The sequence below is a fragment of the Aeromicrobium jepli genome (assembly GCF_047246605.1).
GTDB lineage: Bacteria > Actinomycetota > Actinomycetes > Propionibacteriales > Nocardioidaceae > Aeromicrobium.
This window is the reverse complement of the sequence record NZ_JBFOKO010000002.1, coordinates 337,856-562,639: the sequence shown is the minus strand read 5'-3', so window position 1 is coordinate 562,639 and position 224,784 is coordinate 337,856. Positions and strand designations below refer to the sequence as shown.

Sequence of the window (224,784 nt, the reverse complement as noted above, 5' to 3'; positions counted from 1 at the left end):
GCGTCCACGAGCAGCGGGTCGTTGCCGCCGTTCTCGCGGATGACCTTGGTGTCCGTCAGGGCGGCGGCGCGCTCGATCGCGCGGCCGGTCGCCGTGGAGCCGACGTGCGCGATGAGGTCGACGCCCTCCTGCTCGGTCAGCAGCCGCCCGGTCGAGCCGTCGCCCGAGACGGTCTGCAGGACGCCGTCCGGGAAGCACGGCGCGAGGATCTCGCCGAGCAGCTCGCCCAGCAGGGGACACCGCTCGCTCGGCTTGTGGATCACGGCGTTGCCCGTGACGAGCGCGGCACCGAGCAGGCCGCACGCGATCGCCACCGGGTCGTTCCAGGGCGTGATAGCGACGACCACGCCGCGCGGGCGGGGGATCGCGTAGTCGATCGCGGTGTGCGAGCCCTGCAGTGCGCGGCCGCGGTGGACGGGGCCGAGCTCGGCGTACTGGCGCAGCGTCCCGATGCCGGCCTCGGCGCCGCCGCGCGAGTCGCCCGGGGTCTTGCCGGTCTCGCGGTGGTTGAGGTCCGCGACTTCGTCCAGTTGCGCCTGCAGCGCGTCGGCCGCGGCGTGCAGCGCCGCCCCGCGCGCGGCGGGATCGGTGGCCGCCCAGCCCGTGCACGCCTCGCGCGCCCGGGCGATCGCCGCGACGACCTCGTCGCGGCCGCTGGTGCGCACCTCGCCGAGCGGGGTGCCTTCATGAGGATCGAATCGGCTGATCGTCATGCCCGGGGGTACCCAAGGGACGAACGATGATGCCTACGTCGGCCGGCGTGAGCCGAACCGTCGCGGTTCCGATCTTGTGCCGGCATGGCCCACATATGGGCCGGATCGGTACATGATCGGGACTCGTTCGCGACTCGTGCCGACTCAGGCCCGAGGGACGAACGGTGATGCCTTCCGCCCCGCCGGGGTACCTCCATGCATCATCCTTCGTCGCCACCCGGGCCCCGGGCCGAGGAGCTCGGGTCGATGCGACGAACTACCGCTGGTCACGCCGGTCGCCCCTGACCGTGACGGCGGACGGCCCGGCTCCGCTCGGGTCGTCCGCCGTCGTCGTTCCTCGTAGGGTGCAGGGATGAGCGTCATCCTCGAGTCCGAGAACCCGCGCGGCATCCTGCTCTTCGCTCCCGGGGCGGGCGGCGACCCGACGCGGTACGAGCGGCTGTTCGCCGCCGCGAACGCCGCCGGCTTCGTGGTCGCGTCGCCGGAGCACGAGCTCACCGAGACGTTCGCCGACGACGAGGTCCGCGAGCGCGTGGTCGCCCTGCGGTCGCTGCTCGACGACGTGGCCCTCGTGGACCTGCCGGTCGTCGCGGCGGGCCACTCGCTCGGCGGCTTCGCGGCGCTGTGCCTGGCCGGCGCCCATCCGCGGAACCGGGCGGGCGAGGCCATCGAGGTCCCGTCCGAGCCGCGCGTCGAGCGCGCGGTCGTGATTGCGCCGGCCACGGGGTGGTTCTCCGGCGAGGACGGGCTCACGGACGTGCAGGTGCCGGTCGCCGTGCTGGTCGGCGGCGACGACGCGGTCACCCCGCCGGGCACCGCCGAGATCCTGCGGACGGCGCCGAGCCACGTCGAGCTGATCTCCTACGAGGGCGTCGGCCACTTCGACTTCATGTCGCCGCTGCCCGAAGGCAAGACGCCCGTCGTGGAGGACCACGACGCGTTCACCGAGCGGTTCCTCGCGGACTTCGTCGCGGCCCTCGGCTGAGGCGTCAGCTCGACGCGGCGTCGCCGGCCGAGCCCGGCGCGTCCGCTCCGGGACCGCGGTCGCCCCAGCGCGGCCCGTCCGGACCCCCGTCGCGGAAGCCGCCGTCGCGCGAGAATCCCGGAGGACCGTCCGGCCCGTCGTCGCCGACCGCGTAGCCGGCGCCGAAGCCCAGCAGGCCGATCAGCACGGCGGCGACGGCCGCGGCGATGCCCCGCGAGCGGCGCGTGCGCGGGACGAGCCGCCGCCAGCGCGACGGGCCGGAGGCGGCCGGGGCTGCGGCGGTGGGGGACTCGGTGGTGGTCATGGTGTCTCCTCGGGAAGTCGGTGGTCCTCGCGGACCGTCGCCGTCCACCGTCGGCCGCCGTTCTGTGCCGCCGGTGCGGCGAGGTTGTGCGCAGGCTGTGAGCCGGGGTCCTCACAGCGGACGCACAGGAAACCGCGTCAGAGTGGAGGCATGGAATCCCGGTCACCCCAGCTGACGCGCCCCGACGGCTCGCCGCTGCGCGTCCTCGTCGTCGACGACGAGGTGAACCTCGCCGAGCTCGTGTCCATGGCGCTGCGCTACGAGGGCTGGGAGGTCTCGACCGCGCACACCGGCCGCAAGGCCGTCGACGTGGCGCGCGAGGTCCGTCCCGACGCGGTCGTCCTCGACATCATGCTGCCCGACTTCGACGGGCACGAGGTGCTGCGCCGGCTGCGCTCGATCGACCCGACGGTGCCCGTGCTGTTCCTGACGGCGCGCGACGCCGTCGAGGACCGCGTGGCGGGGCTCACCGCCGGCGGCGACGACTACGTGACCAAGCCGTTCTCGCTCGAGGAGGTCGTGGCGCGCGTGCGGGCGCTCATGCGGCGGGCGGGCGCGCAGCAGGCGGACTCGTCGTCCGTGCTGACCGTCGGCGACCTCACTCTCGACGAGGACAGCCGCGAGGTCTTCCGCGGCGGCGCCGAGATCTCGCTGACCGCGACCGAGTTCGAGCTGCTGCGGTACCTCATGCGCAACCCGCGGCGCGTGCTCAGCAAGGCGCAGATCCTGGACCGGGTCTGGAACTACGACTTCGGCGGCCAGGCGAACGTCGTCGAGCTCTACATCTCCTACCTGCGCAAGAAGATCGACGCCGGCCGCGCCCCGATGATCCACACGATGCGCGGTGCCGGCTATGTCCTGAAGCCGGCCGCGTGATGCACGTCCCCCGCAGCCGTTCGTTGACGTCGCGGCTCGTCGCGACCACCGTGGCGCTCGTCGTGGCCGTGGCGGTGCTGGTGGGAGCGCTCAGCGCCTTCGCCGTGCGCTCGTACCTGCTGAACCAGCTCGACGGCCGCGTCGTGGACTCGGTGGAGCGGGCCCAGCGGGCGCCCGCGTTCCAGGACCCGTACCCGGGCGCCGGCGTTCCCGACGAGCTGCTGCGCGGCCGGGGCGGGATCGGCGACCGCCGCGGGCAGGCCGTGGGCACGCTGACCGCGGTCTGGACGGCGCAGGACGAGGGCATCGGCGACGTCATCGTCGCGGGCGACGACGGGCTCGCAAGTCGGTCGGGCCTGACGACCGACGAGCTGGAGGCCGTCGGCGAGATCCCCGCGGACGGGACGCCGCGCACGGTCGACCTCGACCGGTTCGGCCGCTACCGCGTCGCCGTGGTCGACACAGGCGGCGGCCGGGTCGCGGCGGGGCTGCCGACCGCGGACGTCGACGACGTCGTCTCGGCGCTGTTCGGCTGGCAGGGCGTGCTGACCGTGCTGGGCGCGGTGGCCGCCCTCGGTGGGGCGCTCCTGCTCGTGCGGCGCCAGCTCCGGCCCCTGCACGAGGTCGCCGCGACCGCGAACGCCGTCGCCCGGCTGCCGCTGGCCCAGGGCGACATCGAGCTCGCGCAGCGCGTCCCCGCCCGGGTGGCCGACGACTCGACCGAGGTCGGCCAGGTCGCCGAGGCGCTCAACACGCTGCTCGACCACGTCGAGTCCTCGCTCGCGGCACGGCACCGCAGCGAGCAGCAGGTGCGCCAGTTCGTCGCGGACGCGTCGCACGAGCTGCGGACGCCGCTCGCCACGATCGCCGGCTACACCGAGCTCTCGCGTCGCCGCCCGGACGACGAGGAGGCGCTGCGGCGGGCGCTGGAGAAGGTCGAGGAGGAGTCGGGCCGGATGACCGCGCTCGTCGAGGACCTGCTGCTGCTCGCGCGGCTCGACTCCGGTCGCCCCCTCGCGAGCGAGCCCGTGGACCTCACGCGCATGCTGCTCGAGGCGGTCGCCGACGCTCGGGTCCTGGCGCCCGACCACGAGTGGCGGCTCGCGCTGCCCGACGAGCCGATCGAGGTGCGCGGCGACGAGCAGCGGCTCCACCAGGTCGTGACGAACCTGCTGGCGAACGCGCGCACGCACACGCCGCCCGGCACGACCGTCACCGTGGCGGCCGACGCCTCCGGGTTCACGGTCCACGACGACGGCCCGGGCTTCCCGCCCGACCTCGCCGAGCACGCCTTCGAGCGCTTCACCCGCGGGGACCGGGCACGGCACCGTGCCGGGGGAGCGGGCCTGGGCCTCGCGCTCGTGGCGGCGATCGTCGCGGCGCACGGGGGCTCCGTCGACCTGGCGAGCGAGCCGGGTGACACGACCTTCACGGTGCGGCTGCCCCACCGCCCGGTGTGACGGGAGGGTCGCCAGATGAGACGGGGCGGCGGCTCGCACGACGCGACCTAGGCTCGATCGCATGACCGCCTCGCACCCCCGTCTCGTGGACGCCCAGTGGGTCCACGAGCGCCTCGACGACCCCACGATCCGCATCGTCGACGCCACCGTCCACCTCTCCTTCGACGAGGACGGCCGGCACGAGGAGTCCGGGCGCGCGACCTACCGCGAGGGCCACCTCCCGGGCGCGACGTTCGCCGACCAGCTCATCGACCTGAACGATCACGACGGCGAGGCGCCGTTCGCGGTCGCGTCGTCCGAGCGGTTCGCCGAGGTCGTCGGTGGCCTCGGCGTCGGTGACGAGCACACCGTCGTCGTCTACGACCACGTCAACGGCATCTGGGCCACGCGCCTGTGGTGGCAGCTCACCCTCGAGGGCCACGACGACGTCGTCGTCCTCGACGGCGGCCTGCAGGCGTGGCAGGACGCCGGCTTCCGCGTCGAGACGGGCGACGCCACGTACCCGGCCGCCACGTTCACGGCCTCGCGCCGCTCGGAACGGGTCGTCGGCACCCCCGTGGTCGAGGCGGCCACGCAGGACTCCTCGGTGCTGCTGATCAACGCGCTCGACCGCGACTCGTTCGCCGGTGGCCGCATCCCCGGCAGCGTGAACGTGCCGTTCCCCGAGCTCTTCGACGAGCAGGGCCGCCTGCGCAGCCTCGACGAGCTGCGCGAGATCCTGCAGTCCGTCGGCGCCCTCGATCCCGGCGTCACGCCGGTGACCTACTGCGGCGGGGGCATCGCTGCGACCACCGTCGCGTTCGCGCTGAACCTGCTGGGCCGCGAGGACGTGGCCGTCTACGACGGCTCCCTCAACGCCTGGACCGCCGACCCGGAGCACGCCCTCGAGAAGGACTGACGTGCCGCCTGTCTCAGATGCGACGATCGGGATCGACCTCGCCGCCGAACCGCGCAAGACTGCCGCGGTCCGGCTGGCGTGGCACGACGGCAAAGCCGGAGCCACGGTCGAGTCCGTCGAGGTTGGCCTGGACGACCGCGCGCTGCTGGCCCACCTCCGCACGGGCGTGACGAAGGTCGGCATTGACTGCCCGTTCGGCTGGCCCCGGACGTTCGTGGACCTGGTGAGCGGCCACGCCGCCGGTGCCCACGACTTCGCCCCGGACCCCGAGCCAGGCTGGCGCCGTGACTACTACCTGCGGCGCACGGACCGGTACGTCGCGCGGGAGCACGGGGTCACGCCGCTCAGCGTGGCCGCGGACCGTATCGCCCATCCCGCGATCCGGCTCGCGTACCTCTTCGGCGAGCTGGGCCGGACCGGCGAGCGTCCTGCCCTGGACGGCTCGGGTCGACTCGCCGAGGTGTATCCCGGCGTCGCCCTCCGCCGGTGGGGCCTTGAGCGTCGCGGTTACAAGAAGGATCCAGACCTGCGGGGCGACCTGCTCGCCAACCTGCGCGAGACCGTGTCGCTGAAGATCGAGGCGGACGACGAGCGGGCGCTCGCAGAGTCGGACGACGCTTTCGACGCGCTGGTGTGCGCGCTGGTCGCACGGGCGATCGTCCGGGCCGGGACGGAGCCGGTGCCCGAGGACGAGCGCGAGGCCGCCCGTGAGGAAGGCTGGATCCACGTCCCCAACGGCGACCTGCGCGACCTGTCGTGAACGTCGCCGGCCCGGCCCCCTGGGGGCCGGGCCGGTGTCGCGGCGTCGTCAGTCGACCGTGCGGGCGGTCATGACGCCGAAGCCGGCGATGTACTCCTTGATGGGCCGGTAGTACGACGAGGTGACCTCGTACGCGCCGGACTCGGCCAGGGCCGCGAACGCGGCGACCCACGTGCGGACCTCGTGCGCCGAGTTGCCGGCGTCCTGCGCCATCTGCTCGGGGGTCATCGCGTCGATGGGGGAGAGGGTCCCGGACGCGAACACGTCCATGAGGGCGCGGTCCCACTCGGGGTTGAGGTCCCGGATCGTCGCGGTGCCTGCGGCGAACGCGCGACCCGTGTCGATGACGCGCTGCTGGCGGGCGTCGCGCGCCGCGGCGGTGGGGTGCCGCCCGTCGAGCAGCATGGCGCGCTGCTCCTCGGTCGCCGTGGCCCACTGCGGCACCGGCGGATCGTGCGAGAGGCCGCCCGAGCCGATCACCAGGACGCGCTCGTCCTCGAGCGTCGCCAGGTACGAGCCGATCGCCTCGCCGAGCCGGCGGACGCGCGACATCTTCACGAACGGCTGGGCGACGCCGTTGACGTAGACCGGCACGGTGGGCACGGTGTCGATGCCGCCGAACAGGATCTCCAGCGGCTGGATCGCGCCGTGGTCGATCTCCATCCTGCGCGAGATCGCGATGTCGAGGTCGCGCTCGGCGACCCACTGGGCGAGCCGCTCGGACACCTCGGTGGGCACGTCGAGCGGGCCCGCGGTGGTGCCGTAGTCGCCGACGCCCAGCGCCTCGTAGCCGATGCAGAACGGCGGCATGATGTCGTAGAAGAAGCCGTTGTAGTGGTCCGGCGCGAACGACACGACGAGCGTCGGGTCGTAGTCGCGGACGAACGCGCGCGCGGTCGCGAACGCGCCGTCGACCTCGGCCTTGATCTCGGGTGCCGGGTCGTTGAACTCCAGCAGCGGGCTGTGCGACATGCACACCAGGGCGACGCTCATGGGAGCACTCCGTTCTTCGAGGGGGCGGGGACGAGGGAGCCGGCGGCGGCGACCGCGGCGAGGGCCTGCGAGGCCTGCTGGTTGAGAGCGGCCGCCGCGATGAACCGGTCCGGGCGCAGGATCACGAGGCCGCACGCGCGGACGTCGAACCAGCGCTTGAGGGCACCGGACGTGTCGCCGACGACGGTGACCGGCGCGGGGGAGTCGGCGTACTCCTTCTCGGCCCACTCGCGCTGCGTCTCCGGAACGAACGACAGCAGCCGGATGCCGTGGCGGCGGACCAGGTCGAGGTCGGCGGGCGAGAGGAAGCGCGTCGGGTTCGTGCCCCACGTCGCCAGCGCCCACCAGTCGCCGGTCACGTCGTCGAGCAGCAGGTGGCGGCCCTCGGCCGTGTGGACCCGCGGCTGGATGAACTGCAGGCCGACGGGGGAGGCCTCGCCGGCGGAGTCGACGAACGGCGCGAGCGGCGCGTCCTTGAACGAGGCGCGGGCGGTGCCCGGCTCGAGGCTCACCTGGTCGACCACGACGCCGGCGGCGTAGCGCGGCATGGGCTTGAAGCGCAGCTCGGTGAAGTACGACTTCCACTTCGGCACGAGGTTGAGCGCCGACGCGGCCCGGTCGCGGACCCAGCCGCCGAACGGCTTCATCTTCATGATCGAGCCGGCGGCCATGTTGACGTCGATCATGTCCGCGACGTGCTTGTGGCGCTCGACCGTGTACGTGTCCAGCAGGGCGTCGCCGGCGTCGCCGCGGAGCACCGCGGTGAGCTTCCACGCGAGGTTCGTCGCGTCGCGCACGCCCGAGTTCCAGCCCTGGCCCAGCCACACCGGCATGAGGTGCGCGGCGTCGCCGGCGAGGAAGACGTTGCCCTGGCGGAACGACGTGGCGACCCGGCCGTGATGGGTGAACGTGCGCTGGTTGATGAACTCCAGCGACGCGGGGTCCGGCACGAACCGGCTCAGCAGCCCGTTCATGAACGCGCGGTCCTCGGCCAGCTCGGCGGGCTCGTCATCGTGCAGCATGAACTCCCAGCGGCGGATGCCCTGCGGCAGGCCGATGGAGACGTACGGGCGCTTCGGGTCGGCGCCCAGGTACACGTTCGGCGCGCCGATCGGGTCGTCGAGGACGTCCACGACGACCCACCGGGTCGAGGGGGACTTGCCCTCGAACGCCACGCCCATCCACTTGCGGGTGAACGAGCTGCCGCCCTCGCAGCCCACGACGTACCGGGCCGAGACCTCGACGGAGCCGGTGACCACGCCGTCGGCGTCGACCTGCTCGGCCCTGGCCATTACGTGGTCGCCGCGGTCCTCGAGGGCGACGACGCGGTGGCCGAACCGCAGCTCCGTGCCGGGGAAGCGGCGCAGGCCCGCCGCCAGCTCACGGTCGACGACCGGCTGGTTGAAGCCGTGCTTGCGCGGGAAGCCGAACTCCTGCGTCTGCGGGTCGTTCGTCGCCAGCACCTGGCCCTCGCCGTTGACGAGGCGCACGACGTGGTGGGGGACCGTGAACTGCTCGATCCGCTCCCACAGCCCGGCGGTGCGCAGGGTGCGGATGGCCTCGTCGTCGAGGCCGACGCCGCGGGGATAGTCGATGAGCTCGGTGCGCGCCTCGAGCACGAGGGCGCGATGGCCGCGCACGCCGAGCAGGTTGGCCAGCGTGAGGCCGACGGGGCCGGCGCCGATGACGAGGACGTCGGTGTCCAGGGCGGGGGTCGTGGTCATCGCATCCGCCTCAGTTGTTGCGCAGGAAGTCGACGACGAGGCGGTTGAACTCCTCGGCGTGCTCGATCATGGCCCAGTGGCCGCAGCGGTTGAGCAGCACGGCGCGCGAGTTCGGGATGTTCGCCAGCAGGAACAGCGTGACCTCGAAGTGCAGGACGCGGTCGTCCTTGCCGTGGATCAGCAGCGCGGGCGCCTCGATCTCGCGGATCCGCTCACGGTCGACACGGATCGGGATGGGGGCGCCGTGGGCGAGGCCCTCGACGTAGTTCCGCAGGTGGTCGGGCCGGGCGAGCGCGGCGTCCGACCGCGCCTTCGTCAGCTCGGGCGTGGCGAAGCGCGCCTTGTCGTACGTCATGATCTCGACGAGCGCCTTCATGTTCTCGGGGCTGGCGTCCTTGTAGGCGCGCACGATCGTCTTGAGGCCCTCGCTGGGGCCGTCGCCCGCACCGAACAGGCTGGCCTGACCGCGGCCGAGCGACGCGCCCATCGTGACCAGGTGCGTGATGCGCTCGGGGTGCAGTGTCGCGAACCGCACGGCGGTGTGGGCGCCCATCGAGTTCCCGACCAGCGCGGCGGCCTCGATGCCGAGTGCGTCGAGCAGCTCGACGAGGTCGCGGTCGTGGTCCATGTCCTTGGTCGCGACGGCGTCCGAGCCGCCCCAGCCGGGCATGTCGGGCGCCAGGACGCGGAAGCCCGCGTCGGCGATCGCGCCGATGTTGCCCGAGAAGTTCGACCAGCCGGTGGCGCCGGGGCCCGAGCCGTGCAGCAGCACGACGGGCGTCGCGTGGGCGTCGCCGGCCTCGTAGTAGCGCACGTGGGTGCCCGAGGGGAGCGTGATGTCGCGCGCGGCGGATTCCTGGGTGAGGGGCATGAAGATCGGCTCCTGTGTGCTTTATTTACACCTGCATAGGCGATATCTACACATGTGACTCAGGCCATAGGAGCATTCCCCGCCGACGGTTGTCAAGACGGGGGCGTGTAGCGAGGGGTCAGCGCAGGGCGTCCGAGATGCGCTCGGCCGCGTCCATGAGGACGGGGGCCGCGGAGTCCGCGATCTCCTCGCGGTATGTGATGAGGTTGAGGCACGCGACGGGCAGTCCGTCGGTGTGCCGCAGTGGCACGGCGACCCCGTACGCGCCGGGCTCGACCTCGCCGAACGTGGCGGCGTAGCCCTGCTCGCGTGCCGTGCGGACCGCCTCGGTCTCGCGCGGTGCGGCGGCCTGCGCGGCCAGCAGGGCGACGCCCGCCGAGCCGCGCCCGAGGGGATGCCGGCTGCCCGTGCGGAACGACAGCACGTAGGCCGACGACGGCGGCTCGATGACCGCGAGGGCGACAGCCTCGTCACCCTCGACGACGAGCAACGAGATCGTCGCGCCCAGCTTGGCCGCGAGCTCGCGCATGACGGGCTCGGCGGCGGCGCGCAGCGAGGCGTGGATGCCGACCGCGAGCGCGGCCAGTCCGGCGCCCGCGCGGTAGCGCCCGTCGGCGCCGCGGACCGCGAGCCTCGCCTCCGCGAGGGTCGACAGCAGGCGGGAGGCGATCGAGCGGTGGACGCCCAGCTCGGCGGCGATCTCCTGGATGGAGGCGCCGTCCGCCGCCTGGGCCACGAGCTCCAGGGCGCGCAGGCCCCGCGCCAGGGTCTGGGAGCCGGGGGCCGGTCGTGTCTCGCTCATCGTGGCTCAGCGTAGACGACGAGCTTGATCCGGATGTGGCGCTTGACACGCCGGTGTGACGGGGGACACCATCTATCCATATTTACACGTCAGCGTGCGTTAAGTGCACGCTTCACCACCTAGGGGTCCCCATGGAACTCACCGACGCCATCCGGCGCAATCCGATGACATCGTTCCAATGGGTCATCGTCAGCGTGTGCATCCTGCTGACGATGGTCGACGGCTACGAGATCCTCGTGACCGCGTTCACGCTGCCCGCGCTGACCGAGCACTTCGGCCTCACGCCGACCGAGCAAGGCTTGGTCGCCTCGTTCGGCACGCTCGGCATGGGCATCGGCGCCGTCGTGCTCAGCCCGCTCGCCGACCGCGTCGGCCGTCGCCGGCACATCCTGGCGTCGCTCGCGCTCATCGTCGTCGGCATGACGGCCACGGGCCTGGTCACCACGTTCGAGCAGTTCCTCGCCGGGCGCTTCTTCAGTGGCCTGTTCCTGGGTGCCATCATCCCCAGCATCAACGTCCTCGTCGCGGAGTACTCGAACCAGAAGCGCCGCGGCGCCGTGATGGGCGTGTACGGCATCGGCCTGCCGCTCGGCGCGGCCCTGGGCGGGTTCCTGTCGGTCGCGCTGATCGACGCGTTCACGTGGCGCGGGCCCTACTTCTTCTCCGCGATCGTCACCGCGGTGCTGGCGCTCGTGGCCCTCGTCGCGCTGCCGGAGTCGGTCGACTTCCTCGTGCAGAAGCGGCCCAAGGGCGCCCTCGCCGCGTACAACCGCATCGCGGCGCGCATCGGCGCGAACCAGGTGACGAAGCTTCCCGTCCCGGTGGGCGCCGCGCCGGTCAAGGGTGCGTTCGTGCGCAGTGTCTTCACCGGCCGCATGCTCCCGCGCACGATCCTGCTGTGGATCGCGTACGCGCTGGTCATCGCCTCGTTCTACTTCGCCAACGGCCTCACGGCCAAGCTCGTGGCCGAGACGACCGGCAACGCCGACTTCGGCATCAAGGCCCAGTCGATGGTCGCCGGCGGCGGCGTCGTGGGCGCCCTGCTGTTCTCGCTGGCCGCTCGCCGATTCCACCCGCGCGTCGTCACGGCCGCGCTCGGCATCGTCGGCTTCGCGGTCTTCGTGGCCTTCGCGTCCTTCTTCGACCACCGCACCATGGTGCTCGTGCTGGCCGTCATGGTCGGCCTGGCGGTCAACGGCAGCGTCGCGGCGTACTACGCCATCAGCCCGTCGATCTACCCGCTGGCGGTCCGGGCCGCCGCCGTGGGCCTCATGATGGGCGCCGGCCGTGCGGTCGCGTTCTTCGCGCCGAACATGGCCACGTTCCTGCAGGAGCGCGGCTTCACGCCGGGTGAGCTGTACAACCTCTACGGCGCGATCCTCGCCCTCTCGGGCGTCGCGATCCTGCTGCTGCACGCCACGTACCGCGGCGCCGACCAGCGCGACGCGATGGACGTCGAGGCCGCGGTCGCCGACGAGGCGCACGACCGCCGTGTCGCCGAGGCGGCCGCCCGGTGAGTCCCGTCGGCGTGGTGGGCGACCTCGAGCGCGTGCGCGACCTGCTCGCGCGTGACGCCGGGGCCGCCCGGCACGGCATCGAGGTGATCGAGGCCGCCGACGACGAGGTCGTGCTGGCGATGACGGTCCGCGCCGACATGCTCAACCCGGGCGGCACGTGCCACGGCGGCGTGCTGTTCCTGCTGGGCGACACGGCGGTCGGCCAGGCGGCCAGCGCCGCGGGCGCCGTCGTCGTCACGACCTCGGCCACGATCACCTACCTCGCCCCGGCGCGAGACGGCGACGTGCTGCACGCACACGCCCGTCCCGTCCACGACGGCGGCCGCAGCGGTGTGGTCGACGTCGAGATCCGCACCGCCGCGGGCTCGCCCGTCGCGCTCGTCCGCGGCCACGTGCTGCGGCCCGCGCCTCGCTGAGCACCGCACCGACTCCCGGAGGAGACCCATGTCCCTGTCCCACATCGCGCTGGGCACCTGGTTCACCGCTCGCGCCGACCGCACGCCGGACCGGCGGGCCCTGACGTTCGAGGGCCGCACGGCCACGTTCCGCGAGGTCGCCGACCGCGTCGAGCGGTTCGCGGCGGTGCTCGCGGACGGCGGCGTCACGCCGGGCGACCGCGTGGCGTTCCTGGGCTTCAACCAGCCCGCGGCGCTCGAGGTCCTCATGGCGGCGGCGCGACTCGGGGCGGTGTACGTATCGCTGAACCACCGCCTCGCCGCCGAGGAGATCGGGTTCGTGCTGCGCGACGCGGGCGTGCACACGGCGGTCGTGGACGCCGACCACGCGCCGACGCTCGCCGCGGCGTCCTTCGCGGGCCGGCTGCTCGTGGTGGGGGAGGGCTACGACGAGGCGATCGCGGCGGCCGCGCCGCTCGCGCAGCACCCCGTGGTGCAGCCCGACGACCTGGCGATCCTCATGTACACGTCCGGCACGACGGGCACGCCGAAGGGCGTCATGCTCAGCCACGCGAACCTGTGGTGGAGCACCGCCAACCTGGCCACGCAGTTCGACGTCCTGCGCGACGACGTGACGCTCACGATGGCGCCGCTGTTCCACATCGCGGGGCTCAACGTCACGACGCTCAGCACGTGGCTGCACGGCGGCGAGGTCGTCCTGCACCGCTCGTTCGACGTCGACCGCGTCCTGGACGACATCGCGCGCTACGGCGTCACCACGGTCTTCGGCGTGCCGGCGATGTTCGGGATGATCGAGCGCTCGCCGCGTTTCGCCGACGCCGACCTCGGCACGGTCCGCATGGCGATCTGCGGCGGCGCGCCCGTGCCGGAGTCGCTGCTGCGCAGCTGGCTCGACAAGGGCATCGCGATGCTCCAGGGGTACGGCCTGACCGAGACGGCTCCGGCCGCGAGCTTCCTCAGCGCCGACCAGGCGCTGGCCAGGCTCGGGTCGGCCGGCCGCCCGCCGCTGTACGTCGACCTCAAGCTCGACGACGGCGGCCGCCCGGTCACCGAGCCGTTCGAGCGCGGCGAGATCTGCCTGCGCGGCGCGAACGTCACACGCGGCTACTGGAACCGGCCCGACGCGACGGCCGAGGCGATCGACGCCGACGGCTGGTTCCACACCGGCGACGTCGGCTACCGCGACGAGGACGGCTACCTGTTCGTCGTCGACCGGCTGAAGGACATGGTGATCTCCGGCGGCGAGAACATCTACCCGGCCGAGGTCGAGAACGTGCTCTACCAGCACCCCGCGATCCTCGAGGTGGCCGTCGTCGGCCTGCCCGACGAGGAGTGGGGCGAGACGGTGGCGGCGTTCGTCGTGCTGCAGGAGGACGCGTCGCTGACCCTCGAGGAGCTGCGCGCGTTCGCCGGCGAGCGCCTCGCGCGCTACAAGCTGCCGCGCCGCCTCGAGGTGGTCCCGCTGCTCCCGCGCAATGCGAGCGGCAAGGTCCAGAAGCCGCACCTGCGCACGCAGGTGTGCTGACCGCGTCAGCGCGGCCGGCGGGCGAGCGTCGAGCCGAGCCCCGTGGCCGCGGCCCGCACGGCGGCGACGTGCGCCTCGGGACGGAACCGCCCGACCGGACCGGTGACGCTGATCGCCGCGACGGTCGTGCGGCCGTCGGCCTCCAGGACCGGAGCCGCGACGCACAGCAGGCCGGGCGTGGACTCCTCGCGCTCGAACGCGACGCCGGTCTCCAGCACGCGGGTCAGCTGCTGCTCGAGCATCCCCGGCGCGACGATCGTGTGCGGCGTGCGCCGCTCGAGCGGACTCGTCAGCACCTCGGTGCGCAGCTCGGGGTCGGCGTGCGCGAGCAGCACCTTGCCGATGGCGGTGCAGTGCATCGGCATGCGGCCGCCCGTGCGGGACGGTGCCTTGGCCTGGCGGTGGCCGCCGATCTTGGCGACGTAGACGACCTCGTGCCCCTCGCGCACGCCCAGGTGGACCGTCTCGTGGGTGCGCTCGTAGAGGTCCTGCAGGAACGGCATCGCGAGCTCGAGCAGGGTCCGCTCGGCCGAGGCGCGCAGCCCGAGCTCGAACAGCCCGCCGGACAGGCGGTACCCGCGCGGCGTCTTGTCGAGCAGCCGGTGCTCGACGAGGTCCCCGGCGACGCGGTGCAGCGTGCCCTTCGCCAGCCCGGTACGCCGGGCGAGCTCGGCCAGGGGCAGCACGCGGTCGTCGGCGCCGAACGCGCGCAGGATCGCGACGGCCTTGCCCAGGACGGTGTCCAGGGCGGTCACGTGCGGATCGTCGGGCACACGATCAGCGTACCGCTCAGTGGAACGAATGCGTGGACTCCGGGATGACCCGGAAGAGAGGCTGAAACCATGACAGAGACCCCCTCGACCGTCGATCCCGCGGTCATCACCGAGGCCGCGGCGTGGCTGCGCCGTGCAGACGAGACGCGCACCCCGATCCCGCCGGTGCGCACCCTCATCGGCGCCGACGACATCGACGCCGCGTACGCCGTCCAGCGGGTCAACATCGAGCAGCGCCTCGCGCAGGGCCGCACGGTCGTGGGCCGCAAGATCGGCCTGACCTCCGAGGCCGTCCAGGCCCAGCTCGGCGTCGACCGCCCCGACTTCGGCGTGCTCCTCGACGACATGGCCTACTCCGACGGCGACCTCATCGCGCACGACGCGGTGCTGCAGCCCAAGGCCGAGGCCGAGGTGGCGTTCGTGCTCGCGCGGGACCTCGCGGACGGCGAGCTCGACCACGCGCAGGTCAGCGCCGCGATCGGCCACGCCGTCGCCGCGATCGAGGTGTGCGGCAGCCGCGTCGCCGACTGGGACATCACGTTCGGCGACACGGTGGCCGACAACGCCTCGGCCGGCGTCTACGTCCTCGGCTCCGAGCGTCGGACGCTCGACGAGGTGACCCCGCGCGACGTCGCCATGTCGATGACGATCAACGGCGACGAGGTCTCCACCGGCACCGGCGCCGCGTGCCTGGGCGACCCGCTCGAGGCGGTCGTGTGGCTCGCCCGCACGGCCCGCGACCTGGGTGAGCCGCTGCGCGCCGGCCAGGTCGTCCTGTCCGGAGCCCTCGGCCCCATGCGCCCCGTGGCGCCGGGCGACGAGGTCGTCGTCACCATCACCGGCCTGGGCAGCGTCTCGGCCACGTTCAGCAAGGAGCAGGCATGAGCACGAAGGTCGCCATCATCGGCTCGGGCAACATCGGCACCGACCTCATGATCAAGGTGCTGCGCTCGCGGCACCTGGAGATGGGCGCGATGGTCGGCATCGACCCCGAGTCCGACGGCCTCGCCCGCGCCGCCGCCAAGGGCGTCCCGATCACCCACGAGGGCGTCGAGGGGCTGACCCGCCTCCCCGGCTTCGACGAGATCGAGATCGTCTTCGACGCCACGTCGGCGAAGGCCCACGAGCACAACGCGTCGGTCCTCGCGCCGCTCGGCAAGCGCCTCGTCGACCTCACGCCGGCCGCGATCGGGCCGTACGTCGTGCCCGCGGTCAACCTCGAGGAGCACCTCGACGCGCCGAACGTGAACATGGTGACCTGCGGCGGCCAGGCGACGATCCCCGTCGTCGCGGCGATCAGCCGCGTCGCGCCCGTGGCCTACGCCGAGATCGTCGCGTCGATCGCCTCGCGCAGCGCCGGTCCCGGCACGCGCGCCAACATCGACGAGTTCACCGAGACGACCTCGTCGGCGATCGAGCAGGTCGGCGGCGCGGGCCGCGGCAAGGCGATCATCATCCTCAACCCGGCCGAGCCGCCGCTCATCATGCGCGACACCGTGCTGGCCCTCGTCGAGGCGCCCGAGGCCGAGACCCGCGAGCGGATCGTCGACTCCATCGAGAAGATGATCGGCGACGTCGCGGCCTACGTGCCCGGCTACCGGCTCAAGCAGCAGGTCCAGGTCACCGAGGTGCCCGCGGACCAGCCCGTCGAGACGCTCGTGCCCGCCGGCGCGACCCGGCCCACCCACCAGGTCTCGGTGTTCCTCGAGGTCGAGGGCGCCGCTGACTACCTCCCCGCGTACGCCGGCAACCTCGACATCATGACCTCGGCCGCGCTGCAGATGGCCGAGCGCGTCGCCGCCTCGAAGAGCCAGGAGAACTGACGTGAGCACCCCCATCTTCGTCCAGGACGTCACCCTGCGTGACGGCATGCACGCCGTCCGCCACCGCATCACGCCCGAGGACGTCAAGCGCATCGTCGTGGCCCTCGACGAGGCCGGCGTGGACGCGATCGAGGTCGCGCACGGCGACGGCCTCGCCGGCGGCTCGCTCAACTACGGCCCCGGCTCGCACACCGACTGGGAGTGGATCGAGGCCGCCGCGTCGGTGCTGCAGAACGCGCGCCTGACGACGCTGCTGCTGCCGGGCGTCGGCACGATCCACGAGCTGCAGCGTGCCTGGGACCTGGGCGTGCGCTCGGTCCGCGTTGCGACGCACTGCACCGAGGCGGACGTCTCGGCGCAGCACATCGAGACGGCGCGCGAGATCGGCATGGACGTCTCGGGCTTCCTCATGCTGTCGCACATGGCCGAGCCGGAGAAGCTCGCCCAGCAGGCGCGGCTCATGGAGTCGTACGGGGCGAACTGCGTCTACGTCACCGACTCCGGCGGCCGCCTGACGATGAAGGACGTCGCCGCCCGCGTGCGCGCCTACCGCGACGTCCTCGACGAGGGCACCGAGATCGGCATCCACGCCCACGAGAACCTGTCGCTGTCGGTGGCCAACTCGGTCGTCGCCGTCGAGAACGGCGTGACGCGCGTCGACGCCTCGCTGGCGGGCCACGGGGCCGGTGCCGGCAACTGCCCGCTGGAGGCGTTCATCGCCGTCGCCGACCTGTCGGGCTTCGAGCACCGCTGCGACCTGTTCAGGCTGCAGGACGCCGCCGACGACATCGTCCGGCCGCTGCAGGACCGCCCGGTCCGCGTCGACCGCGAGACGCTCACCCTCGGCTACGCCGGTGTCTACTCGTCCTTCCTGCGCCACGCCGAGCGGGCCTCGCAGCAGTACGGCGTCGACGTCCGGGACATCCTCATGGAGTGCGGCCAGCGCCGCCTCGTCGGCGGCCAGGAGGACATGATCGTCGACATCGCCCTCAACCTCGTGGCCGCGCGCACCGCGCAGTCCGCCTGACGGTTTCCCCGGTTAAGTAGGTTTCCTGTCACTTCACGAGGGTTGCGAACCTCGTGAAGTGCGGGTTTTCCACGCTCAGTGCCGCGGAGTGACCGACAGCCGGGATCGACGGTCGGTGGCAGCTCCTGACCGACCACGGGCGGCACTGAACGAGGTTCTCCCTCACTCAACGTGGATCGAAACCCACGTTGAGTGAGGGAGAACCTACTTAACCGGGGAAACCGACAGCCCCGGCCGAGCGACTCAGCCGATCGGGATGGTGCCGGCGGCGCGCAGGGCGGCGAGGTCGGCGTAGCCGTTGAGGCCCATCGTGAGGTCCATCTCGGCGAGCAGGCAGCGCAGCAGGTGCTCGATCGCCGGGGTGCCGCCGGTGGCCGCCGCGTACGCGTACGGACGGCCGATGCCGACGGCCGTGGCGCCCAACGCGAGGGCCTTCACCGCGTCGACGCCCGTCCGGACCCCGGAGTCGAACAGGACGGGAAGGTCGCCGGCCGCCTCGACGACGCCGGGGAGGAACTGCAGCGCGGGCGCCGAGGCCGCCTGGCGGCCGCCGTGGTTCGAGCAGTAGATGCCGTCCATGCCCGCGTCGGCCGCCCGCCGGGCGTCGTCGGGCGCGCAGATCCCCTTGAGCACGATGGGCAGGTCGGTGAGGCCGCGCAGCCACGCGAGGTCGTCCCACGTGAGCGTCGGGTCCCCGAACAGCCCGGCCCACGTCGCGACGGTGGTGAGCGGGTCCGAGCCCGCGGGGACCATCGACTGGAACACCGGGTCGCTCGTGTAGTTCGCCAGGCACAGGCCGCTCAGCTGTGGGAACGTCCCGTGCCGCAGGTCGCGGGGACGGTAGCCGAGGGTCCACGTGTCCAGCGTGACGACGAGCGCGCGGTACCCGGCCTGCTCGGCCCGCCGCACGAGGCTCTCGGCCAGCTCGCGGTTCCGGGGCGTGTAGAGCTGGAAGAACGCGGGCGTGTCCCCGCATTCCCGCGCCACGTCCTCGAGCGGGTCCTGCATGAGCGTCGATCCGATGAACGGCACGCCCGTCGCGGCCGAGGCACGGGCGGCCGCCAGGTCGCCGTGCCCGTCCTCGGTGCAGATCCCGATCACCCCGACCGGCGCCATGAGCAGCGGCGACGGCAGGTCGATGCCCCACAGCGAGATCGACAGGTCACGGTCCTGCGCGCCCGACAGCATGCGCGGCATCAGGCCGTGCCGCGCGAACGCGGCCACGTTGCCGTCCTGCGTCGCCTCGTCGCCGGCGCCGCCGACGACGTAGTCCCACACGTCCGCGGGGAGCGCCCGCTCGGCGCGGCGCGCCCACTCGTCGATGTGGAACGGGAACTCCGGCGGGGGAGCGTCTCCCAGCGATGACAGGTAGATGCCCAGCTGGTGGTCGCCGAAGTTGCCGGCCATGTGAACTCCCTCGTCACTCGTGCACCGGGGACCCGGCGCGTTGTCACGCTAGCCGCTCGCCGTCGCGGGCGGGCCGGTCACTCGAATGTGTCGAGGGCGCGGCGCAGCGCGAGCACGACGCTGTGCACGAGCATCTGCTCGTGCGTGCGAAACGACTGTGCCTCCAGCAGGCGGTTGAGCTCGGCGTCCGCCGCGGCCAGCTCGGGGTCGGGGTCGGCACCGTGGCCCTTGGCCTCGAGGGCGTCGGACACGCGCGCCATGGCGCGGGCGATCGGCTCGCGGACCTCGTCGGTCAGCGCCGCCTGCATCGACGGGTAGCCGGGCACGCCGTGGGGCCGCAGCACGAGGTCGCTGACGTCGGACACCAGCAGCGAGACCCGGTCGAGGGACTCGGCCTGCTGCGTGAGGACGTCGAGCGCCTGCCGGTGGCGGCGGGCGCGGGCGTTCGCGGTGAGGGACTCGTGCACGCGTGAGACCGCCCGCTGCATGTCCGCCCGGGCACGGCCGAGCTCGCCGTGCTCGCGGTGCCACTGCTCGAGGGTCGGCAGCTCGTACTGGACCATGAGCTCGGCCAGCTCACGCAGCTGCGCCGCCAGGACCGAGCGGGTTCGCGACACGGCGATCCGTGCGGGAGCCAGCGGCAGCGGGGGCGCCAGCATGTTGACCAGGATGCCGATGAGCGCGCCGAACAGGGTCAGGCCGCCGTACGCGCCGATGAACCCGGCCTCGCCGTGCCCGATGATGAGCGTGAAGACCGCGGCCGTCGGCGCCCAGCCGCCCATCGCGCCGAGCACGCGCCAGCCGGCCACGCTGACGGAAATCGCGACCACCAGACCGATCGTCAGCGCGGCGATGTCGTCGCCGACGACCAGGTCCACGGCCCACGCGATCACGCCGCCGACGACGATGGCTCCCACGGACTGGAGCGACTCGCGTACGGAGCCCGCCAGCGTGGACGTCGTCGCGATGATCGCGCCGAACGGGGCGTAGTACGGGTAGTCCTGCGAGCCCGGCACGAACCGCACGAGGATCCAGGCGATCGCGGACGCCACGGCCGCGCGCAGGGCCAGCGCGATCCGGGGATGGCTGGTCCAGTGGTCCAGGAGTCGTCGTCGTACGGCGTGCATCCGGTCCACCGTGCCACGGGCTCCCTGAGCCGGCACGTCGCGGGGTGAGCGCCGCGCGGGGCTGGGTACGTGCCCGTCGTGACGAAGCTGACCGAGCTGCGCGAGGAACTCCACGCGTGCCGCAACTGCGAGCTCTACCGCGACGCGACCCAGGCCGTGTTCTCCGTGGGCCGCGCGAGCGCGACCGTCATGCTCGTCGGCGAGCAGCCGGGCGACCGCGAGGACCTGGAGGGCGAGCCGTTCGTCGGCCCCGCCGGCCACGTGCTCGACGAGGCGCTCGAGCAGGCCGGCATCGCGCGCTCGGACGTCTACCTGACCAACGCGGTCAAGCACTTCCGCTTCGAGCGGCGCGGCAAGCGCCGAATTCACGAGAAGCCCGCCGTCAGCCACATCGAGGCCTGCCACCCGTGGCTCGAGGCCGAGCTCGCCGTCGTCCGGCCGCGCGTCGTCGTGTGCCTCGGCGCGACCGCCGGCCGATCCGTCCTGGGTCGCCCGGTGAAGGTCACGCAGGAGCGCGGCCGGCCCCTCGACGTCGACGCGCCGTACGAGGTCGTCGTGACGACGCACCCGTCGGCGCTGCTGCGGCTGCGGGACCGCGGGGACTACGCCGGCGAGCTGCGCCGTCTCGCGGACGACCTGGCGGTGGCGGCGGCCCTGTGAGCCCTCGTCAGTGACTGTCCTCGAGCGAGCTCGCGTCCTGGGCGAGGTCCGACGGGGCAGGCGTCCCGCGCAGGTTCCCGGTCTCGACGAGCTCCTGTGCGATGCGGCGCAGCTTGATGTTCGCATGCGAGCTGGTCCGCACCAGGACCCGGAACGCGGACGACGAGTCCAGCTTGTAGCGCTCCATGATGATGCCCACCGCCTGCCCGATCACGGTGCGGGCATCGAGCGCCCGCGTGAGGTGCGCCTGGGTCTCGGCGGAGGACACCGCGATGGCGATGTGTGCCGCCAGCGCCGTCGCCTCGTCCACGTCCGACGCGTCGAAGCCGTGCTTGCGGGTGGAGTACATGTTCATCCCCCCGAGCGTGTCCTCGAACGTGAAGAGCTGGACGCACAGGATGCTGTGGATCCCCTCGCGCTGGGCGACGCGCGGGCCCCAGACCGGCCAGCGAGGGTCGGCGGTCAGGTCGGCGGAGTGCACGACGCGCTCCTCCCACGCGGCGCGCAGGCACGGACCCTCACCGAGCTCGTTCTGCAGGGCGTCGGCCCGCAGCACGACCTCGTCGCTGCAGGCCGGCGTGGTGATGCCGCCGTCCTTCGTGGTGAGCGAGAGTCCGGCGAACTCACACCCGCGGATGTTCGAGAGGGTCAGCTGCACCGCCGTCTCCATGGTGGCGACGGGGTCGTTCGCGCTGTTCAGCTCCCGCGCCGCGCGCGCCAGCCGGTCGCTCAATGACTGTTGACTCATGGGCCCAGATCCTCTCCTCGGGAGCGGGGACGGACATCGTCACCGAGGCGTCCTGCGCCGTGAGGCGTGGCTGCGGCAGCAGCGCGCCGTATCCCGCGTGGCGGGCCACGAGCTCGTGGTAGCTGCCCGTGGAGACGAGGCTGAGGCCGCCGCCCCGGATCACGAGCCGGCGATGGACCTCGTGCAGCACGTGCAGGGTGCGGGTGTCGATGTACGTCACCTCCTCCACGTCGACCTCCACGCGGGTGCACCCGCGCAGAGCCAGGCACTCCAGCACGTCCGTCAGGTGGTCGACGGTGTTGGCGTCGAGGTCCCCGACGATGCGAAGCCGGCCCAGCGGCGGTTGACACGTGAACTCGAAATCGGTCTGCACTGCAGACTCCTCGGGATGAGGAGGATCCAGTGCCCGTTGCTGGAGCACCGCTGCCTCGACCGTACAAGCGTGCGCAGGGTGCGGCAATCGGAGCGCGACCGCAAGTGGGAGGGACGGCGGCAATGCGTCAGCGTCCCGGGAGCGGCGAGCGCCGCAGCAGCCTGCGCGCCGCACCGCGCATCGAGCCGACCGCGACGAGCGCCACGACGGCGGTGATGGCGGGCAGGACCCACAGGGGGCCCTGCGGCCACGGCCGCGCGAGGACGCCGAGTCCCAGCACCGACATGGGCAGCACCGCGATCACGACTCCGGCGCCGATCGCGAGGGCGGCGAGCAGGGCGGCCTCGCGGGTCACCATCGCCCGGACCTGGCGGGGCGTGGCGCCGAGCACCCGCAGCGTGGCCAGCTCGTCGCGGCGGCGGCGGGTCGTCGTGCGCAGGCTCGACGCCACGGCCACCAGGACGTACGCCAGCATCGGCAGCAGGACGACGAGGCTGATCCAGCGCTGCACGCCCGCCTCGTCACCGGGGACCGAGGCCGCGCCGACGGCGACGGCGGGCCGGTCCGCCGCCCACGCGTCGAGCGCCGCCGGATCTCCGTCGACCAGCACGGTGTCGACCGAGCGCGCGAGGCCGTGCGCCGACAGCAGGTCGGTCGAGGTCACGACCGTGCCGAAGCCGAGTCCCCGGCGGTACGTGGCGACCACGACGGGCCGCACCTCGGCGCCGTTCCCCAGGCGCAGGTCGGCCAGGTCGCCGACCTCGAGGCCCCACCGCCCGGCGGTCGTCGCGTCGAGCGCGATGGTCTCGCCGCGCAGGTCGGCCAGGTCACCGTCGGCGATGTCGAGGTCGACGACGCGCTCCGCGCCCGGTCCGAGTCCCAGCGCGGGGAGCCGCTCGGTCGTGGTGTCGCCCAGCGTCCGGCTCGTGCGCACGACCGACGCCGGGACCATCGGCACGGCCGCGTCGATCCCGTCGGTCGCGGCGAGGTCCGCCACGTCGGCGGGTGTGAGCGGACCGCTGACGCGGGCCGGTGCGGTGACGCCCTCGGCGAGCTGGGCCTGTGACGCGCGCTCGAGCGTCGACTGCGCGTACACCTGGGTTACCGTGAGGCTGAACGCCAGCGCCAGCACGCTCACGGCGCCCGCCGTGCGCAGCGAGTACGCGTGCGCCTGGTGGACGGCGAGCCAGCCCGTCACTGGCTGGCCCGCGCCGACGCGGGCGGCCAGCCGGCCGGTCGCCGCACGGGTCAGAGCGGGCCCGGCGAGTCCCAGTCCCACGACGCCCAGGAGCGTCCCGCTCACGGCCGAGAGGAAGGCGTCCTCGCCGCCGAGGGCGAGCGCACCGAACGCGGGCGCGAGCGAGGCGGCGATGAGCGCCAGGCCGAGGCCGGTCCGTACCCGTGACGGCCGGCGCGGCTCGACCTGGGACTCGCCCAGCGCGGCCGTCGCGGGTCGTCGGGACGCCCGCCACGTCACGCCCCGCGCGGCCAGCCGGACGACGAGCACCGTCAGCACGGCGACGGCCGCACCGGCCAGCGGCGACCACACGGCCGGCAGCTCGGTGGCGAGCAGCCCGCGCTCGGCGAGCTGGCCGGCGAACCACCCCGCCAGCGGGTACCCCAGCGCGATGCCGGGCACGAGGCCGGCGACGGCGGCGGCGGTCGCCTGCCGCGTGACGAGGTCTCGCATCTGGCGCGGCGTGGATCCCACCGCTCGCAGCAGCGCGTGTTGGCGACGCTGGTTCGCCACCAGGACCGTCAGAGCGCTCGCGGTGATGCAGCCGACCAGGATCAGCAGCGTTCCGGCGATCGAGGCGGCCAGCTCGAGGAGCTGCAGTCGCGCGTTGCCGACGGCGAGGGACTCGACCGCGCCGCGCGCGTCGCCCGTGGTCACCTCGGCCGCGTCGCCCACGGCGCGCTCCACGCCGGCGGCGACCTCGTCGACGTCGGCGCCGTCGCTCACCCGGACGGCGAGCAGGTCCGCGCGGTCCGGCACGGGGGAGAGCTCGCGCACCGCCGCCGGCGACAGGTGGACGCCGGCGCCGGGCGCGTCGACGACGCCGGCGACCCGGACGTCGCGCGCGGTCGCGCCGGAGATCCGCAGCCGGTCGCCCACGTCGAGGCCGCCGGCGTCGGCGAGCTCCTCGTCGAGGACGACGGAGCCGGGGTCGGGCGCCACGCCGCGCAGGACCGGGTCGGCCAGGGCGGCGACGGACCAGTCGTGCGCGTCGGCGGTGAGCGTCGCGCCGTCCGCCTCGACGGACACCGGGAAGGTCACGTCGGGGGTGGCCCCGGCGACGCCCGGGACCTGCTCGACACGATCGGCGAGACCGAGCGGGACGGTCGCGCGCTCGGGCAGCCGGACGTCGAAGTCCTCGACGACGGGCACCCGCTGGGGCGCGGAGACGAGGATCTGCGCCGCGGCGAGCCGCGAGGGCGGGACCTCGGCGCGCACGGCGGTCTCGGTCAGCACGGCACCGGCCGTGACGAGCGCCGAGCCGCCGAGGATCGCGAACGCGAGACCGAGCAGTGCCCCGGCGTGACCGCGCGCGAGGGTGCGGGCGGGGACGGCGGTGCGCATCAGCGGACCCCGACCAGGCTGGCGGCGAGCGCCTCGGCCGACGGATTCGCCAGGTGGTCGCGCAGGCGGCCGTCGTCGACCACGACGGTCGCGTGGGCACGCGCCGCGGCACGCGGATCGTGCGTCACCATCACGACGGTCTGGCCGAAGTCGTCGACCAGGTCACGCAGCAGGCCGAGCACGTCGCTCGCGGTCGCCGCGTCCAGCGCGCCGGTCGGCTCGTCGGCGAACACCACGTCGGGCCGCGCGACCAAGGAGCGGGCGATCGCGACGCGCTGCTGCTGGCCGCCCGACAGCTCGGCGGGGCGGCGGCCCAGGAACGGGCCCAGGCCGATCCGGTCGACCACCTGAGCGAGCCATGCGCGGTCGCCCTCGGCGCCGGCGAGCCGCAGGGGCAGCGTGATGTTCTCCTCGACGCTGAGCGAGGGCAGCAGGTTGTAGGACTGGAAGACGAAGCCGACCGCGCGGCGCCGGACCAGCGTCCGTTGCGTCTCGTCGAGTCGCGACACCTCGTGTCCGCCGATGACGACCCGCCCCGAGGTCGGCGTGTCGAGTCCGGCGCCGACCTGCAGGAGCGTGGACTTGCCCGACCCGGACGGGCCCATGACGGCCAGGAAGGTGCCGCGGGGCACGGTCAGGCTGACGCCGTCGAGGGCGCGGACGGGCCCGTAGGCCTTGGTGACGTCGCGCAGCTCGAGCGCGAGGTGGGAGGTGTGAGGGCTCATGTCTCGAACGTAGGAACGCCGAGACTGCGAGCCCATCCCGTCACCTGCCCGATCGGGGGTACAGCGTGCTGTACCGACAGGCCCCGTCACGGCCGGTAGCGTGACGGCGATGAACAGCGAGCTGGCGCCGATCGGACGAGGATTCGTCACGCGCCTTCGCGCCGTCGCCCGCGCCACCGTGTACGCCGCGTACGGCGCGTGGCTCGGCCTCGTCGCGATCCTGTCGCTGACGGTGGGCCTGCTGGTCGCGGTGCTGTGGTTCCTGCGCGTCGGCCGCCCGCTGGTTCTTCCCGCGCTCGGCTGGCTGCGCGGGCTCACGGACGCGGAGCGGCGGCGCCTCCGGCGGCTCGGGCACGCCGTCGACGCCCCCGCCCGGCTGGACGGCGGTCCCGAGGAGCAGGTGATGGACCCGGCCACCCGGCGCGAGCTCGGCTGGCTCCTCGTCCACGGCACCGCGGGCCTGCTGCTCGGCGCGATCGTGCTCCAGCTGCTGCTCATCGCGGTGCACGACCTCACGTATCCGCTGTGGTGGAGCGAGGTCGGCGCGGGCGAGCGGACCCTGCTGAACGGACTCGTCCCTGCGAACAGCCCCGAGTCCGCCCGGTGGGGACCGGTGATCGGGCTGGCCGCGCTGGTCCTCTGGTTCGTGGGCACGCCGCGACTGCTGGCCTGGCAGGCGCGTCCCGGCCTCGCGCTGCTCGGGCCCGTCCCCGGCACGGACCTGACCGCCCGTGTGGCCGAGCTGACCGCCACGCGCGCGGCAGCGCTCGACGCGCACGCGATCGAGCTGCGGCGGATCGAGCGCGCCCTGCACGACGGGGCGCAGAACCGCGTCGTGGGCGTCGCGGTGCTGATCGGTGCGGCGCGGCGCGAGGTCGATCGCGATCCCGAGCGCGCCCACGAGATCCTGGCGCGCGCCCAGGACACGACCGAGGAGGCGCTCGCCGAGCTGCGCGCCGTCGTGCGCTCGATCCTGCCGCCCGTCCTGGAGGACCGAGGTCTGGAGGGAGCGCTCGGCGCGCTCGCCGCAGACTGCGCCGTGCCCTGCACGATCTCGATCCACGTGCCGGTGCGGTGCCCCGCGAGCGTCGAGGCGACGGCCTACTTCGTCGTGGCCGAGTCGCTCACGAACGTCGCGCGGCACAGCGCCGCGCGGCACGCCGAGGTCGAGGTCCGGCTCGTCGCCGGCACGCTGCGCGTCCGGGTCGCCGACGACGGGCGCGGGGGAGCGGACCCCGCGGCGGGCTCCGGCCTGGCCGGCATCATCCGCCGTGTCGAGGCCCTCGACGGGACCGCCCGGCTGACCAGCCCGCCCGGCGGGCCGACCGAGCTGGAGGTGGAGCTGCCGTGCGGATCGTGATCGCCGAGGACGACACGCTGCTGAGGGAGGGACTGAGCCTCGTGCTCCGCGGCGAGGGCTTCGACGTCGTCGCGGCCACCGCCGCCCCGGACGCGTTCCTGGCCGCCGTCACCGAGCACCGGCCCGACCTCGCGGTCGTCGACGTGCGGATGCCGCCCACCCACACGGACGAGGGGATCCGGGCCGCCGTCGCCGCGCGCCGCGCCCAGCCCGGTCTCGCCGTCCTCGTGCTCTCGGCCTACGTCGAGCAGAGCTTCGCGACGGACCTGCTCGCCGACGGCGCCGAGCGCGTCGGCTACCTGCTCAAGGAGCGCGTCGGCCGCGTCGACTCGTTCGTCGAGGCGCTGCAGCGCGTCGCCCACGGCGGCACCGCGATGGATCCCGAGGTCGTGGCCCAGCTGTTCGCGCAGCGCCGGTCCGGCGACCCGCTCGAGCGGCTCACGGCCCGCGAGCGCGAGGTGCTGTCGGTCATGGCCGAGGGACTGGGCAACGCGGCCATCGCACAGCGGCTGCACATCACCGACAACGCCGTGCACAAGCACATCCGCAACATCTTCATGAAGCTCGACCTCGCCCCCGACGACCACACGGACCGGCGCGTCGCGGCCGTGCTGAGGTACCTCGAGCAGTCCTGATGACCGGCGTCCCGCCGCGAGATGTGTAGCGGTGTCCACCGCAATCGGGCCGAATCAACCGGATTCAGGTGGGAGCCGCTACACATCTCGGGCCGGGGACCGCTCAGCGCTTGATCCTGCGACCCGGGCTCGTCTTCTGGACCGTCAGGTACTTCGCCTTCGACACGGTCACCCGGACCCGGACGACCTTGCCCCGGTCGGCCCGGCGGACCTTGTACGTCGCCTTCGTCGCCCCCTTGATCGGCTTGCCGTTGCGCAGCCACTGGTGGCGGACCCTGACGGGGCGCGGACCCCACTTCGCCGTCTTCGCGGTGAGCTTCCGGCCCACCTTCGCGGTGCCCGAGACCTTCACCGTGCCGGCCTTGAGCGCACGCTTGCCGACGGTGGCCCGGGAGGTGCTGACGTAGGGGTTCCACCAGCCCGGCCGGCGGACGCTGACGCGCACCTTGAGCGTCTTGTTCACGTCGGCCGACGTGACCTTGTACCGGCTCCGCGTGGCGCCCTTGATCGCGGAGGAGCCGCGCAGCCACTGGTAGCTCACCGTGGCGTCCGGGTCGGCGGTCACGCGGGTCGGCGCCGCCAGGGTGCGGCCGACGGTGGGGGTGCCGGCGACGGCGGGCGCCACGGCGAGCGGCTTGGCCGGGCGGCTGCCCGAGACCTGGACCTGCGCGCGCTGGTACGCGTCGCTGCCGTCGACGTAGTTGCCCTGGGCGTCCTGCTTGTAGATCTTCAGCCGGGCGTCGATCCTGGCGCCAGCGTGGGCGGCGGTGACGGTGAACCGCGAGGTGGCGGCGTCGTGGGTCGTCCCCTGCGGCTGCGGCACGCCGTCGACGTACCAGTCGATCTCGCTGTACGTGTTCGCCGGCTTGCCGAAGGAAGCCGTCAGCGTCGATCCCGGTGCGGCGGTGCCCGAGATCCTCAGCGACGAGGTCGGCACGACGTGCTGCGTGCCGCCGACCATCGTCGACGGGGTGGTCAGGGTCGCGGGCTTGTAGCCGGCCCGGCTGGCCGTCACCTCGACCCAGATCCACGCGCCGTCCTGGGCGGGGGTCGGGGTGAACGTGGCGGACGTCGCGCCCGCGATCGGGGCGGTCGTGCTGCCCTTGCGGCTCATCCACCGGTACGTGAAGGTCGCGTTGGTCGGGCGCCAGCCCTCCTGGCCGACGATCGTGATCGGCTCGCCGACGCGGAAGGAGCCGACCCAGAACGGCTCGACCGGGGCCATGCCCAGGCCCTGCCTCGGCAGCGTGACCGAGAAGGTCCTCGACGGCGCCGCGGCGGTGGGCGTCCAGCTGGTCGCCGTCTGCACCGAGGTCGTGTTGGGCCAGCACGTGTCGCGGTGCCGGACCTCGGGCTGCCAGAACCCGGTGCTCGTCGGTCCGTACAGGTAGTTGTCGTCGAAGAAGCACACACGGTACGGCTTGCCCTGCGGCACGGTCCACGAGAAGCGGCCCTTCGCGTCCGTCAGCTTCGGCCCGAAGGGCAGGGTGCGCCACTCGCCGCCCTGGTACTCGAACACCTCCCAGCGCAGCCACGGCAGCGGCTTGCCGTCGGGGCCGACGGCGACGCCCGTGATCCGGCCGTCCGCGGCCTGCGCCGGGGTGGCGGCCAACGGGACGAGCAACAGCGCGAACAGGGCCAGCAGCAAGGGACGCAGGAGACGCATGGTGCCGACCGTAGTGCCGGGTGCGGGGTCGGCGCTTCCCCCGGAACCGTGGGGTCGCGTCGCTACGCCGGGTCGGCGATGGCCGCCGCACGGCCGGTCACCGAGACGCCAGGGCTGTCCGCCACGAGGTCCACGAGCAGCTCGCTCGGGCGGCCCATGTCGTGGCCCTGGTGGATCGTGACGCGGGTCGGCGTCGGCACGAGCCCGAGCTCGCGCAGGTAGCCGCCGAACGCGGCGGCCGCCGCCCCCGTCGCGGGGTCCTCCACCACGCCGCCGGGCGGGAACGGGTTCCGGACGTGGAAGGTGAGGGAGTCCTGCGCCCAGAACAGGTGCGCGGTGGTCCACTGCTCGCGGGCCATGAGCGTCTCGAGGGCGGGGTAGTCGTAGTCGAGCGCCGCGAGCGTCTCACGGCGGCGCACGCCCAGCACGAGGTGCTGGACGCCGGCGAAGGCCACGTGCGGGGGAAGGTCGGGGTCGAGGTCGTCGACCGTCCACCGCAGCGCGGCGAGCGCCTCGTGCAGCACGGACGGGTCGACGGGCCGCGTCCGCGCCGGCGGCGACGTCAGGGTGGCCACCACATGACCGGCCTCGACCCGGCTGTCGACCGTGACCAGCCCGGCGGGCGTCGTCAGCGCGAGCCGTCCCGGCGCGTGCCGCTCGGCGAACGCGACGGCGGTGGCGACGGTCGCGTGGCCGCAGAACGCGACCTCGGCGACGGGACTGAAGTAGCGGACCTGCGCCGTCGTCGCGTCGTCGGCGGTCGCGGCCTCCGACAGGAACGCCGTCTCGGAGTAGCCGACCTCCCGCGCGATCGCGAGCATCTCGTCGTCGGTCAGGCCGTCCGCGTCGAGGACCACGCCGGCGGGGTTCCCGCCGCCTTGGTCCGTCGTGAACGCGGCATACCGCAGCACCTCGGTCGTCATCGTCCCGTCCTGTCGCGTCGTGGGGGAGTCCATCGTCGCACCGGGGACGGGTCCCGCGGCTCAGCGCAACGCGGCGGACCCGGGGTCGGTGCTGAGGACGCGGACCGCCAGGGTGGTGGTCGCCTCCACGTTCAGGTAGCCGACGACCCGGCTGATCCGTCCGAGGTCCAACGGCAGGAGACCCGGGGTGCCGGGCACGTCCGGCGTGAGGCCGAGGTCGAGGTCGTCGCGTCCGGACATCATCCGGACGTTGAACTCGTAGCGCTCGCGGGCGCCGGGGGCGGCGAGCCGGCGCACGATCGTGCTGCCCATCCGCCGCGTTCCCGTCTCCACCGACCACGAGTCCAGGGTCGCCGCGAGCGTGCGGCCGTCGTCGTGCTCGATGTCCGCCCAGACGGTGTCCATCGAGCCGGCCAGCGTCAGCAGCAGCGCCGCGGTCTTCTCGCCGATGCCGGCGACGCCGGGCAGGTTGTCGCTGGGATCGCCGCGCAGGGCGGCGAAGGCGAGGTAGTGCTCGGCGGCGACGCCGTACATGCTGACCAGCCGCTCCGGCGTGAGCAGGGGCGATCCGTCGATGCCGCCGGTGATCAGCCGCAGCACCCGGGTGTGGTCGCTGATGTGCGCGAACGCGTCCCGGTCCGACGTGACGATCACGCAGTCCCAGCCGTGGTCGCGTGCCCACCGGGCGCCCGAGGCGCTGACGTCGTCGGCCTCGAGTCCCGGGGGAGTGAGCGTCGCCAGGCCGAGCGCGTCGAGGAACGCACCCGTGCGGTCGAGCTGGTCGACCAGCGCCGCGTCCTTCTCGGCGCGGCCCGACTTGTAGGCGGGGTAGTGGTCGGCGCGCACCGAGGACGTGCGGTCGTCGAGCCCGAAGATCACCGCGTCCGGCGCGAACCGCTCGATCGCCTCGATGATCTGGCGCAGCATCCCGTGCAGCGCCCACGCGGGCCGCCCCGACCGGTCCCGCAGCTGGGTGTGCGCCCGCGCATGGTGGTTGCGGTGCAGCAGCGAGGGAGCGTCCACCACGAGCAGCAGCCGGCGGGGACGGGTGACGGGATCAGGCATGGAGATCCCGGCCAGCATAGGCGGGGCGGGCCTCCGTAGGCTGCCCGCCGGCGGTCACAGGTCCCGGTGGAACTGCTCGGGGGAGCCGGAGCCCCGCCGGGTCAGGTTGTAGATCGCGACGGCCAGGCCGCCCCAGATGGCGACCATCGCGACGATCATCATGACGATGGCGTCGGCGTTCATCGTTCACCTCCTGCGATGTCGTCGGCCGGTGCTTCCAGGGAGGTGCCCGGGCGCCACCGTGTGGGTGCCAAGACGTAGCCGGCGACCATGACCGTCGCCGCCGCGCCCCAGCCGAACAGGGCGATCATCCATGTCGGATAGCCGCCGTAGGGGGTCTCCACCACGGTGCGGAACGAGTCGAACACCAGGTACGCGAGCGCGATCGGCACCACGCCGCCGACCAGCAGCCGCCACCACAGGAGCAGCTTGACGGAGCCGTGGCGGTTCATGTGGCTCGCCAGCTGGGGCAGTGCCCTCAGGGACCACGCGACGACGATCATCGACACGAGCGCCACCAGCAGGATGCCGAACTGGTTGATGAAGTGGTCGAGGATGTCGAGCACGTACAGGCCGCTGGCGGTGGAGAAGAAGACCAGGCTGATCACGGCTGCGGGAACGCTGACGACGCCGGCCGCGGCCGCCCGCGACAGGTCGAACTTGTCCCGGACGGCGGACACGACCACCTCGAGCACCGAGACCAGGGACGTGATGCCGGCGACCACGAGCGAGGCGAAGAACAGCACGCCGATCAGGGCGCCGCCCGTCGCCTCGCTGATGATCGTCGGGAACGAGATGAACGCCAGGCCGACGCCGCCTCCGACGACCTCGTCGACGGCGACCCCCTGGGCCTGCGCCATGAAGCCGAGGGCGGCGAAGACGCCGATGCCGGCCAGCAGTTCGAAGCTCGAGTTGGCCAGCCCGACGACCGCGCCGGACCCGGTCATGTCGGTGTCGCGGTCGACGTAGGAGGCGTAGGTGATCATGATGCCGAAGCCGATCGAGAGCGAGAAGAAGATCTGGCCGAAGGCGGCCGCCCACACCCCGGCGTGGGTCAGCGTGCTCCAGTCGGGCGTGAAGAACGCCTCGAGTCCGTCGACCGCGCCGGGCAGGAACAGCGAGCGGATCACCAGTGCCAGGAACGCGACGACCAGCACGGGGATGGCGACGACGGAGGTCAGCCCGATGCCCTTCTCCACGCCGGCCACCATCACGGCGATCACGGCGATCCACACGATCGCCATGGGGATCAGCACGCCGACCACGACGGTGAGGTCGACTGTGACGTCCGCCGTCTGCAGGAAGTCCTTCATGAAGAAGGTCTCGGGATCGTCGCCCCACGCCTTGTTCACCGAGAAGAACGTGTACCGCAGCGCCCACGCGATCACGGCGGCGTAGTAGACGGCGATCATGAAGCACACGCCGACCTGCCACCAGCCCAGCGCCTCGGCCGGACGGCTCAACCGGGCGAAGGACAGCGGGGCCGAGCCGCGGAACCGGTGTCCCAGCGCGTAGTCCAGGTACAGGAACGGCAGCCCCGCGCAGAAGAGGGCGACGAGGTAGGGGATCAGGAACGCGCCGCCGCCGTTCTCGTAGGCGACGTACGGGAACCGCCAGATGTTCCCCAGCCCCACGGCCGAGCCGATCGCGGCGAAGATGAACACCTTGCGCGACGAGAACGCTCCGCGCTTCGCCTTCTCGGACGTGACCTCGGTCGACATGACGCTCCTCGTGAAGATGGGGATCCGGGCCTGGGGGATCGCCTGGCGGTCACCTCATCGTGGCAGACGATGCGGGCGGCGTCGCGGGGGCCGCGGCCGACCTACGAAGGCACGTCGACGATCTCCCCGTTGCGCGGGAGCCGGCCGAGGAAGGTGATCGGCACCGCCTCGGCGTGGGCGACGTCGTGTCGATCGAACGCCTGGACGTGGACGTGCGGCTCGGTGCTGTTGCCCGAGTTGCCGCAGCGCCCGAGCGGCCGCCCCGCACTCACCCGGTCACCGACCCGGACCTCGACGCTGTCCCGCTGGAGGTGGCACACCGCGACGACGACCCTCCCGTCCGTCTCGACCAGGACATGGTTCCCCGCGAGCACGGTCCAGCCCAGCGCGGCCCGCCGTCGCTGCGAGAGCGCGTAGGAGATGGACGGCAGACCCCGGAAGGCGGCGTGGTCCGGTGCCGAGTCCTGCGCGGCGACGACGGTCCCGGCGACGGGGGAGAGGATCGGCCGGCCGAAGCCGGGGAACCGGTCCGCCGGCTCGGAGCGCACGAGCGACCTCAGCGACAACGGCGCCGTGCGCCCGGCGGCGTCCACCGGCACGAAGTCGATGGCGAACGACGACGCGAACGCCTCGGTGCCGTGACTCGGCACCCGGTTCGCCGGGCTGTTCCGCACGGACCACCGTCCCGTGAACGGGTACTCCAGCTCCACACCCACCCCCGCGCGTCCTCCTCGAGTCGGTCCGCCTTCATCCTGACGTGGTTTTTGCGAGGGCGATGTGACGCGAGAGACTCGTCGGGCACATTCGGCAGTCGAGGGGGGCCATGTTGAGTGACGAAGCGTTCCAGATCACGGCGCTGGTCATCTACTTCCTGGTGATGATCGGCATCGGCTACTACGCCTACACGAAGACGTCCGACCACGAGGGCTACATGCTGGCCGGGCGGCAGCTCCCGCCCTGGACCGCGGCGTTGAGCGCGGGCGCGTCCGACATGTCCGGCTGGCTCATGATGGGCCTGCCCGGCGCGATCTACGCGGCCGGCCTGATCGAGGCGTGGATCGCGATCGGCCTGACGATCGGCGCCTACCTGAACTGGAGGCTCGTGGCGCCGCGACTGCGTGCCTACACCGAGGTGGCGCGGAACTCGATCACGATCCCGAGCTTCTTCGAGAACCGCCTGCACGACCGGTCACGGTCCCTGCGGATCGCCTCCGGTGCGATCGTGCTGGTGTTCTTCACGTTCTACGTGTCGTCGATGATGGTGGCGGGCGGCGAGTTCTTCCGTCTGGCGTTCGGCGTCTCGTACACGAACGGCATGCTGATCGTCGTCGCGGTGACCCTCGGCTACACCCTGTTCGGCGGCTTCCTCGGCGCCTCGCTGACGGACGTCGTGCAGGGCATGATGATGATGGTCGCGCTGCTCGTCATCCCGGTGGCGGCCGTCCTCACGCTCGGCGGTGTCGACGAGACCGTCGACGGGATCCGCGAGGTCGGCGCCGACCACCTGTCCCTGCTGTCCGGGACGAGCCTGACGGCCGCGACGGTCGTGTCGATCGTCTCGGCGATGGCCTGGGGTCTGGGCTACTTCGGCCAGCCGCACATCATCGTGCGCTTCATGGCGATGCGTGACGCCGCCTCGGCTAGGAGCGCCCGCCGCATCGGCATCGGCTGGATGGTCGTCACGCTCGCCGGTGCGGTCGCCTGCGGCCTCATCGGCGTGGCCTTCTTCGCGCGCACCGACAGGTCGCTCGACAACCCCGAGCTCGTCGTGCTCACCATGGGGGAGGCGCTGCTGCACCCCCTGGTCGTCGGCTTCGTGTTCGCCGCGGTGCTGGCCGCGATCATGAGCACCGTCTCGAGCCAGCTGATCGTCACCTCGTCGGCGTTCGTCGAGGACCTGTACAAGGTGTTCCGGCCCGAGGCGAAGCCGCGGACGCTGTTGAACCTCGGCCGGCTGTGCGTGCTCGCGGTCGCGCTGATCGCGACCGTGCTCGCGATCAACCCGAGCGGCACGATCCTCGAGCTCGTCGCGTTCGCCTGGGCCGGCTTCGGCGCGTCGTTCGGGCCCGCGATCCTGTTGAGCCTGTTCTGGCGCGAGCTGACCAACTGGGGCGCCCTGGCCGGCATGGTCTCCGGCGCGGTGACGGTCTTCCTGTGGAGCTCCTACGGCCCCGACATCTACGGCGTGGCCCTGTACGAGATCGTGCCCGGCTTCATCGTGAACACGGTCGTGGCGATCGTGGTCAGCAAGATGACCACGGTCGAGGCCGCCGTCGAGCGCGAGTTCGACGCCGCCGTCGAGCTGGCCGAGGCGAAGCAGGCCGCGGCCGAGGTGGGCTGAGCGGCACCATACGGCGAACGGCCCCCGACCTTCGCAGGTCGGGGGCCGTCGCGTTCCGTGCTGATGACTCAGATGTCGTAGTACAGCTCGAACTCGTGCGGGTGCGGGCGCAGCTGGATCGGCAGGATCTCCTCGTTGCGCTTGTAGTCGATCCACGTCTCGATCAGGTCGGGCGTGAACACGTCGCCGACGGTGAGGAAGTCGTGGTCGCGCTCGAGGTTGTCGAGGACGGCGCCGAGCGAGGTCGGGACCATGTCGATCTCGGCGTACTCCTCCGGCGGCAGCTCGTAGATGTTCTTGTCGATCGGGGCCGGCGGCTCGATCTTGTTCTTGACGCCGTCGATGCCGGCGAGCAGCAGCGCGGAGAACGCCAGGTACGGGTTGCTCGACGGGTCGGGGCAGCGGAACTCGATGCGCTTGGCCTTGGCGTTGGCGCCCGTGATCGGGATGCGGACGCAGGCCGAGCGGTTGCGGGCCGAGTAGACCAGCGCGATCGGGGCCTCGAAGCCCGGCACCAGGCGGTGGTAGGAGTTCACAGAGGGGTTGGTGAACGCCAGCAGCGACGGCGCGTGCTTCAGGATGCCGCCGATGTACCAGCGGGCGGTGTCGGACAGTCCGCCGTAGCCGGACTCGTCGTAGAACAGCGGCTCGCCGTTGTTCCAGATCGACTGGTGCACGTGCATGCCCGAGCCGTTGTCGCCGAAGATCGGCTTCGGCATGAACGTCACGGTCTTGTCGTTCGCCCACGCGGTGTTGCGCACGAGGTACTTGAACTTCATCGTGTCGTCCGCGGCCTTGAGCAGCGTGTCGAAGCGGTAGTTGATCTCCGCCTGGCCGGCGGTGCCGACCTCGTGGTGACCGCGCTCGAGGACGAGGCCCGCGTTCGTCAGGTTCGTCATCATGTCGTTGCGCAGGTCGGCGAAGCGGTCGGTCGGCTGGACGGGGAAGTAGCCGCCCTTGTAGCGGACCTTGTAGCCGCGGTTGTCGTCCAGCTCGTCGCCGGTGGACCAGGCGGACTCGGCCGACTGGATCTCGTAGTAGCTCTTGTGCGCGCTCGTGCCGTAGGCGACGCGGTCGAAGATGTAGAACTCGGCCTCGGGGGCGAAGAACGCCGTGTCGCCGATGCCGGTGGTCTTGAGGTAGGCCTCGGCCTTGCGGGCGATGTTGCGCGGGTCGCGCGAGTAGGGCTCGCCGGTGATCGGGTCGTGGACGAAGAAGTCCATCGCGATCGTCTTGGGGTTGCGGAACGGGTCCACGTACGCCGTGCCGTAGTCGGGCAGCAGCTTCATGTCGGACTGGTCGATGCTCTGGAAGCCGCGGATCGACGAGCCGTCGAACGCGACGCCCTCGGCGGCGGTGTCCTCGTCGAACGCCGAGATCGGCATCGTGACCTGCTGCTGGATGCCCGGCAGGTCGGTGAAGCGGATGTCGATGTACTGGACACCCTCGTCCCGGACGAACTTGAAGAACTCGTCGGCATTGCCGAACATGTGGCCTCCTTGACCGCGGTACAGCGGATAGATCGGTGTGGTCGCGTACTCCCTGCGTCCGCCATGAGGCTAGTTCCGGGGAATTTCCCGACCATCACCGGATTGTTACATGCAGGTTACGGGGTCGCCCGTTGTCGAGGTCGAGCGGCTGTCGGAGGCGGGTGCTATGGCGATTCGTGCTGGTATTGCAGCACAAAAACCTTGACATTCGAACAGGTGTGCCAGTACGGTGGTGGCATGTCTTCGGGGGTGGACGAGCTCGTCGCGGTGCTGCGCGAGGGCGCGCAGGTGCTGAGATCGGTCACGAGCTCGACGCCGGACGAGCTGCGGGCCCTCGCGGCGGTCCGGGACGCCGCCGACGCCGCCATCGCCGAGCGGCTCGCGCTGCTGGAGCAGACGCAGGAGCACGTGGCCGAGGACGCGCCGTCCGTCGCGGTCTGGGCGCGCCGCGAGCTGCGCCAGGACGCCCGCCGCACCCGTCAGCACCTGCGGGCCGCGCGCACCATGTCCGAGCTGCCCCGCGTGGCGGAGTCCGCCCGGGCCGGGCGCATCTCGCCCGACCACGTGGCCCGCCTCGCGTTCGCGCTCGACCACGTCGACGAGCACGCGGTGCGCGAGGTCGAGGCCGAGTTGCTCGCCGTCGCCGAGCGCCACGAGCCGGCGCGGCTCAAGCACGTCATCGACCGGATGCGAGCCGTGCTGCACGCCGAGGAGCTCGACCGGGCCTGGATCGCGGGCCAGGAGAAGGCCCATGTCAGCCTGCACGCGCTGCCGGACGGCTGGCACCTGACGGGCTTCCTGCCGACTGACGTCGGCGCGCGGCTCAAGGCCGTGCTCGACGCCGTGTCGGTCCCGCGCGAGGCGGGCGATGACCGGACCGCGTCGCAGCGACGCATCGACGGCCTCGACGAGGTGCTGACCCGCGTGCTGGCCGAGGGCCTGCCCACCGACGGCACCGTGCGCCCGCAGATCCACGTCGTCGTGGACGCCGGGACGCTGCAGGCCGCGCTCGCGCCGCAGACCGCCTCCGCGTTCGAGCCGGCCGAGCCCGCCGAGCTGGTCGGCTTCGGCCACATCGGCCCGAGCCTGCTGGCCCACCTGACGTGCGGCGCCGATCTGATCCCCGTGCTGGTGGACCGGATCGGTCCGAACGCCGAGGTCCTCGACGTCGGCCGCCGGCATCGGGACGCGACACCGAAGCAGCGCCATGCGGTCTGGCTGCGCCAGGGCGGAGGCTGCGCCACCGAGCACTGCCGCCACTCGATCGACCACGTCCACCACCGACGACGATGGTCCGACGGAGGACCCACCGACCTGGCCAACCTCGTCGGACTGTGCTCCGCCTGTCACCGGCACGAGCACCGGAACGACACGATGCTCGCCCGTGCCGGGTGATCGGGGTGCCCGGTATCGGCACGGCCCGCCACGCCTCGTCAGGGGCGTGGGGCGAGCCGCGCCCCCGGACCGAGGAGCTCACGATGAAGCGTTCGCAGAAGATCGCCGCCGGCGTCGGTGCCGTCCTGCTCGCGGGCGGTGTCGCCGCGCCCGCGTCCGCCCAGACCGTCACCCGCGAGGACCCCGCCGGCGACGCGCCGGCCCGCATCGACATCACCCGGGTCCGGTACGCCCATCTCGACGACCGGGTTCGCGTCGCCGCGCGCATCCCCGACCTCGGCGCGGCGGGCACGGCGGACCTGCTGATCTCCCGCTTCGAGATCTTCGAGGCGGGCTACCTCGCCCGGATCCGCAAGGTCACCGGCAAGCAGGCCAAGGTCTCGCTGCTGTACTACGACCACTTCGACCTGAGGAAGCGCGCGTGCCGCGGCCTGACGGGCTCGTGGGAGGCCGACAAGATCCGCCTCAAGGTGCCGCGCTCGTGCCTCAAGGGCCACCGCACCACGTACGTGTTCACGCAGTTCGTGATCGCCCGGGGCGAGCCGTTCGACGAGGCCCCCGCCGTCAGGCGGCTCAAGAGGTCCTGACCGCGTCGTCACGGGTCCTGCCTAGGCTGGGACCCGTGACGAACCCCCACGACGACGAGCCCTCGCTGGGCCGCCGCCTTGTCGCCCTGCTCATCGACTGGATCATCGCGTCGTTCTCCGCCGTGGCGCTGTTCGGCTGGACGGGCGTGAGCTTCCCGCCGGAGGGCATCCGCGAGCAGCTCATCCTCAACGGCGTGTTCATCGTCGAGGTCGCGATCCTCGTCGGTCTGACCGGCTTCTCCATCGGCAAGCGCGTCATGGGACTGCGCCTCATCAACCCCGACGGCCGACCCATCGGCATCGCCCGCGCGCTGCTGCGCACCGTGCTGCTGAGCCTCGTCGTCCCCGCCATCGTCATGACCGACGACAAGCGAGGCCTCCACGACCTCGCTGCGGGCAGCAAGGTCGTGAAGGCCTGAGGCTCGTTCGCGCGGAGGGTCAGCCCCGCATCATCTTGCGGGCGCCCTTCATGCTCGTGGGGATCGGACCCCGCGGCATGGGAGCGGCCGGGCGCATCGCGTCGAGCGCCTTGAGCTTGTAGAGCACGTCGGTCTGCTGCGCGGGCTTGATCGCCTTCTTGCGCTTCTTGACGTTCTTGACCAGGTCGGGGAGCGGCACCTCGCCGTCGCCGCGGCCGACGATGACGGTCGAGACCGGGACGCCCTCGCCCACGATGCGCTGGTGCTTCTTGACCTCGGCGCCGAGCAGGTTCTTGACGCGGGCGTGCTGGCCCTCGCCGACCAGGATCACGCCGGGGCGCCCCACGACGCGGTGCACGACGTCCTGCTGCTTGGTGAACGCGACGGCGGGCTTGACGTCCCAGCCGCGGCGCAGCATCTGCAGCGCACCGGCGCCGGCACCGAGCTGGCCCTCGGCCTGCTGGTACATCGACTTCTCGACGCGGCGGCCGAACACGATCATCGTGGCCAGCAGCGCGACCGTCAGCGCCAGGATCGCCGTGATGATGATCGAGAACCAGTGGGTCCCGATCAGGAGGATCCCGAGGGCCACCACCGCGGCGGCGGACAGGACGAAGACGGCGATCAGCAGCAGCCCCAGACGGGGCTGGGTCCGCTTCGTCATCTGGTACGCCTGGCGCAGCTGCGCGAGGCGTCCGGCGGAGGCGGCGGGCGCGGGGGTGGACATGCGCCCGATTCTACGTCAGGCCCGTGCGTCCATCGCCTGCCGGTAGAGGCGGCCGGCGCGGTACGAGGAGCGGACGAGCGGCCCGGACATGACGCCGGAGAAGCCGATCTCCTCGGCCTCGTGCTGCAGCTCGACGAACTCCTCGGGCTTGACCCAGCGCTCGACGGGGTGGTGCCGCGGCGACGGGCGCAGGTACTGCGTGATCGTCACCAGCTCGCAGCCGGCCTCGTGCAGGTCGCGCAGTGCCTGCGAGACCTCCTCGCGGGTCTCGCCCATGCCCAGGATGAGGTTGGACTTGGTGACCAGGCCGAAGCGGCGGGCCTGCGTCAGGACATCGAGCGAGCGCTCGTAGCGGAACGCGGGGCGGATGCGCTTGAAGATCCGCGGGACGGTCTCGACGTTGTGCGCGAGCACCTCGGGACGCGACTCGAACACCTCCTCGAGCAGCTCGGGCTTGCCGTTGAAGTCGGGGATCAGGTTCTCGACGCCCGTCTCGGGGTTGAGCTCGTGGATCTTGCGGACCGTCTCGGCGTAGAGCCACGCGCCGCCGTCGGGCAGGTCGTCGCGGGCGACGCCGGTGATCGTGGCGTACTTCAGGCCCATCGTGCGGACGGACTCGGCGACGCGGCGCGGCTCGTCGCGGTCGAGCGCCTCGGGCTTGCCCGTGTCGATCTGGCAGAAGTCGCAGCGGCGCGTGCACTGCTCGCCGCCGATGAGGAACGTCGCCTCGCGGTCCTCCCAGCACTCGAAGATGTTGGGGCAGCCCGCCTCCTGGCAGACCGTGTGCAGGCCCTCGCCCTTCACGAGCTTCATCAGCTCGTTGTACTCCGGACCCATCTTGGCCCGGGTCTTGATCCAGGCGGGCTTCTTCTCGATCGGGGTCTCGGCGTTGCGAGCCTCGAGGCGCAACAGCTTGCGTCCTTCAGGAGCGATGGTCACGGGACCACCCTACGCGCCGTGTCCCACCGGGGCCGAGACACGGTTCACAGCAGCGGGACGCTCGGGTGGGCGATGCGCTCGATGTCGGGAGAGGGCTCGTACGGGCGCCACGCGAGCAGGTCGCGCAGGTGCTCGATGACGACGGGTGCGACGTCCTCGGGGCGGACGTCGCGGCCCAGCTCGCGGTCGAGCGAGGTGACGCCCGCGTCGGCGATGCCGCACGGCACGAACCGGTCGTACCAGGCCATGTCCACGTCGCAGTTGAGGCTGAAGCCGTGCATCGTCACGCCGCGCGAGACGCGGATGCCGATCGCGGCGATCTTGCGCTCGGGCCGGCCGTCGCCCTCGGGCAGCCACACGCCCGAGCGGCCCTGGACGCGGCCCGTGGTCACGCCGAGGTCCGCCAGCGAGCGGATCAGCGCCTCCTCGACGCGACGGACGTAGTCCACGACCAGGACGTGCGAGGGCAGCTTCGTGATGGGGTAGCCGACCAGCTGGCCGGGACCGTGGAACGTGATCTTGCCGCCGCGGTCGACGTCGACGACGGGCGTGCCGTCGAGCGGGCGCTCGTGCGGCTCGGTGCGCTTGCCGGCGGTGTACACGGGCGGGTGCTCCAGGAGCAGGACGGTGTCCTCGACGCGGTCCGCCACGCGGTCGGCGTGCAGGTCGCGCTGCAGCTGCCACGCCTGCGTGTACTCGATGGCGGCGTCGCCGTACCAGTCCTGGAGGAAGCGCACGGGATCAGCCTACGGCCAGGCGCAGGATCGACAGGTCGAGCCAGCGGTCGAACTTGCGGCCCACCTCGGGCAGCCGCGCGGCCAGCTCGAAGCCCAGGTCCTCGTGCAGCTCGATCGAGACGGTGTTGCCCGACTCGATGAGGGCCAGGGCGACGTGCGCGCCCGGGTCGTCGTACGCGCGGCCGAGCAGGGCCACCATGAGCTGGCGGGCGACGCCCCGGCGGCGGTGGTCGCGGTGGACGTAGACGGAGTTCTCGACCGTGTGGCGGTACGACGACCGCGGCCGGAACGGCCCGTAGCTGGCGTAGCCGGCGACCTGGCCGTCGATCTCGGCGACCAGGACGGGCTTGCCGTCGCCGACGAGCCGCTCGTACCAGGCGACCCGGTCGGCGAGGTCGACCGCTGACTCGTCCCAGATGGCGGTCGTGGTCAGGATCGCGTCGTTGTGGATGTCGAGGATCGCGGGCAGGTCGGCGGGGGACGCCTCTCGGATGAGCACCACGGCACCATGGTCGCAGGGCTGTGGACGACCGGTCGACACCCGGTGGCGCGCGACGGGAGACTGCGCGGATGGGTGAGCTGATCGCCGCGCTCGTGATGCTGCTGGTGCCGCGCGCGGAGCCGTGCGCGGTGCTCGGCGCGCTCGACGTCGTGCGGGCCGAGGCGTGGAGTCGTGGCGACCCGGGACTGCTCGCCGAGGTCTACGCCGGCGAGGCGGGGCGAGCGGACGTCGCCCGCCTCACGCGCTGGCGCGAGCGGGGGATCGAGGTCCGCGGGATGCGATCGGTTCATGCGGCGTGCGAAGCGGCCGGGCCGGCGTCGGCGCGGGTCGTGCAGCGGTTGGGGCCCACAGCGGCGGTGCTGCCGGACGGCAGCCGGCGGGCGCTCCCGCAGGATGCGTGGGACCGCCGCCGCGTCGAGCTCGTGCAGGTCCGGGGACGGTGGCGGATCGCGCGCGTGCGCTGATCAGCCGCGGTGGCGGCCGAGAGCGGTGCGCAGGACGCGGTCGATGCCCGGGTCCTCGAACGTGAAGCCGTCGGCCATGAGCGCGTCGGGGCGCAGCCGCAGCGAGCCGAGCAGGTCGTCGGCGAGGCTGCCGAGCGCCAGTCGCAGCGCGAACGACGGCGCGGCGAGGAACGCCGGCCGGCGGACGGCGGCGGCCAGCGCGCGGGTGAAGTCGCGGTTCGTGACGTCGTCCGGGATCGCGAGGTTCACCGGACCGCTGAGGTCGCCCTCGAGCACGTGGGTGACCGCGCGGACCCAGTCGCGGCGCGAGATCGTGGAGAAGTACTGCTCGCCGTCGCCGAGCCGGGCGCCCAGGCCGAGCCGGAACGGCAGGACCATGAGCTTGAGGGCGCCGCCCGAGCGATCCATCACGAGCGAAGTGCGCAGGTACGCGACGCGCGCACCGGCCTCGACGGCCGGAGCGGCGGCCGCCTCCCACCGCTGGGCGACCTCGGCGAGGAAGCCCGTGCCCGAGGACGCGTGCTCGCCCAGCGGCTCGTCACCGCGGTCGACGCCGTACCAGGACATCCCGGAGCCGGACAGGAACGCCGGGGGAGCGGGCGACGCCGCGACCGCGCGGGCGAGCGTGCCCGTGGCGCCCAGGCGGGAGGCGAGGATCTCGCGCTTGCGCGCGGGCGTCCGGGGCCACTGCGAGATGGGGGAGCCGGACAGGTTGACGACGGCGTCGGCGTCCGCGATGAGGTGCTGGTCGACCAGCCCCTCCGACGGCTTCCACCAGGACTCGCCGTCACCCGCCGTGCGCCGCACGAGCGCGGTCACGTCGTGACCGCGCTCGCGCAGGTGGGCAACCAAGGGCGCGCCGAGGAATCCTGACGCGCCCCCGATCACGACTCGCATGGACTCAGCCCAGCTCGCCCTCGAACGCCCCGGCCTGCAGGCGCTCCTTGATGGCGGTCAGGAAGCGGCCCGCGTCGGCGCCGTCGATGATGCGGTGGTCGTACGTCAGCGCGAGGTACGCCATCGAGCGGATCGCGATCGACTCCGAGCCGTTCGCGTCGGTGATCACGACGGGACGCTTGACGATCGAGCCGACACCCAGGATCGCGACCTGCGGCTGGTTGATGATCGGCGTGTCGAACAGGGCGCCGTTGGAGCCCAGGTTCGTGATCGAGAACGTGCCGCCGGACAGCTCGTCCGGGGTGATCTTGTTGTTGCGCGTGCGATCGGCGATGTCGGCGATCTTGCGAGCCAGACCGGCGATGTTGAGGTCACCGGCGTCCTTGATCGTCGGGGCCAGCAGGCCGCGCTCGGTGTCGACCGCGATCGAGAGGTGCTCGCCGTCGGGGTAGGTGACGGTGCCGCCCTCGAGGTCGAGCGCCGCGTTGACCTGCGGGTACTGCTTGAGCGCCTCGATGGCCGCCTTCGCGAAGAACGGCAGGTACGTCAGCTTGACGCCCTCACGCTCGGCGAACGCGTCCTTGTGCTTGGCGCGCAGGCGAACGACCTCGGTGACGTCGACCTCGTGGACCTGCGTCAGCTGGGCGCCGATCTGCAGCGACTCGACCATGCGCGTGGCGATGGTCTTGCGCAGGCGCGTCAGCTTCTCGGTGCGGCCACGCAGCGGCGAGGGCTCCGGGGTGGACGGGGCCGAGGCCGCGGGGGCGGACTCGGCGGGCGCCTCGGCGGCCTTGCTCTTCTCGGCGGCGTCGAGGATGTCCTGCTTGCGGATGCGGCCGCCGACGCCCGAGCCCGTCACGGTGGACAGGTCGACGCCGTGCTGCTTCGCGAGCTTGCGCACGATCGGGGTGACGTAGCCCTCGGAGGATCCCTCCGAGCCGGCCTCCACCTTCGGCTGCTCGGGCTGCTCGGCCTTCGCCTCCTCCTTCGGGGCCTCGGCCTTCGGCTCCTCGGCCTGGGGCTGCTCCGGCTCGGGGGCGGCCTCGGGCTCCGGCTCCGGCTCGGGCTCGGGCTCCGGCTCGGGAGCGGCCTCGGGCTCCGGCTGGGACTCGGCCGGAGCCGCGCCCTCCTCGCCGATGATGGCCAGCTCGGCACCGACCTCGACGGTCTCGTCCTCGGCGACCTTGATCTCCAGCAGGGTGCCCGCGACGGGGGAGGGGATCTCGGTGTCGACCTTGTCGGTGGAGATCTCCAGCAGCGGCTCGTCGACCTCGACGGTGTCGCCGACGGACTTGAGCCACTGGGTGACGGTGCCCTCGGTGACGGACTCGCCGAGCGCCGGCAGGGTCACGGCCTGGCCCTGCGTGCCGCCGGACGAGGCCGGCTTGGCCTCCGGCTCGGGGGCGGGAGCGGCCTCGTCGGGCTCGCCGGCGGGCTGGTCGGCCTCGGTGGCCGGGTCCTCCGGCTCGGGCTCGGCCTCGGGAGCCGCCTGCTCGCCGTCCAGGTTCGTGTCGCCCGCGGCGTCGTCGGAGCCGCTGCCCGAGCCGCTCTCGTCGGCGTCGCCGATGAGCGCCAGCACGGCGCCCACCTCGACGGTGTCGTCCTCCTCGGCACGGATCTCCAGGATCGTGCCCGCCACGGGGGAGGGGATCTCGGTGTCGACCTTGTCGGTGGAGATCTCCAGCAGCGGCTCGTCGACCTCGATCGTGTCGCCGACCGACTTGAGCCACTGGGTGACGGTGCCCTCGGTGACGGACTCGCCGAGCGCGGGAAGGGTGACTTCGGTTGCCATGTGGTTGTCCTTGGTTCTCAGGCGTGCGAGTGCAGCGGCTTGCCGGCCAGGGCGAGGGCGGCCTCGCCGAGGGACTCGTTCTGGGTGGGGTGGGCGTGGATGAACTCGGCGACGTCGTCGGGGTAGGCCTCCCAGCCGACCCACAGCATCGCCTCGCCGATCTGCTCGCCCATGCGCGCGCCGATCATGTGGACGCCCACGATGGGCCCGTCCTTCTCGCGGACGACCTTGACGGTGCCGGCGGTCTGGATGATCTGGCTGCGGCCGTTGCCGCCGAGGTTGTACTCGACCGTCTCGACCTCGCCGTGCTTCTCCTTGGCCTGGGCCTCGGTGAGGCCGACCGAGGCGAGCTCGGGGTCGCAGTAGGTCACGCGGGGGATGTTGGCGTCGACGATCGGGCGCGGGTTGAGGCCCGCGATCTCCTCGGCCACGAAGATGCCGTGCGCGAAGCCGCGGTGGGCCAGCTGCAGGCCGGGCACGAGGTCGCCGACCGCGTAGACGCCGTCGACGTTGGTGCGCAGGCGCTCGTCGGTGGGAACCCAGCCGCGGTCGACGTTGACGCCGGCCTCCTCGAAGCCCAGGCCCTCGGAGCGCGGGCCGCGGCCCACGGCCACCAGGACGACGTCGGTCTCGATGGTGTCGCCGTTCTCGAGCGTGACGACGGCGGCGTTCTCGTTCTGCTCGACGCCGGTGAACTTCACGCCGGTCTTGAACGCGATCTTGCGCTTGCGGAAGGCGCGCTCGAGGCCCTTGCTCAGGACCGGGTCCTCGAGCGGGACGAGCGTCGGCAGCGCCTCGATGATGGTGACCTCGGTGCCGAAGGAGCGCCAGGCGGAGGCGAACTCCACGCCGATGACGCTGCCGCCGATGATGACGGCGCGCTTGGGCACCTCGTCGAGCTGCAGGGCCTGGTCGCTGGTCATGACGCGGCCGCCGATCTCGATGCCGAGCGTGCGCGGCTGGGAGCCGGTGGCCAGCACGACGTTGGTGCCGGTGTAGCGCTGGCCGTCGACCTCGACGGTCTTGGCGTCGACGAGCCTGCCCTCGCCCTCGATGACGGTGATGCCGCCGGACTTCACCAGGCCGGTCAGGCCGCGGTACAGGCGGTCGATGACGCCCTGCTTGTAGGCGTTGACCTTGGTCATGTCCACGCCGTCGTACGAGGTGTGGACGCCGATCGAGTCGCCCTCCTGGGCCGACTGGGCGACCTCGGCGGCGTGCAGCAGCGCCTTGGTGGGGATGCAGCCTTCGTGGAGGCACGTGCCACCCACCTTGGCCTTCTCGATCATGGCGACGGTCTTGCCGAGCTGGACGGCGCGCAGGGCACAGGCGTAGCCCCCGCTTCCGGCTCCGAGAATGACGATGTCGAACGAATGGGGTGCGTCGTCGGGCACGATGTCCTCCGGGTAGGTGGTCTGCTGTCATCTTGTCACTTGCCCGGTGAGAACTGCCACCGGGGCGGGACAAGCCAGAAGTGACTTCGCGGTAGGTTCGGCCGTCCTCCCGCGGGTGATGGGACCGGTCCGGCAGAATTGCCGCGTGGGTCTGTTCAAGCGCCGTCGCCGCACGGCCTCAGGGGCGGTCGTGTCCGATCGCGATGCCAGCCGTGCCGATCTCGCGGCGCTGCGCGAGTTCGCCGAGTCGCGGTCCGGGGTGGAGGCGTACGTCGAGCCCAAGACCACCGTCACGCAGACGACGCTCGTGCTCGTCGCGTCGGACGGCGAGTGGACGCGGCGCCGCATCCCCAACGAGAAGGCGGCGGCCGACCTGGCGCGCAGCCTGCGGATCCCTATCTACGACGCGAACCGGGTGGGGTACCCGCAGCGGATGCGCGACTACAACGCCCGCAACTCGGCGCGCAGGACCAGCGTGGACGTCGAGCGGGGCGACTACAGCGCCGCGCAGTTCGGCGCGATCATGACGCTCGAGACGATCGCCGGGATCGACCCGCTGCCGCGGAATCCCTCCAAGGGCGACCTCGAGCGCGTGCTGCGCGCCGCGCGCAGCCAGGCGCACCCCGATCGCAACGGCGGCGACCGCGACCGCTGGGACAAGGTCGAGCAGGCCGCCCGCAAGCTCGGGCTCTAGCTGTACTCAGTGCCAGCCGCGCGGGTCCAGGCTGCCGGGGTGCTCCACCGCGGGGTCGTAGGGCTCGCGCGAGAGGACGAACGACGCGAGGTCGAGCGCACCGTCGGGCCGCACGACCAGTCGCTCGCCGGCGAAGTAGGTGTCCAGGCCGCGCCAGCCGTCGCCGTCGCGCACGAAGCGTGAGCGCCGGTTGCCGTTGAGGTCGCTGAGGTGGAAGCCGTCGGCCGTCGCCTCGAGCCGGTAGGGGACCGCGCCCCAGTACCAGTCGCCGACGAGCGGGGCCACGTCCTCGAGCGGCTCGACGGGAGCCGCGACACGGTCGGGCAGGCTTGCGCGCGCCGTCTCCAGCAGGGCCTCGTGGAGGTCGCCGACGCGCAGGGTGTCGTTGACCAGGACCACGACGCCGAGGCCGGTCTCGGGCTCGGCGGCCAGCATGGCCAGGAACCCCGGCATGGACCCGCCGTGGCCGACCTGGCGCCCGGAGCCCGCGCCGGGCCAGATCCGCCAGCCGAGCCCCTGCGCCGAGGCCCAGGGCACGCCGGGACGGTCGTCGACCGCGAGGGGCACGGTCATCTCGCGCCACGTCGCCTCGGCCAGGACCCCGCCGGTGCGGCCGCCGGCGAACGCGGCCCAGCGGGCGAGGTCGTCGACGCTCGACCAGAGCTGGCCGGCCGGCGCCATGGCGCCCGCGTCGTGGTGCGGCTCGACCATGAGCCGCTCGTCGACCGGGTGGTGCGACAGGCCGACGGCGGCACCGTCGCGCGGCTCCGCCGTGATGCCGGTGAGCCCGAGGGGCTCGAGGATGCCGCGGCGGACGGCGTCGAGCCACGAGGTGCCGCGCAGGACCTCGACGAGCCGGCCGAGCACCGCGAAGCCGACGTTGGAGTAGTGGAACCGCGTCCCCGGCGCGTGCACGAGGCGCTGACGCATGGCGACGAGGTCGTCCCAGTCGCCGCCGGCCGTGCGCTCCCACCACGGCCCGTTGGTCTCGGCCTGCAGCCCGGACGTGTGCGTCAGGAGCTGGGCGACGGTGACGTGGCCGAACGGGACATCGGGCAGGTGCCGGCCGACGGGGTCGGCGAGGTCGAGGCGGCCCTCGTCGCGCAGGCGCATGACCTCGACGGCGACGAACGTCTTGGTGATGGAGCCGATGCGGTACTGCGTCGCCGTCGTGGCGGGCGGGCCGTCGCGGCCGTCGAGCGTGCCGACGGCGCCGGACCACACGAGCTCGCCGTCGCGGACGACCGCCGCGGCGACGGAGGCCGCGCCGGTCCCCTCGCGCTCGGCGGCGAGCAGGTCGTCGAACGACGACATGGTCAGCCCAGGTCGCGGGCGAGGCGGACGAGCGTGCGCACGCCCGCGCCGGTGCCGCCGACGGGCGTGTAGTCGAACGCGCCGGCGTCGTTGAACGCCGGGCCGGCGATGTCCAGGTGCGCCCACGAGCGCTCGGCGACGAACTCGCGCAGGAACGCGGCGGCGTACAGCGTGCCGCCGTACGGCTTGGGGTTGTGCTGGCGCAGGTCGGCGATCGACGAGGTCGAGACCGCGCTGATGATCTCCTCGGTGATCGGCAGGCGCCACATCGGCTCACCGGCGGCCTCGCCCGCGGCCAGGACGCGCTCCTCGAGGTCGGTGTCGTTGCCCAGGACCGCCGTCGTGCGAGTGCCGAGGGCGACCATCGCGGCGCCGGTCAGCGTGGCGGCGTCGACGATGTGGTCGGGCTCGGCCTCCACGGCGAGCGCGAGGCCGTCGGCCAGCACGAGGCGGCCCTCGGCGTCGGTGTTGTGCACCTCGACCGTGGCGCCCGAGCGCATGCGCAGCACGTCGCCGGGACGCGTCGCGGTGCCGCTGGGCAGGTTCTCGGCGATGCACGCGAACGCGGTGACGCGGATCGGCAGGCCGAGGCGCGCGATCGCGTGCGTGGCGGCGACGATCGCGGCCGCGCCGCCCATGTCGCACTTCATCGTCATCATCGAGGCGCCCGGCTTGAGCGACAGGCCGCCGGAGTCGAACGTGATGCCCTTGCCGACGAGGGCCAGGTGCTTCGTCGCGCCCTCCGGGGCGTACTCGAGGCGCACCAGGCGGGGCGGGGCCTCGGAGCCGCGGCCGACGCCGAGGATGCCCCCGCAGCGCTCCTGCTCGAGGCGGGCCTCGTCCCAGACCTCGACCGTGACGCCCTCGGGAGCGGTGGCGCCGATCGCGTCGGCGAAGGCGGGCGGGCGCAGGTCGGCGGGGGGCGTGTTGACCCAGTCGCGGGCGAGGCAGGTGGCCTCGGCGACGATCACCGCCTCCTCGACGAGGGCGGCGGCGCCGTCCTGCTCGCCGAGGATCGTGACGGACTCGACGACCGTGGTCTTCTCGCGCGCCTTCTCGCCCTTGTACTCCAGGTACGCGTAGGCGGTGAGCACCGCGGCCTCGGCGATCGCGGCGAGGTCGGGCTCGGCGACGCGCGACGGGTCGATGCCGATCGTGGTGGCCTTCGGCACGGCGCGCAGGCCCTTCGCGACCGCGCGGCGCTGCTGCTCGGCCGAGGCGTCGGCGGGCAGCGAGACCCACGCCGTGAGCTGCGCGTCGCCGCTGGGGACGACGGCGACCTGACCGGTCTCGCCGGTGAAGCCGAGCGCGGACCACGGCGTCCCCGAGGGGAGCTCCGATCCTGACGGCAGCAGGGCGATGACCGCATCGACGGAGGGCAGGGAGGCGCTCAGCTGGACCAACGACATGGTGGCCACTGTAGTCAGCGGTAGTTTGACCCGCATGGACCTGCTCCAGTCGCCGCTGCACCAACGACACGAGGCGCTCGGCGCCAAGTTCGCCGAGTTCGGCGGATGGTCGATGCCACTCGAGTACGCCGGGGGAGGGGTGCTCGCCGAGCACAAGTCCGTCCGCGAGGCCGTCGGCCTGTTCGACGTGAGTCACCTGGGCAAGGCGCTCGTGCGCGGGACGGGCGCGGCCGACTTCGTCAACCAGTGCCTGACCAACGACCTGCGCCGCATCGGCCCGGGCCAGGCGCAGTACACGCTGTGCTGCTCCGAGGACGGCGGCACGGTCGACGACCTCATCGCGTACCTGCGCAGCGACTTCGAGGTCTTCCTCATCCCCAACGCCGCGAACACCGCCGAGGTCGTGCGCCGGCTCCGCGCCGCCGCCCCCGAGGGAGTGGACGTGGAGGACCAGCACCGTGACCACGCCGTCCTGGCCGTCCAGGGCCCGCTGAGCGACGAGGTGCTCGCGGCCGTCGGCCTGCCGACCGACCACGACTACATGTCCTTCACGACCGGCACGGTCGAGGGCATCGAGCTGACGGTGTGCCGCACGGGCTACACCGGCGAGCGCGGCTACGAGCTCGTCGTCGCCGCCGAGGAGGCCGGGCCCGTGTGGGACGCGGTCATGGCAGCGGGGGAGCGGCACGGCATCCGCGCGTGCGGCCTCGCCGCCCGCGACACCCTGCGCACCGAGATGGGGTACCCGCTGCACGGCCACGAGCTGTCGGCAGAGGTCTCCCCGGTGATGGCGCGCGCCGGCTGGGCGGTCGGCTGGTCCAAGCCCGCGTTCTGGGGCAAGGCGGCGCTCGAGCGCCAGCGTGCCGAGAAGGCGGTCCGCACCCTGCGCGGCCTGCTGGCCCAGGGCCGCGGCATCCCGCGCCCCGGCATGAGCGTGCGCGGCGACGACGGCGCCGAGCTGGGCGAGATCACCTCCGGCACCTTCTCGCCGACACTGCGCCAGGGCATCGGCCTGGCGCTCATGGAGCCCGGCGTGCCCGACGGCGCGACCGTGACCGTCGACGTGCGCGGACGGCAGGAGGCCTTCACGGTCACCAGGCCGCCGTTCGTCCAACCCTCCACGAAGGAGTCCTGATGACCTGGACCTGGCAGTACGAGAACAGCGCCGGCGAGGCCGTCGGCACGTCCGAGGAGTTCGACCAGCGCAGCGACGCGGAGTCCTGGATCGGCACGTCGTTCGAGGACCTGCTGGAGGAGGGCGTCGAGCAGGTGCGCCTGCTCGAGGACGGCACCGAGGTCTACGGGCCGATGGGGCTGCGCCCGGAGTGATCCGGGCGGCCCGTCCGGGTCAGTACCGCTCGCGCAGCGGCTGGCCGATCTCGATGGCCGGCTTGGGCAGGCGCATGCGGCGCAGCTGCGTGCTGCGCAGGACCGCGTAGAGCACGGCGCCGCGGCGCTCGGCCTTCGTGAAGCGCCTCTTCAGCTCGCGCTTGAGCGACACGACGAGCCAGATCTCGTCGAGGACGGTCGCCAGGATCGTGACGGTCCACAGCGAGAACACCGCGGAGGCGGCCGCCGGGAAGAAGCTCATCACCAGGATCACGACGAGGATCGGCAGCATGAACTCGGCCACCGTGCGGCGGCGGTCGACGGCGTCGCGGGCCAGGGCGCGCGAAGGGCCGCGGTCGCGCGGCGGCAGGTCGGCGGTGGAGCCCGTGCCCATGAGGGCGTCGCGCTGCTTGTTGCGTGCCGCGCTGCGGCGGCGGCGGTCGCGCTCGGCCTGCTCGCGGCGGGTCAGCGGTCGCTTCATCTGCTGCTTGCGGGCGGCTTCGGCCTCCTTGCGGCTGCGGGTGGGTCCACCCTTGCCGTGAGGCGTTCCGTCGGCTGCGTCGTTCACGCTGCGACCCTACAAGGGCGCGGCGACCGCTGGAGCGCGCGGCTAGGGTGGGGCCATGGCAGACGGTGGCATCTGGGCACGGCTCACGAAGGTGTTCCGCGCGCGGACGGCCCAGGACGACTCCCGCGACGTCGAGGGCCTGCGCGAGCGGCTCGACGAGGCGTACCGGACGCAGTCGCAGCTGCTGTCCCAGGTGCGCCGCGGCGTCGCGGACGTCGTCACGAGCCGCAAGCGCGTCGAGATCCAGCTGTCCTCGCTGCGCCGCGAGATCGACGCCGCCGGCACGGAGGCCAGGACCGCCGTCGACCGCGGTGACGACGCGGCCGCACGCCGCGCGATCGAGCGCCAGGTCACCTTGGAGAACGCCGCCGCCGAGCTCGAGGACCGCCACACGCAGCTGCGCGACGAGGAGGACCGCCTGCGCGACTCCGAGGGCGCGATCGAGCGGCGCATCGAGGACTTCCGGCTGCGCAAGGACACGCTCACGGCGCGGTACTCGGCGGCGCAGGCGCGGGCCGAGATCAACGACGCGACCACCGGGATCGGCTCCGCCGCCGGCGAGGTGGGCCAGCTGATGGCCGACGCCGAGCGCCACACACGCGAGCTCGAGGCCACGGCGGACGCGGTCGACGAGCTGATGAACGAGGGCATCATCCGGCGCCCGGGAGAGACCGAGGACGAGGCGCTGCGGCGCCGCTTCGACGAGGCATTGGAGGGCGGCGACGATGGCCCGCACCAGATTTCGCAGTGACCGCGGCCTGACGCTGCGCATGGGCGGCGTCGGCCTCGGGCTCGTGCTGCTCTACGTCCTGTTCGGCGCGCTGCTCGTGTCGATGACGTCCAGCATCTGGCTCGCGGCGTTCATCGTGTTGGCGATGTCGTGGGGCCAGTGGTACTTCTCGGACTCGCTCGCGCTGAAGTCGATGGGCGCGCACGTCGTCGAGCCGCACCAGGCGCCCGAGCTGCACGCCATGATCGACCGGCTCGTCGCCCTGGCCGACATGCCCAAGCCGCGCGTGGCCGTCGCGGTCACCGACATGCCCAACGCCTTCGCCACGGGACGCTCGCCGAGTCACTCGGCGGTGTGCGTCACGACCGGCATCATGCAGCGCCTCGACGCCGACGAGCTCGAGGGCGTGCTCGCGCACGAGCTGGCCCACGTCGCCAACCGCGACGTCTCCGTCATGACCGTCGCCTCGTCGCTCGGCCTGCTCGCGGGGTTCCTGACGCGCTGGGGCATGTGGTTCGGCGGCGGCAGCCGGGACAGGAACAGCGGCCCCGCGATGATCGTCGTGGTGCTCGTCAGCCTCGTCGTCACGGCCGTCAGCTTCCTGCTCACCCGGGCGCTGTCGCGCTACCGCGAGCTGAGCGCCGACCGGTCCGGCGCCTACCTGACCGGCCGGCCGTCCAAGCTCGCCTCCGCGCTCGTGAAGATCTCCGGCGACATGGCCCGGATCCCCACGTCCGACCTGCGCGAGGCCCAGTCGATGAACGCGTTCTTCATCGCGCCCGCCGTCAACGGCCAGTCGGTGCAGGAGCTCATGTCGACGCACCCGTCGCTGCAGGCGCGCCTCGACCAGCTCGCCCGCATCGGCGCCGACCTGTCCGAGCGACGCTGAGCATGGGGTTCCTCGACGGCCTGCTGGGCCGCTCCAAGCCCGCCAAGGCCGACCTCGACGTGCTCTTCCGCGTGCCCCAGGCGGCGCTCACGCTGCAGGCGGAGGGCTTCGCGTTCAGCGGCCGCGGCGCGGTGTGCTTCCGCGACGCGGACGGCCGCGCCGACGACGAGCTCATCGCCTCCGCGCAGGAGATGATCCGCACCGACCCCGACGCCTCGGTCGAGCTGCTCCACGACGAGTTCGGCTTCACGTGGCTCGAGGTCACCCGGCCCACGGGCGACGTGAGCGGCCTCGTGACCGACCTGCACGCGGTCAACTCGACCCTCGCCGACCACGGCTTCGACGCGGGCCTGCTGTGCTCCACGGTCGTGTTCGAGCAGGACGGCCGGCGGCTCGCGCTGGTCTACCTGTTCAAGCGCGGCACGTTCTACCCGTTCGTGCCCGACCCGGCGGCCGCGCGCCGGCGCGACAACCCCGTCGAGCTGCAGATCCGCGCCCTCGTCGAGGGCGACATCCCGATCGAGGCGGACCTCGGCCGGTGGCTGGCGATCTGGGGCGCGCCGGGGCTGTGACGGGCCCCGGTCCCGGCGCCACCGGCGTCCGGCCTCGCGATACCTTGTGGGCGTGACCCTCGACTCCCTCTCCCGCGACCAGCTCGAAGCCCTCCTGGCGGAGCAGCAGCAGGCGTACGCCGCGCTGCAGCAGGCCGGCCTGAAGCTCGACATCACGCGCGGCAAGCCGTCCGCCGCCCAGCTCGACCTGTCGAAGGACCTGCTGACGACGCCCCTGGAGGACACGACGTCCGACGGCGTCGACGTGCGCAACTACGGCGGCGGCACGGGCCTGCCCGAGCTGCGCGCGATCTTCGCCGAGCTGCTGGGCATCCCGGTGGAGCAGCTCGTGGCCGGCAACAACGCGAGCCTGTCGATGATGCATGACACGCTCGTGTTCGCCCTGCTGCACGGCACGCCCGAGGGCGGCACCCCGTGGAAGGACGGGCCGGTCAGGTTCCTGTGCCCGGCGCCGGGCTACGACCGCCACTTCGCGATCTGCCAGCACCTGGGCATCGAGATGATCACGATCGACATGCTCGAGGACGGCCCCGACATGGCCGCCGTGCGCGAGCACGTCGCCGACCCTGCGGTCAAGGGCATGTGGCTCGTGCCGACCTACTCCAACCCCACCGGCGCGATCGTCAGCGAGGAGGTCGCCGCCGAGCTCGCCTCGCTCGAGACCGCCGCGCCGGACTTCCGCATCATGTGGGACAACGCGTACGCCGTCCACGACCTCACCGACGAGCACGCGAAGTCGGCCGACATCCTCGGCCTGTGCACCGCCAGCGGCCACGCGAACCGCGCCCTGGTGTTCGCCTCCACCTCGAAGGTCACGCTCGCCGGCAGCGGCGTCAGCTTCCTGGGCGGCTCGCCCGAGAACGTCGCCTGGTACCTGTCGCACACCGCCGTGCGCACGATCGGCCCGGACAAGGTCAACCAGCTGCGCCACGCGCGGTTCCTGGGCAGTCCGCAGGGCGTCCTGGACCTGATGGCCCGCCACCGCGAGATCCTGCGGCCCAAGTTCGACGCGGTGCAGCAGATCCTGTCCGAGCGGCTGGGCGAGCACGGCGTCGCCACCTGGACCACGCCGAAGGGCGGCTACTTCGTCAACCTCGACGTCGTCGACGGCACCGCCACGCGGGTCGTGCAGCTGGCGCGTGAGGCCGGCATCGCGCTGACTCCCGCGGGCGCCTCGTTCCCGTACGGGAAGGACCCGCGCGACCGCAACATCCGCATCGCGCCGTCGTTCCCGCCGCTGGAGGAGCTGACCCGCGCGATGGAGGGCCTGACCACCTGCGTGCTGCTCGCGGCCGCCGAGAAGGCACTCGCCGCCTGACGTGCGCGTCGTCGTCGCCCCGGACAAGTTCGCGGGCACCCTGACCGCCCCGCAGGCCGCCGAGGCGATCATCGCGGGCTGGCGGCGCGCGTCGCCGGGCGACGAGCTCGTCGCCGCGCCCATGGCGGACGGCGGGCCGGGCTTCCTCGACGCGCTGCAGGGCGCGTACGGCGACCGGGCCCGGCTCGACGTCGTGACGGTCCCCGGACCGCTCGACGACCCGACGCCCGTCGGCCTGCTCGTGGCCGGCGACACGGTGTACCTGGAGTCGGCCCAGGCGTGTGGCCTGCACCTGACCGACGAGCGGCGCCCGCTCGACGCCACGACGGTCGGCGTGGGGCGGGCGCTCGCCGCGGCGGTGGACGGCGGCGCGCGACGGATCGTCGTCGGCCTCGGCGGCAGCGCCACGAACGACGCCGGCGCGGGACTGCTGGCCGCCCTCGGCGCCACCGCCGACGTGCCGCTCGACGGCGGGCCGCGCGGACTCGAGGGCGTCACGCGCGTCGACGTCGAGGCCGCCCGGCGCCGGCTCGCCGGAGTCGAGCTCGTCGTGGCCGCCGACGTCGAGACGACGCTGCTCGGCATGTTCGGCGCGACGCGGACGTTCGGGCCGCAGAAGGGCTTGGGGGAGGAGGAGATCCTCACCGTCGACCACCGGCTCGACCGGTTCGTCGACGCCGTGTGCGGGACGACCCCCGCGGAGCGCCGCGTCGCGGACGCGAAGGGGGCCGGTGCCGCGGGCGGCCTGGGCTTCGCGCTGCTCGTGCTCGGCGCCGAGGTGACCTCCGGCATCGCGCTCGTCGCCGAGGCCACCGGGCTGGACGAGCTCGTGGCCGGCGCCGACCTCGTGATCTCGGGGGAGGGGTCGTTCGACTACTCCTCGCGTGCCGGCAAGGTCGTGCACGGCGTCGCGACGATCGCGATGCGGCACGCGCGGCCCTGCATCGTGCTGGCCGGGCGCGTCGACGTCGGCAGCCGCGAGATGCGTGCGCTCGGCGTCGAGTCGGCGCACGGCCTCGTCGACCGGGTGGGGGAGCAGGCCGCGCTCGGCGAGCCCGGCCGCCACCTGGCCGACCTCGCGGCCCGCGTCGCGCGCTCCTGGCGGGTCTGAAACGTGGCGCGTGGCGGGAACCGTCACGGGCGGCGCGTACGATGGGGAATCGAACCGGATCGTCCTGCGTTGCACCAGTGACAGCCATGATCCATCCGTCGACCGAGGAGCCTCGATGACCGCCACGGACCAGACCAGCACCGACACCGCCACCACCGCGCCCGCCGACGGCGTCACTCTGACCGCCGGTGCGGCCAGCAAGGTCAAGAGCCTGCTGGACCAGGAGGGTCGCGACGACCTGGCGCTGCGCATCGCCGTGCAGCCCGGCGGCTGCTCCGGCCTGCGCTACCAGCTCTTCTTCGACGAGCGCTCGCTCGACGGCGACGAGATCCGCGAGTTCGACGGCGTCAACGTCGTCGTCGACCGCATGAGCCTGCCGTACCTGCACGGCGCCTCGATCGACTTCGTCGACACCATCGAGAAGCAGGGCTTCACGATCGACAACCCGATGGCCACGGGCTCGTGCGCCTGCGGCGACTCGTTCCACTGAGTCACACCTCACACCTGCGCTGATCGGGGCGTGCCGCCATTTCGGTGGCGCGCCCCGATCGCCTATTGTGGCGGCCGTGCATCTTGCAATCGCCGGCTCGGTCGCGACCGACCACCTGCAGACCTTCGACGGCAGGTTCTCCGACTCGCTCGTCCCCGACCAGCTGGACAAGCTGGCGGTGTCGTTCCTGGTCGAGGACCTCGACGTCCGTCGCGGCGGCTGCGCCGCCAACATCTCGTTCGGGCTGGGCAGCCTGGGCCTGCACCCCACGCTCGTCGCGGCCGTCGGCCGCGACTTCGTCGACCAGGGCTACCAGGCCTGGCTCGAGGAGATGGGCGTCGACTGCTCGCGCTTGCTCGTCTCGCCCTCGCTGCACACGGCGCTGTGCACCATCACGACCGATGCCGCGCACGCGCAGATCGTGACGTTCTACCCCGGGGCGATGGCGCAGGCGCGCGAGATCGACATCGCCGCGCTGCACGCCGAGTCGCCCATCGACCTGCTGCTGATCGGCCCGGACGACCCGGAGGGCATGCTGCGCCACACGCGCGCCGTCCGCGAGCTGCAGATCCCGTTCGCCGCCGACCCGTCCCAGCAGCTGGCCTGGGCCGACGGCGAGCTCATCCGCGACCTCATCGACGGCGCGGCCTACCTGTTCAGCAACGACTACGAGGCGGCCCTGATCGCCAAGAAGACGGGCTGGAGCGACGCCGACATCGCCGAGCGCGTGGGCGTCCGCGTCGTCACGCACGGCAAGGACGGCTGCGTCGTCATCGCCGCCGACGGCACGCGGCACGAGGTGCGCGCCATCGAGGGCGTCACGGCGGTCGACCCGACCGGCGTCGGCGACAGCTTCCGCGCGGGCTTCCTGGCCGGCGTCGCGGCGGGCCTGGGCCTCGAGCGCGCGGCCCAGGTGGGCTGCACGATCGCCGCGAGCGTCGTCGAGACGATCGGCACGCAGGAGTACCGGCTCGAACGCGCCGGATTCCTCGATCGCGTCGAGTCGACGTACGGCGCGCAGGCCCGTGCCGACATCGGCGCGGCCCTGTCGATCACTCACGACGAGGTCGTCAAGCAAGGCTGACCTAACCCTTGGCGCAGGGGTCCGCCTGCGTTACTGTTCTTCAAAACCACCCTGTGGTCTAGATCTTCTGAGAAAGGCGCTCCGTGGGTCGGATGAAACTGGCGGTGTTGACCGCCCTGGCTGCCCTCATGCTCGGCGGCTGTTCCCCCTTGGACGAGTCGGACCTGAACCGACTCGCGCTCCCTGTCGCCGGTTCGGACCGGTCCATTCACATGTGGCACCTGTGGCTCGGCACCTGGATCGCCGTGCTCGTCGTGTTCCTGCTGGTCTTCGGCATGATCATGTACGCGCCGATCCGCTACCGCCGCAAGAGCGTCGACGAGCCGGCGCCCGTGCAGGTCCGCTACAACCTGCCGCTCGAGGCGCTGTACACGATCGCCCCGGTGATCATCGTCGCCATCTTCTTCTTCCACACGGTGCAGTCGCAGAACGCCCAGCTGGAGGAGGTCGAGAACCCCGATCACACGATCGAGGTCGTCGGCAGCAAGTGGCAGTGGACGTTCAACTACCTCGAGGGCGCGCCCGGCGGCCAGCCGGTCTACGACCAGGGCGACACCGCCAAGCTCCCCGAGCTGTGGCTGCCCGTCGACGAGTCCGTGAAGTTCGAGCTCATCTCGCCGGACGTCATCCACTCGTTCTGGGTCCCGGAGTTCTACTTCAAGATGGACGTCGTCCCGGGCAAGATCCCCGGCAAGGACGGCAACAACTCTTTCACCATGACGCCGAACCGTGAGGGCACCTTCACCGGCCGCTGTGCCGAGCTCTGCGGCGTCTACCACACCCGCATGCTGTTCAAGGTCAAGGTCGTCTCCGCCGAGGAGTACAAGGCGCACCTGGCCGACCTGGAGGCAGCCGGACAGGTGGGCAAGCCCAAGGGCTCCACCACGTCTGAGACCGTCGCCGGCCTCGAGGGCAGCGGCGAGAACGAACCGGAGGACTGATGGCGACCGCAACCTTCGACGCACCTGAGGAGCGCACCATCCTGCCCAAGAGCAGGGAGCGCTCGTTCGGGACGAAGGCCTTCACGCTGCTGACGACGACCGATCACAAGGTCATCGGTCAGATGTACGCCGCGACGACCTTCTTCTTCTTCATCTTCGGCGGCATCCTGGCGCTCATCATCCGCGCCGAGCTGGCCCGCCCGGGCACCCAGGTCGTCGGTGACGAGACCTACAACCAGCTGTTCACGATGCACGGCACGATCATGCTGCTCATGTTCGCGACGCCGCTGTTCTTCGCGTTCGGCAACATGATCATGCCGCTGCAGATCGGCGCGCCCGACGTCGCGTTCCCGCGCCTGAACATGTTCAGCTACTGGCTCTACCTGTTCGGCTCGCTGATCGCCGTCTCGGGCTTCGTGGTCCCCGGCGGCGCGGCCAGCTTCGGCTGGTTCGCCTACATGCCGCTGTCGGACTCGATCAACACCCCGGGCGTGGGCGGTGACCTGTGGGTCATGGGCCTGTACATGTCCGGCCTGGGCACGATCCTGGGCGCGGTCAACTTCATCACCACGATCTTCACGATGCGCGCGCCGGGCATGACCATGTTCCGGATGCCGATCTTCGTGTGGAACACGCTGGTCACCAGCATCCTCATCATCGTGGTGTTCCCCGTGTTCGCCGCCGCGCTGCTCGCGCTGGCCGCGGACCGCATGGTGGGAGCGCACGTCTTCGACCCGGCCACGGGCGGACCGATCATGTACCAGCACCTGTTCTGGTTCTTCGGCCACCCGGAGGTGTACATCATCGCGCTGCCGTTCTTCGGCATCATCACCGAGGTGCTGCCGGTCTTCAGCCGCAAGCCGGTCTTCGGCTACGTCGGCCTGGTGGCGGCCACCCTGGCGATCGCCGTGCTCTCCGCCGCGGTGTGGGCGCACCACATGTTCGTGACCGGCGCGGTGAACCTGGCGTTCTTCAGCTTCATGACGTTGTTGATCGGCGTGCCGACCGGCGTGAAGTTCTTCAACTGGATCGGCACGATGTGGGGCGGCTCCGTCTCCTTCGACGCGCCGCTGCTGTTCGCGCTGGGCTTCCTGACGACCTTCCTCTTCGGCGGCCTGACCGGCATCGTGCTCGCGTCGCCGGCGCTGGACTTCCACCTCTCGGACACCTACTTCGTGGTGGCGCACTTCCACTACGTCGTGTTCGGCACGGTCGTGTTCGCGATGTTCGCCGGCTACTACTACTGGTGGCCGAAGATCACGGGACGGATGCTCGACGAGAAGCTGGGCAAGATCCACTTCTGGCTGCTGTTCGTCGGCTTCCACCTGACCTTCCTGGTGCAGCACTGGCTGGGCGTCGAGGGCTTCCCGCGCCGCTACGCCGACTACCTGCCCACGGACGGGTTCACGCGCCTCAACGAGATCTCCACGATCGGCGCGTTCCTGCTCGGCGCCTCCACGCTGCCGTTCATCTACAACGTGTGGAAGTCGCGCAAGGCGCCCATGGTCAACCAGGACGACCCGTGGGGCTGGGGCCGCACGCTGGAGTGGGCCACCTCGAGCCCGCCGCCGCGCCACAACTTCGTGTCGCTGCCGCGCATCCGCTCCGAGAGCCCCGCGTTCGACCTGCACCACCCGGACGTGGTGGCGCTGGAGATGGCACAGAACCCCGAGGCCAACGAGCCCGGTGCGGACACCCCCGATCTCGAGGGACGCAGCGAGGCGCTCGGCCAGAACAACCCCAAGGCTGGTGAGTGAGGCATGCGCAAGGAGTTCTGGCTCTTCCTGAGCTGTGGCGTCTTCTTCGTGATCGTCACGCCCGTCTACTGGGCGCTGGCGCACGAGGTGACCGGCACCGTCGCGCTGGTCATGGCGATGCTGCTGTTCTTCATGATCAGCTTCTACCTGTACTTCGTGACCCGGGCCATCCCCGAGCGTCCCGAGGACCGCAAGGACGGCGAGATCGTCGAGGGAGCCGGGGAGCTGGGGTTCTTCCCCCCGTACAGCTGGTGGCCGCTGTTCGCCGCGATGGCGTTCGGCGCGCTGATGCTGGGCGTCGTCTTCGGCTGGTGGCTGTTCATCCTGGCCGTGCCCTTCGGCGCGATCTGCGTCGTCGGCTGGCTGTTCGAGTACTACCGCGGGGCGCACGCTCACTGAGCCCGACCCGCTCCCGACACGCCCCGGTGCCCGTGCACCGGGGCGTGTCGCATGTCCGGGTGGTTCGGCGCGGCTGCCTAGACTCTCAGTCGTGAGTCCCGTTCGTCGAGTGCTGCCGGCCGTGCTGGCGGCACTGCTGCTCCCGCTCGCCGCCTGCATCGACGGCGGCGGCGTCGCCAACCCCGTGGACGCGGTCGTGCCCCAGGACCCGATCTCGATCACGCCGAGCGTCCAGGACGGGGCGACGGACGTCGCCGTCGACACGATCGTCCACGTCGACGGCTTCGACGGAGAGCTGTCCGAGGTCTCGCTGACCTCGAAGGACGGCTCCGAGACGGTCCCCGGCGAGATCCACGGCATCCGCTGGACGGCGTCGGACTACCTCGAGGCGGGCACGTCGTACGTGCTCAAGGCGACCGGGACGGGTGATGACGGCGAGGACGCGACCTCCGAGACGACCTTCACGACGCGGGCGCTGTCGCTCGACGAGCAGACGTACCCGTCCGTCGCGCCGCTGCAGGGCGAGACCGTCGGCATCGGGATGCCGGTCATCGTGTCGTTCGACGTCCCGGTCACGGACCGCGCGGCGTTCGAGCGCCGGATGAAGGTCACGGCGCAGCCGGCCGCCGAGGGCGGCTGGTACTGGCTCAGCGACAGCACGGCGCACTGGCGGCCGAAGCGGTACTGGAAGCCGGGCACGAAGGTCTCGGTCGACCTGGATCTCAACAGCGTCCCGGCGGGCAACGGCGTGTACGGCCAGCAGGACCAGCACATCGACTTCCGCGTGGGCCGGTCGGTCGTCTCGACCGTCGACACGAAGCGGCACCGCATGACGGTGCGGATCGACGGGAAGGTGGCGCGCCGGATGCCCGTCACCACCGGCGACGCGCGGCACCGCAGCCGCAACGGCGTCAAGGTCGTCATGGAGAAGCACGCCACGATCGACATGGACGCCGCCACGACCGGCGTGGACTCCGACGACCCGGACTACTACAACATGAAGGGCGTCAAGTGGGCGATGCGCCTGACGAACTCGGGCGAGTTCGTGCACGCGGCGCCGTGGTCGGCCGGCAGCCAGGGCCGCGCCAACGTGAGCCACGGCTGCGCGGGGCTGTCCACGGCCGACGCGGGCTGGCTGTTCCGCCACAGCCGCCGCGGCGACGTCGTGCGCTACGTCGGCAGTCCGCGGCGGCTGGAGCCGGCGAACGGCTGGACCGACTGGAACCGCTCGTGGAGCGAGTGGCTCGAGGGCTCCGCGCTCGCGGGCGAGGCCACTGCGACGCCCACGCCGGCCACGGGCGCCTGAGCCTCAGCCCTTCGCGGCCTTCGCGGCCGCCTTCTGCTCGCGCTTGAACTCGCGGACCTTCGCCAGGGACTCCGGGCTCGTGATGTCCGCGACGCTGCGGTGGCCCGGCTGGCCGTAGTCGCCGGCGGCCTCGCGCCAGCCCTCGCCGTCGAAGCCCGCCTTCGGATGGAGGCTTCTGCGCTAGGCTCGCCGAAGCTTGCCAGGGAGGGCCCTCTTGTCGATGATCGAGAAGTTTGTTCAGTCCTATCAGCGTCAGTACGATTTCTGGGACGCTCTGGCCCGAAAAGCTCGCGGCATCATCGAGGCTGAAATCGCGGGTGCCGGCATACAGGCGATCGTCACCAGCCGAGCCAAATCCGTTGAACGTCTGCGCATGAAGGTCGAGCAGCGGGCACGGAAGCGGAAGTACAGGACTGTCGACGAAATTGGGCGGGACATCTCCGATCTTGCTGGCGTCAGAATCGCTTTGTACTTTCCCAGCCAAGGTTCAGAGGTCCGGAACATCCTTGACGGCGTGCTTGACGTGCCTGTCGTGAAGACGTTCCCCGACGCGAGTCACACTCGTCCCGGGGACCCGCGGTTCACCGGATACCGGGCACAGCACTACCGGGGCGCCCTGCGGCCTGACTTGCTCAGTGACCACGAAGAGCGCTACATCGGTGCACAACTGGAAGTCCAAGTCGCCTCCGTGCTGATGCACGCTTGGTCTGAGGTGGAGCACGACCTCGTATACAAGCCGCTCGATGGGGAGCTTTCAGGTACCGAGTATGCGTTGCTAGATCAGTTGAATGGTCTAGTGCAGAGTGGAGAGATAGCTCTGGAAGAGCTTCTCAGAGCAAGAGACCAGCGAATCGCTCAAGCCGCAACGCCGTTCAGGAGCCACTACGAACTCGCGGAGTTCCTACGTAGTCAGCCTCGGGTGCGGGGTGCGCTTGTCAAGGACTCGACGATGGGTTCTCTGGACGTCTTGTTCGAGTTTCTGAGAGAAGAGAGCCTCGACAGCAGCGTGGCTCTCGAGCCACTCCTCGAGCGACTTGAAGGTCAATTCGAGAACTTCTCTCTCACGGATCAAATCGTCGATCAAATCGTGACGGGTGACCCCGCTCGATATCGCGCGTATCGGCGAGCTGTAGATCGCGTCCGCCGACGGACGGCGCCTTCGTCATCGCAGACTGCTGCCGAGGGTGCGATGGGGAAGTACGTCCGCGCTTGGTCAGACCTGGAGACGGTGCTCTTCGAACGCGACTCCAAGAACAGCGGCGAAGTCCGTTCGCCGTCGCGCATCCATGAGGCACTGTTGGTCGCAGCCAGGGACGGTGACTTGTCCTCAGAAGAGCTCGATCGCGCATTGCGTGCTCGAAGGCTCCGGAATGAGCTACTGCACTCGAGCACCAGGCTGCACCATTGGGGTCCAGCTCAGTACAACCTCCTGGGTGAGGAAGCAGAGTTCCTTTCAGCATTGGCGGAGCGGCTTCGAAGAACCTCGAAGTGATGGGACCTCACGGCGGCTGGGGCGGTACATGCTCCCGCCACGTGACACGGAGGTGTGAGCCTCAGCCCTTCGCGGCCTTCGCGGCCGCCTTCTGCTCGCGCTTGAACTCGCGGACCTTCGCCAGGGACTCCGGGCTCGTGATGTCCGCGACGCTGCGGTGGCCCGGCTGGCCGTAGTCGCCGGCGGCCTCGCGCCAGCCCTCGCCGTCGAAGCCGTACTGCTTGCCCAGCAGCGCCAGGAAGATCTTGGCCTTCTGCTCGCCGAAGCCCGGCAGCGCCTTGAGCCGCTTGAGCACCTCCGCACCGGTGGGGGAGCCCTGCGTCCAGATCGCGGAGGCGTCGCCGCCCCACTCGTCGCGGACGGCGGCCGCGAGGGCCAGCACGCGTCCGGACATCGATCCCGGGTAGCGGTGCACGGCGGGGGTCTGGCGGAAGACCGCCTCGAAGGCCTCCGGGTCCTGCGCGGCGATCTCGGCGGGGTCGATCGTGCCGACGCGGTCCCGGATCTTCGCCGGACCGCTGAACGCGGCCTCCATCGCGATCTGCTGGTCGAGCAGAATCCCGGTGAGCAGCGCGAAGGGGTCGTCGGTCAGCAGCTGGTCGGCGGCGGCGTCGCCGGTGATCGAGAGGCTCATGGCCCCATCGTCCCATCCCGCCGCGGGTCGTGGACGGCCGTGGGCCGCCCTCAGGAGGCCGCGGAGCGCCGGGAGGGCTCTCGGTGCGCTCCGGACGCGGCGAGGGCCCTCATGTGCGCCACGAGCGTGTCGAGCCATGTGCTGACGCTCTGGCGGGCGGTGAGGGTATCGGGGTAGCGGCAGCGCAGGTGGACGCCGGTGTCGTCGATGATGAACCACAGCATCACGCCGTGCGTGCGGATCGCGGCGCCGACGTACTGGGCGTCGAGCCCGGCGCTGTCGATCCTGACCGGCAGCCGGCGCAGGTCGAGCCAGGAGACCGCGAACATCCCCGGCTGCTCGGGCATCCCGCCCCACGGCGCCATCAGGTCCGCCAGCGGCCAGGACCCGAGCCGGATGGCCTCCTTCACGGCGGCGGAACACGCGCGCGGATCCGGGTCGGCGGACTCCAGGACGGAGTTCGTGATGAACCAGCCGACCGAGTCGTGCCAGCGTTCCTCGTGGCGGCTGTGCACGGGGAAGACGGCGCGCAGGGGCGTGCCGGCGAGCTCCCGGGTGATCGACGTCATCGCCGAGACGGCCAGGGCGAGGGTCGAGACGCGCTCGGCCGACGCGTGGGCCGAGAACGCGGCGAGCTGCGCCAGGTCGAGCACGTCGCGGATCACGACCCGCTCGGGCTGCGGCGCGGCGTCGCCGAGGGGGAGGGGGAAGCACGGCATGGCGCCGCCGCCCGCCTCGATGACGTGGTTCCACCTGTCACGGATCTCGTCCGGCGCAGGCGGCAGCTCGGCCAGCTCGACCGTGTGCTCGGCGAACGGCGGCGCCTCGGGCAGGCGCGGCCGCCGGCCCTCGCGCGCCTGGTCGAGCGCCGCGAGGAAGTCGCGCGCCAGCACGAGCAGCGACCACATGTCGACGTGGGAGTGGTCGGCGGCGAACACGAGGCTCGGCCCGTCGACGGTCTCGATCACGCAGAACCGGTGGGACGGCCGGTGGTAGGGGCGGCACGTCGCGTCCAGGACGTCCCGGAGGGCGTCGTTCATCGCCTGGCCCGGCAGGACCTCGTGCTCGGTCCAGAAGCCGCCCTCGACCTCGACCTCGTGCAGCGAGGGCGTGCCGTCGACGCCGGGGACGAACACCGACCGCAGCGTGCCGTGCCGCTGGACCACGGCGCACCACGCGGCGGCGAGGTCCTCGCGGGGGAGGGGCTCGGGCAGTCGCATGGCGAGCGCCATCCACGAGCCGGCGCGGTCGCCCCAGCCCACGTGGCGCCCCTGGTCGAACGACAGCGGCAGCGCGCGACCCGGCTCGGACACCACGAGGTCGTGGCTGAGCAGCGGGCCGAACGGCAACCGCAGGTGTGCGACGTGGGTGAGGCGCATGCCGATAACCTAGTGCTTCGACGATCCCCCCCCTCAGGAGCCGTGGTGCACCGTTTCCCCGTGCCGGGTGCCGAGCTCGCCTGGGCGTTCAGCGACGAGTCCGGGCACCCCGTCGTCCAGCTGCACGGACTCACGTCCAGCCGCTCGCGCGACCGCCTGCTCGACCTCGACCTCGGCCGCGGCCTCTCCGACACCCGCCTGCTGCGGTACGACGCGCGCGGACACGGGCACTCCTCGGGACGCCCCGAGCCGGAGGACTACCGCTGGCCCCACCTCGCCGAGGACCTGCTGCGGCTGCTCGACCACTGGTTCCCCTGTGAGCGCGTCCACGGCGTGGGCCCCTCGATGGGCACCGCGACGCTGCTGCACGCCGCCGTGCGCGAGCCCGACCGGTTCAGCGGCTTCACGCTGCTGCTGCCGCCCACCGCGTGGGAGACCCGGCGGGCCAGGGCGGGGGAGTACCGCCGCACTGCCGACCTCGTCGAGAGCGCGGGCGTCGACGCCTGGCTCGAGTCGTGCCGCGGCCTGCCGCAGCCGCCCGCCGCCGTCGGCCACCCCGACACGGTGCCGCACGTGCGCGCCGGGCTGCTGCCGTCCGTCTTCCGCGGCGCCGCCCTGAGCGACCTGCCCGCGCCCGAGGAGATCGAGGGCATCGACGTGCCGACGACGATCCTGGCGTGGGTCGGGGACCCGGCGCACCCTCTGTCGACCGCCGAGGCGCTCGCGGACCTCATGCCCCGCGCGACGCTGCAGGTGGCGCACACCGGCGAGGACGTGCGCGGCTGGCCCGCGGTGCTCGCACGCGACATCGCGCGTCACGGGAGCTGAGCCGGGAACGACGAAGGCCCCGACCATGACTGGTCGGGGCCTTCGTCGTCGCTGACTCAGTGGACGCGGGGGACACCCGTCTCCGAGACGCCCTGGAAGTCGTCGCCGAGCACCACGGGGTGCTCGCCGCCGCCGGCCAGGTGCTCGGCCGCGTGCTCCATGTCGTGCGCGGTCGGCTTGTCGACCGAGCCGCTGTAGTAGAACTCGCGCATCCGCTGGCGGAACGACTGCTTGCGGTGGTCCGGGTTGCGGACGCCGTTCGCGTCGGTCTTGGCGGGCTTCTCGGCCTCCAGCTCGGGCAGGCGCTCGCGCGCCGCCGTGAGGGCGTAGGCGTCCGCGGCCGGCAGCGGGGCGTGGCGCTCCGCGTAGCCACCGTCGGGGGAGCGGTCGATGACGCCCGTCTCCCAGCCGTGGGTCAGCGTCTCGTTGTCCTTGCGCTGCAGCGAGATGCAGATGCGCTTCGTGACGATGAACGCGATCACCGGGAACACGAAGATGCCGATGCGCAGGACCCACGTGATGGCGAAGATGTCCAGGCCGAACTTCAGCGCGATGATGTCGTTGCCGCCGGCGATCCAGCCGCAGGCGTAGGCGGTCATCGCGGCCACGCCGAGCGCGGTGCGAACCGGGGCGTTGCGCGGACGCTCGAGCAGGTGGTGCTCACGCTGGTCGCCGGTGATCCAGCGCTCGATGAACGGCCACAGGGCGAGCGACGTGAACAGGATGCCCAGGCCGCCGACACCCGGGAGGAAGACGCTCCACGTCCACGTGCGGTTGAACCACGTGGTCTCCAGCGGCGGCATGAGGCGCACGAGACCCTCGGACAGGCCCATGTACCAGTCGGGCTGCGAGCCGGCCGTGACCTCGGACGGGTTGTACGGACCGTAGGCCCACACCGGGTTGATCTGGATCAGGGCACCCATCAGCGCGGTGAAGCCGAAGACGACGAAGAAGAAGCCGCCGGCCTTGGCCATGTACACCGGGAGCATCGGGTAGCCCACGACGTTGTCGTTGGTGCGTCCGGCGCCGGGCCACTGCGTGTGCTTGTGGTAGACGAGCAGCAGCATGTGGGCACCGATCAGGCCGAGCAGCAGCGCCGGGATCAGCAGGATGTGCGCCATGTAGAGGCGGGGGATGATGATCTCGCCGGGGAACTCGCCGCCGAAGATGAAGAACTCCAGGTAGGAGCCGACCAGCGGGATCGAGCGGATCAGGCCGTCGACGAAGCGCAGGCCCGTGCCGGACAGCAGGTCGTCGGGCAGCGAGTAGCCCGCGAAGCCCTCGACCATGCCGAGGCTGAGCAGGCCGACGCCGATGAGCCAGTTGATCTCACGCGGCTTGCGGTACGCGCCCGTGAAGAACACGCGCAGCATGTGGGCCATCATCGACGCGATGAACAGGTTCGCCGACCAATGGTGGACCTGGCGCATGAGCAGGCCGCCACGGATGTCGAACGAGATGTCGAGGGTCGAAGCGTAGGCCTGCGACATCTCGATGCCGTACAGCGGCGCGTAGGAGCCGGTGTACTCGACCTCGCCCATGCTGGGGACGAACCACAAGGTCAGGAAGACGCCCGTCAGCAGCAGGACGACGAAGCTCCACAGGGCGATCTCGCCGAGCATGAAGGACCAGTGCTCGGGGAAGACCTTGCGCAGGTTCTTCTTGCCTGCCGCGGCCAGGCCGAGGCGGTCGTCGAACCAGCCGACCGGTCCTGACAGCTTCTTGCCGGACGGGGAATCCTCGATCCGGGTGAACGTGCTCTGGCTCATGCCTCACCACCGAACTTCTCGTTGAGCTGCTTCTGGTCGCGAGCGAGCTCGGGGTAGCTGGGCGCCACGATCTCGGGGAAGTCGCTGACGGCGACCAGGTAGCCCTCACCATCGACCGCGAGCGGCAGCTGCGGCAGCGGACGGTAGGCGGGACCGAAGATCACCTTGCCGTTGTCGGCCAGGTCGAACGTCGACTGGTGGCACGGGCAGAGCAGGTGGTGGGTCTGCTGTTCCCACAGGCTGATCGGGCAGCCGACATGGGTGCAGATCTTGGAGTAGCACAGAATGCCATCGACGCCCCAGTTCTCACGGCCCTTCTTCGGCGTGATGTCCTCGGGTCGCATGCGCACCACGATGACGGCGGCCTTGGCCTTGGCGGCCAGCAGATCGTGACCGTGGATGACGGCGTCACCCTCCTCGTCGGTCTCGAAGAAGATCGCGGGCTCGGCGTTGACGAGCTGGCCGACCTCGAGGTCGCCCGGCTTGATCGGCTCACCGGACACGTCGTTGACGACGCGCATGCCCTTCTTCCAGACGGTCTCGTCCTGGCTGTGGGGGAGCGGGCCGAGGTCGCGCAGCAGCACGATCGCCGGCAGGCCCATGGCGCCGACGGCGCCGAGCAGGCTGTTGCGGATCAGCGGGCGACGGCCGATGCCGCTCTCGTTGATGCCGGCGTTGATCTCGGTCATGACCGAGGCGCGGTCCTCGTCGCTGGAGCGAGCGGGGTGACGCATCTCGACCATCTCGTGATCGCCCATGAGCTTCTTGGCCCACTGGATGATGCCGATGCCGATGAGCAGCAGGCCGCCGCCGAGGGTCGTGCCGAACGCGAAGTTCTGCGCCGACCAGCCGCCGAAGGCGTTGCCGCTGTTGGGGTCGCCGAACGCGAAGATCCGCGTGTCGGAGTCGATCGTGAAGTATGCGACGCAGAAGCCGAGCAGCAGCAGCGTGGCCAGGCCGAACATGCCGGCGATCTGGCGCTCCGTGCGGCGCTCCTGCGCGGCGTCGACGTCCTGCGGGCGGTACTTGTGGGGAGCCAGACCCGGATCGGCGATGGGGTCGCCGGTGGTCTCGATCTCGTTGGTCATCGCTTCTTCGACCTCGTTCCGTGCATGCCGATCCAGACCGCGAACGCCGTGAGTCCGCCGATGCCGACGATCCACACGAACATGCCGTCGGCGACCGGGCCGAGGCCGCCGCCGCCGAGGCCGCCCGCGTTGCCCTGCTGCTGCACGGTCTTGACGTAGGCGATGATGTTGCGCTTGTCCTCGGGGGTGAGCACCTCATCGGAGAACACGGGCATCTGCTGCGGGCCGGTCAGCATGGCCTCGTAGATGTGGATGGCGTCGACGCCCTTGAGCGTCGGCGCGAAGCGGCCGCTCGGCAGGGCGCCGCCGGCGCCGACCGAGTTGTGGCACGCGGTGCAGTTCGTGCGGAAGAACTCGCCACCCTCGGCGATGCCCTCCTCGTCGACGTCCTGCCAGTTGATGTCCTCGTCGGACGGGCGGGCCGGGCCGGGGGCCAGCGAGGCGACGTAGGCGGCGATCTGGTCGATCTCCTCCTGCGTGTACTCGTTCGGCTTGCGGATCGCCTGCGGCGCGGTCTGCGCCATGGGCATGCGGCCGGTCTCCATCTGGAAGCCGACGGCGGCCGCGCCGACGCCGATCAGCGACGGACCGTAGTTGCCCTTCTCGCCGTCCTCGCCCTGGGTCGTGATGCCCTGGGCGTTGAGGCCGTGGCAGCTGGCGCAGCCGACGACGAAGAGCTGGCGGCCCGCATCGATCTCGGAGGCCGGGGTGGTCTCCGCCGTCGCGGGCTCGGGGGCGACCGCCGCGTACGCCGCGCCGGTCAGCAAGAGTGCCAGGGCCAGCAGCGCCAGAAGCGCCATGGGATGCCGGCGCCGTGTCGACAGTTTCCGCACCGAGAACCTCGTTCCTGAAGATCGTTTTAGGACCAGGGGATGTCGGCGCCGACCTCGGCGCCACCCCGACGTATCGGGCCCATGCGTTCGCATCAGCGTAGCGAGGACCGAGCCGTGACTTTGTAGTTAGGTACGCCTATCCCCGAGGGGTCAGCGGATGATGTAGATGGCCGCGAACAGGGCCACCCAGACGACGTCGACGAAGTGCCAGTAGTAGGACACGACGATCGCCGAGACCGCCTGCTCGTGGGTGAACTTGCGGGCCGCGTAGGTGCGCGCGATGACCAGCAGGAAGGCCAGCAGGCCGCCGATGACGTGGATGCCGTGGAAGCCGGTCGCGAGGTAGAAGAGGCTGCCGTACGCATCGCTCTGGATGGTGAGGCCCTCGTGGATGAGCTCGGCGTACTCGGTGGCCTGGCCGCCGATGAAGACCGCGCCCATGATGAAGCTGATGATGAACCACTTGCGCATGCCCGCCGCGTTGCCCTTGGCCGCGGCGTAGACGCCGAGCTGGCATGTGACCGAGGACAGGACCAGGATCGTGGTGTTGGCCGTGGCGAACGGGATGTTCAGCAGCTCGGTGCGCTCGGCCCACAGCTCCGGCGCGACGCTGCGCACCGTGAAGTAGGCCGCGAACAGGGTCGCGAAGAACATCAACTCACTGGACAGCCACACGATGGTGCCGACCGTCACGTAGGACGGACGGCCCTCGACGCCGTGGAGCCGGGACGCGGGGATCGCAGAAGTAGTTGCCACGCCCTCATTATGTACGATGCCACCGTGAGCGACCACCAGCCCCTTCGTGTCCTGCTGTTCAGCGACGATCGCGACGTTCGCGCGGCCGTCATCGCGGCGCTGGGGGCGCGTCCTCACCCCGACCTGCCGCCCGTCGAGTTCGTCGAGTGCGCGACCGAGCCGGTCGTGTGGCAGCACCTCGACGAGGGCGGGATCGACCTGGCGATCCTCGACGGCGAGGCCGTGCCCGCCGGCGGCATGGGCATCGCCCGCCAGATGAAGGACGAGCTCTACGAGGGCCCGCCGTCGATCGTCCTGACCGGTCGTCCGCAGGACGCGTGGCTCGCCACGTGGTCGCGTGCCGACGCCGTGGTCAACCAGCCGCTCGAGCCCTTCCGGCTCGCCGAGGCAGCGATCGAGCTGCTCCGCGGCGCCGCCACCGGCGCGACGCGGTGACCGCCGCCTCGATGACCCTGTCCTGGCCCCGCGTCCTGGGCGAGCTGCTCGCCCGGCGCGACCTCGACGCCGACACCACCGCGTGGGCGATGGGCGAGATCCTGTCGGGTGACGCGACGGGCGCCCAGATCGCGGGCTTCGCGATCGCGCTGCGCGCCAAGGGCGAGACCGCGGCGGAGCTGCAGGGGCTCGTCGACGCCATGTACGCCAAGGCCACGCTGCTCGACCTGCCCGACCGCGTCGTCGACATCGTCGGCACGGGCGGCGACATGGCCAAGACGGTCAACATCTCCTCGATGGCCGCCGTCACGACGGCCGGTGCGGGGATCGGCGTCGTCAAGCACGGCAACCGCGCCGCCTCCAGCCAGTCCGGGACGGCCGACGTCTTCGAGCGGCTGGGTGTCCGGCTCGACGTCCCCGCCGAGCACGTCCTCGACGTCTACCGCGAGGCCGGCATCACGTTCTGCTTCGCGCCGGTCTTCCACGCCTCGATGCGCTTCGCCGGCCCGGCCCGCCGCGAGCTCGGCGTCCCCACGTTCTTCAACTTCCTCGGCCCGCTCACCAACCCCGCGCGCCCGGCCGCCTCGGCGATCGGCTGCGCCGATCCGCACATGGCGCCGCTCATGGCGGACGTGCTGGCGCGTCGCGGCAGCACGGCGTTCGTGTTCCGTGGCGACGACGGCCTCGACGAGATCACGGTCACCACCACGACGCGCTTCTGGGTGCCCGGGGAGAACGGCATCGAGGAGCAGGTGTTCGATCCGGCCGAGATCGGCATCGACCACGCGCCCGTCGACGCCCTGCGCGGTGGGGAGCCGGAGTACAACGCGGACGTGTTCCGCCGGGTGCTGGCCGGCGAGCGCGGCCCGGTCCGCGACGCGGTGCTGCTCAACGCCGGCGCGGCGATCGCCGCGCACGAGGGCATCACGGGAACGCTGGCCGAGCGGATCGGCGCCGGCGTGGCGCGCGCGACGGAGTCCATCGACTCGGGTGCCGCGCAGGCCGCCCTCGCCCGCTGGGTCGAGGCCACCAACCGCCACGCCCGCTGACGGCGGGCGCGGGGGAGGCGGTGAGCTGTCAACCGTTCCCCTCAGAGCGCGGTGAGTTCTCAACCGCGTGGAGCTCCAGACGGTTGACCAGCCACCGGCAGGTCGGGGGAGTGGTTGGCCACCGCCCACCCGGTGACCGCGGTCAGTCCAGGCCTATGGCGAAGGCGTCCTCGAGGTCGTGCCGGCTGAAGGCGCGGAAGGCGATCTGCGTCTGCGTGGACAGCACGCCCGGCACCTTGTTGAGCCGGTCGGCGACGACCGAGGCGATCTCGTCGTGGTTGCGCACGCGCACCATGGCGATCAGGTCGTGGTCGCCCGTGACGGAGTAGACCTCGCTGACGCCGGCGATGTCGGCGATCGCGGCCCCCGTCTCGGGGATCGACGAGACCTCGGCCTGGATGAAGACGATGGCGGTGATCACCGGCTCAGCCTAGCCCCGGCGCTTCGGCCGGCATCGCGAACTGGCGCTCGACGTCGAAGCGCTCGAGGTGGCGCGCCGCGGCCGGCCACGCGGAGGTCCACGAGCCGCGCACCATGCGGACGCCGGGGGACTCGAGCCAGCGCAGCAGGCTCTCGGTCTCCTCGATCAGCGCGGCCGGCATGGGCCGGGGCGCGGGCTCGACGGACTCGGCGGTGGTCAGCAGCGTGTCGACCCAGCCGGCCGTGGCACCGGGGGTGCGGGCGATGTCGCGCGGCAGGATCGCCGCGGCGGCGAGCCGGCCGTGGCGCACGACGTGGATCTGCCAGCCCTCGTCGTGCGGCGCGGCGGCGATGAGCTCGGGCTCGCGGGCGAGGGAGTCGAGCCGCTGCGTGCGGCGCACGGCGCGGATGAGGCTGGCGGCGCGGTCGCGCATGACGGCGGCGTCCTCGAAGCGCTGGGAGGTCGCCAGGTGCGCCATGCGCTGCTCGAGGTGCGCGACGACCTCGACGGGGTCGGCGGACATCGCGCGGCGGACGCGGCCGACCTCGTGCGTGTAGTCCTCGACCGTGACGGTGCCGTCGCACGGGGACAGGCACTGGCCGAGCTCGGCCAGGACGCACGCGGCGCGGCTGGGCGACAGCGGCAGTCGTCCGGTGCACTGGCGGATCCGGAACGCGTCGTGCAGCGTGGCCATCGCGGCCTCGGCCTGCTTGCGGCTGCCGAACGGCCCGATGTGCGTCGCCGCGCCCTCGACGACCCCGCGCACGAGGGAGATGCGCGGCCACGGCTCGTCCGTGAGCCGCAGCCACATCGCGCGCTCGGGGAACTTGGAGCGGCGGTTGTACGGGGGCCGGTGCCGGTCGATGAGCCGCAGCTCGCGCACGCGCGCCTCGGTGTCGGTGGCGCACACGACGGTGTCGACCTTCTCGGCCAGGGCGATCATCTCGCCCATGCGGGTGCGGGTCTCGGCCTTGGTGAAGTAGGAGCGCACGCGCGTGCGCAGCGAGCGCGAGGTGCCGACGTAGAGGACGTCCCCGCGTGCGTCGCGGAAGAGGTAGACGCCCGGTGCGTCGGGCAGGCCGTCGGCGAGGTGCTTCTTGCGGCGCTGGGCCGGGGTGACCTTGGAGGTGAAGGAGGCGACGTCCTCGACCGTAGAGACGCCCCACGTGCCGAGTCGCTCGAACAGCGCGTGCAGCACGTCGACCGTGGCGCGCGCGTCCGTGAGCGCGCGGTGGTCGGGCTGCACGGGGGAGAAGCGTGCCGCGAGGGTGGCCAGCTTGACGTTGGGCACCTCGTCGCGCAGCAGCGTGCGGCGGGCGAGGACGGCGGTGTCCACGACGTCGAAGCCCGGCCAGTCGATGCCGAGCTCGCCGGCCGCGTGCTTGAGGAAGCCGACGTCGAACGGCGCGTTGTGCGCCACGAGGACGGTGCCGCGGGCGAACTCCAGGAAGCTGGGCAGCACCTCGGCGATGCGCGGCGCCTCGACGACCATCTGGTCGGTGATGCCGGTCAGCACCGTGATGAACGCCGGGATCAGCTGGTCGGGGTTCACGAGCGTCTGGAACTCGCCCAGGATCTCGCCGCCGCGCACCTTGACCGCACCCACCTCGGTGATCTTCGAGCCCTTCTTCGGCGACCCGCCCGTGGTCTCGAGGTCGACGACGCAGAACGTGGTGTCGGCGAGGGGCCGGCCGCCCCAGTCGATGCCGGGGTCGTCGAAGGCGGGTTGGTGCATGGCCATGGCGATGACGGTAGGCGGCCGGTCCGACGAATCCGCGCAGGCGCCGGTGTGATCCGAAACTGTCGGAGGGGGTATCTAGCGTCGCGCCCATGAACGACATGGAAACCCCGGCCCCGATGGTCGTGGACTGTGACAGCTGCCTCGTCCGGTGCGCTGCCGTGTGCGCCGACTGCGTCGTCTCCGTGCTCCTGGGGCCACCGGCGGACGCCGTCACCTTCGACCCCGACGAGCGTGCCGCGCTCGACACGCTGGCCGCGTCCGGGCTGGTCCCGCCGCTGCGCCTCGTGGTCGGGATGGATGGTCCCGAACATCACGTCGAGGCGGGTTGATCGCGCTGGTGGGCGCGAACTACAGTGAACTCTCGTGCCGCCGGATGGCGGTGCCGCCGAATCGTCGGTGACCAGCCGCCTGGCCGGGTGAACGACGAACCGGGGAACCAAGTACGTGGGGTGAATCGACCGGCCCGCCGGTCGTAGGGCAAGACCGAGGCCCGAACCCGTCAGCTCACCTGGTAGGCGTCGAGGTACTCAGGAGTTCATTTCGTGCGCTTCCGCACTCCCGCGGCCTTCGTGGCCGCCACGGCCTTCGCGGCCGGGTCCTTCATCGTCGTGTCCCCGGCCCAGGCCGACCCCGAGGTCACCCGCGCCGACGTCGAGAAGGCGTTCGACAAGGCCGAGGCCGCCAACGAGAAGCTCAACGGCCTCACCGAGGACGCGCGCGAGCTCGACCGCCGCATCGACGAGGTCGCCGGCGAGATCCGCCAGATCCGCAAGGTGTACCGCGTCCAGCGCGACGAGCTCGGCGCGGACATCGTCCAGCAGCAGCTCGAGCAGCCGCTCGGCCCGACGGTCGGCCTGCTCGCCAGCCAGGACCCCGACCTGTTCATCGAGGGCCTCAGCGCGATCGACGCGCTCAACTCCACCCGCGCCGACGCGCTCGAGTCGTTCACGCGCACGCGCGTCGAGCTCGAGAAGCGCCAGGCGCAGCTCGCCGAGCACCAGGACGCCCTCGACGAGAAGCTCGCCGCGGCGAAGAAGACCAAGAAGAAGCTCGACAGCGCGTACCGCGAGGCCAAGTCCGACTTCGACCTGCTCAGCGCGGCGCAGCAGTCGCAGATGAGCGCCGGCGACGTCACGGCCGTGAGCAACGCCGGCGAGGGCGCCGCCAAGAAGGCCATCGCGTTCGCCATGGCCCAGCTCGGCGAGCCCTACGTGTACGGCGGCGCAGGCCCCGACTCGTGGGACTGCTCGGGCCTCATGATGAAGGCGTACGCCGCCGCGGGCGTCTCGATCCCTCGCGTCGTCGGCCCGCAGATCGCCGCCGGCCGCTCGGTCTCGGCGTCCGAGCTGCAGCCCGGCGACCTCGTCGCGTACCCGAGCATGAGCCACATCGGCATGTACCTCGGCGGCGGCAAGGTCATCCACGCCCCGCGCCCGGGCAAGAGCGTCGAGATCACCAGCCTGTCCTCGGGCTTCGGGGTCTACGCGCGCGTCGCCTGATCCACCGGCGCGGGCGCGTGTAAGCCCGCACGCAGCGGGTACGCCCGCGGCATGACCTCGCTCGCGGACCAGGACGAGCGTCGGCTCGGGGGCAATCTCAGCGTGCTGACGCGCCAGAAGAGGGACCATGTGCGGCTGGACCGGCTGCTCCACCAGCTCGCGGTGGCTCCGCCGGGCGACGACCGGGACCGGGTGCTGCGCAAGATCGCGCGACTGGTCTTCCCGCACGCCTTCGCCGAGGAGTCGGTGCTGTGGCCGCTCATGCGCCGCGTGCTGCCCGACGGCGAGGCGCTCACGCTGCAGGTCGAGCAGGAGCACCAGGAGGTCAACGAGCTGTGGACCTCGCTGGAGCGGCTGCCCGCGACCGACAGCCGGCGTGAGACGATCCTCGACCGCCTGACGCGCGTCCTGCAGGAGGACGTGCGCGACGAGGAGGACGAGCTGCTGCCGCGCCTGCAGCAGCGCACCACCGTCCGCCAGCAGCAGGCGCTCGGCGTGGCGTGGGAGGTCGTCCGCCGGATCTCGCCGACGCGACCGCATCCCGTCGTTGCCCGCCGCCCGCCGGGCAACGCGATCGCCGCGCTGCCGCTCACGATCACCGACCGCAGCCGCGATGCGCTCGACCTCGTCGCCCAGCACTCCGCGCGACTGCGCGAGCCCGCGACCCGGGCCAGCGCCGCGCTCGCGCGCCTCGCCGGGCGGATCGAGCAGCTGCCGCCGCTGCGCCGGGGAGAGCATCCCAGCACCCATCGGTCGCACGGGACGTTCGGAGCCACCAGTCCAGTCACCGAGGGAGGACATGCATGAAGGCGATGGTGTACCGAGGGCCCTACCGGGTCCGGGTCGAGGAGAAGCCGCACCCCAGGATCGAGCACCCGAACGACGCGATCGTCCGGGTGACGCACGCGGCGATCTGCGGCTCGGACCTGCACCTGTTCCACGGGATGATGCCCGACACGCGCGTCGGCACGACGTTCGGCCACGAGTTCATCGGCGTGGTCGACGAGGTCGGCCCCTCGGTGCGCAACCTCCAGGTCGGCGACCGGGTCATGGTGCCGTTCAACGTCTTCTGCGGCACGTGCTACTTCTGCGCCCGCGGCCTGTACTCCAACTGCCACAACGTGAACCCCAACGCCACGGCCGTGGGGGGCATCTACGGCTACTCGCACACCACTGGCGGCTACGACGGGGGCCAGGCGGAGTTCGTGCGCGTCCCGTTCGCGGACGTGGGTCCCACCGTCATCCCGGAGTGGATGCACGAGGAGGACGCCCTGATGTGCACCGACGCGCTGCCCACGGGGTACTTCGGGGCGCAGCTGGCCGACATCGCCGAGGGCGACGTGGTCGTGGTGTTCGGCGCGGGGCCGGTCGGGCTGTTCGCGGCGAAGTCCGCGTGGCTCATGGGCGCCGGCCGCGTCATCGTGGTCGACCACGTCCCCGAGCGGCTCGCCCTGGCCGAGAGCTTCGCGCACGCCGAGACCGTCCACTTCGGGCGGCACCACGACGTCGTGGTGCACCTGAAGAAGATCACCGACGACATCGGTGCCGACGTCGTGATCGAGGCCGTCGGCGCGGAGGCCGACGGCAACCTCATGCAGCACGTGACGGCCGCGAAGCTCAAGCTGCAGGGCGGCTCGCCGATCGCGCTGAACTGGGCGATCGACGCCGTGCGCAAGGGCGGCACGATCTCGGTCATGGGCGCGTACGGCCCGATGTTCAGCGCCGTGAAGTTCGGCGACGCGCTCAACAAGGGACTCACGCTGCGGATGAACCAGTGTCCCGTGAAGCGCCAGTGGCCCCGGCTGTTCGAGCACATCCGCAACGGCCACCTGTCGCCGCGCGAGATCATCACGCACCGCATCCCCCTGGACGACGTCGCCGAGGGCTACCACCTGTTCTCGGCGAAGCTCGACGGCTGCATCAAGCCCGTCCTCACCCCGACGGCCTGAGGAGAGACATGGCGAAGATCCCCTACATCCGCGGCGTCCGGCCGAACATCCCCACGCGCGAGGAGCTGCGTGAGCGCATCCCGGGCTGGGGCGTGGACCTCGACCCCGCCGACCGCCCGGCGTTCCCGCGCGAGATCGTCAACGGCGTGCCCGAGGGCGTCCTGTGGGACTACCCGGACGAGCAGCCCGAGACCTACCCGCGCGAGCGCTCGATCGAGCACGCCCAATTGACGCCCGTGTTCGGCACCGTGGCGCCGCTGGAGGGCATCCCCGGCGCGATCCGCCGGTTCGCGTACGCGAGGTTCAGCGAGGCGCGCGCCGCGCACTGGCTGCTGCTGCTCGCGGCGGACCGGGTCGAGAGCAAGCAGCACCTGTGGCGATCGCTCGGCAGCGACCGTCCCGACAGCTTCCTGCAGGAGACCGGAGTGACGGTGGAGCGCAAGGTCGCGAGCATCCGGCCCCGGCTGGGCGGACGGGTGGACAAGCACCACGTCGTCGACCCGGTCGTGATCGCGCTGCCGGCCATCGCCGGCGGGTGGGTCGCGTGGCGGGCCCTGCGCGGCGCGGCCCGCATGGCCGTCGGGCGCTGAGTCCCGGTCGAACGACGACGGCGGCCCTTCCCCGGGTGGGGGAGGGCCGCCGTCGTGTCGGCGTCGTGGTCCGGTCAGCGGACGTAGAGCGCCTCGATCGTGTCGTGCAGGTCCCGCACGACCATGTGGCGCTTCACCTTGAACGAGGGCGTCAGGTAGCCGTTCTCCTCGGTGAAGTCCTCGGGGATGATCGCGAACTTGCGGATGGCTTCGGCGCGCGACACCTGCGTGTTGGCGTCGTCGATCGCCTTCTGCACCTGGTCGAGCAGCGCGGGGTCGTCGAGCTCGCCGTCCCAGCCTTCGGGGTCGATCGTGATGAGGGCCGACACGAACGGCTTGCCCTCGCCCACGACGAGGCACTGGCTGATGATCGGGTGCGCGCGGACGCGGTCCTCGAGGATCGCGGGGGAGACGTTCTTGCCGCCCGCGGTCACGATGATCTCCTTCTTGCGGCCCGTGATGCGCACGAAGCCGTCGTCGGAGATCTCGCCCAGGTCGCCGGTGGAGAACCAGCCGTCCTCGGTCAGCACGTCGCGCGTGGCGCGCTCGGCGTTCCAGTAGCCGGTGAAGACCTGCGGGCCGCGGAACTGCAGCTCGCCGTCCTCGCCGACGCGGACTTCGACCTCGGGGAAGGGCTGGCCCACAGTGCCGATGCGCTGGCCGCCGGGGTGGTTGACCGTGAGCGCGGCGGTCGTCTCGGTCAGGCCGTAGCCCTCGAAGACGTTGAGGCCGACGCCCTTGAAGAAGTGGCCGAGGCGGTCGCCCAGCGGCGCGCCGCCCGAGATCGCGTACCTGGCCCGGCCGCCGAGGGCCTGGCGCAGCTTGGCGTAGACCAGCTTGTCGAACACGGCGTGCTTGGCGCGCAGCGCGATCGACGGCCTGCCGTCCTCGCTGGCCATGCTGTAGGCGATCGACGTGCGGACGGCGGCGTCGAAGATCTTGCCCTTGCCCTCGGTGTACGCCTTGCTGCTGGCGGAGTTGAAGACCTTCTCGAAGACGCGCGGGACGGCCAGGACGAAGGTCGGCTTGAACTCACCGAGCGTCTCGACGAGCGCGGAGATGTCGGCGGTGTGGCCGAGCACCGAGCCGTGGCGGATCGCGCCGACCTGGATGATGCGGGCGAACACGTGCGCCAGGGGCAGGAACAGCAGCGTGGAGGAGCCCGGCGCGAACATGACGCCCAGGCGCTCGTGCGCGCCGGCCAGCTCGGCCCGGAAGTTGGCGTGCGTCAGCATGCAGCCCTTGGGGCGGCCCGTGGTGCCGGACGTGTAGATCAAGGTGGCGACGTCGGCGGGGCGCACGGCGGCGCGGCGCAGCTCGAGGGTCGCGTCCACGATCGAGACGCCCTCGGCGGGCAGCTGGCCCAGCACGTCCCCGATGGGTCGCACGGTCGTCAGCTCGGGCGCCTCGACCTGCGCCTCCTTGACGCGCGCGAGGTGCTCGTCGCTCTCGTAGAACAGGTGCGTCGCGCCGGAGTCGGCCAGGATCCAGGCGATCTGCGACGCGGAGGAGGTCTCGTACACGGGGACGGTGACGGCGCCGATCCACCAGATGGCGTAGTCGAGGACGGTCCACTCGTAGCGCGTCTTGGCCAGGACGGCGACGCGGCCGCCGGGCTCGACCCCGCCGGCCAGCAGGCCCTTCGCGGCCTCGGTCACCTGGCGATGGAACTCGCCCAGCGTGACGTCGGTCCAGGCCCCGTCGACGACGCGGCGCAGGGCGACCTTCTCGCGGTCGGCGTCCAGTCGGTCGAGGACGTCCTGACTCAGCGTGCCCCAGCGATCAACGGTCGAGGGGTCAACTTTCTGCGTACTCACAGAGAGCACCGTACTCTGCCCGCTGACCGTCCCGGCGCGCCGATAGGCTGACGCTCGAAGGCAGGAGGTGGACATGGCACGCACGGTCAGCGACATCGTGATCGAGGCGCCGGCCGGGGACGTCATGGCCGTCATCGCCCGGTTCGAGGACTATCCGGACTGGGCCACCGGGATGCAGGACGTGCGGGTGCTCGCGACCGACGAGCAGGGCCGCCCCCTCGACGTCAGGTTCGTCGTCGACTCGCCTCCCATCCGCGACACGTTCACCCTGCGCTACGACTGGCGTGACGAACGTCTCGTCACGTGGAGCCTCGTGCCCGACGAGGAGTCCATGCTCTCGGCGATGGACGGCTCCTACACGCTCGACGCCGTCGCCGGCGGCCGCACCCGGGTGACCTACCAGCTGGCGGTCGACCTGCGGCTGCCGCTGCTGGGCATGCTGCGCCGCAAGGCCGAGAAGGTCATCGTCGACACGGCCCTCAAGGGACTGAAGCGCCGCGTCGAGAGCGGAGCCCGTGCCTGAGCGGCTCGCCGTCGGCATCGACATCGGCGGCACCAAGATCGCCGGCGGCGTCGTGGACGAGGACGGCCGCGTCGTGGCGCGGGCCCGTCGCGCCACCCCCTCCACCGACAGCACCGCGGTCCTGGACGCCATCGCCGACCTCGTGGAGGAGTTCCGCGACTCCTACGCCGTCCGTGCCGTGGGCGTGGGCGCCGCGGGCTACGTCGACGTGACGGGCTCCACCGTCGTGTTCTCGCCCCACCTGGCGTGGCGCAACGAGCCCCTGCGCGACGCCGTCGTGCGCCGCACGCGACTGCCCGTCCTGGTCGACAACGACGCCAACGCCGCCGGCTGGGCCGAGTGGCGCTTCGGCGCCGCCCAGAACCAGCCCGACGTCGTGCTGGTCAACCTCGGCACGGGCATCGGCGGCGCCATGGTGCTGGACGGCCGGCTGTACCGCGGCCACTCGGGCATGGCGGGGGAGTTCGGCCACCAGCGCGTCGTCGACGACGGCCGCCCGTGCGAGTGCGGCAACCGCGGCTGCTGGGAGCAGTACGCCAGCGGGCACGTGCTCGACCGCCGCGCCCGCGCCGCGGTCGAGCAGGCCACGGACACGGGGCGGGCGCTCGTCGACCTCGCCGGCGCTGCGGACCGGGTCGACGGGCGCGTCGTCGCCGAGCTCGCGAGCCGCGGGCACGCCGAGGCCGTCGAGTGGATCGCCGAGGTCGGCCGCTGGCTCGGCATCGGGCTGGCCAACCTGGCGGCGGCGCTGGACCCCAACATCTTCGTGATCGGCGGCGGCGTGAGCGACAACGGCGAGCTGTTGCTGCGACCCGCCCGCACGGCGTTCGGCGACCACCTGACGGGGCGCGGCTACCGCTCCGAGGCGCGCATCGTCGCCGCGCACCTGGGCAACGACGCGGGCGTCGTCGGGGCGGCCGACCTGGCGCGGCTCAGAGCGCGGCGCCGTCGTCCGGCCAGTCCGGGTTACTCGGTCCCCGGTCCGGCAGTCGCGCGATCAGGTAGACGACGCCGGCGACCGCGGCCGCGATGACCAGCCCCACCACGGGCGCCGGCGGGCGCAGCGAGGCCATCGACGCCAGCAGCAGCACGGCCGGACCGCCGATGACCACGAACCACGCCAGTCGCGTGCGCGGGTCGGCACGCAGGTCCGCCGGGCCGACCTGCCGGTAGAACTGCTCGGCCGGGTCCTCATCGGGCTCGGCCTCCCGGCGCTGCTGCTCCTCGAGCTCGGCGCGCTCGCGGGCGGCGGCCGCCCGGGCCGCCGCGTCGTCGAAGTCGTCCAGGCCCGTCAGGTCGAGCTCGAGTCCCTCGACGATGCGGTCGAAGTCGTCGGGGGACGACTTGGGGTCGGTCACGAGGGACTCCTCGGGATGCTCAGGCGGACGGGGCGTGCTCGGCGATGAACCGCGCCGACCTCTCCATGATGACCTGCGCATCGTGATCGAGCGTCGCCACGTGGTAGCTGTCGGTCAGCTCGACCAGCTCGCGGTCGCGCGAGGACACCCCGCGCATGACCAGCCCGGCCGTGGTCGCGTCGACGACGTGGTCCTCCAGCGAGCGGAACATCAGCAGGGGAGCGCTCACGCGGTGCAGGTTCTCGCGCACGTCCCGCCACAGCTGCAGCTGCGAGGCGAGCGCCCGCAGCGGGGTGCGGTCGTAGCCGATCTCGTCCTGGCCCGGCATCTTGATGTCGTTGCCGATGCCCGGCATCGAGGGCAGCACGCGGCTCAGCAGCGGAACGAGCTTGAGGTCGAGCCGCTTGAGCGCGACGGCCGGGTTCACCAGCACGAGCGCGCCGACGTCCGCGGGGCGCTGCTGCGCGAGGCGCAGTGCGAGCGCGCCGCCCATCGACAGGCCCGCGACCGCGACGAACTCGCAGCGCGAGCGCAGCCGGGTGAGTGCCGCGTCGACCTCGCCGTACCAGTCGTGCCACGTCGTGGTGTTCATGTGCTGCCACGTCGTGCCGTGGCCGGGCAGCCGCGGCACCTCGACGGCGTGACCGGCGGCGGCGAGCTCGCGGCCCCACGGCGTCATGGAGGCGGGGGAGCCGGTGAAGCCGTGGCTGAGCAGGACGCCGACGGGTCCGCCGTCGGCGCTGAACGGCTCGGTCCCGGGGCGGACGGGGGGCGTGGTGGAGTCGGACATGGCGCCATCGTGCCCCATGTCGGCGGCGCGGGCGGTCCGGCGCGGTAATGTCTCGTGCGTGTTCTACTGGTTCCTCAAGTTCCTCGCGCTGGGTCCGCTGCTGAAGCTGATCTTCCGGCCGTGGGCGGAGGGGACCGAGAACGTCCCCCGCGAGGGCGCCGCGATCCTGGCCAGCAACCACCTGTCGTACAGCGACTGGCTGTTCATGCCGCTCGTGATCCCGCGCCGCGTCACGTACGTCGCCAAGGCCGAGTACTTCGAGGGCGCGGGCGTGAAGGGCTTCTTCCAGCGCGGGTTCTTCCGCGGCGCCGGCCAGGTGCCGATCGACCGCAGCAGCGGCAGCGCCGCCGCCGGCGCGATCCGCACGCAGCTGCGCCTGCTGGCCGACGGCGAGATCTGCGGCATCTTCCCCGAGGGCACCCGCTCGCACGACGGCAAGCTCTACCGCGGCCGCACCGGCGTCGCGCGCCTCGCGCTCGAGTCGGGCGTGCCGGTGATCCCCGTCGCGGTCATCAACACCGACGTCATCGCCCCTCCGGGCCGCCTCGTGGGCCGCTACGCGCGCCCCGGCGTCCGCTTCGGCAAGCCGCTGGACTTCAGCCGCTACGAGGGCATGGAGGACGACCGCTACATCCTGCGCGCGATCACCGACGAGATCATGTACGAGATCATGAACCTCTCGGGCCAGGAGTACGTCGACCTGTACGCCCCCGACGCCAAGCGCCGCGACAAGGAGCTGGAGAAGCAGGCGGCCAAGGAGCGCGAGCGCGCCGAGGTCGAGGAGGTCATCCGCGAGATCGCGGAGTGACCCCCGGGACTCCCGAGGTGCGGACGGCGTCATGAGGCGCTAAGGGCTCGACGTATCCTTGTGCGGTGAGCATCCCCACCCTCGAAGACCTGCGTGCGCTCGGCGCTGCCCAGCAGCCGACGTACCCCGACACCGACGCGCGGGACCGTGCCGTCGAGAAGCTGCGGAAGATGCCGCCGCTGGTGTTTGCGGGCGAGTGCGACGCCCTCCGCGACAAGATGGCCGCCGTCTCGCGCGGCGAGGCCTTCCTCCTGCAGGGCGGCGACTGCGCCGAGACGTTCGAGGGCGTCACGGCCGAGAACGTGCGCAACAAGCTGCGCGTCCTGCTGTCGATGGCCGTCGTGCTGACGTACGCCGCCAGCGTCCCGGTCGTGAAGGTCGGCCGCCTCGCCGGGCAGTACGCCAAGCCGCGCTCGAGCGACACCGAGACCCGTGACGGCGTCACGCTGCCGGCCTACCGCGGCGACGCGGTCAACGGCTTCGACTTCACGCCCGAGGCCCGCATCCCCGACCCCCAGCGCCTGTTGGACGTCTACCACGCCTCCAGCGCCACGCTGAACCTCGCGCGCGCCTTCACGACGGGCGGCTACGCCGACCTGCGCCAGATGCACGCGTGGAACACGGACTTCGTGCGCAACAGCCCCGTCCGCGAGCGCTACGAGCGCATCGGTGACGAGATCGACCGCGCCCTGGCGTTCATGGCCGCGATCGGCGCCGATCCCGACGAGCTGCACACGGTCGACTTCTACTCCTCGCACGAGGCGCTCGTGCTGGAGTACGAGCACGCCCTGACCCGCATCGACTCGCGCACGAGCCTGCCGTACGACGTCTCCGGCCACTTCGTGTGGATCGGAGAGCGCACGCGCCAGCTCGACGGCGCCCACGTGGAGCTGCTGAGCCGCATCGCCAACCCGATCGGCGTGAAGCTCGGCCCCACCACGACGCCCGACGACGCGCTCGCCCTGTACGAGAAGCTCAACCCCGAGCGCGTGCCTGGCAAGATCACGTTCATCACCCGCTTCGGCGCCCAGAAGATCCGCGACCTGCTCCCGACGCTCGTCGAGAAGGTCACGGCGGCCGGCGCCGAGGTCGCGTGGGTCACCGACCCGATGCACGGCAACACGTTCGCGACGGACAACGGCTACAAGACGCGCGAGTTCGACGACGTCATCGACGAGGTCCGCGGCTTCTTCGAGGTGCACCGCTCGCTCGGCACGTGGCCCGGCGGCCTGCACGTCGAGCTGACCGGCGACGACGTCACCGAGTGCGTCGGCGGCGGCATGCGGCTGTCCGCCGAGGACCTGGCGCACCGCTACGAGACGCTGTGCGACCCGCGCCTCAACCGGGCGCAGTCGCTCGAGCTGGCGTTCCTCGTCGCCGAGATGCTCGCCGGTCGCAGCTGATCGAGATCGTCCGACGAACGCGGGTCCGCTCCGGCGGGCCCGCGTTCGGTCGTCTCAGGACAGGAAGACCGAGACGGTCGAGCCGCGCTTGACCTTCTTGCCGGCCTCGGTCAACTGGTAGCGGACCGTGGGGTCCCCGCCCGCGAACGGGTTGCGCGTGGCGTTGAGCTTGAGGCCGACCGCCGAGAGGGCGGCGCGGGCCTGGTCCTCGGTCATGCCCTTGAGGTCGGGCACGGCGACCATCTCGGGACCCTTCGAGACCGTCAGCGTGATGGTGTCGCCACGCACGCCGGTGCCGGCGCTCGGGGACTGCGAGATGACGCGTCCCTCGCGGACCGTGTCGCTGAACTGCTCGACCGTCTTCACGACGAAGCCCTTGGCCTCGAGGTCGGCGGCGGCGTCGTCGGCGGGGTCGCCCGTGTGGTCCTCGATCGTGATGGGCTTGGGACCCTTGCTGACGACCAGGTCGACGGCGGTGTCGCGCTTGACCAGGTCGCCGACCTTGTGGCTGCTGGACTTGACGATCCCGCCGGTGGGGATTTTGTCGCTGAACTGCTCGGTCACCTCGCCGACCGTGAGGTTGAGGTCGGCGAGGATCGCGCTGGCCTCCTCGACCGTGCGTCCCTGGATGTTCGGGATCTCGTAGCGCTCCTTGCCCTTGCTGAGCGTGAGCGTGATGACGTCGTCGGGCAGCAGCCGCGAGCCGGCGTCGGGATCCGTGGAGACGACGGCGCCCTTCTCGACGACCTCGGAGAACACCGGGTCGGCGGTCTCGACGGTGAAGCCGGCGGCCTCGGCGGTCTTCGTGGCCTCCTCGCGGCTGAGCGAGACGAGATTCGGCACGGTCTCGTACCGGCCGATCGCGATGTACCAGCCGAGCAGCGCCGTGGCGGCCAGGGCGGCGACCGCGAGCAGCAGCATGAGCGGGCCTCGGCGGCTGCGGCGTGCGGCCTCGCGCTCCGGCGGGACGGCGGGGGGCACGCCGGCCGCCAGGGCCGTGGTCGGCTCGCCGACGGCGGTGGTGGGCTGGTCGGCGTCGACGTCGTACAGCGACGTGACCGGCGCGGTCAGCTCGACGTCGGCGGGCACCGTGTCCAGCGACGGGAGGTCGGCCGGGGTGGGACCCGAGCCGGGCAGCAGGTCGGCCGTCAGCTCGGGGTCGTCGGCCAGGCCGGCCGCGAGCGCCCGCTGGACCTGGCGCAGCTGGTGCAGCAGGACGCGCGCGTCGGGGGAGCGGCGGCCGCGGTCGCGCGTCATGGCGCGCAGCACGAGGGCGTCGAGGTACGGCGGGATGCCCGGCTGCACGCGTGAGGGCGGCGAGACGTCCTCGTTCACGTGACGGTGCGCGACGGCGAGCGGTGAGTCGCCCGTGTGGGGCTTGGAGCCGGTCAGCATCTCGTAGAGCATCGCGCCGCATGCGTACACGTCGGTGCGGGCGTCCGCGCCCTGGTGCGTGATGACCTCGGGAGCCAGGTACGAGACCGTGCCGACGAGCACGCCATCGGTGGTGGTGGAGTCGTGGCTGACGGCGCGGGCCAGGCCGAAGTCCGCGAGCTTGACCTCGCCGGTCGTGGAGATCAGGACGTTCTCGGGCTTGATGTCGCGGTGCACGAGGTGGACGTCGTGCGCGGCCGACAGCGCCATGAGGATCGGCTCGAGGTAGGACAGCGCGCGGCGCGGGGCCATGGGCGCCTCGGCGCGCAGCACGTCGCGCAGCGTGCGGCCGGGCACGTACTCCATCACGAGGTACGTCGTGTCGCCGTCGATGCCCTGGTCGTAGACCGACACGATGCCGCGGTGGTTGAGCTGGGCGGCGGCCTTCGCCTCGCGGACGAAGCGGTCGGGGGAGTCCTCGAGGTCGGTGTCGGGGTGCATGATCTTGACCGCGACGACGCGGTCGAGCCGCAGGTCGGTGGCGCGGAAGACGCTCGCCATCCCGCCCCGGGCGATGCGCTCGTGGATGACGTATCGACCGTCGAGCGTCCGCCCGACGAGTGCGTCGTCATCGGTGAGCGTCATGTCCCGCCTCTCGTGGAAACCACCTTGATTCTAGGGGCCGGGCCCCGGGCGCCCCGGTCAGCGCACGCGCCGCGTGGCGGCGTCGACCAGCGGCGCGAGCAGCTCGACCGCGTGGGGGCCGATCGCGGCGATCGCCGCATGGGCCCGGTCCGAGAGCCGGTCGATGTCGCCCTCGACGGCGGCGAGGGCGCCGCTGGAGTCGATGAGGTCGCGCAGCTCGTCGACGCCCTCGGCGGTGCCGAGCAGTCCCAGGACGCGCTCGTCGCCGACCACCTGGGCGGTGCGGGCGACCAGCACCGTGCGCTTGCCCTCGCGCAGGTCGTCGCCCGCGGGCTTGCCCGTGTCGGCGGGATCGCCGAACACGCCGAGCACGTCGTCGCGCAGCTGGAACGCCTCACCCAGCGGCAGGGCGACGTCGGTGAGCTCCGCGAGCAGCGCGTCGTCGGCGCCGGCCAGCGCGGCGCCGACGTGGAGCGGCCGCTCGACCGTGTATTTGGCGGCCTTGAAGCGGACGACGTGCATCGCGCTGTCGATGTCGAACCGGTCGCGCGTCTGGGCGACCACGTCGAGGAACTGGCCCGAGACGACCTCGGACTTGCAGAAGTCCCACAGGTCGGCGGTGCGCTCGTCGGGGCGGGCCCGGCGGAAGTGCTGGTCCGCCCAGGCGAGCAGCAGGTCGCCCAGCAGGATCGCGACGCGCGCGCCGTACTCGGCGGCGTCCCCGAGGGCCCGCGCGTCCCGGTGCCGGGCCTCGAAGTCGCGGTGCACGCTGGGCCGGCCGCGGCGGGTGTCCGAGCCGTCCATCAGGTCGTCGTGGACGAGGGCGCTGCCCTGCAGCCACTCGAACGCGGCGCCGGCCGCGGCGATGCGCGGGTCGCCGGGGGCGCCGCCGGCCAGCAGCCAGCCGGCGTGGCAGAACGTGGGGCGCAGCAGCTTGCCGCCCGCGGTGAACGCGGCGGCGGTGTCGACGAGGTCGCCGACCATCGGGTCCAGGTCGGTCAGCAGCCGGTGCTGCTCGGCGACGAAGGAGGAGAGCTGCTCGGCGACAGCTGTCCGAAAGGTGGAATCTGCTGCCGGGCTGCTCACCCGCCTGAGGATACCGTTGCGCCATGCCCGACACGGACGACACCGCACGCCCCGACGTCATCGCGCAAGCGCTGGCGGCGGACCGACCCGCCGTGTCGTTCGAGTTCTTCCCGCCGAAGGACGACGAGGGCGAGGCGCAGCTGTGGCGCACGATCGACGACCTCGCTCCGCTGCGGCCGACGTTCGTCTCGGTGACCTACGGCGCGGGCGGCACGAGCCAGGGCCGCACCGTCCGGATCACCGAGCGCATCGCCCGCGAGGCCACGATGCCGCCCGTCGGCCACCTCACGCTCGTCGGCCAGAGCCGCGGCGAGATCGAGACCGTCCTCAAGCAGTACGTCGCGGCCGGGGTCCGGCACGTGCTGGCGCTCCGCGGCGACCCGGCCGGCGGCCCGCGCGCGCCGTGGGAGCCGCACCCCGACGGCATGGACCACGCGATCGACCTCGTCGAGCTGGTCCACGAGGTCGGCGGCCTGTCGGTCGGCGTCGCGGCGTTCCCCGAGGGCCACCCCGACGCGGCCGACCTCGACGCCGATGCCGAGGTGCTCGTCGCGAAGGCCCGCGCCGGCGCGAGCTTCGCCATCACGCAGCTGTTCTTCCGCGCGAGCGACTACTTCGGCCTCGTCGAGCGGGTGCGCGCGCGCGGCTGCGACCTGCCGATCGTGCCGGGCATCATGCCGATCCTGAACTTCGGCCAGGTGGCCCGGATGGCCGAGCTGTCGGGCGCCGACATGCCGCGCGAGGTGCTCGACCAGATCGAGCCGATCGCCCAGGACCGCGCGGCCGTGCGGGCCAAGGGCATCGAGCTCGCAACGCAGCTGTGCCGCGACCTGCTGGCCGGTGGCGCGCCGGGCCTGCACTTCATGACGCTGAACCGCTCGCCCGCGACGCGCGAGATCTTCGAGCAGCTGCGCGCCGACGGCTTGGTGTGACGGTTTCCCCGGTTAAGTAGGTTTCCTGTCACTTCACGAGGGTTGCGCTCCCCGTGAAGTGACCGAGAACCTCGTTCAGTCGACCCCGAGGACCGTCAGCGGGGCGCGGGTCCGAGGTGCGCCGCGAGCGCCGCGGTGCCCATGCCGGTGACCTCGAGCGAGGCGCCGGGGACGGCGGCGCCGCCGACGAGCCACAGGCCGTGCCGCGGGCTGCGAGCCGGTCGCGGCAGCTCGGCCAGCAGCGGCGACGCATCGACGCTGTCGCGCCAGGTCACCGCCTCGCGCACGTCGAGCCCGCCGCGCGCCAGGACGTCCAGCGGGTCGACGTCGGCAGCCGACTCGAGCACCCACCCGTCGCCCGACCGCCAGCCGCGCACCGCCTGGCGGCCGTGCACGACGAGGTCGTCGGGAAGCGTCGCGCCGTCGAGACGTACGGCGTGCAGCCGGCGCGTCGACGGGGGAGCGCCGGCGGGGTCGGCCCCGGCGGCCCACACGACGACATCGGCCTCGCGCGGCTGACCGTCCACCACCGGACCCGCGGGCGTGAGCTCGGCGACCATCCCGGTCTCGATCGTCACCTTCCGCTCGCGCAGCCGGGTCAGCAGCGCCGCGGCGAGTCCGGCCGAGCCGCCGTCGAACCGCCACCGGCCGAAGTTCCGCTCGACGTACGGCCACACCGCCAGCACGGCGGGCGCGCGCGTCGGGTCGATGCCGGCGAGGTCGGCGGCCAGGCGCCGCAGCCGCCGGTCGCGCAGCCCGCGGGTGAACCGCTCGACCGTCCGGCCGGCCAGGGGAGGGGAGGTCTCGGCGCCCGGCTCGTGCACGACCTCGAGCGTGCCGCGCCGCAGCTGGTCCCACGGGTCGGCGAGCCCGTCGAGCCACGGCGACCAGGCGTCGTCGCCCAGGGCCGCGACGACGGCGTCGTGCTGGGCGCCGCGCGTGCCGAACGGCAGGTCGAGCGCGGCGCCGCGGCGCGGCCACCGGCCGGGGACGACGTGGTGCCGCGGGCCGGCGGGGGAGATCGCGATCAGCGCGTCCATGGGACGGCCGGACTTGCGGAACAGGTCGCGGAAGACCCCGGGCAGTGTGACCGACTCGGGCCCGGCGGCCCAGCGCTCGCCGCCGATCGGCACGCCGAGCAGGCGCCCGCCCGGCTCGTCCTCGCGCTCGAGGACCGTGACGTCGTGGCGGAGCTTGGCCAGGCGGGCTGCGGCGGAGAGGCCGGCGAACCCGCTGCCGACGACGAGGACGCGTGCCATCAGCGGGGACCGGGGTGCCGCGAGCCGAGATCCATGCGGCCGACCGTACCGCGACCCGCTCGGGCGTCCCGCCTGTGGGAAGGTGGCCCCATGGGTCCGATCCGTGGCGTCCTGGCGTGGCAGTCCGTGCTCGATGCGCTCGTGTGCGCCGGTGCCGCGCCCGACGGCTCCGGCTCGCTCGACGTGCTCGACCTCGGCGGCGGCACCGGCTCGGACGCCGTGCGCATCGCCGCCCTCGGCCACCGGGTCGTGGTGGTCGACCCGAGCCCCGACGCCCTCGCCTCCTCGGCCCGCCGCGCGGCCGAGGCCGGCGTCACCGTCGACGGTCGCCTGGGCGACGCGGACGACCTCGCCGAGCACGTCGACGCGGCCAGCATGGACCTCGTCGTGTGCCACGGCGTGCTGGAGCACGTGCCCGACCCGGGCGCCGCGATCGACGCGGCGCGCGGCGTGCTGCGGCCCGGCGGCTGGCTCAGCGTCCTGGTCCCCGGACGCGTCGCGGCGGTCGCGTCCCGCGCGGCGGCGGGCGACTTCGCCGGTGCCCGCGCGCTCGTCGGCGCGACGCCGGACGCCTCGTGGGACCTCGCCGGATGGGGTCCGCGACGCTGGCTGCCCGAGGAGCTCGAGGCGCTGCTGGCGACGCACGGCCTGGCGGTCGCGCACACGCGTGGGGTGCGCGTGCTGAGCGACGAGGTGCCCGGGGTCGTGGTGGACGGATCGGCCGGCGCGCGCGAGGAGCTGTTCGCCCTGGAGCAGGCGATCCGGTCGATTCCGCAGTTCGCGGGACGCTCCGCTGGATTGCAGACCATGGCCAGCCTAGAATCGACCTCACACCCCTGACCGAGGAGTCACCGTGCCACTGTCGGACGAAGAGGCCCGCTTGCTCGCTCAGCTCGAGCAGTCGCTGGCCGCAGAGGATCCGGAGTTCGCCTCGACGCTGCGCGGCTCCAAGCTCATCGCCCACAACCGCCGCATCGCGATCGCGTGTGCCGTGGGCTTCGTCATCGGCATCGCCATGCTGCTCGGCGGCGCCGTGTCCCAGATGACCTGGCTGGGGGTCGCCGGCTTCGTCGCCATGGTGGCGACCGCCTACTTCTTCATCCGTGCGTGGCGCCGCGGGATCAGCGGCTCCGACCAGCCCAGTCGCCCCACGCCCGCCTCGCCCAAGAGCTCCGGGGGATCGTTCGTCGAGCGCATGGAGGAGCGCTGGCAGCGACGCCAGGACGACAGCGGGTACTGACCGCCCGCACCGACACTCGAAGGCCCCGCCCACGGCGGGGCCTTCGTCGTTCCCCGGGCCTCCCGCACGCACCACCTGCGCCGAAAATCCCCCCACTTCGCTCCACTTGCCCGTGGTCCTTGGGACGGCGGGCTTTTTCGTCCTCCGTCACACACGACACGCCCGTCCCTTGACGAAAGTTGGGTGGATGGTGGAGCGTTGTGGGTTAAGGTGGTGCGAAGTGGTGGAGACACCGGACTTCGACCTCGAGGGAGAGCGACGTGGAGCAGGGAGGACGCGATGACCGCACCGGCATCGGCGCACTTCTTCGGCACGTTCACGCCCCGGCTCGACGAGAAGGGCAGGCTCTTCCTGCCGGCGAAGTTCCGGCCGCTGCTGACGGACGGCGTGGTGCTGACCCGCGGGCAGGAGCACTGCATCTACGGGTGGACGCCCGAGGCGTTCGACGAGTTCTCCGGTCGCGCGCGGCAGGCCTCCTTCACGAACCGGCAGGCGCGCAACTTCATCCGCATGCTCTTCGGCGGTGCGGCGCACGAGACGCCGGACAAGCAGGGACGCGTCCCGATCTCGCAGCTGCTGCGGGACTGGGCCGGGCTGGATCGCGACTGCACGGTCGTGGGCACGGGCGAGCGCTTCGAGATCTGGGACTCGGCTCGCTGGAACGACTTCTCGGACGAGCACGAGGAGGGCTTCGCCGACCTGTCGGAGGAGATCTTCCCCGGGATCTTCTGAGCATCCCGGTGGTGGGGCGCGATGCCCGCCTGAGGGGTTCTGACGTCACTTCCCCGGCGTCAGAACTCTGCAGGCGGGGATCGGGCCCCATCGCGACGGGCGAGGCGGGCGCATGAGCGCCCGGCACGTCCCGGTGATGCTGGACCGCGTCGTGTCGGAGTTCGCGCCTGTCGTGGAGCGGGTCGATCAGCCCGTCGTCGTGGACGCGACACTCGGCCTGGGTGGCCACACCGAGGCGATGCTCACGCGCTACCCGACGCTCACGGTGATCGGCATCGACCGCGACCGCGAGGCGCTGCGCCGCGCGGGGGAGCGGCTGGCTCCGTTCGGCGACCGGTTCGTCCCGGCGCACGCCGTGTACGACGAGATCGCCGAGGTCGTCGCCGACGCCGGCCGGGCCTCGGTCGACGGCGTCCTGTTCGACCTGGGCGTGTCCTCGATGCAGCTCGACCTGGCCGAGCGTGGCTTCGCGTACGCGCAGGACGCGCCGCTGGACATGCGCATGAACGACGAGGACGAGCTGACCGCGGCCGACGTGCTCAACACATACGCCGAGGGCGACCTGGCGCGCATCCTGCGCGAGTACGGCGAGGAGAAGTTCGCCCGCCGCATCGCGCAGGAGATCGTCAAGGAGCGCCAGACCCGTCCGTTCGAGCGCAGCGACCAGCTGGTCGAGCTCATCCGCCGCTGCATCCCGGCGCCCGCGCGGCGCACGGGCGGCAACCCGGCGAAGCGCACGTTCCAGGCCTTGCGCATCGAGGTCAACGACGAGCTCGCGGTCTACCGCCGCGCGCTGCCGGCCGCGATGGACCTGCTCTCGGTGGGGGGCCGGGTCGTCGTGCTGTCGTACCACTCGCTCGAGGACCGCATCACCAAGCGCGTCATCTCCGCCGCCACCACCACCACGGCACCGCGGGACCTTCCCGTCGTGCCCGCGTCCATGCAGGCCCGCTTCCGCTCCCTCACCCGGGGCGCGGAGATGGCCGGCGAGGACGAGATCGCCGACAACCCCCGCGCACGTTCGGTCCGGATGCGCGCTGTCGAACGGATCACCGCATGAGCACCGCCACCTCGCCCCGCGCCCTGAGCCGCTCCGCGGCCGCCCGCTCCTCCGCCCTCGCCTCGGGCCTGGCGGCCCGTGGCCGCGACGCCCGCGACGTCGGCCTCAAGCTGGTCGGCCCGGTCCGGGTGCGCGCCCGGCGCGCGCCGTTCGTCGTCGTCGTGCTCGGCGTGCTGGCCGTGGGCCTGGTCGGGCTCATCCTGCTCAGCACCGCGATGCAGGCGCAGGCGTTCCGGATCGACGAGCTCCAGCAGCGCGCCACGCTGCTGCACGCGCAGAAGGAGCAGCTGGCGACCGAGGTCGACCAGATGCAGAGCCCGTCGGGCCTGGCCGAGCGCGCCCTGTCCGAGGGCATGGTCCCGAACGCCAACCCCGTGTTCCTGCGGCTCACCGACGGCAAGGTCATCGGCGAGCCCGTGCCCGCCGAGCGCGGCACCAACGTGAGGAGGGCCGGCTGATGCCCGTGACCGTCACCCGCACCCGCCTGCGCGTGCTCGTGATCGGCGTCCTGCTGCTGTTCCTGCTGTTCGCGGGCCGGCTGTTCCAGATCCAGGCCGTCGACTCCAAGGCGTACGCCGCGATGGCCGTCGAGGCCGGCACGCGCAAGGCCACCGTGCCCGCGCCGCGCGGCAACATCGTCGACCGCAACGGCGAGCAGCTGGTGACGAGCACCGACGGGCTGACGATCACCGGCGACCCGCAGCTGGCCCGCGACAAGGCGCCCGAGATCGCGCGCATCCTGCATGAGAAGCTCGGCGACGAGATCGACTACTTCGACACGATCCAGAAGCTGCGCACGCCGAAGTCGCGCTACGTGTTCCTCGCGAAGGACCTGCCCGCGTACGAGGCGCGCAAGGCCGTCAAGGCCGTGAACGAGGCCGGGTACACGGGCGTGTTCACCGAGACCAAGAGCCTGCGCAGCTACCCGGGCGGCTCGCTCGCCGCGAACGTCCTCGGCATCACCGAGGAGAACGGCAAGGGCATCGCCGGCCTGGAGTCGCAGTACGACGAGGCGCTCACGGGCAAGGACGGCTCGTCCACGTACGAGGTCTCCTCGTCGGGCCAGCGGATCCCGATGGCCGACTCCAAGATCGAGGAGATGGTCCCGGGCAGCGACGTCACGACGACGCTCGACCGCGACCTGCAGTGGTACGCCGACCAGCGCCTGCGCGACGTCGTGAGCTCGGCCGGCGCCGACTACGGCCTGGCGATCACGATGGACGTGCGCACGTGCCAGATCGTCCAGATGTCGCAGGCCCCGACGTACAACCCGCAGACGCGCTCGGGCGTCTCGGAGGAGACGCTCGTCAACCGCGCCGTCTCCAACGTCTACGAGCCCGGCTCGGTCATGAAGACGATCACGATGGCCGCCCTGGCCGACCTGGGCAAGGTGCGCGCCGACACGAAGATCAAGGTGCCCTCGGGCATGGTCGTCGACGGCTTCCCGATCGGCGACTACTGGCAGCACGGCCAGCTGCGCCTCACGGCGGCCGGCGTCATCGCCAAGTCCTCCAACCTCGGCACGATCGTCGCGGCCGAGCAGATGTCGGACTCGACGTTCTACTCGTACCTGCGCAAGTTCGGCTTCGGGTCGCGCAGCGGCATCGACCTGCCCGAGGAGTCGGTCGGCATCGTCTCGCCCGTCCGCGACTGGACCAAGGCGAAGAAGGCCACGACGACGTTCGGCCAGGGCGTCTCGGTCAACGCGGTCCAGATGGTCCGCGCGGTCGGCGCGATCGCCAACGGCGGCGTGATGTGCACGCCGCGCGTCGTGGACTCGGTCACGAAGGCCGACGGCACGGTCGAGAAGACGCCCGCGGGGGAGACCCGGCGCGTCGTCTCGCGCGAGGCCGCCGCGGAGGTCACCCGCATGATGGAGGCCGTCACGGCGGACGACGGCACCGCGCCCGCGGCCCAGATCGAGGGCTACCGCGTGGCCGGCAAGACCGGCACGGCGTGGCGGGTCAACCCGCGCACCGGCACGTACATCCGCGGCCAGAACACGATCTCGTTCATGGGCTTCGCGCCGGCGGACAACCCGCGGTTCATCACGTACGTGGTGATCGACAAGCCGCCGGCGAGCGCGGGCGGCGGCTCGATGGCCGGCCCGGTGTTCCAGGACATCATGTCGATGGCGCTGGAGCGGTTCGGCGTGACGCCCACCGGGGCGCGGTCGCCGAAGATCAAGCAGGACTGGTAGGCCGCGTGCCTGCCGATAGGTTGGGGCAGGTGGACGAGATGAGGGTCAGGCCGAATGCCGCGCCCGCGTGGACGCTGTCCCGCGTGGCCGAGACACTGGGCAGCCGCTCGGACGGTGGCGATGCCGTCGTGACGGGGATCAGCCTCTCCACCCGCGACGTCGTGGCCGGCGACCTGTTCGCCGCGCTGCCCGGCGCCTCGACCCACGGCGCGCGCTTCGTGCCGGAGGCGCTCGAGGCCGGCGCGGTGGCCGTGCTGACCGACGCCGAGGGCGCGCGCTCGCTGCCCGAGGGCGTCCCGCACGTCGTCGTGGAGGAGCCGCGCCGCGTCCTGGCGTCGTTCGCCGCGACCTTCTACGCGAACCCCAGCGACCGGTTCACGACCGTCGGCATCACCGGCACGCAGGGCAAGACCACCACGACGTACCTCGCCGAGGCGGCATTGGGCGAGAGCCGCGGGGCCGTCATCGGCACGATCGGCACGCGCATCGCGGGCCGTCCCGCGGCCAGCAGCCTGACGACGCCCGAGGCGCCCGCGCTGCAGGCGCTGTTCGCCGTCATGGCCGAGGAGCGCGTGTCCGCGTGCGCCATGGAGGTCTCCAGCCACGCGATCGTGCAGGGCCGGGTCGACGGGTTCGTCCTCGATGCGGCGGTCTTCCTGAACCTGGGCCGCGACCACCTCGACTTCCACCACGACGTCGAGTCGTACTTCCGGGCCAAGGCCGAGCTGTTCACCCCCGAGCACGCGCGCCGGGCCGTGGTCAACGTCGACGACGCGTACGGGCAGCGGCTCGCGCGCGAGACGACGCTGCCGCTCACGACGTTCTCCACCGAGGGCGCCGCGGCGGACTGGCGCGGCGTGAACGTGCGCACGCACCGCCTCGACAGCGACGTCACGCTGGTCACCCCCGAGGGGCGCGAGGTCGAGATGTCGGTCCCGCTCGCGGGGGCCTTCAACGTCTCCAACGCCGTGGCGGCCGTCGTCGCGCTGGCGGGGGAGGGCCACGACCTCGACGAGCTCGTCGCCGGCATCGCGACGGCGCGTGGCGTGCCAGGGCGCATGGAGCGCGTCGACGCCGGCCAGTCGTTCACCGCCGTGGTGGACTATGCGCACAAGCCCGAGGCGATCGAGGCCGTCCTCGGCGCGCTGCGCCCCGTCACGGCCGGCCGGCTCATCATCGTGCTGGGCGCCGGCGGCGACCGCGACCGCGGCAAGCGTCCCATCATGGGCGAGATCGCGGCCCGGCTCGCCGACGTGGTGGTCGTCACCGACGACAACCCGCGCAGCGAGGACCCGGCGCTCATCCGCGCCGAGATGCTGGCCGGCGCGCGCGACGGCTCGGCCGAGGTGCTCGAGGTCGGGGACCGGCGCGAGGCGATCGCCGCCGCCGTGCGCGAGGCGCGCCTGGGTGACACCGTGGTCGTGGCGGGCAAGGGTCACGAGCGCGGCCAGCAGGTCGGCGACGTCGTCCACCCGTTCGACGACCGTGAGGTCCTGCTCGAGCTCTTGGGAGGCACCGCGTGATCGCCACGACGCTGGCCGAGCTGGCCGACGCCACGTCCGGCCGTGTGGTCGGCGACGACGCCCTCGTGGTCGAGGGCCCCGCCGTCGTCGACTCGCGCCGCGTGACGCCCGGCTCGCTCTTCGTGGCGGTCCCCGGCGAGCACGTCGACGGCCACGACTTCGTCGACGCCGCCCTCGAGGCCGGTGCCGTCGCCACCCTCGCCACCCGCGCGGTCCCGGGCCCGCACGTGATCGTCGAGGACCCCGTCGAGGCGCTGGGCCGGCTGGCGCAGGCGCGGCTCGCGGTCCTGCGCGAGCACGGCGGGCTCGACGTCGTCGCGATCACCGGCTCGCAGGGCAAGACGAGCGTCAAGGACCTCGTCGCCCACGTGCTGGCCACGCACGGTCCCACCGTCGCGCCGGAGGGCTCGTTCAACAACGAGCTCGGCGTGCCGCTCACGGTGCTGCGCGCCGGCGCCGACACGCGCCACCTCGTGCTCGAGATGGGCGCGCGCGGGATCGGCCACATCGCGCACCTGTGCCGCATCGCGCCGCCCGACGTCGCCGTCGCGCTCAACGTCGGCTCGGCCCATGCCGGCGAGTTCGGCAGCCTCGAGCGCACGGCGCAGGCCAAGGGCGAGATCGTCGAGGCGCTGGGCGAGGACGGCACGGCCGTGCTCAACGCCGACGACCACCGCGTCGCCGCCATGGCCTCGCGCACGCGCGGCCGCGTCCTGACGTTCGGTCGCGCGGGCGACGTCCGCCTCGTGGGGGACGTCACGCTCGACGACGCCGGCCACCCGCACTTCACCGCCGAGCTCGACGGCACGGCGTACGACGTCACGGTCCCGCAGCTGGGCCGCCACCACGCGATGAACGCCCTCGCGACGCTCGCGATCGCGACGTCCGTCGGCGTCCCGGACGCGGACGCGGTCCGCGTCCTCGCCACGGCCGGCGCTCACTCGCCGATGCGCATGGAGCGTCACGAGACCGCCTCGGGGGCGGTCGTCGTCAACGACGCGTACAACGCCAATCCCGAGTCCATGGCGGCCGCCCTGCAGGCGCTCGCCGAGCTCGCCCCGGGCCGCGGCGTCGCCGTCCTCGGCGAGATGCTCGAGCTGGGGGAGGACTCCGACGCCGCGCACGAGCGCGTGGGCGCGCTGGCGGCCTCGCTCGGCCTCGCGCGGGTCGTCGCCGTGGGTGACGGGGCTGCGGCCATCGCGCGCGGTGCGGGTACGATCGGCACGGCTGTCCCGGACGTCGATGCCGCGGTCGAGACCGTCGCCGCGAGCCTGGGCGCGGGGGACGTCGTCCTCGTGAAAGCATCGAGGGGCGTCCGTCTCGAGCGGGTGGCCGACGCGCTGCTGCGCGCCTGACGAGGATCTGGAAGGAACGAACCGAACCGATGCTGGCCGTACTGATCGCGGGAGTCGTGGGACTCGTCGGCACCCTCGTCGGCACCCGATTCGCGATCTCGGTGCTCGTCTCGCGCGGCTACGGCCAGCTGATCCGCGACGACGGACCGACCACCCACCACGTCAAGCGCGGCACGCCCACGATGGGCGGCCTCGTGATCATCCTGTCGACGGTCCTGGGCTACGCGATCGCCAAGCTCGTCACGGGCTACGAGCCCAGCGCCTCCGCGCTTCTGCTGCTGTTCCTGTTCGTCGGCCTGGGCGTGATCGGCTTCCTCGACGACTACATCAAGGTCGCCAAGCAGCGCAGCCTCGGCCTGCGCAGCAAGGCCAAGATGGTCGGCCAGGTGGTCATCGGCCTGATCTTCGCGGTGCTCGCGATCGGCTGGGAGAACGACAACGGCCAGACCCCGATCACGCACGCGATCTCGTTCACGCGCGACCTGTCGTGGGAGCTGCCGACCCTCCTGCTGATCATCTGGGTCCTGCTCATGATCGCGGGCGCCAGCAACGGCGTGAACCTCACCGACGGCCTCGACGGCCTCGCCACGGGCGCCTCCGTGATGGTGTTCGGCGCGTTCGTGCTGATCAACGTCTGGCAGTCCAACCAGAGCTGCTTCATTCCCGACCCCGGGCCCAAGTGCTACGAGGTGCGCGACCCGCTCGACCTCGCCGTCGTGGCCTCGGCCGTGACGGGCGCCTGCTTCGGCTTCCTGTGGTGGAACGCCTCCCCGGCCAAGATCTTCATGGGCGACACGGGCTCGCTGTCCCTCGGCGGCCTCATGGCCGGGTTCGCGCTCATGACGCGCACCGAGCTGCTGCTCATCGTGCTGGGCGGCCTGTTCGTCATCATCACGTTCTCGGTGATCCTGCAGGTGGGCTACTTCAAGCTCACGAAGGGCAAGCGGATCTTCCGCATGGCGCCGCTGCAGCACCACTTCGAGCTCAAGGGCTGGGCCGAGATCACGATCGTGGTCCGCTTCTGGATCATCAGCGGCATCTGCGTCATCTCGGGCATCGGCCTGTTCTACTGGGAGTGGGTCGTCGGTGCCTTCTGAGCGTGACGTCACCACCCTCGGCCGCGCGTCGTCCTGGGAGGGCGTCCGCGCCGTCGTCGCCGGCTTCGGGGTCAGCGGGTTCGCCGCGGCCGACACCCTGAACCACCTCGGCGCCAGCGTGATCGTGCTGGACGAGTCCGAGGGCGACGACCGTCGCCGCGAGCAGGCCGGGCTGCTGGAGGTGCTGGGCGCGGACGTGCGCCTGGGCCCGGGCACCACGGCCTCGCTGCCGCAGGACGTGGACCTCGTCGTGACCTCGCCGGGCTGGCGGCCCACCACGCCGCTGCTGGCCGAGGCCGCCGGGCGCGGCCTGCCCGTGTGGGGCGAGGTCGAGCTGGCCTGGCGCCTGCGGGGCGAGAGCCCCGCTCCGTGGCTCGCGGTCACCGGCACGAACGGCAAGACCACGACCGTCCAGATGCTCGAGTCGATCCTGCAGGCCGCCGGGCTGCGCGCCCAGGCCGTCGGCAACGTCGGCACGCCGATCCTCGAGGCCGTCATGGACCCCGAGGGCCGTGACGTGCTGGCCGTCGAGCTGTCGAGCTTCCAGCTGCACTGGACGCAGTCGATGTCGCCCCAGGCGGCCGCGGTGCTCAACATCGCGCCCGACCACTACGACTGGCACGGCGGCGCCGAGGCGTACGCCGCCGCCAAGGGCCGGATCTACGAGCGCACCCAGCTCGCGTGCGTCTACAACGTGGCCGACGAGGCCACGATGCACCTCGTCGAGGAGGCCGACGTGGTCGAGGGCGCCCGCGCCATCGGCTTCACGCTCGGCATCCCCGAGCCCGGCATGGTGGGCGTCGTCGACGACCTGCTCGTCGACCGCGCGTTCGTCGAGACCCGTGCCACGAGCGCCGCCGAGATGGCCTCGCTCTCCGACCTGGCCGACGCCTCGCCGCACAACGTGGAGAACGCGCTGGCGGCCGCCGCGCTCGCCCGCGCGCACGGCGTGCGTCCCGCCGCGGTCCGCGACGGGCTGCGCGCCTTCACCCTCGGCCCGCACCGCATCAGCGAGGTCGGCCGCACCGGCGCAGTGACGTGGGTGAACGACTCCAAGGCCACCAACCCGCACGCCGCGCGCGCCTCGCTGCAGGCCTTCGAGCGCGTCGTCTGGGTCGCCGGTGGACTGGCGAAGGGGGCCACGTACGGCGACCTCGTCCGCGACGTCCGCGACCGGCTCGCGGGCGCCGTCCTCATCGGCGCCGACCGCGACCTCGTCGCCGCCGCTCTGGCCGAGCACGCGCCGGACGTCCCCGTCGAGGTGGTCGACGGCGCCGACGACGCCGACGCGCTCATGGACGCCGTCGTGGTCGCGGCCGCGCGGCTCGCCCATGACGGCGACACGGTGCTGCTCGCTCCCGCCGCCGCGTCGATGGACCAGTTCCGCAGCTACGCGCATCGCGGCGATGCGTTCGCCGAGGCCGTCGCGCGCCACGCCCGCGGCTGAGCCTCAGGACCCTCGTCCGGGGCCGTCCGGCGGGGGACCGGGCTCGGGGAACGGCGGCCGCGGCCGCCGCTCGCGCCGGAACCGCTGGGCCGCCACCGCCGCCGCGATGCCGGTGCCCACGATCGCCGTCGTGACGACGAGGTCGCGCCACCACGGCGGGCCCGGCTGGTCCGTGTTGCCGACGCAGTCGTGCATCGGGTGCGGGCAGTCCTCGTTGAGCAGGTACGTCCGCCCGGCCGAGACGTAGGCCGTCAGGGCGGTCGGGTCCCAGCCCGCGGGGTTGAGCAGCCGGTACCAGCTGCCGTTGCGCCGGCTGATCCGGCACGTCACGTTCGTCGCGGCCGAGTGGTAGCCGTCGGCGGGACCCAGATGGCCGATCACGCGCCGTCCCGAGTAGATCGGCACGCGGTCGGCCGGATCGCTGATCCGGGCCGCCGGGAAGTCGCCGTCCAGTCCCATCTCTTGACGGTACGCCCGGCGGCGCCCGCGCCACCAGCGTCGTCGCGTGCGTCCGCGACGGGGTGACGGGCGTCCCGTGGCGACACGCGCCGCAGGTCCACGGGGCGCGCCGTCCCGCGGGTCACACTGGTGAGCAGTTTCTCTTCTCTTCCCCGAAGGAACGCCATGAGTGCCACCGCATCTCGGCGGTCGTCGACCCTCGACACCGTGCGGACCCTGCTTGAGCGCCCGCTCGCGTCGTACCAGCTGGTGCTGGGCACGACGGGCCTGCTGCTCGGCCTCGGCCTCATCATGGTGCTCAGCGCCAGCTCGGTGCTCGCGCTGCGCGTGTACGGCAACTCCTTCGAGATCTTCGGTCGCCAGGCGATCTTCGCCGTGGTCGGCGTGACCGCGATGGTCGTCGCGATGCGGATGCCGCTCGAGCGCGTGCGCCAGCTCTCGCGACTGGCCCTCTTCGGCGTCGTGCTGTTCATCGGCCTCACGTTCACGCCGCTGGGCATGGAGATCAACGGCAACCGGAACTGGATCCCGCTGTTCGCCGGCTTCAACCTGCAGCCCTCGGAGTTCGCCAAGCTGGCGATCGCCCTGTGGATCGCCGACCTGTACACGCGCCGCCACAAGTACCTCGGCACGGCGCGCTACGTCATCACGCCCGTCGGCCCCGTCGCCGGCGCGGTCGCGGTGCTCGTCGTCGCGCAGAAGGACCTCGGCACCGCCGTCATCCTGTTCGCGATCATCGCCGGCATGATGTGGGTCGCCGGCCTGCCGCTCAAGCCCATGCTCGGCATCGGCGCCGGCCTGCTCGTCGTGCTGCTGTTCTTCGTCACGACGGCCCAGCACCGCGTCGACCGCTTCATGTCCTTCCTGAACCCGATGGCCGACCCGGAGTCCTCCGGCTACCAGGCGATCAAGGCGCTGATGGGCTTCGCCCGCGGCGGCTTCTGGGGCCTGGGCCTGGGCAGCAGCCGCCAGAAGTGGGGCGCGCTGCCCGAGGCGCACACCGACTTCATCCTCGCGGTGATCGGCGAGGAGCTCGGCCTGGCCGGCAGCCTCGTCGTCATCGCCCTGTTCCTGCTGCTGGCGTACACGGGCTTTCGCATCGCGCACCGCAGCCGCGACCGCTTCGCGCGCTACCTCGCCGCCGGCATCACGATCTGGATCACGACGCAGGCCGTCATCAACATCGGCATGGTTCTGGGACTGCTGCCGGTCATCGGCGTCCCGCTCCCGCTCGTCTCGTACGGTGGTTCCAGCATGATCGCCACCCTCGCCGCGCTGGGCCTGCTCGCCAACTGCGCCACCACCGAACCCGGGGCCGCCCGCGCCCTCGCCACGTCCCGTCGCGCCAAGGCGCGCAAGAAGGCGGGTCGCTGACCGTGCGGGTCCTGCTCGCCGGCGGAGGCACCGCCGGCCACACCTCTCCGCTGCTCGCCACCGCCGCCGTCCTGGCGGAGGCCGGCGACGACATCACGTGCCTGGGCACCCCCAAGGGGCTCGAGGTCACCCTGATCCCCGAGGCCGGCTTCCCGCTCGAGCTCGTGCCGCCGGTGCCGCTGCCGCGCCGCCCCAACGCCGACCTGGTCCGGCTGCCGGCGAACCTGCGGCGCACGGTCAAGGCGACCCTCGGCGTCATCGACCGGGTCCGCCCGGACGTGGTGGTCGGCTTCGGCGGCTACGTGTCGGTCCCGGCGTACCTGGCCGCCCGCCGGCGCAAGCTGCCGATCGTGGTCCACGAGGGCAACGCCCTGCCCGGCGTCGCCAACAAGCTCGGCGCGCGGCTCACCACGCACGTCGCCGTCAGCTTCCCCGACACGGACCTGCGCGGCGCCACGTACACCGGCCTGCCGATCCGCCGGCAGATCGCCGACCTCGACCGCGACGCGCTGCGCGACGAGGGCCGCCGGTACTTCGGGCTCGACGCCGACCGCCCCACGATCCTCGTGACGGGCGGCTCGCAGGGTGCGCGCCGCATCAACACGACCATGGCGGCGGCGTCCCGCGACCTCGCCGCCGCGGGGGTGCAGGTCCTGCACGCCGCCGGCCGGCCCGAGGAGGTCGAGCTCGACCGCCGCGCGGGCGACCCGCCGTACGTCGTCGAGCGCTACATCGACCGCATCGACCTGGCCTACGCCGCGGCCGACCTCGTCGTGTGCCGCTCGGGCGCCAACACGGTCACGGAGGTGGCGGCCGTCGGCCTGCCCGCCGTGTTCGTGCCCTTGCCGATCGGCAACGGCGAGCAGGCGCTCAACGCGCATCCCGTCGTCGGCGCCGGGGGAGGGCTCCTCGTCGAGGACGCCGCCTTCACGCCGGCCTGGGTCGACAGCGCCGTCGTGCCGCTCGTGACCTCGCCCGAGCGACTCGCGCACATGTCGCGCGCCGCGTCCGGCATCGTCCGTCGTGATGCCGCCGAGCAGCTGGCGCAGCTGATCCACCGCGCGGCTCAGGAGCGCCGATGAGGATCGACGTCCCCGACGAGATCCTGCCCGCCGACCGGCTGGGCCGCGTCCACTTCATCGGCATCGGCGGCGCCGGGCTGTCCGCCATCGCCATGCTCATGCACGAGGCGGGCGTCGACGTCGCGGGGAGCGACGGTCGCGACTCCGAGGTGCTCGAGCGGCTGCGCGCCGCCGGCATCGCGTGCCACGCCGGCCACGACGCCGCCCTGATCGCCGACCGCGACACCGTGATCGCCTCGACCGCGGTCCCCGAGGACAATCCCGAGGTCGTCGAGGCGCAGCGCCGCGGCCTGCGACTGTGGCCTCGCTCGGCGGCGCTCATGTCCACGATGCTGCACGACCGCCGGGTCGCCGTCGCCGGCACGCACGGCAAGACCACCACCACGGCGATGCTCACGTTCGCCCTGCGCGGGGCGGGCGCCGACCCCTCGTTCGCGATCGGCGCCGAGGTCGCGGGCCTCGGCACGAACGCCCGGCGCGGTGCCGGCCCCGAGTTCGTCGTCGAGGCCGACGAGAGCGACGGCGCCTTCCTGCACTACCGACCGCACCTGGCGGTCGTCACGAACATCGACGCGGACCACCTCGACACGTGGGGCACGGTCGAGGCCTACGAGGACGCGTTCGCCCGGTTCGCCGGCACGGTCGACCAGGTCGTCGTGCTGTCGGCGGACGACCCCGGCTGCCGCCGGCTCGCCTCGGCCGGCGTCGCCCCGCGCGTCGTGACGGCCGGGTTCGCCGAGGACGCCGACGTCCGCGGCACCGACGTCCGCGTCGAGGGATCCACCACCCGCTTCGTCGCGAGTGCGCCCGGTCTCGAGCCCACCGAGGTCGTCCTCGCGGTTCCCGGCCGGCACTACGCCGCCGACGCGCTGCTCGCACTGGCCGCCGGGATCCAGCTGGGCCACGACCCCGCGGGCCTCGTCGCCGGGCTGGCCGACCACACCGGCGCCGCACGGCGCATGGAGCCGAAGGGCGAGGCCGCCGGCATCCGTGTCGTCGACTCGTACGCGCACCATCCCACCGAGATCGCCGCGGACCTCGCGGCCGCGCGGTCGCTCGCGGGAGCCGGCCGCCTCGTCGTGGTGTTCCAGCCGCACCTGGTCAGCCGGACCCGCATCTTCGGCGAGCAGATGGGCCGCGAGCTCGCCGCCGCCGACCTCGTCGTCGTGGCCGACCTCTACCTCGCGCGCGAGCAGCCCGACCCCGAGGTCACGTCCGAGCTCGTCCGTCGCGCCGCCGGTCCGGACGCCGTCGCGGGCGGGCCCGTCGGGCAGGTGCCGTCCGTCGTGGCGCCGCTGCTGCAGCCCGGCGACCTCGTCCTGACCCTGGGTGCGGGCGACGTCACCACCGTGGGACCGGCGCTGCTCGCGCTCCTGCGGGAGAACGCCGGATGAGCGACCGGTTCACCGAGAAGCTCCGCCGCCAGCGCCGCCGCACCCGCCTGCGGATCGCGGGCGTCGTGCTGGCCGTCGTGCTGCTGCTCGCGGCCGCGTGGGCGGTGTGGTTCTCGAGCCTGCTCGAGATCCGCGACGTGCAGGTCACCGGCACCGACCACGTCCCGGTGGAGCGCGTGATCCGCACGGCCGAGGTCCCGATGGGCACCCCGCTGCCGCGCCTGGACACCGAGGCCGTGGCCGAGCGCGTCGGCGAGCTGCTGCCGGTCGAGTCCGTGACCGTCGAGCGCGACCTGCCGCACGGCGTGCGCATCGCCGTGACCGAGCGCAGCGCCGTCGCGTGGATCGACCGCACGGGCACGCCGTGGGCGGTCGACGCGTCGGGCGTGGTCTACCGGCCGCTCAACTCGAAGCCGTCGCACCTGCCCGAGCTCGACGTGGACGCCGACGACCGTCGTGTGCTGGCCGCGGTGGCGCGCGTGGCGGCCGACATCGCCGAGGGCGACGAGCAGCTGCTGCGCGACACCGACACGATCCGCGCCGAGACGCGCGACTCGATCGAGCTCGACCTGACGAAGGGCCGCACCGTCGTGTGGGGCAGCGCGGAGCAGGCCGAGGAGAAGGTCGCGGTCCTGCAGCCGCTGCTGGAGATCGAGGCCAGCAGCTACGACGTGAGCGCCCCCGAGCGCCCCACGACCCTCGAGTAGCGGGGGAGCGGCCCCGCCGCCGCCGTGCCGCCGCGTCCCTCTCGACTTCTGGAACGCGTTGCACGTCCGGAGCCGGCTTTCACGTGCATCCCGTTCCAGAAGTCGCCGGCCGGGCGCGACGTGATGCAGAACTTGTCGAACAACACGCCGGACGCGCGGCGTGTCATCGAGGAACACCAGCCACATCGACCTAGTGTCGTCATGACGGCGAGGTTGACATAACTATAAGCCTCCACTTGAAGGTTAAGGTTGAAGGGGAAGACGACATGGCGGTCCAGAACTACCTTGCGGTGATCAAGGTCGTCGGTATCGGCGGTGGTGGTGTCAACGCCGTCAACCGCATGATCGAGGCGGGTCTCAAGGGCGTCGAGTTCATCGCGATCAACACTGACGCGCAGGCGTTGCTGATGACCGATGCCGACGTCAAGCTCGACGTGGGCCGCGACTCCACGCGCGGCTTGGGCGCCGGCGCCGATCCCGAGATCGGCAAGAAGGCCGCCGAGGACCACGCGGAGGAGATCGAGGCGGCCCTCAAGGGCGCCGACATGGTCTTCGTCACCGCGGGCGAGGGCGGCGGCACCGGCACCGGCGGCGCCCCCGTCGTGGCGCGCATCGCGCGCTCGCTGGGCGCCCTGACCATCGGCGTCGTGACGCGGCCGTTCAAGTTCGAGGGCCGCAACCGCGCGGCGCAGGCCGACGTCGGCGTGCAGCGCCTGCGCGAGGAGGTCGACACCCTCATCGTCATCCCGAACGACCGACTGCTCTCGATCAGCGACCAGAACATCAGCCTGCTCGACGCCTTCCGCCAGGCCGACCAGGTGCTCTACCAGGGCGTCTCGGGCATCTCCGAGCTCATCACCACGCCCGGCCTGATCAACGTCGACTTCGCCGACGTGAAGTCGATCATGAGCGACGCCGGCTCGGCCCTCATGGGCATCGGCTCGGCGCGCGGCGAGCACCGCGCGGCCACCGCCGCCGAGCTGGCCGTCAGCAGCCCGCTGCTCGAGGCCTCGATCGAGGGCGCCCGCGGCGTCCTGCTGTCGATCGCCGGCGGCTCCGACCTTGGCCTGTTCGAGATCAACGAGGCCGCCGAGCTGGTGCAGGAGGCCGTCCACGAGGACGCCAAGATCATCTTCGGCACCGTGATCGACGACTCGCTCGGCGACGAGGTCCGCATCACCGTGATCGCGGCCGGCTTCGACGGCGGCGAGCCCAAGCAGCGCAACACGGCCCAGCCGGCGCTGCGCCGCGACACCACGCAGGGCGGCGCGTCGAGCGAGCAGTCGGCCCCGGCCAAGCCGGCCGAGCGGGCGCCCGAGCGGCCGTCGGCCACCGAGCAGCGCGTCGTGCCCGAGCCGGTCCCGGTGGCGCAGCCCGCCGGCCAGGAGTTCGGCGACGGCCTCGACATCCCCGACTTCCTGCGCTGACCGTGACCGACTCGTCCACGCCGTTCTGGTTCGCCGGCGAGCTCGGCGCGGCGCGGTTCGGGTTCACGGACGCACGGACCGACCTGGGCCGCGGTCCCGCCGGTGACGGCGGACCCGCGGCCGGCGTCGTCGCCGTGGCGCAGGCGCTCGGCGCCCGCCCGGCGCTGATGCGCCAGGTCCACGGGGCCACGGTCGCCCTCGCCGACCCCGACGGCCCCACGCCCGAGGCGGACGCGCTCGTCGTCGACCGTCCCGGCGTCGCGGCCGTCGTCCGCGTCGCCGACTGCACGCCCGTCGTCCTCGTCTCGCCGGACCGGCCGCTGGCCGCCGTGGTCCACGCGGGCCGCGTCGGGATGGCGCAGGGCGTCGTGACGTCGGCCGTCGAGGACCTCCGCGCCCGGGGTGCGGGCGCGCTCGAGGCCTGGATCGGCCCGCGCGCGTGCGGTGGCTGCTACGAGGTGCCCCAGCAGATGGCCGACGAGGTCGCGGCGGTCGAGCCGGCCGCGCGCACCACCACGCGGCAGGGCACGCCCGGCCTCGACATCGGCGCGGGCGTCGTCGCCCAGCTCGAGCGGGCGGGCGTCGTGGTCCACGACCTCGGCGGCTGCACGATCGAGGACGAGACCTTCTGGTCCCACCGCCGCCAGGGCGACGCCGCCGGCCGGTTCGGGGCCGCCGTGGTGCTGGGGGAGGGGAGTGCCGATGGACCGGCGTGACGAGCTGGCGCAGAACCTCGCGGCCGTCCGCGAACGCATCGACCGCGCGTGCGAGCGCGCCGGACGCTCCCGCGACGAGCTCACCCTCGTCGTCGTGACCAAGACCAGGCCCGCCTCGGACGTCGCGCTGCTCGCCGAGCTCGGCGTGACCGACGTGGGCGAGAACCGCCACCCCGAAGCCGGGGACAAGCGCGCCCAGGCCGAGCAGCTCGGCGCGCACGTGCGCTGGCACTTCGTCGGCGGCCTGCAGACCAACAAGGCCGGCGCAGTCGCCCGCTACGCCGACGTCGTGCACAGCCTCGACCGGCCGAAGCTGGCCCGGTCGCTCGACCGGGGCGCCGAGGCGGCGGGACGCACGCTGCGCTGCCTCATCCAGGTCGACTTCGACACCACCGACCCCGGCCGCGCCGGCGTGCCGCCGCACGAGGTGATGTCGCTGGCCGAGCTGGTCACGGCGGAGTGCCCCCACCTCGAGCTGGGCGGCGTCATGACCGTCGCCCCGCTCGGCCAGGACCCCGCGCCGAGCTTCGCGCACCTGCGCGAGATCAGTGCCGCGCTCGTGCGGGAGGTGCCCGGCGCGACCATCATCTCGGCGGGCATGAGCGAGGATTTCGAGGACGCGATCCAGCATGGCGCGACACACCTGCGGGTGGGTCGCTCGGTGCTCGGGCAGCGCCCTGTACTGCAGTAATGTCGACACCGTCAAGACCGAAGATCGGGAGTGAGCATGGCTGGCGCAATGCGGAGGATGGGCGAGTACCTCGGACTCGTCGAGCAGGCCGAGTACGACGAGGCCGCGGAGTACGAGGCGCCGACCCCGGCGCGTACCGCCGCCCCGGCGCGGACGCCTGCGCCCGCGCAGCCGGCCGCCCGCCCGGTCACGGCGCTCGAGGACCGTCGTGAGCCCGGCATGACCGCCGCGGAGATGGCGCGCATCGAGACCGTCACGCCGCGCACGTACAACGACGCCCGCACGATCGGCGAGTCCTTCCGCGCCGGCGTCCCGGTCATCATGAACCTGTCCGACATCGGGGACGACGACGCCAAGCGCCTCGTCGACTTCGCCGCGGGCCTGGTGTTCGCGGTCCACGGCACGATCAACCGCATCACGGCGAAGGTGTTCCTGCTGTCGCCCGAGGGCGTCCAGGTGTCCGACGAGGACCGCGCGACGCTCGCGGCCGGCGGCTTCTACAACCAGAGCTGAGGTCCCGTGTCGCCGATCGGCACCGTTCTTTCCACCCTGATCGAGATCGCGATCATCCTGGTCATCGCCAGGTTCGTCGTCGACTGGGTGCAGCTGCTCGCGCGCCAGTGGCAGCCGCGGGGCGCCATCGCGGTGCTCTGCGAGGTCATCTTCAGCGTCACGGATCCGCCGCTGCGGGTCCTGCGCAAGGTCATCCCGCCCATCCGCCTGGGTGGCGTCATGCTGGACCTCTCGGCGATGGTGCTGTTGCTGATGTTGTTCATTGCACAATCACTTGTGCTGACCATCTTTTAGTCTCGGGCTGAGGTTCAATCCCGAGCCGCTTGGCGGGCGCATAAGATGAAGCGGTACCGTTGACGAGGCCCCACAAGCTTGCACGACCCGTAACCGACTCAAACGCAGAGGTGACCAGATGGCGCTCACGCCCCAGGACATTCGCGACAAGCAGTTCACCGCCGTACGCTTGCGCGACGGCTACGACATGGGCGAGGTGGAGCAGTTCCTCGACGAGGTCGAGGTCGAGTTCGAGCGTCTCGTCAACGAGAACGCCGAGCTGAAGGCCAAGGTCGCCGAGCTCGAGTCCGCGCTGGAGGAGGCCTCCAAGGCCCAGCCCGCGCCGGCCCCGGTCGCCGAGGCTCCCAAGCCCGAGCCCGTCGCCGCCCCCGAGCCCGTCAGGGCCCCCGAGCCGCCGCAGCCGCAGGAGCTGCGCGTCACCTCGACCGCCGAGGCCTCCACGGCCGCGGCCCGCCTGCTCGAGATCGCCTCGGCCAACGCGGACCAGCTCATGGACGCCGCCAAGGGCGAGGCCGACGCCATCATCGCCGAGGCCCGCGTCGAGGCCGAGCAGCTCTCCGCCGAGGCCCGCCGCAACGCCGACACGCTGCAGTACGAGTCGCGCAAGCGTGCCGAGCAGCTCGACCTCGAGACCGAGCAGCGCCGCAAGGAGACGATCTCCACGCTCGAGCGCGAGCGCCAGGAGCTGCAGAGCGAGATCGACCACCTCCGTGCGTACGAGCGTGAGTACCGCGCCCGCCTGAAGGCCTACTTCCAGGACCAGCTCGCCCAGCTCGAGGGCAGCGCCCCGGTCGCCCCGCAGAAGGGCACCGCACTGGACAGCGGTTCCGACGCGTCGTGAGGCCACTCGCGTTCTGAGTCAGACGACACAGCGCCCGATCCCCTGAGGGGATCGGGCGCTGTCATGTCTGCGGTCGGCCCGGGTGATCCGGTACACCGGCACGCTGCGCGCCGGCACTCGATCACCGGCGCGCTCACCGGGGATTGAGTGGCTGGCGAGGAACGAGCCACGTATCGAGATCACTCGACGCGGCTCGCTCCCTCAGGCGCGCGTCAGGCTCAGCGAGAGACCGAGGTCGGCGTCGGCGACGTCGCCGCCCGTGCCCTCGGCGAACGAGGTGGCCAGCACCTCGTCGGCGATCGACGCGGCGTGCTCGCGCAGCGCCTCGGCCGTCTCGCCGTCGGCGGACCACGTCAGCGCGATGCGGTCCGTGATCTCCAGGCCGGCGGCCTTGCGGGCCTCCTGGATCACGCGGACCGCCTCGCGGGCCAGGCCGGCGCGGCGCAGCTCGTCGTCGATCGCCAGGTCCAGCGCGACCGTCTCGCCCTGCTCGTTGACGACCGACCAGCCCTCGCGGGGACGCTCGGTCACGATGACGTCGTCGGGCTCGACGGTCCAGGACTGGCCGTCCTCGCCCGTCACGGTGGCCGAGCCGTCGGCCTCGAGCGCGGCGGCCAGCCGGCCGGCGTCGGCGGCGGCGATGGCCTGCGCGACGACGGGGGTCTGCTTGCCGTGACGCTTGCCGAGGTGGCGGAAGTTGGCCTTCGCGGAGAACTCCACGAGGTCGCTGCCGGCGTCGCCGAGCGAGCCAAGCGAGGCGATGTTGAGCTCCTCGCACACCTGGGCGCGCAGGTCCTCGCCGAGCTGGTCGTAGTGGGCCGAGCCGATCAGGGCACGGCGCAGCGGCTGGCGCGTGCGGACCTTGGCCTCGGCGCGCGCGGCGCGGCCGAGCTCGGTGACCCGGCGGGCCAGGTCGACGCTCTCGGCGAGGCCGTCCACCACGAGCGACTCGTCGACCTGGGGCCACGAGGCCAGGTGCACCGACGGCGCGGCGTCGGGGGTGACGGGGACGATGACGTCCTGCCAGACCCGCTCGGTCACGAACGGCACGAGCGGCGCCAGCAGTCGGGTGACGACGTCGAGGACCTCGTGCAGCGTCGCGAGCGCGGCCGCGTCGCCACGCCAGAAGCGCTTGCGCGAGCGGCGGACGTACCAGTTGGACAGGTCGTCGACGAACGTCGCCAGCACGGTGCCGGCACGCTGCGTGTCGAAGTCCTCCAGCGCCGTGGTGACGTCGCGCACGAGCAGCTGGGTCTGCGACAGCAGCCAGCGGTCGAGGACCGAGCGCTCGGCGGCGGGCGGGACCTCGCCCGTGGCCGGGCTCCAGCCCTCGGCCCGCGCGTAGAGCACGTGGAAGGCGGCCGTGTTCCAGTAGGTCAGCAGGACCTTGCGGACGATCTCGGTCAGCGCGTTGTGGCCGATGCGGCGCGCGGACCACGGCGAGCCGGAGCACGCCATGAACCAGCGCAGCGCGTCGGCGCCGTGCTCGTCCATGAGCGGCATGGGCAGCAGGATGTTGCCCAGGTGCTTGCTCATCTTGCGGCCGTCCTCGGCCAGGATGTGGCCCAGGCACACGACGTTCTCGTAGCTGGAGCGGTCGAACACGAGCGTGCCGACGGCCATGAGCGAGTAGAACCAGCCGCGGGTCTGGTCGATCGCCTCGCAGATGTACTGCGCGGGGTAGGCCTGCTCGAACTTCTCCCGGGAGCCCTCGACGTGGGGGTAGCCCCACTGCGCGAAGGGCATCGAGCCGGAGTCGAACCAGGCATCGATGACCTCGGGCACGCGGCGGTAGGTGCCGGGCTCGCCGTCGATCGTGAAGGTCACGTCGTCGATGTACGGACGGTGCGGGTCGAGTCCGGACTGGTCGGTGCCGGTCAGCTCGGACAGGTGCGCGAGCGACTCGACGCACACGACCTTGCTCGGGTCGGCGTCGTTGCGCCAGATCGGCAGGGGGGTGCCCCAGAACCGGTTGCGCGACAGGGACCAGTCGATGTTGTTCTCGAGCCAGTCGCCGTAGCGGCCGTGCTTGATCGTGCCGGGGTACCAGTTGGTCTGCTCGTTCTGGGCGAGCAGCTCGTCCTTGCGCTCGGTGGTGCGGATGTACCAGGCCGGCAGGGCGAAGTACATGAGCGGCGTGTGGCAGCGCCAGCAGTGCGGGTAGCTGTGCTCGTAGTCCAGGCCGCGGAACAGCAGGCCGCGGTCCTCGAGGTCGGCGACGAGCGTCGCGTCGGCCTCCTTGAAGAACTTCCCGCCGACGAGGTCGACGTCGTCGCCGAAGTGGCCGTCGGTGGTGATCGGGTTGACGACGGGCAGGCCGTAGGCCTTGCACACCGCCATGTCGTCGGCGCCGAACGCGGGGGACTGGTGGACCAGGCCCGTGCCGTCGTCGGTGGTGACGTACTCGCCCAGCACGACGAAGTGCGCGTCCGGGATCTCGACCAGGTCGAAGGGGCGGCGGTAGGTCCAGCGCTCCATGTCGCGGCCCGTGATCGTCTCGGCGACCTCCCAGCCCTCGCCGAGCGCGGAGCCGACGAGCGGCTCGGCCACGACGACGCGGCGGTCGTCCTTCGTGGCGACGACGTAGGTGACGTCGGGGTGCACCGCGACGGCCGTGTTGGAGACGAGCGTCCACGGCGTCGTGGTCCACACCAGCAGGTCGGTGCCCTCCCACGGTCCGGAGGTCAGCGGGAAGCGGACGTACACGGACGGGTCGACGACCGTCTCGTAGCCCTGTGCGAGCTCGTGGTCCGACAGCGTGGTGCCGCAGCGCGGGCAGTACGGCGCGACGCGGTAGTCCTCGACGAGCAGGCCCTTGCCGTGGATCTGCGACAGCGCCCACCAGACGCTCTCGACGTAGGAGGCGTCCATCGTGCGGTACGGGCTGGACATGTCCGTCCAGTACGCCATGCGCTCGGTCATCTCCTCGAAGAGGTCGACGTTGCGCAGCACCGACTCGCGGCACCTGGCGTTGAACTCGGCGATGCCGTACGCCTCGATGTCGGGCTTGCCGTTGAAGCCCAGCTCCTTCTCGACCGCGATCTCGACGGGCAGGCCGTGGCAGTCCCAGCCGGCCTTGCGGTCGACGTGGTAGCCCTGCATGGTCTTGAACCGCGGGAAGATGTCCTTGAAGACGCGCGCCTCGACGTGGTGCGTGCCGGGGGTGCCGTTGGCGGTCGGCGGGCCCTCGTAGAACGTCCAGCGGGGGGCGTCCTCCGGGGTCTGGAGGCTGGCCGCGAAGGTGCCCTGCTCGGCCCACAGGTCGAGGATCTCGCGCTCCATCGCCGGGAGGTCGACATGCGCGGGAACCGGCCGGTATCCGAGGGGCTCGGCAGCGGCGGCGACGGGGGCGTTCGGGGCGTCCTGACTCACCCGGCCGATTCTACGGGGGCGCGACTTGCACCGGGTCCGTGGTCGGTCTACTGTCCCCGCATGCCCAAGACCGAGTTGGCCGTCCGCGAGGACGAGAGCCCCTGGACCGCCGAAGAGACCCAAGCCGTGCAGGACGAGCTCACCGAGGACCTCACGCGCCTGCGCGAGGAGCTCGACAGCACCGCCAAGGACCTGCAGGACATCCTGGCCGGCGGTGTCGACGGGGCGGGCCAGGACCAGGCCGACGTGGGCTCCAACAGCCTCGAGCGTGACGCCGAGCTGTCGCTGGCCGCGAACCAGCGCGAGCTGCTGCTGCAGACCGAGAAGGCGCTCGAGCGCCTCGAGGACGGCACGTACGGCGTGTGCGAGCAGTGCGGCCAGCCGATCGGCAAGCTGCGCCTCATGGCCTTCCCCCGCGCGACGCTGTGCATGGACTGCAAGCGCCGCGAGGAGCGTCGCTGACCATCGTGACCCCCTCCGCCGAGCCGGCGAACACGACCCTGCGTCCGCGCCGGGTCGGCCTGTTCGCCTGCGTGGCGGCCCTGACGGTCGTGCTCGACCAGCTCACCAAGTGGTGGGCCGTGGCGAAGCTCGACGGTCGTGAGCCGATCACGCTCGTGGGCGACCTGCTCAGCCTGCGCTTCGTCCTCAATCCCGGTGCCGCCCTCGGCACCGCCGCCGGGTACACGATCGTGCTGTCGCTCATCGCGATCGCGGTCGTCGTGACCCTCGTCGTCATCGCCCGCCGCCTGCGCGACCCGTGGTGGGCCGTCGGGCTGGGCCTGTTCCTGGGCGGCGCCGTCGGCAACCTGATCGACCGGCTGTTCCGCGAGCCGTCGTTCCTGCGCGGCCACGTGGTCGACTTCATCGACTACGCCGGGTTCTTCGTCGGCAACGTCGCCGACATCGCCCTGACGATCGCCGCCGTCGTCATCATCTGGCGCTCGTGGCGGGGACACCGCTTCGACGGCACCCGCGAGGAGGACGCATGACCGACGAGACCGAGGTCCGCAGCGTCTACGTCCCGGAGGGGCTCGAGGGCGAGCGCGTCGACGTGGCGCTGGCCCGCGTCTTCGGCGTCTCGCGCACCCGCGCCGGCGAGCTCGTCGCCGACGGGCTCGTGCTGCTCGACGGCGTCGCGCCGATCAAGTCCGACCGCGTCGAGGCCGGCGCGCTGCTCGAGGCGACGATCCCGGCGCCGCGGCGCGCGGTCGTCGTGCCCACCGAGGTCGAGGGCATGTCGATCGTGCACGAGGACGACGACATCGTCGTGGTCGACAAGCCGGTCGGCGTCGCGGCGCACCCCGGCGTCGGCTGGGACGGGCCCACCGTCTCGGGCCACCTCGCGGGCGTCGGCGTGCGCATCTCCACGAGCGGCGCCCCCGAGCGCCAGGGCATCGTGCAGCGGCTCGACGTCGGCACGAGCGGCCTCATGGTCGTGGCGAAGTCCGAGCGCGCCTACACCGTGCTCAAGCAGGCGTTCCGCGACCGCACGGTCGAGAAGACCTACCACGCGCTCGTGCAGGGCCACCCCGATCCGCACACCGGCACGATCGACGCGCCGATCGCGCGGCACCCGAAGCACGACTTCAAGTTCACGGTGCGCGCCGACGGCCGCGCCAGCATCACGCACTACGACACGCTCGAGGCGCACCGCTACGCCTCGCTGCTGACGATCAAGCTCGAGACCGGCCGCACGCACCAGATCCGCGTGCACATGAGCGCGATCAAGCACCCGTGCGTCGGCGACCCGCTGTACGGCTCCGACCCGGTGCTGGCCAAGCGCGTCGGCCTCGACCGGCAGTGGCTGCACGCCGTGCGGCTCGGCTTCGAGCACCCGGCCTCGGGGGAGTGGGTCGAGTTCGAGAGCCCCTACCCGGCCGACCTCCAGCGCGCACTCGACCTCATCCGCGAGCTCGACTGACCGGTGACGGTTTCCCCGGTTAAGCGGGGAAACCGTCACTGAACGAGGTTCGCGAACCACGTGAAGTGACAGCAAACCTCGTTCAGTGGGGCGCGTTCGGACCACACCGGCGCGGGGCTCGCGGCCCGTCCGGCACAATGAGGTCATGAGCCCCGTCATGCGCCAGTCGGACAAGTTGAGGGATGTGCTGTACGACATCCGCGGCCCCGTCAGCGCGCGAGCCGCCCAGCTCGAGGCGGAGGGGCACCGGATCCTCAAGCTCAACATCGGCAACCCGCAGCCCTTCGGGTTCGACGCGCCGGCCGAGATCCTGCAGGACGTCATCGCCGGCCTGCCCACGGCGCAGGGCTACTCCGACAGCCGCGGCATCCAGTCCGCGCGCCGCGCCGTCGTGCACCACTACCAGCTGCAGGACGGCTTCCCGGCGCTCGACATCGACGACGTCTGGCTCGGCAACGGCGTCAGCGAGCTGATCCAGATCGCGCTGCAGGCGCTGCTGAACAACGGCGACGAGGTGCTGATCCCCGCGCCGGACTACCCGCTGTGGACGGCGGTCACGAACCTCGCCGGCGGGCGCCCCGTGCACTACCTGTGCGACGAGGACAACGACTGGAACCCCGACCTGGCGGACCTCGAGTCGAAGATCACCGAGCGCACCAAGGCCATCGTCGTCATCAACCCGAACAACCCCACGGGTGCGGTCTACAGCCGCGAGACGCTCACGGCCATCGCCGACCTCGCGCGCAAGCACGGCCTGGTCCTCATGGCGGACGAGATCTACGACAAGATCCTCTACGACGACGCCGTGCACGTCCCGCTGGCCAGCGTCGCGCCCGACGTGCTGACGCTGACGTTCAACGGCCTGTCCAAGGCGTACCGGGTGTGCGGGTACCGCGCCGGCTGGGTCGTCGTGACCGGCCCGCTGGAGCGCGCCCAGGACTACCTCGAGGGCATCACGCTGCTCGCGTCGATGCGGCTGTGCCCCAACGTGCCGGCCCAGAACGCGATCCAGGTGGCGCTCGGCGGCTACCAGTCGATCAAGGAGCTCATCCTGCCCGGCGGCCGCCTGCTCGAGCAGCGCGACACCGCGGTCAACGAGCTGCGCAAGATCCCCGGCGTCAGCGTGGTCCCGCCGCGCGGCGCGCTCTACGCGTTCCCGCGACTCGACCCCGAGGTGCACCCCATCAAGGACGACCAGCAGTTCGTCCTGGACCTGCTGATGAGCGAGAAGATCCTGCTCACCCAGGGCACCGGCTTCAACTGGCCGGACCCGGACCACCTGCGCATCGTGACGCTGCCGTGGTCGCGTGACCTGGCCGAGGCGATCCAGCGGATGGGCAACTTCCTCAGCTCGTACCGCCAGGACTGACGCTCAGCGGCGCCGCAGCCGGTCCAGCCAGCTGCGGCGCGCGGGAGCGGCGGGCTCGTCGTCCGCGGCCGGGACGCCCAGGTCCAGCCAGTCGCGCTTCTTCCACGAGTGCTTGAAGCCCGGGTCGCTGCTGTTCCAGCCGGTGCCGTAGATCGTCGCGAGGTACTCCTCGGGCCGCGCCGGCAGCGGCACCTCGACGCCCAGCAGCTCGGCGCGGGTCGTGGGGAACATCGTGTCCCGGGACAGCCCGCGGCGGACGCCGGGGTACCAGGAGACGCGGTCGCCCTCGAAGAGCCCGCAGAACACGTCGACCTTCTTCGAGCCGGCACGGCCGACGTGGCGGTGGCTGAAGAAGTCCCCGCTCACGGTGAAGCCGCGCTCGCGCAGGAACTCCTCGAGCCGCGCGTGCGCCGCGGGCAGGCTCGTCGCCTCGTGCGGCTCGAAGGCGATGATGAGGTCGAGGTCGTCGTCGTGGGGGATCAGGTCGTGGTCGCGGACCGCCGCGAGGGCCGCGCCGAAGCCGAAGGCGACGTTCGGGGTCAGGTCGGCGAGGGCGTCGGCGATCTCGACGGCGAAGCGGACGTAGGCCACCTTCTCGTCGTGGGACCAGAAGCGGAAGGACCGCAGCGGGCCGTGGGTGGTCCACTCCAGGGAGCGCTCCAGCAGGAAGCCCTCGTTCGCCACGGCGCGGAAGGTGCGCGCCAGGTCGGGCGTCAGGACGTGCCGCGCGTCGGTGAGCGCGCGACGCGCCTGTGGGTAGCGACCCGTGAGCGCCAGGCCGAGCGGCTCGAGCGCCGCCGTGAGCTCGGGCTCGTCGGGATCGGCGTGCTCGGCCAGGAACGCCGCCAGCTGCTCAGCCCGCTCGGCGGCGTCGTGCACCGGGACGAGGTCCTCGCCCGGCCCCGCGACGCTGATCCGCAGGTCCCGGTGCGCGGAGGCCGCGCGCGACGCGACCGAGCGCAGCCGCAGGGCGGCCAGCTCGACGGGCCGGGCGAGGGCGACCTCGAGCCACGGCGCTTCCTCGTACGACGAGCGGAACGCGACACCGGCGGGGTGGTCCGCGTCGAACAGCCGCGCGGCGTCGAACGCCTCCTCGCCGGGGGCGCCCCAGCTGCTCGCGGTGACCGTGGCGATCGCGGCGAGCTCCCGGGGAGCGAGCCCCTCGACGGTCTCGAGCCCGAGGGACTGCAGCTGCAGCACGACGAGCGGGGTCAGCTCGACGCGCACCCGCTCGACGGCCCGTCCGCCGAGGTCGAGCCGGAGCTCGCCGCCGGGACGCAGCAGGTCGAGCTCGGGGAAGCGGTCGCGCGACTCGCGCACGAGACCCGCGATGCGGTCGGCCAGCTCGGTCACGTCAGCGCTTCACGAGCACGGCGCGCGCGACGTACGCGTCGTCCTGGCGGTACTTGGCGAAGCCGAACCCCTCGACGGCGTACGCGACCTCGAAGCCCTGCAGCACGGCGTTGGCGTTGAAGGCCGTGGGCTCGACGAAGCGCCGGAAGTGCGTGCCGGTGACCTTGGCGCCGCTCGCGTCGCGGACGGTGCGGTACTCGACCGCGAGCCGGTCGCCGGGGGAGGTCAGCGACGCCGCCAGGCGCAGGAACGCCGTCTCCTCCTCGTCGGTGATGGCGTGCACGAAGAAGCGTGCGTAGAGCAGCGTGTTGCCCGGTTCGACGCGCAGCCGCGAGGCCAGCTCGGGGTCGTCGATCGAGGAGGCGACGAACTCGGCCTGCTCGCCCAGCGCGGCCGCCAGGTCGGCGCAGGACTCGACGGCGGCCTTGGAGCCGTCCACGCCCGTGACGTCGTGGCCGTGCGAGGCGAAGAAGATCGAGTCGCGCCCGGCGCCGCAGCCGAACTCGACGATGCGCGCGGGTCCCTCGAGCTCGCCCGCGACGAACGTCGCGAACTGCGACGGCAGCGGGCGGCGGCGGGCCCGGGTGCTGGCGTAGAACTCGTTCCAGTACGCCTCGCGCTCGGCGTCGGACGCGTCGAGCGGCGGGGTGGGACGGTCGGTCATCGGGCCTCCGGTGGCAGGGAAACAAGGGCGCGGCGGCATCGGGCCGCGCTTCACGCTGCGGACAGCGTACGGCCACCGGGCCTTCATCCGGCGGCGGCGTCCCCAGCGCGTCAGGGCGGGTCGTGGCGGGCCGTTCCGGCCACTGCTCGGCCGTCTGCACGCGAAGGCCTGTTTTCTGTCCGAGGCGTCCTCCATGATCGAAGGCATGACCGACATGATCCGCGCGACCGGACTGGTCAAGCGCTATGGCGACGTGGAGGCCCTCGCCGGCCTCGACCTCACCGTGCCCGAGGGCACGGTCCTGGGGCTGCTCGGCCCCAACGGTGCGGGCAAGACCACCGCGGTCCGCATCCTGACGACCCTGCTGGCCCCGGACGAGGGCACGGCCACCGTCGCCGGCGTCGACGTCCGGGCCGATCCGGACGGGGTGCGTCGCCGCATCGGCCTGTCCGGGCAGTACGCGGCGGTCGACGAGTACCTCACCGGCTACGAGAACCTCGAGATGGTGGGCCGGCTGTACGGCATGCGCGCCAAGGACGCGGGCGCCCGCGCGCGCGAGCTGCTCGAGCGCTTCGGCCTGTCCGACGCGGCGGACCGGCCGTCCAAGACGTACTCCGGCGGCATGCGGCGGCGGCTCGACCTCGCCGGGGCGCTCGTGGCGCAGCCGCCCGTCATCGTGCTCGACGAGCCCACCACGGGTCTCGACCCGCGCAGCCGCCAGCAGATGTGGGACGTCATCTCCGACCTCGTCGCCTCGGGCGCCACGGTCCTGCTGACCACGCAGTACCTCGAGGAGGCGGACCTGCTGGCGGACAACATCATCGTGATCGACCGCGGTCGCGCGATCGCCGAGGGCACCGCCGACCAGCTCAAGTCGCAGGTCGGCGGCGAGCGGATCGAGGTCGTCGTCGACGACCCGGCGCACGTGGCCAAGGTCGAGGGCTTCCTGTCCGAGGTGGCCCTGGGCGAGGTGACGGTCCGCGAGCGCACGGTCACCGCGGGCGTGAGCGGCACGGGCGCCGACGACCTCATGCGGGTCCTGGAGCACATCACGGGAGAGGGGATCGACGTCCTCGACATCGGCCTGCGCCGCCCCACCCTCGACGACGTGTTCCTGACCCTGACCGGCCGCGAGGCCGAGGACGACACGACCGAGGAGGTCTCCCGATGAGCACCACGACCACGACCCGTCACGGACTGGGCCGCACGCTCACCGACGGCTGGGTGTGCACCAAGCGCAATCTGATCAAGATCAAGCGCGTCCCCGAGATCATGGTGTTCGTCCTGCTCTCGCCGATCATGTTCGTGCTGCTGTTCGCCTACGTCTTCGGCGGTGCGATCGACGCGGGACCCGGACTGGACTACAAGGAGTTCCTGATCGGCGGCATCTTCGCCCAGACGGTCGTGTTCGGCGCGACCTTCTCGGGCGCGGCGATGGCCGAGGACATGCAGAAGGGCTTCATCGACCGCTTCCGGTCGCTGCCCATGGCGCGCTCGGCCGTGCTGATCGGCCGCACCGGCTCCGACGTCGTCTACAACGTCCTGTCGCTCGTCATCATGGCGATCACGGGCCTGTTCGTCGGCTGGCGCGCGCACGAGGGCATCCCCAAGATGCTGGCCGCGTTCGGCCTGCTGCTGCTGTTCGCGTACGCGATCAGCTGGGTGATGGCGTGGGTCGGGCTCATCGTGCCGAGTGTCGACGTGATCAACAACGCCTCGTTCATCGTGATCATGCCCCTGACGTTCGTCTCGAACGCGTTCGTCCCTCTTCGGGACTTTCCGAGCTTCCTCAAGCCGTTCGTCGAATGGAATCCGGTCTCTGCAGTCACCCAGGCTGTTCGGGAGTTGTTCGGCAATGTTCCGGATCGAGCTCCTGAACCCGAGGCGTGGAGCCTTCAGAACCCTGCGCTCTACACCCTCGTGTGGGTCGTACTGATCGTCGCGATCTTCGTCCCGCTCTCTGTGCGGGCGTACCAGCGGGCCAGCACCAAGTAGCGCGCGGGGGAGGGGCTCCGGTGCGGGCGTGCCTACCGATTCCGTCGGAGCGCTCACGTACGCTGGAGTCCTTCCCCACCACCTCGACCGCGGGCATCCTCCGACGGTCGTGCACACCTGTCCCCACACCCGGGACCGACTTGGCAGCGGAGGCCGACAGCGACCATGGCGAGTGACTCGAGCTTCGTGCACCTGCACGTCCACACGGAGTACTCGATGCTCGACGGACACTCGTTGCTGGGCGGCCTGTTCGAGCGCACCGCCGCCCAGGAGATGCCCGCGATCGCGATGACCGATCACGGCAACGTGCACGGCGCGTTCGACTTCTGGAAGACCGCGCAGAAGCACGGTGTGAAGCCGATCATCGGCCTCGAGGCGTACCTGACGCCCGGCACCCACCGCAGCGAGAAGAAGCGCGTCCGCTGGGGTCGCGGCAACGCCGAGGAGGAGGGCGGCGACGACGTCGCCGGCGGCGGCGCCTACACCCACATGACGATGTGGGCGTCCACCACCGAGGGCATGCACAACCTCTTCCGGCTCTCGTCGCTGTCCAGCCTCGAGGGCTACTACTACAAGCCGCGCGCCGACCGCGAGCTGCTCGAGACGTACGCGAACGGGCTCATCGCCACCACCGGCTGCCCGTCGGGCGCCGTGCAGACGCGCCTGCGCCTGGGCCAGTACGAGGAGGCCCGCCGCGAGGCCGCCGAGCTGCAGGAGATCTTCGGCAAGGAGAACTTCTTCCTCGAGCTGATGGACCACGACATCGCGATCGAGCGCCGCGTCCGCGAGGACCTGCTGCGCCTGGGCCGCGAGCTGGGCATCCCGCCGGTCGCGACGAACGACTCGCACTACACGCACCCCGAGGACGCCGCCGCGCACGACGCGCTCATCTGCGTCGCCTCGGGCAAGCGCATCAACGACGAGAAGCGCCTGCGCTTCGACGGTGGCGGCTACTACATCAAGTCCGCCGCCGAGATGCGCTCGCTGTGGGAGGACAAGCACGGCATGAAGGAGGCGTGCGACAACACCCTCCTGATCGCCGAGCGCTGCGACGTCAGCTTCACCGAGTCCACCGGCGGCTACATGGCGCGCGCCGACGTGCCCGACGGCGAGACCGAGGAGTCCTGGTTCCGCCAGGAGGTCTGGCGCGGCATCGAGGCGCGCTACGGCAAGGACTTCGGCGACGACGTGCGCGCCCGCACCGAGATGGAGCTCGAGGTCATCGCGCAGAAGGGCTACTGCGGGTACTACCTCGTGGTCGCCGACTTCATCAACTGGTCCAAGGACAACGGCATCCGCGTCGGGCCGGGGCGTGGCTCCGGCGCCGGCTCGATCGCCGCGTACGCGCTGCGCATCACCGACCTGTGCCCGTTGAAGAACGGCCTGATCTTCGAGCGCTTCCTCAATCCTGAGCGCCCCTCGATGCCCGACTTCGACATCGACTTCGACGAGCGCCGGCGCGGCGAGGTCATCCAGTACGTCACGCGCAAGTACGGCGCCGACAAGGTCGCCCAGATCGCCACGTTCGGCCGGCTCAAGTCCAAGGCCGCGGTCAAGGACGCCAGTCGCATCCTGGACTACCCGTTCGCGATGGGCGACAAGATCACCAAGGCGATGCCCGCCGACGTCATGGGCAAGGGCGTCAAGCTCGGCGACATCTTCGACGAGAAGCACCCGCGCTACAACGACGGCAAGGACTTCCGCGACCTGCACAGCCAGGACCACGACGTCCGCCAGGTGTACGACATCGCGCTCGGCCTCGAGGGCCAGATCCGCAACTGGGGCGTGCACGCCGCCGGCGTCATCATGAGCAGCGCGCCGCTGCTGGACATCGTGCCGATCATGAAGCGCGAGGCCGACGGCGCGATCATCACGCAGTTCGACTACCCGATGTGCGAGTCGCTCGGCCTGGTCAAGATGGACTTCCTGGGCCTGCGCAACCTCACGGTCCTGGATGACGCCGTCGCCAACATCAAGGCCAACCGCGGCATCGACCTCGTGCTCGAGGACCTGCCGTTCGACGACCCCGAGGCGTACGCGCTGCTGTGCCGCGGCGACACGCTCGGCGTGTTCCAGCTGGACTCGCCGCCCATCCGCCAGCTGCTCAAGATGATGCAGCCGGACAACTTCGAGGACATCAGCGCCGTCATCGCGCTCTACCGTCCCGGTCCGATGGGCGCCGACAGCCACACGAACTACGCCAAGCGCAAGAACGGCCGCCAGGAGATCGACTACATCCATCCCGAGCTCACCGAGGCGCTCAAGCCGATCCTGGGCACCACCTACGGCCTGATCGTGTACCAGGAGCAGGTCATGGAGATCGCCCAGGTGCTCGCGGGATACTCGCTCGGACAGGCCGACAACCTGCGCCGCGCCATGGGCAAGAAGAAGCGCGAGGTCCTGGAGAAGGAGTTCGAGGGCTTCGAGGCCGGCATGATCTCGCGCGGCTACTCCAAGGCCGCGATCAAGACCCTGTGGGACATCCTCGTCCCGTTCGCCGACTACGCCTTCAACAAGGCGCACTCGGCCGCGTACGGCGTCATCAGCTACTGGACCGCGTACCTCAAGGCCCGGTTCCCCGCGGAGTACATGGCCGCGCTGCTGACCAGCGTCAAGGACGACAAGGACAAGTCGGCGCTGTACCTGGCCGAGTGCCGCCGCCTCGGCATCAAGGTGCTGCCGCCGGACGTCAACGACTCGGTGGCGAACTTCGCCTCGGTCGGGCCGGACATCCGCTTCGGCCTCACCGCGGTGCGCAACGTCGGCGCCAACGTCGTCGGCGGGATCATCGAGGCGCGCGAGGAGCAGGGCGCGTTCACCGACTTCGCCGACTTCCTCGACAAGGTCCCGACGCAGGTGTGCAACAAGCGCGTCCTGGACTCGCTCATCAAGGCGGGCGCCTTCGACTCGCTCGGCCACGGCCGGCGGGCGCTCGCGTCGATCGCCGAGGAGGCGGTCGACCAGTACATCGACATCAAGCGCAACGCCGCGATCGGCCAGGACTCGCTGTTCGGCGCCTTCGAGGAGGAGTTCGACGGCCTCGCCGTCACCGTGCCGCAGATCGCGGAGTGGGAGAAGACCCAGAAGCTCGCCTTCGAGCGCGACATGCTCGGTCTCTACGTGTCCGACCACCCGCTCGGCGGGCTCGAGCACGTGCTGGCGGCGAACTCGGACTCCTCGATCGGCGCGCTCCTCGACGGGGACCGGCCCGACGGCGACGTGCTGCGCCTGTGCGGCCTGGTGACGAACGTCCAGCGCCGGATGAGCAAGAAGGGCGACACGTGGGCCACGATCACCCTCGAGGACCTCGAGGGCTCGGTCGACATCGCGGTCTTCCCGGCCGCGTACAACCTCGCGGCCGGCGTGCTCACGCAGGACTCGCTCGTCGTGGTCAAGGTGCGCGTGCGCCGCAACGACGACGGGATGGACCTGTCGGCCAACGAGGTCACCCGCCCGGCGATGGGGGAGGGGCGCACCGACCAGCCGCTCGTCGTGAGCATCTCCACGTCGCGCTGCACCCTCGACACGATCAATGCCTTCAAGCAGGTGCTGGGCTCGCACCCGGGCGTCACCGAGGTGCACCTGCGCCTGTCGGGCCCGGGCAAGACCACCACGATGCGCCTCGACCAGGGCCTGCGCGTGTCCACGACGTCGGCGCTGTTCGCGGACCTCAAGGAGCTGCTCGGGCCGGGGTGCCTGGCATGACGCGAATCGCGACGGTCCTGCTGGGGGTCGCCGCCAGCGGCGTGCCGGCGGGGCTCGTGTGGCTGTGGCTGGGCGAGCCGTCCGAGTGGCTGGCGACCGAGCGCGGGCTCGTCCTGACCGAGTCGGCGGCCGGCGGGCAGTTCCAGGTGGTGGCGGTGTTCGCGCTCATCGGGATCGTGCTGGGCGTGGTCGCGGGCGTCCTGACCCACCGGCTCACGCGGCCCGGCCGCTGGCAGCACGTCGTGGGCCTCACGGCCGCGGCGAGCGCCGCCGCGCTGCTGTGCTGGCGCGTCGGCGTGATGCTGGGTCCCAACCCGCCTGCCGAGGCCAAGGACGTCGAGGTGCTGCAGACGGTGCCGTCGCAGTTCGCCGTCGACGCCCTCGCGCCGTTCCTGCTGTGGCCGCTCGCGGCGGTGCTGGCCTACACGCTGTCGATGTACCTCAGCACCGACGGCGTCGACGAGGACGACGAGCCCGAGCCCGCCGAGGTCAGCGACCGATCGACGCCGTGACCGCGCCGGTCTGAGCCACCAGGTCGGCGGGTGCGACCTCCAGGTCCAGGCCGCGCCGGCCGCCCGAGACGAACACGGTCTCGTGCCCCAGGGCGCTCTCGTCCACGACGGTGCGGTGCGCGCGCTTCTGCCCGAACGGGCTGATCCCGCCCAGCACGTAGCCCGTGGCGCGCTGCGCCGCCGCGGCGTCGGCCATCTGCGCCTTCTTCGCCCCGAGGGCGGCCGCGGCCCGCTTGAGGTCGAGGCTGCCCGAGACGGGCACCACCGCGACGGCCAGCTCGCCGTCGAGGTCGATCATGAGCGTCTTGAACACCCGTGCCGGGTCCAGGCCCAGCACGTCGGCGGCCTCCTGGCCGTACGACTGCGCGCGGGGGTCGTGCTCGTACGCGTGTGCCGTCACGGCCACGCCGGCCCGGTGGAGGGCGACCAGTGCGGGCGTGCCCTCGGGTCCCTTCTTCTTCGCCACGCCGGCAGGCTACCGGCCGCCCCGCCACCGGGGTGCGGACCCGCTGAGTTTCACGTTCGGCCGCCTTCGTCCGGCGTGTCGCGGGCCGAACGTGCAACTCAGCGGGTCGGGGGCCGGGGGGCGCGCTCGAGGGTGGCGCGGACGGCCAGGCCGAGCAGCAGGGCCCAGAAGGCGGCGCCGACCGACCACAGCGTGATGCCCGAGGCGGCAAGCAGGAACGTCAGGCCGGCGCTCGTGCGGTGACGGGGCTGCGCGAAGGCCCCCTCGAGCGAGCCGACGAGCGCGCCGACGAGGGCGAGCCCGGCGACCGCCTCGATGATCCCGGCCGGTGCCACGGCGGCGAGCGTCACGACGAGGCCGGCCGAGCCGGCGATCACGAGGTAGGCGACGCCCGACGAGACGCCGGCGATCCAGCGCCGCTCGCGGGGACCGGCCTCGTCCCCGGCGGCGAGCGCGGCGGAGAGGGCGGCGAGGTTCATGGCGTGCCCGCCGAAGGGCGCGACCGCCGCGGTGCCCAGCCCGGTCGTGACGACGGACGAGCGCCACGGCGCCTCGAACCCGAAGGACCGGAGCACGGCCGCACCCGGCAGGTTCTGCGACGCCATCGTGACGACGGTGAGCGGCAGCGCGATGCTGACGACGGCCGCCCACGTCAACGTCGGCGTGGTCCACGTCAGCGTCGGGACGAACTGCGCCGTGTCGATCTCGGCACCGGACCGCCACGCGGAGACGAGGATCGCCACGACGGCGACGAGCAGGGCGAACGGCACGGCCCAGCGCGGCCGGAACCGGGTCGCGGCCAGCCACGCCAGGAGGACCGGCGCGACGTAGGCCGGCGACTCGGCCAGCGCGACGAACGGCGCGAGGCACAGCTGCAGCAGGATCCCCGCCAGCATCCCCTGGGCGATCTCGGTGGGGATCCGCGCGACGAGCCGGCCCAGGACGGGCACGAGCCCGATCACGGCGATCAGCACGCCGGTGACGACGAACGCGCCGACGGCCGCGGCCCAGCCGCCGTCGACCCGGCCGGTCGAGACCAGCAGCGCCGCGCCGGGAGTGGACCAGGCGAGCGTGACGGGGATGCGATGCACGAGGCCCAGCACGATGGCCAGGACGCCGAAGCCGACGGTCAGCGCGAGCAGCCCGCTCTCGGCCTGGTCCTCGGTGGCGCCCGCGGCGCACAGGCCGGCCAGCACCACCGCGAACGAGGACGTGAAGCCCACGAGGGCCGTCACGACGCCGGCGGTGACCGGCTGCTGCCATGGCGACGCGGAGGCCATGCACCCGCCTCCTAGACTTGGACCGTGCTTCGACGACTCGATCTTCGTGACCAGACCGGAGGGTACCGCGACGCGGTCCCGCGTGCCGAGGTCGACGTCGAGCATGCGCTGCGTGCCGTCGTCCCGATCTGCGAGGACGTGCGCACGCGCGGGGCCGACGCGGTGCTCGACGCCGGCGAGCGGTTCGACGGCGTCCGCCCCGAGCGGCTGCGCGTGCCGGCCGACGAGATGCAGAAGGCCTTCGACAACCTCGACCCCGCCGTGCTGGCCGCGATCGACGAGTCGATCGCCCGCCTGCGCGCCACGTGCGAGGCCGAGCTCGAGCGCACGGTCTCGGTCGACGTGGCGCCGGGCGCCACGGTGGAGCGGCGCATCGTCCCGATGCAGCGCGTGGGCCTCTACGTGCCCGGCGGCCTCGCGCCGCTCGTCAGCACCGTCATCATGAACGCCGTTCCGGCGCAGGTCGCGGGCGTGCCCGGCATCGCCCTGGCCAGCCCGCCGCAGGCGGAGTTCGGCGGCCTGCCGCACCCGACGATCCTGGCCGCGTGCGTGCGCCTGGGCATCGACGAGGTCTACGCCGCCGGTGGCGCGCAGGCCCTCGCGATGCTCGCGTACGGCACGCAGGAGAACGAGGCGGTCAACCTCGTCACCGGTCCGGGCAACATCTTCGTCGCGGCCGCCAAGCGCCACCTGCAGGGCGTCGTGGCGATCGACGCCGAGGCCGGTCCCACCGAGATCGCGATCATCGCGGACGCGACCGCCGACGCCGAGTTCGTCGCGGCCGACCTCATCAGCCAGGCCGAGCACGATCCGCTCGCCGCCGCCGTCCTCATCACGGACTCGCTCGAGCTGGCCGACGCGGTCGACGCCGAGCTCGCCCGCCAGGTGCCGACCGCGCGCCACGCCGAGCGCATCGGCACGTCGCTCGCGGGCACGCAGTCCGCGACCGTCCTCGTGCGCGACCTCGACCAGGCCGTCGACGTCGCCAACGCGTACGCCGCCGAGCACCTCGAGATCCAGACCGCCGACGCACCCGCCGTCGCCGACCGCATCGTCAACGCCGGTGCGGTGTTCGTCGGGGCGTACGCGCCCGTCTCGCTGGGCGACTACGCCGCCGGCTCGAACCACGTGCTGCCCACCGCGGGCTGCGCGTGCCACTCCTCGGGCCTGTCGGTGCGCGCGTTCGTCAAGAACATGCACGTCGTGACCTACTCCGACGCCGCCCTGCGCGACGTCGGCCCGAAGGTCGTGACGCTGGCCGAGGCCGAGGACCTGCCGTCGCACGGCGCGGCCGTCTCGGTGCGGCTCGCCCGATGAGCGTCCCGGCGTGGGTGCCGATCCGTGACGAGCTGCGCGACGAGGAGCCGTACGGCGCCCCGCAGATCGACGTCCCGGTCCGCCTGAACACCAACGAGAACCCGTACGGTCCCAGCCCGGAGGCGGCGGCCGACATCGCCGCCGCCGTGCAGGAGGCCGCGCTCGAGCTCAACCGGTACCCCGACCGCGAGGCGTGGGCGCTGCGCGAGGCGCTCGCGGCCTACCTCGGCCACGGACTGACCGCCGACCGCGTCTGGGCCGCCAACGGCTCCAACGAGGTCATGCAGCAGATCCTGCAGGCGTTCGGCGGGCCCGGCCGCACCGTGCTGTCGTTCGCGCCGACGTACTCGATGTACCCCGAGTACGCGCGCAACACCCACACCCGCTGGGTGGCGGGCAAGCGCGCCGAGGACTTCTCGATCGACGTCGACGCGGCCGTCGCGCTGGTCGAGGCCGAGCGCCCCGACGTGGTCTTCCTGACCTCGCCGAACAACCCCACGGGCACGGCGCTGGCTCCCGAGGAGCTGCGCTCGGTGCTGGACGTCGCGCCCGGCATGGTCGTGGTCGACGAGGCCTACGCCGAGTTCCGCCGCGCGGGCACGCCCACGGCCCTCGAGCTGCTGGCGGACCACCCGCGACTCATCGTCACGCGCACGATGAGCAAGGCCTTCGCGCTGGCCGGGGGACGCCTCGGCTACCTGGCGGCCGACGCGGCCGTCGTGGACGCGCTGCGCATCGTGCGCCTGCCGTACCACCTGTCGGCCGTGACGCAGGCCACCGCGCTGGGCGCGCTGCGGCACACCGACGAGCTGCTCGCGCAGGTCGACGCGCTGCGCACGACGCGCGACGAGACCGCCGCCTGGCTCGCCGGGCGCGGGTACGACGTGGCCGCCTCCGACGCCAATTTCGTGCTGTTCGGGCATTTCGCCGATCGGCACGCCGTGTGGGAGGGTTTGGTCGACCGAGGAGTCCTGATCCGCGAGGTCGGGCCCTCGGGCTGGTTGCGGGTGTCGATCGGCACCCCGGACGAGATGCAGGCGTTCCGCGACGCCCTGCAGGAGGTGGACCCCCGATGACCCAGTACGCCGCCGGCACGCGCACGGCCAGGATCGAGCGCAAGACCTCGGAGTCGCACGTCGTCGTCGAGCTCGACCTCGACGGCACGGGCACGCACGACATCAACACGGGCGTCGGCTTCTACGACCACATGCTCACGGCGTTCAGCCGCCACTCGCTGATCGACCTCACGGTCCGGTCCGAGGGCGACCTGCACATCGACGCGCACCACACGGTCGAGGACACGGCCATCTGCATCGGCCAGGCGATCCGCGAGGCGCTCGGCGACAAGGCCGGCATCCGCCGCTACGGCGACGCCCTCGTCCCGCTGGACGAGGCCATCGCGCAGTGCGTCGTCGACGTGTCCGGACGCCCGTACTTCGTGCACACCGGCGAGCCCGAGCGCCAGATCACCGCGATCATCGGCGGCTCGTACATCGGCTCGCTGACGTCGCACGTCTTCGAGTCGATCGCGCACCACGCCGGGGTCACGATGCACGTGAACCTGATCGCGGGCCGCGACCCGCACCACATCGCCGAGTGCCAGTTCAAGGCGCTCGCCCGCGCCATGCGGCAGGCGATCGAGCCCGATCCGCGTGAGACGGGCATCCCGTCCACGAAGGGAGCCCTGTGACGACGGTCGCCGTCCTCGACTACGGCTCGGGCAACCTGCGCTCGGCCGTGCGCGCGGTCGAGCGGGCGGGCGAGTCCCGCGGCGCCGAGGTCGTGCTGACCTCCGACGCGACGACCGCGCTCGAGGCCGACGGACTGCTCGTCCCCGGGGTCGGCGCGTTCGAGGCCTGCATGCAGGGCCTGCGCGCGGTCGACGGCGAGCGGATCATCGAGCGCCGGCTCATCGCGAGCCGGCCCGTCCTGGGCATCTGCGTGGGCATGCAGATCCTGTTCGCCGAGGGCATCGAGCACGGCGTCCGCAGCACGGGCTGCGGTGAGTGGCCCGGCACGGTCGAGCACCTGCAGGCGCCGATCGTCCCGCACATGGGCTGGAACACCGTCGAGCCGCCCGAGGGCAGCCGCATGTTCGCGGGCCTGGAGGACGAGCGGTTCTACTTCGTGCACTCCTACGGCGTGCGCGACTGGAAGCTCGACGCCGAGGGCACGCCGTTCGAGGCGCCCGGCGTCACGTGGACGCAGTACGGCGGCGACCGCTTCGTCTCGGCCGTCGAGCACGGACCGCTGTGGGCCACGCAGTTCCACCCCGAGAAGTCGGGCGACGCCGGCCGCCGGCTGCTCGAGAACTGGATCGCCACGCTCGGTGGTTGAGTAGCTCGCGAGCGCAGCGAGCGGCGTATCGAAACCACCGCCCTCGCAGGTGATCTCGATACACCGTCTCGCTGCGCTCGCCGGCACTCGATCACCGGGCTGGGTGCGCTTCTCAGGCGCGGTACCGCTCGGGCCGGTGGTTGAACGCCAGCACGATGTTGAGCACCACGGCGCCGAGCGCGGACAGCAGCACGTTGTCCCACGGCACGACCAGCAGCGCGCCGACGACCACCAGCACGTCGAGCGCCATCTGCACGTAGCCGGCCCGCAGCCCGGCCTGCTCCTGCGCGATGAGCGCGAGGACGCTGAAGCCGCCGAGGCTCGAGCCGTGGCGGAACAGGATGAGGATGCCCACGCCCGCGAGCAGGTTGCCGGTCAGCACGCCGTAGACCGGCGTGAGCTCGGGGGAGGGGATCATCTGCGCGTGCAGCGAGGTGAACGCCGACAGCAGCGCCACGGCGACGATCGACCGGAACGTGAAGCGCCAGCCCTTCTTCCACGCCGCCAGCGCGAAGAACGGCAGGTTGACCAGCACCAGCATGAGCGGCAGCGCGACGGGGAGCGCGTACGTCAGCAGCAGCGACAGGCCCGCCGTGCCGCCCGTGACGGCGTGGGCCTCGTGCAGCAGGTGCAGGCCAAGCGAGGCGAGCCACGTGCCGGTCAGGACGCCGAGGACGTCCTCGGCGGGGGTGTGCGGCAGGGTCACCGCGGTGGGCTCGGTGGAGTCGGCGGGCTCGAGGTCGGCGCTGGGTTCACTCATGGCCCGACAACTCTACGGAGGCGCCTCGATACGATCGCGAGGTGACTCTCGAACTCCTCCCCGCCGTCGACGTCGCCGAGGGACGGGCCGTGCGCCTCGTCCAGGGCGAGCTCGGCAGCGAGACCTCGTACGGCTCCCCGCTCGACGCCGCCCTGCAGTGGCAGCAGGACGGGGCCGAGTGGGTGCACCTGGTCGACCTCGACGCCGCGTTCGGCAAGGGGAGCAACCGCGAGCTGCTCGCCGAGGTCATCGGCCGGCTGGACATCAAGGTGGAGCTCTCGGGCGGCATCCGCGACGACGAGTCGCTCGACGCGGCGATGGCCACGGGCTGCCGCCGGGTCAACCTCGGCACGGCGGCCATCGAGGACCCGGACTGGTGCCGCTCGGCGATCGCGCGCTACGGCGACCGCGTCGCGGTGGGCCTCGACGTCCGCGGTCGCACGCTCGCCGCGCGCGGCTGGGTCAAGGAGGGCGGCGACCTGTTCGAGACCCTGGCTCGACTCGACGCCGACGGCTGTGCGCGCTACGTCGTCACCGACGTCACGAAGGACGGCACGCTCAGCGGTCCCAACCTGGACCTGCTGCGCCGGGTGTGCGAGGTCACCGACAAGCCCGTCGTGGCCTCCGGCGGCGTCTCGAGCCTGGACGACCTGCGGGCCATCGCGTCCCTGACCGGCATCGGCGTCGAGGGCGCGATCGTGGGCAAGGCGCTCTACGCGGGCGCGTTCACGCTGCCCGAGGCGCTCGCCGCGGTCGCGGAGTAGGCCTCAGCAGCCGTCGCGCATGAGGTCGGGGCGCGTGCCCGAGGTGACCTCGAGCATCGTGACCTTGCTCCGGCTGTCGATCGCGTCGACGTTCTCGTCGAACAGGAAGCCCAGCCACGCGTCGCCCTCGGTGACGAAGACGCCGGTCTGGCCGTATCCGGCCTCGGTCATCTCGGCGGTCTCGTAGACGGCCGAGACCTGGCGCAGCGTGCTGCCGACGCCCAGGCCGTCCGCCGTCCGGGGCTGCTCGCCGCGCACGCCGAGGGAGACGACCGTGCCGTCCTCCTTCGTCAGCACGTCGAGCGAGGAGGCGTAGTCGGGCTTCCAGCCGAGCGGCTCGGCGCGGCCGCACTCCTCGCCGCCGACGGGCACGTCCTCGTCGAACGGGCCGGTGTCGAGCGCCTCGTCGCGCGTCATGCCCACGCGGACGGGACCGATGCGGCCGGGCGCGACGACGAGCTGTTCGATGGAGGGCAGCGCCGTCGGCTCGCTCGTCGGGGTGGGCTCGGTGGTGGCCGAGGGCGTGGCCGACGAGGCGGTGGAGGCCGTCGCGACCGGTGTCTCGTCGGGGGAGTCCGAGCACCCCGTGAGGGCCAGCGTCGCCGCCACGGCCAGCACGCCGAGGCGGCTCGATCGACGGTGGGACGCACGGGCTACGCTCATGGCCGTGAGCCTAGCCGTCCGTGTCATTCCGTGTCTGGACGTGGACGGTGGCCGCGTCGTCAAGGGCGTCAACTTCGTCGACCTGCGCGACGCGGGCGACCCGGTCGAGATGGCCCGCGTCTACGACGCCGAGGGCGCCGACGAGCTGACCTTCCTCGACATCACCGCCTCCAGCAGCGACCGCTCCACGACGTTCGACATCGTCGGCCGCACCGCCGAGCAGGTCTTCATCCCGCTCACGGTCGGCGGCGGCGTCCGCACCGTCGACGACGTCGACCGGCTGCTGCGCGCGGGCGCCGACAAGGTCGGCATCAACACCGCCGCGATCGCGCGGCCCGAGGTCATCGCCGAGATCGCCCGCCGCTTCGGGAATCAGGTGCTCGTGCTGAGCGTTGACGCTCGACGTGCAGACGATCAGCCCAGCGGGTTCGAGGTGACCACCCACGGTGGCCGGCGCTCGGCCGGCATCGACGCCGTCGAGTGGGTGCGCCGCGCCAGTGAGCTCGGCGCGGGCGAGATCCTGCTCAACTCCATGGACGCCGACGGCACGCAGGCCGGGTTCGACCTCGAGATGATCCGCGCGGTCCGGCAGGTCACCGACGTGCCGCTCATCGCCAGCGGCGGCGCGGGCCGGCTCGAGCACTTCCCGCCGGCGGTCGACGCCGGCGCCGACGCGGTCCTGGCCGCGAGCGTCTTTCACTTCGGCACGCTCACGATCTCCGCGGTGAAGGAGACGCTGCGAGCGGCAGGTCACGTGGTCCGGTGACCACCGCCCTGGACTCCCTCGGCGGGAACGACACCGCGCGGCTCACGCGCCGCGGGTTCGCGGTCATGGGCCGCGGCATCCTGCGCCAGCGCCTCATGTTCACGTGGGCCGCGCTGGCCTCGCTGCTGTTCGGCGTCATGACGGTCGCCGACGCCTGGGTGCTCGGCTGGGCCACCGACCACGTCATCACCCCGTCCTTCGAGGCGGGGGAGGTCACCCGGTCGGCCCTGGCGACCGGCGTCGGCCTGTTCGTGCTGGCCGCCGTGCTGCGCACGATCGGCGTCATCGGCCGCCGGCTGCTCGGCGGCGTCGTGTTCTACCGCCTCGTGCGCGACGACCGCCTGCGCGTGACGCGCCGCTACCTGCAGCTGCCGCTGCGCTGGCACCACCGTCACCCGGCGGGACAGCTGCTGAGCAACGCCAACGCCGACGTCGAGGCCACGTGGTCGGTCTTCATGCCGCTGCCGATGGCGCTCGGCACGATCGCGATGCTCGTCGCCGCGATCGGCACGATGCTGGCCGCCGACCCGGTCCTGACGCTCGTCGGACTGGTCGTCATCCCGCTGCTGTTCGTCGCCAACGCGATCTACCAGCGCTGGCAGGGGCCGCGCATCGCCCTCGCGCAGAGCCTGCGCGGCGACGTCTCCACCGTCGCGCACGAGTCCTTCGACGGCGCGCTCGTCGTGAAGTCCCTCGGCCGCGAGGCCGACGAGACCGCGCGCTTCCGCGCCGCGAGCGAGCGGCTGCGCGACGCCGCGATCGGCATCGGCCGCGTGCGGGCGATCTTCGATCCCGTCATCGAGGCGCTGCCGAACCTCGCCGTCCTCGCGGTCCTGCTGCTCGGCGCGTGGCGCGTCGGCGAGGGCGGCGCCGACGCGGGCGACGTCGTCCAGGTCGCCTACCTGTTCACCGTCATCGGGATGCAGATCCGCTCCTTCGGCTGGGTCCTGGGCGAGCTGCCGCGCGCCGTCGTGGGCTGGGACCGGGTCTCGCGCGTGCTCGACGAGGACGAGGCGATGGACTACGGCACCGCCACCGTCCCGGGCGCCGGCCCCGTCCCGCTCGAGGTCGAGGACCTGGACTACGCGCACCCCGACGAGCCGGACACGGCGGCCCTGCGCGACATCGGGTTCACCGTCCCCGCCGGCACGGTCACGGCGATCGTCGGCGGCACGGGCAGCGGCAAGAGCACCCTGACCTCCCTCGTCACCCGCCTGGTCGACCCCGACGCGGGTGCCGTCCGGATCGGCGGCGTCGACGCGCGCGACCTGTCCCAGCGCGCCCTGACGCGCGCCGTCGCGCTCGTCCCGCAGGCCACGTTCCTGTTCGACGACACCGTGCGCGCCAATGTCGTGCTCGACCTCGACGTCCCCGACGAGCGGGTCTGGGAGGTGCTGCGCATCGTCCAGGCCGATCGCTTCGTCGCGGCGCTGCCGAACGGCCTCGACACCCAGCTGGGGGAGCGCGGCACGTCGCTGTCCGGCGGCCAGCGCCAGCGGCTCGCGCTCGCGCGGGCGCTCGTGCGCGATCCGCGCGTGCTCGTCATGGACGACGCCACCAGCGCCCTCGATCCCGAGGTCGAGCAGCGCATCCTGCGCGCGCTCGCCGACCGCGACGGCTCGCCCACCACGATCGTGGTCGCCTACCGCAAGGCGACGATCGCGCTGGCCGACGAGGTCGTCCTGCTCGACCAGGGCCGGGTCGCCGACCGCGGCACCGACGCCGAGCTGCGCGCGCTGTCGGCCGCCTACCGCAACCTCGTCGACGCGTACGACCAGGCCCGCGAGGAGGTCGACCATGAGTGAGCAGCGCGCGGGCGGCCTCGCCGTCCTGGCCCGCGGCATGCGCCGCAACCCCGAGATCACCGAGGGCATCTGGCTGACCCTCGTGCTGGCGCTGCTGAGCACGGCGGGCGGCTCCGTCGTGCCCGTCGTGGTCCGCGCCGCGCTCGACGACGGCTTCACGGCCGACGGCGTCGACCTGTCGCTCGTCACGCGCTACGTCGTGATCGCCGCGCTGCTCATGGTCGCGATCGCCGTCACCGGCTACTGGTCCAAGGTGCGCATCTTCACCGCGAGCGAGCGCGGACTGGCGAATCTGCGCGTCGACGCGTTCCGCCACGTGCACGACCTGTCGATGCTCACCCAGAACACCCAGCGTCGCGGCGCGCTCGTCTCGCGGGTGACCTCCGACGTCGACCAGATCAGCCAGTTCCTGCAGTTCACCGGGATCATGATGATCGTCAGCGTCGGCCAGATGATCGTCGCGACGCTCGTCATGCTGTTCCTGTCGTGGCAGCTGACGCTCGTCGTGCTGATCAGCTTCGTGCCGCTCGCGCTGAGCCTGCGCTGGCTGGCCGGCGCGATGTCGCGCGCGTACGACAAGGTCCGCGCCAGCGTCGGCGAGATGCTGGCCGTCATCGCCGAGCCCGTCGTCGCCGCGTCGGTCGTGCGCAGCCACGGCATCGAGGAGCGCACGCAGCAGCGCGTCGACGCGGCCGTCAGCGCGAACTACCGCAACAACATCCGCGCCCAGACGATCACGGCGGGGGCGTTCTCCGCGGCGATCCTCGTCGGCGGCATCGCCAACGCGGCCGTGCTCGCGATCGGCGTCTGGCTGGGCGTCGCGGGCGAGCTGACGATCGGCACCGTCGTGGCGTTCGTGTTCCTCGTGGGCCTGTTCACGGGTCCGGCCCAGATGGCCACGCAGGTCATCTCCGAGGCGCAGAACGCGATCTCGTCGTGGCGCCGCGTGCTCGACCTGCTCGACACCCCGGCCGACGTCGTCGACCCGGGGCCGGCCGGGCAGCCGCTGCCCGAGGGCGACCTCGACGCGCGGTTCGACCACGTCTCGTTCGCGTACCCCGGCGGTCCCACGGTCCTGGCCGACGTCGACGTCACGATCGACCCGCGCCAGCGCGTCGCGGTCGTGGGCGAGACCGGCTCGGGCAAGACGACGTTCGCGAAGCTGCTGACGCGCCTCATGGACCCCGTCGAGGGCCGCGTCGAGCTGGGCGGCGTCGACATCGCGCAGGTCGCGTTCGAGGACCTGCGCCGGCACGTGCTGATGGTGCCGCAGGAGGGCTTCCTGTTCGACGCGACGCTCGCCGAGAACCTGCGGTACGGCCGCCGCGACGCGACGGACGAGGAGCTGCTCGGCGCGATCGAGCGGCTCGGCCTGGCCGACTGGTTCGCGACGCTGCCGCGCGGCCTGCAGACCCGCGTGGGCCAGCGGGGCGAGTCGCTGTCGGCGGGGGAGCGCCAGCTGGTCGCCCTCGTGCGGTCCGCGCTGGCCGACCCGGCGTTCCTCGTGCTCGACGAGGCCACCAGCGCCGTCGACCCGCAGACCGAGCTGCGCGCCACGCGGGCTCTCGACCGGCTGCTGCAGGGCCGCACGAGCGTCACGATCGCGCATCGCCTCTCCACGGCCGAGAACGCCGACCGCGTCCTCGTGTTCGACCAGGGCCGCCTCGTCGAGGACGGGCACCACGACGACCTCGTCAAGGCCGACGGCGTCTACGCGCGGCTGCACGCGTCCTGGGTGGCGCAGGCGTCGCTCGGCTGAGTGCTTCCGCGCCCTGCGAGAATGGCCCGGTGAGCTCTCTCGACCCCGCCATCGCCGCCCGGCTCAAGCGCAACGAGGCCGGCCTGGTGCCCGCCGTCGTGCAGGACGCGACGTCGCGCGCCGTCCTCATGATGGGCTGGATGGACGACGAGGCCCTGCACCGCACGCTGACCACGCGGCGGGGCACGTTCTGGAGCCGCAGCCGCCAGGAGTACTGGGTCAAGGGCGAGACGTCCGGCCACACCCAGCACGTCCGTGAGGTCCGCCTCGACTGCGACGGCGACACGCTGCTCGTCGTCGTCGACCAGGTCGGCGCGGCCTGCCACACCGGCGCCACGACGTGCTTCGACGAGGACCGGCTGGCGTGAGGCGCAACCTGCTCGGACCCGCCGTCCTGGCACTGCTGGCCACGGGCGGCGGTGCGCTGTGGGCGCTGCGGGCGGCCTGGAGCACCGCCGCCGTGTCGGCGCCCGGCCTGCCCGAGGTGGACCTGGCGGTCTCCGGCTCCGACGTCGTGCCCGGCGCCGTCGGCCTGGCCGTCCTCGTCATGGCCGCCGCGGCCGGCGTCATCGCCGCCGGGCCCCGCCTGCGCCGGGTCATCGGCGTCCTCGTCGTGGTCGCCGCGGCGGTCGGCATCGCGCTGGCCGCCACCGCCGACCAGGCCACGGCACGCGCCCGGGCCATCGACGAGGCGGCCGTCTCGGGCACCCGCGTCGCGTGGGACGCGTCGATCGCCCAGCCGCTGTCCGTCGTCGCCTTCGCGGCGGCCCTGCTGGTGGGTGCGCTCGTCGCGTGGCAGGGCCCGCGATGGGCCACGATGGGCCGCAAGTACGAGACGCCGGCGGCCCGCGAGCCCGAGTCCAGCGACCTGTGGAAGGCGATGGACGACGGCGTGGACCCGACGATCTGAGCACCGAGTAGGCTGTGCTCGACCCCGCCCCCGCAGCATCACTAGGAGTGCCCCCATGTCGCACGGATCGTCGCCGGCCGCCTGGACCGCCGTCCTCGTCAGCCTCGCCGGCTTCCTCGTCGGCGGAATCGGCCTGATCCCCGAGCCGAACTGGGTCGTCTTCACGATCGGCTGCGTCCTGGCCGTCGGTGCGCTGCCGCTGGGCAAGATCCTCTCGGTCGCCGGGCTGGGCGCCTCGCGCGTCAAGGGCGAGCACTGACGGTTCCCGTCACCGCGCCGGCCGCCTCGCGCGGCCGGCTCCTGCGCGGCCCCGCGCTGGCCGCCGCCGGCGGACTCGCCGGCCTGGCCCTGCTCCACGTGCGCGACCCGCACGAGCAGGGCGCCTACGGGTTCTGCCCGTTCCTGCGCCTCACCGGCGTGCCGTGCCCCGGCTGCGGCGGCCTGCGCGCCGTGCACCTGCTCACCGAGGGCGAGCTCACCGCCGCCGCGGGGAGCAATCTCTTCGCCGTCTCCCTCGTGGTCGTGCTCGTCACGGCCTGGGCCGTGTGGACGGCTCGGCGGGCCCGCGGCGTCGACGCCCGGTTCCTGACCTGGTCCTCGCGCACCGTCGTGGTCGCCGGCGTGCTGGTGGGGGCCTTCTGGGTCGTCCGGCTGACCCCGTGGGGGGCGTGGCTCGCGCCCTGACGGACGCGGCCACGCCACCGCGCATCAGGCGACCGGCTGGCCCTGGAACCGCTTGTAGGCGTACGCCGCGGCGATCGTCGTGACCGGGTAGGCCACGAACAGGCCCAGGCCGCACAGGCAGAAGCCGACGAGGATCAGCAGGAACGACAGCAGCGCCAGCAGCAGCGCGTTGCCGACGTTCGACGAGACGAGCGTGAAGCTCGCCCTGATCGCGTCGACGGGCGACAGGTTCCGGTCGACCACGAACATGAGCGCGAAGTACGACAGGAACGCGAACACGACGCCCGGCAGGATGCACAGCACCAGGCCGATCGTCACGCCGATGCCCACGAGCAGCGAGGTGACGATGACGTTCACCAGCGGGATCCGCGAGAACGTGTCGCCGAGCGAGAAGGGCCGGCCCTCGCACTCGTCCAAGGCGCCGCGGTAGAGCACCGCGGTGATGATGTACGTGACGATCGTGGAGACCAGGTTGAGCACGAGGTTCGCGAAGCCGAACCCGGCCGCCAGGGCGACGTCGTCGGACGGCACCGGGCCGGAGTCGAACGAGAAGCTCACGCCGGCGAAGGCGACCGACACGGCGAAGATCAGCAGGCCGGCGAGCAGCCACTGGCCCAGGTTCGCGGTGAACCGGCTCCAGCCGTAGCCGATCGCGTCCGCCGCGCTGAACGGCGGCTGGTACCCCGGTCCGGGCGGCGGGGGAGGCGGCGGCCACGAGCCGGACCCGCCGGGCGGCGGCGGGTACGACGGCGGCTGGGCGCCCCCACCCGCGGGCGGCGGGTAGGACGCTCCGCCGGGCGGCGGGTAGGAGGGCGGCGGCACGAGGCCCTGCGGCTCCTGCGGATCGGGGCCCGGGGGCGGCTCGGGGGTCGTCATGGGCCGAGCATAGGGAGGCCGGCGTCCACGCGTCACGCCCGGAACGGTCCGAGAAACGGGGCATGTGCGAACGCGCCCGGTCGCGGGGTCTAGGCTGGTAGGCGTTCGTTCACGAGTTCGTCCGGGGGAAAGGGGAGTGCGATGAGCGTTCTCGACGACATCCTCAGCGGTGTCGCGCAGGACCTGGCCGAGCGCCAGTCCCGCGTCAGCCTGGACCAGCTCAAGGAGCAGGCGGCCAAGCAGCCGCCGTCCCTCGATCCGATGCCCGCGTTCCGCTCCGAGGGCGTCTCGGTGATCGCCGAGGTCAAGCGCGCGAGCCCCAGCAAGGGCGCCCTGGCCGACATCAAGGACCCCGCCGCCCTGGCCGTCGACTACGCCGCCGGTGGCGCGTCCGCCATCAGCGTGCTGACCGAGCGCCGTCGCTTCGGCGGCACGCTCGAGGACCTCAGGAGCGTGCGCGCCCAGGTCGACGTGCCGGTGCTGCGCAAGGACTTCATCACCACCTCCTACCAGCTGTGGGAGGCCCGGGCCGCGGGTGCCGACATGGCGCTGCTGATCGTCGCCGCGCTCGAGCAGAACGTGCTCGAGGCGCTCATCGACCGTGCCCGCTCGATCGGCCTCACGCCTTTGGTCGAGGTGCACGACGAGGAGGAGGTCAAGCGGGCGCTCGCCGCCGACGCCGACCTCATCGGCGTCAACGCCCGCAACCTCAAGACCCTCGAGGTCGACCGGCAGACCTTCGAGCGCCTCGCGCCGAAGATCCCCGACTCCGTCGTGCGCGTCGCCGAGTCCGGCGTCCGCGGACCCCACGACGTCATCGAGTACGCGCGCTTCGGCGCGAACGTCGTGCTCGTCGGCGAGACGCTCGTCAAGGGCGACGACCCGCGCTCCACGGTCGCCGACCTCGTGGCGGCGGGGTCGCACCCCGCGCTGGCGCAACGATGGCAGCCGAGCTGACCGCCCGCTCCCATCGCTCCCACCCCTCAGGACCCCACATGACTGAACTCTCCGGTCGTACGGCACTTCCCGACGGCCCCGGCCACTTCGGTCGCTTCGGCGGCCGGTTCATGCCCGAGGCGCTCATCGCCCCGCTCGACGAGATCACCCGCGAGTGGGAGGCGGCCCAGGCCGACCCCGCGTTCACGAGCGAGCTCGACCGCATGCTGCGCGAGTACGCCAACGTGCCGAGCCCGCTGTACGAGGCGCACCGCTTCTCCGAGGCCGTCGGCGCGCGCATCCTGCTCAAGCGCGAGGACCTCAACCACACCGGCGCGCACAAGATCCGCAACGTGATCGGCCAGGCGCTGCTCGCGAAGCGCATCGGCAAGCCGCGCTGCATCGCCGAGACCGGCGCCGGCCAGCACGGCGTCGCCTCGGCCACCGCGTGTGCGTACCTCGACCTCGAGTGCACCGTCTACATGGGCCAGGTCGACACCGAGCGCCAGGCGCTCAACGTCGCCCGCATGCGGATGCTGGGCGCCGAGGTCATCCCCGTCACGACCGGGAGCGCCACGCTCAAGGACGCCATCAACGAGGCGCTGCGCGACTGGGTCACCACGGTCGACACGACGCACTACCTGTTCGGCACGGCGGCCGGCCCGCACCCGTTCCCCACGATGGTGCGCGAGCTGACCCGCGGCATCGGCGACGAGGCCCGCGCGCAGGTGCTCGAGCTCACGGGCCGGCTGCCCGACGCCGCCGTCGCGTGCGTGGGCGGCGGCTCCAACGCGATCGGCCTGTTCACGGCGTTCGTCCCGGACTCCGGCGTGCGCCTCGTCGGCATCGAGGCCGGCGGCGACGGCTTCGAGACCGGCCGCCACGCGGCCACGATCACGGCGGGCGAGGTCGGCGTGCTGCACGGCGCGCGCTCGTTCCTGCTGCAGGACGAGGACGGCCAGACGATCGAGTCGCACTCGATCAGCGCCGGCCTCGACTACCCGGGCGTGGGGCCCGAGCACGCGTACCTGGCCGACACGGGCCGCGCCGAGTACCGGCCGGCCACCGACGCCCAGGCGATGGCCGCGTTCGACCTGCTGTGCAAGACCGAGGGCATCATCCCGGCCATCGAGTCCTCGCACGCGCTGGCCGGCGCCGTCGAGCTGGCCAGGGAGATGGGCCCCGACGCCACGATCCTGGTCAACCTCTCGGGTCGCGGCGACAAGGACGTGCACACGGCCGCGAAGTACTTCGGCCTCATCGACGAGAACGAGCAGGCGGAGACCGACGGATGAGCGCGATCGACGAGCTGTTCGAGCGCACCCGCGCCGAGAACCGGGCCGCGCTGGTGGGCTACCTGCCCGCCGGCTTTCCCACGGTCGACGCCTCGATCCGCGCGATCGAGGCCATGGTCGAGGGCGGTGTGGACCTGGTCGAGGTCGGCCTGCCGTACAGCGACCCCGTCATGGACGGCCCCACGATCCAGGCCGCGGCCGAGGCCGCGCTGACGATCGGGACGAAGGTCGACGACGTGTTCCGCGTCGTCGAGGCCTCCGCCGCCACGGGTGCGCCCACGGTCGTGATGACCTACTGGAACCCCGTCGAGCGCCGTGGCGTCGACCGGTTCGCGGCCGACCTCGCCGCCGCCGGGGGAGCGGGCCTCATCACGCCCGACCTCATCCCCGACGAGGGCGCCGACTGGGACCGCGCCTCGCGCGCGCACGGCCTCGACCGCATCTACCTCGTGTCGCCGTCGTCCACCGAGGACCGGCTCGCGATGACCGCGCAGGCCGCGAGCGGCTTCATCTACGCCACGGCCGTCATGGGCGTCACGGGCCAGCGTGAGCAGACCAGCAGCCTCGCCCCCGAGCTGGTGGGCCGGCTGCGCAAGGTCACCGACAAGCCCGTCGGGGTGGGCCTCGGCGTCAGCAACGGCGCGCAGGCCCACGAGATCGCCGAGTTCGCGGACGCCGTCATCGTCGGCTCGGCGCTCGTGCGCTGCCTGCTCGACCAGCCCGACGAGGACAGCGCCCTCGCGTCGCTGCGCGACCTCGCGGCCGACCTGCGCGCCGGCGTCGAGCGGGACTGACATGGACGTCGCCACGTTCATCCCGTCGCCCGCGGAGTCCGTGTGGCACCTGGGACCACTGCCGCTGCGCGCCTACGCGCTGTGCATCATCGCCGGCGCCGTCGCCGCCATCTGGATCGGCGAGCGCCGCTTCGTGGCCCGCGGCGGCCGCGCGGGCGCCATCGGCGACATCGCCGTGTGGGCCATCCCGTTCGGCATCATCGGCGGCCGGCTCTACCACGTGATCACGACGCCCGAGCTGTACTTCGGCGAGGGCCGCGACCCGCTCGACATCGTCAAGATCTGGGAGGGCGGCCTGGGCATCTGGGGCGCCATCGCCCTCGGCGGCGTCGGCGCGTGGATCGCGTGCAAGCGGTACGACATCGACTTCCTGACGATGGCCGACGCACTCGCGCCAGGCCTGCTCGTCGCCCAGGCCGTCGGCCGGCTGGGCAACTACTTCAATCAGGAGCTCTTCGGCAAGCCCACGACGCAGCCGTGGGGACTGGAGATCGCGCCGCGGTTCCGCCCCGACGGCTACGAGCAGTTCGCCACCTTCCACCCGACGTTCCTGTACGAGCTGCTGTGGAACCTCGCCGCCGCCGCGCTGCTGGTCTGGCTGGACCGGCGACTCAAGCTCACGCACGGCCGCGTCTTCGCGCTGTACGTGATGCTCTACACGGCCGGGCGCGTCTGGATCGAGGCGCTGCGCATCGACGACGCGAACCTCATCGGCCCGTTCCGGCTGAACATCTGGACCTCGGTCGTCGTCTTCGCCCTCGCCCTGGCCTACTTCGTGTGGGCGCGCCGCAAGGGCCGGGACAGGGCTGAGCGTGACGTCTCCGGGGCCGATTCGCCGTAGGCGCCCCGGGGAACGTCACGGCCGGCGGCGGCTCAGGGCCTCCGGTCGTCCTCGAGGCGGTCGGCGGCCTCCTTGAGCTTCGCCGCGGCCTCCTCGATCCGCTCGGTGTGCTTGCCGTCGGTGGCCTGGTCGGCGAGCTCGGCCACGCGGTCGATCGCCGTCCCGATGTCCTCGTGTTGCTCCGCGACCTGCTCCCGGGCGCGATCGACCATCTCGGCGGAGTCCTTGCCCTTCAGCCTGTCCAGAAAGCCCATGACCGTCCCTCTCTCGTGCCGGGGCCGCGCGTCGGTCCCCGTCCGTCACGCTACTGCGGGTCGGGCCGGTCGGCCCTGAAAGACTGGTCCCCATGAGCTCCTCGCGTCCCGTCGTCGTCATCGTGGGCCCGACCGCGTCGGGCAAGACGCGGCTGTCGGTCGAGCTGGCGCGGGCCGTCGGGGGAGAGATCGTCAACGCCGACTCCGTGCAGCTCTACCGCGGCATGGACGTGGGCAGCGCGAAGGCCACGCCCGAGGAGCGCGGGGGCGTCCCGCACCACCTGCTCGACGTGCTGGACCCCGCACAGGAGGCCAGCGTCGCGGAGTTCCAGCGCGAGGCCCGCGCCGCGATCGCGGACATCGACGGGCGCGGGCGGGTGCCGATCCTCGTCGGGGGCTCCTCGCTCTACGTGCGCGCCGTGCTCGACCCGCTCGACTTCCCCGGGACCGACCCGGCGGTGCGGGCGCGATGGGCCGCACGGCTCGACGAGGTCGGTCCCGAGGCCCTGCACGCCGAGCTGGCGCGGCGCGACCCCGAGGCCGCGGCCGCGATCCTGCCCACGAACGGACGCCGCCTCGTGCGGGCGCTGGAGGTCGTCGAGCTGACCGGCCGGCCCTTCGTCGCGACGATGCCGCCACCCGTCGCGATCTACCCGCGCGTCGTGATGATCGGCCTCGACGTTCCCCGTGACGTCCTCGACGCGCGCATCGACGAGCGGGTCGACCGGATGTGGGCCGACGGCCTCGTCGAGGAGGTCCGCGGCCTGCCCGGGCTCGCCGGCTCGCCCACCGCGTCACGGGCCCTGGGCTATCAGCAGGTGCTGGCGTTCCTGGCCGGCGAGCTCACCGAGGACGAGGCGCGCGAGGAGACCAAGAGCGGCACGCGACGGTTCGCCCGGCGCCAGGACCGCATGATGCGCAAGGACCCGCGGATCCGCTGGCTCGCCTTCGACGATCCCGCGCTGGTGCAGCGGGCGGTGGCACTCGTGGAAGCACCGTAGGCTGGAGGACATGACATTCGCGTGGTTCAAGGGGCATGGCACCGAGAACGACTTCGTGCTGCTGCCCGACCACCACGGCACCGTCCACGGTGACCTCGACGCGGCGTTCGTCGCCGCGCTGTGCGACCGCCGTCGCGGCCTGGGCGCCGACGGCGTCATGCGCGTGATCCGGTCCTCCGCGGCGGGGATCGACTCGCCCGCCGAGTGGTTCATGGACTACCGCAACGCCGACGGGTCGATCAGCGAGATGTGCGGCAACGGCGTGCGCGTCTTCGCCCGCCACCTGCTCGACCAGGGTCTCGTCGAGGGTCCCGCGTTCCCCGTCGCCACGCGCGACGGGGACAAGCTGCTGCGGGTCGAGGGCGACGAGATCGCCGTCGACATGGGCGCCTGGACCACGGGCACGCACACCAAGGTGTCGGCCGACGGCCGCGCCTGGGAGGCCCTCGAGGTGCACACGGGCAACCCGCACGCCGTCGCGTTCGTCGACGACGTCGCCGACGCAGGCACGCTCCTGCAGCAGCCGGGCTTCGACGAGGCCGTCTACCCCGACGGCGTCAACATCGAGTTCGTCCAGCGCGTCGCCGACCGTCACGTCGCGATGCGCGTCCACGAGCGCGGCTCCGGCGAGACCCGCTCGTGCGGCACCGGCGCCTGCGCCACCGCGATCGCCGCCGCACGCGCCGACGGCGCCACCGACGCGACGTACCGCGTCGACGTCCCCGGCGGCACCCTGCACATCACCGTCTCGCCCGATCGAACCGTGCTGACCGGACCGGCCGTCATCGTCGCCGGCGGCACCCTGGAGTGGTACGCATGAACGACCAGCAGACCAGCACCGAGACCGACGAGGTCGAGGACCTCGACACGGGCCAGATGGACCTGCAGGACCGGTCCTCGCTGCGCCGCGTCGCGGGCCTGTCCACCGAGCTCGAGGACATCACCGAGGTCGAGTACCGCCAGCTGCGGCTCGAGCGCGTCGTCCTGGTCGGCGTGTGGACCGAGGGCACGGTCGAGGACGCCGAGAACTCGCTGACCGAGCTCAAGGCGCTCGCCGAGACCGCCGGCTCCGAGGTGCTCGACGCGCTCATCCAGCGACGCCAGAAGCCCGACCCGGCCACGTTCATCGGCCGGGGCAAGGTCGACGAGCTCCGCGAGGCGGTGCGCGCCACCGGCGCCGACACGGTCATCTGCGACGGGGAGCTCGCACCGAGCCAGATGCGCAACCTCGAGGACCGGGTCAAGGTCAAGGTCGTCGACCGCGTCGCGCTGATCCTGGACATCTTCGCCCAGCATGCGAAGAGCGCCGAGGGCAAGGCGCAGGTCGAGCTGGCCCAGCTGCAGTACCAGACCCAGCGCCTGCGCGGCTGGGGCGGCAACCTGTCCCGGCAGGCCGGCGGCCGCGCGGCCGGCGGCGAGGGCATCGGTGGCCGAGGTCCCGGTGAGACGAAGCTCGAGACCGACCGCCGCCGCATCCAGGCCAAGATGGCCAAGCTGCGCCGCGAGCTCAAGGAGCTGGCCGGCACGCGCGAGACGAAGAAGGCCGAGCGCCGCCGCCACCAGATCCCCGCCGTCGCGATCGCCGGCTACACGAACGCGGGCAAGTCGAGCCTGCTCAACCGGCTGACGGGCGCGGGCGTGCTGGTCGAGAACGCGCTCTTCGCGACCCTCGACCCGACCACACGCCGCGCCGAGACCTCGGACGGGCGCGTGTACACGCTCTCGGACACGGTCGGGTTCGTGCGCCACCTGCCGCACCAGCTGGTCGAGGCCTTCCGCTCCACGCTGGAGGAGGTCGCCGACGCCGACCTGATCCTGCACGTCGTGGACGGCTCGCACCCCGACCCGGAGGGCCAGATCACCGCCGTCCGGCAGGTCTTCGCCGAGGTCGGTGCGGTCGAGGTGCCCGAGATCGTCGTCATCAACAAGGCCGACGAGGCGGACCCGCTCGTGCTCAAGACGCTGCTGGCGCGCGAGCCGCACTCGGTCGTCGTGAGCGCCCGCACGGGCGAGGGCATCGACGAGCTGCTCGGTGCGATCGAGGCCGACCTGCCCGTCCCGGAGGTCCTGGTGGACGTCGTCGTGCCGTACTCGCGAGGCGACCTGGTCAACCAGGTCCACCTGCACGGTGACATCGAGGTCCTCGAGCACGAGGCCGAGGGCACGCGCCTCGTGGCCCGCGTGCACGGCCGGCTGGCCGGTGAGCTGGCTCCGTTCGCGCGCCAGTCCTGACCTGCGGCTGTGGATCGATGCCGGTCCACGACCGTCCGGCGGGTAGCGTTCTGCCGTGCCCTCCAACCCCGGTGTCCGTGACGTCCTGAGTGCCGCCGTCGAGGCGGTCGGCGGGGCCGAGCGGCCGGGCCAGGTCGCGATGGCCGAGGCGGTCGCCGAGGCCCTGCGCGAGGAGCGGCACCTGCTGGTGCAGGCCGGCACCGGCACCGGCAAGTCGCTGGGCTACCTCGTGCCCGCGCTGCTGCACCACGAGCGCGTCGTCGTCGCGACGGCCACCCTGAACCTGCAGCACCAGCTCGTCGAGCGCGACATCCCCGCCCTCAAGGAGGCGGCCCGCAGCACGATGTCCACGGTGCCGCGCCACGCTGTCCTCAAGGGCCGGGCCAACTACGCCTGCCTGCACCGGGTCCGCCAGGGCGCGCCCGACGACCAGGGCGTGCTCGTCGAGGTGCCCGAGGGCTCGCTCGGCGCCGAGGTCGTGAAGCTGCGCGAGTGGGCCGAGGAGCAGGCCGAGGGCGGCCACGGTGGCGACCGCGACGCCGCGCCGACGCACGGCGACCGCGCGTGGCGCCAGGTCAGCGTCACGTCCCGCGAGTGCCTGGGCGCCAACCGCTGCGAGTACGCGGCCGAGTGCTTCGCCGAGCGGGCCAAGGAGGACGCCGCCCGCGCCCACGTCGTCGTCACCAATCACGCGATGCTGGCGATCGACGCGATCGAGGGCGTGCCGATGCTGCCCGAGTTCGACGCCGTCGTCGTCGACGAGGCGCACGAGCTGGCCGCGCGGGTGACGCAGGCGTCGACCGACGAGCTGGATCCCGGCCTCATCGAGCGTGCCGCGCGCCGCGCACGCCCCTACCTCGACGACGGGGGAGCGGCGGACGACCTGGGCGACGCGGCCGACGCGCTCGCCGACGCGCTCACGCACGTCCAGCCCGGCCGCATCGACGCGATCGGCCCGGCGCTCGCGGGCGCGCTGGGACTCGTGCGCGACACGGCCCGGGCGTGCTTCTCGGCGTTCTCGAAGGAGAAGGGCGAGGAGGCCGACCCCGGCCGGCAGCAGGCGCGCAGCACCGTCGAGGACATCCGGCTCGTCGCCGAGCGCATGGCCGCGGGCCGCGAGACCGAGGTGCTGTGGCTCGGCGACGGCCGCAGCGGACTGCACCTGCGCATCGCGCCGATCGACGTCTCCGGCGCCCTGCGGGCGAAGCTGTTCGGCGAGAAGACCGTCGTGCTGACCAGCGCCACGCTGACGCTCGGCGGCTCGTTCGGCCCCGTCGCGGCCTCGCTGGGGCTTGACCACGCGGGCACCGAGTGGACGGGCCTCGACGTCGGCTCGCCGTTCGACTACGCCAAGCAGGGGATCCTCTACGTCGCGAAGAACCTCCCCGCGCCCGGGCGCGACGGACTCGAGGCCGAGCAGCTCGGCGAGATCACGGCGCTCGTGAAGGCGGCCGGCGGTCGCACGCTCGGGCTGTTCTCGTCGCGCCGCGCGGCCGAGCGTGCCGCCGAGTACGTCCGCGCCTCGCTGCCCGGCCTCGACGTGTGGTGCCAGGGCGACGCGCAGCTGCCCGAGCTGGCGCGCCGGTTCGCCGAGGAGCCCAGCACGTGCCTGTTCGGCACGCTCAGCCTGTGGCAGGGCGTCGACCTGCCGGGCGACACGTGCACGCTCGTGATCATCGACCGGATCCCGTTCCCGCGGCCCGACGACCCGCTCATGAGCGCGCGCCAGCGCCTCGTCGAGAAGCGCGGCGGCAACGGCTTCATGCAGGTCGCTGCCCAGCACGCCGCGCTGCTGATGGCACAGGGGGCGGGACGGCTGATCCGGCGGGCCACGGACCGCGGCGTCGTGGCCGTGCTGGACCCCCGGCTGGTCACGGCGCGCTACGGCGGCTTCCTGGCCTCGTCGCTGCCGCCGCTGTGGCGCACGACCGATCGCTCCGTCGTCGTCGCGGCGCTGCAGCGACTCGACGCCTCCGCGAAGGACGGGCGCACGGCCTCGGTTTGATAGCCTGTGCCGGACTCGTCGTCCATCAACTCGGGGATCTCATGCCGTTCCGTCTGCCTTCGCTCGCCGTCGCATGTCTGGCGCTCGTCGGATCGCTCTTCGCCGTCGCCGCGCCCGCCGAGGCGGCCGCGGCCCTCACGACGCGGACCTCCGTCGTCGCGATGTCCACCGACGACTACGGCAGCGTCTACGCCCGCTGCGCCAAGCGCACGGCGTGCAAGGGCAAGGTCTGGGTCCAGGGCTCGGCCAGCCAGCCGCGCTCGTTCACCGTCAAGGGCCGCTCGGCTCGCTGGGTCACCTTCCGCCACTCGGCGTGGAAGTCCCAGCCCACCGCCGTCGTCCGCATGAGCGGCGCCTCCCCGCAGCGCGTGCAGGTCGAGGCCGCCGTCCGCTACGGCACCATCAGCGGCACGATCGCCCGCACCGGCGGCCCCGCCGCGACCGGCGTCAAGGTCGAGCTGTGGCGCCTCGGCTCACGCAACCGCAACGTGCTGGTCTCCACCTCCACCGACGTGGAGCGCAACGCCGGGCGCTTCGCGTTCCGCGTCCGCATGGGCGCCAACAACGGACCGTCCGCGAAGTACAAGCTGCACGTCATCGGCACGTCCGGCGGCGAGCGCCGCTCGTGGTGGTGGCGCGGCAACGCCACCGGCGGCTTCGCCGGCGGCACCCGCGACCTGGCCACCGGCAGCACGATCCGCGTGACCCGCGCCGGCAAGTACCGCTGGGTCGCCAACGCGCGCTACTCGGCGATCTCGGGCCAGGTCCGCAACGGCTCGAAGGCCGTCGGCGGCACCGAGGTGACGATCGTCGGCCGCCCGCCGTACTGGTCGAGCTCCAGCCGCGTCCTGCGCGACCTCGACTTCATGGCCTGCGCCAACGTGTACGGCCGCACCACCACGAACTCCGCGGGCCGCTACCAGGTCGGCTTCCTGCCCACCTCGAGCGCGCGCATCTACGGCATCAAGCCCACCTCCGGCGGCCTGTGGTTCGGTGCCGGCGACCGCGCGTGGGGCTCGTGCCACGGCCTGATCAACAACCGCGCCGAGTCCCGCTCCAGCGCGCGCATGCTGCAGCTGCCCAACGGCGGCCTCGACGGCCGCGTGCAGAACATCGGCCGCGGCCGCACCGCCGTCTCGGTCTCGGTCGGCGGCTACCAGGGCCCGTCCAGCTCGGCCAAGGTCGACCGCTACCTCACGGTCCGCGAGTACGCCAAGGGCCGCAAGATCCTCAGCTCCGACGTCGTGCGCGCCACGTCCGCCCGCAAGGTCAGCCTCGGCGAGGGCTACTACTGGTTCGAGATCGGCCGCCGCACGGGCTGCCAGGCCTGGTACAAGAGCCGCTACAAGAACAACGACGGCTACTTCAACGGCCTCGACCGCGGGTTCGAGAAGTGGAAGGCCAAGAACCACCGGATGTACCGCCAGCACTGCCGTGCCTGGACCACGGGCACCTACAAGCTGGTCTACGTCTCGGGCTCGTCGCAGCGCGTGCGCCTGGTCAACTACAAGGGCGGCTCGGTCAGCGGCCGCGTGACCGCGGCGAAGGTCAAGCCGCGCACCGAGCTGATGATCCGCCTCACCTCGACCGACGGCAAGAAGATCTACCGCACGGCGATGACCGATGGCGGCGGCCGCTTCAAGGTCACGGGCCTGGCGTCGGGTCGCTACCGCATCGTCGTCAACGCCGACTCCTGGCGCGGCATCTCCCGCGCCTTCTCGGGCAAGAAGACCGTCAAGGTGAGCCGCGGCAAGAACACGTCCGTGGGCACCCTGCGCTTCCGCCAGTGACCCGGGAGTCCCGATGACGATCCTCGTGACCGGCGGCGCCGGCTACATCGGCGCGCACGTCGTGCGCGCGCTCTCGCGGGCCGGCCTTGAGCCGGTCGTGCTGGACGACCTCTCCAGCGGCCACCGCGAGTTCGTGAGCGACGACATCCCCTTCGTGGACCTCAGCGTCGTGCAGACCGACCGGCTGGCCGCGGCGCTCGCCGACCACCGCGTCGAGGCGGTCATCCACCTCGCGGGCTTCAAGTACGCCGGCGTCTCGGTGGAGCGGCCCGTGCACACGTACCGCGAGAACGTCGTCGGCACGCTGAGCCTGCTGCAGGCGATGGAGCGGGTCGGCGTCGACGCGCTGGTGTTCTCCAGCAGCGCCGCGGTCTACGGCACGCCCGACGTGGCGACCGTGACCGAGCAGACCGACACCCGGCCGCAGTCGCCCTACGGCGAGTCCAAGCTCGTGGGGGAGTGGATGATCCGCGACCAGGCGGTCGCGACGGGACTGCGGCACACGTCGCTGCGCTACTTCAACGTCGTGGGCTCCGGCGAGCCGGACCTGTACGACTCCAGCCCGCACAACCTGTTCCCGCTCGTGATCCGGGCGCTCACGCAGGGGCACCGGCCGAAGATCTTCGGCGACGACTACCCGACGCCCGACGGCACGTGCGTGCGCGACTACGTGCACGTGGCGGACCTGGCCGAGGCGCACGTCAGCGCCGTCCGGCGGCTGCTGGAGGGGCGCGACCTCGAGCCGGTCTACAACCTCGGCAGCGGCGACGGCGTCTCGGTCCGCCAGATCATGGACGCGGTCGCGCGGGCGACCGGCATCGACTTCGAGCCCGAGATGATGACCCGCCGCCCGGGGGACCCGGCGCGCATCGTCGCCTCGGGCGAGCTCGCCGCGCGCGACCTGGACTGGAAGATGCGCCACACGCTCGACGACATGGTCGCCAGCGCGTGGCAGGCGCGCCCGGCCGACTGACCGGGCGCGCGCCGCTCAGACGCGGCGCAGGACCGTGGTGACCTTGCCCAGGATCTGCGCGTCGGTGCCGTCGATCGGCTCGTAGGCGGGGTTCTGCGGCAGCAGCCACACTTGCCCGTCGCGACGGCTGAGCGTCTTGACCGTGGCCTCGCCGTCGATCATCGCGGCGACGATCTCGCCGTTCTCGGCGACCTGCTGCTGGCGGATCACAACGTAGTCGCCGTCGCAGATCGCGGCGTCGACCATGGAGTCGCCCTTGACCTCGAGCAGGAAGAGCGTGCCGTCGCCGACGAGCGAGCGCGGCAGCGGCATGACCTCCTCGACGCTCTGCTCGGCCAGGATCGGGCCGCCGGCGGCGATCCGGCCGACGACGGGCACGTAGGCCGGCGCGGGGGCCGCGTCGCCCATGTCGGTCTCGTCGACCTCGACCGGGCGGGTGCGCGGCGCGGGCTTCGCGTCAGGCAGGTAGATCTCGAGCGCACGCGGCCGGTTGGGGTCGCGGCGGATGAAGCCCTTGCGCTCCAGCATGCGCAGCTGGTGCGAGACGGACGACGTGCTGGCCAGGTCGCAGGCGGCGCCGACCTCGCGCATGCTCGGCGGGTACCCGCGCTTCTCGATGTGGTCCTTGAGGAACACCAGGATGCGCCGCTGACGCTTGGTCAGGCCGGTCAGGTCCACCGGATCGTCGAGGTTCTCGCTCATGGTCCGACCGTAGCGGCGCGCGACGTGGGGATCAAACACGTGTTCGATCCGGCGTGTCCGTGTCGCGTCGCCTAGGGTGTGGGCGTGAGCTATGTGGTGGTGGGGACGCGCGACGGCGACGACTGGCGGATCGACGTGCAGGGGGTCGGTGCGGCCACGGCGTCCGGGCTCGGCCAGATCGAGGCCGCGGCGCGCGACGTCCTGCGCGCCCACGGGGTGGCCGACGCGGACACCGTCGACCTGCAGCTGCTGCTGCCGGACTTCGAGGTGGACCTCGACCAGCGCGGCGTGCCGAAGCACCCGTTCGGCCCCGTCGAGCTCGTCAGCTCGGTGATCGCGCTCGTCGTCGTGATCGGCGCGATCGTGTTCGTGCTGGGCCGCGCGCTCGGCTGAGTCCTCAGGACTCGGCCGAGCGGTCGAGCGCCTCGGTGAACTCGTCCAGTCCCGCCGCGATCTCGGCGTCGCGGGCGCGCTCGCGCGCGATCGCCTCGTCCTCGGCGAGCGTCTCGCGCGTGACGATGTGCTCGCGCGTGGCCTCCACACATGCGCCGAACAAGATGGCGTACATGCCGACCCACAGCCACAGCAGCAGCACGATGACGCCGGCGAGCGCCCCGTAGGTCTTGGCGTAGTTGCCGAACGTGTCGACGTACACCGAGAAGCCGACCGACACGACGAGCCAGATGGCGGCGGCCAGGACGACGCCCTTCGTCAACACTCCGCGGGGCGCGGGGCGGTCGGGCGCCTGGCGGTAGAGCACGCCGATCGCCACGACGATGCCCCCGGCCAGCACGACCCACCGCAGGACGTTCGCGAGGAGGCGCGCGCCGGGGACGACGTCGACCAGGTCCAGCACGACCGGGACGACGGCCACGAGCGAGATCGCGACCAGTCCGAACACGAGGGCGCCCGCCGTCAGGCCGAGCGCCAGCAGCTTGCGCATGATGAAGGAGCGCCGGTCGGGCAGGCCGTACAGCTGGTTGATCGCCGTGACGAGGTTGCTGATGCCGCCGGACGCCGAGTACACCGCCAGCACGATCGCGATGATCGCGCTGAGTCCCAGGGAGCCCGACGACTGGCTCGTGAGCTGCTCGAGCTGGCCTGTGATGAGCGACGCCGCGTCGGCGGGGAGGGCCTCGGACAGGCGCTCGGCCTGGCGCGCGACGGTGGCCGGGTCCGCGACGAGGCCGTAGATCGAGACGGCCGCGATCAGGGCGGGGAACAGCGACGTGAAGAGGTAGAACGCGACGCCGGCGGCGAGCAGCGGGGCCTGGCGGGCCGACGCCTGCCGCCACGCGATGACCAGGGTGCGCAGCGAGGACATGGCCCGACGCTATCGGCGCGGGGGAGGGGCCGCACGGCCGCTGGTGGTGGCGTGCGCGACACGCCCATTCGAACAGAATTTCGACAGTGCTCGATTCTGTCGGACCCAGCCCGTACAGTCGTTCATGTGTTCGATAGAACATGTGAACGAATCGAACAGAACGCCGAACTTCCCCTGGAGGCATCATGAGCATCACCTTCGACCAGCCCCGCATCGCCGCCCCGTCGCTGCGCCCCGCCGTCACGCGCACCACGTACCGCGCGGTCGACGCCCCGGCTCCCGTGCGCCTCACGGGCCGCGGCCGGGTCGCCGTCGTCTCGGTGGCGCTCGCGGTCCTCAGCACGCTGGCCGTCGTCTTCGGCTCGGCCGTCGTCGCCACGGACGAGGCCCCGGTCGAGGGCACCGTCACGACCGTGACGGTCCAGCCGGGCCAGACGCTCTGGAGCATCGCCGCCGAGGCGCGGCCCGACGCCGACATCCGCTCCACGGTCGACCAGATCGTGCGACTGAACGCCCTCGAGGACGGCGCGCCGCTGCCGATCGGGGCCACGCTGGCGGTTCCGGTCCAGGACTGAGACCCGCGTGCGCCGACGGCGCTCACCGATGCCTCGGGGAAGGGGCCGGTGGGCGCCGTCGTGCGTCCGGACGAGGTTCGACACACGTTCACCCGGCTGTCGGCCGATGCTCGCCATCGGGCGTAGCGTGGAGGACGACACTGACGTCGAGGAGGGGTCGCCATGGCCATGGCCGCGCACGGACACCACATCCACGTGATGACGCGCTTCCGCGTCCAGGTCCTCAGCCGGGCCGCGGTGCTGCTGCTGGCCGGCGTCGCCAGCTGGTGGCTGCCGATGCGGGGGACCACCGTCGTCGACTCGCCCGGCGTCCTGCTGGGCAGCGCCGCCGTCGAGGTGCACGCCGCCGCGGCGCTGGCCTTCCTGCTCGTGCTCACGATCATCGGCTTCGTGTGGCAGCGCGAGCGTCCCGCCGACATGGGCGCGCTGGCGTGGGTCGTCGCCGGCGGGCTGCTGGCCGCCGTGACCGCCGCGGCGCTCGTGCTGACGGCGGACACCGAGGGGCCCATGTACTGGTGGCTCGCCCTCGGCGTCGCGATCACCTCGATGACCCTGCAGGTGCTGGCCGCGCTGCTGGGTCACGGCCTCGCCGTGCTGGCGGCCCGCCGCGCCGGCTGAGTGCTCCGCGCACGACGAACGCCCCGGTCCGTGACCGGGGCGTTCGTCGTGGGGAAGGGGCTCGACGGGCTCAGCTGTCGAGCTGGCCGCCCGCGCTCTCCAGGTGGGCACGCACGAACCAGTGGAACAGCTCGAGCGTGGAGATCTGACCGATGATCATGTCCTCGGTGACCGGGTCGAGGTCCGCGACCGCGGCCTGCGCCTTGCGGTGGTCGTCGATGAGGCCGATGTAGACGGCGTCGAGCGCCTTGAGGTGCTCGGTCGTCGTGGCCCGGCCCAGCGGGTACTCGTCCCACGAGCGGCCCTCGACGATCGCGCCGGGCGTGCCCAGCGGCACGGCGCCCAGCGTGGCGATCCGCTCAGCCGTCTCGTCGACCATGTCGCGGACCTCCACGACGTGCGGGTCGATCATCTCGTGCACGGCGATGAAGTGGGGTCCCACGACGTTCCAGTGCACGTGCTTGAGGGTCAGCATGAGGTCGTTGAGTGCGTTCAGCCGGTCCTGCAGCGTGGTGGCGATGCTCTCGCCGTCGGCGATGCTGAGACCGGGAACCGTGTACTTGGGTTTGGTGGCCATGGCTCCAACCTAGGGGGATCGGCCCGCGTCGCAACCGCTGAGGACGTGACGTGCTCAACGACGCATCTCGCCGCGGAGCTCCGCGTGCTCCTGCGCCCCACGCACCCGCGAGACGGCCGCCGTCCAGGCGTGGTCGGCGTCCTCGTCGCGGCCCAGCATGCGCAGCAGGTGGGCACGCGTGGCGTGGTAGAGGTGCGAGTCGAGGCCGAGCCGGTCGATCCCCTCGAGCGCGGTCTCGGGACCGCGGGCGGCGGCCAGTGCGGTGGCCCGGGCCAGGATGACCGAGTCGGACGGCGCCATCGTCAGCAGCTCGTCGTGCAGGGCCAGGACGCGATCCCAGTCGGTGTGCTCGGGGTCCTCGGCGGTGACGTGCTCGGCCTGGATCGTGGCCCTGACCTGGTACGGGCCGTTGCGTCCGGCGCGCTTGCTGCTGCGCAGCAGGAACAGGCCCTCCTCGATCTCGTCGCGGTGCCACAGGCTCCGGTCCTGGACCTCGAGCGGGACGAGCGCGCCGTCCTCGCCCTTGCGGGCGTCGCGGCGCGCACGGGTCAGCACCATGAGCGCCAGCAGGGCGCGCGGCTCCTGCGACGAGTGGAAGATCTCGACGACGACCCGCGCGGTGGCGAGTGCCTCGGCCGGCAGGTCGACGTGGGCGTGCGGGTGGACGATGCCGTCGTCGAAGATCAGCAGCAGCACGTCCAGGACCCGGCAGAGCTCCGCCTCGGCGCGCTCCTCGGGGATCGACTCGGACAGCAGCGGCCGGACGCGGTTCTGCGCCCAGGCCAGCCGCTGCTCCATGACGGAGGTCGGGACGGCGAACGCGCGCGAGACCTCCTCGGTCGACACGCCGGCGGCGATGCTCAGCATGAGCGCGATGCGCGCGGCCTCGGGCAGCGTCCGGTGGCAGCACGCGGCGAGCAGCACGAGCGCGGGCTGCTCGTCCTCGGCCTCGATGGTCGGCGGCTGCTCGTCGAGGCCGGCCGCTCTCCACGCCGTCGGCACGAGCTCGGTCAGCACGTCGCCCCCGGCCTCTCGCAGCGTCGCGAGCGCGCCGTCGACGGCGTCGCGAGCCGGGCCCAGGTCGCCCAGGCGGACGGCGAGGGCCGCCAGCACGGTCAGGCGGGCGGACCTCAGCTCATGGGGAAGGGGCGTGCTCATCGTGGGATCGCGGCCCGGGTGGCGGACGCGGCAGCTCCTCTCGAGGTGGCAGGACGGCGGGCCGGTTTCGGTCGAAGGCGGCCCTTCGATGGTGGACGACACTCGGGATCGGCGCGACCGGAGGGATCCTAGAGGGCCTCTGACCTGCGCAAACACACGCATCCCGAGGCGCGGGACGGAAAGTGTCGGTCTTGTGTGCGAAGTTGTTGCTTCACGTCCGGCGGCCACGTAGAGTGACCACTAGATCTAGTAGTTACACAGATGTGATTCTCCACATATAGGTCCACAGGCCCATATCTGTTGTCCACATCGCCAGCACGATGTCCACACGTGATCCCCAGGTTCGTCCACCGGGATCGCCCCGCCCCGCCGAAGGAGGAGCGCGATGCACTGCCCGTTCTGCAAGCACACCGACACCCGGGTCCTCGACTCGCGCGTCGCCGACGAGGGCGGGTCCATCCGGCGCCGCCGGGCGTGCTCGCAGTGCGAGAAGCGCTTCACCACGATCGAGCAGATGCAGCTCATGGTCGTCAAGCGCTCGGGCGCGACCGAGCCGTTCGTCCGCGAGAAGGCGGTCGCCGGCGTGGCCAAGGCCTGCAAGGGCCGGCCGGTCTCGCCCGACGACCTGGCCTGCCTCGGCCAGCAGGTCGAGGACGCGCTGCGCGCCTCGGGCCAGGCCGAGATCCAGACCCAGGACATCGGACTGGCGATCCTCGAGCCGCTGCGCGCCCTCGACGAGGTCGCCTACCTGCGGTTCGCCTCCGTGTACAAGTCCTTCGACTCCGCGGACGACTTCGTCGCCGAGATCGCCGCGCTCATGGCCGACCACGTCGACCGGGCGCGACGGTCCGTCCCCGACGAGCACCCGTCGCCGCCGGGTGCCTGAGCACCCCGCCAGCCACCGAGGCCCCCGCGACCTCGGCCCCAGTTCGACCTCCAACTCGCCACACCCGCAACGCACCACGACAGGAGCACCACATGACCGAGACGGTCGGCGGAACCCCCGCATCCGCCCCTCGCGCCCGCAAGTCCGCCGCCAAGGGCGGACTGAAGATCGAGCGCGTCCACACCACCGAGGGTGTGCACCCGTACGACGAGGTCACGTGGGAGCGTCGCGACGTCGTCCAGACCAACTGGAAGACCGGCGAGACCGTCTTCGAGCAGCGTGGCGTCGAGTTCCCCGACTTCTGGAGCCTCAACGCCTCCACGATCGTCACCACGAAGTACTTCCGCGGCGCCGTCGGCAGCCCCGAGCGCGAGGCGAGCCTGCGCCAGCTGCTCGACCGCGTCGTGCTGACGTACGTCAAGGCCGGCAAGGACTTCGGCTACTTCGCCACCGACCGTGACGCCGAGATCTTCGAGCACGAGCTGACGTACATGCTCCTGCACCAGATCTTCAGCTTCAACAGCCCGGTGTGGTTCAACGTGGGCACGTCCAGCCCGCAGCAGGTCAGCGCGTGCTTCATCTTGGCGGTCGACGACTCGATGGACTCGATCCTGAACTGGTACCGCGAGGAGGGTCTGATCTTCAAGGGCGGCTCGGGGGCCGGCCTCAACCTGTCGCGCATCCGCTCGAGCAAGGAGCTGCTGCGCTCGTCCGGCGGCACGGCCTCGGGCCCGGTGTCGTTCATGCGCGGCGCCGACGCCTCGGCCGGCACCATCAAGTCCGGTGGCGCCACGCGTCGCGCGGCCAAGATGGTCGTCCTGGACGTCGACCACCCCGACATCGTCGAGTTCGTCGAGACGAAGGAGCGCGAGGAGGAGAAGATCCGCGTCCTGCGCGACGCCGGCTTCGACATGGACCTGGGCGGCTCGGACATCACGTCCGTGCAGTACCAGAACGCCAACAACTCCGTCCGCGTGAACGACGAGTTCATGCAGGCCGTCGAGGAGGGCACGAACTTCGGCCTGCGCGCCCGCACCACGGGCGAGGTCATCGAGGAGATCGACGCGCGCGAGCTGTGGGGCAAGATGGCCCAGGCCGCGTGGGCGTGCGCCGACCCCGGCATCCAGTACGACTCGACCATCAACGACTGGCACACCACGCCCGAGTCCGGCCGCATCACCGCGTCGAACCCGTGCTCGGAGTACATGCACCTGGACAACTCCAGCTGCAACCTCGCCAGCCTCAACCTGATGAAGTTCCTCACCGACGAGGGCACCTTCGACACCGAGAAGTTCGTCAAGAGCGTCGAGTTCATCATCACCGCGATGGACATCTCGATCTGCTTCGCCGACTTCCCGACCGAGGCGATCGGCGACACGACGCGCAAGTTCCGCCAGCTGGGCATCGGCTACGCCAACCTCGGCGCCCTGCTGATGGCCTCGGGCCTGGCGTACGACTCCGACGGCGGCCGCGCGCTCGCCGCGTCGATCACGTCGCTCATGACGGGCACGTCGTACCGTCGCAGCGCCGAGCTCGCCGGCGTCGTCGGCGCCTACGAGGGCTACGCGGCGAACGTCGACGGCCACCAGCGCGTCATGCGCAAGCACCAGGCGGCCAACGACGAGATCCGCACGAAGCACGCCATGGACATCGCCGTGCAGAAGGAGGCCACCAAGCAGTGGGCGGCCAACCTGAAGATCGGTGAGAAGAACGGCTGGCGCAACTCGCAGGCCTCGGTCCTGGCGCCCACCGGCACGATCGGCTTCATGATGGACTGCGACACGACCGGCATCGAGCCGGACTTCTCGCTGGTCAAGTTCAAGAAGCTCGTCGGCGGCGGCTCCATGCAGGTCGTCAACCAGACCGTCCCCAGTGCGCTGAAGAAGCTCGGCTACACGGGCGAGACGATCGAGGCGATCGTGGAGTACATCGCCGAGCACGGTCACGTCATCGACGCGCCCGGCCTGCGCCCGGAGCACTACGAGGTCTTCGACTGCGCCGTCGGCGAGCGGGCCATCAAGCCGATGGGTCACGTGCGGATGATGGCGGCCTGCCAGCCGTTCCTGTCCGGCGCGATCAGCAAGACGGTCAACATGCCCGAGACCTCGACGGTCGAGGAGATCGCCGACGTCTACTTCCAGGGCTGGAAGCTGGGCCTCAAGGCGCTCGCGGTCTACCGCGACAACTGCAAGGTCGGCCAGCCGCTGTCGGACGCCAAGGCCAAGAAGGCCGACGCGCCGAAGGCCGAGGCCGAGGTCAAGGTCGTCGAGAAGATCGTCGAGAAGCCGATCCGTCGTCGTCTGCCGAAGTCGCGCCAGTCGATCACGACCAGCTTCAGCGTCGGTGGCGCCGAGGGCTACATGACCTCGGGTGCGCACGACGACGGCACGCTGGGCGAGATCTTCCTCAAGCTCGGCAAGCAGGGCTCGACCCTGGCCGGCGTGATGGACGCGTTCTCGATCGCCGTGTCGATCGGCCTGCAGTACGGCGTGCCGCTGGAGACGTTCGTCAGCAAGTTCACGAACCTCAAGTTCGAGCCCGCCGGCCTGACCGACGATGCCGACGTCCGCATGGCGCAGTCGATCATGGACTACGTGTTCCGCCGCCTGGCGCTGGACTACCTCGATTTCGACACGCGCTCGGCCATGTCGATCCACTCGGTCGAGGAGCGCCAGCGCTACCTCGACACCGGCTCGTACGAGCCGCTCGAGGGTGACGGCACGACGGCCGCCGAGCTGGTCTCGGACGAGCCGGCCGCCGCCACCTCCGGCGCCACGGGCGAGGCTGCGGCCGAGCTCAAGGCCGAGGCGCAGGTCGCCGACGCCCAGGCGGTCGAGGTCCAGATCGAGACGGCGCGCCCGGTCACGGGCCAGGCCCACACGTCGGCCGAGCTGCTCGAGGAGATCACCGGCGCCGCGGTCGACAGCCCGCTGTGCATGACCTGCGGCACGAAGATGCGTCCCGCCGGCTCCTGCCACGTGTGCGAGGGCTGCGGCAGCACCAGCGGCTGCAGCTGATCGTCGCGCTCCCGCGCTGAGGGGCCGCACTCCGACCGGAGTGCGGCCCTTCGCCGTCCCCGAGGACCATGGCGTCCGTGCGCTTCGGGGCGCACGATGGGCAGATGGACCACGTGGTGTTCGTCGGGGCGGGACTGGCGGCGGCGAAGGCGGTCGAGCGACTGCGCGACGAGGGGTACGACGGAGCCGTGACGGTGGTGGGCGCCGAGCCGCACCTGCCGTACGAGCGGCCGCCGTTGTCGAAGGACCTCCTGCTGGGCCAGCAGGCCGACCCCACGGTGCTGGCGCCCGGCTGGTGGGGCGAGCACGGCGTCACGCTGCACACCGGGGTGCGGGTGACCGAGATCGACCGCCGAGGTCGCCGCGTGCGGCTCGACCCGGGGGAGTGGCTCGACTACGACACCCTCGTCCTGGCCACCGGCGCGGAGCCGCGCGTCCCGGACCTGCCCGGTGCCGGCGGGGCCCTCTACCTGCGGACGCTCGAGGACGGGGGCCGCCTGCTCGAGGTGCTCCGCGGCGGCGGCCGGCTCGCGATCGTCGGCGCCGGCTGGATCGGTCTCGAGGTCGCGGCGGCGGCGCGCAGCCACGACGTGGAGGTCACCGTCCTGGAGGCCGCTGTGCTGCCGCTCGCCGCGGTGCTGGGTCCCGAGCTGGGCCGGCACCTGGTCGAGCTGCACCGCTCGCACGGCGTGGACCTGCGCACGGGCGTCACGGTCGAGGCGGTGCTCGAGGACGGCGTCAGGACCTCGGACGGCGTCGTCGAGGCCGACCACGTGCTGGTCGCGATCGGGGCGGTCCCCGCGGTGGGACTGGCCGAGCGGGCCGGCCTCGCGGTCGACGGCGGCATCGTCGTCGACGAGCGCTTCCGCACGTCCGACGCGAACGTCCTGGCGATCGGCGACGTCGCCAACGCGATGAACACGCGGCTCGGGCGGCGACTGCGCGTGGAGCACTGGGACAACGCGATCCGCCAGGGCCGCGCCGTCGCCGACGTCCTGCGCGGCCGCGACGCCGTCCACGACTGGCTGCCGTACTTCTACACCGACCAGTTCGAGTTCTCGATGGAGTACGTCGGGCGCTCCGCCCCGGACGACCGCGTCGAGATCCGCGGCGACCGGGACGCGAACGAGTTCCTCGCCTACTGGCTGGCCGCGGACGACACCGTCACCGCCGCCATGAACGTGGGCGTCTGGGACGTCAACGACCGGCTGCGGTCGATGGTCGGGTCGAGGATCGCCCCGGCCGACCTGCCGGGCCCGAGCGGGGAGTGACCAAGCACACGGCCTGCTGAGCTGTGTTGCATTCGTGCATTCCTTGCACGAGTGCATAGAATGCAGTTATGCAATCCGAAGCCGTCAGCCCGCTCGTCGCCGAGCGGCAGCGACGCACCTGGACGGCCATCCACCGCGCCGCCGCGGAGGCCACGCTGCAGCGTGGTCCCGGCGACGTGACCGTCGCCCAGATCGCCGAGGCCGCCGGTGTCTCCCCCCGGACGTTCTTCAACTACTTCGACTCCAAGGAGGACGCCATCATCGGCGTCCAGGCGCCCCAGCTCACCGCCGAGACGCTCGCCGCCCTGCGTGAGTCCACGGCCGACCCCGCCATCGTGCGGGTGTGCCGGCTGGTGACCGAGGTCGCCCGCTCCACGATCGGCCCCGGGGTCGACATGGAGCAGCGCCGCGCGCTCACCGCCGCCCATCCGCACCTGCGGAGTCGGTCCACCGCGATGTTCGGCGAGGCCCGCAAGATGCTGATGGCCCGCCTCGTCGACGACGTCGAGCCGACGTGGTCGGGGATCGAGGGCCTGCCCTCCGACCCGGACCACGCGCGGGCCCTGCTGCTGCTGGCCAACGGCATCGTCCAGCACGCCTGGCTCACCGACACCGACCTGCTCTTCTCCGACCGCGACGCCGCCTTGGCGGCCTCCATCGACACCTTCCGAAAGGTCACCTCCACCGCGCTATGACTAACTCGACCATCCCCACCGACGCGCACCACCGGCGCACCGTCCGCCTGGTGTTCGCGGCCCTCATGCTCGTCATGCTGCTCGCGTCCCTCAGCCAGACGGTCCTGTCGACCGCGCTGCCCACGATCGTCGGCTCGCTCGACGGTGCCGACCACATCGCGTGGGTCATGACCGCCTACCTGCTGGGCATGACCGTCACGATGCCGATCTACGGCCGCCTCGGCGACCGCCTCGGTCGCAAGCCGCTGCTGCTGCTGGCCATCACGCTGTTCTCGATCGGCTCGCTCGTCGGCGCCCTCGCGCAGGACATGAGCGTCCTCATCGCCGCGCGCGCCGTGCAGGGCCTGGGCGGCGGTGGCCTGATGGTGCTGTCGCAGGCCGCGATCGCCGACGTGGTGCCCGCCCGCGAGCGCGGCAAGTACATGGGCATCCTCGGCGCCGTGTTCGGCCTGTCGTCCGTCGCGGGCCCGCTGCTCGGCGGCTGGTTCACCGAGGGACCGGGCTGGCGCTGGACCTTCTGGATCAACGTCCCGCTCGGCATCGTGGCGTTCGTCGCCGTCGTCCTGCTGCTGCAGAAGCCCGTCGTCGAGCGCGCGAAGACCCGGGTCGACCACCTCGGCATGGCGCTGCTCGCGATCGCGACGAGCGCGCTCATCCTCGGAGCCACGTGGGGCGGCCACCAGTACGACTGGGACAGCCCGCAGATCATCAGCCTCGCCGTCGTGACCGTGGTGGGCGCGATCGCGTTCGTGTTCGCGGAGCGCCGCGCGCAGGAGCCGGTCATGCCGCTGAGCCTGTTCCGCGACCGCAACTTCAACCTCACGACGGTCGGCGTCATCATCCTGGGCGTCTGCATGTTCGGCTCGCTGTCCTACCTGCCGACCTACCTGCAGATGTCGGTCGGCGTCGACGCCACGCACGCCGGCCTCATGATGATCCCGATGATGGGCGGCATGCTCGTCACCTCGATCGTGGTGGGCCAGGCCGTGAGCCGCACGGGCCGCTACCGCTGGTTCCCGATCCTGGGCGCCGTCGTGACCGGCCTGGGCCTGCTGCTGCTGTCGACGATCGACATCGGCGACTCGCGCTGGCAGATCGAGGGCTCGCTGCTGGTGCTGGGCATCGGCATCGGCCTGGGCATGCAGGTGCTGACGCTCATCGTGCAGAACTCGTTCTCGCACCGCATCGTGGGCACCGCGACCGCCGCGAACAACTACTTCCGCCAGGTCGGCGGCACGTTGGGCGCCGCCGCGGTCGGCTCGATCTTCACGTCGCGCCTGACCGATTCGCTCTCGCGCCAGCTGCCCGAGACCGGAGCGTCCGGTGGCGGCTCGTCGTCGCTGACGCCCGACTCGGTGGCCCAACTGCCGCAGGCGCTGCACGACATCGTCGTGGGGGCCTACAACGACGCGCTCATGCCGATCTTCCTGTGGCTCGCGCCGTTCACGCTGGTCTCGGCCGCGGTGCTGTGGTTCGTGCACGAGAAGCCGCTGCGCCACACGATCGAGGCCGCCCGCAAGGACGAGTCGATCGGCGAGCAGACGCTCGACGCGGCGGAGGCGATGACCGGCGCCGAGCGCTGACTCAGCGCGCTGCCTGACGGGCGGCGAGTCGCTCCACGATCCCGCTGGATCGGGCGACTCGCCGCCCGACTGCCGTCCGGATGTCCTCGGGCGTGCCGATCACCGTGACCGCGTCGACCGCGCGCGTGATCGCCGTGTAGAGCAGCTCACGCGTCATGGCGCGCGAGTCCCCGCCGGGCAGGAGCACGGTGACGTGGCCGAACTCGCTGCCCTGGCTGCGATGGATCGTCATGGCGTAGCCGGTCTGGACGTCGGGCAGGCGGGACGGGGCGAGCTCGCGCACGGGGCTGCCGTCGATCGCCACGACGGGGCGGTCGTCGCGCTCGAGCACGACGCCGGCGTCGCCGTTGAAGACGCCCAGCGGCGCGTCGTTGCGGGTGACGAGGACGGGACGGCCGGGGAACCACTCGGCCCAGCCGACGTCCTCGCGCAGCCGCTCGACCACGCGGTCGTTCCACGTCGAGGCGCCGAAGGGGCCGTCGCGGTGCGCGCACAGCAGCCGGTGGCGGCCCAGCAGGGCGAGCGCGGTGCCGGCGTCGCCCGCGCGCCCCGCGGCGACGAGGTCGCGCGCGACGGGCAGCATCGCGGACTCGAGCACCGCACCGGCCCGGGCCGGATCGACGAGGCTCATCGACGGCTCGCCCGACGTGAGCAGCTGCAGTGCGGTGTCCGCGTCGCCGTCGCGCACGGCGGCGGCCAGGCGGCCGATGCCCGCGCCGAACCGGTGGCTGCGCGTCAGTCGGACGACGTGCCGCTCGGACCAGCCCGCGACGACGTCGTGCAGGACGGCGCCGGCCTCGACCGAGGCCAGCTGGTCGGCGTCGCCGACCAGGATGAGCCGGGTGTCCGGGCGCAGCGCCTCCAGCAGCCGCGCGACGTTCTCCAGCGAGGCCATCGAGGTCTCGTCCACCACGACGACGTCGTGCGGCAGCCGCCGCGTGCGGTCGTGGCGGAACCGCGTGCGGTTGTCGGGGCGGAAGCCCAGCAGGCGGTGCATCGTCGACGACGGCAGCGACGTGAGCCAGTCGCGCTCCTCGCCGGTCAGCGGCAGCCGGCCGGCGGTGGTGGCGACCGCCTCGCGCATGCGCGCGGCGGCCTTGCCGGTGGGCGCGGTGAGGGCGACGCGCAGCGAGCGGCCGCGCGTGGCTAGGGACTGCGCCTGCAGGATCGCCAGGACGCCGGCGACGGTCGTGGTCTTGCCGGTGCCCGGGCCGCCGGTCAGCACGATCGTGCCGACGCGCGCCGCCTGCTCGGCGGCCGCCCGCTGGTCGGCGTGCTCGGCCCCCGGGAAGAGGCGGTCGAGGTCGGCCGCCAGCAGCGACTCGTCGAGGGCGGGCACCGTGAGCGCCGCCCGCGCGGCGAGGTCGTCGCACAGCGCCACCTCGAGCTCGCGGTAGCGGTCGAGGTACAGCAGGTCGTGCTCGACGAGGAGCACGCGGCCGAGTCGGCTGCGCCGGACGGCGTCCAGCAGCACGGACGGCTCGGGCCAGGTGAGCCCGGGGATGTCGGGATCGTCGGCCGGGTCGAAGCACGTGGAGCCCAGCCGGACGGCCCGCACGGCGAACGCGAGGCCGAGCAGGGCGACCGGGTCGGACTCTCCGCAGATCGCCCCGAGGCGCGCCGTGACGAGCGCGTCGCCCCGGGTGAGCACCTCGGCGGTGACGAACGCGTCGATCGTGGCCGGCGTCATCGGGCACCTCCGTCGAGCAGGTCGGACAGCGCCAGCACCAAGGACGCGGGCGGCCGCCACGAGAACACGCCGTGCGGCACGCCGTCCACCCGCGGCGCGTCGGCGCCGGCCAGCCCGCGCACGTACAGGTAGAGCACGCCGCCGAGGTGCTGCTCGGGGTCGTAGCCGCGCAGGCGCCAGCGCAGGACGCGGTGCAGCACGACGGCGTAGAGCAGTGCCTGCAGCGGGTAGGTCCCCGAGTTCATGGCGGCGGCGAGCGCGTCGGGCCGGTACGCGGCGACCGTCAGCGGCTCGTCGGCGGGGCCGAGCCAGTTGGTCTTGTGGTCGACGACGAGGAACCGTCCCGACGGCAGCCGCAGCGCGAGGTCGATGGAGCCGGTCAGGTAGCCGCGCAGGGACTGGTCGGCCAGGCCGGGGGAGCGCAGCCGGGCCGCGAACGGCCGGATCGGGTCGTCGGCCGCGAGGTGCCGGTCGAGCAGGTCGGCGACGTCGGCCAGCCGCGCCACGGTGGGCACGGGACGGTCGCCGCCGCCCAGCGGGATCTCGAAGTCGAGCTCCTTCCACTGCGGCGTGGCCAGCAGTGTGGCGAGGTCGAGGTCGTCGGCGAGCGGGCCCAGCGGCGTGGACAGGACGGCCTCGAACGCGCGCACCGCGGTCTCCACGTCGAGCTCGACGGGCCACAGCGCCAGCTGCTCGCCGATCCGCTCGCGCAGCTCGGCCGCGAGGTCGGGCGCGGTGGGGTCGACCTCCTCGAGCACGCCGTGGACGAGGCTGCCGAACGTGGCGCCCTTGGGCAGGTCGGTCATGGGGGAGGGGCGGGCGTCGGCGACGGGCGCGTCCGGAACCACGAGCTCGACCTCGTCCGTCGTGGCCTCGTCGGGGGTCTCGGTGCCGACGTGCGGTGCGTCGTCCTCGCGGGTGAGCCCCGTGTACGAGGTGCGGCGCCAGGCCGTGTCGAGCGTGCGGTCGAACCGGCGGACGTCGAGGTCGCCGGGCTGCTCGGGCGCGGCCGGCGGCTGGGCGGTGCGCTCGCCGACCGGCTCGACGACGGGACCGCCCGCCTCCTGCCAGCGCAGCAGGACCGCGCGCGCCGTCGCGTCGTCGGGCACCGAGGCGCGCTCGGGCACGTCCGCCGTGCCGAGGTCGCCGCGGAACAGCAGCCGGTGCAGGCCCGAGTTGCACGCGTCGCGCGTGGGCGCCCACCAGGCGACCAGCTGGGACTTGGCGCGGGTCATGGCGACGTACGCCAGGCGCAGCACCTCGCCGGCGTCCTCGGACTGCGCGAGCCGGCTGTGCTCGGAGAAGTCCGGATGCGTGGGCCCGCCGACGTCGAGGATGCGCGCGCCGGTGCCGTCGTGGAAGCGGGGCCGCTCCTCGCGGTCGGGCCGCCACCGGTTGAACAGGAACGGCAGGTGCACGATCGGGAACTCCAGGCCCTTGCTGGCGTGGATCGTGAGGACCTGCACGGCCTTGGCGTCGCTGTCGAGCCGGCGGGTGAGCTCGGCGGACTCGCCGCTCTCGGTGCGCTGGCGGCGCAGCCACTGGACGAGCCCGGACAGGCCCAGGTGCTCGCGCAGGGCCACCTCGTGCATGAGGTGCGCGACGTGGCGCAGGTCGGTCATGCGGCGGTACCCGTCGGCCCGCGCGAGGATGCGGGCCGCGAACGCCTCGTCGGTGAGCGTCTCGACGACGGCGGCCACGCCCCGCGCCGCCAGCAGGTCGGCCAGGTCGCGCACGCGCGTGGCGATGGCGTCGGTGAGCGGGTCGCCGCCCGCGACGAGCCCGGCGACGTCATGGCCCAGCAGGTCGGTCAGCGCGGCGGCACGCACGAGACCGGACCGCTGCGGGGACTCCATCGCCTCCAGCAGCGTGAGCCAGTCGTCGGCGGCGGCGCTGATGAGGACGTTGCTGCCGCCGCCGAGCACCGCCGGGATGCCGCGGCGGGCGAAGGTGCGCCGGACGAGGTCGGCCTCGGTGCCGGTGGCCACGAGGACCGCGACGTCGCCCGCCGCGACGGGCCGCGGGCCGGTGCCGGGGTCGTAGGTGGCGCCGGACGCGAGCAGCTCGGCGACGTCGGCGGCGAGGTCCTCGGCGATCCGCTCGCGGACCGGGCCGACGGCCATCGCCTTGGTGGGGACGTCCTGGTCCGGATCGCGCGTCACGACCCGCAGCCGGAACGGGTGCGGGTGCGGCAGTCCGCTGAGCCGGCTGTCCCGGTGCTGGGCGGTGACGGGCCGGACGGCGATGTCGCGGTGGCCGAGGCGGGCGCCGGCGAAGGTCTTGCCGAGCGCGTCCACGAGCGGGGCGTCGCTGCGCCAGTTGACCGGGAGGGTGCGGCGCTCGGTGGCCGTGGCGGCAGCCCGCAGGTACGTGAAGACGTCGCCACCGCGGAACGCGTAGATGGCCTGCTTGGGGTCGCCGATCAGGACCAGCGTGGCGACGCCGCGGAACGCGCGGTCGAGGATGTTCCACTGCACCGGGTCGGTGTCCTGGAACTCGTCGACCAGGACGACCTTCCAGCGACGGCGCATGAGCGCGCACGCGGGGGAGTCGGGCTGCTCCAGCACGGTCTCGAGGCGCTTGAGCAGGTCGTCGTAGTCGAGCAGGCCGAGCTCGCGCTTGCGCTGGTCGAGGCGCCGGCGCACGACCTGCGCGAACCGCACGCGGACGCCCGCGGGCGACTCGGGGTCGGCGTCGGTCGGCACGAGCGCCGCATGGGGGTCGGCGACGACGGCGTGGGCGAGCTCGCGGGCCTGGTCGTGCGTGAGCGCGGGATCGTCCTCGCGCGCGTACTTCGCGACGTAGAGGTCGTCGACGACCTGGTCGACGATCGCCGTGAGGTCGTCGGTCAGCTCGGCCGAGCCGTCGGAGTCGCCGGCCGTGCCGAGGCTGCGCAGGACGGTCTGGCAGAACTGGTGGGTCGTGGCGATCGTGGCGCCGTCGAAGTCGGCCAGCGCCGTCCGCAGCCGGGCGCGGCGCAGCGCGACCTCGGCGTCGGGCGCGTCGGTCAGCAGGCGCAGGAGCGGGTCGGAGCCCGAGCGGTGCGCGTCGGGCGCCGTGAGCGCGGCCTCGGCGGCGACGAGCTGGTCGCGCACGCGCTCGCGCATCTCGCGGCTGGCGGCGCGCCCGAACGTGATGACGAGCAGCTCGGGCAGGGTCACGACGCCCTCGGCGACGTAGCGGGTCACGAGCGCGCCGATCGTCCACGTCTTGCCGGTGCCGGCGCTGGCCTCGAGCAGCGTGGTCCCGGTGGGCAGCGGGTCGGTGATGTCGAATCCGGGCAGGTCCGGGTCGGTCACAGGGCCGCCTCCTGCTGGTGGTCGAGGGCGCCGTCCCACAGCCGCGGCGCCCAGCGCGTGAACCCGGCGTCGACGAGGTCGGCGAAGCGCGCCTTGCGGCCCCACACGCGCACGACCTCCTCGGTGTCCCGCTCGGGCGTGGGACCGAATCGGCGCGGCTCGCGGTGCCACTCGGCGGCGGCGATGCGCTCGGCCGCGCGGGGTCCGCGCGATCGCAGCTGGGAGGCGTAGAGGAACGCCAGCTCGACGGGCAGCGGCAGCGGCCGGACGAGGCCGGCGTCGCGCAGCTCGACGAGGTCGGCGAGCAGGCCGGGCGCGTCGCGCCGGTCGGCCGGTGCGCGGGTCACGAGCTGGGCGGTGCCGCGGCCGATCTTGCCCGCCGTGTGCGCGATCCACTCGTCCTCGGGACGCTGGGCGACGAGCGCGAGCAGGCGCACCCAGTCGCGCAGCCGGTGCCGCGCGTGGACGGTGGAGTAGGACACGGTGACGACGCGGTTCTCGTGGACGCCGTCGATCGTGCCGGTCAGCCGGCGGCCGTCGGGCAGCGCCACGTCGACGTCGACCGACGTCGCCTCACCGGCCCGCAGCGCCTCGGTCCCGGCCACGAGTGTCGCCACGCGCGTGCCCACGTCCGATCCCAGCGCGGCGCCGAGGCGGCCCGGCGGCAGCATGCCGGAGCGCCAGACGGCGGCCCAGGCGTCGTCGGCGGGGACGCCGCGGACGGCGGCGTCGAGCAGCCGCTGGCCGATCTTCCAGCGCTCGAGGCCGTCGAGCGTGATCGGCAGGTCCTCGTCGAGCAGGTCCTCGTCCCCGGGCAGCGCGACGTCGAGGCGCTGGCGCCAGAACGCCTTGACGGGGTTCTGCACGAACTGGACGAGCTCGTCGAGGCGCACGTCGCGCGGCTCCTCCCGCGGGAGGTCGGCGGCCAGGAACGGGGCGGGCTCGAGGCGCGGCCGCAGGCTCGCGCGGGCCCCGGCGAGCGCGGCCGGGTCGAAGCTGAAGGGCCGGCCGTCGCCGACGATGGCGCCGGGGCGCAGGTTGCGCGGGTCGAACGGCTGCAGCGGGTGGTGCGTGACGACGTCGACGTCGCCGGCGGTGCGGCGGACCTGGTCGAGCAGCTCGCCGAGCGGGACCGCGGGCGGCAGCGGCTGGCCCCGGTGCTCGTCGGCGCCGGTGTACGTGATGACGAGGTGCTCGGTGGCCGACATGACCGCGTCGAGCAGCAGCTGGCGGTCCTCGGCGCGCGGGTCGCGCTCGCCCGTGAGCGGGCGTCGGGCGAGGGCGTCGTCACCGTCCACGTGGGCGGTGCGCGGGAAGGTGCCGTCGTCGAGGCCCACGAGGCACACGACCCGGTGCGGCACCGAGCGCATCGGCACCATCGTGCAGACGGTGAGGCTGCCGGTGCGGAAGCTGGCCCGCGACGGGCGCCCGGACCAGCGGTCGCGCACGAGCGAGAGGACCTCGCCCGGCCGCAGCACCGTCGTGTCGTCGTCGAGCCGCTCGAGCTCGCGGTCGACCTGGTGACGCTGCCACGCATCGCGCGGGGCGACGTCGGTCAGCTCGGTCAGCATGTCGTCGAAGCGCCGCGACCAGCCGGCCATCGTGGCGCCCGTGCCGCACGTGGCGACCGCGCGCTCCAGCGCGTCGACGAACGTGACGAGCCGGCCGACGAGGTCGACGTCGCCGCTGGGCACGTCGTCGAGCGGCAGGACGTCGGCGACGGGTCGCGTGGGGTCCTCGGTGGCGGCGAGGCCCGTGACGAGCCGGTCCAGTCCGGCGCGCCACGTGTTCTGCGCGAGCGGCAGGCCGAAGCGGCGGCGGTGCTCGGCGTCGAAGCCCCAGCGCACCCCACTGGCCTCGACCCACGCGCCGATGCGCTCGACGGCGTCGTCGTCGAGGCCGAAGCGCTCGCGCACGGGCGCGCTGTCGAGCAGGTCGAGCACCTCGGCGTTCGTCGCGCGGCCGCGCCGGGCGAGCTCGAGGATCGCGACTATCAGCCCGAGCAGCGGGTTGGTGCGCGAGGCGGCGCGGTCGGCCAGCATGACGCGCAGCTGGTGCCCGGGGTGGTGCGAGGACTCGCCCAGCACCTCGGCCTGCCCGAAGGCGGCGTGGAACAGCGGCGCGTACGCCTCGATGTCGGGCACCATGACGAGGATGTCGCGCGGCTCGAGCGACGGGTCGTCCTGCAGCAGCCCGACCACGACGTCGCGCAGGACGTCGACCTGGCGCGCCTTGCCGTGGCACGCGTGGACCTGCAGCGACCGGTCGTCCGCGGCCGGCGGCGGACCGCCCTCGCCGACGGCGTCGGCGGCGACGTCGGCCTGCAGCCGGCCGAGCAGCGTGGCCGGGCGTGGCACCGGGGCGGCCGGATGCACGGTGGCGTCCGGGGCGACCTCGGCGAGCGAGCGCTGGAGCTCGCGGACGTCGCGTCCCAGCGCGGCCAGCAGGGGACTGCCGACGAGGTCGGCCGAGTCGTCCTCCTCGCGCGCCACCACGCCCGTGAGCCCGGCGAGCCGGTCCCACGCGACGGGGGAGGGGTGCGGCAGCCACAGGTGCACGTCGCGGTGCCGGGCCAGCGCGGCCAGCACGCGCAGCTCGCCCCACGGCAGCCGGTTGTGGCCGAAGAGGCTCACCCGGCCCGGGAGGTCCGCCGCGGCGGGGTCGTCCTCGAGCAGCGCGATGGCGGCGGCGATGCGCTCGTCGGGCGCGGGCGCGTCGATCACCGCGTGCACGCGGCGCCACAGCTCGGCCTGCCACCGCAGGTCGTCGGCCAGCGGCGCGCCCGTGCCGTCCTCGTCTCGGCCGGCCGTCCACGCGGCGGTCATCGCAGGACGCTGGCGCGCGTACGCGTGGAGCAGGTCGGCGGTGTGCCGGGCGACGCCGAGCCGCCGGTCGCGGCGCAGCTCGCGCTCTTCGCCGCCGAGGTGCTGGCCGAGATGCCGCGCGACGGTGGCGAGCCACGGCTGGTCCAACGAGCCCTCGAGGACCTCGAGCACGCGCCAGGTCAGCGCGTCCGGCCGCCACGGATCCTGGTCGTCGGTGCCCAGCAGCTCGGCCGCGATCGAGTGGGGGCGGGCGAACCGCACGCCCGCCGTGACGCCGTCCGTCCGCCCGGGAGCCGCGCCCAGGCGGTGACTGAGTCGCTGGGAGAGCCACCGCTCGGTGCCGAGGGCCGCGACGACGACCAGCTCGGTGGCGAACGGGTCGTCCGTCGGCTGCGCGAGCAGGTCGGCCAGGCCGTCGGCCAGCACGTCCGTGCGCTCGGCGCGGTGCAGGTGGAAGGTCATGTCGGGGTCAGTCTGCCGTGTGCGACCGACATCCGTGGTGCGCACACGGCGACGGCGGCCGGCGCGTTCATGAGAGTCCTCTCATGCGGGTCTCACGAGCACCTCACGGCGTCGGCCGAGAGTGGGACCAACACCGACCCAGGAGGACACATGAAGAAGAGCATCCGCGCCGGCATGGTCGCGCTGGCGGGCACCCTGGCCCTCACCACGGGCGGCGTCGTCGCCGCGCAGGCCGCCGTGGACGATCCCACCGATCCGGCCAAGCGCGAGGACTCGACGACCGGCATCGTGACCACGGTCGACGACACCGATCCCACGCCCGACCCCGACCCGGACGACCCGACCCGGAGCACGGTCGTGACGACCGCCGCCGCCGGGTCCACGGCCACGTCCGACGACGACGGCCCGACCGCCAACACGGTCGCCTCCCGCCAGTCGAGGGCGTCCAGGGCGTCCACGGCCTCGAAGTCCAGCCGCCAGAGCGCCCCGACGCGCAAGTCCGCCCAGACGGCCGCCTCGCGCCCGTCGGCGAACACCGCGCGCTGATGCTCCCGGCGGCGTCCACGCGCCCGGCCCCGGCGGACCTGCCGCCGGGGCTGCTCGGCCTGCGCGAGCTCGGCGGCGGCCTGCACCACGAGGTGTGGCTCGCGTACGACGAGGACCGCCTCGCACCCGTCGTGGTCAAGGTGCTGCGCCCCGAGCTGGTGGGCGACGCCGACGCGGTCGCCGGGACCCTGCGTGAGATCGAGGTGCTGTCGAGCCTCGCGCACCCGTCGATCGTGCGGATCTACGACTACGACGACGAGGCCGAGCGCCCCTACTTCGTCATGGAGCACGTCGACGGCCCGACCCTGTCGGCGCAGATCGGCCGCGACGGGCCGGTCCAGCTGCACCAGCTGCTGCCGCTCGCGCTCGAGCTGGCCGGCAGCGTCCACCACCTGCACCGGCGGGGCCTCGTGCACCTGGACGTGAAGCCGAGCAACGTCGTCATGGGCGCGCCGGCGAAGCTCATCGACCTGAGCCTCGCGCTCGACCTCGACACCGCCGCGGGCCTCGACCAGCCGGTCGGCACCGACCAGTACATGCCGCCCGAGCAGTGCGACCCGGTCGCGCGCGGCCCCATCGGCCCGGCCGCGGACGTGTGGGCGATCGGCGCGACGCTCTACCGCGCGGCCGTGGGCCACCGGGCGTGGCGCACGCGCGACGACGACCGCTGGCCCCAGCTGACCACCCCGCCCGCGCCCATGCCCGACTTCGTGCCCGTCCCCGTGCGCGACCTCGTGATGGACTGCCTCAGCGCGGACCCCGCCGCACGCCCGACGACGATCGAGCTGGTCGAGCGCGTCGAGCCACTCATCGCGGCCCTGCCCACCCCGCGGCTCTCGGGCTTCAGCCTGCGCCGCTGAGCCGCCGCGGCGACCCGGTGATCGAGTGCCGGGCGAGCGCCAGCGAGACCGGTGTATCGAGATCACGCTTGAGAGTGGTGGTTTCGATACGCGGCTCGTTCCTCGCCAGCTACTCAACCACCGGGTTCGCCCCCCCTCGGTGATCGAGTGCCGGGCGGGCGCCAGCGAGACCGGTGTATCGAGATCACGCCTGAGGGCGGTGGTTTCGATACGCCGCTCCTTCGTCGCGAGCTACTCAACCACCGGGTTGGGCGAGCGCTAGCGAGACTGGTGTATCGAGATCACGCCGAGATGGGCAGGGGGCGGTAGCGCCGGTTCTGTTGCCATTCGCCGCGGATCTTGAACTCGGGGATGCCCTCGGTGAACCGGATGGGGATGCCGACGTTGTGCACGTAGCGATGGTGGTGGGCGCACAGCAGCACTCCGGTGTCTGTGTTGGTCGGTCCGCCTTCTGACCAAGGGATCGCGTGGTGGGCTTCGCACCATCCCGGTGGTCGGTCGCACCCGGGATAGGCGCACCCGCCGTCACGTTGGGCGAGGGCCAAGCGTTGGGCTTCGGTGTGGAGTCGCTGTGCTCGACCGATGTCGAGTGGCTGGGACTTGCCGTTCATCACCATCGGCAGGATCGCCGCGTCGCACGCGAGTTTCCGCAGTTCGCCTGCACTGACCGGGGTGCCGAACTCCGTGACGCCCGCCCGGTCGGTCTGACCGCGCAGGGTCTTTTCGTCGACCGTCACGACGAGGGTGGCGGCCACGCCACCGTGGTTGCCGTAGGCCTCGCGGGGCAGGTGCCGCACGACCTCGGCGAACGCCTCACCGGCCGTCTCGACGGGCGTGAACGAGCCCTGCGACTCGCTCTGCTTGCGCGGTGCGGTCTTCGACTCGATCACCGCGCGCAGCACGTCCGCCGTGAGCTGGTCGGTCTTCCCGCCGAAGGGGACCAGGCCGGTCTCGTCGTCGGGACGGCCGATCCAGAACTCACTCAGTCTCCGCTGGGCATTCTCGTCCCGGGTCAGGCGGTCGTTCTCGATCCGGTCCGCCCGGGCCACGTCCACGATCTCAATCGCCCGGCGGGACTTCCGCCGGAGCTGCTCAGCCGACATCGCCTGAGCCGCCTCGGTCAGGTCGGCCTCGACCCGGTCGCGCTGCTCACGCGTCAGATCCGCCGGCAGGTCCGCCAACGCACCCGTCACGATGGCCGCCTTCGCCGTGCTCATGCCGGGCTTCGCCAACGCGTCCTTCACCCGAGGCGCGGCCTCGATTCGCTCGGCGAGCCGGACCTGTTGCGCGGCCTCGCGACGAGTGACGCCCGCCTCGCGCGCGACGAACCCGGTCATGTCGACCGCATCGGTTGTCTTGTGCGCCTGCTGACGGTTCGCCTCGGCCAGCAGCGCCATCTTCAACGCGGCGGCCTCCCGCTCGAGCGCCTGCACGGCGGCCGTCTCCGAAGCGAGATCGGCGGGGGAGAGGAGCGTGAGGTCTCGACGGCGCGCGTCAGCCAGGAACCGCTGTCCTGACTGAAGCCCACCGATGACGTTCACGAATCCCCCGATCCACCAAACTGTTGTTTCCGAGTCTATCGCATTGGGCCCAATGCGGCAAGCACTGATGCGATCTTGATTCCACCGTCTCGCTACGCTCGCCGGCACTCGATCACCGGGAGCCGGGGCTACTCGACGCGGTAGCCGACGCCGCGGACCGTCGTGATGAGCGATGCGCGCAGCTTCCTGCGCAGGTAGCCGACGTACACGTCCACGACGTTGGAGCCGGGGTCGAAGTCGTAGCCCCACACGTGCGAGAGCAGCTGCTCGCGCGAGAGCGCCTGCCCGCGGTGGCGGATGAGGACCTCGGCGAGGGCGAACTCGCGCGCGGACAGCTCGACCTCGCGGTCGCCCACGTAGGCCCGGCGGCTGCGGAGGTCGAGCCGGACGTCGCCGCTGGTGAGGTCGTCGCTGACGAGCGTCTCGCTCGTGGTGCGCAGCCGCAGCCGCACGCGGGCGACGAGCTCGGCGAAGCGGAACGGCTTGCTCATGTAGTCGGCGGCGCCGCCCTCGAGCGCGGCGACGGTGTCCGTGACGGAGTCGCGTGCGGTCAGGACGATGACGGGCAGCGGCGAGCGCTCCTCGCGCAGCCGCTCGAGCACCCGGTAGCCGTCCATGCCGGGCAGGCCGATGTCCAGCACGACGAGGTCGAACTCGCCGCTCATCGCGTAGTCGAAGCCCGTGACGCCGTCGCCGACGACCGTGGGCGTGAAGCCCTCGGCGCGCAGGCCCTTGGCGATGAACGAGGCGATGCGCTCCTCGTCCTCGACGACCAGGATCCGGCTCATGTCAGCGATCCTCGCCGATCGGCAGTCGCAGCCGGAAGACGGCCCCCGCGCCGGCGGGGGTGTCGTCGAGGGTCGCGGTGCCGCCGTGCGCGACGGCGATCGCGCTCACGATCGACAGGCCCAGCCCGAAGCCGTCGTGCGCGCCGGTCGAGGTGAACCGCTCGAAGATCCGGTCGCGCACGGCGGGGTCGACGCCGGGGCCGGAGTCGGCGACCCACAGCTCGACCTCCGTCGCCGAGGACCGCGAGCCGATCGTGATGGCGTCGCCCGGGCCGGTGTGGCGCACGGCGTTGTCCGCGAGCTGCAGCAGCGCCTGCGTGACGCGCTGGCCGTCGAGGTCGGCGGTGCCGTGCGCCGTCAGGTCGGTGCGCCAGTCCCGGTCCGCGAGGGCACGGCAGCGGGCGACGACGCCCTCGCCGAGGGCCTCGAGGTCGACGGGCCCGCGCTGGACGAAGTCGGGCCGGCGCGCCTTCGCCAGCATGAGCAGCTCGTCGACGAGGCGGGACATGCGGTCGATCTCGTCGAGCAGCAGCGCCCGGGTCGCCTCGACGTCGGCGGGGTCGTCGCGGTCCATGACCTCGAGGTGCCCGCGCACGACCGTCAGCGGCGTGCGCAGCTCGTGCCCGGCGTCGTCGAGCATCTTGCGCTGAGCGGTGAACGCCGCCTCCAGCCGGTCGAGCATCTCGTTGAACGTGACCTGCAGGTCGGTGAGGTCGTCGTTGCCGGTGACCTCGAGCCGCTCGTCGAGCGACCGAGCGCCGATCTCGCGCGCCGTGTCGCGCAGCCGCGTGATCGGGCTGAGCAGGCGCCCCGCGAGCCACGCCGACGCGGCCGCGACGACGAGGAGCGAGAGCGCCCCGACGAGCGCATACGTGGTCAGCAGGTCCGTGAGCGGCTCCTGTGCGAGCGTGCGGTTGCGCGACACGACGAGCGCCGCGGTCCGGTCGCCCTGACGGACGGGCAGCACGCCCACGCGGTAGTCGTCGCCGGCGGAGAAGTCGCGCAGGCCGCCCTCGTCCCGTAGGTCCTCCACGAGGCGGGTGAACGCGGGGGAGTCGAGCAGGTCCCGGTCCTCGTTGCCGATGTACCGGGGGCCGCCGGTCGTGGGGAACATCCACACGACCTCGCCCTCCTCGGGCAGGTTGCGGCCCAGGAACGCCAGGAGCCGGTCGTCGGCGCCGGCGGTCGCCTCGGCGCGCGTCGAGGCGCGGAACTCGGCGAACTCCTGGGCGATCGCGGCGTCGATGCCCTGGTCGATGCGACGCGACTCGACGACCCACATCGTCAGGCCGGCCGCGAGCAGGGCCACGCCCACGAGCAGGGCGATCGCGGTGATCAGCCGCTGACGGACCGAGACGGGGCCCCAGGGCCGCCTCACCGGCGTCCGTCCGGCCGGGACGCACGCTCAGTCGTCATCGTCGCTCCTGTCGTCCGGGTCGTCGGGCTCGTCCGGGTCGTCGTCATCGTCGTCGTCGTCGACGGGGCGCGGGCTGGGCCGGACGGGCTCGGGCGCCTCGCTCGCGGGGGGACGTGCCGTGGGCTCGGTGGTGGGGGCGCTCGTGGCCGGGGTGGGGGACGGGTCGCCCGAGGGGGACACGGCGCCCGCCGGGGTGAGGATCACCGGCTCGACGGGGTCGTCGCTGCCCTCGGCCGGCAGCAGGCGCGCCACCAGCAGCGCACCGAGCGCGAGCATGACGACGCCGAGCAGGCCGGCGACGACGATCGGGCGGGTGCGCATGGGCCCATTCTCCCGGTCGGGCCGCGCCGGGCGATGAGCGCTCGATGAGAGTCTCAGCGGAACGCCGGCGAGCGGCCGGGCGGGTCGGCGGCGCCCTTGCGCAGCATGGGCAGGACCCGCATGGGCACGAGCTCGGAGAGCACGATGACGCTGCTGGTGCGCGCGACCGAGCCCGACCGGCTGATGTGCAGCAGCGTGTCCTTGAGGTCCTCGTGCGACGTGGCCGCGACCCGGCACACGATGTCGGCGTCACCGCTGGTGATGAACGCCTCGAGCACGTTCGGCAGCGACTCCAGCTCCGCTGTCACGTCGGCGATCGAGCCCTGCACGATCTGCAGCGTCACGAACGCCTGGACGGGGTGCCCGGCGGCGGCGAGGTCGATGTCGGGCGCGTAGCCGGTGATGACGCCGGAGTCCTGCAGCTTGCGCAGTCGGGCCTGGACGGTCGCCCGCGCGACCCCCAGGGTCCGCGAGAGCTCGAGGTCGCCGACGCGCGGATGGGTGTGCATCGCCTCGATGAGGGCGACGTCCAGACGGTCCACCATTGCCCCAGCCTAGTCACTCTGCCCAGTTCCGGAACCCCGGAACTGGCGTGAATGTCCCGTCTGTCCACCTCGAGGTGGGCCGGTTGTCGTCCTGTCGGGACAAGTGTGTTCTGGATCACATGACCCTCGACCTCACGGACGCCGAACGCCTCGCCCACCTCGATCTCGAACAGCTCCAGCAGCTCGTCGGCCTCGTCGAGCACGACGCGACGCGGGACCCGTTCCCGGTCACCGGCTGGGACGCCATCGTCTGGGACGTGGGCAACGCGACGCAGTCGGCGCACTTCTTCATGTCGGCCTACGCGATGGACCTCGTGGCGTACTCCGGTCCCGAGACCGGCAACCGCGACCACCATGCCTACGTCCTCGCCAGCGGTGCGGTGCGGTTCGTGCTGCGCGGCGGCGTCGACCCGGACAGCCCGGTCATGGACCACCACCGCCGTCACGGCGACGGCATCGTCGACATCGCGCTCGAGGTCCCGGACGTCGACACGTGCATCAGTCACGCGCGGTCGGTCGGCGCGACGATCCTCGAGGAGCCCCACGACGTCAGCGACGAGTACGGCACGGTGCGCCTGGCCTCCATCGCGGCGTACGGCGACACCCGCCACACCCTCGTCGACCGCAGCCGCTACTCGGGCCCGTACCTGCCCGGCTTCGTCGAGCGGACCTCCACGATCAAGCGGCCCGAGGGCGCGCCGCGGCGCATCTTCCAGGCCCTCGACCACGTCGTCGGCAACGTCGAGCTGGGCCGCATGGACGAGTGGGTGGAGTTCTACCACCGCGTCATGGGGTTCACGAACATGGCCGAGTTCGTCGGCGACGACATCGCCACCGAGTACAGCGCGCTCATGAGCAAGGTCGTCGCGAGCGGCAACCACCGCGTGAAGTTCCCGCTCAACGAGCCGGCCATCGGCAAGAAGAAGTCGCAGATCGACGAGTACCTGGAGTTCTACGGCGGCCCGGGCGCGCAGCACCTGGCGCTCGCCACGAACGACATCCTCGCGACGGTCGACTGGCTGCGCGACGCCGGCATCGAGTTCCTCAACACGCCGGACTCCTATTACACGGACCCGCAGCTGCGCGAGCGGATCGGCGAGGTCCGCGTCCCGATTGAGGAGCTGCAGAAGCGCGGGATCCTGGTCGACCGCGACGAGGACGGCTACCTGCTGCAGATCTTCACGAAGCCGATCGGCGACCGCCCGACCGTCTTCTTCGAGCTCATCGAGCGGCACGGCTCGCTGGGCTTCGGCAAGGGCAACTTCCAGGCCCTGTTCGAGGCGATCGAGCGCGAGCAGGCGAAGCGCGGGAACTTCTAGGGGCGGGGACTTCCAGGAGACGACATGGCCCACTACCGGCGCGCGGGGCACGTCCCGCCGAAGCGTCACACCCAGCACCGGGCGCCCGACGGCTCCCTCTACCGCGAGGAGCTGATGGGCGAGGAGGGCTTCAGCTCGGACTCGTCGCTGCTCTACCACGTCGGCGTGCCCTCGGCGATCGTCGAGGCGCGCACGTGGGAGCTGCCGGACCAGGCGACCGTCCCGAACGAGCCGCTGCTGCCGCGCCACCTGCGACTGCACGACCTCTTCGACGACGCCGACCGCGATCTCGTGCGCGGACGCCGACTCGTCCTGGGGAACGCGGACGTGCGCATCTCGTACGTCGTGGGGGAGCACGAGTCGCCGCTCTACCGGAACGCCACCGGCGACGAGTGCGTGTTCGTCGAGAGCGGCAGCGGAGTCCTGGAGACCGTCTTCGGCCACCTGCCGTTCGGCCCCGGCGACTACCTCGTCGTGCCGCGCGCGACGACGCACCGGTGGGTCCCCGACGGTCCGGTGCGGGCGTACTGCATCGAGGCGAACAGCCACATCGGGCCGCCGAAGCGGTACCTCTCGCGCTTCGGCCAGCTGCTCGAGCACGCGCCGTACTGCGAGCGCGACCTGCGCGGTCCCGGCGAGCCCGAGGTGCGCGACGGCAGCGACGTCGAGGTCTACGTCAAGCACCGCGGCACCGGCCCCGGCGGGCTCACGGGGACGGTGCACGTCGTGCCGCGGCACCCGTTCGACGTCGTCGGCTGGGACGGCTGCCTCTACCCGTACGCGTTCAACGTGTCCGACTTCGAGCCGATCACGGGCCGTGTCCACCAGCCGCCGCCGGTGCACCAGGTCTTCGAGGGCACCAACTTCGTGATCTGCAACTTCGTCCCGCGGAAGGTCGACTACCACCCGCTGGCGATCCCCGTGCCGTACTACCACTCCAACGTCGACTCCGACGAGATCATGTTCTACGTCGACGGCGACTACGAGGCGCGCAAGGGCTCGGGCATCGGGAAGGGCTCGATCTCGGTGCACCCCGGCGGCCACTCGCACGGCCCGCAGCCGTCGGCGATCGAGGCGAGCCTCGGTGCTGAGTCCTTCGACGAGCTCGCCGTCATGGTGGACACGTTCCGGCCGCTCGAGCTCGGCGAGGGCGGCCGCGCGGTCGACGACGGCGTCTACCACCGGTCTTGGAGCCGCGGATGACGTCGCCCTTCTCGCGCCTGTTCGACGACGCCGCCGTCTTCCCGCCCGGCGACGCCCCCGTGGACGTCGCCGTGAAGCAGCACGTCGCCCGCGCGGCCGCGCCCGAGGGCGCCTACGTGGGGCCGTTCGTGTGCGACGTGGCCCGGCTGCCCGCGCTCGTGGGGACGGGGGCGGCGCTCGACGTCTCGCTGGTCGGCGCCGCCGGCGAGATCGGCCCGGCGCTGGACTCGCTCACCGGGTCGCCCGTGCGCGTCGTTTCCGTCGAGGTGCGAGGGCCGGTCGAGGCGCCGCCGGACGTCACGGTGCCCGTGGCCGTCGAGATGCCGTGGGGGACCGGCTTCACGGTGCCGCCGGGGGCCCTGCTGAAGCTGCGCTGCGGCGGCGCACACGTCCCGAGCGCCGACGAGCTGGGTGACGCGATCTCGCACTGCGTCCGCCACGACCAGCCGTTCAAGCTGACCGCCGGCCTGCACGCCGCGGTCGCGCACGAGGGGGCACACGGCTTCGTCAACGTCATGGCCGCCGTCGTCGCGACGCAGCGAGGCCAGGATCCCGCTCCCGTGCTCCGGGCGGACGCCGATGGGCTGGACCTCGCGTCGCTCAGGGAGTCGCGTCGGCTGTTCCGCTCCGTCGGGACGTGCAGCATCGACGAGCCGCTGGCCGGCCTGCGCGCGCTGGGGCTGCTGCCATGACGGACTTCGCCCCGGGCACGCTCCCGTTCTGCAGCTTCACGGCACCCGGCCTCGACGGCCGTCGTGTCGGCGTCGGCGTGGGCACCGGCGTCCTCGACCTCACGGCGCAGGCCGAGGAGGTCGTGCCCGGTCATGCCGGCCTGTTCGCCGCGGGCACGCTCGACGCGTTCCTCGCGGCGGGTCCGCGCGCCTGGACCGAGGTGCGCGCCGCCCTGCTGGACCACGAGTCGTCCGCCGCGACCCTCCCGCAGGACGAGGTGACGCTCCACCTGCCGTTCTCCGTCGCGGACTACGTCGACTTCTACGCATCGCGCCACCACGCCACGAACGTGGGCCGCATCTTCCGTCCCGACGGCGAGCCGCTGACCCCGAACTGGGACCACCTGCCGATCGGCTACCACGGCCGCGCCGGGACCGTCGTCGTCTCCGGCACGCCGATCCGCCGCCCGTCCGGCCAGCGCCGCACGCCAGACGGGGTCGTGTTCGGCCCGAGCGCCCGGCTCGACATCGAGGCCGAGGTCGGCTTCGTCGTCGGTGCGGGCTCGGCGCTGGGCGAGCCGGTGGGCGCCGAGGCGTTCGAGGACCACGTGTTCGGCGTCTGCGTCGTCAACGACTGGTCGGCACGCGACATCCAGTCCTGGGAGTACGTGCCGCTCGGGCCGTTCCTGGGCAAGTCCTTCGCGACCTCCGTGTCGCCGTGGATCGTGTCGCTGGCCGCGCTGGAGGAGGCGCGCACCGAGCCGCCGGAGCCGCACGCCGAGCTCCAGGACTACCTGCGGCCGGCGGGCTACGGCCTCGACCTCGAGCTGACGGTCGAGGTCAACGGCACGGTCGTGTCGCGCCCGCCGTTCGCGTCGATGGGCTGGACGCCCGCGCAGATGCTCGCGCACCTCACGGTGAACGGCGCCTCGCTGCGCCCGGGCGACCTGTTCGCCTCGGGCACGGTCAGCGGGCCCGAGCCGGACCAGTGGGGGTCGCTGCTGGAGCTCACGTGGAACGGCACGCGCCCGGTGGCGCTCGACGGCACGGGCGAGCGGGGCTTCCTGGCCGACGGCGACCGGGTGGTGATCGCGGCGGCGGCGCGCTGCCGCGACGGACGGCTGCTGCCGCTGGGCGAGGTCGACGGAGTCGTGGCCGCGGGCCACGGGGAGGAGTGACATGTTCGAGGAAGGCCAGTACTTCGCGCCGGTCGTGAAGAAGGGCGACGGCAGCGTCTCGGTCGAGCTGGGGGAGGGCCACCCCGGCCTCGCGGACCCCGTCTACCGCGAGCGCCGCGACCGGATCGCGACGGCCGCCGCGCAGTGGAGCCCGGGCGAGCCCGCGCCGGTGATCGACTACACCGACGAGGAGCACGAGGTGTGGCGGATCGTGTGCGAGGACCTGCGGGACAAGCACCGCCGCTACGCGTGCCGCGAGTACCTCGACGGCAAGGAGGCGTTCGGCCTGCCGGACGACCACGTGCCCCAGCTCGCCGACCTCGACGCGGCCCTCGCGCCCCTCACCGGGTTCGGGTACCAGCCCGCCGCGGGACTCGTGCCCCTGCGCGAGTTCTACGGCGCGCTGGCAGACCGGCACTTCTGGGCGACGCAGTACGTCCGTCACCACTCGGTCCCGCTCTACACGCCCGAGCCCGACGTGCTCCACGAGGTCGTCGGGCACGGCAACACGCTCGCCGACCGCCGCTTCACCGAGCTGTACGAGGTCGCCGGCCGGGCCGCGCGCCGCGTCGAGTCCGAGGAGGCGCTGCAGTTCGTCAGCAAGGTCTTCTGGTTCACGCTCGAGTTCGGCGTGGTGCACGAGGACGACGGGCTCAAGGCGTATGGCGCGGGCATCCTGTCCAGCCCCGGCGAGATCGAGGAGTTCCGCGGCATGACGATCAAGCCGCTCGACCTGGCCGACATGGGCACGACCGAGTACGACATCACGCACTACCAGGAGGTGCTGTTCGCGGCGTCGTCGTTCAGCCAGGTGCAGGATGTCGTGGGCGAGTTCTGGGACACGTGCACGGACGACTCGATCGCGGCGATGACGGTCGCTGCCTGAGGCCCGCGAGGAGGCCTGTGGCAGAGTGTCGCCGTGGCGATCTGGAAGGCGGTGGACGGGGCTCCCGACACCTCGGTGACCGAGCCGACCGCCGTGACGATCGGCAACTTCGACGGCGTGCACCGCGGCCACCAGTCCCTGCTGGCCGCCACGCGCGCCGCGGGCGGGGGCGAGCTCGCCACCGTGGCGATCACGTTCGACCCGCACCCCGTCGCGATCTTCGCGCCCGATCGCGCCCCCAAGCGCCTCACGACCCTGGAGCGCCGCATCGAGCTGCTGCACCAGCACGGCGCCGACCACGTGCGCGTCCTGGACTTCAGCCGCGAGATGGCCGCCTGGTCGCCCGAGGAGTTCGTCGAGCGCGTCGTGCTGGACCAGTGCCACGCCCGCGCGGTGATCGTCGGCTCGGGCTTCCGGTACGGCAGCCGCGCGACCGGCTCGATCGAGACGCTCGCCGCGTCCGGTGAGCAGCACGGCTTCACGGCCGCCGAGGTCGACCTCGCCGGCGACGGCGACGCCTTCTCCTCCACGCGCGTGCGCGAGGCCGTCGCCGGGGGCGACGTCGAGCGCGCGGCGCGGATCCTGGGCCGGCCGCACGAGGTCACCGGCACGGTCGTGGCGGGGGACCGGCGCGGTCGCGAGCTCGGCTTCCCGACGGCCAACGTCCCCGTCGACGACACGTGCGCGGTCCCGCCCGACGGCGTCTACGCCACGCGCGTCGTCCTGCCCGACGGCACGCGGCTGCCGGCGGCCACCTCGATCGGCACCAACCCCACGTTCGAGGGCGTGGCCGGCCGCCGCGTCGAGTCCTACGTGCTGGACCGCGACGACCTCGACCTCTACGGCGCCACGGTGACGGTCGAGTTCGTCGCGCGGTTGCGCGCCATGGTCGCCTACACGACGCTCGAGGCGCTCGTGGAGCAGATGCACCGAGACGTCGAGGACGCCCGGGCCGCCCTGGCCTCCTGACACCCGCGTGGCGATTAGGGCCCCCCGAGCCCGCGCTGGTAGCCTGAGAGGTGCCGTAGAACGGCCACGGACAGAGAGTGCCCCGGTGAACAGGCCCGGGCGCGCCGTGCAACGGAACCTCCAAGGAGAAAATTCGTGTCGAAGAAGACCGCTGCCCCCACGGTGGCTGACCTGTCGAAGTCCGAGATCATCGCGCAGTACGCCACGAGCGAGGGCGACACCGGCTCCCCGGAGGTCCAGATCGCTCTGCTGACGGGTCGGATCTCGCACCTGACGGAGCACCTGAAGGAGCACAAGCACGACCACCACAGCCGTCGTGGCCTGCTGCTGCTCGTCGGCCAGCGCCGCCGCCTGCTGAACTACCTGCAGAAGAACGACATCGAGCGCTACCGCTCGCTCATCGAGCGTCTCGGCCTGCGCCGCTGACGACACGGGCGGTCATCCCCTCGGGGGTGGCCGCCCGTTCGTCATGCCCCACAACTGAACACGATTCACCCATGACGAGGACGGCACCGCTCGGTCCTCGGTAGTGGCCCTCGGAGCCCGCCGGGCGCGAGGGCCTCGATCGAAGACCGGCACCCGCAGCCGCCTCGTCCCGAAGACGCAGGGGAGTCCCCTGCAGAAGGGACACACATGTCCGACATCACCACCGTGGAGACCGTGATCGACAACGGTCGCTTCGGCACCCGCACGATCCGTCTCGAGACCGGCCTGCTCGCGCAGCAGGCCGCCGGCTCCGTCTCGGCGTACCTCGACGACGACACGATGCTGCTCTCGGCCACCACGGCCGGCAAGCAGCCCAAGGACCACTTCGACTTCTTCCCCCTGACGATCGACGTCGAGGAGCGCATGTACGCCGCGGGCCGCATCCCCGGCTCGTTCTTCCGTCGCGAGGGCCGCCCCAGCGAGGACGCGATCCTCACGTGCCGCCTGATCGACCGCCCGCTGCGCCCGACCTTCAAGAAGGGCCTGCGCAACGAGGTCCAGGTCGTCATCACGGTCATGGCCCTCAACCCGGACACGCCGTACGACGTGCTCGCGATCAACGCCGCCTCGGCGTCCACGCAGATCTCGGGCCTGCCGTTCACCGGCCCCGTCGGCGCCACGCGCGTCGCGCTCATCGACGGCCAGTGGGTCGCGTTCCCGACGCACAGCCAGCTCGAGGAGGCCGTGTTCGACATGGTCGTCGCGGGCCGCATCGCCGGTGACGACGTCGCGATCATGATGGTCGAGGCCGAGTCCACCGAGGCCACCTGGGAGCTCGTCCAGAGCGGCGTCCAGGCCCCGACCGAGTCGGTCGTCGCCGGTGGCCTCGAGGCCGCCAAGCCGTTCATCCGCCAGCTGTGCGAGGCGCAGGCCGAGCTGGCCAACGCCGCCGCCAAGCCGGTCCAGGAGTTCCCGATCTTCCTGGACTTCCAGGACGACGCCTACGAGGCCGTCGAGCGCATCGCCACCGAGGACCTCAAGCAGGCCCTCACGATCGTCCGCAAGGCCGACCGCGAGGAGCGCGAGTCCGAGATCAAGGCCAACGTCGTCGAGCAGCTCGGCGAGCAGTTCGAGGGCCGCGAGAAGGAGCTCGGCGCCGCCCTGCGCGCGCTGACCAAGTCGCTCGTGCGCCAGCGCGTCCTGCGCGACAAGGTCCGCATCGACGGCCGCGGCCTGGCCGACATCCGCGCCCTGAGCGCCGAGGTCGGCGTCATCCCGCGCGTGCACGGCTCGGCGCTGTTCCAGCGTGGCGAGACCCAGATCCTGGGCATCACGACGCTGAACATGCTCGACCTGGAGCAGAAGCTCGACACGCTCTCGCCCGAGACGACGCGTCGCTACATGCACAACTACAACTTCCCGCCGTTCTCCACCGGCGAGACCGGCCGCGTGGGCTCGCCCAAGCGTCGCGAGATCGGTCACGGCGCGCTCGCCGGCCGGGCCCTGCTGCCCGTCCTGCCGACGCGCGAGGAGTTCCCGTACGCGATCCGCCAGGTCTCCGAGGCGCTGAGCTCCAACGGCTCCACCTCGATGGGCTCGGTCTGCGCCTCGACGCTGGGCCTGCTCAACGCCGGCGTGCCGCTGCGCGCCCCCGTCGCGGGCATCGCGATGGGCCTCATCTCCGGTGAGGTCGAAGGCGAGCAGCAGTTCGTCACGCTGACCGACATCCTCGGTGCCGAGGACGCGTACGGCGACATGGACTTCAAGGTCGCCGGTACGCGCGACTTCGTCACGGCCCTGCAGCTGGACACCAAGCTCGACGGCATCCCGGCAGACGTGCTGGCCGGCGCCCTGCAGCAGGCCCACGACGCGCGCCAGACGATCCTCGACGTCATGGCCGAGGCGATCAGCGAGCCGGACGAGATGAGCCCGCACGCCCCGCGGATCATCACGGTCAAGATCCCCGTCGACAAGATCGGCGAGGTCATCGGCCCCAAGGGCAAGATGATCAACCAGATCCAGGACGACACCGGCGCGAAGATCTCGATCGACGACGACGGCACCGTCTACATCGGCGCCGAGGGCGGCGACGCGGCCGAGGCCGCGCGCTCGGCGATCAACGCGATCGCCAACCCGACGATGCCCGAGGTCGGCGAGCGCTACCTGGGCACCGTCGTCAAGACGGTCGACTTCGGCGCGTTCGTCTCGCTGCTGCCGGGCAAGGACGGCCTGCTGCACATCAGCAAGCTGCGCGAGCTCAACGGCGGCCAGCGGGTCAACAACGTCGACGACGTCGTCAAGGTCGGCGACAAGATCCAGGTCGAGATCGCCGAGGTCGGCGATCGGGGCAAGCTGTCGCTCGTCCCCGTCGTGGAGAAGACCGACGACGCGGCCGTCGAGACGGCCGAGGAGTCGACCGAGGCCTGATCCTCGCTCCCTCGCACGAGGCCCCGCACCCGCTCGGGTGCGGGGCCTCGTCGTCTGCGGCGACCCCGTATGGGAACGCTCCCAAAAAGTTCTTGACGTCGCGTTGTGGCCTGCGTCACACTCATGGGAACGCTCCCATGACCGGGGGTCCGACGGAAGGCACGACGTTGAATCGCACACGACGCATCGCCGCCTCCCTTGCCACAGTCATCGCCTTGTCCGGCCTGGCGGCGTGTGGCGACGGTGGCTCGGGCGACGACGGAGAAGACATCACGCTGCGCGTGAACCTGTTCGGCAAGTTCGGGTACAGCGAGGCGTACAAGAAGTTCGAGGCGGACCACCCGGGCGTCACGATCGTCGAGACGGCCGAGGGCGACCTCGGCAAGTACAACACCAAGCTCACGCAGCAGATCGCCGCCGGCGGCGACGCGGGCGACGTCGTCGCGATCGAGGAGGGCCAGACGGTCGCGTTCCTCGACGCCGCGGACAAGTTCGTGAACCTGCAGGAGCACGGCGGCAACGACGTCAAGGACCGCTGGCTGCCGTGGGTCTGGGACAAGGCCACGACCGGCGACGGCAAGACCACGATCGGCTACGGGACCGACGTGGGCGGCCTCGCGATGTGCTACCGCCGCGACCTGTTCGAGAAGGCGGGCCTGCCCACCGAGCGCGACCAGGTCGGCAAGCTCTGGCCGACGTGGGACGACTTCATCGCCACCGGCAAGAAGTTCAGCCAGGGCATCGGCGACGACAAGGTGCGCTTCGTCGACTCGTCCACCAACACGTACAACACGATCCTGATGCAGCAGGGCGACCACACGTACTTCGACCGCGACAACGAGCTCGTGTTCGAGACGAACCCGGCCGTCCGGACCGCGTGGGACTACGCCGTCGAGATGACCGAGGCCGACCTGTCGGCCCAGCTCAAGGCGTTCAGCGACGAGTGGAACGCGGGCTTCAAGAACGGCTCGTTCGCCACGATCGCGTGCCCCGCGTGGATGACCGGCTACATCAAGGACCAGGCGGGCGAGGCCAACGCGGGCAAGTGGGACATCGCCACGGTGCCCGGGGGCGGCGGCAACTGGGGCGGCTCGTGGCTCGCGGTCCCCAAGACCAGCAAGCACCAGGACATGGCGCTCGAGCTGATCGACTACCTCAGCGACGAGGAGGGCCAGCTGATGGCCTTCGAGGCCGAGGGCCGCCTGCCCTCCCTGCCGGCGCTGTACGAGACCGAGGAGCTGAAGTCGGCGACCAACCCGTACTTCAACGACGCGCCCGTCGGCCAGCTGTTCGTCGCCGGCGCCTCGCAGCTCGAGCCGGTCTACCTCGGCACGAAGAACGTCCCCGTCCGCGACGCGGTCGAGAACGCGCTCCGCAGTGTCGAGAACGGAGAGGTCCCGCCCGCGAAGGGCTGGGACGACGCGACGGCGGCGGCCGAGAAGGCCGCACGCTGACGCACCCCTGACGCGGCCGGTGTCCGCGCGTTCCTCCAGGCGCGGACACCGGCTGCCCTTGTCCACACGACTCGGGAAGGACCTCCCATGGCACGCAGGAAGCTGGCCCGCCAGCAGGGCGCGGGGCTGTCGTTCGTCTCGCCGTACTTCGTCGTCTTCGCGGTCTTCGGGCTGTTCCCGCTCGTCTACACCGCCTGGGTCTCGATGCACGAGTGGACCCTGCTGGCCGGCAAGGTCGAGTTCATCGGCTTCGACAACTACCGCGAGCTGCTCGGGGACGACGCGTTCTGGCGGGCGCTGGTCAACACGTTCGGCATCTTCGTGCTGGCGACCGTGCCGCAGCTGGTGCTGGCGACGGTACTGGCGCAGATGCTCAACACGGGGCTGCGGGCCCGAACGTTCTGGCGGATGGGAGTCCTGCTGCCGAACGTCGCCTCGGTCGCCGCGGTCGGCATCATCTTCGGCCTGATCTTCGCCCGCGACTACGGCATCGCGAACTGGCTGCTGGGCCTGGTCGGGGTCGACGAGATCGACTGGCGGGCGCACCGCTGGTCCTCGTGGATCGCCATCGCGACGATGGTGGACTGGCGCTGGACGGGCTACAACGCGCTCATCCTGCTGGCGGCGCTGCAGTCGGTGCCCAAGGAGCTCTACGAGGCGGCGCGCCTCGACGGCGCCTCGGCGTGGCGGCAGTTCTGGTCCGTCACGGTCCCGATGCTGCGGCCCACCCTGATCTTCGTGACGATCGTCGCCACGATCGGCGGCATCCAGCTGTTCACCGAGCCGCTGCTGTTCAACCCCGGCGCGAACGCCATCTCCGGCGGCAACCAGGGCCAGTTCCAGACCGTCGCGATGTATCTCGTCCAGCAGGCGTTCACGGGCCAGCGCTTCGGCTACGCCTCGACGATCGCCTGGGTCCTGTTCCTCGTCATCGCGGTGGTCGCCGCGATCAACCTGCTGCTGCTGCGGCGCATCCGATCGGCGGACTGACATGGCCATCATCACCCGCACCCGCGAGCACACCCGGCTCCCGCAGGCCCGCGCCACGGGCGCCTCGCCGCTCATGTACGCGACGCTCCTGCTCGTCCTGCTGCTGTCGGCGGCGCCGCTGTACTTCATGCTCGTCATGGCCTCGCGCGCCAACAGCGACATCCTGGGCATCCCGCCGCCGCTGCTGCCGGGCGACCAGCTGGCCACCAACATCGACCGGGTCTTCGCCAACGCCGACGTCCAGTTCGGCAAGGCGCTGCTCAACACGCTGGTCGTCGCGTCGGTCGCGACCGTCTCGGTCGTGGTGACCTCGGCGCTGGCGGGCTTCGCGTTCGCGAAGCTGCGCTTCCGGGGCCGCAACGTCCTGCTCGTCGTGGTGGTCGCCACGATGATGGTGCCCGTCCAGCTGGGCCTGATCCCGCTGTACATGCTCATGACGAAGCTGGGCCTGGCCGGGGGACTGGCGTCGGTCACGCTGCCGTTCCTCGTGAGCGGGTTCGGCGTGTTCTTCATGCGCCAGTACGCCGTGCAGGCCATCCCGGACGAGCTCATCGAGGCCGCGCGGGTCGACGGCGCGTCGACGTTCCGCATCTTCTGGTCGATCGTCTTCCCGGCGCTGCGGCCCGCGGCGGCCGTGCTCGGCCTGCTCACGTTCATGGAGCGATGGAACGACTTCCTGTGGCCGTACATCGCGCTCGACTTCAACCACCCCACCGTGCAGGTCGCGCTCTCGCGGCTGTCCGGTGGCTACTACACCGATCAGGCGCTCGTCATGGCCGGCACCCTCATGGGCACCCTGCCGCTCGTCCTGGTCTTCATCGTGTTCGGCCGGCAGATCGTCGGCGGCATCATGGAAGGCGGCCTCAAGTCATGACCGAGCTCAGCGAGCGGTTCGACCCCGGCTTCGTGTGGGGCGTGGCCACCTCGGCCTACCAGATCGAGGGCGCCACGACCGAGGACGGACGCGGCCCGTCCATCTGGGACACCTTCGCCGCGCGCCCCGGCCACACGTACCTCGGGCACACCGGCGACGTCGCGGTCGACCACTACCACCGCTGGGCCGACGACGTCGCTCTCGTCAGGGACCTCGGGCTGGGCGCCTACCGGTTCTCGATCGCGTGGCCGCGGATCCAGCCCGAGGGCAAGGGACCCGTCGAGCCGCGCGGACTGGCGTTCTACGACCGGCTCGTCGACGGGCTGCTCGAGTCCGGCATCGAGCCGTGGCCGACGCTGTTCCACTGGGACCTGCCGCAGGCGCTCGAGGACGCGGGCGGCTGGCCCGAGCGCGAGACCGCCGAGCGCTTCGCCGACTACGCCGAGATCGTCGCGGACGCGCTCGGCGACCGGATCCGCCACTGGACGACGCTCAACGAGCCGTGGTGCGCCGCGTTCCTGGGCTACGGCGCGGGCATCCACGCGCCCGGCCGGACCGAGCCCGCGGCGGCCCTCGCCGCCTCGCACCACCTCCACCTCGCGCACGGCCTGGCCGTCCCACGCATCCGCGAGGGGCGTCCCGACGCGCAGGTCGGCGTGACCCTCAACCTCTACGCCGTCTCGCCCGCGGACGACACCGGCCGTCATGACGACGCGGCGCGGCGCATCGACGGCCTGATGAACCGCTGGTTCCTCGACCCGGTGCTGCTGGGCCGGTACCCCGAGGACGTGCTGCGCGACGTCGCGCACGACCTGCCGGCCGACCTCGTCCACGACGGCGACCTGGCCACGATCAACGCGCCGATCGACTTCCTCGGCATCAACTACTACTCGCGGCACGTCGTCGCGGCGGGCGCGTGGCCCGGGGCCGCCGAGGTCGAGTTCGTCCAGCGCGACTGGCCCAAGACCGCCTCCGGCTGGGACATCGACGCGCCCGGCCTCGGCGAGGTGCTGGCGCAGGTCCACCGCGACTACCCACCCGTGCCGATCCACATCACCGAGAACGGCGCGGCCTTCGACGACGCGCTCGAGCACGGCGAGGTCCGGGACGAGGACCGCATCGACTTCCTGGAGTCGCACCTGTCCGTCCTGGCCGACGCCATCGACGCGGGGGTGGACGTGCGGGGATACTTCGCGTGGTCGCTGCTGGACAACTTCGAGTGGGCCGAGGGCTACGAGAAGCGGTTCGGCCTCGTCCACGTCGACTTCGACACCCTGGAGCGCACGCCCAAGGCCAGTGCACGGTGGTACGGGGACCTGGCCCGACGCAGCAGCACGAAGGAGCACTCATGACGGACTCGCGACAGCCGACGCTGGAGGAGGTGGCCCGGCTCGCCGGTGTGGGCCGCGGCACCGCCTCCCGCGTCGTCAACGGCTCGGACCACGTCGCGCCGCGCACGCGCGAGGCCGTCGAGCGGGCCGTGCGCGAGCTGGGCTACGTGCCCAACCAGGCCGCGCGGGCGCTCAAGACGCGCCGCACCGACACGGTCGCCCTCGTCATCGCCGAGGACGAGGAGCGCGTGTTCGCCGAGCCGTTCTTCGCCGGGCTGGTCCGCGGCATCTCGCGCGCCGTCGACGAGACCTCGCGGCGCCTCGTGCTGTCGATGGTCCCCGGCGACGCGCAGCTCGCGCGGCTCGGCCAGTTCCTGACGCCGCAGCACGTGGACGGCGTGATGGTGGTCTCGCTGCACGACGGGCTGAGCCTGCCGGGCAACCACGACCTGCCGATCGCGTACGTCGGCCGCCCGCAGGACCCGGACGCGTGCTTCGTCGACGTCGACAACCGCGGGGGAGCGCGGCAGGCCGTCACTCACCTCGTCGAGCGCGGGCGGACGCGGATCGCCATCGTCACCGGCCCGCAGGACATGGCCTCGGGCCGCGACCGCCTCGACGGCTACCGCGACGCGATCGAGGCCGCCGGCCTGGTGTTCGAGGCCGACCTCGTCGAGCCCGGCGACTTCAGCGACGCCAGCGGCGCCGCCGGGGCCGCGGCGCTGCTGGAGCGCCGGCCCGACCTCGACGCGATCTTCGCCGCGAACGACGTCATGGCGCTCGGCGCCCTGCGCGAGCTCTCGCGCCGGGGCGTGGAGGTGCCCGGCGACGTCGCGCTGGTCGGCTTCGACGGCTCCGCCGCCGCGGCCGCCTCCACGCCGGTCCTGACGACCGTGCACCAGCCGCTCGCCGACCTCGGGCGCTCGCTCGTCGAGGTGCTGGCGCGGCGCATCGAGGACCCGGACGCCGAGCCCGGGTCCGTCATCTTGCCCACACGGCTGATCGAAGGGGAGTCGACATGAGCACCGTGGTCTTCGAAGGAGCGACCCGTCGGTTCGACGGACAGGACCGCCCGGCGGTCGACAACGTGGACCTGGAGGTGGCCGACGGGGAGTTCCTCGTGCTCGTCGGCCCGTCAGGGTGTGGCAAGTCCACGACGCTGCGGATGCTGGCGGGACTGGAGGACGTCGACTCCGGCCGCATCCTGATCGGCGGGCGTGACGTGACGCAGCTGCCGCCCAAGGACCGCGACATCGCGATGGTGTTCCAGAACTACGCCCTCTACCCGCACATGACGGTGGCCGAGAACATGGGCTTCGCCCTACGCATCGCCAAGGCCACCAAGGCCGACATCGCCGCCCGCGTCGCCGAGGCCGCCGAGCTGCTGGGCCTGACCGACTTCCTCGACCGCAAGCCCAAGGCCCTCTCGGGCGGACAGCGCCAGCGCGTCGCGATGGGCCGCGCGATCGTCCGCTCGCCGCAGGTGTTCCTGATGGACGAGCCGTTGTCGAACCTCGACGCCAAGCTGCGTGTGCAGACCCGCACCCAGATCGCCGCGCTCCAGCGCCGCCTCGGCACCACCACCGTCTACGTCACCCACGACCAGGTCGAGGCCATGACCATGGGCGACCGCGTCGCCGTGCTCAAGGACGGCGTCCTGCAGCAGGTCGCCGCGCCGCGCGAGCTCTACGACCGGCCGGTGAACCTCTTCGTGGCCGGGTTCATGGGCTCGCCCGCGATGAACCTCGTGGAGCTGCCGGTGCGCGACGGAGCCGTGCCGTTCGGGACGACGCCGCTGCCGGTGCCGCGTGCCGTGACCGACGCGGCCGGCTCCGTCGTGGTGGGGGTGCGGCCCGAGAACCTCAAGGTGGGCCACGAGGGCCTGCCGATCGTGGTCGACGTGGTCGAGGAGCTCGGCGCCGACGCCTACGTCTACGGTCGCGCCGAGGGGATCGCGACACCGCTCGTGGCGCGGGCCGACTGGCGCAACCCGCCCTTCAAGGGCGAGCGGATCCACCTGTCGGTCACCGACCCCGACGGCGTCCACCACTTCGACCCCGTCTCGGGGGTGCGGCTCGGCTGAGCCGGCCGTCGCGCGGTCGATAGGCTCGGGGCCATGACACGCGTGGCGGTGCTGGGTGCGAAGGGCCGGATGGGATCGACGTCGGCGGCGGCGATCGAGGCGGCCGAGGGACTCGAGCTGGTGGCGGGCATCGACGCCGGCGACGAGCTCGACGCGATCACCGAGGCCGGTGCGGAGGCCGCGCTCGTCTTCACCACGCCGGACGTCGCGTTCGACCACGTCCGCTGGTGCGTCGAGCGGGGGATCCACGCCGTCGTGGGCACCTCCGGCTTCGGCGACGACAAGGTCCAGCAGCTGCGCGAGCTCCTCGGGTCCCACCCGGAGGTCGGCGTCATCGTCGTGCCGAACTTCTCGATCGGCGCCGTGCTCATGATGCGGTTCGCCGGCATCGCCGCGCCGTTCTTCGAGTCGGTCGAGGTCATCGAGATGCACCACCCGAACAAGGTCGACGCCCCGTCGGGGACCGCCGTCCGCACGGCCGAGATCATCGCCGCGGCGCGCGAGGAGGCGGGCTCGGCGCCGCTGCCGGACGCCACCGAGACCGACCCGGACGGCGCCCGCGGCGCCAAGGTGGCCGGCATCCCGGTCCACGCCGTCCGCGCCCGTGGCTTCATCGCCTCGCAGGAGGTCGTGCTCGGCGAGGAGGGCGAGATCTTCAGCATCCGCCACGACTCGTCCAGCCGGGAGTCCTTCATGCCGGGCGTCGTGGCAGCGCTGCGCTGGATCCCCGGCCACGCCGGCGTCACCGTCGGCCTCGACGCGGTCCTGGGGCTGGACTGACCTAGCCGGTCACGAGCCGCACGAGCGCCGTCGACGCCGCCGCGGCGATCAGCATGGGCAGGAACGACACGTTCCGCCACAGCAGGAACGCCGCGACGCCGAGCCCGACCACGCGGGCGTCGATCGTCAGGCTCGACCCGGTCGTGAAGCCCTGTACGAGCACGAGCGCCGCCAGCAGGCCGACCGGGATGAACTCGGCCGCGCGGACGGTGACGGGGTGCTCCAGCACGCGTTCGGGGACGGAGAGCCCGAGCAGCTTGAGCGCGTAGCAGCCCGCCACGACCAGCAGCACGCCCCACCACAGCTCAGTCATCGCCCGCCTCCCGGTGCGGCACGAAGCGCAGGCCCACGAGGACGGCGACGAGGCCGCCCACGATGATCGGCGCGCCGGCCGGCGTGAAGGGGACCAGGCCGGCCGCCACGGCGGCCGCCAGCAGCGCCAGCAGGCGAGCGGGCATCGAGTCCAGTCGCGGCCACAGCAGGCCCAGGAACGCGGCGGCGACGGCGGCGTCCAGGCCGATCGCGCGGGGGTCGCCGATCTGCTCGCCCGCCACGCCGCCGATGAGCGTCGTGAGGTTCCACAGCAGGAAGATCGTGATGCCGGTCCACCAGAAGCCGAGACGGGCCTGGTGGGGCTGCTCGCGGCCGATCGACATGGCCGTCGTCTCGTCGATGACGAAGTGCGCGGCGGCCAGGCGGCGGACGCCCCGCAACCGCAGGAAGGGGGCCAGCGTGATGCCGTAGAACGTGTTGCGGACGCCCAGCAGGACGGCCGTCAGCGCACCCGCCGCAGGGGCGCCGCCCGCCGCCACGACGCCCAGGAACGCGAACTGCGAGGCGCCCGTGAACGCCAGCAGCGACAGCGCGCACGCCTGCGCCACGGACAGGCCGCTCGACGTGGCGAGCGCCCCGAAGGTCACGCCGTAGAGCCCGACGCCGATCCCGACGCCGAGCGAGTCGAGGACGACCTCGCGGTCGCTGACCGGCTCGGTCATGCCAGCGACGTGTGGAGGCGGATCTGCTTCACCGGCCCCGTCGCGCCGGCGAACTCGCGGTGGGCGCCGTCCGGCTCCCAGCCGGCGTCGCGCAGCCACGCCCGCAGGACGTCGTCGGTGGGGGAGACCCACCACACGGCGCGCTCGAAGCCGTCGGCACGGACCGTGTCGATGCACGCGTGCAGCAGGCGCGAGCCGTGGCCGGTGCGCTGGTGGTCGCCGGCGACGACGAACTCGCCGACCTCGGCGTCGCGCACCTGGTCGGCGTCGGGGTCGTGGCACGGGTGCACGAGGGCGTAGCCCCGCAGCGTGGCGCGCTCGAGCGCGACGAGGGTGCGGATGCGGGCGTCCTTCGGTGCCGTGATGAGGCGGCCCCAGCGCTCGGCCATCGTGCCCTGGTCGAGGGCGGCCAGCTCGTCGGGGTCGACGGCGTCACCGTAGACGCGCACCCAGTGGTCGCGCTGCAGGGCCGCGATGGTCTCGGCGTCGTCCGGCCAGGCCAGCCGGACCGAGAGGTCGGCGCTCATGCGGCGGTCGTCCGGACATGTGACACGCGGGTCAGTATGTCACCGCGCGGACGGCCCGATCCTGGCGGTGCGCGTTGCTAGTGTTCGTCGCATGCAGGCCTACCTCGAGCTCGTCCGGCGCATCCTCGACGAGGGGGTGGCCAAGGGCGACCGCACCGGCACCGGCACCCGCAGCGTCTTCGGTCACCAGATGCGCTTCGACCTGACCGAGGGCTTCCCGGTCGTCACCACCAAGAAGGTGCACCTCAAGAGCGTCGTCGCCGAGCTGCTGTGGTTCATCAAGGGCGACACCAACACGCAGTACCTGCGTGACAACGGCGTGACGATCTGGGACGAGTGGGCCGACGATAACGGCGACCTCGGCCCGATCTACGGCTACCAGTGGCGCTCGTGGCCGGCCCCGGACGGCCGCCACATCGACCAGCTCAGGGCCGTGATCGAGGCGCTCAAGGCCGACCCGGACTCGCGCCGCCACATCGTCAGCGCGTGGAACGTGGCCGACCTCGACCAGATGGCGCTCGCGCCATGCCACGCGTTCTTCCAGTTCTACGTCGCGGACGGGCGGCTCAGCTGCCAGCTGTACCAGCGCTCGGCCGACGTGTTCCTCGGCGTGCCGTTCAACATCGCCTCGTACGCCCTGCTGACGCACATGGTGGCGCAGGTGACGGGCCTCGAGGTCGGCGAGTTCATCTGGACCGGCGGCGACTGCCACCTCTACGTGAACCACCTCGACCAGGCGCGCGAGCAGCTCACGCGCGAGCCGCTGCCGCTGCCGACCCTGCGGCTCGATCCCTCGGTGACCGACATCGACGGCTTCACGCTCGAGACGGTCACGGTCGAGGACTACCGGTCGCACCCCGCGATCAAGGCCCCGATCGCCGTCTGATGACGGTCACGGTGGCGGTGGCGGTCGGCGAGAACGGCGTCATCGGGTACGAGGGCGGCATGCCCTGGCCGCGCACGGGCGACATGCGCCAGTTCAAGGAGCTCACGTGGGGCCACCCCATCGTCATGGGCCGCGCCACGTACGAGTCGATCGGCCGCCCGCTGCCGGGCCGGACCTCGATCGTGCTGACCCGGCGGGCCGACTGGGACCCCGGTGACGACGGCGTCCTCGTGGCGGGAGACCTCGACACCGCCCTGGCGCGGGCCCACGAGCTCGACGACGAGGTGTTCCTGATCGGGGGCGCCGCCGTCTTCGACGAGGCCCTCGAGCGCGACCTCGTCGACACGATGGTCGTCACGCACGTCCCGCTGAGCCCGCCCGGCGACACGTTCTTCGCGCCGATCGACCCCGACCGCTGGACCGAGGTCGCCCGCGAGTCCCATGCCGGCACGCCCGACTACGAGATCGCCACGTACGAGCGCCGCTGACCCTTGTCCGCAGCGCCTTGCCGGTCCGACACTGGCGAGGAGGACAGGAGGCTCCCATGGCACACGGAGACATCACCCACATCGACATCCCGGTCGCCGACACGGCCAAGGCGCAGGAGTTCTACGCCGGACTGTTCGGCTGGCAGATCCAGGAGTACCCCGGCTACGAGGGCTACCCCATGTGGCAGGCCCCGAACGGCATCAGCGGGGGAGGCCTGGCGCCGCGCTCGGAGGACTTCACCCAGCCGCGCTCGTACGTCGAGGTGGACTCGATCGACGAGACGCTCGCCAAGGTCACCGAGCAGGGCGGTCGCGTCGTGATGGAGCGCCAGCCGATCAGCGAGACCAGCTGGTGGGCGATCTTCGAGGACCCCGACGGCAACGTCGTCGGGCTCTACGAGGGCACGACCGACACGTCCGGCTGAGCGCTCAGAGCAGGATCGCGAGCTGGCGCGACTGCGCCAGCAGGTTCCCGTCCGCGTCCCACAGCTCGCCGTCCTCCTCGTGGAAGCCGGCGGTGACGTGGCGTGTCGTGAACCGCGAGGCGACCCAGGCGCCAGGCGCGGGCAGCCGGTGGAAGTGCACCGTCAGCTGCACGGTCATCGACGCCAGCATGCCCAGCTCCAGCACCGGAGGCGGCATGGCGTCGGCCAGCAGTCCGAGGGCGGGCCAGTCGGTGTCGGCCCCCTCGAGGCGCTGCCACGCGAGCGTCGTCGGGTCGCCGTTCGGCGCGCCCTGCGCCCAGCCGGGCGTCTCGGCCATCCGGTACTCCATGCGGGCGAAGAGGCCGTCCTTCGGCGCGCCGTGCCCGCGCGGGTCGGGGAGCGTGTCGGGGTCGGGCAGCGCCGGCGCCTCGCCCAGCTCGCGCGTCATCCCGTCGTGGTCGCGGGCGAAGCTCGCGGTCATCCGGGCCAGCGGCCGGTCGCCGTGGACGAGGTCGACGTCGACGGTCTGGACGCGGCGGCCCAGCTTGAGCGGCGTGACCGTCATCGTCGCGGTGGTGCCGGGCTCGGGGGAGGCGAAGTACGTGATGCCCGCCACGACGGGCCGACCCACGTCGACGTGGTCCATCGCGGCGCGCAGCATCGAGGCGAGGACCCACCCGCCGTTCGGCTTGCCCAGGGGCGTGTTCCAGCGGTCGGTCACCGCGAGGGTGAGGGTTCCGTCGGCCTCGACGGTGGCGATCGTGTCGTCCGGATAGAAGTCGGTCACCGGCTCATCCTGCCCGAGGCGGTCGGCGCGCTGACGGTAACCTCGGAGCATGACGTCTCCGCTGGCCACCGCGTCCGCTCCGTTCGGCCGGGTGCTGATCGCGATGATCACCCCGTTCACGCCGGAAGGCGAGGTCGACCTCGACGCCGCCGCCAAGGTGGCGACGTACCTGGTCGACTCGGGCGCCGACGGCATCGTCGTCAGTGGCACCACCGGCGAGTCGCCCACCACGACGGGCGAGGAGGACGGCCGCCTGCTGTCCGCCGTGCTCGAGGCGGTGGGCGATCGCGCCACGATCGTCGCGGGCGTCGGCACCAACGACACCCGCCACACGGTCGAGCTCACCCGCGAGGCCGTCCGTCGCGGCGCGCACGGCCTGCTGCTGGTCTCGCCGTACTACAGCAAGCCGCCGCAGGCGGGCCTGCTGGCCAACATCGACGCCGTGATCGAGGCCGCCGGCGACACGCCGATCATGCTCTACGACATCATCGGCCGGACCGGCGTCGAGATCTCCGAGGACACCTACCGCGAGCTCGAGTCGCGCCCGACGGTGCTCGCCGTCAAGGACGCCTCGGGCGACCTGGCCCGCGCCGCACGCCTGCGCGCGAGCTCGCGCCTGGCGATCTACTCGGGCGACGACGTGCTCAACCTGCCGTTCTTCGCCCTGGGTGCCGCGGGCACCGTCAGCGTCATCGGCCACGTGGCCGCCGGCCCGATCAAGCAGATGCTCGAGGCCGTCGACGCGGGCGACCTCGCCCGTGCGCGCGAGATCGACGACTCCCTGCTGCCGATCGCCCACGCGATCATGGGCCAGACGCAGGGCGCGATCGCCGCCAAGGTGGCCATGGCCGAGCTCGGCATCATCCCCAACGCCGCCACGCGGCTTCCCCTCACGCCCGCCACGGACGACCAGGTCCAGGTCATCCGCACCGCACTGAAGGACGCAGGTCTGCTCTGATGAGCCACATGCACACCGAGCTGGCCACGCCGGCTCCGCTCGCCCCCGGCGCCATGCGCGTCGTCCCGCTCGGCGGACTGGGCGAGATCGGTCGCAACATGACCGTCTTCGAGTTCGACGGCAAGCTGCTCATCGTCGACTGCGGCGTGCTGTTCCCCGAGGAGCACCACCCGGGCGTCGACCTGATCCTGCCGGACTTCGGGCCCATCCGGGACCGACTCGACGACGTCGTCGGACTTGTCCTGACGCACGGCCACGAGGACCACATCGGCGGCGTGCCGTACCTGCTGCGCGAGCGGGGCGACATCCCCGTCATCGGCTCGCAGCTGACGCTCGCGCTGCTGGCGCCCAAGCTCAAGGAGCACCGCCTCAAGGACGTGCCGATGCACGTCGTGACCGAGGGCGACGTGCAGTCGTTCGGTCCGTTCGAGTGCGAGTTCGTCGCCGTCAACCACTCGATCCCGGACGCGCTCGCCGTCGCGATCAAGACCGCCGCCGGCGTCGCCCTGCACACGGGCGACTTCAAGATGGACCAGCTGCCGCTCGACGGCCGCATCACCGACCTGCGCGCGTTCGCGCGCCTGGGCGAGGCCGGCGTCGACCTGTTCCTCACCGACTCCACGAACTCCGACGTCCCGGGCTTCACGACCGCCGAGAAGCAGATCACGCCCGCGATCGACGCGGTCTTCGCGCGCAGCAAGAAGCGCATCATCGTCGCGTCGTTCGCCTCGCACGTGCACCGCGTCCAGCAGGTCCTCGACGCCGCCGCCAAGCACGGCCGCAAGGTCGCCTACGTCGGCCGCTCGATGGTCCGCAACATGCAGATCGCCCGCGAGCTGGGCTACCTGCACGTGCCGGACGGCGTCGTGGTGGACCGGATCGACGCCGCGCCGCCCGAGCAGATGGTGCTCATGTCCACCGGGTCGCAGGGCGAGCCGATGGCGGCGCTGTCGCGCATCGCGAACCGCACGCACGACAAGGTCCACCTCGAGCCGGGCGACACGGTCCTGCTGGCCTCCTCGCTCATCCCGGGCAACGAGAACGCCGTCTACCGCGTGATCGACGGTCTGACCAAGCTCGGCGCCAACGTCGTGCACAAGGGCAACGCGCTCGTGCACGTCTCCGGTCACGCCTCGGCCGGCGAGCTGCTCTACTGCTACAACATCGTCCAGCCCTCGAACGTGATGCCGGTGCACGGCGAGATCCGGCACCTGCACGCGAACGCCGCCCTGGCCCGCCAGACCGGCGTGCCCAACACGATCCTGGCCGAGGACGGCTACGCCGTGGACCTCATCGACGGCCACGCGCAGATCGCGGGTGCCTACGACGTGGGCTACGTCTACGTCGACGGCTCCTCGATCGGCGACCTGACGGACTCCGAGCTCAAGGACCGCCGCACGCTCGCGGCGGAGGGCTTCATCTCGGTCATCGCCGTCGTCGACTCCACGACCGGCAAGATCGTCACGGGCCCCGAGATCCACGCCCGCGGCGTCGCCGAGGACGACTCCGTCTTCGAGACGATCCAGCCCAAGCTGGTCGCCGCGCTGGAGGAGGCGCTCGCCGAGGGCGCGTACGACACGACGGCGCTGCAGCAGGTCATGCGGCGCGTCCTGGGGTCGTTCGCGGGCCGCCGCCTGCGCCGCCGCCCGATGATCATCCCGATCGTCCTCGAGGCCTGATCCAGCCGTAACCCAACCTCCGGGACGCCGTAACCCGGGGGAAACACACCCTCAGCACGCTGGGGCGGGTGAGGACTCGGATCATCGTCTGCGGGCACGGCACCACCTCGATCGCCGGCCGGACCGCGCTGTCGCGCCTCGTGAACGCGGTGCGCCGGCAGGCCCGTGGGTACGAGGTCGTCGACGCCTTCGTGGACGTCCAGCACCCGCTGCTGCCGGACGTGGTCGCGGAGACGCCCGGGCCGCGCGTCGTGGTGCCGCTGCTGCTCGGACACGACGAGGCGGCGTCGATGCTGCTGCGCTCCGTCGCCGCGTCGGACGAGATGATCCGCATCGCGCCACCCGTCGGGCCGGACTGGGTCCTCGCCGAGATCGGGGTGCGCCGGCTCATCGAGGCCGGTGCCCGCCCGAGCGACACGATCGTTCTCGTCGCGCCGCACGTGAACGGCCGGCGCGCCCTCGCCGACGTCTCGAGCGCGGCACGCCTCTTGAGCGCCGTCTGGGGTGGTCCCGTGCACGTCGGCGTGGTCGAGGGCGACGGCACGCCCGTCGACCAGGCGCTCGACATCGCCCGCGCGCACAACCAGCGCGTCGTGGTCGCGCTGTACGACCTCGCGCCGGGGGAGGGGAGCGCCCGCATCGGGCGGCTCGGCGCCGATGTCGTCACGGCGCCGCTGCTCGGGGCCGACGCGCCCGATCCCCAGCTGGTCTCCCTGGCCCTCTCGCGGGCCGTCGACGACCCACCGTCGCAGGGGGTTCACGGCGTGGGTCCGTGAGAACCCTCAGGTTCTGGTTTAGCCTTGCGAGCATGGCGAGTCGTACGTCTTCCCCGCCGCGCAAGCGGCCGTCCGGCAGCCAGGCCCGCACGAAGAAGCCGGCAGCGCGCAAGCAGCCCGCGCGCAAGCCCGCCGCACCCCGTACCGGACCTGGTCCACTCAGTGCTGCCCTGCAGGGGGTGCTGCGCGCCTCCACGGCCTTCTGGCTCGGCCTCGCCGGCGTCGTCGGCGCGATCGCGCGCAGCATCGGCCACGGCGCGCGCGAGCTTGACGCCGAGCAGCGCCGCGACGGCGTGGGCCTCGGACTCGTCTCGCTCGCGCTCGTCACCGCCGCCGCCGTGTGGTGGGACGTCACGGGCCCCGTCGGCGACGTCGCCCGCCGGATCACCACCGGCACGGTGGGCGTCCTGGCCTGGGCCGTCCCGATCCTGCTGTGCGTCGTCGCGTGGCGCACGCTGCGCCACCCCGACCGCAACGGCCCCGCCGGGCGCCAGGTGATCGGCTGGAGCGCGATCGTCGGCGGCGTCCTGGGCCTGGTGCACCTCGCCCACGGCACGCCGCGCCCCAGCGACCCGGACATGTCCGAGGCCGGGGGAGCGATCGGCTTCCTGTTCTCGGCGATCCTGGTCGACCTGCTCAAGACCGCCTGGGTCGTCGCGCCCATCCTCGTGCTCGTCGTCGTGTTCGGGGTCCTCGTCGTCACCGGCACCCCGCTGTACGCCGTCCCCGACCGCGTGCGCGGCCTGCTGGGCCGGGCGAAGGGCGAGGCCGAGGCGGCCGCCGAGCCCGAGCCGGCTCCGGCGAGGAAGCGCCACCCGCGCACGGTGCCCGTCGTGGACGACGAGCCGTTCGAGAACCCGCTCGTCGACGGTCCCGACGAGGACCGCCAGGTGGCCGTCGAGCCGCGCAAGCCCGTCCTGCCCGCGCAGGCCCTGTCCGAGCCCGAGCCGCAGCCCGAGCTGCGCGAGATGGAGCCGCTGCCGGTCCGCGCCGAGCAGCTGGCCCTGTCCGGCGACGTCGTCTACACGCTGCCCGAGCCCTCGGCTCTCAAGGAGGGCACGCCGCCCAAGACCCGCTCGGCCGCGTCCGACGAGGTCGTCGCCCGCCTGACCGAGGTGCTCGAGCAGTTCCAGATCGACGCGACCGTCACGGGCTACACCCGCGGCCCGACGGTCACCCGCTACGAGGTCGAGCTCGGCCCCGCGGTCAAGGTCGAGAAGGTCACCGCGCTGAGCAAGAACATCTCGTACGCCGTCGCGTCCAACGAGGTCCGCATCCTGTCGCCGATCCCGGGCAAGAGCGCCATCGGCGTCGAGATCCCGAACGTCGACAAGGAGATGGTCTCGCTCGGCGACGTGCTGCGCTCGAACAAGGCGCGCAGCGACCACCACCCGATGGTCATCGGCCTGGGCAAGGACGTCGAGGGCGGCTACGTCGTGGCCAACCTCGCGAAGATGCCCCACCTGCTCGTGGCCGGCGCCACGGGCTCGGGCAAGTCGTCGTTCGTGAACTCGATGATCTCGTCGATCCTCATGCGCTCCACGCCCGACGAGGTCCGCATGATCCTGGTCGACCCCAAGCGCGTCGAGCTCAACGCGTACGAGGGCATCCCGCACCTCATCACGCCGATCATCACGAACCCGAAGAAGGCCGCGGAGGCGCTGCAGTGGGTCGTGCGCGAGATGGACCTGCGCTACGACGACCTGGCCAACTTCGGCTACCGGCACATCGACGACTTCAACAAGGCCGTCGCCTCGGGCAAGGTGCAGCCGCCCCCGGGCAGCGAGCGCGTCCTGACGCCCTACCCGTACCTGCTCGTGGTGGTCGACGAGCTCGCCGACCTCATGATGGTCGCCCCGCGCGACGTCGAGGACTCGATCGTGCGCATCACGCAGCTGGCGCGCGCGGCCGGCATCCACCTCGTGCTCGCCACGCAGCGACCCAGCGTCGACGTGGTCACGGGCCTGATCAAGGCCAACGTGCCCAGCCGCCTGGCGTTCGCCACCAGCTCCCTGGCCGACAGCCGCGTCATCCTGGACCAGCCCGGCGCCGAGAAGCTCGTGGGCCAGGGCGACGGCCTGTTCCTGCCGATGGGCGCGAACAAGGCGATGCGCATGCAGGGCGCGTGGATCACCGAGGCCGAGATCCTCACGATCGTCCAGCACTGCAAGGACCAGCTCAAGCCGTCCTACCGCGACGACGTCACGGCGCCGGCGCAGGCCAAGCGCGACCTCGACGACGACATCGGCGACGACCTCGACCTCGTGCTGCAGGCGATCGAGCTCGTGGTCAACACGCAGTTCGGCTCGACGTCGATGCTCCAGCGCAAGCTGCGCGTCGGGTTCGCGAAGGCGGGCCGGCTCATGGACATCCTCGAGAGTCGCGGCGTCGTGGGTCCGAGCGAGGGCTCCAAGGCGCGCGACGTGCTGGTCAAGCCGGACGACCTCGACGACGTGCTGGCGAGCGTCCAGGCGGGTTGACCCGGGAGCGGGTGAACATTCCATTAGGCTCGAGCGGACCATCCGCGTTCACTCGCTCAGGGGTGAACGGGAACGCGAAAGGACTGCTGCATGACCTACAACGCTCCGCCGCCGCCCCCGCCCTCGGGCGCCTACGGTGGCTCGACCCCGCCGCCGAACAACCTCGTCTGGGCCATCCTGACGACGCTGTTCTGCTGCCTGCCGCTCGGCGTGGTCTCGATCGTCTACGCCGCGCAGGTCAACGGCAAGTTCGCCGCCGGTGACGTCGCGGGTGCGCAGGAGTCGTCGCGCAAGGCCAAGCAGTGGGCCATCTGGTCCGCCGTGGTCGGCGTCGTCGTCCTCGTGCTCTACATCGCCTTCATCGTGATCGTCGCGGCGAGCGGCGGCGGCTCGTCGTCCTCGACGTCCCTGTGACACTGGATCACGTGAACTCGCGCCCCGTGCCCGCCGGAGACTCCCGGCGGCGCGGGGCGCTCGCGTTCGTCGCCACGACGGCCGCCGCGGTCGCCGCCACGGCGACGGTCGCGCTCGTCTCGCCGGAGGAGTCGGGGCACTACCCGACGTGCCCGTTCCTGGCGCTGACGGGCCTGTACTGCCCGGGCTGCGGCAGCCTGCGGACGGTCCACGCGCTCGCGCACGGCGACCTCGCCACCGCATGGGACCGCAACCCGCTCGCGATGGTGCTGCTGCCCGTCGTGCTGGTCGCCTGGGTCGCGTGGGGACTGCGACTCGCCGGAGTGCGCGCGTGGCACCCGAGCCGCGTGCCGGCCCCGTGGATCTGGGCGCTCCTGGGCGTCGTCCTCGTCTACTGGGTGGCCCGGAACGTGCCCGGATGGACGTGGCTCTCGCCCCTCTAGGGGATACTCGTACCCATGGACTCGCCGAGCCCGGTGCACAAGCCGAGCAACCTGAACGTCCCGAACGCCCTGACCGTCCTGCGCATCGCGGGCGTCCCCGTGTTCGGCTGGCTGCTGCTGCACGACGGCGGCGCCTCGGTCGAGTGGCGCATCGCCGCCTGGGCCGCGTTCGCGCTGCTCATGGCCACGGACAAGGTCGACGGCGACATCGCCCGCAAGCACGGCCTCGTCACCGACTTCGGCAAGATCGCCGACCCGATCGCCGACAAGGCGCTCACGGGCATGGCCTTCATCGGCCTGGGCATCATCTTCTCGGACCAGTCCTGGAGCGCGCTGTTCTGGATCGCCGTCGTCGCGATGCTCGTGCGCGAGTGGGGCATCACGGTCATGCGCATCGTCATGGTGCGCCGCGGGTTCGTCATGCCGGCGAGCCGGGGCGGCAAGCTCAAGACCGTCCTGCAGTCCGTCGCGATCGCCGGCTACTGCCTGCCGTTCGAGCTGTGGGACGGCGTCGTCCCCGCCCTGCTGCTCGGCGTCACCCACGTGCTCATGGCGGCGGCGTTCGTCGTCGCGATCGTGACCGGCGTCCAGTACGTCCTCGACGCGCGCAGGCTCGCCGCCCAGCCCTCGGCGGGTGACGTCGCGCGGTGACCGACGAGGTCGACGTCGCCGCGCTGGTGGCACAACTGCGCGCGGTGGGGCACACCGTCGCGGCCGCCGAGTCGCTCACGGGCGGGCTCGTCACGGCGACGCTCGTCGACGTGGCGGGCGCCTCGCGGGTCGTCCGCGGCGGGGTCGTGGCCTACCAGGCCGACCTCAAGACCCGCCTGGTCGGCGTCGACGCGGGCCTGATCGACCGTGAGGGCACGGTGAACGCCGGCGTCGCGGAGCAGCTGGCCCTCGGCGTGCGGCGCGAGCTCGGCGCCACGTGGGGCCTGGGCACGACCGGCGTGGCCGGCCCCGGTCCGGCCGAGGGCCACCCGGCGGGCACGGTGCACGTCGCCGTCGCGGGACCGGACGGGGTGACCAGCCGGCGGCTCAGGCTCGAGGGCGACCGTGCCGCCGTCCGACGCGGGGCGGTCCACGCCGTCCTGGCGGACCTGCACTATAGGCTGGGGAAGAACCACGGCTCGACGGACGTTGAGTCAGGCAGGGAAGGTGGTGGCCATGACAGCGATGCGTGAACTGATCGGCGACGTGCTCCGGGCACGCCGGCTCGCCGAGGGCCTCACCCTGCGCGACGTGTCCGAGCGCGCCCGCGTCAGCCTGGGGTACATCTCCGAGGTCGAGCGTGGCCAGAAGGAGGCCAGCTCCGAGCTGCTCGCCGCCCTCGCCCAGGCGCTCGACGTCCCCCTCAGCAAGGTCCTGCTGGACGTCAGCTCGCTGCTCGAGGTCGAGGAGGCCGCCGAGCTGGCGACCGTGTCCTCGATCGCCCCGGGCGCGGCACGGGCCTCCGCCGCGTGAGGCACAGCGAGTTCTGGCAGCGGATGGAGGCCGCGCTCGGCAGCGCGTACGCCGAGTCGTGGGCCCGTCAGCAGGCGATCACGTCGCTGGGCGGCCGCACGCCCTTCCAGGCCCTCGAGGAGGGCGTGGACCCGCAGAAGGTCTGGCGCGCGGTGCACGCGACGCTCGACCTGCCGCCTCGCGATCGCTGAGCTAGCGTCGAGGGATGAGTGATCTTCCCGACCTGAACGGCAAGCGCGTCGCGATCATCGCGACCGATTTCTTCGAGGAGTCCGAGCTCACCACCCCGCGTGACGAGCTGGCGAAGGCCGGCGCGGACGTGCGCGTGTACGCGCCGCACACGGGCACGCTGCAGGCGATGAGCGGCGACACGGACAAGACCATCACCGTCGACGTCGACGGCACGCTCGACGAGCTCGACCCGTCGTCCTTCGACGCGGTCGTGGTCCCCGGCGGCACGGTCAACGCCGACCACCTCCGCACCGAGGAGCGTGCGCAGCAGATCGTCAAGGACGTGCTGGCCTCCGGGCGGCCGCTCGCGGCGATCTGCCACGCCCCGTGGCTGCTGGTCTCGGCCGGCCTCGTCGAGGGCAAGCGGCTGACCAGCTTCCCGAGCCTCTCGGTCGACGTGCGCAACGCGGGAGGGGAGTGGGTCGACGAGACCGTCGTGGTGGACGGCAACCTCATCACGAGTCGCAACCCCGACGACCTGCCCGCGTTCGTCGGCGCCATCGCCGACGCGCTCACCGCGTAACCACGCATCGCGTCCGGCGTGTCGTCGACCGTCGAACACGTGTTCGGCTAGGCTGATCCACAGGCCGACGGTCAGGTCGGGCGGCATCCACAGGCGAGTCGACGAGGCTCACAAATGTCAGTGGGCCCGCCTACCGTCGAAGATGGCCCGCCACCCGACCGCGACGGTCGACGACACGAAGGACGCAGCATGCCTCCCAAGAGCAGCACCCCCTCGAACAAGGAACTCGCGAAGGAGCGAGCCAACAAGGACAAGGCGATCGAGAACGCCCTGGCCCAGATCGACCGCTCGTACGGCAAGGGCGCCGTGATGCGTCTGGGCGACCAGGCCCGCGCGCCGATCGAGGTCATCCCGACGGGCGCCGTGTCGCTCGACGTCGCGCTGGGCATCGGCGGACTGCCCCGCGGCCGTGTCATCGAGATCTACGGCCCGGAGTCCTCGGGCAAGACGACCGTCGCCCTGCACGCCGTCGCCAACGCGCAGAAGGCCGGCGGCGTGGCCGCCTTCATCGACGCCGAGCACGCGCTCGACCCCGAGTACGCGCGCAAGCTGGGCGTCGACACCGACGCGCTGCTCGTGTCGCAGCCCGACTCCGGTGAGCAGGCCCTCGAGATCGCCGACATGCTGATCCGCTCCGGCGCCCTCGACATCATCGTCATCGACTCCGTCGCCGCCCTCGTGCCGCGCGCCGAGATCGACGGCGAGATGGGCGACAGCCACGTCGGCCTCCAGGCTCGCCTCATGAGCCAGGCGCTGCGCAAGATGACCGGCGCCATCAACGGCTCAGGCACGACGGCGATCTTCATCAACCAGCTGCGCGAGAAGATCGGCGTCATGTTCGGCAGCCCCGAGACCACGACGGGCGGCAAGGCGCTCAAGTTCTACGCCTCCGTGCGCCTGGACGTGCGCCGCATCGAGACGCTCAAGGACGGCACCGACATGGTCGGCAACCGCACCCGCGTCAAGGTCGTCAAGAACAAGGTCGCGCCGCCGTTCAAGCAGGCCGAGTTCGACATCATGTACGGCCAGGGCATCAGCCGCGAGGGCAGCCTCATCGACCTGGGCGTGGAGGCGGGCTTCGTCCGCAAGGCCGGCGCCTGGTACACGTACGAGGGCGACCAGCTCGGCCAGGGCAAGGAGAACGCCCGCAACTTCCTGCGCGACAACCCCGACCTCGCCGACGAGATCGACAAGCGCATCAAGGAGCACCTCGGCATCGGCGCCAAGGTCGACCAGCCGGCCGACCCGGCGACCGTCGTCGACGACCTGTCCGGCGATCTCTCGGCCGCCGACTTCTGATGCTCGACCCGGCGGACCCGGACGCGGACCCGCGCGCTGTGGTCGTGGCCGGCCGGACGATCGCGATGGATCGCCTGGCCGCCCGCGACCGCAGTCGCGGTGAGCTGCTCGAGGCGCTCGCGCGGCGCAAGTTCCCCGAGGACGTGGCGACGGTCGTGGTCGACCAGCTGCAGTCCGAGGGCCTCGTCGACGACGAGCGGTTCGCCCGCGCCTGGGTCGACCAGCGCGGCCGCACGAAGGGCCTCGCCGCGTCGGTCCTGCGGATGGAGCTCCGTCGCAAGGGCGTCGCCGACGACGTCATCGACACGGTCCTGGACGACGTCGACCCGGGGGAGGAGCGCCAGGCGGCGCACCGGCTCGTGCAGCGCAAGCTGCGCTCGGTGCAGGGGCTGGACCCGTCCGTGCAGGTCCGGCGACTGACCGCGATGCTCGCCCGCAAGGGCTACGCGCCGCAGGTGGCCTTCGACGTCGTGCGTGAGGAGCTGGGCGCCGAGGCCGAGCCGCTCGAGTCGATGTGAGGTCCGGCGGCCCGGTTGCCTAGGATCGCGAGGTGAGCGCCACTCTCGTCGCCAAGGGCCTGTCCGGCGGGCATGCCCATCGCACGCTGTTCGAGGGCCTCGACCTCACGGTCGCCCCCGGCGACGTCGTGGGGGTCGTCGGCGCCAACGGGGCGGGCAAGTCGACGCTGCTGTCCCTGCTGGCCGGGGAGGTCGCGCCGCTCGCCGGCACGGTGTCGCTCGCGCCGGCGGACGCGTTCGTGGGCTGGCTCCCGCAGGAGCACGAGCGGCGTCCCGGCGAGACGGTGGGCGCCTACCTCGCGCGTCGCACCGGAGCCGCGGCAGCCACCGAGGCGATGGAGTCCGCCGCGGCGGCACTCGGCTCGGGTGAGCCCGGCGTCGATGACGTCTACGCCGCGGCGCTCGACCACTGGCTCGCCTCGGGCGCACCCGACCTCGACGAGCGGATCCCGGCGGTGCTGGGCGAGCTGCGGCTGGGCGTGGGCGTGGACGCCCTCATGACCTCGCTGTCCGGCGGGCAGGCGGCGCGGGTGGGGCTGGCCGCCCTGCTGCTCAGCCGGTTCGACGTCGTGCTCCTGGACGAGCCGACGAACGACCTCGACCTCGACGGGCTCGAGCGGCTCGAGGCCCTCGTCTCCGGCCTGCGGGCCGGGATCGTCCTGGTGTCGCACGACCGCGAGTTCCTCGCCCGGTGCGTCACGCGCGTCGTCGAGCTGGACCTGGCGCAGCACCAGGTGCGCGTCTACGACGGCGGCTACGACGCGTTCCTCGAGGAGCGGGCCGTGCTGCGCCGCCACGCGCGCGAGGACTACGAGCAGTACGCCGCCATGAAGGCCGACCTCGTGGCGCGCGCCCGGACGCAGCGCGAGTGGAGCTCGCAGGGCACGCGCAACGCCATGCGCAAGAGCCCCGACAACGACAAGATCCGCCGCCGCGCCCAGACCGAGTCCTCCGAGAAGCAGGCCCAGAAGGTCCGCCAGATGGAGTCGCGCATCGCCCGGCTCGAGGAGGTCGCGGAGCCGCGCAAGGAGTGGGAGCTGCGCTTCGAGATCGCGGCCGCGCCGAGATCCAGCACCGTGGTTGCGACCCTCGACGCGGTGACGTTCGAGCGGGGCGACTTCGTCCTGGGCCCCGTCTCGGTCCAGGTGAACGCGGGAGACCGGGTCGGGATCACCGGGGCGAACGGCGCCGGCAAGACGACGCTGCTGCGGCTGCTGCTGGGGCGGCTCGAGCCCACGAGTGGCCGCGCGTCCCTGGGCGCGTCACTGTCGCTCGGCGAGATCGACCAGGCCAGGTCGGTGCTGGCCGAGGACGCGACGCTCGGCGACGCGATGGAGGCCGCGTTGCCCGACCTCACGGGGGCCGAGGTGCGCACCCTGCTGGCGAAGTTCGGGCTCAAGGCCGACCAGGTCGCCAGCCTCGTGGGCGACCTGTCGCCGGGGGAGCGGACCCGCGCCGCGATGGCGCTGCTGCAGGCGCGTGCGGTCAACGTGCTCGTGCTCGACGAGCCGACGAACCATCTCGACCTGCCGGCGATCGAGCAGCTGGAGCAGGCGCTCGCCGCCTACGAGGGCGCCCTGCTGCTCGTGTCCCACGACCGGCGGCTCCTCGACGCCGTGAGCCTCGACCAGCGCTGGCACGTCGAGGACGGACGAGTCGTCACGACGCTCTGAGTCAGGGGCTCCGGATCGGATGACAAAGGAAGTGACTCGCGAGTAACATCGGGTCATGGCCTCGACCTTCGACCTCTATCGCCGCATCACGTCGCTGCCGAAGGGCAGCTCGGCGTTCAGCCTGCTGTACGGCCTCAAGGCGCCGTACTTCCGCAGCGCGCACATCGCCGTGACCGACATGCGACCTCACCGTGGCGAGGTCGTCGTGCCGTTGCGCCGCTCCACCAAGAACCACATCGGCACGGTGCACGCGATCGCGGCCTGCAACGGTCTCGAGGCCGCGATGGGGCTGCTCGCCGAGGCGACGTGCCCGCCCGGCCACCGGTGGCTACCGAAGGGCATGGACGTGAGGTACCTGGCCAAGTCGGACTCCGACGTGGTGTGCACTGCCGAGACGACCGCGGCCGACTGGGCGCAGGCGCCCGACGTGCCGGTCACGGTCCGTGCGACCCGCGCCGACGGCACCGTCACTGTCGAGGGCACGATCCACCTCTGGGTCACGCCCACGCGCTGATCCGGGTCAGTCGGCGAACGGGCCCGTCGCGTGCGTGAGCCGACCGGCTCGCAGGGTGGCCTCCACCTGCACGGCGCGCAGTAGCGCGGCGGCCTCGGCGCTGTCCCCGGTCGCGGCCAGGGGATCGCGGTCCAGGACGGCGAGGTCGGCGGGCTGTCCGGAGGCCAGGGTGTCCCGGCCGTCCACGCTCGCCGCGAGCGCCTCGGCGGGCGTGACCGCCTCGGTGGCGTTCCACGGCTCCCGCTCGTCGGCGGAGCGGTGGACGGCGGCCGCCATCGACTCCCACGGGTCCAGGACGGCCACGGGCGCGTCCGAACCGAACACCATCGGGACGCCGGCGTCGAGCATCGACCGCAGCGGGAAGCATCGCTCCGCGCGATCGGGCCACAGCTGGGCCGTCGCCTCGCGGTCGTCGAGCAGGTGCCCGGGCTGGACGCTGGCGGTCAGTCCCAGCGACGCCATCGTCGCGATGTCGCGAGCCGTCATGAGCTGCGCGTGCTCGATGCTGCCGCTCGCGCCGCTGGCCGCGAACGCCGCGAGGGCCTCGTGCGCCGCGGCGTCGCCGATGGCGTGCACGGCGGCGCGCAGGCCGTGGGCGCTCGCGCGGCCGAGCAGGGCGGTGAGCTCGGCGCGGTCGTGGTTCTGGACGCCGCGGTTGCTGCTGCCGGCGTACGGCTCGTGGCAGTACGCCGTCCGTGAGTTGAGAGAGCCGTCCGAGATGATCTTCAGCGGTCCGAGCCGCACGGTCCCGTCGGGAGTGAGGGGCGAGCCGGTGCGCAGTCCGGCCTCGATCACGGCGTCGAGGTGGTCGGCGTAGACGGCGGTCCGCACCCACAGCGCGTCCGCGCCCGCGTGCACCCGTCCGGGCCAGGTCAGCAGCGGCTCGCTGAACTCGAAGTCGCCGATGCCGACGACGCCGCGGGCGGCCGCCGCCTCCACGGCGGCGCGGACGGCCGCGTCGCCGTCCTGGGCGCTGTTGCGCTCGATGACGTGGGTCATCAGCTCGAACCAGGCCAGCTCGGTGAGCGGGCCGTCGGCGGGGACGGCGCCGAGCGCACGGAAGGCGGCCGAGTTCAGCCAGCCGGCGTGCGCGTCGCCGCTCGTCAGGACCACGGGGCGGTCGCCGGTCACGGCGTCCAACTCGGCGACCGTGGGCTCGCGCCGCCAGTCGGTCAGTCGGAAGCCGAAGCCGAACAGCCAGTCGCCGGCGCGGCACGAGCCGAGGTGGTCGCGCACGAGCGCCAGCACCTCGGCTGGGTCGCTCGTGCCCGAGACGTCCAGGCGCGTGCGGACCTGCGCCCACTGCGTGAAGTGCACGTGCTGGTCCCACAGCCCCGGCATGACCCAGCGGCCGTCGGCATCCACGACGCGCTCGCCGGCCTCGGGTCGCAGCTCGGGCGCGACGGCGGTGATCGTGCCGTCGGCGATCCGCAGCGAGACGGGGTCCGGGGGAGCGGCGGTGCGCACCGGCACGAGCCGCACGTGGCGCAGCAGCAAGGAGGTCACGGCGACATTGTCACCATGGGCCTCACACGTCAGGCAGTCGCCCCCGGGGTGCCGGCGCGTGCGCTCTCGAGGTCGACGGCGTGAACGGTCTTGGACTCCGTCAGACGGCGCTGGACGTACACGCCGATGCGGGACAGGATCACGTTCAGCACGATGTAGATCGCGGCCAGGACGATGGCCGTGGCGAGCCGGTTGTCGAACTCGCGCCAGATCTCGCGACCGATCGTGGTGAGGCCGGGCGCGAGGATGTAGTAGCCCAGCGAGGTGTCCTTGAGCACCACGACGCACTGGCTGATGATCGCCGGCGTCATGATCTTGATGGCCTGGGGCAGCTGGATCATCCGGGTGACGGCGGTCTTGCGCATGCCGAGCGCGTAGGCGGCCTCGACCTGTCCCTGGGGGACGGCGTTGATGCCGGCGCGGAAGACCTCCGCCAGCACGGATCCGTTGTACAGCGTCAGTCCGAGCACGAGCGGTGCGATGACCCCGACACGCGTGTCGAAGCCCCAGAACCAGATGAAGATGATCAGCAGCAGCAGCGGGACGGCGCGGAAGAACTCGACGACGCTCCACGCCACGACTCGGACCGGGCGATGGTCGGAGAGCTTCGCCACGCCGAACAGGACGCCGAAGACGACGGCGAGGACGATCGACAGGACCGCGACGAGCAGGGTGTCGAGGATGGCCCGACCGATGAGCTCGAGGTAGGCGGGCGTGGCGAACACCTCCCACTTCTCGGCGGAGAACTGACCCTCGGAGCCGAGCTTCCACACGATGCCCAGTGCGAGCAGGACCAGCGCGACCACGGTCAGGACGCCGGCGATCGCGTGGCGGCGTCGGGCTCGAGGGCCGGCGACGTCGTAGAGGACGCTCATCGGTAGACCACCTTCCAGCGGCGTTCGAAGGTGGTCGCGACGGCGCTGATGATCGCGACGAGGACGATGTACCCGAACGCGAAGCCCAGGAAGACCTGCAGCATCTCCGTGGCATACGTGTTCAGGAAGCCGCGCATGCGGAACGTGGCCTCGGCGATGCCGAACACGGCGGCCAGGGAGGTGTTCTTCACCAGGGCGATGAACGCGCTGGCCATCGGCGGCACGGTGAGGCGGAACGCCTGGGGAAGGACGACCTGCCTCATGATCCCGGTGAACGGCATCCCGATGGCTCGGGCAGCCTCGGCCTGGCCGACGGGCACGCCGTTCAGGCCGGAGCGCAGCGCCTCGCTGACGAAGGCCGCGGTGTACAGGCCCATGGCCAAGGTGATGTTCCAGAAGAAGCCGAAGTCGATCCCGATCTCGGGCAGACCGTAGTAAGTCAGCAGGATCAGCACGAGCAGGGGGGTGTTCCGGAAGACCGTGACGTAGCCGGTGCCGACCCCGCGCAGGATCGGAACGGGGGAGACCCGTGCGACGGCCACGAGGGTTCCGACGACGAGCGCCAGCAGTCCGGACGACGCCGTGAGGCGGGCCGTCGTCCAGAAGCCTTGCAGGTACAGCTGCCAGCCGTCGTCAGTGAGCAGCCAGTCCACGGGCCACCTCCAGGTTTGTCGAGTCACGTCGTCGGGGGGGGGCGGCCCCCCCGCGCCCCCCCCCCGCGGGGGGGAGGGGGCCGGGGGGGGGGGGGGGGGGGGGGCCCCCCCCCCCCCCCCCCCCCCCCGCCGCGCCCCCCCCCCCCCCCCGCGGGGCCGCCCCCCGGGGGGGGGGGGCCCCCCCCCCGCGCCCCCCCACGACGAGGGGGATCAGGCGCAGGGGTCGAGCGTGGGCGGGTCGCCCGCCTCGCCGCCACCCTTGCCGAGCGTCGAGTCGAACGCCTCCTTCCACGTGCCGTCCTCGAAGGCGGACGTGAGGGACTCGTTGATGAACTCGCACAGCTCGGGGTGGTCCTTGCCGTAGCCGATGCCGTAGCGCTCCTCGGAGAACGGCTCGCCGACGACCTTGAGCTTGTCCGGGTCCTCGGCGGCGTAGCCCAGCAGGATCGCCGCGTCGGTGGTGACCGCGTCGACCGAGCCGTTGAGCAGCTGGTCCACGCACTCGGAGTAGGTGTCGAAGCCCGCGGGCGTCGCGCCGTACTTCTTCTCGACCGTCTCGATCGAGGTGGAGCCGGTGACCGAGCAGACCTTCTTGCCCTTGAGGTCGTCAGCGCCCTTGATGGAGTCGTCGTCCTTGGCGACCAGGAGGCTCTGGCCCGTGACGTAGTACGGGCCGGCCTGGCCCACGACCTGACGGCGCTCGTCGGTGATCGAGTAGGAGGCGATCACGAAGTCGACCGTGCCGTTCTGCAGGAAGGGCTCGCGGTTGGCCGAGACGGTCTCGACCCACTCGATGTCGGCGGCGTCGATGCCGAGCTTCGCGGCCAGGATCTTGCCGATGGCCGGATCGAAGCCTGTGGGCGTGTCCGAGGCGGCGGACTTGAAGCCCACGCCGGGCTGGTCGTACTTGACGCCGATCTTGACCTTGCCGGCCTCCTGCAGCTCGGCCATGCGCGTGCCGGACTCGAAGTCCTGCTTCTCGACCTCGACGTCGGGGCCGGAGTCGCCCTCGTCGTTGCCCGCGTCGCCGCAGGCGCTCAGTGCCAGCAGGCCGGCGGCCAGGACGGCCGCGAACCGTGTGCGTCGTGCTCTCATGTTTCGTCCTCCCCCTTCGGGATCATGTGTGAGAAAAACGTGGTGCGATGGTCAGTGCTTGAGGATCTTGCTCAGGAAGTCCTTCGCGCGATCGCTCTGGGGGTTGGTGAAGAACTCCTCCGGGGTGTTCTGCTCGATGATGCGCCCGTCGGCCATGAACACCACACGGTCGGCGGCGGTACGGGCGAAGCCCATCTCGTGCGTGACGACGACCATCGTCATGCCGCGGCGAGCGAGGTCGACCATCGTCTCGAGGACCTCGGAGATCATCTCCGGGTCGAGCGCCGAGGTGGGCTCGTCGAAGAGCATGACCTTGGGGTCCATCGCCAGCGCCCGCGCGATCGCGACGCGCTGCTGCTGGCCGCCGGAGAGCTGCGAGGGGACCTTCGCCGCCTGCGAGGCGACGCCCACGCGCTCGAGCAGCTCGTGCGCGCGCTGGTCGGCCTCGGCCTTGGACTTGCCCAGCACCTTGATGGGTCCGAGGGTCACGTTCTCCAGGACCGTCTTGTGGCTGAACAGGTTGAACGACTGGAACACCATGCCGACCTCGGCGCGCAGCCGGGCGAGCGCCTTGCCCTCCTCGGGCAGGGGGACGCCGTCGATCTCGATCGTGCCCTCGTTGATCGGCTCGAGCCGGTTGATGGCGCGGCACAGCGTCGACTTGCCCGAGCCCGACGGCCCGATCACGACGACGACCTCACCGGCCGCGACCTCGAAGTCGATGTCCTGCAGGACGTGGAGGTCACCGAACCACTTCTGGACGCCGCTCATCTTGACCATCGGCGTCGTGCTTGCTCCCATGTCGCCTTACCCAACCGCAGCGCCCCATCACGTGCAAGCGGGTGGGCCCGCGCGTCGGCCTCCGCAACCGGATCGCAACCGTTCGAGCGACCGCGCTCCTTGAATTGCGCAATCCGACATCATCAACGCCGGCGGGCGGTCACACTTATGAAAATCGTTGGAGACCGGGGGGCGGCGTGCACAGAAGACGATTCAGCGACGATCCGATCAGCGATGAGGACGAGGATGACCTCGAGCGTGAGTCCTATGTCGCGTACGTCACGGAAGTCATCCGACGAGTCCGGGAGGACGGTCCCACATCCACCGTGATTGGGGTGATCGGCCCTTGGGGATCTGGGAAGTCCTCAGTCATGGGCCTGGTGTCGAGACGGCTCGCGCGCGATTGGGAAGTCGTGGAGTTCACGCCGTGGGGATACGCCAACGACGACGCCATGGCGACCGGGTTCCTCGCCGAACTTCATCAAGTTCTTCCGATTCGGCCTTGGGTCAGGAAGCGAAAGATCATCGGTAAGGCCGGTCGCGCGGTCAGTCCGGCTGGAGCGCTCGCCGGACTTGTCGGGGTCGACGGACGTACGGCGATTCAGGACCTCGCAGATTGGATCGAAGGCGACGCATCACCGTCTGCAGCCCTTCGGTCAGCCAAGGAAGCTGCCCGCCAATTGAAGACTCCGGTGCTGATGGTGGTCGATGACCTCGACAGGCTCAGCCCTACTGAGCTGCTTATGGTGTTCAGACTTGTTCGCTTCGTAGGCCGGTTGCCCAACGTCCACTACTTGCTCTGCTACGACGAACGAACGCTGCTGGACCTGCTGATGCGGACTGACCTTGCTGCGACTGAGAGCCGAGCGCGGGATTACTTGGAGAAGATGGTTCAAGTCCGACTGGATCTTCCTCCTCTCTGGGAAGAGGATGCCGAAGCGATGTTCCTTCGGGAGTTGTACTCCGTCTTCGCTGAGCGAGGAATCGAAGTGGATGCGGCTGACAGGGAACGGCTCAACGACGCATATCGCCTCACGATGCGGCACTACCTGACGACGCCCCGTGCGATCGTCCGGTTCGTTAGACAGCTTGACGCCTTCTTGTCGGCGTTGAACCAAGAGATCGATCCGATCGACTTCGTTCTGGTCACGTGGGTCAGAACCTTCGAGCCCGCGGTCTATGAACTGATTCAGAAGGACCGCGAAAATCTCACGTCCCACGACCTCGTTGGTGACATCGCTGTGCACGATGAGAACGCAAAAGCGCGGTGGCAGTCTTCGCTGAAAGCGCTGGGCGGTGAAGACAGGGACTGGTTCGTCCCCGCTATCGCGGCCATTCTCGGCATCATGTTCATCCGCTTTGATGGTGCTTGGACTGACAGTTTCTATTCAGACTCTGTCTACAAGGACCTTGCGCGGAGCAAGCGCATCGGCCACCAAGACTACTTCGATAGATATTTCGCTTTCGCGATTCCGTCGGGGGACATTAGCGACGCCGATCTTGCGGCAGCCCTAGCTCCAACAGAATCAGGATTCGATCAAGCTGCGATGGACCGTCTGCGCGACCTTACGAAGGTCGGTTCCGCGAGGGTCTACCGGAAGATCTCCCAAGCTCTTCGCGACGAAACGGTGCGTGGAGGAGAGGCACTGAAGTTCGTCGTGGCGGAAAGTCGTGTCTCGATGACGCAGGTGGGGGACGGGGGCGCTGAGGGTTGGCATCCGAGCTGGCTAGTCAAAGAAGCACTGCTCGCCACGTCCTACGAAGAACTGGAGTCCGCACTCCGCGACGCTTGCAAGACTCGCGGCGGCATCGCCGTAGTGGCGCTAGCTCTATCGAGGATCAAGGACGAAGTGGAGATGGACTACTACCCGTCTGAGCGGTCATGGAAGCGCGAGCTGAGTCTCGCATTGGACGTTGTTGCCCAAGCAGTCGAGCGCGAGTTGCACGGAGCGGTAGGCGTGCAGAAGCTCTCTCGCGAAGACCTTGCGCTCGTTCGGATCATGCAGTGGGTGTCTCCCGAAGGGTCACGGGATTTCCTCAGGCGGCGGGTGCTGAGTCGCGACATCGTCACAGTGACCGCGGAGTTGCTTCCTCAACTCTCCGAGGGAAGTGAACGGTGGGTCGGCCCCGCGTTCCCGGAGGTGCTCGATCGGTACTTCGGACGGGGATGGCTCGTGACGCATGCGGAGAACCTGGTCTCGGTCGCCTTTCCGCCGTCAGAGCGAGGACCTGATCGCCTCCAATGGAGGGATAATGCGCAGATGCGGATCACCATTGCGGCGGCGTCACTGACACAAGCGATGCGGCAATGGGATGTGGATGGTGGCGCAAGTTAGCGCCAGAGGCCGTCCACCTGCCGTTCCATCGGTTCCAGCCACCAAAATTCCGCTTGGGTTCGCCCAGCGTGTGGACTGCATGATGAGCGACACGACGCGACCATCGGGGGGAAATTGGCTCCCTGCCCGATTCGCGAGTGATCGGGGACCAGGAGGGCTCGGTCGCCAGAGCAGACTAGCCTCTCAGCGAGTTATTGACCCGACGAATCCCATGGTCGCCGGTCGCAGAGCGCCAGGGGCTCGCGTCTGAGCGAGATCCTCATGACGTTCTGACATCGGACACCGGATGGCCCAGCGGTTGCGCGCCGTTCGGTGCCGTCGGGCGTCCGCGTGCCACGTACCATGGGACGGTCATGACGAAGACCTATGAAGTGCGCACGTACGGCTGCCAGATGAACGTCCACGACAGCGAGCGGCTGTCGGGTCTGCTGGAGACGGCGGGCTACGAGGCGGCGCCGTCGGGGGAGACCCCCGACCTCGTCGTGTTCAACACGTGCGCCGTCCGCGAGAACGCGGACAACAAGCTCTACGGCAACCTCGGCCACGTCGCGAGCCTCAAGGCGAAGAAGCCCGGCATGCAGGTGGCCGTCGGCGGCTGCCTCGCGCAGAAGGACAAGGACACGATCACGTCGCGCGCGCCGTGGGTGGACGTCGTGTTCGGCACGCACAACATCGGCTCGCTGCCGATCCTGCTCGAGCGCGCCCGCATCGCCGAGGAGTCGCAGGTCGAGATCCTCGACGCCCTCGAGGTCTTCCCGTCGACGCTGCCGACCAAGCGCGACTCGGTGTTCGCCGCATGGGTCTCCATCAGCGTCGGCTGCAACAACACGTGCACGTTCTGCATCGTGCCGTCGCTGCGCGGGAAGGAGCGCGACCGCCGTCCCGGCGACATCCTCGCCGAGATCGAGGCGCTCGTCGCGGACGGCGTGGTCGAGGTGACGCTGCTGGGCCAGAACGTCAACAGCTACGGGTCCGAGTTCGGCGACCGCCAGGCGTTCTCCAAGCTGCTGCGTGCGTGCGGGCGGATCGAGGGCCTCGAGCGCGTGCGCTTCACCTCGCCGCACCCGGCCGCGTTCTCGGACGACGTCATCGAGGCGATGGCCGAGACCCCGAACGTCATGCCGCAGCTGCACATGCCGCTGCAGTCCGGCTCGGACCGGATCCTGCGCGCGATGCGCCGGTCGTACCGCAGCGAGCGCTTCCTCGGCATCATCGACCGCGTCCGCGCCGCGATGCCCGACGCCGCGATCACGACCGACATCATCGTCGGCTTCCCCGGTGAGACCGAGGAGGACTTCCAGGCCACGCTCGACGTCGTCCGGCAGTCGCGGTTCTCCAGCGCGTTCACGTTCCAGTACTCCCAGCGGCCCGGCACGCCCGCCGCGACGCTGCCGGACCAGCTGCCCAAGGAGATCGTGCAGGAGCGCTACGAGCGCCTCGCCGCCCTCGTCGAGGAGATCTCCTGGTCCGAGAACCAGCGGCTCGAGGGCCGGGTCGTCGAGCTGCTCGTCGCCGACAAGGCGCACGCGGGCGGCCGCAAGGACGCCGCGACGAACCGCATGAGCGGCCGCGCCCGCGACAACCGCCTCGTGCACTTCGTCCCGGGCGACCACGCGATCCGTCCCGGCGACATGGTGGTCACGCGCGTGACGAAGGCGTCGCCGCACCACCTCGTCGCCGACGGGGAGCCGATCGAGGTGCGCCGCACGCGCGCCGGCGACGCGTGGGAGGCCCGTCAGGGCCGGACCACGGTGAGCCCCGGGTCGGTCGGCCTGGGCATGCCGTCCATCGGCGTCCCGCCGCCGCTGCCGCCGGCCCCGGCGTGCGCGCCGGCGTGACGGTTTCCCCGGTTCAGTAGGTTCTCCCTCACTTCGCGAGGTTTCCCGGCGCCCGCGGCGACCTAGCGAGGTTTCCTGTCACTTCACGAGGAACGCAACCCTCGCGAAGTGAGAGGAAACCCGCTTAACCGGGGAAACCGGCACCGAGCGGCCCGCATCACACCGCAGCTGAGGGTGGCCTCACTGGAACGCACGAAATGTTGAGGTAACCTGAACTTCGCTGAAGAGGCCAATGTCGTCCTCGCCCAGCTTGTACGCACTGGCATCGACGACAGGTTCAGAACATGGATCGTCCCTTCTCGGCCACGCCTCCGGCGCAAGGCCTCTACGACCCGGCCAACGAGCACGACAACTGCGGTGTCGCCTTCGTGGCGACGCTCACGGGCGTCCCCAGCCACGAGATCGTCCAGCACGGCCTGACCGCGCTGCGCAACCTCGACCACCGTGGCGCCGTCGGCAGCGAGGTCAACACCGGTGACGGCGCCGGCATCCTCATGCAGGTCCCCGACCGCTTCCTGCGCGGCGTGGCTCCCGTGGAGCTGCCCGAGGCCGGCCACTACGCCGTCGGCATGGCGTTCCTCCCGCGCGAGGACGTCGCCGGCGCCAAGGCCAAGGTCGAGGCGATCGTCGCCGAGGAGGACCTCGAGGTCCTCGGCTGGCGCGACGTCCCCACCACGCCCGACGTGCTCGGCCAGATGGCGTACAACGCCATGCCGCACTTCGAGCTGCTCTTCCTCACCACGCGCGACCGCGCCGCCGCGGGCATCGAGCTCGACCGCCTCACGTACGCCGTCAGCAAGCGCGCGTTCCACGAGGTCGAGACGTACTTCCCGTCGCTGTCGGCGCGCACGCTCGTCTACAAGGGCATGCTCACCACCGAGCAGCTCGACGTGTTCTTCCCCGACCTGCAGGACGAGCGCATGGAGTCCGCGCTGGCCATCGTGCACAGCCGCTTCTCCACCAACACGTTCCCCAGCTGGCCCCTCGCGCACCCGTTCCGCTACCTGGCGCACAACGGCGAGATCAACACCGCCCGCGGCAACCGCAACTGGATGCGCGCCCGCGAGGCCCTGCTCGAGAGCGCGCTCATCCCGGGCGACCTCTCGCGCCTGTACCCGATCTGCAGCCCCGGCGGCTCCGACACGGCCTCGCTCGACGAGGTCATGGAGCTGCTGCACCTGGGCGGCCGCTCGCTGCCGCACGCCGTCATGATGATGATCCCCGAGGCGTGGGAGAACAACGCCGAGATGGATCCCGCGCGCCGCGCGTTCTACGAGTTCCACTCCACCGTCATGGAGGCGTGGGACGGCCCCGCCGCCGTGTGCTTCACCGACGGCACGCAGATCGGCGCGGTCCTGGACCGCAACGGCCTGCGCCCGGGCCGCTACGTCATCACCGAGGACGGCCTCGTCGTGCTGGCCTCCGAGGTCGGCGTGCTCGACCTCGACGCCAAGACGATCACGCGCAAGGGCCGTGTCGAGCCCGGCAAGATGTTCCTGCTCGACCTCGCCGAGCACCGCGTCGTCCCCGACGAGGAGATCAAGTCCCAGCTCGCCCACGAGCACCCCTACGAGGAGTGGCTGTACTCCGGTCTGGTCCGCTTCGAGGACCTGCCCGACCTGGAGCACATCGTCCACACGCACGCCTCGGTCACCCGGCGCCAGCAGGTGTTCGGCTACACCGAGGAGGAGGTGCGCAAGCTCGTCGCGCCCATGGCCCGCACGGGTGCCGAGGCGATCGGCTCGATGGGCACCGACACGCCCATCGCGGCGCTCTCGGACCGCCCGCGGCTGCTGTTCGACTACTTCAGCCAGCTGTTCGCGCAGGTCACGAACCCGCCGCTGGACGCCATCCGCGAGGAGGTCGTCACGTCGCTCGCCGGCACGATCGGCCCCGAGAAGAACCTGCTCGACCCCAGCCCGGCCTCGTGCCGCATGCTGCAGCTGCCGTTCCCCGTGATCGACAGCGATGAGCTGGCCAAGATCCGCCACATGAACCGCGACGGCGACATGCCCGGCTTCAGCGTGCACGTCGTCCGCGGCCTGTACGAGGTGCTCGGCGGGGGAGCGGCGCTCGAGGCGCGCATCGAGGAGATCTGCGCCGAGGTGTCGGACGCCATCGTCAACAAGGGCGCCCGCATCATCGTGCTGTCGGACCGCCACTCGAACGTCGACCTGGCGCCGATCCCGTCGCTGCTGCTGACCGCGGCCGTGCACCATCACATGGTCCGCGAGAAGCTGCGCACGCAGGCCGGCCTGCTGGTCGAGGCCGGCGACGTCCGCGAGGTCCACCACGTGGCCCTGCTGATCGGCTTCGGCGCGACCGCCGTCAACCCGTACCTCGCGCTCGAGACCGCCGAGGACCTGGCCCGCGAGGGCGTCTTCGTCGAGGGCGTCGAGCCGCAGAAGGCCGCGCGCAACGTCGCGTACGGCCTGGGCAAGGGCGTCCTGAAGGTCATGAGCAAGATCGGCGTCTCGACGGTCTCGTCGTACACCGGCGCGCAGATCTTCGAGTGCGTCGGCCTCTCGCACGAGGTCGTCGACAAGTACTTCAGCGGCACGGCCAGCAAGCTCGGCGGCGTCGGCCTCGACGTGATCGCCGACGAGGTCCACGCGCGCCACCTGACCGCCTACCCGACCAAGGGCATCGCGGGCCCGCGCCGCCAGCTCGACGTCGGCGGAGAGTACCAGTGGCGCCGCCAGGGCCCGGAGCACCTGTTCGACCCGGACACGGTCTTCCGCCTGCAGCACTCGACCCGCACGGGCCGCTACGACATCTTCAAGCAGTACACGCAGCGCGTCGACGACCAGTCGAGCCGCCTCATGACGCTGCGCGGCCTGATGAAGTTCCGCAGCGACCGCGAGCCGATCTCGATCGACGAGGTCGAGCCGGTGTCCGAGATCGTCAAGCGCTTCTCGACCGGCGCCATGTCGTACGGCTCGATCAGCCAGGAGGCCCACGAGACGCTCGCGATCGCGATGAACCGCCTCGGCGGCAAGTCGAACACGGGCGAGGGCGGCGAGGACCCCGAGCGCCTCTACGACCCCGAGCGCCGCTCGGCCATCAAGCAGGTCGCGTCGGGCCGCTTCGGCGTCACGAGCGAGTACCTGTCCAACGCCGACGACATCCAGATCAAGATGGCGCAGGGCGCCAAGCCCGGCGAGGGCGGCCAGCTGCCCGGCCCGAAGGTGTACCCGTGGGTCGCCAAGACGCGTCACTCGACGCCGGGCGTGGGCCTCATCAGTCCGCCGCCGCACCACGACAT

At 72.1% G+C, this 224,784-nt stretch carries 218 protein-coding genes and 1 riboswitch (2 of these 219 only partly in view); of the genes, 143 read left to right on the top strand and 75 right to left on the bottom strand.

Going from position 1 to position 224,784, the window contains the following annotated elements; translation table 11 throughout:
• On the bottom strand, window positions 1–713 hold the 5' portion of the coding sequence (locus AB3M81_RS06380) for an aldehyde dehydrogenase family protein (protein ID WP_412903067.1). Its footprint begins 649 nt before the window's first position; only the first 713 of its 1,362 coding nucleotides appear in the window; its start codon is at window positions 711–713; the stop codon falls past the left edge of the window.
• 352 nt (window positions 714–1,065) lie between these two features.
• Between AB3M81_RS06380 and AB3M81_RS06375 the strand changes: the two genes are divergently transcribed.
• Window positions 1,066–1,698 (top strand): alpha/beta hydrolase family protein, encoded by a 633-nt coding sequence (locus AB3M81_RS06375; protein ID WP_412903066.1) that lies wholly within the window; start codon window positions 1,066–1,068, stop codon window positions 1,696–1,698.
• Between the two features lie 4 nt (window positions 1,699–1,702).
• Here AB3M81_RS06375 and AB3M81_RS06370 read toward each other — a convergent pair whose 3' ends face one another.
• A complete protein-coding gene (locus tag AB3M81_RS06370) occupies window positions 1,703–2,002 on the bottom strand; it encodes a hypothetical protein (protein ID WP_412903065.1) in 300 nt (99 codons plus the stop codon).
• A 150-nt stretch (window positions 2,003–2,152) separates the two neighbouring features.
• On the opposite strand from AB3M81_RS06370, the gene AB3M81_RS06365 reads away from it, so the two are divergent.
• The 4 genes from AB3M81_RS06365 to AB3M81_RS06350 all read left to right on the top strand — a co-directional run bounded on the left by AB3M81_RS06365 (window position 2,153) and on the right by AB3M81_RS06350 (window position 5,996).
• Window positions 2,153–2,878 carry a response regulator transcription factor gene (locus AB3M81_RS06365; protein WP_412903064.1) on the top strand — a complete coding sequence of 242 codons (726 nt, stop codon included), beginning with the start codon at window positions 2,153–2,155 and terminating at the stop codon, window positions 2,876–2,878.
• Window positions 2,878–4,338, top strand: a complete 1,461-nt coding sequence (locus AB3M81_RS06360; protein WP_412903138.1) for a sensor histidine kinase — start codon at window positions 2,878–2,880, stop codon at window positions 4,336–4,338. Before AB3M81_RS06365 ends, AB3M81_RS06360 begins: the two co-directional genes overlap by 1 nt.
• Window positions 4,339–4,399: 61 nt before the next feature.
• On the top strand, window positions 4,400–5,236 hold the full coding sequence (locus tag AB3M81_RS06355; RefSeq protein ID WP_412903063.1) for a sulfurtransferase: 837 nt from the start codon (window positions 4,400–4,402) through the stop codon (window positions 5,234–5,236).
• A 1-nt stretch (window position 5,237) separates the two neighbouring features.
• The gene (locus AB3M81_RS06350) at window positions 5,238–5,996 is read left to right on the top strand and encodes a DUF429 domain-containing protein (RefSeq protein WP_412903062.1); all 759 of its coding nucleotides are present in this window, start codon (window positions 5,238–5,240) and stop codon (window positions 5,994–5,996) included.
• A 48-nt stretch (window positions 5,997–6,044) separates the two neighbouring features.
• On the opposite strand, the gene AB3M81_RS06345 is transcribed toward AB3M81_RS06350, so the two are convergent.
• From AB3M81_RS06345 to AB3M81_RS06330, 4 genes are all read right to left on the bottom strand, one after another.
• Window positions 6,045–6,989, bottom strand: coding sequence for a 3-carboxyethylcatechol 2,3-dioxygenase (locus AB3M81_RS06345; RefSeq protein WP_412903061.1), 945 nt, complete (start codon window positions 6,987–6,989; stop codon window positions 6,045–6,047).
• Window positions 6,986–8,713 (bottom strand): bifunctional 3-(3-hydroxy-phenyl)propionate/3-hydroxycinnamic acid hydroxylase MhpA, encoded by a 1,728-nt coding sequence (gene mhpA / locus AB3M81_RS06340; protein ID WP_412903060.1) that lies wholly within the window; start codon window positions 8,711–8,713, stop codon window positions 6,986–6,988. Before mhpA ends, AB3M81_RS06345 begins: the two co-directional genes overlap by 4 nt.
• A gap of 10 nt (window positions 8,714–8,723) precedes the next feature.
• Window positions 8,724–9,584: an alpha/beta fold hydrolase gene (locus tag AB3M81_RS06335; protein ID WP_412903059.1), complete on the bottom strand. Its 861-nt coding sequence runs from the start codon at window positions 9,582–9,584 to the stop codon at window positions 8,724–8,726.
• A gap of 118 nt (window positions 9,585–9,702) precedes the next feature.
• Window positions 9,703–10,386: an IclR family transcriptional regulator gene (locus AB3M81_RS06330; protein WP_412903058.1), complete on the bottom strand. Its 684-nt coding sequence runs from the start codon at window positions 10,384–10,386 to the stop codon at window positions 9,703–9,705.
• A 131-nt stretch (window positions 10,387–10,517) separates the two neighbouring features.
• Here AB3M81_RS06330 and AB3M81_RS06325 point away from each other — a divergent pair, with 131 nt between their 5' ends.
• Genes AB3M81_RS06325 through AB3M81_RS06315 form a run of 3 tightly spaced genes read left to right on the top strand, consistent with a single transcriptional unit; the run spans window position 10,518 to window position 13,844 of the window.
• A complete protein-coding gene (locus AB3M81_RS06325; protein ID WP_412903057.1) occupies window positions 10,518–11,903 on the top strand; it encodes an MFS transporter in 1,386 nt (461 codons plus the stop codon).
• Window positions 11,900–12,319, top strand: a complete 420-nt coding sequence (locus AB3M81_RS06320; protein ID WP_412903056.1) for a PaaI family thioesterase — start codon at window positions 11,900–11,902, stop codon at window positions 12,317–12,319. The genes AB3M81_RS06325 and AB3M81_RS06320 overlap by 4 nt, the downstream gene beginning before the upstream one ends.
• A 28-nt stretch (window positions 12,320–12,347) precedes the next feature.
• Complete coding sequence (locus AB3M81_RS06315) at window positions 12,348–13,844, top strand: acyl-CoA synthetase (protein WP_412903055.1); 1,497 nt, start codon at window positions 12,348–12,350, stop codon at window positions 13,842–13,844.
• Between the two features lie 5 nt (window positions 13,845–13,849).
• Here AB3M81_RS06315 and AB3M81_RS06310 read toward each other — a convergent pair whose 3' ends face one another.
• Window positions 13,850–14,617, bottom strand: a complete 768-nt coding sequence (locus tag AB3M81_RS06310; protein WP_412903054.1) for an IclR family transcriptional regulator — start codon at window positions 14,615–14,617, stop codon at window positions 13,850–13,852.
• A 69-nt stretch (window positions 14,618–14,686) separates the two neighbouring features.
• Here AB3M81_RS06310 and AB3M81_RS06305 point away from each other — a divergent pair, with 69 nt between their 5' ends.
• From AB3M81_RS06305 to dmpG, 3 genes are read left to right on the top strand one after another with little or no spacing between them, the layout of a single operon-like run.
• The gene (locus tag AB3M81_RS06305) at window positions 14,687–15,502 is read left to right on the top strand and encodes a 2-keto-4-pentenoate hydratase (RefSeq protein WP_412903053.1); all 816 of its coding nucleotides are present in this window, start codon (window positions 14,687–14,689) and stop codon (window positions 15,500–15,502) included.
• Entirely contained in the window at window positions 15,499–16,440 is a 942-nt protein-coding gene (locus tag AB3M81_RS06300; protein WP_412903052.1) for an acetaldehyde dehydrogenase (acetylating), read from the top strand. Before AB3M81_RS06305 ends, AB3M81_RS06300 begins: the two co-directional genes overlap by 4 nt.
• Window position 16,441: 1 nt before the next feature.
• Window positions 16,442–17,467, top strand: a complete 1,026-nt coding sequence (dmpG, locus tag AB3M81_RS06295) for a 4-hydroxy-2-oxovalerate aldolase (protein ID WP_412903051.1) — start codon at window positions 16,442–16,444, stop codon at window positions 17,465–17,467.
• A gap of 243 nt (window positions 17,468–17,710) precedes the next feature.
• Here the strand turns inward: dmpG and AB3M81_RS06290 are convergent, their stop codons facing one another.
• Together AB3M81_RS06290 and AB3M81_RS06285 are read right to left on the bottom strand one after the other, a co-directional pair.
• Window positions 17,711–18,874, bottom strand: coding sequence for an alpha-hydroxy-acid oxidizing protein (locus AB3M81_RS06290; RefSeq protein WP_412903050.1), 1,164 nt, complete (start codon window positions 18,872–18,874; stop codon window positions 17,711–17,713).
• Between the two features lie 77 nt (window positions 18,875–18,951).
• Window positions 18,952–20,001 (bottom strand): FUSC family protein, encoded by a 1,050-nt coding sequence (locus tag AB3M81_RS06285; protein ID WP_412903049.1) that lies wholly within the window; start codon window positions 19,999–20,001, stop codon window positions 18,952–18,954.
• A 78-nt stretch (window positions 20,002–20,079) separates the two neighbouring features.
• Here AB3M81_RS06285 and AB3M81_RS06280 point away from each other — a divergent pair, with 78 nt between their 5' ends.
• Window positions 20,080–20,661: a UdgX family uracil-DNA binding protein gene (locus tag AB3M81_RS06280; protein ID WP_412903048.1), complete on the top strand. Its 582-nt coding sequence runs from the start codon at window positions 20,080–20,082 to the stop codon at window positions 20,659–20,661.
• A gap of 7 nt (window positions 20,662–20,668) precedes the next feature.
• Here the strand turns inward: AB3M81_RS06280 and AB3M81_RS06275 are convergent, their stop codons facing one another.
• The 4 genes from AB3M81_RS06275 to AB3M81_RS06260 all read right to left on the bottom strand — a co-directional run bounded on the left by AB3M81_RS06275 (window position 20,669) and on the right by AB3M81_RS06260 (window position 25,088).
• A complete protein-coding gene (locus AB3M81_RS06275) occupies window positions 20,669–21,319 on the bottom strand; it encodes a GAF and ANTAR domain-containing protein (RefSeq protein WP_412903047.1) in 651 nt (216 codons plus the stop codon).
• The gene (locus AB3M81_RS06270) at window positions 21,285–21,782 is read right to left on the bottom strand and encodes an STAS domain-containing protein (protein ID WP_412903046.1); all 498 of its coding nucleotides are present in this window, start codon (window positions 21,780–21,782) and stop codon (window positions 21,285–21,287) included. The genes AB3M81_RS06275 and AB3M81_RS06270 overlap by 35 nt, the downstream gene beginning before the upstream one ends.
• Before the next feature lie 127 nt (window positions 21,783–21,909).
• A complete protein-coding gene (locus AB3M81_RS06265; protein WP_412903045.1) occupies window positions 21,910–24,363 on the bottom strand; it encodes an FtsX-like permease family protein in 2,454 nt (817 codons plus the stop codon).
• Window positions 24,363–25,088 (bottom strand): ABC transporter ATP-binding protein, encoded by a 726-nt coding sequence (locus tag AB3M81_RS06260; RefSeq protein ID WP_412903044.1) that lies wholly within the window; start codon window positions 25,086–25,088, stop codon window positions 24,363–24,365. The genes AB3M81_RS06265 and AB3M81_RS06260 overlap by 1 nt, the downstream gene beginning before the upstream one ends.
• A 109-nt stretch (window positions 25,089–25,197) precedes the next feature.
• Here AB3M81_RS06260 and AB3M81_RS06255 point away from each other — a divergent pair, with 109 nt between their 5' ends.
• Both AB3M81_RS06255 and AB3M81_RS06250 read left to right on the top strand, forming a co-directional pair.
• Window positions 25,198–26,448, top strand: coding sequence for a sensor histidine kinase (locus AB3M81_RS06255; protein ID WP_412903043.1), 1,251 nt, complete (start codon window positions 25,198–25,200; stop codon window positions 26,446–26,448).
• Entirely contained in the window at window positions 26,436–27,083 is a 648-nt protein-coding gene (locus AB3M81_RS06250; protein WP_412903042.1) for a response regulator transcription factor, read from the top strand. Before AB3M81_RS06255 ends, AB3M81_RS06250 begins: the two co-directional genes overlap by 13 nt.
• Before the next feature lie 103 nt (window positions 27,084–27,186).
• Here the strand turns inward: AB3M81_RS06250 and AB3M81_RS06245 are convergent, their stop codons facing one another.
• The 6 genes from AB3M81_RS06245 to AB3M81_RS06220 form a co-directional block, all read right to left on the bottom strand.
• The gene (locus AB3M81_RS06245) at window positions 27,187–28,749 is read right to left on the bottom strand and encodes a hypothetical protein (protein WP_412903041.1); all 1,563 of its coding nucleotides are present in this window, start codon (window positions 28,747–28,749) and stop codon (window positions 27,187–27,189) included.
• Between the two features lie 62 nt (window positions 28,750–28,811).
• Window positions 28,812–29,705: a PhzF family phenazine biosynthesis protein gene (locus AB3M81_RS06240; RefSeq protein ID WP_412903040.1), complete on the bottom strand. Its 894-nt coding sequence runs from the start codon at window positions 29,703–29,705 to the stop codon at window positions 28,812–28,814.
• Window positions 29,706–29,732: 27 nt separating this feature from the next.
• The gene (locus tag AB3M81_RS06235) at window positions 29,733–30,737 is read right to left on the bottom strand and encodes a 5'-3' exonuclease (RefSeq protein WP_412903039.1); all 1,005 of its coding nucleotides are present in this window, start codon (window positions 30,735–30,737) and stop codon (window positions 29,733–29,735) included.
• Between the two features lie 54 nt (window positions 30,738–30,791).
• Window positions 30,792–30,920 carry a methionine/alanine import family NSS transporter small subunit gene (locus AB3M81_RS06230; RefSeq protein WP_412903038.1) on the bottom strand — a complete coding sequence of 43 codons (129 nt, stop codon included), beginning with the start codon at window positions 30,918–30,920 and terminating at the stop codon, window positions 30,792–30,794.
• Window positions 30,917–32,458 carry a sodium-dependent transporter gene (locus AB3M81_RS06225; RefSeq protein WP_412903037.1) on the bottom strand — a complete coding sequence of 514 codons (1,542 nt, stop codon included), beginning with the start codon at window positions 32,456–32,458 and terminating at the stop codon, window positions 30,917–30,919. Before AB3M81_RS06225 ends, AB3M81_RS06230 begins: the two co-directional genes overlap by 4 nt.
• Window positions 32,459–32,559: 101 nt before the next feature.
• A complete protein-coding gene (locus AB3M81_RS06220) occupies window positions 32,560–33,132 on the bottom strand; it encodes a M23 family metallopeptidase (RefSeq protein WP_412903036.1) in 573 nt (190 codons plus the stop codon).
• A gap of 149 nt (window positions 33,133–33,281) precedes the next feature.
• Here AB3M81_RS06220 and putP point away from each other — a divergent pair, with 149 nt between their 5' ends.
• Window positions 33,282–34,799 (top strand): sodium/proline symporter PutP, encoded by a 1,518-nt coding sequence (gene putP, locus AB3M81_RS06215; RefSeq protein WP_412903035.1) that lies wholly within the window; start codon window positions 33,282–33,284, stop codon window positions 34,797–34,799.
• A 68-nt stretch (window positions 34,800–34,867) separates the two neighbouring features.
• Here putP and glnA read toward each other — a convergent pair whose 3' ends face one another.
• Window positions 34,868–36,289 carry a type I glutamate--ammonia ligase gene (glnA, locus tag AB3M81_RS06210; protein ID WP_412903034.1) on the bottom strand — a complete coding sequence of 474 codons (1,422 nt, stop codon included), beginning with the start codon at window positions 36,287–36,289 and terminating at the stop codon, window positions 34,868–34,870.
• A gap of 237 nt (window positions 36,290–36,526) precedes the next feature.
• On the opposite strand from glnA, the gene AB3M81_RS06205 reads away from it, so the two are divergent.
• The 3 genes from AB3M81_RS06205 (at window position 36,527) to AB3M81_RS06195 (ending at window position 38,690) form a co-directional block, all read left to right on the top strand.
• On the top strand, window positions 36,527–37,684 hold the full coding sequence (locus AB3M81_RS06205; RefSeq protein ID WP_412903033.1) for an HNH endonuclease: 1,158 nt from the start codon (window positions 36,527–36,529) through the stop codon (window positions 37,682–37,684).
• 83 nt (window positions 37,685–37,767) lie between these two features.
• Window positions 37,768–38,271 (top strand): hypothetical protein, encoded by a 504-nt coding sequence (locus AB3M81_RS06200; RefSeq protein ID WP_412903032.1) that lies wholly within the window; start codon window positions 37,768–37,770, stop codon window positions 38,269–38,271.
• Between the two features lie 35 nt (window positions 38,272–38,306).
• Complete coding sequence (locus tag AB3M81_RS06195) at window positions 38,307–38,690, top strand: RDD family protein (protein WP_412903031.1); 384 nt, start codon at window positions 38,307–38,309, stop codon at window positions 38,688–38,690.
• Between the two features lie 19 nt (window positions 38,691–38,709).
• Here the strand turns inward: AB3M81_RS06195 and AB3M81_RS06190 are convergent, their stop codons facing one another.
• Genes AB3M81_RS06190 through AB3M81_RS06175 form a run of 4 tightly spaced genes read right to left on the bottom strand, consistent with a single transcriptional unit; the run spans window position 38,710 to window position 41,595 of the window.
• Window positions 38,710–39,417 carry a DUF4191 domain-containing protein gene (locus AB3M81_RS06190; protein WP_412903030.1) on the bottom strand — a complete coding sequence of 236 codons (708 nt, stop codon included), beginning with the start codon at window positions 39,415–39,417 and terminating at the stop codon, window positions 38,710–38,712.
• A 15-nt stretch (window positions 39,418–39,432) separates the two neighbouring features.
• Window positions 39,433–40,356 (bottom strand): lipoyl synthase, encoded by a 924-nt coding sequence (lipA, locus tag AB3M81_RS06185; protein ID WP_412903029.1) that lies wholly within the window; start codon window positions 40,354–40,356, stop codon window positions 39,433–39,435.
• Window positions 40,357–40,400: 44 nt separating this feature from the next.
• The gene (gene lipB / locus AB3M81_RS06180) at window positions 40,401–41,093 is read right to left on the bottom strand and encodes a lipoyl(octanoyl) transferase LipB (protein ID WP_412903028.1); all 693 of its coding nucleotides are present in this window, start codon (window positions 41,091–41,093) and stop codon (window positions 40,401–40,403) included.
• A 4-nt stretch (window positions 41,094–41,097) separates the two neighbouring features.
• Window positions 41,098–41,595 carry a GNAT family N-acetyltransferase gene (locus tag AB3M81_RS06175; RefSeq protein WP_412903027.1) on the bottom strand — a complete coding sequence of 166 codons (498 nt, stop codon included), beginning with the start codon at window positions 41,593–41,595 and terminating at the stop codon, window positions 41,098–41,100.
• Window positions 41,596–41,663: 68 nt separating this feature from the next.
• Here AB3M81_RS06175 and AB3M81_RS06170 point away from each other — a divergent pair, with 68 nt between their 5' ends.
• Window positions 41,664–42,059: a hypothetical protein gene (locus tag AB3M81_RS06170; RefSeq protein WP_412903026.1), complete on the top strand. Its 396-nt coding sequence runs from the start codon at window positions 41,664–41,666 to the stop codon at window positions 42,057–42,059.
• Here the strand turns inward: AB3M81_RS06170 and AB3M81_RS06165 are convergent, their stop codons facing one another.
• From AB3M81_RS06165 to lpdA, 3 genes are read right to left on the bottom strand one after another with little or no spacing between them, the layout of a single operon-like run.
• A complete protein-coding gene (locus AB3M81_RS06165; RefSeq protein WP_412903025.1) occupies window positions 42,060–42,956 on the bottom strand; it encodes a TIGR01777 family oxidoreductase in 897 nt (298 codons plus the stop codon).
• Between the two features lie 4 nt (window positions 42,957–42,960).
• Window positions 42,961–44,748: a 2-oxoglutarate dehydrogenase, E2 component, dihydrolipoamide succinyltransferase gene (gene sucB, locus AB3M81_RS06160; protein ID WP_412903024.1), complete on the bottom strand. Its 1,788-nt coding sequence runs from the start codon at window positions 44,746–44,748 to the stop codon at window positions 42,961–42,963.
• A gap of 17 nt (window positions 44,749–44,765) precedes the next feature.
• Complete coding sequence (lpdA, locus tag AB3M81_RS06155) at window positions 44,766–46,142, bottom strand: dihydrolipoyl dehydrogenase (RefSeq protein ID WP_412903023.1); 1,377 nt, start codon at window positions 46,140–46,142, stop codon at window positions 44,766–44,768.
• A gap of 145 nt (window positions 46,143–46,287) precedes the next feature.
• Between lpdA and AB3M81_RS06150 the strand changes: the two genes are divergently transcribed.
• Window positions 46,288–46,836 carry a hypothetical protein gene (locus AB3M81_RS06150; RefSeq protein WP_412903022.1) on the top strand — a complete coding sequence of 183 codons (549 nt, stop codon included), beginning with the start codon at window positions 46,288–46,290 and terminating at the stop codon, window positions 46,834–46,836.
• Between the two features lie 6 nt (window positions 46,837–46,842).
• On the opposite strand, the gene AB3M81_RS06145 is transcribed toward AB3M81_RS06150, so the two are convergent.
• Window positions 46,843–48,150 (bottom strand): serine hydrolase domain-containing protein, encoded by a 1,308-nt coding sequence (locus tag AB3M81_RS06145; RefSeq protein ID WP_412903021.1) that lies wholly within the window; start codon window positions 48,148–48,150, stop codon window positions 46,843–46,845.
• A gap of 2 nt (window positions 48,151–48,152) precedes the next feature.
• Window positions 48,153–49,559, bottom strand: a complete 1,407-nt coding sequence (locus AB3M81_RS06140; RefSeq protein ID WP_412903020.1) for a leucyl aminopeptidase — start codon at window positions 49,557–49,559, stop codon at window positions 48,153–48,155.
• 34 nt (window positions 49,560–49,593) lie between these two features.
• Here AB3M81_RS06140 and gcvT point away from each other — a divergent pair, with 34 nt between their 5' ends.
• Window positions 49,594–50,694, top strand: coding sequence for a glycine cleavage system aminomethyltransferase GcvT (gene gcvT / locus AB3M81_RS06135; protein ID WP_412903019.1), 1,101 nt, complete (start codon window positions 49,594–49,596; stop codon window positions 50,692–50,694).
• Window positions 50,694–50,888, top strand: a complete 195-nt coding sequence (locus AB3M81_RS06130; protein WP_412903018.1) for a hypothetical protein — start codon at window positions 50,694–50,696, stop codon at window positions 50,886–50,888. Before gcvT ends, AB3M81_RS06130 begins: the two co-directional genes overlap by 1 nt.
• A gap of 19 nt (window positions 50,889–50,907) precedes the next feature.
• Here the strand turns inward: AB3M81_RS06130 and AB3M81_RS06125 are convergent, their stop codons facing one another.
• Window positions 50,908–51,456: a DUF3043 domain-containing protein gene (locus AB3M81_RS06125; RefSeq protein ID WP_412903017.1), complete on the bottom strand. Its 549-nt coding sequence runs from the start codon at window positions 51,454–51,456 to the stop codon at window positions 50,908–50,910.
• Between the two features lie 55 nt (window positions 51,457–51,511).
• Here AB3M81_RS06125 and AB3M81_RS06120 point away from each other — a divergent pair, with 55 nt between their 5' ends.
• The 12 genes from AB3M81_RS06120 (at window position 51,512) to AB3M81_RS06065 (ending at window position 63,545) form a co-directional block, all read left to right on the top strand.
• Window positions 51,512–52,207: a PspA/IM30 family protein gene (locus AB3M81_RS06120; RefSeq protein WP_412903016.1), complete on the top strand. Its 696-nt coding sequence runs from the start codon at window positions 51,512–51,514 to the stop codon at window positions 52,205–52,207.
• Window positions 52,182–53,075, top strand: coding sequence for a zinc metalloprotease HtpX (htpX, locus tag AB3M81_RS06115; protein WP_412903015.1), 894 nt, complete (start codon window positions 52,182–52,184; stop codon window positions 53,073–53,075). Before AB3M81_RS06120 ends, htpX begins: the two co-directional genes overlap by 26 nt.
• Window positions 53,076–53,077: 2 nt before the next feature.
• Complete coding sequence (gene pspAB / locus AB3M81_RS06110) at window positions 53,078–53,647, top strand: PspA-associated protein PspAB (protein ID WP_412903014.1); 570 nt, start codon at window positions 53,078–53,080, stop codon at window positions 53,645–53,647.
• A 46-nt stretch (window positions 53,648–53,693) separates the two neighbouring features.
• A complete protein-coding gene (locus tag AB3M81_RS06105; RefSeq protein WP_412903013.1) occupies window positions 53,694–54,965 on the top strand; it encodes an aspartate aminotransferase type Ic in 1,272 nt (423 codons plus the stop codon).
• A gap of 1 nt (window position 54,966) precedes the next feature.
• Window positions 54,967–56,076 carry a glycerate kinase family protein gene (locus tag AB3M81_RS06100; RefSeq protein ID WP_412903012.1) on the top strand — a complete coding sequence of 370 codons (1,110 nt, stop codon included), beginning with the start codon at window positions 54,967–54,969 and terminating at the stop codon, window positions 56,074–56,076.
• A gap of 115 nt (window positions 56,077–56,191) precedes the next feature.
• A complete protein-coding gene (locus tag AB3M81_RS06095; RefSeq protein WP_412903011.1) occupies window positions 56,192–56,566 on the top strand; it encodes a HesB/IscA family protein in 375 nt (124 codons plus the stop codon).
• 76 nt (window positions 56,567–56,642) lie between these two features.
• Window positions 56,643–57,650, top strand: a complete 1,008-nt coding sequence (locus AB3M81_RS06090; protein WP_412903010.1) for a carbohydrate kinase family protein — start codon at window positions 56,643–56,645, stop codon at window positions 57,648–57,650.
• 92 nt (window positions 57,651–57,742) lie between these two features.
• On the top strand, window positions 57,743–58,591 hold the full coding sequence (ctaC, locus tag AB3M81_RS06085; protein ID WP_412903009.1) for an aa3-type cytochrome oxidase subunit II: 849 nt from the start codon (window positions 57,743–57,745) through the stop codon (window positions 58,589–58,591).
• Complete coding sequence (gene ctaD / locus AB3M81_RS06080; protein ID WP_412903008.1) at window positions 58,591–60,348, top strand: aa3-type cytochrome oxidase subunit I; 1,758 nt, start codon at window positions 58,591–58,593, stop codon at window positions 60,346–60,348. Before ctaC ends, ctaD begins: the two co-directional genes overlap by 1 nt.
• 3 nt (window positions 60,349–60,351) lie before the next feature.
• Window positions 60,352–60,747 (top strand): cytochrome c oxidase subunit 4, encoded by a 396-nt coding sequence (locus AB3M81_RS06075; RefSeq protein WP_412903007.1) that lies wholly within the window; start codon window positions 60,352–60,354, stop codon window positions 60,745–60,747.
• A gap of 91 nt (window positions 60,748–60,838) precedes the next feature.
• Window positions 60,839–62,053 (top strand): L,D-transpeptidase, encoded by a 1,215-nt coding sequence (locus tag AB3M81_RS06070; RefSeq protein WP_412903006.1) that lies wholly within the window; start codon window positions 60,839–60,841, stop codon window positions 62,051–62,053.
• 220 nt (window positions 62,054–62,273) lie between these two features.
• Window positions 62,274–63,545 (top strand): hypothetical protein, encoded by a 1,272-nt coding sequence (locus AB3M81_RS06065; protein ID WP_412903137.1) that lies wholly within the window; start codon window positions 62,274–62,276, stop codon window positions 63,543–63,545.
• 61 nt (window positions 63,546–63,606) lie between these two features.
• On the opposite strand, the gene AB3M81_RS06060 is transcribed toward AB3M81_RS06065, so the two are convergent.
• Together AB3M81_RS06060 and AB3M81_RS06055 are read right to left on the bottom strand one after the other, a co-directional pair.
• Window positions 63,607–64,179, bottom strand: a complete 573-nt coding sequence (locus AB3M81_RS06060; protein ID WP_412903005.1) for an HhH-GPD-type base excision DNA repair protein — start codon at window positions 64,177–64,179, stop codon at window positions 63,607–63,609.
• Window positions 64,180–64,229: 50 nt separating this feature from the next.
• Window positions 64,230–65,558, bottom strand: a complete 1,329-nt coding sequence (locus AB3M81_RS06055; RefSeq protein ID WP_412903004.1) for a condensation domain-containing protein — start codon at window positions 65,556–65,558, stop codon at window positions 64,230–64,232.
• A gap of 45 nt (window positions 65,559–65,603) precedes the next feature.
• On the opposite strand from AB3M81_RS06055, the gene AB3M81_RS06050 reads away from it, so the two are divergent.
• Entirely contained in the window at window positions 65,604–66,386 is a 783-nt protein-coding gene (locus AB3M81_RS06050; protein WP_412903003.1) for an alpha/beta fold hydrolase, read from the top strand.
• 56 nt (window positions 66,387–66,442) lie between these two features.
• Here AB3M81_RS06050 and qcrB read toward each other — a convergent pair whose 3' ends face one another.
• The 4 genes from qcrB to ctaE all read right to left on the bottom strand — a co-directional run bounded on the left by qcrB (window position 66,443) and on the right by ctaE (window position 70,832).
• Window positions 66,443–68,155, bottom strand: a complete 1,713-nt coding sequence (gene qcrB / locus AB3M81_RS06045) for a cytochrome bc1 complex cytochrome b subunit (RefSeq protein ID WP_412903002.1) — start codon at window positions 68,153–68,155, stop codon at window positions 66,443–66,445.
• Window positions 68,152–69,243: a cytochrome bc1 complex Rieske iron-sulfur subunit gene (gene qcrA, locus AB3M81_RS06040; RefSeq protein WP_412903001.1), complete on the bottom strand. Its 1,092-nt coding sequence runs from the start codon at window positions 69,241–69,243 to the stop codon at window positions 68,152–68,154. The genes qcrB and qcrA overlap by 4 nt, the downstream gene beginning before the upstream one ends.
• On the bottom strand, window positions 69,240–70,076 hold the full coding sequence (gene qcrC / locus AB3M81_RS06035) for a cytochrome bc1 complex diheme cytochrome c subunit (RefSeq protein WP_489671970.1): 837 nt from the start codon (window positions 70,074–70,076) through the stop codon (window positions 69,240–69,242). The genes qcrA and qcrC overlap by 4 nt, the downstream gene beginning before the upstream one ends.
• Window positions 70,077–70,226: 150 nt before the next feature.
• Window positions 70,227–70,832 carry an aa3-type cytochrome oxidase subunit III gene (ctaE, locus tag AB3M81_RS06030; RefSeq protein WP_489671969.1) on the bottom strand — a complete coding sequence of 202 codons (606 nt, stop codon included), beginning with the start codon at window positions 70,830–70,832 and terminating at the stop codon, window positions 70,227–70,229.
• A 24-nt stretch (window positions 70,833–70,856) separates the two neighbouring features.
• Here ctaE and AB3M81_RS06025 point away from each other — a divergent pair, with 24 nt between their 5' ends.
• Both AB3M81_RS06025 and trpD read left to right on the top strand, forming a co-directional pair.
• Entirely contained in the window at window positions 70,857–71,267 is a 411-nt protein-coding gene (locus AB3M81_RS06025) for a response regulator (protein WP_412902999.1), read from the top strand.
• An 11-nt stretch (window positions 71,268–71,278) separates the two neighbouring features.
• Window positions 71,279–72,316 carry an anthranilate phosphoribosyltransferase gene (trpD, locus tag AB3M81_RS06020; protein WP_412902998.1) on the top strand — a complete coding sequence of 346 codons (1,038 nt, stop codon included), beginning with the start codon at window positions 71,279–71,281 and terminating at the stop codon, window positions 72,314–72,316.
• A 142-nt stretch (window positions 72,317–72,458) separates the two neighbouring features.
• On the opposite strand, the gene AB3M81_RS06015 is transcribed toward trpD, so the two are convergent.
• Both AB3M81_RS06015 and AB3M81_RS06010 read right to left on the bottom strand, forming a co-directional pair.
• A complete protein-coding gene (locus AB3M81_RS06015; protein ID WP_313408106.1) occupies window positions 72,459–72,737 on the bottom strand; it encodes an Lrp/AsnC family transcriptional regulator in 279 nt (92 codons plus the stop codon).
• Between the two features lie 4 nt (window positions 72,738–72,741).
• Window positions 72,742–74,478, bottom strand: a complete 1,737-nt coding sequence (locus AB3M81_RS06010; protein WP_412902997.1) for a DEDD exonuclease domain-containing protein — start codon at window positions 74,476–74,478, stop codon at window positions 72,742–72,744.
• An 89-nt stretch (window positions 74,479–74,567) separates the two neighbouring features.
• On the opposite strand from AB3M81_RS06010, the gene AB3M81_RS06005 reads away from it, so the two are divergent.
• The 5 genes from AB3M81_RS06005 (at window position 74,568) to AB3M81_RS05985 (ending at window position 78,516) form a co-directional block, all read left to right on the top strand.
• A complete protein-coding gene (locus AB3M81_RS06005; protein WP_412902996.1) occupies window positions 74,568–74,807 on the top strand; it encodes a hypothetical protein in 240 nt (79 codons plus the stop codon).
• 44 nt (window positions 74,808–74,851) lie between these two features.
• A riboswitch (cyclic di-AMP (ydaO/yuaA leader) is annotated at window positions 74,852–75,011 on the top strand.
• A 9-nt stretch (window positions 75,012–75,020) separates the two neighbouring features.
• Window positions 75,021–75,977, top strand: a complete 957-nt coding sequence (locus AB3M81_RS06000; RefSeq protein ID WP_412902995.1) for a C40 family peptidase — start codon at window positions 75,021–75,023, stop codon at window positions 75,975–75,977.
• Between the two features lie 51 nt (window positions 75,978–76,028).
• Complete coding sequence (locus tag AB3M81_RS05995) at window positions 76,029–76,784, top strand: hemerythrin domain-containing protein (protein ID WP_412902994.1); 756 nt, start codon at window positions 76,029–76,031, stop codon at window positions 76,782–76,784.
• Window positions 76,781–77,926: a zinc-dependent alcohol dehydrogenase gene (locus AB3M81_RS05990; RefSeq protein ID WP_412902993.1), complete on the top strand. Its 1,146-nt coding sequence runs from the start codon at window positions 76,781–76,783 to the stop codon at window positions 77,924–77,926. The genes AB3M81_RS05995 and AB3M81_RS05990 overlap by 4 nt, the downstream gene beginning before the upstream one ends.
• 8 nt (window positions 77,927–77,934) lie before the next feature.
• The gene (locus AB3M81_RS05985; RefSeq protein WP_412902992.1) at window positions 77,935–78,516 is read left to right on the top strand and encodes a hypothetical protein; all 582 of its coding nucleotides are present in this window, start codon (window positions 77,935–77,937) and stop codon (window positions 78,514–78,516) included.
• 74 nt (window positions 78,517–78,590) lie between these two features.
• Here the strand turns inward: AB3M81_RS05985 and AB3M81_RS05980 are convergent, their stop codons facing one another.
• Window positions 78,591–80,333: an AMP-dependent synthetase/ligase gene (locus AB3M81_RS05980; protein ID WP_412902991.1), complete on the bottom strand. Its 1,743-nt coding sequence runs from the start codon at window positions 80,331–80,333 to the stop codon at window positions 78,591–78,593.
• Window positions 80,334–80,406: 73 nt separating this feature from the next.
• Between AB3M81_RS05980 and AB3M81_RS05975 the strand changes: the two genes are divergently transcribed.
• Together AB3M81_RS05975 and AB3M81_RS05970 are read left to right on the top strand one after the other, a co-directional pair.
• Entirely contained in the window at window positions 80,407–80,856 is a 450-nt protein-coding gene (locus AB3M81_RS05975) for an SRPBCC family protein (RefSeq protein WP_412902990.1), read from the top strand.
• Entirely contained in the window at window positions 80,849–81,889 is a 1,041-nt protein-coding gene (locus tag AB3M81_RS05970) for an ROK family glucokinase (protein WP_412902989.1), read from the top strand. The genes AB3M81_RS05975 and AB3M81_RS05970 overlap by 8 nt, the downstream gene beginning before the upstream one ends.
• Here the strand turns inward: AB3M81_RS05970 and AB3M81_RS05965 are convergent.
• Together AB3M81_RS05965 and AB3M81_RS05960 are read right to left on the bottom strand one after the other, a co-directional pair.
• Window positions 81,789–82,214 (bottom strand): hypothetical protein, encoded by a 426-nt coding sequence (locus AB3M81_RS05965; protein ID WP_412902988.1) that lies wholly within the window; start codon window positions 82,212–82,214, stop codon window positions 81,789–81,791. The genes AB3M81_RS05970 and AB3M81_RS05965 overlap by 101 nt on opposite strands.
• A 19-nt stretch (window positions 82,215–82,233) precedes the next feature.
• Window positions 82,234–83,004: an alpha/beta hydrolase gene (locus tag AB3M81_RS05960; RefSeq protein ID WP_412902987.1), complete on the bottom strand. Its 771-nt coding sequence runs from the start codon at window positions 83,002–83,004 to the stop codon at window positions 82,234–82,236.
• 58 nt (window positions 83,005–83,062) lie between these two features.
• Here AB3M81_RS05960 and AB3M81_RS05955 point away from each other — a divergent pair, with 58 nt between their 5' ends.
• Window positions 83,063–83,812: a lysophospholipid acyltransferase family protein gene (locus AB3M81_RS05955; protein WP_412902986.1), complete on the top strand. Its 750-nt coding sequence runs from the start codon at window positions 83,063–83,065 to the stop codon at window positions 83,810–83,812.
• A gap of 65 nt (window positions 83,813–83,877) precedes the next feature.
• A complete protein-coding gene (locus AB3M81_RS05950) occupies window positions 83,878–85,215 on the top strand; it encodes a class II 3-deoxy-7-phosphoheptulonate synthase (RefSeq protein WP_412902985.1) in 1,338 nt (445 codons plus the stop codon).
• A gap of 54 nt (window positions 85,216–85,269) precedes the next feature.
• Here the strand turns inward: AB3M81_RS05950 and pknB are convergent, their stop codons facing one another.
• Together pknB and AB3M81_RS05940 are read right to left on the bottom strand one after the other, a co-directional pair.
• Complete coding sequence (gene pknB, locus AB3M81_RS05945) at window positions 85,270–87,234, bottom strand: Stk1 family PASTA domain-containing Ser/Thr kinase (RefSeq protein WP_412902984.1); 1,965 nt, start codon at window positions 87,232–87,234, stop codon at window positions 85,270–85,272.
• A gap of 57 nt (window positions 87,235–87,291) precedes the next feature.
• Window positions 87,292–88,320, bottom strand: coding sequence for a polyprenyl synthetase family protein (locus AB3M81_RS05940; protein ID WP_412902983.1), 1,029 nt, complete (start codon window positions 88,318–88,320; stop codon window positions 87,292–87,294).
• Between the two features lie 23 nt (window positions 88,321–88,343).
• Here AB3M81_RS05940 and metF point away from each other — a divergent pair, with 23 nt between their 5' ends.
• Window positions 88,344–89,252, top strand: a complete 909-nt coding sequence (metF, locus tag AB3M81_RS05935; protein ID WP_412902982.1) for a methylenetetrahydrofolate reductase [NAD(P)H] — start codon at window positions 88,344–88,346, stop codon at window positions 89,250–89,252.
• Between the two features lie 95 nt (window positions 89,253–89,347).
• Here metF and AB3M81_RS05930 read toward each other — a convergent pair whose 3' ends face one another.
• Window positions 89,348–90,511 carry a phytoene desaturase family protein gene (locus tag AB3M81_RS05930; RefSeq protein ID WP_412902981.1) on the bottom strand — a complete coding sequence of 388 codons (1,164 nt, stop codon included), beginning with the start codon at window positions 90,509–90,511 and terminating at the stop codon, window positions 89,348–89,350.
• Between the two features lie 90 nt (window positions 90,512–90,601).
• On the opposite strand from AB3M81_RS05930, the gene AB3M81_RS05925 reads away from it, so the two are divergent.
• From AB3M81_RS05925 to murD, 10 genes are all read left to right on the top strand, one after another.
• Window positions 90,602–91,351, top strand: coding sequence for a class I SAM-dependent methyltransferase (locus tag AB3M81_RS05925; protein ID WP_412902980.1), 750 nt, complete (start codon window positions 90,602–90,604; stop codon window positions 91,349–91,351).
• A 13-nt stretch (window positions 91,352–91,364) separates the two neighbouring features.
• Window positions 91,365–91,751, top strand: coding sequence for an SCO2097 family morphological protein (locus AB3M81_RS05920; protein ID WP_412902979.1), 387 nt, complete (start codon window positions 91,365–91,367; stop codon window positions 91,749–91,751).
• 279 nt (window positions 91,752–92,030) lie between these two features.
• Window positions 92,031–92,483 carry a division/cell wall cluster transcriptional repressor MraZ gene (mraZ, locus tag AB3M81_RS05915; protein WP_412902978.1) on the top strand — a complete coding sequence of 151 codons (453 nt, stop codon included), beginning with the start codon at window positions 92,031–92,033 and terminating at the stop codon, window positions 92,481–92,483.
• Window positions 92,484–92,595: 112 nt separating this feature from the next.
• A complete protein-coding gene (gene rsmH, locus AB3M81_RS05910; protein ID WP_412902977.1) occupies window positions 92,596–93,543 on the top strand; it encodes a 16S rRNA (cytosine(1402)-N(4))-methyltransferase RsmH in 948 nt (315 codons plus the stop codon).
• The gene (gene ftsL / locus AB3M81_RS05905) at window positions 93,540–94,001 is read left to right on the top strand and encodes a cell division protein FtsL (RefSeq protein WP_412902976.1); all 462 of its coding nucleotides are present in this window, start codon (window positions 93,540–93,542) and stop codon (window positions 93,999–94,001) included. The genes rsmH and ftsL overlap by 4 nt, the downstream gene beginning before the upstream one ends.
• Entirely contained in the window at window positions 94,001–95,743 is a 1,743-nt protein-coding gene (locus AB3M81_RS05900) for a peptidoglycan D,D-transpeptidase FtsI family protein (RefSeq protein ID WP_412902975.1), read from the top strand. Before ftsL ends, AB3M81_RS05900 begins: the two co-directional genes overlap by 1 nt.
• A gap of 83 nt (window positions 95,744–95,826) precedes the next feature.
• Window positions 95,827–97,266 carry a UDP-N-acetylmuramoyl-L-alanyl-D-glutamate--2,6-diaminopimelate ligase gene (locus tag AB3M81_RS05895; RefSeq protein ID WP_412902974.1) on the top strand — a complete coding sequence of 480 codons (1,440 nt, stop codon included), beginning with the start codon at window positions 95,827–95,829 and terminating at the stop codon, window positions 97,264–97,266.
• A complete protein-coding gene (locus AB3M81_RS05890; protein ID WP_412902973.1) occupies window positions 97,263–98,621 on the top strand; it encodes a UDP-N-acetylmuramoyl-tripeptide--D-alanyl-D-alanine ligase in 1,359 nt (452 codons plus the stop codon). The genes AB3M81_RS05895 and AB3M81_RS05890 overlap by 4 nt, the downstream gene beginning before the upstream one ends.
• 29 nt (window positions 98,622–98,650) lie before the next feature.
• Window positions 98,651–99,718 (top strand): phospho-N-acetylmuramoyl-pentapeptide-transferase, encoded by a 1,068-nt coding sequence (gene mraY / locus AB3M81_RS05885; protein WP_412902972.1) that lies wholly within the window; start codon window positions 98,651–98,653, stop codon window positions 99,716–99,718.
• Window positions 99,708–101,165 carry a UDP-N-acetylmuramoyl-L-alanine--D-glutamate ligase gene (murD, locus tag AB3M81_RS05880; protein WP_412902971.1) on the top strand — a complete coding sequence of 486 codons (1,458 nt, stop codon included), beginning with the start codon at window positions 99,708–99,710 and terminating at the stop codon, window positions 101,163–101,165. The genes mraY and murD overlap by 11 nt, the downstream gene beginning before the upstream one ends.
• A gap of 3 nt (window positions 101,166–101,168) precedes the next feature.
• On the opposite strand, the gene AB3M81_RS05875 is transcribed toward murD, so the two are convergent.
• A complete protein-coding gene (locus AB3M81_RS05875; protein WP_412902970.1) occupies window positions 101,169–101,624 on the bottom strand; it encodes a hypothetical protein in 456 nt (151 codons plus the stop codon).
• 207 nt (window positions 101,625–101,831) lie between these two features.
• Between AB3M81_RS05875 and ftsW the strand changes: the two genes are divergently transcribed.
• The 10 genes from ftsW to AB3M81_RS05825 all read left to right on the top strand — a co-directional run bounded on the left by ftsW (window position 101,832) and on the right by AB3M81_RS05825 (window position 110,663).
• Window positions 101,832–102,998 (top strand): putative lipid II flippase FtsW, encoded by a 1,167-nt coding sequence (ftsW, locus tag AB3M81_RS05870; RefSeq protein ID WP_412902969.1) that lies wholly within the window; start codon window positions 101,832–101,834, stop codon window positions 102,996–102,998.
• Between the two features lie 2 nt (window positions 102,999–103,000).
• Window positions 103,001–104,080, top strand: coding sequence for an undecaprenyldiphospho-muramoylpentapeptide beta-N-acetylglucosaminyltransferase (gene murG, locus AB3M81_RS05865; protein ID WP_412902968.1), 1,080 nt, complete (start codon window positions 103,001–103,003; stop codon window positions 104,078–104,080).
• Complete coding sequence (murC, locus tag AB3M81_RS05860; RefSeq protein WP_412902967.1) at window positions 104,077–105,474, top strand: UDP-N-acetylmuramate--L-alanine ligase; 1,398 nt, start codon at window positions 104,077–104,079, stop codon at window positions 105,472–105,474. The genes murG and murC overlap by 4 nt, the downstream gene beginning before the upstream one ends.
• Window positions 105,471–106,181 (top strand): cell division protein FtsQ/DivIB, encoded by a 711-nt coding sequence (locus AB3M81_RS05855; protein ID WP_412902966.1) that lies wholly within the window; start codon window positions 105,471–105,473, stop codon window positions 106,179–106,181. The genes murC and AB3M81_RS05855 overlap by 4 nt, the downstream gene beginning before the upstream one ends.
• A 266-nt stretch (window positions 106,182–106,447) precedes the next feature.
• Complete coding sequence (gene ftsZ / locus AB3M81_RS05850; protein ID WP_412902965.1) at window positions 106,448–107,608, top strand: cell division protein FtsZ; 1,161 nt, start codon at window positions 106,448–106,450, stop codon at window positions 107,606–107,608.
• Between the two features lie 2 nt (window positions 107,609–107,610).
• Complete coding sequence (locus AB3M81_RS05845) at window positions 107,611–108,324, top strand: purine nucleoside phosphorylase YfiH/LACC1 family protein (RefSeq protein WP_412902964.1); 714 nt, start codon at window positions 107,611–107,613, stop codon at window positions 108,322–108,324.
• On the top strand, window positions 108,311–109,015 hold the full coding sequence (locus AB3M81_RS05840; RefSeq protein ID WP_412902963.1) for a YggS family pyridoxal phosphate-dependent enzyme: 705 nt from the start codon (window positions 108,311–108,313) through the stop codon (window positions 109,013–109,015). The genes AB3M81_RS05845 and AB3M81_RS05840 overlap by 14 nt, the downstream gene beginning before the upstream one ends.
• A gap of 36 nt (window positions 109,016–109,051) precedes the next feature.
• Window positions 109,052–109,528, top strand: coding sequence for a cell division protein SepF (locus AB3M81_RS05835; RefSeq protein ID WP_412902962.1), 477 nt, complete (start codon window positions 109,052–109,054; stop codon window positions 109,526–109,528).
• A 6-nt stretch (window positions 109,529–109,534) separates the two neighbouring features.
• A complete protein-coding gene (locus AB3M81_RS05830) occupies window positions 109,535–109,822 on the top strand; it encodes a YggT family protein (protein WP_412902961.1) in 288 nt (95 codons plus the stop codon).
• 118 nt (window positions 109,823–109,940) lie between these two features.
• Window positions 109,941–110,663, top strand: coding sequence for a DivIVA domain-containing protein (locus AB3M81_RS05825; protein ID WP_412902960.1), 723 nt, complete (start codon window positions 109,941–109,943; stop codon window positions 110,661–110,663).
• 201 nt (window positions 110,664–110,864) lie between these two features.
• Here AB3M81_RS05825 and ileS read toward each other — a convergent pair whose 3' ends face one another.
• Window positions 110,865–114,035 (bottom strand): isoleucine--tRNA ligase, encoded by a 3,171-nt coding sequence (gene ileS / locus AB3M81_RS05820; RefSeq protein ID WP_412902959.1) that lies wholly within the window; start codon window positions 114,033–114,035, stop codon window positions 110,865–110,867.
• Window positions 114,036–114,095: 60 nt separating this feature from the next.
• On the opposite strand from ileS, the gene AB3M81_RS05815 reads away from it, so the two are divergent.
• From AB3M81_RS05815 to AB3M81_RS05800, 4 genes are all read left to right on the top strand, one after another.
• Entirely contained in the window at window positions 114,096–114,497 is a 402-nt protein-coding gene (locus AB3M81_RS05815; protein ID WP_412902958.1) for a TraR/DksA family transcriptional regulator, read from the top strand.
• Between the two features lie 5 nt (window positions 114,498–114,502).
• A complete protein-coding gene (gene lspA, locus AB3M81_RS05810) occupies window positions 114,503–115,027 on the top strand; it encodes a signal peptidase II (protein ID WP_412902957.1) in 525 nt (174 codons plus the stop codon).
• The gene (locus AB3M81_RS05805) at window positions 115,024–115,959 is read left to right on the top strand and encodes an RluA family pseudouridine synthase (protein WP_412902956.1); all 936 of its coding nucleotides are present in this window, start codon (window positions 115,024–115,026) and stop codon (window positions 115,957–115,959) included. Before lspA ends, AB3M81_RS05805 begins: the two co-directional genes overlap by 4 nt.
• Before the next feature lie 145 nt (window positions 115,960–116,104).
• Window positions 116,105–117,328, top strand: coding sequence for a pyridoxal phosphate-dependent aminotransferase (locus AB3M81_RS05800; RefSeq protein WP_412902955.1), 1,224 nt, complete (start codon window positions 116,105–116,107; stop codon window positions 117,326–117,328).
• Between the two features lie 3 nt (window positions 117,329–117,331).
• On the opposite strand, the gene AB3M81_RS05795 is transcribed toward AB3M81_RS05800, so the two are convergent.
• Together AB3M81_RS05795 and AB3M81_RS05790 are read right to left on the bottom strand one after the other, a co-directional pair.
• Window positions 117,332–118,681: a LicD family protein gene (locus AB3M81_RS05795; RefSeq protein ID WP_412902954.1), complete on the bottom strand. Its 1,350-nt coding sequence runs from the start codon at window positions 118,679–118,681 to the stop codon at window positions 117,332–117,334.
• Between the two features lies 1 nt (window position 118,682).
• On the bottom strand, window positions 118,683–119,345 hold the full coding sequence (locus AB3M81_RS05790) for a class I SAM-dependent methyltransferase (RefSeq protein ID WP_412902953.1): 663 nt from the start codon (window positions 119,343–119,345) through the stop codon (window positions 118,683–118,685).
• A 205-nt stretch (window positions 119,346–119,550) separates the two neighbouring features.
• Between AB3M81_RS05790 and AB3M81_RS05785 the strand changes: the two genes are divergently transcribed.
• The 4 genes from AB3M81_RS05785 (at window position 119,551) to AB3M81_RS05770 (ending at window position 125,557) form a co-directional block, all read left to right on the top strand.
• Window positions 119,551–120,516 (top strand): ATP-binding cassette domain-containing protein, encoded by a 966-nt coding sequence (locus tag AB3M81_RS05785; protein ID WP_412902952.1) that lies wholly within the window; start codon window positions 119,551–119,553, stop codon window positions 120,514–120,516.
• Window positions 120,513–121,340 (top strand): ABC transporter permease, encoded by an 828-nt coding sequence (locus AB3M81_RS05780; protein WP_412902951.1) that lies wholly within the window; start codon window positions 120,513–120,515, stop codon window positions 121,338–121,340. The genes AB3M81_RS05785 and AB3M81_RS05780 overlap by 4 nt, the downstream gene beginning before the upstream one ends.
• 165 nt (window positions 121,341–121,505) lie before the next feature.
• On the top strand, window positions 121,506–125,045 hold the full coding sequence (dnaE, locus tag AB3M81_RS05775) for a DNA polymerase III subunit alpha (RefSeq protein WP_412902950.1): 3,540 nt from the start codon (window positions 121,506–121,508) through the stop codon (window positions 125,043–125,045).
• Window positions 125,042–125,557, top strand: coding sequence for a hypothetical protein (locus tag AB3M81_RS05770; protein ID WP_412902949.1), 516 nt, complete (start codon window positions 125,042–125,044; stop codon window positions 125,555–125,557). Before dnaE ends, AB3M81_RS05770 begins: the two co-directional genes overlap by 4 nt.
• Here the strand turns inward: AB3M81_RS05770 and ybaK are convergent.
• Both ybaK and AB3M81_RS05760 read right to left on the bottom strand, forming a co-directional pair.
• Window positions 125,535–126,023 (bottom strand): Cys-tRNA(Pro) deacylase, encoded by a 489-nt coding sequence (ybaK, locus tag AB3M81_RS05765; protein ID WP_412902948.1) that lies wholly within the window; start codon window positions 126,021–126,023, stop codon window positions 125,535–125,537. The genes AB3M81_RS05770 and ybaK overlap by 23 nt on opposite strands.
• 98 nt (window positions 126,024–126,121) lie before the next feature.
• A complete protein-coding gene (locus tag AB3M81_RS05760) occupies window positions 126,122–127,303 on the bottom strand; it encodes a benzoate/H(+) symporter BenE family transporter (protein ID WP_412902947.1) in 1,182 nt (393 codons plus the stop codon).
• Window positions 127,304–127,327: 24 nt separating this feature from the next.
• On the opposite strand from AB3M81_RS05760, the gene hisD reads away from it, so the two are divergent.
• The 4 genes from hisD to hisH are packed head-to-tail and all read left to right on the top strand — an operon-like array spanning window position 127,328 to window position 130,957.
• Entirely contained in the window at window positions 127,328–128,620 is a 1,293-nt protein-coding gene (gene hisD / locus AB3M81_RS05755) for a histidinol dehydrogenase (protein WP_412902946.1), read from the top strand.
• Window positions 128,617–129,696 carry a histidinol-phosphate transaminase gene (locus AB3M81_RS05750; RefSeq protein ID WP_412902945.1) on the top strand — a complete coding sequence of 360 codons (1,080 nt, stop codon included), beginning with the start codon at window positions 128,617–128,619 and terminating at the stop codon, window positions 129,694–129,696. The genes hisD and AB3M81_RS05750 overlap by 4 nt, the downstream gene beginning before the upstream one ends.
• A complete protein-coding gene (hisB, locus tag AB3M81_RS05745; RefSeq protein ID WP_412902944.1) occupies window positions 129,693–130,310 on the top strand; it encodes an imidazoleglycerol-phosphate dehydratase HisB in 618 nt (205 codons plus the stop codon). The genes AB3M81_RS05750 and hisB overlap by 4 nt, the downstream gene beginning before the upstream one ends.
• Complete coding sequence (hisH, locus tag AB3M81_RS05740) at window positions 130,307–130,957, top strand: imidazole glycerol phosphate synthase subunit HisH (RefSeq protein WP_412902943.1); 651 nt, start codon at window positions 130,307–130,309, stop codon at window positions 130,955–130,957. Before hisB ends, hisH begins: the two co-directional genes overlap by 4 nt.
• A 112-nt stretch (window positions 130,958–131,069) precedes the next feature.
• Here hisH and AB3M81_RS05735 read toward each other — a convergent pair whose 3' ends face one another.
• Window positions 131,070–131,717 carry a YitT family protein gene (locus AB3M81_RS05735; RefSeq protein WP_412902942.1) on the bottom strand — a complete coding sequence of 216 codons (648 nt, stop codon included), beginning with the start codon at window positions 131,715–131,717 and terminating at the stop codon, window positions 131,070–131,072.
• A gap of 41 nt (window positions 131,718–131,758) precedes the next feature.
• Here AB3M81_RS05735 and priA point away from each other — a divergent pair, with 41 nt between their 5' ends.
• The gene (gene priA, locus AB3M81_RS05730; RefSeq protein WP_412902941.1) at window positions 131,759–132,481 is read left to right on the top strand and encodes a bifunctional 1-(5-phosphoribosyl)-5-((5-phosphoribosylamino)methylideneamino)imidazole-4-carboxamide isomerase/phosphoribosylanthranilate isomerase PriA; all 723 of its coding nucleotides are present in this window, start codon (window positions 131,759–131,761) and stop codon (window positions 132,479–132,481) included.
• A 3-nt stretch (window positions 132,482–132,484) separates the two neighbouring features.
• On the opposite strand, the gene AB3M81_RS05725 is transcribed toward priA, so the two are convergent.
• Complete coding sequence (locus AB3M81_RS05725) at window positions 132,485–133,144, bottom strand: hypothetical protein (RefSeq protein WP_412902940.1); 660 nt, start codon at window positions 133,142–133,144, stop codon at window positions 132,485–132,487.
• Between the two features lie 4 nt (window positions 133,145–133,148).
• Between AB3M81_RS05725 and hisF the strand changes: the two genes are divergently transcribed.
• The 7 genes from hisF to AB3M81_RS05690 all read left to right on the top strand — a co-directional run bounded on the left by hisF (window position 133,149) and on the right by AB3M81_RS05690 (window position 139,068).
• Complete coding sequence (gene hisF, locus AB3M81_RS05720) at window positions 133,149–133,910, top strand: imidazole glycerol phosphate synthase subunit HisF (protein WP_412902939.1); 762 nt, start codon at window positions 133,149–133,151, stop codon at window positions 133,908–133,910.
• Window positions 133,907–135,715, top strand: a complete 1,809-nt coding sequence (locus AB3M81_RS05715; protein ID WP_412902938.1) for an ABC transporter ATP-binding protein — start codon at window positions 133,907–133,909, stop codon at window positions 135,713–135,715. The genes hisF and AB3M81_RS05715 overlap by 4 nt, the downstream gene beginning before the upstream one ends.
• Window positions 135,708–137,474: an ABC transporter ATP-binding protein gene (locus AB3M81_RS05710; protein ID WP_412902937.1), complete on the top strand. Its 1,767-nt coding sequence runs from the start codon at window positions 135,708–135,710 to the stop codon at window positions 137,472–137,474. Before AB3M81_RS05715 ends, AB3M81_RS05710 begins: the two co-directional genes overlap by 8 nt.
• Window positions 137,475–137,503: 29 nt before the next feature.
• Window positions 137,504–137,842: a phosphoribosyl-AMP cyclohydrolase gene (gene hisI / locus AB3M81_RS05705; protein WP_412902936.1), complete on the top strand. Its 339-nt coding sequence runs from the start codon at window positions 137,504–137,506 to the stop codon at window positions 137,840–137,842.
• Window positions 137,839–138,384, top strand: coding sequence for a Trp biosynthesis-associated membrane protein (locus tag AB3M81_RS05700; RefSeq protein ID WP_412902935.1), 546 nt, complete (start codon window positions 137,839–137,841; stop codon window positions 138,382–138,384). The genes hisI and AB3M81_RS05700 overlap by 4 nt, the downstream gene beginning before the upstream one ends.
• A 55-nt stretch (window positions 138,385–138,439) precedes the next feature.
• Complete coding sequence (locus AB3M81_RS05695) at window positions 138,440–138,643, top strand: HGxxPAAW family protein (protein WP_412902934.1); 204 nt, start codon at window positions 138,440–138,442, stop codon at window positions 138,641–138,643.
• A 98-nt stretch (window positions 138,644–138,741) separates the two neighbouring features.
• Window positions 138,742–139,068: a DUF2752 domain-containing protein gene (locus AB3M81_RS05690; protein WP_412902933.1), complete on the top strand. Its 327-nt coding sequence runs from the start codon at window positions 138,742–138,744 to the stop codon at window positions 139,066–139,068.
• Between the two features lie 24 nt (window positions 139,069–139,092).
• On the opposite strand, the gene AB3M81_RS05685 is transcribed toward AB3M81_RS05690, so the two are convergent.
• The gene (locus AB3M81_RS05685) at window positions 139,093–139,944 is read right to left on the bottom strand and encodes a hypothetical protein (protein ID WP_412902932.1); all 852 of its coding nucleotides are present in this window, start codon (window positions 139,942–139,944) and stop codon (window positions 139,093–139,095) included.
• A gap of 141 nt (window positions 139,945–140,085) precedes the next feature.
• On the opposite strand from AB3M81_RS05685, the gene trpC reads away from it, so the two are divergent.
• From trpC to lgt, 4 genes are read left to right on the top strand one after another with little or no spacing between them, the layout of a single operon-like run.
• Entirely contained in the window at window positions 140,086–140,901 is an 816-nt protein-coding gene (trpC, locus tag AB3M81_RS05680; RefSeq protein WP_412902931.1) for an indole-3-glycerol phosphate synthase TrpC, read from the top strand.
• Between the two features lie 38 nt (window positions 140,902–140,939).
• Window positions 140,940–142,175, top strand: coding sequence for a tryptophan synthase subunit beta (gene trpB / locus AB3M81_RS05675; protein WP_412902930.1), 1,236 nt, complete (start codon window positions 140,940–140,942; stop codon window positions 142,173–142,175).
• Window positions 142,172–142,969, top strand: a complete 798-nt coding sequence (gene trpA / locus AB3M81_RS05670) for a tryptophan synthase subunit alpha (protein WP_412902929.1) — start codon at window positions 142,172–142,174, stop codon at window positions 142,967–142,969. The genes trpB and trpA overlap by 4 nt, the downstream gene beginning before the upstream one ends.
• Before the next feature lies 1 nt (window position 142,970).
• Window positions 142,971–143,810, top strand: a complete 840-nt coding sequence (lgt, locus tag AB3M81_RS05665; protein ID WP_412902928.1) for a prolipoprotein diacylglyceryl transferase — start codon at window positions 142,971–142,973, stop codon at window positions 143,808–143,810.
• A 32-nt stretch (window positions 143,811–143,842) separates the two neighbouring features.
• Here lgt and AB3M81_RS05660 read toward each other — a convergent pair whose 3' ends face one another.
• Window positions 143,843–144,064 (bottom strand): Rv0909 family putative TA system antitoxin, encoded by a 222-nt coding sequence (locus AB3M81_RS05660; RefSeq protein WP_412902927.1) that lies wholly within the window; start codon window positions 144,062–144,064, stop codon window positions 143,843–143,845.
• Window positions 144,065–144,156: 92 nt separating this feature from the next.
• Between AB3M81_RS05660 and miaA the strand changes: the two genes are divergently transcribed.
• The 6 genes from miaA to galE are packed head-to-tail and all read left to right on the top strand — an operon-like array spanning window position 144,157 to window position 152,065.
• Window positions 144,157–145,065, top strand: coding sequence for a tRNA (adenosine(37)-N6)-dimethylallyltransferase MiaA (gene miaA / locus AB3M81_RS05655; RefSeq protein ID WP_412902926.1), 909 nt, complete (start codon window positions 144,157–144,159; stop codon window positions 145,063–145,065).
• A 10-nt stretch (window positions 145,066–145,075) separates the two neighbouring features.
• The gene (dapF, locus tag AB3M81_RS05650; protein WP_412902925.1) at window positions 145,076–145,885 is read left to right on the top strand and encodes a diaminopimelate epimerase; all 810 of its coding nucleotides are present in this window, start codon (window positions 145,076–145,078) and stop codon (window positions 145,883–145,885) included.
• A gap of 56 nt (window positions 145,886–145,941) precedes the next feature.
• Window positions 145,942–147,297, top strand: coding sequence for a GTPase HflX (gene hflX, locus AB3M81_RS05645; protein ID WP_412903135.1), 1,356 nt, complete (start codon window positions 145,942–145,944; stop codon window positions 147,295–147,297).
• A 55-nt stretch (window positions 147,298–147,352) separates the two neighbouring features.
• Complete coding sequence (locus AB3M81_RS05640; protein ID WP_412902924.1) at window positions 147,353–149,302, top strand: ATP-dependent DNA helicase; 1,950 nt, start codon at window positions 147,353–147,355, stop codon at window positions 149,300–149,302.
• A 41-nt stretch (window positions 149,303–149,343) separates the two neighbouring features.
• Window positions 149,344–151,092 carry a carboxypeptidase-like regulatory domain-containing protein gene (locus AB3M81_RS05635; protein ID WP_412902923.1) on the top strand — a complete coding sequence of 583 codons (1,749 nt, stop codon included), beginning with the start codon at window positions 149,344–149,346 and terminating at the stop codon, window positions 151,090–151,092.
• Between the two features lie 13 nt (window positions 151,093–151,105).
• The gene (gene galE, locus AB3M81_RS05630) at window positions 151,106–152,065 is read left to right on the top strand and encodes a UDP-glucose 4-epimerase GalE (RefSeq protein WP_412902922.1); all 960 of its coding nucleotides are present in this window, start codon (window positions 151,106–151,108) and stop codon (window positions 152,063–152,065) included.
• Between the two features lie 15 nt (window positions 152,066–152,080).
• Here the strand turns inward: galE and lexA are convergent, their stop codons facing one another.
• On the bottom strand, window positions 152,081–152,767 hold the full coding sequence (lexA, locus tag AB3M81_RS05625) for a transcriptional repressor LexA (RefSeq protein ID WP_412902921.1): 687 nt from the start codon (window positions 152,765–152,767) through the stop codon (window positions 152,081–152,083).
• 84 nt (window positions 152,768–152,851) lie between these two features.
• Between lexA and AB3M81_RS05620 the strand changes: the two genes are divergently transcribed.
• Complete coding sequence (locus AB3M81_RS05620; protein ID WP_412902920.1) at window positions 152,852–153,160, top strand: hypothetical protein; 309 nt, start codon at window positions 152,852–152,854, stop codon at window positions 153,158–153,160.
• 4 nt (window positions 153,161–153,164) lie between these two features.
• Here the strand turns inward: AB3M81_RS05620 and AB3M81_RS05615 are convergent, their stop codons facing one another.
• The gene (locus AB3M81_RS05615; protein WP_412902919.1) at window positions 153,165–154,091 is read right to left on the bottom strand and encodes a YihY/virulence factor BrkB family protein; all 927 of its coding nucleotides are present in this window, start codon (window positions 154,089–154,091) and stop codon (window positions 153,165–153,167) included.
• A 185-nt stretch (window positions 154,092–154,276) separates the two neighbouring features.
• On the opposite strand from AB3M81_RS05615, the gene AB3M81_RS05610 reads away from it, so the two are divergent.
• Both AB3M81_RS05610 and AB3M81_RS05605 read left to right on the top strand, forming a co-directional pair.
• Window positions 154,277–154,666, top strand: a complete 390-nt coding sequence (locus AB3M81_RS05610; RefSeq protein ID WP_412902918.1) for a LysM peptidoglycan-binding domain-containing protein — start codon at window positions 154,277–154,279, stop codon at window positions 154,664–154,666.
• A gap of 162 nt (window positions 154,667–154,828) precedes the next feature.
• Window positions 154,829–155,284: a hypothetical protein gene (locus tag AB3M81_RS05605; RefSeq protein WP_412902917.1), complete on the top strand. Its 456-nt coding sequence runs from the start codon at window positions 154,829–154,831 to the stop codon at window positions 155,282–155,284.
• A 70-nt stretch (window positions 155,285–155,354) separates the two neighbouring features.
• On the opposite strand, the gene AB3M81_RS05600 is transcribed toward AB3M81_RS05605, so the two are convergent.
• Together AB3M81_RS05600 and AB3M81_RS05595 are read right to left on the bottom strand one after the other, a co-directional pair.
• Window positions 155,355–155,861, bottom strand: coding sequence for a Dps family protein (locus tag AB3M81_RS05600; RefSeq protein ID WP_412902916.1), 507 nt, complete (start codon window positions 155,859–155,861; stop codon window positions 155,355–155,357).
• Between the two features lie 54 nt (window positions 155,862–155,915).
• Window positions 155,916–157,019, bottom strand: coding sequence for a DUF6596 domain-containing protein (locus AB3M81_RS05595; protein ID WP_412902915.1), 1,104 nt, complete (start codon window positions 157,017–157,019; stop codon window positions 155,916–155,918).
• A 385-nt stretch (window positions 157,020–157,404) separates the two neighbouring features.
• Here AB3M81_RS05595 and nrdR point away from each other — a divergent pair, with 385 nt between their 5' ends.
• From nrdR to AB3M81_RS05570, 5 genes are all read left to right on the top strand, one after another.
• Window positions 157,405–157,905 (top strand): transcriptional regulator NrdR, encoded by a 501-nt coding sequence (gene nrdR / locus AB3M81_RS05590; protein ID WP_412902914.1) that lies wholly within the window; start codon window positions 157,405–157,407, stop codon window positions 157,903–157,905.
• Window positions 157,906–157,997: 92 nt separating this feature from the next.
• Window positions 157,998–160,922, top strand: coding sequence for a vitamin B12-dependent ribonucleotide reductase (locus AB3M81_RS05585; protein ID WP_412902913.1), 2,925 nt, complete (start codon window positions 157,998–158,000; stop codon window positions 160,920–160,922).
• A gap of 104 nt (window positions 160,923–161,026) precedes the next feature.
• Window positions 161,027–162,193: an NAD(P)/FAD-dependent oxidoreductase gene (locus AB3M81_RS05580; protein WP_412902912.1), complete on the top strand. Its 1,167-nt coding sequence runs from the start codon at window positions 161,027–161,029 to the stop codon at window positions 162,191–162,193.
• 68 nt (window positions 162,194–162,261) lie between these two features.
• Window positions 162,262–162,888, top strand: a complete 627-nt coding sequence (locus AB3M81_RS05575) for a TetR/AcrR family transcriptional regulator (protein ID WP_412902911.1) — start codon at window positions 162,262–162,264, stop codon at window positions 162,886–162,888.
• Window positions 162,885–164,471 carry an MDR family MFS transporter gene (locus AB3M81_RS05570; RefSeq protein ID WP_412902910.1) on the top strand — a complete coding sequence of 529 codons (1,587 nt, stop codon included), beginning with the start codon at window positions 162,885–162,887 and terminating at the stop codon, window positions 164,469–164,471. Before AB3M81_RS05575 ends, AB3M81_RS05570 begins: the two co-directional genes overlap by 4 nt.
• Before the next feature lies 1 nt (window position 164,472).
• Here the strand turns inward: AB3M81_RS05570 and recD are convergent, their stop codons facing one another.
• Genes recD through recC form a run of 3 tightly spaced genes read right to left on the bottom strand, consistent with a single transcriptional unit; the run spans window position 164,473 to window position 172,747 of the window.
• The gene (recD, locus tag AB3M81_RS05565; RefSeq protein WP_412902909.1) at window positions 164,473–166,161 is read right to left on the bottom strand and encodes an exodeoxyribonuclease V subunit alpha; all 1,689 of its coding nucleotides are present in this window, start codon (window positions 166,159–166,161) and stop codon (window positions 164,473–164,475) included.
• Window positions 166,158–169,460, bottom strand: a complete 3,303-nt coding sequence (locus AB3M81_RS05560; RefSeq protein ID WP_412902908.1) for a UvrD-helicase domain-containing protein — start codon at window positions 169,458–169,460, stop codon at window positions 166,158–166,160. The genes recD and AB3M81_RS05560 overlap by 4 nt, the downstream gene beginning before the upstream one ends.
• On the bottom strand, window positions 169,457–172,747 hold the full coding sequence (gene recC, locus AB3M81_RS05555) for an exodeoxyribonuclease V subunit gamma (RefSeq protein ID WP_412902907.1): 3,291 nt from the start codon (window positions 172,745–172,747) through the stop codon (window positions 169,457–169,459). Before recC ends, AB3M81_RS05560 begins: the two co-directional genes overlap by 4 nt.
• 150 nt (window positions 172,748–172,897) lie before the next feature.
• Between recC and AB3M81_RS05550 the strand changes: the two genes are divergently transcribed.
• Together AB3M81_RS05550 and AB3M81_RS05545 are read left to right on the top strand one after the other, a co-directional pair.
• Window positions 172,898–173,293 carry a hypothetical protein gene (locus tag AB3M81_RS05550; protein ID WP_412902906.1) on the top strand — a complete coding sequence of 132 codons (396 nt, stop codon included), beginning with the start codon at window positions 172,898–172,900 and terminating at the stop codon, window positions 173,291–173,293.
• Window positions 173,293–174,153, top strand: coding sequence for a serine/threonine-protein kinase (locus AB3M81_RS05545; RefSeq protein ID WP_412902905.1), 861 nt, complete (start codon window positions 173,293–173,295; stop codon window positions 174,151–174,153). The genes AB3M81_RS05550 and AB3M81_RS05545 overlap by 1 nt, the downstream gene beginning before the upstream one ends.
• Before the next feature lie 281 nt (window positions 174,154–174,434).
• Here AB3M81_RS05545 and AB3M81_RS05540 read toward each other — a convergent pair whose 3' ends face one another.
• From AB3M81_RS05540 to AB3M81_RS05520, 5 genes are read right to left on the bottom strand one after another with little or no spacing between them, the layout of a single operon-like run.
• Entirely contained in the window at window positions 174,435–175,802 is a 1,368-nt protein-coding gene (locus AB3M81_RS05540; RefSeq protein ID WP_412902904.1) for an HNH endonuclease signature motif containing protein, read from the bottom strand.
• A gap of 20 nt (window positions 175,803–175,822) precedes the next feature.
• On the bottom strand, window positions 175,823–176,482 hold the full coding sequence (locus tag AB3M81_RS05535; RefSeq protein WP_412902903.1) for a response regulator transcription factor: 660 nt from the start codon (window positions 176,480–176,482) through the stop codon (window positions 175,823–175,825).
• 1 nt (window position 176,483) lies between these two features.
• Window positions 176,484–177,860, bottom strand: a complete 1,377-nt coding sequence (locus tag AB3M81_RS05530) for a sensor histidine kinase (RefSeq protein WP_412902902.1) — start codon at window positions 177,858–177,860, stop codon at window positions 176,484–176,486.
• 27 nt (window positions 177,861–177,887) lie between these two features.
• Entirely contained in the window at window positions 177,888–178,220 is a 333-nt protein-coding gene (locus tag AB3M81_RS05525) for a hypothetical protein (RefSeq protein ID WP_412902901.1), read from the bottom strand.
• Window positions 178,221–178,273: 53 nt separating this feature from the next.
• A complete protein-coding gene (locus AB3M81_RS05520) occupies window positions 178,274–178,765 on the bottom strand; it encodes an Lrp/AsnC family transcriptional regulator (RefSeq protein WP_412902900.1) in 492 nt (163 codons plus the stop codon).
• Between the two features lie 119 nt (window positions 178,766–178,884).
• Between AB3M81_RS05520 and hppD the strand changes: the two genes are divergently transcribed.
• The 15 genes from hppD (at window position 178,885) to dapB (ending at window position 195,356) form a co-directional block, all read left to right on the top strand.
• Window positions 178,885–180,084 (top strand): 4-hydroxyphenylpyruvate dioxygenase, encoded by a 1,200-nt coding sequence (gene hppD, locus AB3M81_RS05515; protein ID WP_412902899.1) that lies wholly within the window; start codon window positions 178,885–178,887, stop codon window positions 180,082–180,084.
• A 24-nt stretch (window positions 180,085–180,108) separates the two neighbouring features.
• The gene (locus tag AB3M81_RS05510) at window positions 180,109–181,287 is read left to right on the top strand and encodes a homogentisate 1,2-dioxygenase (protein WP_412902898.1); all 1,179 of its coding nucleotides are present in this window, start codon (window positions 180,109–180,111) and stop codon (window positions 181,285–181,287) included.
• The gene (locus tag AB3M81_RS05505; protein ID WP_412902897.1) at window positions 181,284–181,979 is read left to right on the top strand and encodes a hypothetical protein; all 696 of its coding nucleotides are present in this window, start codon (window positions 181,284–181,286) and stop codon (window positions 181,977–181,979) included. The genes AB3M81_RS05510 and AB3M81_RS05505 overlap by 4 nt, the downstream gene beginning before the upstream one ends.
• Window positions 181,976–183,136 (top strand): fumarylacetoacetase, encoded by a 1,161-nt coding sequence (gene fahA / locus AB3M81_RS05500; RefSeq protein WP_412902896.1) that lies wholly within the window; start codon window positions 181,976–181,978, stop codon window positions 183,134–183,136. Before AB3M81_RS05505 ends, fahA begins: the two co-directional genes overlap by 4 nt.
• Before the next feature lies 1 nt (window position 183,137).
• Window positions 183,138–184,022, top strand: coding sequence for a phenylalanine 4-monooxygenase (locus AB3M81_RS05495; RefSeq protein WP_412902895.1), 885 nt, complete (start codon window positions 183,138–183,140; stop codon window positions 184,020–184,022).
• A gap of 33 nt (window positions 184,023–184,055) precedes the next feature.
• Window positions 184,056–184,991 carry a bifunctional riboflavin kinase/FAD synthetase gene (locus AB3M81_RS05490; RefSeq protein ID WP_412902894.1) on the top strand — a complete coding sequence of 312 codons (936 nt, stop codon included), beginning with the start codon at window positions 184,056–184,058 and terminating at the stop codon, window positions 184,989–184,991.
• 162 nt (window positions 184,992–185,153) lie between these two features.
• Window positions 185,154–185,417, top strand: a complete 264-nt coding sequence (rpsO, locus tag AB3M81_RS05485; protein ID WP_412903134.1) for a 30S ribosomal protein S15 — start codon at window positions 185,154–185,156, stop codon at window positions 185,415–185,417.
• Window positions 185,418–185,624: 207 nt separating this feature from the next.
• Window positions 185,625–187,844: a polyribonucleotide nucleotidyltransferase gene (locus tag AB3M81_RS05480; protein WP_412902893.1), complete on the top strand. Its 2,220-nt coding sequence runs from the start codon at window positions 185,625–185,627 to the stop codon at window positions 187,842–187,844.
• A 215-nt stretch (window positions 187,845–188,059) separates the two neighbouring features.
• A complete protein-coding gene (locus AB3M81_RS05475) occupies window positions 188,060–189,298 on the top strand; it encodes an ABC transporter substrate-binding protein (RefSeq protein ID WP_412902892.1) in 1,239 nt (412 codons plus the stop codon).
• 87 nt (window positions 189,299–189,385) lie between these two features.
• Entirely contained in the window at window positions 189,386–190,288 is a 903-nt protein-coding gene (locus AB3M81_RS05470; RefSeq protein WP_412902891.1) for a carbohydrate ABC transporter permease, read from the top strand.
• 1 nt (window position 190,289) lies between these two features.
• Entirely contained in the window at window positions 190,290–191,162 is an 873-nt protein-coding gene (locus AB3M81_RS05465) for a carbohydrate ABC transporter permease (RefSeq protein ID WP_412902890.1), read from the top strand.
• The gene (locus AB3M81_RS05460) at window positions 191,159–192,514 is read left to right on the top strand and encodes a GH1 family beta-glucosidase (RefSeq protein WP_412902889.1); all 1,356 of its coding nucleotides are present in this window, start codon (window positions 191,159–191,161) and stop codon (window positions 192,512–192,514) included. The genes AB3M81_RS05465 and AB3M81_RS05460 overlap by 4 nt, the downstream gene beginning before the upstream one ends.
• Entirely contained in the window at window positions 192,511–193,515 is a 1,005-nt protein-coding gene (locus AB3M81_RS05455) for a LacI family DNA-binding transcriptional regulator (protein WP_412902888.1), read from the top strand. The genes AB3M81_RS05460 and AB3M81_RS05455 overlap by 4 nt, the downstream gene beginning before the upstream one ends.
• Window positions 193,512–194,576, top strand: coding sequence for an ABC transporter ATP-binding protein (locus AB3M81_RS05450; protein ID WP_412902887.1), 1,065 nt, complete (start codon window positions 193,512–193,514; stop codon window positions 194,574–194,576). The genes AB3M81_RS05455 and AB3M81_RS05450 overlap by 4 nt, the downstream gene beginning before the upstream one ends.
• 33 nt (window positions 194,577–194,609) lie before the next feature.
• Window positions 194,610–195,356, top strand: coding sequence for a 4-hydroxy-tetrahydrodipicolinate reductase (dapB, locus tag AB3M81_RS05445; protein WP_412902886.1), 747 nt, complete (start codon window positions 194,610–194,612; stop codon window positions 195,354–195,356).
• A 1-nt stretch (window position 195,357) separates the two neighbouring features.
• Here the strand turns inward: dapB and AB3M81_RS05440 are convergent, their stop codons facing one another.
• The 3 genes from AB3M81_RS05440 to AB3M81_RS05430 are packed head-to-tail and all read right to left on the bottom strand — an operon-like array spanning window position 195,358 to window position 196,878.
• Window positions 195,358–195,669, bottom strand: a complete 312-nt coding sequence (locus tag AB3M81_RS05440; RefSeq protein ID WP_412902885.1) for an AzlD domain-containing protein — start codon at window positions 195,667–195,669, stop codon at window positions 195,358–195,360.
• On the bottom strand, window positions 195,662–196,351 hold the full coding sequence (locus tag AB3M81_RS05435; RefSeq protein ID WP_412902884.1) for an AzlC family ABC transporter permease: 690 nt from the start codon (window positions 196,349–196,351) through the stop codon (window positions 195,662–195,664). The genes AB3M81_RS05440 and AB3M81_RS05435 overlap by 8 nt, the downstream gene beginning before the upstream one ends.
• Complete coding sequence (locus AB3M81_RS05430; RefSeq protein ID WP_412902883.1) at window positions 196,348–196,878, bottom strand: GNAT family N-acetyltransferase; 531 nt, start codon at window positions 196,876–196,878, stop codon at window positions 196,348–196,350. Before AB3M81_RS05430 ends, AB3M81_RS05435 begins: the two co-directional genes overlap by 4 nt.
• Before the next feature lie 91 nt (window positions 196,879–196,969).
• Here AB3M81_RS05430 and AB3M81_RS05425 point away from each other — a divergent pair, with 91 nt between their 5' ends.
• From AB3M81_RS05425 to AB3M81_RS05415, 3 genes are read left to right on the top strand one after another with little or no spacing between them, the layout of a single operon-like run.
• Window positions 196,970–197,764, top strand: coding sequence for a thymidylate synthase (locus tag AB3M81_RS05425; RefSeq protein ID WP_412902882.1), 795 nt, complete (start codon window positions 196,970–196,972; stop codon window positions 197,762–197,764).
• Window positions 197,764–198,252 carry a dihydrofolate reductase gene (locus AB3M81_RS05420; protein WP_412902881.1) on the top strand — a complete coding sequence of 163 codons (489 nt, stop codon included), beginning with the start codon at window positions 197,764–197,766 and terminating at the stop codon, window positions 198,250–198,252. The genes AB3M81_RS05425 and AB3M81_RS05420 overlap by 1 nt, the downstream gene beginning before the upstream one ends.
• Before the next feature lie 56 nt (window positions 198,253–198,308).
• Window positions 198,309–198,677: a VOC family protein gene (locus tag AB3M81_RS05415; protein ID WP_412902880.1), complete on the top strand. Its 369-nt coding sequence runs from the start codon at window positions 198,309–198,311 to the stop codon at window positions 198,675–198,677.
• 4 nt (window positions 198,678–198,681) lie between these two features.
• On the opposite strand, the gene AB3M81_RS05410 is transcribed toward AB3M81_RS05415, so the two are convergent.
• Window positions 198,682–199,464, bottom strand: a complete 783-nt coding sequence (locus tag AB3M81_RS05410) for a thioesterase family protein (RefSeq protein ID WP_412902879.1) — start codon at window positions 199,462–199,464, stop codon at window positions 198,682–198,684.
• Between the two features lie 49 nt (window positions 199,465–199,513).
• On the opposite strand from AB3M81_RS05410, the gene dapA reads away from it, so the two are divergent.
• The 15 genes from dapA to AB3M81_RS05335 all read left to right on the top strand — a co-directional run bounded on the left by dapA (window position 199,514) and on the right by AB3M81_RS05335 (window position 212,436).
• On the top strand, window positions 199,514–200,422 hold the full coding sequence (gene dapA, locus AB3M81_RS05405; protein WP_412902878.1) for a 4-hydroxy-tetrahydrodipicolinate synthase: 909 nt from the start codon (window positions 199,514–199,516) through the stop codon (window positions 200,420–200,422).
• Complete coding sequence (locus AB3M81_RS05400; RefSeq protein ID WP_412902877.1) at window positions 200,422–202,101, top strand: ribonuclease J; 1,680 nt, start codon at window positions 200,422–200,424, stop codon at window positions 202,099–202,101. The genes dapA and AB3M81_RS05400 overlap by 1 nt, the downstream gene beginning before the upstream one ends.
• Before the next feature lie 68 nt (window positions 202,102–202,169).
• Entirely contained in the window at window positions 202,170–202,877 is a 708-nt protein-coding gene (locus AB3M81_RS05395) for a sirohydrochlorin chelatase (protein WP_412902876.1), read from the top strand.
• Between the two features lie 32 nt (window positions 202,878–202,909).
• The gene (locus AB3M81_RS05390) at window positions 202,910–205,357 is read left to right on the top strand and encodes an FtsK/SpoIIIE family DNA translocase (protein ID WP_412902875.1); all 2,448 of its coding nucleotides are present in this window, start codon (window positions 202,910–202,912) and stop codon (window positions 205,355–205,357) included.
• Window positions 205,358–205,447: 90 nt separating this feature from the next.
• Window positions 205,448–205,771: a CD225/dispanin family protein gene (locus tag AB3M81_RS05385; RefSeq protein WP_412902874.1), complete on the top strand. Its 324-nt coding sequence runs from the start codon at window positions 205,448–205,450 to the stop codon at window positions 205,769–205,771.
• Between the two features lie 11 nt (window positions 205,772–205,782).
• On the top strand, window positions 205,783–206,214 hold the full coding sequence (locus AB3M81_RS05380; protein ID WP_412902873.1) for a DUF2752 domain-containing protein: 432 nt from the start codon (window positions 205,783–205,785) through the stop codon (window positions 206,212–206,214).
• 15 nt (window positions 206,215–206,229) lie between these two features.
• Window positions 206,230–206,865 (top strand): CDP-alcohol phosphatidyltransferase family protein, encoded by a 636-nt coding sequence (locus AB3M81_RS05375; protein ID WP_412902872.1) that lies wholly within the window; start codon window positions 206,230–206,232, stop codon window positions 206,863–206,865.
• Complete coding sequence (locus AB3M81_RS05370) at window positions 206,862–207,398, top strand: CinA family protein (protein WP_412902871.1); 537 nt, start codon at window positions 206,862–206,864, stop codon at window positions 207,396–207,398. The genes AB3M81_RS05375 and AB3M81_RS05370 overlap by 4 nt, the downstream gene beginning before the upstream one ends.
• Window positions 207,382–207,678, top strand: coding sequence for a helix-turn-helix domain-containing protein (locus tag AB3M81_RS05365; protein ID WP_412902870.1), 297 nt, complete (start codon window positions 207,382–207,384; stop codon window positions 207,676–207,678). The genes AB3M81_RS05370 and AB3M81_RS05365 overlap by 17 nt, the downstream gene beginning before the upstream one ends.
• Entirely contained in the window at window positions 207,675–207,869 is a 195-nt protein-coding gene (locus AB3M81_RS05360; RefSeq protein ID WP_412902869.1) for a DUF3046 domain-containing protein, read from the top strand. Before AB3M81_RS05365 ends, AB3M81_RS05360 begins: the two co-directional genes overlap by 4 nt.
• Window positions 207,870–207,883: 14 nt before the next feature.
• On the top strand, window positions 207,884–208,432 hold the full coding sequence (locus AB3M81_RS05355) for a type 1 glutamine amidotransferase domain-containing protein (protein ID WP_412902868.1): 549 nt from the start codon (window positions 207,884–207,886) through the stop codon (window positions 208,430–208,432).
• A 189-nt stretch (window positions 208,433–208,621) separates the two neighbouring features.
• Complete coding sequence (gene recA / locus AB3M81_RS05350) at window positions 208,622–209,731, top strand: recombinase RecA (protein ID WP_412902867.1); 1,110 nt, start codon at window positions 208,622–208,624, stop codon at window positions 209,729–209,731.
• Window positions 209,731–210,249, top strand: a complete 519-nt coding sequence (locus AB3M81_RS05345; protein ID WP_412902866.1) for a regulatory protein RecX — start codon at window positions 209,731–209,733, stop codon at window positions 210,247–210,249. Before recA ends, AB3M81_RS05345 begins: the two co-directional genes overlap by 1 nt.
• 32 nt (window positions 210,250–210,281) lie before the next feature.
• Window positions 210,282–211,922, top strand: a complete 1,641-nt coding sequence (locus tag AB3M81_RS05340; RefSeq protein WP_412902865.1) for an ABC-F family ATP-binding cassette domain-containing protein — start codon at window positions 210,282–210,284, stop codon at window positions 211,920–211,922.
• 55 nt (window positions 211,923–211,977) lie between these two features.
• The gene (locus tag AB3M81_RS05335; RefSeq protein WP_412902864.1) at window positions 211,978–212,436 is read left to right on the top strand and encodes a hotdog fold domain-containing protein; all 459 of its coding nucleotides are present in this window, start codon (window positions 211,978–211,980) and stop codon (window positions 212,434–212,436) included.
• Window positions 212,437–212,442: 6 nt separating this feature from the next.
• Here the strand turns inward: AB3M81_RS05335 and AB3M81_RS05330 are convergent, their stop codons facing one another.
• The 5 genes from AB3M81_RS05330 to AB3M81_RS05310 form a co-directional block, all read right to left on the bottom strand.
• A complete protein-coding gene (locus AB3M81_RS05330; protein WP_412902863.1) occupies window positions 212,443–213,942 on the bottom strand; it encodes an amidohydrolase in 1,500 nt (499 codons plus the stop codon).
• 29 nt (window positions 213,943–213,971) lie between these two features.
• Window positions 213,972–214,817: an amino acid ABC transporter permease gene (locus AB3M81_RS05325; protein WP_412902862.1), complete on the bottom strand. Its 846-nt coding sequence runs from the start codon at window positions 214,815–214,817 to the stop codon at window positions 213,972–213,974.
• Window positions 214,814–215,470 carry an amino acid ABC transporter permease gene (locus AB3M81_RS05320; RefSeq protein WP_412902861.1) on the bottom strand — a complete coding sequence of 219 codons (657 nt, stop codon included), beginning with the start codon at window positions 215,468–215,470 and terminating at the stop codon, window positions 214,814–214,816. Before AB3M81_RS05320 ends, AB3M81_RS05325 begins: the two co-directional genes overlap by 4 nt.
• 210 nt (window positions 215,471–215,680) lie before the next feature.
• A complete protein-coding gene (locus AB3M81_RS05315; protein WP_412902860.1) occupies window positions 215,681–216,565 on the bottom strand; it encodes a glutamate ABC transporter substrate-binding protein in 885 nt (294 codons plus the stop codon).
• 51 nt (window positions 216,566–216,616) lie between these two features.
• Entirely contained in the window at window positions 216,617–217,345 is a 729-nt protein-coding gene (locus AB3M81_RS05310) for an amino acid ABC transporter ATP-binding protein (protein WP_412903133.1), read from the bottom strand.
• A 62-nt stretch (window positions 217,346–217,407) separates the two neighbouring features.
• On the opposite strand from AB3M81_RS05310, the gene AB3M81_RS05305 reads away from it, so the two are divergent.
• From AB3M81_RS05305 to gltB, 3 genes are all read left to right on the top strand, one after another.
• The gene (locus tag AB3M81_RS05305) at window positions 217,408–219,681 is read left to right on the top strand and encodes a KAP family P-loop NTPase fold protein (protein ID WP_412902859.1); all 2,274 of its coding nucleotides are present in this window, start codon (window positions 217,408–217,410) and stop codon (window positions 219,679–219,681) included.
• A 353-nt stretch (window positions 219,682–220,034) separates the two neighbouring features.
• Window positions 220,035–221,519: a tRNA (N6-isopentenyl adenosine(37)-C2)-methylthiotransferase MiaB gene (gene miaB, locus AB3M81_RS05300; protein ID WP_412902858.1), complete on the top strand. Its 1,485-nt coding sequence runs from the start codon at window positions 220,035–220,037 to the stop codon at window positions 221,517–221,519.
• Between the two features lie 284 nt (window positions 221,520–221,803).
• A protein-coding gene (gene gltB, locus AB3M81_RS05295; protein WP_412902857.1) for a glutamate synthase large subunit crosses the window boundary here: on the top strand, window positions 221,804–224,784 show its 5' portion. 1,555 nt of this gene lie beyond the right edge of the window; the window shows 2,981 of its 4,536 coding nt (coding positions 1–2,981); it begins with the start codon at window positions 221,804–221,806; the stop codon falls past the right edge of the window.

Excerpts from the sequence above, each read along its gene's own strand:
- AB3M81_RS06375 (WP_412903066.1), top strand. The coding sequence starts at position 1,066 with ATGAGCGTCATCCTCGAGTCCGAGAACCCGCGCGGCATCCTGCTCTTC.
- AB3M81_RS06370 (WP_412903065.1), bottom strand. The coding sequence starts at position 2,002 with ATGACCACCACCGAGTCCCCCACCGCCGCAGCCCCGGCCGCCTCCGGC.
- AB3M81_RS06365 (WP_412903064.1), top strand. The coding sequence starts at position 2,153 with ATGGAATCCCGGTCACCCCAGCTGACGCGCCCCGACGGCTCGCCGCTG.
- AB3M81_RS06360 (WP_412903138.1), top strand. The coding sequence starts at position 2,878 with ATGCACGTCCCCCGCAGCCGTTCGTTGACGTCGCGGCTCGTCGCGACC.
- AB3M81_RS06355 (WP_412903063.1), top strand. The coding sequence starts at position 4,400 with ATGACCGCCTCGCACCCCCGTCTCGTGGACGCCCAGTGGGTCCACGAG.
- AB3M81_RS06345 (WP_412903061.1), bottom strand. The coding sequence starts at position 6,989 with ATGAGCGTCGCCCTGGTGTGCATGTCGCACAGCCCGCTGCTGGAGTTC.
- mhpA (WP_412903060.1), bottom strand. The coding sequence starts at position 8,713 with ATGACCACGACCCCCGCCCTGGACACCGACGTCCTCGTCATCGGCGCC.
- AB3M81_RS06335 (WP_412903059.1), bottom strand. The coding sequence starts at position 9,584 with ATGCCCCTCACCCAGGAATCCGCCGCGCGCGACATCACGCTCCCCTCG.
- AB3M81_RS06330 (WP_412903058.1), bottom strand. The coding sequence starts at position 10,386 with ATGAGCGAGACACGACCGGCCCCCGGCTCCCAGACCCTGGCGCGGGGC.
- AB3M81_RS06325 (WP_412903057.1), top strand. The coding sequence starts at position 10,518 with ATGGAACTCACCGACGCCATCCGGCGCAATCCGATGACATCGTTCCAA.
- AB3M81_RS06315 (WP_412903055.1), top strand. The coding sequence starts at position 12,348 with ATGTCCCTGTCCCACATCGCGCTGGGCACCTGGTTCACCGCTCGCGCC.
- AB3M81_RS06305 (WP_412903053.1), top strand. The coding sequence starts at position 14,687 with ATGACAGAGACCCCCTCGACCGTCGATCCCGCGGTCATCACCGAGGCC.
- AB3M81_RS06300 (WP_412903052.1), top strand. The coding sequence starts at position 15,499 with ATGAGCACGAAGGTCGCCATCATCGGCTCGGGCAACATCGGCACCGAC.
- AB3M81_RS06290 (WP_412903050.1), bottom strand. The coding sequence starts at position 18,874 with ATGGCCGGCAACTTCGGCGACCACCAGCTGGGCATCTACCTGTCATCG.
- AB3M81_RS06285 (WP_412903049.1), bottom strand. The coding sequence starts at position 20,001 with ATGCACGCCGTACGACGACGACTCCTGGACCACTGGACCAGCCATCCC.
- AB3M81_RS06265 (WP_412903045.1), bottom strand. The coding sequence starts at position 24,363 with ATGCGCACCGCCGTCCCCGCCCGCACCCTCGCGCGCGGTCACGCCGGG.
- AB3M81_RS06260 (WP_412903044.1), bottom strand. The coding sequence starts at position 25,088 with ATGAGCCCTCACACCTCCCACCTCGCGCTCGAGCTGCGCGACGTCACC.
- AB3M81_RS06255 (WP_412903043.1), top strand. The coding sequence starts at position 25,198 with ATGAACAGCGAGCTGGCGCCGATCGGACGAGGATTCGTCACGCGCCTT.
- AB3M81_RS06245 (WP_412903041.1), bottom strand. The coding sequence starts at position 28,749 with ATGCGTCTCCTGCGTCCCTTGCTGCTGGCCCTGTTCGCGCTGTTGCTC.
- AB3M81_RS06240 (WP_412903040.1), bottom strand. The coding sequence starts at position 29,705 with ATGGACTCCCCCACGACGCGACAGGACGGGACGATGACGACCGAGGTG.
- AB3M81_RS06235 (WP_412903039.1), bottom strand. The coding sequence starts at position 30,737 with ATGCCTGATCCCGTCACCCGTCCCCGCCGGCTGCTGCTCGTGGTGGAC.
- AB3M81_RS06230 (WP_412903038.1), bottom strand. The coding sequence starts at position 30,920 with ATGAACGCCGACGCCATCGTCATGATGATCGTCGCGATGGTCGCCATC.
- AB3M81_RS06225 (WP_412903037.1), bottom strand. The coding sequence starts at position 32,458 with ATGTCGACCGAGGTCACGTCCGAGAAGGCGAAGCGCGGAGCGTTCTCG.
- putP (WP_412903035.1), top strand. The coding sequence starts at position 33,282 with ATGTTGAGTGACGAAGCGTTCCAGATCACGGCGCTGGTCATCTACTTC.
- glnA (WP_412903034.1), bottom strand. The coding sequence starts at position 36,289 with ATGTTCGGCAATGCCGACGAGTTCTTCAAGTTCGTCCGGGACGAGGGT.
- AB3M81_RS06205 (WP_412903033.1), top strand. The coding sequence starts at position 36,527 with ATGTCTTCGGGGGTGGACGAGCTCGTCGCGGTGCTGCGCGAGGGCGCG.
- AB3M81_RS06200 (WP_412903032.1), top strand. The coding sequence starts at position 37,768 with ATGAAGCGTTCGCAGAAGATCGCCGCCGGCGTCGGTGCCGTCCTGCTC.
- AB3M81_RS06190 (WP_412903030.1), bottom strand. The coding sequence starts at position 39,417 with ATGTCCACCCCCGCGCCCGCCGCCTCCGCCGGACGCCTCGCGCAGCTG.
- AB3M81_RS06170 (WP_412903026.1), top strand. The coding sequence starts at position 41,664 with ATGGGTGAGCTGATCGCCGCGCTCGTGATGCTGCTGGTGCCGCGCGCG.
- AB3M81_RS06165 (WP_412903025.1), bottom strand. The coding sequence starts at position 42,956 with ATGCGAGTCGTGATCGGGGGCGCGTCAGGATTCCTCGGCGCGCCCTTG.
- sucB (WP_412903024.1), bottom strand. The coding sequence starts at position 44,748 with ATGGCAACCGAAGTCACCCTTCCCGCGCTCGGCGAGTCCGTCACCGAG.
- AB3M81_RS06145 (WP_412903021.1), bottom strand. The coding sequence starts at position 48,150 with ATGTCGTCGTTCGACGACCTGCTCGCCGCCGAGCGCGAGGGGACCGGC.
- AB3M81_RS06140 (WP_412903020.1), bottom strand. The coding sequence starts at position 49,559 with ATGTCGTTGGTCCAGCTGAGCGCCTCCCTGCCCTCCGTCGATGCGGTC.
- gcvT (WP_412903019.1), top strand. The coding sequence starts at position 49,594 with ATGGACCTGCTCCAGTCGCCGCTGCACCAACGACACGAGGCGCTCGGC.
- AB3M81_RS06130 (WP_412903018.1), top strand. The coding sequence starts at position 50,694 with ATGACCTGGACCTGGCAGTACGAGAACAGCGCCGGCGAGGCCGTCGGC.
- AB3M81_RS06120 (WP_412903016.1), top strand. The coding sequence starts at position 51,512 with ATGGCAGACGGTGGCATCTGGGCACGGCTCACGAAGGTGTTCCGCGCG.
- htpX (WP_412903015.1), top strand. The coding sequence starts at position 52,182 with ATGGCCCGCACCAGATTTCGCAGTGACCGCGGCCTGACGCTGCGCATG.
- pspAB (WP_412903014.1), top strand. The coding sequence starts at position 53,078 with ATGGGGTTCCTCGACGGCCTGCTGGGCCGCTCCAAGCCCGCCAAGGCC.
- AB3M81_RS06095 (WP_412903011.1), top strand. The coding sequence starts at position 56,192 with ATGACCGCCACGGACCAGACCAGCACCGACACCGCCACCACCGCGCCC.
- ctaC (WP_412903009.1), top strand. The coding sequence starts at position 57,743 with ATGAAACTGGCGGTGTTGACCGCCCTGGCTGCCCTCATGCTCGGCGGC.
- ctaD (WP_412903008.1), top strand. The coding sequence starts at position 58,591 with ATGGCGACCGCAACCTTCGACGCACCTGAGGAGCGCACCATCCTGCCC.
- AB3M81_RS06075 (WP_412903007.1), top strand. The coding sequence starts at position 60,352 with ATGCGCAAGGAGTTCTGGCTCTTCCTGAGCTGTGGCGTCTTCTTCGTG.
- AB3M81_RS06065 (WP_412903137.1), top strand. The coding sequence starts at position 62,274 with ATGATCGAGAAGTTTGTTCAGTCCTATCAGCGTCAGTACGATTTCTGG.
- AB3M81_RS06060 (WP_412903005.1), bottom strand. The coding sequence starts at position 64,179 with ATGAGCCTCTCGATCACCGGCGACGCCGCCGCCGACCAGCTGCTGACC.
- AB3M81_RS06055 (WP_412903004.1), bottom strand. The coding sequence starts at position 65,558 with ATGCGCCTCACCCACGTCGCACACCTGCGGTTGCCGTTCGGCCCGCTG.
- qcrB (WP_412903002.1), bottom strand. The coding sequence starts at position 68,155 with ATGAGCCAGAGCACGTTCACCCGGATCGAGGATTCCCCGTCCGGCAAG.
- qcrA (WP_412903001.1), bottom strand. The coding sequence starts at position 69,243 with ATGACCAACGAGATCGAGACCACCGGCGACCCCATCGCCGATCCGGGT.
- trpD (WP_412902998.1), top strand. The coding sequence starts at position 71,279 with ATGACCCTGTCCTGGCCCCGCGTCCTGGGCGAGCTGCTCGCCCGGCGC.
- AB3M81_RS06010 (WP_412902997.1), bottom strand. The coding sequence starts at position 74,478 with ATGGCCATGCACCAACCCGCCTTCGACGACCCCGGCATCGACTGGGGC.
- AB3M81_RS06005 (WP_412902996.1), top strand. The coding sequence starts at position 74,568 with ATGAACGACATGGAAACCCCGGCCCCGATGGTCGTGGACTGTGACAGC.
- AB3M81_RS05995 (WP_412902994.1), top strand. The coding sequence starts at position 76,029 with ATGACCTCGCTCGCGGACCAGGACGAGCGTCGGCTCGGGGGCAATCTC.
- AB3M81_RS05990 (WP_412902993.1), top strand. The coding sequence starts at position 76,781 with ATGAAGGCGATGGTGTACCGAGGGCCCTACCGGGTCCGGGTCGAGGAG.
- AB3M81_RS05985 (WP_412902992.1), top strand. The coding sequence starts at position 77,935 with ATGGCGAAGATCCCCTACATCCGCGGCGTCCGGCCGAACATCCCCACG.
- AB3M81_RS05975 (WP_412902990.1), top strand. The coding sequence starts at position 80,407 with ATGGCACGCACGGTCAGCGACATCGTGATCGAGGCGCCGGCCGGGGAC.
- AB3M81_RS05960 (WP_412902987.1), bottom strand. The coding sequence starts at position 83,004 with ATGTCCGACTCCACCACGCCCCCCGTCCGCCCCGGGACCGAGCCGTTC.
- pknB (WP_412902984.1), bottom strand. The coding sequence starts at position 87,234 with ATGACGCTCACCGATGACGACGCACTCGTCGGGCGGACGCTCGACGGT.
- metF (WP_412902982.1), top strand. The coding sequence starts at position 88,344 with ATGCCCGACACGGACGACACCGCACGCCCCGACGTCATCGCGCAAGCG.
- AB3M81_RS05930 (WP_412902981.1), bottom strand. The coding sequence starts at position 90,511 with ATGGCACGCGTCCTCGTCGTCGGCAGCGGGTTCGCCGGCCTCTCCGCC.
- AB3M81_RS05925 (WP_412902980.1), top strand. The coding sequence starts at position 90,602 with ATGGGTCCGATCCGTGGCGTCCTGGCGTGGCAGTCCGTGCTCGATGCG.
- mraZ (WP_412902978.1), top strand. The coding sequence starts at position 92,031 with ATGACCGCACCGGCATCGGCGCACTTCTTCGGCACGTTCACGCCCCGG.
- rsmH (WP_412902977.1), top strand. The coding sequence starts at position 92,596 with ATGAGCGCCCGGCACGTCCCGGTGATGCTGGACCGCGTCGTGTCGGAG.
- ftsL (WP_412902976.1), top strand. The coding sequence starts at position 93,540 with ATGAGCACCGCCACCTCGCCCCGCGCCCTGAGCCGCTCCGCGGCCGCC.
- AB3M81_RS05900 (WP_412902975.1), top strand. The coding sequence starts at position 94,001 with ATGCCCGTGACCGTCACCCGCACCCGCCTGCGCGTGCTCGTGATCGGC.
- mraY (WP_412902972.1), top strand. The coding sequence starts at position 98,651 with ATGCTGGCCGTACTGATCGCGGGAGTCGTGGGACTCGTCGGCACCCTC.
- AB3M81_RS05875 (WP_412902970.1), bottom strand. The coding sequence starts at position 101,624 with ATGGGACTGGACGGCGACTTCCCGGCGGCCCGGATCAGCGATCCGGCC.
- murC (WP_412902967.1), top strand. The coding sequence starts at position 104,077 with ATGAGGATCGACGTCCCCGACGAGATCCTGCCCGCCGACCGGCTGGGC.
- AB3M81_RS05855 (WP_412902966.1), top strand. The coding sequence starts at position 105,471 with ATGAGCGACCGGTTCACCGAGAAGCTCCGCCGCCAGCGCCGCCGCACC.
- ftsZ (WP_412902965.1), top strand. The coding sequence starts at position 106,448 with ATGGCGGTCCAGAACTACCTTGCGGTGATCAAGGTCGTCGGTATCGGC.
- AB3M81_RS05840 (WP_412902963.1), top strand. The coding sequence starts at position 108,311 with ATGGACCGGCGTGACGAGCTGGCGCAGAACCTCGCGGCCGTCCGCGAA.
- AB3M81_RS05835 (WP_412902962.1), top strand. The coding sequence starts at position 109,052 with ATGGCTGGCGCAATGCGGAGGATGGGCGAGTACCTCGGACTCGTCGAG.
- AB3M81_RS05825 (WP_412902960.1), top strand. The coding sequence starts at position 109,941 with ATGGCGCTCACGCCCCAGGACATTCGCGACAAGCAGTTCACCGCCGTA.
- AB3M81_RS05815 (WP_412902958.1), top strand. The coding sequence starts at position 114,096 with ATGCCCAAGACCGAGTTGGCCGTCCGCGAGGACGAGAGCCCCTGGACC.
- AB3M81_RS05805 (WP_412902956.1), top strand. The coding sequence starts at position 115,024 with ATGACCGACGAGACCGAGGTCCGCAGCGTCTACGTCCCGGAGGGGCTC.
- AB3M81_RS05800 (WP_412902955.1), top strand. The coding sequence starts at position 116,105 with ATGAGCCCCGTCATGCGCCAGTCGGACAAGTTGAGGGATGTGCTGTAC.
- AB3M81_RS05790 (WP_412902953.1), bottom strand. The coding sequence starts at position 119,345 with ATGACCGACCGTCCCACCCCGCCGCTCGACGCGTCCGACGCCGAGCGC.
- AB3M81_RS05785 (WP_412902952.1), top strand. The coding sequence starts at position 119,551 with ATGACCGACATGATCCGCGCGACCGGACTGGTCAAGCGCTATGGCGAC.
- AB3M81_RS05780 (WP_412902951.1), top strand. The coding sequence starts at position 120,513 with ATGAGCACCACGACCACGACCCGTCACGGACTGGGCCGCACGCTCACC.
- dnaE (WP_412902950.1), top strand. The coding sequence starts at position 121,506 with ATGGCGAGTGACTCGAGCTTCGTGCACCTGCACGTCCACACGGAGTAC.
- AB3M81_RS05770 (WP_412902949.1), top strand. The coding sequence starts at position 125,042 with ATGACGCGAATCGCGACGGTCCTGCTGGGGGTCGCCGCCAGCGGCGTG.
- AB3M81_RS05760 (WP_412902947.1), bottom strand. The coding sequence starts at position 127,303 with ATGGCCTCCGCGTCGCCATGGCAGCAGCCGGTCACCGCCGGCGTCGTG.
- AB3M81_RS05750 (WP_412902945.1), top strand. The coding sequence starts at position 128,617 with ATGAGCGTCCCGGCGTGGGTGCCGATCCGTGACGAGCTGCGCGACGAG.
- hisB (WP_412902944.1), top strand. The coding sequence starts at position 129,693 with ATGACCCAGTACGCCGCCGGCACGCGCACGGCCAGGATCGAGCGCAAG.
- AB3M81_RS05735 (WP_412902942.1), bottom strand. The coding sequence starts at position 131,717 with ATGAGTGAACCCAGCGCCGACCTCGAGCCCGCCGACTCCACCGAGCCC.
- AB3M81_RS05725 (WP_412902940.1), bottom strand. The coding sequence starts at position 133,144 with ATGAGCGTAGCCCGTGCGTCCCACCGTCGATCGAGCCGCCTCGGCGTG.
- AB3M81_RS05710 (WP_412902937.1), top strand. The coding sequence starts at position 135,708 with ATGAGTGAGCAGCGCGCGGGCGGCCTCGCCGTCCTGGCCCGCGGCATG.
- AB3M81_RS05695 (WP_412902934.1), top strand. The coding sequence starts at position 138,440 with ATGTCGCACGGATCGTCGCCGGCCGCCTGGACCGCCGTCCTCGTCAGC.
- AB3M81_RS05685 (WP_412902932.1), bottom strand. The coding sequence starts at position 139,944 with ATGACGACCCCCGAGCCGCCCCCGGGCCCCGATCCGCAGGAGCCGCAG.
- trpC (WP_412902931.1), top strand. The coding sequence starts at position 140,086 with ATGAGCGTTCTCGACGACATCCTCAGCGGTGTCGCGCAGGACCTGGCC.
- trpB (WP_412902930.1), top strand. The coding sequence starts at position 140,940 with ATGACTGAACTCTCCGGTCGTACGGCACTTCCCGACGGCCCCGGCCAC.
- trpA (WP_412902929.1), top strand. The coding sequence starts at position 142,172 with ATGAGCGCGATCGACGAGCTGTTCGAGCGCACCCGCGCCGAGAACCGG.
- lgt (WP_412902928.1), top strand. The coding sequence starts at position 142,971 with ATGGACGTCGCCACGTTCATCCCGTCGCCCGCGGAGTCCGTGTGGCAC.
- AB3M81_RS05660 (WP_412902927.1), bottom strand. The coding sequence starts at position 144,064 with ATGGGCTTTCTGGACAGGCTGAAGGGCAAGGACTCCGCCGAGATGGTC.
- miaA (WP_412902926.1), top strand. The coding sequence starts at position 144,157 with ATGAGCTCCTCGCGTCCCGTCGTCGTCATCGTGGGCCCGACCGCGTCG.
- dapF (WP_412902925.1), top strand. The coding sequence starts at position 145,076 with ATGACATTCGCGTGGTTCAAGGGGCATGGCACCGAGAACGACTTCGTG.
- hflX (WP_412903135.1), top strand. The coding sequence starts at position 145,942 with ATGGACCTGCAGGACCGGTCCTCGCTGCGCCGCGTCGCGGGCCTGTCC.
- AB3M81_RS05635 (WP_412902923.1), top strand. The coding sequence starts at position 149,344 with ATGCCGTTCCGTCTGCCTTCGCTCGCCGTCGCATGTCTGGCGCTCGTC.
- galE (WP_412902922.1), top strand. The coding sequence starts at position 151,106 with ATGACGATCCTCGTGACCGGCGGCGCCGGCTACATCGGCGCGCACGTC.
- lexA (WP_412902921.1), bottom strand. The coding sequence starts at position 152,767 with ATGAGCGAGAACCTCGACGATCCGGTGGACCTGACCGGCCTGACCAAG.
- AB3M81_RS05615 (WP_412902919.1), bottom strand. The coding sequence starts at position 154,091 with ATGTCCTCGCTGCGCACCCTGGTCATCGCGTGGCGGCAGGCGTCGGCC.
- AB3M81_RS05610 (WP_412902918.1), top strand. The coding sequence starts at position 154,277 with ATGAGCATCACCTTCGACCAGCCCCGCATCGCCGCCCCGTCGCTGCGC.
- AB3M81_RS05605 (WP_412902917.1), top strand. The coding sequence starts at position 154,829 with ATGGCCATGGCCGCGCACGGACACCACATCCACGTGATGACGCGCTTC.
- AB3M81_RS05600 (WP_412902916.1), bottom strand. The coding sequence starts at position 155,861 with ATGGCCACCAAACCCAAGTACACGGTTCCCGGTCTCAGCATCGCCGAC.
- AB3M81_RS05595 (WP_412902915.1), bottom strand. The coding sequence starts at position 157,019 with ATGAGCACGCCCCTTCCCCATGAGCTGAGGTCCGCCCGCCTGACCGTG.
- nrdR (WP_412902914.1), top strand. The coding sequence starts at position 157,405 with ATGCACTGCCCGTTCTGCAAGCACACCGACACCCGGGTCCTCGACTCG.
- AB3M81_RS05585 (WP_412902913.1), top strand. The coding sequence starts at position 157,998 with ATGACCGAGACGGTCGGCGGAACCCCCGCATCCGCCCCTCGCGCCCGC.
- AB3M81_RS05580 (WP_412902912.1), top strand. The coding sequence starts at position 161,027 with ATGGACCACGTGGTGTTCGTCGGGGCGGGACTGGCGGCGGCGAAGGCG.
- AB3M81_RS05575 (WP_412902911.1), top strand. The coding sequence starts at position 162,262 with ATGCAATCCGAAGCCGTCAGCCCGCTCGTCGCCGAGCGGCAGCGACGC.
- AB3M81_RS05570 (WP_412902910.1), top strand. The coding sequence starts at position 162,885 with ATGACTAACTCGACCATCCCCACCGACGCGCACCACCGGCGCACCGTC.
- recD (WP_412902909.1), bottom strand. The coding sequence starts at position 166,161 with ATGACGCCGGCCACGATCGACGCGTTCGTCACCGCCGAGGTGCTCACC.
- recC (WP_412902907.1), bottom strand. The coding sequence starts at position 172,747 with ATGACCTTCCACCTGCACCGCGCCGAGCGCACGGACGTGCTGGCCGAC.
- AB3M81_RS05550 (WP_412902906.1), top strand. The coding sequence starts at position 172,898 with ATGAAGAAGAGCATCCGCGCCGGCATGGTCGCGCTGGCGGGCACCCTG.
- AB3M81_RS05545 (WP_412902905.1), top strand. The coding sequence starts at position 173,293 with ATGCTCCCGGCGGCGTCCACGCGCCCGGCCCCGGCGGACCTGCCGCCG.
- AB3M81_RS05535 (WP_412902903.1), bottom strand. The coding sequence starts at position 176,482 with ATGAGCCGGATCCTGGTCGTCGAGGACGAGGAGCGCATCGCCTCGTTC.
- AB3M81_RS05525 (WP_412902901.1), bottom strand. The coding sequence starts at position 178,220 with ATGCGCACCCGCCCGATCGTCGTCGCCGGCCTGCTCGGCGTCGTCATG.
- AB3M81_RS05520 (WP_412902900.1), bottom strand. The coding sequence starts at position 178,765 with ATGGTGGACCGTCTGGACGTCGCCCTCATCGAGGCGATGCACACCCAT.
- hppD (WP_412902899.1), top strand. The coding sequence starts at position 178,885 with ATGACCCTCGACCTCACGGACGCCGAACGCCTCGCCCACCTCGATCTC.
- AB3M81_RS05510 (WP_412902898.1), top strand. The coding sequence starts at position 180,109 with ATGGCCCACTACCGGCGCGCGGGGCACGTCCCGCCGAAGCGTCACACC.
- AB3M81_RS05505 (WP_412902897.1), top strand. The coding sequence starts at position 181,284 with ATGACGTCGCCCTTCTCGCGCCTGTTCGACGACGCCGCCGTCTTCCCG.
- fahA (WP_412902896.1), top strand. The coding sequence starts at position 181,976 with ATGACGGACTTCGCCCCGGGCACGCTCCCGTTCTGCAGCTTCACGGCA.
- AB3M81_RS05495 (WP_412902895.1), top strand. The coding sequence starts at position 183,138 with ATGTTCGAGGAAGGCCAGTACTTCGCGCCGGTCGTGAAGAAGGGCGAC.
- AB3M81_RS05480 (WP_412902893.1), top strand. The coding sequence starts at position 185,625 with ATGTCCGACATCACCACCGTGGAGACCGTGATCGACAACGGTCGCTTC.
- AB3M81_RS05470 (WP_412902891.1), top strand. The coding sequence starts at position 189,386 with ATGGCACGCAGGAAGCTGGCCCGCCAGCAGGGCGCGGGGCTGTCGTTC.
- AB3M81_RS05465 (WP_412902890.1), top strand. The coding sequence starts at position 190,290 with ATGGCCATCATCACCCGCACCCGCGAGCACACCCGGCTCCCGCAGGCC.
- AB3M81_RS05460 (WP_412902889.1), top strand. The coding sequence starts at position 191,159 with ATGACCGAGCTCAGCGAGCGGTTCGACCCCGGCTTCGTGTGGGGCGTG.
- AB3M81_RS05455 (WP_412902888.1), top strand. The coding sequence starts at position 192,511 with ATGACGGACTCGCGACAGCCGACGCTGGAGGAGGTGGCCCGGCTCGCC.
- AB3M81_RS05450 (WP_412902887.1), top strand. The coding sequence starts at position 193,512 with ATGAGCACCGTGGTCTTCGAAGGAGCGACCCGTCGGTTCGACGGACAG.
- dapB (WP_412902886.1), top strand. The coding sequence starts at position 194,610 with ATGACACGCGTGGCGGTGCTGGGTGCGAAGGGCCGGATGGGATCGACG.
- AB3M81_RS05440 (WP_412902885.1), bottom strand. The coding sequence starts at position 195,669 with ATGACTGAGCTGTGGTGGGGCGTGCTGCTGGTCGTGGCGGGCTGCTAC.
- AB3M81_RS05435 (WP_412902884.1), bottom strand. The coding sequence starts at position 196,351 with ATGACCGAGCCGGTCAGCGACCGCGAGGTCGTCCTCGACTCGCTCGGC.
- AB3M81_RS05430 (WP_412902883.1), bottom strand. The coding sequence starts at position 196,878 with ATGAGCGCCGACCTCTCGGTCCGGCTGGCCTGGCCGGACGACGCCGAG.
- AB3M81_RS05425 (WP_412902882.1), top strand. The coding sequence starts at position 196,970 with ATGCAGGCCTACCTCGAGCTCGTCCGGCGCATCCTCGACGAGGGGGTG.
- AB3M81_RS05420 (WP_412902881.1), top strand. The coding sequence starts at position 197,764 with ATGACGGTCACGGTGGCGGTGGCGGTCGGCGAGAACGGCGTCATCGGG.
- AB3M81_RS05415 (WP_412902880.1), top strand. The coding sequence starts at position 198,309 with ATGGCACACGGAGACATCACCCACATCGACATCCCGGTCGCCGACACG.
- dapA (WP_412902878.1), top strand. The coding sequence starts at position 199,514 with ATGACGTCTCCGCTGGCCACCGCGTCCGCTCCGTTCGGCCGGGTGCTG.
- AB3M81_RS05400 (WP_412902877.1), top strand. The coding sequence starts at position 200,422 with ATGAGCCACATGCACACCGAGCTGGCCACGCCGGCTCCGCTCGCCCCC.
- AB3M81_RS05390 (WP_412902875.1), top strand. The coding sequence starts at position 202,910 with ATGGCGAGTCGTACGTCTTCCCCGCCGCGCAAGCGGCCGTCCGGCAGC.
- AB3M81_RS05385 (WP_412902874.1), top strand. The coding sequence starts at position 205,448 with ATGACCTACAACGCTCCGCCGCCGCCCCCGCCCTCGGGCGCCTACGGT.
- AB3M81_RS05375 (WP_412902872.1), top strand. The coding sequence starts at position 206,230 with ATGGACTCGCCGAGCCCGGTGCACAAGCCGAGCAACCTGAACGTCCCG.
- AB3M81_RS05365 (WP_412902870.1), top strand. The coding sequence starts at position 207,382 with ATGACAGCGATGCGTGAACTGATCGGCGACGTGCTCCGGGCACGCCGG.
- AB3M81_RS05355 (WP_412902868.1), top strand. The coding sequence starts at position 207,884 with ATGAGTGATCTTCCCGACCTGAACGGCAAGCGCGTCGCGATCATCGCG.
- recA (WP_412902867.1), top strand. The coding sequence starts at position 208,622 with ATGCCTCCCAAGAGCAGCACCCCCTCGAACAAGGAACTCGCGAAGGAG.
- AB3M81_RS05345 (WP_412902866.1), top strand. The coding sequence starts at position 209,731 with ATGCTCGACCCGGCGGACCCGGACGCGGACCCGCGCGCTGTGGTCGTG.
- AB3M81_RS05335 (WP_412902864.1), top strand. The coding sequence starts at position 211,978 with ATGGCCTCGACCTTCGACCTCTATCGCCGCATCACGTCGCTGCCGAAG.
- AB3M81_RS05325 (WP_412902862.1), bottom strand. The coding sequence starts at position 214,817 with ATGAGCGTCCTCTACGACGTCGCCGGCCCTCGAGCCCGACGCCGCCAC.
- AB3M81_RS05315 (WP_412902860.1), bottom strand. The coding sequence starts at position 216,565 with ATGAGAGCACGACGCACACGGTTCGCGGCCGTCCTGGCCGCCGGCCTG.
- AB3M81_RS05310 (WP_412903133.1), bottom strand. The coding sequence starts at position 217,345 with ATGGTCAAGATGAGCGGCGTCCAGAAGTGGTTCGGTGACCTCCACGTC.
- miaB (WP_412902858.1), top strand. The coding sequence starts at position 220,035 with ATGACGAAGACCTATGAAGTGCGCACGTACGGCTGCCAGATGAACGTC.